At 69.2% G+C, this 230,686-nt stretch carries 170 protein-coding genes, 6 pseudogenes and 1 riboswitch (2 of these 177 running past the window's edge); of the genes and pseudogenes, 97 read left to right on the top strand and 79 right to left on the bottom strand.

What is annotated here, in order from left to right:
* Positions 1–872: the 5' portion of a GntP family permease gene (locus BLV94_RS20165; protein WP_072943131.1), read on the bottom strand. 559 nt of this gene lie to the left of the window's left edge; only the first 872 of its 1,431 coding nucleotides appear in the window; the start codon lies at positions 870–872; its stop codon lies off the left edge, out of view.
* 165 nt (positions 873–1,037) lie between these two features.
* Here BLV94_RS20165 and BLV94_RS20160 point away from each other — a divergent pair, with 165 nt between their 5' ends.
* A complete protein-coding gene (locus BLV94_RS20160; protein ID WP_072943132.1) occupies positions 1,038–2,045 on the top strand; it encodes a helix-turn-helix transcriptional regulator in 1,008 nt (335 codons plus the stop codon).
* Between the two features lie 41 nt (positions 2,046–2,086).
* Here the strand turns inward: BLV94_RS20160 and BLV94_RS20155 are convergent, their stop codons facing one another.
* The 4 genes from BLV94_RS20155 to BLV94_RS20140 are packed head-to-tail and all read right to left on the bottom strand — an operon-like array spanning position 2,087 to position 5,550.
* On the bottom strand, positions 2,087–2,695 hold the full coding sequence (locus BLV94_RS20155; protein ID WP_072943134.1) for a response regulator transcription factor: 609 nt from the start codon (positions 2,693–2,695) through the stop codon (positions 2,087–2,089).
* Positions 2,692–3,807: a sensor histidine kinase gene (locus tag BLV94_RS20150; protein ID WP_244163637.1), complete on the bottom strand. Its 1,116-nt coding sequence runs from the start codon at positions 3,805–3,807 to the stop codon at positions 2,692–2,694. Before BLV94_RS20150 ends, BLV94_RS20155 begins: the two co-directional genes overlap by 4 nt.
* A 19-nt stretch (positions 3,808–3,826) precedes the next feature.
* Positions 3,827–4,603 carry an ABC transporter permease gene (locus BLV94_RS20145; protein ID WP_072943138.1) on the bottom strand — a complete coding sequence of 259 codons (777 nt, stop codon included), beginning with the start codon at positions 4,601–4,603 and terminating at the stop codon, positions 3,827–3,829.
* Positions 4,603–5,550 carry an ABC transporter ATP-binding protein gene (locus BLV94_RS20140; RefSeq protein ID WP_072943139.1) on the bottom strand — a complete coding sequence of 316 codons (948 nt, stop codon included), beginning with the start codon at positions 5,548–5,550 and terminating at the stop codon, positions 4,603–4,605. Before BLV94_RS20140 ends, BLV94_RS20145 begins: the two co-directional genes overlap by 1 nt.
* A 280-nt stretch (positions 5,551–5,830) precedes the next feature.
* Here BLV94_RS20140 and BLV94_RS20135 point away from each other — a divergent pair, with 280 nt between their 5' ends.
* Entirely contained in the window at positions 5,831–6,919 is a 1,089-nt protein-coding gene (locus tag BLV94_RS20135) for a 3-deoxy-7-phosphoheptulonate synthase (RefSeq protein WP_072943141.1), read from the top strand.
* On the opposite strand, the gene BLV94_RS20130 is transcribed toward BLV94_RS20135, so the two are convergent.
* The 3 genes from BLV94_RS20130 to thpD form a co-directional block, all read right to left on the bottom strand.
* Positions 6,920–7,567: an alpha-ketoglutarate-dependent dioxygenase AlkB gene (locus BLV94_RS20130; protein ID WP_072943142.1), complete on the bottom strand. Its 648-nt coding sequence runs from the start codon at positions 7,565–7,567 to the stop codon at positions 6,920–6,922.
* 58 nt (positions 7,568–7,625) lie between these two features.
* Positions 7,626–9,776 carry an MMPL family transporter gene (locus BLV94_RS20125; protein ID WP_072943144.1) on the bottom strand — a complete coding sequence of 717 codons (2,151 nt, stop codon included), beginning with the start codon at positions 9,774–9,776 and terminating at the stop codon, positions 7,626–7,628.
* 172 nt (positions 9,777–9,948) lie between these two features.
* Positions 9,949–10,860, bottom strand: a complete 912-nt coding sequence (thpD, locus tag BLV94_RS20120; protein WP_072943146.1) for an ectoine hydroxylase — start codon at positions 10,858–10,860, stop codon at positions 9,949–9,951.
* Positions 10,861–11,005: 145 nt separating this feature from the next.
* On the opposite strand from thpD, the gene BLV94_RS20115 reads away from it, so the two are divergent.
* From BLV94_RS20115 to BLV94_RS20085, 6 genes and pseudogenes are all read left to right on the top strand, one after another.
* Positions 11,006–11,653, top strand: coding sequence for a LysE family translocator (locus BLV94_RS20115; protein WP_072943148.1), 648 nt, complete (start codon positions 11,006–11,008; stop codon positions 11,651–11,653).
* 88 nt (positions 11,654–11,741) lie between these two features.
* Positions 11,742–12,563, top strand: a pseudogene (locus tag BLV94_RS20110) (zinc-binding dehydrogenase); the annotation flags it as partial.
* Positions 12,564–12,706: 143 nt separating this feature from the next.
* Complete coding sequence (locus BLV94_RS20105) at positions 12,707–14,308, top strand: IS1182 family transposase (RefSeq protein WP_072943151.1); 1,602 nt, start codon at positions 12,707–12,709, stop codon at positions 14,306–14,308.
* Positions 14,309–14,965: 657 nt separating this feature from the next.
* The gene (locus BLV94_RS20095; protein WP_074933966.1) at positions 14,966–16,771 is read left to right on the top strand and encodes a zinc ribbon domain-containing protein; all 1,806 of its coding nucleotides are present in this window, start codon (positions 14,966–14,968) and stop codon (positions 16,769–16,771) included.
* Positions 16,772–16,774: 3 nt separating this feature from the next.
* Positions 16,775–16,972: pseudogene (locus BLV94_RS20090) on the top strand (zinc-binding dehydrogenase); the annotation flags it as partial.
* A gap of 47 nt (positions 16,973–17,019) precedes the next feature.
* Positions 17,020–17,445: a VOC family protein gene (locus BLV94_RS20085; protein ID WP_072944880.1), complete on the top strand. Its 426-nt coding sequence runs from the start codon at positions 17,020–17,022 to the stop codon at positions 17,443–17,445.
* Positions 17,446–17,457: 12 nt separating this feature from the next.
* On the opposite strand, the gene BLV94_RS20080 is transcribed toward BLV94_RS20085, so the two are convergent.
* Positions 17,458–18,489, bottom strand: coding sequence for an AraC family transcriptional regulator (locus BLV94_RS20080; RefSeq protein ID WP_072944878.1), 1,032 nt, complete (start codon positions 18,487–18,489; stop codon positions 17,458–17,460).
* Positions 18,486–19,673 (bottom strand): pyridoxal phosphate-dependent aminotransferase, encoded by a 1,188-nt coding sequence (locus BLV94_RS20075; RefSeq protein WP_072944876.1) that lies wholly within the window; start codon positions 19,671–19,673, stop codon positions 18,486–18,488. Before BLV94_RS20075 ends, BLV94_RS20080 begins: the two co-directional genes overlap by 4 nt.
* Before the next feature lie 120 nt (positions 19,674–19,793).
* On the opposite strand from BLV94_RS20075, the gene BLV94_RS20070 reads away from it, so the two are divergent.
* Positions 19,794–20,393 carry a carboxymuconolactone decarboxylase family protein gene (locus BLV94_RS20070; protein WP_072944874.1) on the top strand — a complete coding sequence of 200 codons (600 nt, stop codon included), beginning with the start codon at positions 19,794–19,796 and terminating at the stop codon, positions 20,391–20,393.
* Here BLV94_RS20070 and BLV94_RS20065 read toward each other — a convergent pair.
* Positions 20,368–21,288, bottom strand: coding sequence for a sigma-70 family RNA polymerase sigma factor (locus BLV94_RS20065; RefSeq protein WP_072944872.1), 921 nt, complete (start codon positions 21,286–21,288; stop codon positions 20,368–20,370). The genes BLV94_RS20070 and BLV94_RS20065 overlap by 26 nt on opposite strands.
* Positions 21,289–21,566: 278 nt before the next feature.
* On the opposite strand from BLV94_RS20065, the gene BLV94_RS20060 reads away from it, so the two are divergent.
* From BLV94_RS20060 to BLV94_RS20025, 8 genes are all read left to right on the top strand, one after another.
* Positions 21,567–22,637, top strand: a complete 1,071-nt coding sequence (locus BLV94_RS20060) for an ABC transporter substrate-binding protein (RefSeq protein ID WP_072944870.1) — start codon at positions 21,567–21,569, stop codon at positions 22,635–22,637.
* Positions 22,638–22,675: 38 nt separating this feature from the next.
* On the top strand, positions 22,676–23,764 hold the full coding sequence (locus BLV94_RS20055; protein ID WP_083395922.1) for an ABC transporter substrate-binding protein: 1,089 nt from the start codon (positions 22,676–22,678) through the stop codon (positions 23,762–23,764).
* Positions 23,761–24,597 carry an ABC transporter ATP-binding protein gene (locus tag BLV94_RS20050; protein ID WP_072944868.1) on the top strand — a complete coding sequence of 279 codons (837 nt, stop codon included), beginning with the start codon at positions 23,761–23,763 and terminating at the stop codon, positions 24,595–24,597. Before BLV94_RS20055 ends, BLV94_RS20050 begins: the two co-directional genes overlap by 4 nt.
* Positions 24,590–25,465, top strand: coding sequence for an ABC transporter permease (locus BLV94_RS20045; protein WP_072944866.1), 876 nt, complete (start codon positions 24,590–24,592; stop codon positions 25,463–25,465). Before BLV94_RS20050 ends, BLV94_RS20045 begins: the two co-directional genes overlap by 8 nt.
* A 24-nt stretch (positions 25,466–25,489) precedes the next feature.
* A complete protein-coding gene (locus BLV94_RS20040) occupies positions 25,490–26,833 on the top strand; it encodes an LLM class flavin-dependent oxidoreductase (RefSeq protein WP_072944864.1) in 1,344 nt (447 codons plus the stop codon).
* Positions 26,830–28,056 (top strand): MFS transporter, encoded by a 1,227-nt coding sequence (locus BLV94_RS20035; protein WP_072944862.1) that lies wholly within the window; start codon positions 26,830–26,832, stop codon positions 28,054–28,056. The genes BLV94_RS20040 and BLV94_RS20035 overlap by 4 nt, the downstream gene beginning before the upstream one ends.
* A gap of 13 nt (positions 28,057–28,069) precedes the next feature.
* Positions 28,070–29,059: an LLM class F420-dependent oxidoreductase gene (locus tag BLV94_RS20030; RefSeq protein ID WP_072944860.1), complete on the top strand. Its 990-nt coding sequence runs from the start codon at positions 28,070–28,072 to the stop codon at positions 29,057–29,059.
* Positions 29,060–29,151: 92 nt separating this feature from the next.
* A complete protein-coding gene (locus tag BLV94_RS20025; RefSeq protein WP_072944909.1) occupies positions 29,152–29,715 on the top strand; it encodes a GNAT family N-acetyltransferase in 564 nt (187 codons plus the stop codon).
* Positions 29,716–29,722: 7 nt separating this feature from the next.
* On the opposite strand, the gene BLV94_RS20020 is transcribed toward BLV94_RS20025, so the two are convergent.
* Together BLV94_RS20020 and BLV94_RS20015 are read right to left on the bottom strand one after the other, a co-directional pair.
* A complete protein-coding gene (locus tag BLV94_RS20020) occupies positions 29,723–30,391 on the bottom strand; it encodes a DUF3239 domain-containing protein (protein WP_072944858.1) in 669 nt (222 codons plus the stop codon).
* Positions 30,392–30,428: 37 nt separating this feature from the next.
* Positions 30,429–32,108, bottom strand: coding sequence for a DNA repair helicase XPB (locus BLV94_RS20015; protein ID WP_005244182.1), 1,680 nt, complete (start codon positions 32,106–32,108; stop codon positions 30,429–30,431).
* A 173-nt stretch (positions 32,109–32,281) separates the two neighbouring features.
* Between BLV94_RS20015 and BLV94_RS20010 the strand changes: the two genes are divergently transcribed.
* The 7 genes from BLV94_RS20010 to BLV94_RS19980 all read left to right on the top strand — a co-directional run bounded on the left by BLV94_RS20010 (position 32,282) and on the right by BLV94_RS19980 (position 42,462).
* Positions 32,282–33,043, top strand: coding sequence for an LppU/SCO3897 family protein (locus BLV94_RS20010; protein WP_072944856.1), 762 nt, complete (start codon positions 32,282–32,284; stop codon positions 33,041–33,043).
* Between the two features lie 147 nt (positions 33,044–33,190).
* Positions 33,191–34,402, top strand: a complete 1,212-nt coding sequence (locus BLV94_RS20005; RefSeq protein ID WP_072944854.1) for an ROK family transcriptional regulator — start codon at positions 33,191–33,193, stop codon at positions 34,400–34,402.
* A gap of 291 nt (positions 34,403–34,693) precedes the next feature.
* Positions 34,694–35,761: a PhnD/SsuA/transferrin family substrate-binding protein gene (locus BLV94_RS20000; protein WP_072944852.1), complete on the top strand. Its 1,068-nt coding sequence runs from the start codon at positions 34,694–34,696 to the stop codon at positions 35,759–35,761.
* Positions 35,758–36,627: an ABC transporter permease gene (locus tag BLV94_RS19995; RefSeq protein ID WP_072944850.1), complete on the top strand. Its 870-nt coding sequence runs from the start codon at positions 35,758–35,760 to the stop codon at positions 36,625–36,627. The genes BLV94_RS20000 and BLV94_RS19995 overlap by 4 nt, the downstream gene beginning before the upstream one ends.
* On the top strand, positions 36,603–37,337 hold the full coding sequence (locus BLV94_RS19990) for an ABC transporter ATP-binding protein (RefSeq protein WP_072944848.1): 735 nt from the start codon (positions 36,603–36,605) through the stop codon (positions 37,335–37,337). Before BLV94_RS19995 ends, BLV94_RS19990 begins: the two co-directional genes overlap by 25 nt.
* Positions 37,338–37,348: 11 nt before the next feature.
* Complete coding sequence (locus tag BLV94_RS19985) at positions 37,349–38,710, top strand: LLM class flavin-dependent oxidoreductase (protein ID WP_072944846.1); 1,362 nt, start codon at positions 37,349–37,351, stop codon at positions 38,708–38,710.
* On the top strand, positions 38,707–42,462 hold the full coding sequence (locus BLV94_RS19980) for an ABC transporter ATP-binding protein (RefSeq protein WP_072944844.1): 3,756 nt from the start codon (positions 38,707–38,709) through the stop codon (positions 42,460–42,462). The genes BLV94_RS19985 and BLV94_RS19980 overlap by 4 nt, the downstream gene beginning before the upstream one ends.
* A 21-nt stretch (positions 42,463–42,483) precedes the next feature.
* Here the strand turns inward: BLV94_RS19980 and BLV94_RS19975 are convergent, their stop codons facing one another.
* The 3 genes from BLV94_RS19975 to BLV94_RS19965 form a co-directional block, all read right to left on the bottom strand.
* Positions 42,484–42,873, bottom strand: a complete 390-nt coding sequence (locus tag BLV94_RS19975; RefSeq protein WP_072944843.1) for a VOC family protein — start codon at positions 42,871–42,873, stop codon at positions 42,484–42,486.
* 34 nt (positions 42,874–42,907) lie between these two features.
* A complete protein-coding gene (locus BLV94_RS19970; protein ID WP_174705523.1) occupies positions 42,908–43,891 on the bottom strand; it encodes an alpha/beta hydrolase in 984 nt (327 codons plus the stop codon).
* A 147-nt stretch (positions 43,892–44,038) separates the two neighbouring features.
* A complete protein-coding gene (locus BLV94_RS19965) occupies positions 44,039–46,357 on the bottom strand; it encodes a helicase-associated domain-containing protein (RefSeq protein WP_072944840.1) in 2,319 nt (772 codons plus the stop codon).
* Positions 46,358–46,417: 60 nt separating this feature from the next.
* Between BLV94_RS19965 and BLV94_RS19960 the strand changes: the two genes are divergently transcribed.
* Complete coding sequence (locus BLV94_RS19960; RefSeq protein WP_015888783.1) at positions 46,418–46,606, top strand: hypothetical protein; 189 nt, start codon at positions 46,418–46,420, stop codon at positions 46,604–46,606.
* Between the two features lie 66 nt (positions 46,607–46,672).
* Here the strand turns inward: BLV94_RS19960 and BLV94_RS19955 are convergent, their stop codons facing one another.
* The 3 genes from BLV94_RS19955 to BLV94_RS19945 form a co-directional block, all read right to left on the bottom strand.
* Positions 46,673–47,254 (bottom strand): transglycosylase family protein, encoded by a 582-nt coding sequence (locus tag BLV94_RS19955; protein ID WP_072944838.1) that lies wholly within the window; start codon positions 47,252–47,254, stop codon positions 46,673–46,675.
* Between the two features lie 8 nt (positions 47,255–47,262).
* A riboswitch (cyclic di-AMP (ydaO/yuaA leader) is annotated at positions 47,263–47,476 on the bottom strand.
* A 234-nt stretch (positions 47,477–47,710) separates the two neighbouring features.
* Positions 47,711–48,088 (bottom strand): YccF domain-containing protein, encoded by a 378-nt coding sequence (locus BLV94_RS19950; protein WP_072944836.1) that lies wholly within the window; start codon positions 48,086–48,088, stop codon positions 47,711–47,713.
* 44 nt (positions 48,089–48,132) lie between these two features.
* Positions 48,133–48,372: a hypothetical protein gene (locus tag BLV94_RS19945; protein ID WP_072944834.1), complete on the bottom strand. Its 240-nt coding sequence runs from the start codon at positions 48,370–48,372 to the stop codon at positions 48,133–48,135.
* Between the two features lie 169 nt (positions 48,373–48,541).
* Between BLV94_RS19945 and BLV94_RS19940 the strand changes: the two genes are divergently transcribed.
* Positions 48,542–48,952: a cold-shock protein gene (locus BLV94_RS19940; protein WP_005255275.1), complete on the top strand. Its 411-nt coding sequence runs from the start codon at positions 48,542–48,544 to the stop codon at positions 48,950–48,952.
* Between the two features lie 64 nt (positions 48,953–49,016).
* On the opposite strand, the gene BLV94_RS19935 is transcribed toward BLV94_RS19940, so the two are convergent.
* From BLV94_RS19935 to BLV94_RS19925, 3 genes are all read right to left on the bottom strand, one after another.
* A complete protein-coding gene (locus tag BLV94_RS19935; RefSeq protein WP_072944833.1) occupies positions 49,017–49,502 on the bottom strand; it encodes a DUF2771 domain-containing protein in 486 nt (161 codons plus the stop codon).
* Positions 49,503–49,508: 6 nt separating this feature from the next.
* Positions 49,509–51,182: an MFS transporter gene (locus tag BLV94_RS19930; RefSeq protein WP_072944831.1), complete on the bottom strand. Its 1,674-nt coding sequence runs from the start codon at positions 51,180–51,182 to the stop codon at positions 49,509–49,511.
* Between the two features lie 71 nt (positions 51,183–51,253).
* Positions 51,254–52,048, bottom strand: a complete 795-nt coding sequence (locus BLV94_RS19925) for a glutaminyl-peptide cyclotransferase (protein WP_072944829.1) — start codon at positions 52,046–52,048, stop codon at positions 51,254–51,256.
* A gap of 38 nt (positions 52,049–52,086) precedes the next feature.
* On the opposite strand from BLV94_RS19925, the gene BLV94_RS19920 reads away from it, so the two are divergent.
* The 3 genes from BLV94_RS19920 to BLV94_RS19905 all read left to right on the top strand — a co-directional run bounded on the left by BLV94_RS19920 (position 52,087) and on the right by BLV94_RS19905 (position 56,211).
* The gene (locus tag BLV94_RS19920; protein WP_083395619.1) at positions 52,087–52,935 is read left to right on the top strand and encodes a DUF3027 domain-containing protein; all 849 of its coding nucleotides are present in this window, start codon (positions 52,087–52,089) and stop codon (positions 52,933–52,935) included.
* Between the two features lie 176 nt (positions 52,936–53,111).
* Positions 53,112–55,679, top strand: a complete 2,568-nt coding sequence (locus tag BLV94_RS19910) for an ATP-binding protein (protein WP_072944824.1) — start codon at positions 53,112–53,114, stop codon at positions 55,677–55,679.
* Positions 55,669–56,211, top strand: a complete 543-nt coding sequence (locus tag BLV94_RS19905; protein WP_072944822.1) for a phosphatase PAP2 family protein — start codon at positions 55,669–55,671, stop codon at positions 56,209–56,211. Before BLV94_RS19910 ends, BLV94_RS19905 begins: the two co-directional genes overlap by 11 nt.
* A 30-nt stretch (positions 56,212–56,241) precedes the next feature.
* Here BLV94_RS19905 and BLV94_RS19900 read toward each other — a convergent pair whose 3' ends face one another.
* Positions 56,242–56,493 carry a DUF2530 domain-containing protein gene (locus BLV94_RS19900; protein ID WP_072944820.1) on the bottom strand — a complete coding sequence of 84 codons (252 nt, stop codon included), beginning with the start codon at positions 56,491–56,493 and terminating at the stop codon, positions 56,242–56,244.
* A gap of 76 nt (positions 56,494–56,569) precedes the next feature.
* Here BLV94_RS19900 and BLV94_RS19895 point away from each other — a divergent pair, with 76 nt between their 5' ends.
* From BLV94_RS19895 to BLV94_RS19885, 3 genes are all read left to right on the top strand, one after another.
* Positions 56,570–58,024, top strand: a complete 1,455-nt coding sequence (locus BLV94_RS19895) for an NCS2 family permease (RefSeq protein ID WP_072944818.1) — start codon at positions 56,570–56,572, stop codon at positions 58,022–58,024.
* A gap of 33 nt (positions 58,025–58,057) precedes the next feature.
* Complete coding sequence (locus BLV94_RS19890) at positions 58,058–58,489, top strand: Rv0880 family HTH-type transcriptional regulator (RefSeq protein ID WP_072944816.1); 432 nt, start codon at positions 58,058–58,060, stop codon at positions 58,487–58,489.
* Between the two features lie 245 nt (positions 58,490–58,734).
* On the top strand, positions 58,735–60,066 hold the full coding sequence (locus BLV94_RS19885; protein WP_072944907.1) for an MFS transporter: 1,332 nt from the start codon (positions 58,735–58,737) through the stop codon (positions 60,064–60,066).
* A gap of 13 nt (positions 60,067–60,079) precedes the next feature.
* Here the strand turns inward: BLV94_RS19885 and BLV94_RS19880 are convergent, their stop codons facing one another.
* The 6 genes from BLV94_RS19880 to BLV94_RS19855 all read right to left on the bottom strand — a co-directional run bounded on the left by BLV94_RS19880 (position 60,080) and on the right by BLV94_RS19855 (position 66,839).
* Positions 60,080–60,934 carry an FAD binding domain-containing protein gene (locus BLV94_RS19880; protein ID WP_072944814.1) on the bottom strand — a complete coding sequence of 285 codons (855 nt, stop codon included), beginning with the start codon at positions 60,932–60,934 and terminating at the stop codon, positions 60,080–60,082.
* Positions 60,931–63,306, bottom strand: coding sequence for a xanthine dehydrogenase family protein molybdopterin-binding subunit (locus BLV94_RS19875; protein WP_072944812.1), 2,376 nt, complete (start codon positions 63,304–63,306; stop codon positions 60,931–60,933). The genes BLV94_RS19880 and BLV94_RS19875 overlap by 4 nt, the downstream gene beginning before the upstream one ends.
* Positions 63,303–63,827, bottom strand: coding sequence for a (2Fe-2S)-binding protein (locus BLV94_RS19870; protein WP_072944810.1), 525 nt, complete (start codon positions 63,825–63,827; stop codon positions 63,303–63,305). The genes BLV94_RS19875 and BLV94_RS19870 overlap by 4 nt, the downstream gene beginning before the upstream one ends.
* Before the next feature lie 96 nt (positions 63,828–63,923).
* Positions 63,924–65,039: a vWA domain-containing protein gene (locus BLV94_RS19865; protein ID WP_072944905.1), complete on the bottom strand. Its 1,116-nt coding sequence runs from the start codon at positions 65,037–65,039 to the stop codon at positions 63,924–63,926.
* Positions 65,040–65,044: 5 nt separating this feature from the next.
* Positions 65,045–65,938: an AAA family ATPase gene (locus BLV94_RS19860; RefSeq protein ID WP_072944809.1), complete on the bottom strand. Its 894-nt coding sequence runs from the start codon at positions 65,936–65,938 to the stop codon at positions 65,045–65,047.
* A 61-nt stretch (positions 65,939–65,999) separates the two neighbouring features.
* Entirely contained in the window at positions 66,000–66,839 is an 840-nt protein-coding gene (locus BLV94_RS19855; protein ID WP_072944807.1) for an SDR family NAD(P)-dependent oxidoreductase, read from the bottom strand.
* A gap of 70 nt (positions 66,840–66,909) precedes the next feature.
* On the opposite strand from BLV94_RS19855, the gene BLV94_RS19850 reads away from it, so the two are divergent.
* Both BLV94_RS19850 and BLV94_RS19845 read left to right on the top strand, forming a co-directional pair.
* Complete coding sequence (locus BLV94_RS19850; RefSeq protein ID WP_072944806.1) at positions 66,910–67,716, top strand: TrmH family RNA methyltransferase; 807 nt, start codon at positions 66,910–66,912, stop codon at positions 67,714–67,716.
* 2 nt (positions 67,717–67,718) lie between these two features.
* Entirely contained in the window at positions 67,719–68,009 is a 291-nt protein-coding gene (locus BLV94_RS19845; protein WP_072944902.1) for a DUF2537 domain-containing protein, read from the top strand.
* 12 nt (positions 68,010–68,021) lie between these two features.
* Here BLV94_RS19845 and BLV94_RS19840 read toward each other — a convergent pair whose 3' ends face one another.
* A complete protein-coding gene (locus BLV94_RS19840; RefSeq protein WP_083395617.1) occupies positions 68,022–68,807 on the bottom strand; it encodes a DUF6928 family protein in 786 nt (261 codons plus the stop codon).
* A gap of 72 nt (positions 68,808–68,879) precedes the next feature.
* Positions 68,880–69,737, bottom strand: a complete 858-nt coding sequence (gene sepH, locus BLV94_RS19835) for a septation protein SepH (protein ID WP_072944804.1) — start codon at positions 69,735–69,737, stop codon at positions 68,880–68,882.
* A 303-nt stretch (positions 69,738–70,040) separates the two neighbouring features.
* Here sepH and BLV94_RS19830 point away from each other — a divergent pair, with 303 nt between their 5' ends.
* Positions 70,041–70,526 (top strand): nucleoside deaminase, encoded by a 486-nt coding sequence (locus BLV94_RS19830; protein WP_015888807.1) that lies wholly within the window; start codon positions 70,041–70,043, stop codon positions 70,524–70,526.
* Between the two features lie 64 nt (positions 70,527–70,590).
* On the opposite strand, the gene serC is transcribed toward BLV94_RS19830, so the two are convergent.
* Complete coding sequence (serC, locus tag BLV94_RS19825) at positions 70,591–71,712, bottom strand: phosphoserine transaminase (RefSeq protein ID WP_072944802.1); 1,122 nt, start codon at positions 71,710–71,712, stop codon at positions 70,591–70,593.
* A 41-nt stretch (positions 71,713–71,753) separates the two neighbouring features.
* On the bottom strand, positions 71,754–72,884 hold the full coding sequence (locus tag BLV94_RS19820) for a citrate synthase 2 (protein ID WP_005244097.1): 1,131 nt from the start codon (positions 72,882–72,884) through the stop codon (positions 71,754–71,756).
* 270 nt (positions 72,885–73,154) lie between these two features.
* Between BLV94_RS19820 and pdxH the strand changes: the two genes are divergently transcribed.
* The 5 genes from pdxH (at position 73,155) to BLV94_RS19795 (ending at position 78,304) form a co-directional block, all read left to right on the top strand.
* Positions 73,155–73,826 (top strand): pyridoxamine 5'-phosphate oxidase, encoded by a 672-nt coding sequence (gene pdxH / locus BLV94_RS19815; RefSeq protein ID WP_083395616.1) that lies wholly within the window; start codon positions 73,155–73,157, stop codon positions 73,824–73,826.
* 42 nt (positions 73,827–73,868) lie between these two features.
* Positions 73,869–75,155, top strand: coding sequence for an MFS transporter (locus BLV94_RS19810; protein ID WP_072944798.1), 1,287 nt, complete (start codon positions 73,869–73,871; stop codon positions 75,153–75,155).
* Positions 75,156–75,207: 52 nt separating this feature from the next.
* Positions 75,208–76,170, top strand: a complete 963-nt coding sequence (locus tag BLV94_RS19805) for an aldose 1-epimerase family protein (RefSeq protein WP_072944797.1) — start codon at positions 75,208–75,210, stop codon at positions 76,168–76,170.
* A 428-nt stretch (positions 76,171–76,598) separates the two neighbouring features.
* The gene (locus tag BLV94_RS19800) at positions 76,599–77,894 is read left to right on the top strand and encodes a citrate synthase (RefSeq protein WP_072944795.1); all 1,296 of its coding nucleotides are present in this window, start codon (positions 76,599–76,601) and stop codon (positions 77,892–77,894) included.
* A 47-nt stretch (positions 77,895–77,941) separates the two neighbouring features.
* Entirely contained in the window at positions 77,942–78,304 is a 363-nt protein-coding gene (locus tag BLV94_RS19795; protein WP_072944793.1) for an FKBP-type peptidyl-prolyl cis-trans isomerase, read from the top strand.
* A gap of 29 nt (positions 78,305–78,333) precedes the next feature.
* Here BLV94_RS19795 and BLV94_RS19790 read toward each other — a convergent pair whose 3' ends face one another.
* Both BLV94_RS19790 and BLV94_RS19785 read right to left on the bottom strand, forming a co-directional pair.
* Positions 78,334–79,674 carry a sensor histidine kinase gene (locus tag BLV94_RS19790; protein WP_072944791.1) on the bottom strand — a complete coding sequence of 447 codons (1,341 nt, stop codon included), beginning with the start codon at positions 79,672–79,674 and terminating at the stop codon, positions 78,334–78,336.
* The gene (locus BLV94_RS19785) at positions 79,671–80,387 is read right to left on the bottom strand and encodes a response regulator transcription factor (RefSeq protein WP_072944790.1); all 717 of its coding nucleotides are present in this window, start codon (positions 80,385–80,387) and stop codon (positions 79,671–79,673) included. The genes BLV94_RS19790 and BLV94_RS19785 overlap by 4 nt, the downstream gene beginning before the upstream one ends.
* A gap of 82 nt (positions 80,388–80,469) precedes the next feature.
* On the opposite strand from BLV94_RS19785, the gene BLV94_RS19780 reads away from it, so the two are divergent.
* Together BLV94_RS19780 and BLV94_RS19775 are read left to right on the top strand one after the other, a co-directional pair.
* The gene (locus BLV94_RS19780) at positions 80,470–81,387 is read left to right on the top strand and encodes a mechanosensitive ion channel family protein (protein WP_072944788.1); all 918 of its coding nucleotides are present in this window, start codon (positions 80,470–80,472) and stop codon (positions 81,385–81,387) included.
* Between the two features lie 29 nt (positions 81,388–81,416).
* Positions 81,417–82,757, top strand: coding sequence for a cryptochrome/photolyase family protein (locus BLV94_RS19775; protein ID WP_072944786.1), 1,341 nt, complete (start codon positions 81,417–81,419; stop codon positions 82,755–82,757).
* Positions 82,758–82,778: 21 nt separating this feature from the next.
* Here the strand turns inward: BLV94_RS19775 and BLV94_RS19770 are convergent, their stop codons facing one another.
* Entirely contained in the window at positions 82,779–83,987 is a 1,209-nt protein-coding gene (locus BLV94_RS19770; protein WP_072944784.1) for an MFS transporter, read from the bottom strand.
* A 97-nt stretch (positions 83,988–84,084) separates the two neighbouring features.
* Between BLV94_RS19770 and BLV94_RS19765 the strand changes: the two genes are divergently transcribed.
* Positions 84,085–84,651, top strand: a complete 567-nt coding sequence (locus BLV94_RS19765; protein WP_072944782.1) for a TetR/AcrR family transcriptional regulator — start codon at positions 84,085–84,087, stop codon at positions 84,649–84,651.
* Positions 84,652–84,655: 4 nt separating this feature from the next.
* On the opposite strand, the gene BLV94_RS19760 is transcribed toward BLV94_RS19765, so the two are convergent.
* Together BLV94_RS19760 and BLV94_RS19755 are read right to left on the bottom strand one after the other, a co-directional pair.
* The gene (locus BLV94_RS19760; RefSeq protein WP_072944780.1) at positions 84,656–86,590 is read right to left on the bottom strand and encodes a propionyl-CoA synthetase; all 1,935 of its coding nucleotides are present in this window, start codon (positions 86,588–86,590) and stop codon (positions 84,656–84,658) included.
* A 63-nt stretch (positions 86,591–86,653) separates the two neighbouring features.
* Positions 86,654–87,691: an alpha/beta hydrolase gene (locus tag BLV94_RS19755; RefSeq protein ID WP_072944778.1), complete on the bottom strand. Its 1,038-nt coding sequence runs from the start codon at positions 87,689–87,691 to the stop codon at positions 86,654–86,656.
* A 145-nt stretch (positions 87,692–87,836) separates the two neighbouring features.
* Here BLV94_RS19755 and BLV94_RS19750 point away from each other — a divergent pair, with 145 nt between their 5' ends.
* The 3 genes and pseudogenes from BLV94_RS19750 to asnB all read left to right on the top strand — a co-directional run bounded on the left by BLV94_RS19750 (position 87,837) and on the right by asnB (position 91,952).
* The gene (locus tag BLV94_RS19750; RefSeq protein ID WP_072944776.1) at positions 87,837–88,511 is read left to right on the top strand and encodes a GOLPH3/VPS74 family protein; all 675 of its coding nucleotides are present in this window, start codon (positions 87,837–87,839) and stop codon (positions 88,509–88,511) included.
* Between the two features lie 218 nt (positions 88,512–88,729).
* A pseudogene (locus tag BLV94_RS50980) lies at positions 88,730–89,935 on the top strand (transposase).
* Positions 89,936–90,110: 175 nt separating this feature from the next.
* Positions 90,111–91,952, top strand: coding sequence for an asparagine synthase (glutamine-hydrolyzing) (gene asnB, locus BLV94_RS19735; protein ID WP_072944774.1), 1,842 nt, complete (start codon positions 90,111–90,113; stop codon positions 91,950–91,952).
* Here the strand turns inward: asnB and BLV94_RS19730 are convergent.
* Entirely contained in the window at positions 91,949–93,442 is a 1,494-nt protein-coding gene (locus BLV94_RS19730) for an acetyl-coenzyme A carboxylase carboxyl transferase subunits beta/alpha (protein ID WP_072944772.1), read from the bottom strand. The genes asnB and BLV94_RS19730 overlap by 4 nt on opposite strands.
* Before the next feature lie 179 nt (positions 93,443–93,621).
* On the opposite strand from BLV94_RS19730, the gene BLV94_RS19725 reads away from it, so the two are divergent.
* The 4 genes from BLV94_RS19725 to BLV94_RS19710 are packed head-to-tail and all read left to right on the top strand — an operon-like array spanning position 93,622 to position 98,657.
* A complete protein-coding gene (locus BLV94_RS19725; RefSeq protein WP_072944770.1) occupies positions 93,622–94,449 on the top strand; it encodes an FAD binding domain-containing protein in 828 nt (275 codons plus the stop codon).
* Entirely contained in the window at positions 94,446–97,163 is a 2,718-nt protein-coding gene (locus BLV94_RS19720; protein ID WP_072944769.1) for a molybdopterin-dependent oxidoreductase, read from the top strand. Before BLV94_RS19725 ends, BLV94_RS19720 begins: the two co-directional genes overlap by 4 nt.
* A gap of 17 nt (positions 97,164–97,180) precedes the next feature.
* Positions 97,181–98,167, top strand: coding sequence for an antibiotic biosynthesis monooxygenase (locus tag BLV94_RS19715; protein ID WP_072944767.1), 987 nt, complete (start codon positions 97,181–97,183; stop codon positions 98,165–98,167).
* A 22-nt stretch (positions 98,168–98,189) separates the two neighbouring features.
* Positions 98,190–98,657, top strand: a complete 468-nt coding sequence (locus BLV94_RS19710) for an SRPBCC family protein (protein ID WP_072944765.1) — start codon at positions 98,190–98,192, stop codon at positions 98,655–98,657.
* A gap of 9 nt (positions 98,658–98,666) precedes the next feature.
* Here the strand turns inward: BLV94_RS19710 and BLV94_RS19705 are convergent, their stop codons facing one another.
* From BLV94_RS19705 to BLV94_RS19685, 5 genes are all read right to left on the bottom strand, one after another.
* Complete coding sequence (locus tag BLV94_RS19705) at positions 98,667–101,846, bottom strand: multicopper oxidase family protein (protein ID WP_072944898.1); 3,180 nt, start codon at positions 101,844–101,846, stop codon at positions 98,667–98,669.
* Positions 101,847–101,932: 86 nt separating this feature from the next.
* Positions 101,933–103,129 carry an ABC transporter permease gene (locus BLV94_RS19700; RefSeq protein ID WP_072944763.1) on the bottom strand — a complete coding sequence of 399 codons (1,197 nt, stop codon included), beginning with the start codon at positions 103,127–103,129 and terminating at the stop codon, positions 101,933–101,935.
* On the bottom strand, positions 103,126–104,022 hold the full coding sequence (locus BLV94_RS19695; RefSeq protein ID WP_072944761.1) for an ABC transporter ATP-binding protein: 897 nt from the start codon (positions 104,020–104,022) through the stop codon (positions 103,126–103,128). The genes BLV94_RS19700 and BLV94_RS19695 overlap by 4 nt, the downstream gene beginning before the upstream one ends.
* A 29-nt stretch (positions 104,023–104,051) precedes the next feature.
* Entirely contained in the window at positions 104,052–104,591 is a 540-nt protein-coding gene (locus BLV94_RS19690; RefSeq protein ID WP_072944759.1) for a hypothetical protein, read from the bottom strand.
* The gene (locus tag BLV94_RS19685; protein WP_072944757.1) at positions 104,584–104,889 is read right to left on the bottom strand and encodes a helix-turn-helix transcriptional regulator; all 306 of its coding nucleotides are present in this window, start codon (positions 104,887–104,889) and stop codon (positions 104,584–104,586) included. The genes BLV94_RS19690 and BLV94_RS19685 overlap by 8 nt, the downstream gene beginning before the upstream one ends.
* Positions 104,890–105,033: 144 nt before the next feature.
* Here BLV94_RS19685 and fdxA point away from each other — a divergent pair, with 144 nt between their 5' ends.
* The gene (gene fdxA, locus BLV94_RS19680) at positions 105,034–105,360 is read left to right on the top strand and encodes a ferredoxin (protein WP_005244047.1); all 327 of its coding nucleotides are present in this window, start codon (positions 105,034–105,036) and stop codon (positions 105,358–105,360) included.
* On the opposite strand, the gene BLV94_RS19675 is transcribed toward fdxA, so the two are convergent.
* Positions 105,361–107,001 carry an ABC-F family ATP-binding cassette domain-containing protein gene (locus BLV94_RS19675; protein ID WP_072944755.1) on the bottom strand — a complete coding sequence of 547 codons (1,641 nt, stop codon included), beginning with the start codon at positions 106,999–107,001 and terminating at the stop codon, positions 105,361–105,363.
* A gap of 68 nt (positions 107,002–107,069) precedes the next feature.
* Positions 107,070–107,663: a class I SAM-dependent methyltransferase gene (locus BLV94_RS19670; protein WP_072944753.1), complete on the bottom strand. Its 594-nt coding sequence runs from the start codon at positions 107,661–107,663 to the stop codon at positions 107,070–107,072.
* 138 nt (positions 107,664–107,801) lie between these two features.
* Here BLV94_RS19670 and BLV94_RS19665 point away from each other — a divergent pair, with 138 nt between their 5' ends.
* A complete protein-coding gene (locus tag BLV94_RS19665; RefSeq protein WP_072944751.1) occupies positions 107,802–108,650 on the top strand; it encodes an aldo/keto reductase in 849 nt (282 codons plus the stop codon).
* Between the two features lie 58 nt (positions 108,651–108,708).
* Here BLV94_RS19665 and BLV94_RS19660 read toward each other — a convergent pair whose 3' ends face one another.
* Positions 108,709–109,149 (bottom strand): cupin domain-containing protein, encoded by a 441-nt coding sequence (locus tag BLV94_RS19660; protein ID WP_072944896.1) that lies wholly within the window; start codon positions 109,147–109,149, stop codon positions 108,709–108,711.
* A 151-nt stretch (positions 109,150–109,300) separates the two neighbouring features.
* On the opposite strand from BLV94_RS19660, the gene BLV94_RS51585 reads away from it, so the two are divergent.
* Positions 109,301–109,429: a hypothetical protein gene (locus BLV94_RS51585; RefSeq protein ID WP_009478066.1), complete on the top strand. Its 129-nt coding sequence runs from the start codon at positions 109,301–109,303 to the stop codon at positions 109,427–109,429.
* Positions 109,430–109,433: 4 nt separating this feature from the next.
* Positions 109,434–109,805, top strand: a complete 372-nt coding sequence (locus tag BLV94_RS19655) for a hypothetical protein (RefSeq protein WP_072944749.1) — start codon at positions 109,434–109,436, stop codon at positions 109,803–109,805.
* Here the strand turns inward: BLV94_RS19655 and BLV94_RS19650 are convergent.
* Together BLV94_RS19650 and BLV94_RS19645 are read right to left on the bottom strand one after the other, a co-directional pair.
* Entirely contained in the window at positions 109,765–111,882 is a 2,118-nt protein-coding gene (locus BLV94_RS19650; protein WP_072944747.1) for an MMPL family transporter, read from the bottom strand. The two genes, BLV94_RS19655 and BLV94_RS19650, sit on opposite strands and share 41 nt — an antisense overlap.
* A gap of 57 nt (positions 111,883–111,939) precedes the next feature.
* Positions 111,940–115,218: an ATP-binding protein gene (locus tag BLV94_RS19645; RefSeq protein ID WP_072944745.1), complete on the bottom strand. Its 3,279-nt coding sequence runs from the start codon at positions 115,216–115,218 to the stop codon at positions 111,940–111,942.
* Positions 115,219–115,284: 66 nt separating this feature from the next.
* Here BLV94_RS19645 and BLV94_RS19640 point away from each other — a divergent pair, with 66 nt between their 5' ends.
* On the top strand, positions 115,285–115,959 hold the full coding sequence (locus tag BLV94_RS19640) for a hemerythrin domain-containing protein (protein WP_072944743.1): 675 nt from the start codon (positions 115,285–115,287) through the stop codon (positions 115,957–115,959).
* Here BLV94_RS19640 and BLV94_RS19635 read toward each other — a convergent pair.
* Entirely contained in the window at positions 115,932–117,425 is a 1,494-nt protein-coding gene (locus BLV94_RS19635; protein WP_072944741.1) for a phospholipase D-like domain-containing protein, read from the bottom strand. The two genes, BLV94_RS19640 and BLV94_RS19635, sit on opposite strands and share 28 nt — an antisense overlap.
* A gap of 114 nt (positions 117,426–117,539) precedes the next feature.
* Here BLV94_RS19635 and BLV94_RS19630 point away from each other — a divergent pair, with 114 nt between their 5' ends.
* Complete coding sequence (locus tag BLV94_RS19630) at positions 117,540–118,640, top strand: lipase family protein (RefSeq protein ID WP_072944739.1); 1,101 nt, start codon at positions 117,540–117,542, stop codon at positions 118,638–118,640.
* Here BLV94_RS19630 and BLV94_RS19625 read toward each other — a convergent pair.
* Positions 118,633–119,730, bottom strand: a complete 1,098-nt coding sequence (locus tag BLV94_RS19625) for an NAD(P)-binding domain-containing protein (protein ID WP_072944894.1) — start codon at positions 119,728–119,730, stop codon at positions 118,633–118,635. The two genes, BLV94_RS19630 and BLV94_RS19625, sit on opposite strands and share 8 nt — an antisense overlap.
* A 144-nt stretch (positions 119,731–119,874) precedes the next feature.
* On the opposite strand from BLV94_RS19625, the gene BLV94_RS19620 reads away from it, so the two are divergent.
* The 13 genes from BLV94_RS19620 (at position 119,875) to BLV94_RS19560 (ending at position 134,430) form a co-directional block, all read left to right on the top strand.
* Entirely contained in the window at positions 119,875–120,606 is a 732-nt protein-coding gene (locus tag BLV94_RS19620) for an enoyl-CoA hydratase (RefSeq protein WP_005244016.1), read from the top strand.
* A gap of 44 nt (positions 120,607–120,650) precedes the next feature.
* Positions 120,651–121,766 carry an MBL fold metallo-hydrolase gene (locus BLV94_RS19615; RefSeq protein ID WP_244163635.1) on the top strand — a complete coding sequence of 372 codons (1,116 nt, stop codon included), beginning with the start codon at positions 120,651–120,653 and terminating at the stop codon, positions 121,764–121,766.
* 50 nt (positions 121,767–121,816) lie between these two features.
* Entirely contained in the window at positions 121,817–124,267 is a 2,451-nt protein-coding gene (locus BLV94_RS19610; RefSeq protein ID WP_072944737.1) for an HAD-IC family P-type ATPase, read from the top strand.
* A 124-nt stretch (positions 124,268–124,391) separates the two neighbouring features.
* Complete coding sequence (locus BLV94_RS19605) at positions 124,392–124,583, top strand: antitoxin (protein WP_015888853.1); 192 nt, start codon at positions 124,392–124,394, stop codon at positions 124,581–124,583.
* 106 nt (positions 124,584–124,689) lie between these two features.
* Entirely contained in the window at positions 124,690–126,306 is a 1,617-nt protein-coding gene (locus BLV94_RS19600) for a Na+/H+ antiporter (protein ID WP_072944891.1), read from the top strand.
* Positions 126,303–127,568: a lipase family protein gene (locus BLV94_RS19595; protein WP_072944735.1), complete on the top strand. Its 1,266-nt coding sequence runs from the start codon at positions 126,303–126,305 to the stop codon at positions 127,566–127,568. Before BLV94_RS19600 ends, BLV94_RS19595 begins: the two co-directional genes overlap by 4 nt.
* Before the next feature lie 22 nt (positions 127,569–127,590).
* On the top strand, positions 127,591–128,799 hold the full coding sequence (locus BLV94_RS19590) for a sensor histidine kinase (RefSeq protein WP_072944733.1): 1,209 nt from the start codon (positions 127,591–127,593) through the stop codon (positions 128,797–128,799).
* 33 nt (positions 128,800–128,832) lie between these two features.
* Positions 128,833–129,627, top strand: a complete 795-nt coding sequence (locus BLV94_RS19585) for a LytR/AlgR family response regulator transcription factor (RefSeq protein WP_072944731.1) — start codon at positions 128,833–128,835, stop codon at positions 129,625–129,627.
* Positions 129,624–129,983, top strand: coding sequence for a cofactor assembly of complex C subunit B (locus BLV94_RS19580; RefSeq protein ID WP_072944889.1), 360 nt, complete (start codon positions 129,624–129,626; stop codon positions 129,981–129,983). Before BLV94_RS19585 ends, BLV94_RS19580 begins: the two co-directional genes overlap by 4 nt.
* A gap of 7 nt (positions 129,984–129,990) precedes the next feature.
* Positions 129,991–131,748 (top strand): sodium/solute symporter, encoded by a 1,758-nt coding sequence (locus BLV94_RS19575; RefSeq protein WP_072944729.1) that lies wholly within the window; start codon positions 129,991–129,993, stop codon positions 131,746–131,748.
* 184 nt (positions 131,749–131,932) lie between these two features.
* The gene (locus BLV94_RS19570) at positions 131,933–132,295 is read left to right on the top strand and encodes a DUF485 domain-containing protein (RefSeq protein WP_072944727.1); all 363 of its coding nucleotides are present in this window, start codon (positions 131,933–131,935) and stop codon (positions 132,293–132,295) included.
* On the top strand, positions 132,292–133,926 hold the full coding sequence (locus BLV94_RS19565; RefSeq protein ID WP_072944725.1) for a solute symporter family protein: 1,635 nt from the start codon (positions 132,292–132,294) through the stop codon (positions 133,924–133,926). The genes BLV94_RS19570 and BLV94_RS19565 overlap by 4 nt, the downstream gene beginning before the upstream one ends.
* Before the next feature lie 72 nt (positions 133,927–133,998).
* Complete coding sequence (locus BLV94_RS19560) at positions 133,999–134,430, top strand: type II toxin-antitoxin system Rv0910 family toxin (RefSeq protein WP_072944723.1); 432 nt, start codon at positions 133,999–134,001, stop codon at positions 134,428–134,430.
* On the opposite strand, the gene BLV94_RS19555 is transcribed toward BLV94_RS19560, so the two are convergent.
* Positions 134,431–135,345 carry an ABC transporter substrate-binding protein gene (locus BLV94_RS19555; protein WP_072944721.1) on the bottom strand — a complete coding sequence of 305 codons (915 nt, stop codon included), beginning with the start codon at positions 135,343–135,345 and terminating at the stop codon, positions 134,431–134,433.
* A gap of 88 nt (positions 135,346–135,433) precedes the next feature.
* Here BLV94_RS19555 and BLV94_RS19550 point away from each other — a divergent pair, with 88 nt between their 5' ends.
* Positions 135,434–137,707: an ATP-dependent DNA ligase gene (locus tag BLV94_RS19550; protein WP_443096526.1), complete on the top strand. Its 2,274-nt coding sequence runs from the start codon at positions 135,434–135,436 to the stop codon at positions 137,705–137,707.
* Here the strand turns inward: BLV94_RS19550 and BLV94_RS19545 are convergent.
* Complete coding sequence (locus BLV94_RS19545) at positions 137,704–137,973, bottom strand: hypothetical protein (RefSeq protein WP_072944717.1); 270 nt, start codon at positions 137,971–137,973, stop codon at positions 137,704–137,706. The two genes, BLV94_RS19550 and BLV94_RS19545, sit on opposite strands and share 4 nt — an antisense overlap.
* Positions 137,974–137,995: 22 nt before the next feature.
* A complete protein-coding gene (locus tag BLV94_RS19540; RefSeq protein ID WP_072944715.1) occupies positions 137,996–138,523 on the bottom strand; it encodes a hypothetical protein in 528 nt (175 codons plus the stop codon).
* A 258-nt stretch (positions 138,524–138,781) separates the two neighbouring features.
* Here BLV94_RS19540 and BLV94_RS19535 point away from each other — a divergent pair, with 258 nt between their 5' ends.
* From BLV94_RS19535 to BLV94_RS19525, 3 genes are all read left to right on the top strand, one after another.
* Positions 138,782–139,468, top strand: coding sequence for a response regulator transcription factor (locus BLV94_RS19535; RefSeq protein WP_072944713.1), 687 nt, complete (start codon positions 138,782–138,784; stop codon positions 139,466–139,468).
* A 23-nt stretch (positions 139,469–139,491) separates the two neighbouring features.
* Positions 139,492–140,460: a HAMP domain-containing sensor histidine kinase gene (locus BLV94_RS19530; RefSeq protein WP_072944887.1), complete on the top strand. Its 969-nt coding sequence runs from the start codon at positions 139,492–139,494 to the stop codon at positions 140,458–140,460.
* Between the two features lie 78 nt (positions 140,461–140,538).
* Positions 140,539–142,026 carry a DUF4153 domain-containing protein gene (locus tag BLV94_RS19525; protein WP_072944711.1) on the top strand — a complete coding sequence of 496 codons (1,488 nt, stop codon included), beginning with the start codon at positions 140,539–140,541 and terminating at the stop codon, positions 142,024–142,026.
* A gap of 107 nt (positions 142,027–142,133) precedes the next feature.
* On the opposite strand, the gene BLV94_RS19520 is transcribed toward BLV94_RS19525, so the two are convergent.
* Both BLV94_RS19520 and BLV94_RS19515 read right to left on the bottom strand, forming a co-directional pair.
* On the bottom strand, positions 142,134–142,940 hold the full coding sequence (locus BLV94_RS19520) for an ABC transporter ATP-binding protein (RefSeq protein ID WP_072944709.1): 807 nt from the start codon (positions 142,938–142,940) through the stop codon (positions 142,134–142,136).
* Positions 142,937–143,629 (bottom strand): FadR/GntR family transcriptional regulator, encoded by a 693-nt coding sequence (locus BLV94_RS19515; RefSeq protein WP_072944707.1) that lies wholly within the window; start codon positions 143,627–143,629, stop codon positions 142,937–142,939. The genes BLV94_RS19520 and BLV94_RS19515 overlap by 4 nt, the downstream gene beginning before the upstream one ends.
* Positions 143,630–143,723: 94 nt before the next feature.
* Between BLV94_RS19515 and BLV94_RS19510 the strand changes: the two genes are divergently transcribed.
* Positions 143,724–144,185, top strand: coding sequence for a PPOX class F420-dependent oxidoreductase (locus tag BLV94_RS19510; RefSeq protein ID WP_072944705.1), 462 nt, complete (start codon positions 143,724–143,726; stop codon positions 144,183–144,185).
* 76 nt (positions 144,186–144,261) lie between these two features.
* Positions 144,262–144,531 (top strand): hypothetical protein, encoded by a 270-nt coding sequence (locus BLV94_RS19505; protein WP_072944703.1) that lies wholly within the window; start codon positions 144,262–144,264, stop codon positions 144,529–144,531.
* A gap of 145 nt (positions 144,532–144,676) precedes the next feature.
* Here BLV94_RS19505 and BLV94_RS19500 read toward each other — a convergent pair whose 3' ends face one another.
* Positions 144,677–145,072: a helix-turn-helix domain-containing protein gene (locus tag BLV94_RS19500; protein ID WP_072944701.1), complete on the bottom strand. Its 396-nt coding sequence runs from the start codon at positions 145,070–145,072 to the stop codon at positions 144,677–144,679.
* Positions 145,073–145,081: 9 nt separating this feature from the next.
* Positions 145,082–145,579, bottom strand: coding sequence for a MaoC family dehydratase (locus BLV94_RS19495; RefSeq protein ID WP_072944699.1), 498 nt, complete (start codon positions 145,577–145,579; stop codon positions 145,082–145,084).
* 346 nt (positions 145,580–145,925) lie between these two features.
* On the opposite strand from BLV94_RS19495, the gene BLV94_RS19490 reads away from it, so the two are divergent.
* Complete coding sequence (locus BLV94_RS19490) at positions 145,926–147,641, top strand: PHA/PHB synthase family protein (RefSeq protein WP_072944698.1); 1,716 nt, start codon at positions 145,926–145,928, stop codon at positions 147,639–147,641.
* Between the two features lie 155 nt (positions 147,642–147,796).
* Here BLV94_RS19490 and BLV94_RS52315 read toward each other — a convergent pair.
* From BLV94_RS52315 to BLV94_RS52120, 3 genes and pseudogenes are all read right to left on the bottom strand, one after another.
* Positions 147,797–148,131, bottom strand: a pseudogene (locus BLV94_RS52315) (hypothetical protein); the annotation flags it as partial.
* Between the two features lie 61 nt (positions 148,132–148,192).
* Positions 148,193–148,243 (bottom strand): annotated as a pseudogene (locus BLV94_RS52125) (hypothetical protein); the annotation flags it as partial.
* Positions 148,244–148,294: 51 nt separating this feature from the next.
* On the bottom strand, positions 148,295–148,507 hold the full coding sequence (locus tag BLV94_RS52120) for a hypothetical protein (RefSeq protein WP_072944694.1): 213 nt from the start codon (positions 148,505–148,507) through the stop codon (positions 148,295–148,297).
* 65 nt (positions 148,508–148,572) lie between these two features.
* Here BLV94_RS52120 and BLV94_RS19475 point away from each other — a divergent pair, with 65 nt between their 5' ends.
* Together BLV94_RS19475 and BLV94_RS19470 are read left to right on the top strand one after the other, a co-directional pair.
* The gene (locus BLV94_RS19475) at positions 148,573–149,268 is read left to right on the top strand and encodes a TetR/AcrR family transcriptional regulator (RefSeq protein WP_072944693.1); all 696 of its coding nucleotides are present in this window, start codon (positions 148,573–148,575) and stop codon (positions 149,266–149,268) included.
* A 23-nt stretch (positions 149,269–149,291) separates the two neighbouring features.
* Positions 149,292–151,573: pseudogene (locus BLV94_RS19470) on the top strand (serine/threonine-protein kinase).
* Here BLV94_RS19470 and BLV94_RS19465 read toward each other — a convergent pair.
* Positions 151,574–152,839, bottom strand: coding sequence for an Nramp family divalent metal transporter (locus BLV94_RS19465; protein ID WP_072944691.1), 1,266 nt, complete (start codon positions 152,837–152,839; stop codon positions 151,574–151,576).
* 183 nt (positions 152,840–153,022) lie between these two features.
* On the opposite strand from BLV94_RS19465, the gene BLV94_RS19460 reads away from it, so the two are divergent.
* Positions 153,023–154,201 carry an acyl-CoA dehydrogenase family protein gene (locus BLV94_RS19460; protein WP_072944689.1) on the top strand — a complete coding sequence of 393 codons (1,179 nt, stop codon included), beginning with the start codon at positions 153,023–153,025 and terminating at the stop codon, positions 154,199–154,201.
* A 35-nt stretch (positions 154,202–154,236) separates the two neighbouring features.
* On the opposite strand, the gene BLV94_RS19455 is transcribed toward BLV94_RS19460, so the two are convergent.
* The 3 genes from BLV94_RS19455 to pdxR form a co-directional block, all read right to left on the bottom strand.
* Positions 154,237–155,538, bottom strand: a complete 1,302-nt coding sequence (locus BLV94_RS19455) for a bifunctional o-acetylhomoserine/o-acetylserine sulfhydrylase (RefSeq protein ID WP_072944687.1) — start codon at positions 155,536–155,538, stop codon at positions 154,237–154,239.
* Positions 155,539–155,578: 40 nt separating this feature from the next.
* Complete coding sequence (locus BLV94_RS19450) at positions 155,579–156,106, bottom strand: OsmC family protein (RefSeq protein WP_072944685.1); 528 nt, start codon at positions 156,104–156,106, stop codon at positions 155,579–155,581.
* A 232-nt stretch (positions 156,107–156,338) separates the two neighbouring features.
* Complete coding sequence (gene pdxR, locus BLV94_RS19445) at positions 156,339–157,748, bottom strand: MocR-like pyridoxine biosynthesis transcription factor PdxR (protein WP_072944683.1); 1,410 nt, start codon at positions 157,746–157,748, stop codon at positions 156,339–156,341.
* A 49-nt stretch (positions 157,749–157,797) separates the two neighbouring features.
* Here pdxR and BLV94_RS19440 point away from each other — a divergent pair, with 49 nt between their 5' ends.
* Positions 157,798–158,256 (top strand): carboxymuconolactone decarboxylase family protein, encoded by a 459-nt coding sequence (locus BLV94_RS19440; RefSeq protein WP_072944681.1) that lies wholly within the window; start codon positions 157,798–157,800, stop codon positions 158,254–158,256.
* Between the two features lie 4 nt (positions 158,257–158,260).
* Here BLV94_RS19440 and hppD read toward each other — a convergent pair whose 3' ends face one another.
* A complete protein-coding gene (gene hppD, locus BLV94_RS19435; RefSeq protein ID WP_072944679.1) occupies positions 158,261–159,466 on the bottom strand; it encodes a 4-hydroxyphenylpyruvate dioxygenase in 1,206 nt (401 codons plus the stop codon).
* Between the two features lie 217 nt (positions 159,467–159,683).
* Between hppD and BLV94_RS19430 the strand changes: the two genes are divergently transcribed.
* Positions 159,684–160,331 carry an IclR family transcriptional regulator gene (locus tag BLV94_RS19430; RefSeq protein WP_072944677.1) on the top strand — a complete coding sequence of 216 codons (648 nt, stop codon included), beginning with the start codon at positions 159,684–159,686 and terminating at the stop codon, positions 160,329–160,331.
* Positions 160,332–160,336: 5 nt separating this feature from the next.
* On the opposite strand, the gene BLV94_RS19425 is transcribed toward BLV94_RS19430, so the two are convergent.
* Positions 160,337–160,879 carry a gamma carbonic anhydrase family protein gene (locus BLV94_RS19425; protein ID WP_179377646.1) on the bottom strand — a complete coding sequence of 181 codons (543 nt, stop codon included), beginning with the start codon at positions 160,877–160,879 and terminating at the stop codon, positions 160,337–160,339.
* 213 nt (positions 160,880–161,092) lie between these two features.
* Between BLV94_RS19425 and BLV94_RS19420 the strand changes: the two genes are divergently transcribed.
* The 4 genes from BLV94_RS19420 to BLV94_RS19405 all read left to right on the top strand — a co-directional run bounded on the left by BLV94_RS19420 (position 161,093) and on the right by BLV94_RS19405 (position 167,089).
* On the top strand, positions 161,093–162,310 hold the full coding sequence (locus BLV94_RS19420; RefSeq protein WP_072944673.1) for a CaiB/BaiF CoA transferase family protein: 1,218 nt from the start codon (positions 161,093–161,095) through the stop codon (positions 162,308–162,310).
* A gap of 14 nt (positions 162,311–162,324) precedes the next feature.
* On the top strand, positions 162,325–163,194 hold the full coding sequence (locus tag BLV94_RS19415; RefSeq protein WP_072944671.1) for a hydroxymethylglutaryl-CoA lyase: 870 nt from the start codon (positions 162,325–162,327) through the stop codon (positions 163,192–163,194).
* Between the two features lie 28 nt (positions 163,195–163,222).
* Entirely contained in the window at positions 163,223–164,590 is a 1,368-nt protein-coding gene (locus BLV94_RS19410; protein WP_072944669.1) for an SLC13 family permease, read from the top strand.
* Between the two features lie 222 nt (positions 164,591–164,812).
* Entirely contained in the window at positions 164,813–167,089 is a 2,277-nt protein-coding gene (locus tag BLV94_RS19405) for a SulP family inorganic anion transporter (protein WP_072944667.1), read from the top strand.
* Position 167,090: 1 nt separating this feature from the next.
* Here the strand turns inward: BLV94_RS19405 and BLV94_RS19400 are convergent, their stop codons facing one another.
* Together BLV94_RS19400 and BLV94_RS19395 are read right to left on the bottom strand one after the other, a co-directional pair.
* Positions 167,091–167,987, bottom strand: a complete 897-nt coding sequence (locus tag BLV94_RS19400) for an AurF N-oxygenase family protein (protein WP_072944665.1) — start codon at positions 167,985–167,987, stop codon at positions 167,091–167,093.
* A gap of 115 nt (positions 167,988–168,102) precedes the next feature.
* Positions 168,103–169,608 (bottom strand): MFS transporter, encoded by a 1,506-nt coding sequence (locus BLV94_RS19395; RefSeq protein WP_244163848.1) that lies wholly within the window; start codon positions 169,606–169,608, stop codon positions 168,103–168,105.
* Positions 169,609–169,772: 164 nt separating this feature from the next.
* Here BLV94_RS19395 and BLV94_RS19390 point away from each other — a divergent pair, with 164 nt between their 5' ends.
* Positions 169,773–170,444: a TetR/AcrR family transcriptional regulator gene (locus BLV94_RS19390; RefSeq protein ID WP_083395614.1), complete on the top strand. Its 672-nt coding sequence runs from the start codon at positions 169,773–169,775 to the stop codon at positions 170,442–170,444.
* A gap of 203 nt (positions 170,445–170,647) precedes the next feature.
* Here the strand turns inward: BLV94_RS19390 and BLV94_RS19385 are convergent, their stop codons facing one another.
* Positions 170,648–171,703, bottom strand: a complete 1,056-nt coding sequence (locus BLV94_RS19385) for an adenylate/guanylate cyclase domain-containing protein (protein ID WP_072944883.1) — start codon at positions 171,701–171,703, stop codon at positions 170,648–170,650.
* Between the two features lie 164 nt (positions 171,704–171,867).
* On the opposite strand from BLV94_RS19385, the gene BLV94_RS19380 reads away from it, so the two are divergent.
* Together BLV94_RS19380 and BLV94_RS19375 are read left to right on the top strand one after the other, a co-directional pair.
* Entirely contained in the window at positions 171,868–172,584 is a 717-nt protein-coding gene (locus BLV94_RS19380; protein WP_072944661.1) for a DUF6319 family protein, read from the top strand.
* Positions 172,585–172,705: 121 nt separating this feature from the next.
* Positions 172,706–173,359: a S1 family peptidase gene (locus tag BLV94_RS19375; protein ID WP_072944659.1), complete on the top strand. Its 654-nt coding sequence runs from the start codon at positions 172,706–172,708 to the stop codon at positions 173,357–173,359.
* Between the two features lie 66 nt (positions 173,360–173,425).
* Here BLV94_RS19375 and ilvD read toward each other — a convergent pair whose 3' ends face one another.
* Positions 173,426–175,120 carry a dihydroxy-acid dehydratase gene (gene ilvD, locus BLV94_RS19370; protein WP_072944657.1) on the bottom strand — a complete coding sequence of 565 codons (1,695 nt, stop codon included), beginning with the start codon at positions 175,118–175,120 and terminating at the stop codon, positions 173,426–173,428.
* A 37-nt stretch (positions 175,121–175,157) separates the two neighbouring features.
* Positions 175,158–175,724, bottom strand: coding sequence for a TIGR03086 family metal-binding protein (locus BLV94_RS19365; RefSeq protein ID WP_072944655.1), 567 nt, complete (start codon positions 175,722–175,724; stop codon positions 175,158–175,160).
* An 83-nt stretch (positions 175,725–175,807) separates the two neighbouring features.
* On the opposite strand from BLV94_RS19365, the gene BLV94_RS19360 reads away from it, so the two are divergent.
* The 4 genes from BLV94_RS19360 (at position 175,808) to BLV94_RS19345 (ending at position 180,703) form a co-directional block, all read left to right on the top strand.
* Positions 175,808–176,806 (top strand): aldo/keto reductase, encoded by a 999-nt coding sequence (locus BLV94_RS19360; protein WP_072944653.1) that lies wholly within the window; start codon positions 175,808–175,810, stop codon positions 176,804–176,806.
* A gap of 45 nt (positions 176,807–176,851) precedes the next feature.
* The gene (locus BLV94_RS19355) at positions 176,852–178,129 is read left to right on the top strand and encodes an MFS transporter (RefSeq protein WP_072944652.1); all 1,278 of its coding nucleotides are present in this window, start codon (positions 176,852–176,854) and stop codon (positions 178,127–178,129) included.
* 82 nt (positions 178,130–178,211) lie between these two features.
* Positions 178,212–179,792 (top strand): FAD-binding oxidoreductase, encoded by a 1,581-nt coding sequence (locus BLV94_RS19350; protein WP_072944881.1) that lies wholly within the window; start codon positions 178,212–178,214, stop codon positions 179,790–179,792.
* Positions 179,789–180,703, top strand: a complete 915-nt coding sequence (locus tag BLV94_RS19345) for a diacylglycerol kinase (RefSeq protein ID WP_072944650.1) — start codon at positions 179,789–179,791, stop codon at positions 180,701–180,703. Before BLV94_RS19350 ends, BLV94_RS19345 begins: the two co-directional genes overlap by 4 nt.
* 4 nt (positions 180,704–180,707) lie before the next feature.
* Here BLV94_RS19345 and BLV94_RS19340 read toward each other — a convergent pair whose 3' ends face one another.
* Together BLV94_RS19340 and BLV94_RS19335 are read right to left on the bottom strand one after the other, a co-directional pair.
* Positions 180,708–181,091, bottom strand: a complete 384-nt coding sequence (locus BLV94_RS19340) for an RNA-binding S4 domain-containing protein (protein WP_072944648.1) — start codon at positions 181,089–181,091, stop codon at positions 180,708–180,710.
* A 35-nt stretch (positions 181,092–181,126) separates the two neighbouring features.
* Positions 181,127–182,617: an MFS transporter gene (locus tag BLV94_RS19335; RefSeq protein ID WP_072944646.1), complete on the bottom strand. Its 1,491-nt coding sequence runs from the start codon at positions 182,615–182,617 to the stop codon at positions 181,127–181,129.
* A 115-nt stretch (positions 182,618–182,732) separates the two neighbouring features.
* Between BLV94_RS19335 and BLV94_RS19330 the strand changes: the two genes are divergently transcribed.
* Positions 182,733–183,188: a GNAT family N-acetyltransferase gene (locus BLV94_RS19330; protein WP_072944644.1), complete on the top strand. Its 456-nt coding sequence runs from the start codon at positions 182,733–182,735 to the stop codon at positions 183,186–183,188.
* Positions 183,189–183,241: 53 nt separating this feature from the next.
* The gene (locus BLV94_RS19325) at positions 183,242–183,661 is read left to right on the top strand and encodes a hypothetical protein (RefSeq protein ID WP_072944643.1); all 420 of its coding nucleotides are present in this window, start codon (positions 183,242–183,244) and stop codon (positions 183,659–183,661) included.
* Between the two features lie 12 nt (positions 183,662–183,673).
* Here BLV94_RS19325 and BLV94_RS19320 read toward each other — a convergent pair whose 3' ends face one another.
* On the bottom strand, positions 183,674–185,119 hold the full coding sequence (locus tag BLV94_RS19320) for an MFS transporter (RefSeq protein WP_072944641.1): 1,446 nt from the start codon (positions 185,117–185,119) through the stop codon (positions 183,674–183,676).
* Between the two features lie 86 nt (positions 185,120–185,205).
* Entirely contained in the window at positions 185,206–186,450 is a 1,245-nt protein-coding gene (locus BLV94_RS19315; protein WP_072944639.1) for a hypothetical protein, read from the bottom strand.
* A gap of 90 nt (positions 186,451–186,540) precedes the next feature.
* Here BLV94_RS19315 and ubiG point away from each other — a divergent pair, with 90 nt between their 5' ends.
* A complete protein-coding gene (ubiG, locus tag BLV94_RS19310; RefSeq protein ID WP_072944637.1) occupies positions 186,541–187,380 on the top strand; it encodes a bifunctional 2-polyprenyl-6-hydroxyphenol methylase/3-demethylubiquinol 3-O-methyltransferase UbiG in 840 nt (279 codons plus the stop codon).
* On the opposite strand, the gene BLV94_RS19305 is transcribed toward ubiG, so the two are convergent.
* From BLV94_RS19305 to BLV94_RS19295, 3 genes are all read right to left on the bottom strand, one after another.
* On the bottom strand, positions 187,371–188,219 hold the full coding sequence (locus tag BLV94_RS19305) for a 3-hydroxybutyryl-CoA dehydrogenase (protein WP_072944635.1): 849 nt from the start codon (positions 188,217–188,219) through the stop codon (positions 187,371–187,373). The two genes, ubiG and BLV94_RS19305, sit on opposite strands and share 10 nt — an antisense overlap.
* Before the next feature lie 76 nt (positions 188,220–188,295).
* Positions 188,296–189,456 carry an acyl-CoA dehydrogenase gene (locus BLV94_RS19300; RefSeq protein WP_072944633.1) on the bottom strand — a complete coding sequence of 387 codons (1,161 nt, stop codon included), beginning with the start codon at positions 189,454–189,456 and terminating at the stop codon, positions 188,296–188,298.
* A gap of 174 nt (positions 189,457–189,630) precedes the next feature.
* On the bottom strand, positions 189,631–190,329 hold the full coding sequence (locus BLV94_RS19295) for a TetR family transcriptional regulator (protein ID WP_072944631.1): 699 nt from the start codon (positions 190,327–190,329) through the stop codon (positions 189,631–189,633).
* A gap of 118 nt (positions 190,330–190,447) precedes the next feature.
* Here BLV94_RS19295 and BLV94_RS19290 point away from each other — a divergent pair, with 118 nt between their 5' ends.
* A complete protein-coding gene (locus BLV94_RS19290; protein ID WP_072944629.1) occupies positions 190,448–217,225 on the top strand; it encodes a non-ribosomal peptide synthase/polyketide synthase in 26,778 nt (8,925 codons plus the stop codon).
* A 164-nt stretch (positions 217,226–217,389) separates the two neighbouring features.
* Positions 217,390–230,686, top strand: the 5' portion of a protein-coding gene (locus BLV94_RS19285; RefSeq protein WP_074933778.1) for a non-ribosomal peptide synthetase. Its footprint extends 13,292 nt past the window's final position; 13,297 of the gene's 26,589 nt are visible here — the first part of the coding sequence; the start codon lies at positions 217,390–217,392; the stop codon falls past the right edge of the window.

Raw genomic sequence — 230,686 nt, 5'->3', positions numbered from 1 at the left:
ATTTCGGCGATGTCCAGGATCGCGCCGGTCGCGATGAGCAGCAGGGAGAGGAGCAGCGGAGCGAGGAGCAGGATCAGCGGACGGTCGTGCTTGGCGCGCTCGGTGGTGACGGTCGCGGCGCGTTGCGCCTGGGCGACACCTCCGCCTGCGTCCGGCCGAGGGGCGCTGCCACCGCTGCCGCCGTCGGTCCAGTCCTCTTCTTCGTCGTCGACGACCGTCTGATGGAAGTGCTCCTCGTCCTTCTCCGGATTCCACCAACCGCGGGTGAACAGGAACGACATGATCGCGACCGAGATCGCGACGGTCGGGATCACCAGGATCAGCCCGAAGATCAGCATCTTGCCGAGCGGCACACCGAGCAGTCCGGCCAGGGCGAGAGCGCCCACACCCGGGACCATGAGCACGATGCCGCACTCGAGGCCGATGGCGAGGGCGGTGGCCATGCGGGCTGTCCCGACCCGGCCGACCTTCGGTGCGAGGTTGCGGGCGAGCGGAGCGGAGATGACGAGCAGGACGTCGAGGAAGATGGACTGCAGCAACGTCGCGATCGTCAGCGACAGCGCATAGGGCATTCGTTTCGGCCCGAACACCCGGAGAAGCGTTCCGACCAGGCGCTGAATGGCGCCCATTTCTTTCAGCATGGCGCCCATTAGGACGCCGAAGGCGATCAGTAGTCCCACTTCGGCCATGATGTCGCCGAAACCGGTGCTGATGACCTTCACCGTCTCGGCCGTGCCGAGTCCCGTCGTGAGTCCGAGGTATGCGGATCCGACGACCAGCGACACCACGGGGTTGAACTTGAAACGCACGATCATCAGCACGACCGCCGCGACGGCGACCGTGGTGTTGATCAGGATTCCTACGTCTGACATGTGCGCGTCCTTCGAGGAGGCGGGCAGTGACTGGTGTCACAGGTACACCCATATTATGAGCACAAACTCACGATATAAGCAATGCCGCCCATGCGCCGTTTTGGTTGTTACCGCTACCAAAAAGGCGCACAGGGGCCGGAGGCCCCTGGGTGGGATACTCGACGCATGGTCGCGCTGGATCCGTTTGCGGTGGGACGACCACCGGCTGCCGAGCGCAGGGCGTCGGACGACTGGGACGAGATCCGGCACTGGTCCGACCGCGTCTACATGCCCTATGTCGTGCGTCCGCTCGGGGTCGGGCTGGCGCCGAGGTCGAGCATGTATTCCACGAAGATCGGCGACATCACGGTCACGCGGTTCTCCTACGGCATCCCCGTCTCGGTCGGCGACTTCTCGCCCGACGCCGGAAACGCGCTCGTCCTCACGACCATCCGCGGGAACGCCCGGCACCACGTCGACCACGACGCCACCGCGGACACACCGGCCGGGGACACGTTCGTCGCCGACTGCAGCCGAGTCGACTACCTCGTCGAGTTCTCCCCGGACCACGTGCAACTCAATCTCACGATTCCGCACCGCGTGCTCGCCGACACGGCGGTGCGCTGGTGGGGATTCGATCCGGGAGACGTTCTCTGGCAACGCAAATGCGCCATCGGGGGCGGTGGGTCCGGCTGGCAGGCGCTGCTCGGGTACGCGATGCGGACGACGGGGGAGTTACCGGCGCACGCCACGGACGGGCGCATCGGGCTCAACCTGCAGGAGTTGCTCGTCGGCCACCTGCTCACCGAGTGGGCGGCTCGCGCGGGAGTCGACCTCGACAGGACCACCGGCCCGGCGGCGCCGGGCTACGTGCGGCACGCCGTCCAGTACATCCGGGAGTGCGCCCGCGACCTGCCGACGGCCTCCGACATCGCCGAAACGGTGGGGGTCAGCGTCCGGACCCTGTCCGGATCGTTCCGGAAATACCTGGACACCACGCCGGCCGAGTACGTGCGTGAACAGCGGCTTCGGGGCATCCGGGCGGAACTGCTCACCGCACCTACCGGGGAGACCGTCGCCTCGATCGCAGGCGCATGGGGATACGTCAACCTCGGCCTGTTCGCGGCGTCCTACCGGCGGCGGTTCGGTGAGAATCCGTCGCAGACCAGGGCCTCCGGCCCCGTGAGTGGCTGACGAGTCCAGGGACTCCGTAACCACGCACGGGCGCGGAGCGCCTACAGCCAGCCGTTCGACTCCGCCGCGCGGACGGCCTCGGCGCGGGTGCTGGCGCCGGTCTTGCCGATCGCCGAGGACAGATGGTTGCGCACCGTCCCCGCGGAGAGGAACAGCGCGGCCGCGATCGAGGCGACCGGCGCTCCGTCCCGCGCCGCCCGCAGCACGTCGGTCTCCCGGTCGGTGAGCGGCGATTCCCCGCTGACGAGACTGTCGGCGGCGAGGGTGGGATCGACGACGCGCAGTCCCGCATGGACCCGGCGCACGGCGTCGGCGAGTTGGCGGGCCGGGGTGTCCTTCACGACGAATCCCGACGCGCCCGCCTGCAGGGCCTTGCGCAGGTAGCCGGGACGACCGAACGTCGTCACGATCAGGACGCGGGTCCGCGGCATCGCGGCGCGCAGTGCCGCCGCGGCGGCGATCCCGTCCAGGCCGGGCATCTCGACGTCGAGGAGCGCGACGTCGGGGGAGTGCTCGCGGGCCGCCGCGACCACCTCGTCGCCGCGCCCGACCTCCGCGACCACCGTCAGGTCCGCCTCCAGGTCGAGCAGGGCGGCGAGGGCGCCGCGGACGAGTGCCTGGTCGTCGGCGAGCAGCAGTCGGATCGTCACGGGACCTCTTCCTTCAGCACGTGCAACGAGAATCCGCCGGGTTGCGGATGGGTGATCACGACCCGTGCTCCGGCCGCAGCGGCGCGCTCCCGGAGACCGACGAGACCGTTGCCGTGCGCACATTCGCCGCAGCCGGAACCGTTGTCGACGACGGTGACGTCGCATTCACCCACCGTGACGGCGCAGTGCGTCGCGCCGCTGTGCCGGACCACGTTCGTGACACCCTCGCGGACCGTCCACGCGAACAACTCGCGCAACCCGGTGGGCACCGACTCGGTGCTGCCCGGCAGCTCGGCCTCGATTCCGGCCGCCCGCAACGCCTCCCTGGCTCGGGCGATCTCCATCGGCAGCGACAGCCCCCGGATTCCCTGCACGGCCTGCCGGACGTCCGCGAGCGCGTCGCGGGAAAGACGTTCCAGGTCTGCCACTTCCGTGCGGGCCCGGTCGACGTCGATGTCGAGGAGCCGGCCCACGAGTTCGGCCTTGACGGTGATGACGGTGAGGGAGTGCCCGAGGATGTCGTGGAGGTCGCGGGCCATCCGGGTGCGTTCCTCCTGCACCGCGAGCCGTTCGCTCTCCTCCCGTTCCCGGACGAGTTCGATGTTGCGGTTGATCAGCTTGGTCACCCCGAACATCGCGAACGCCGCCGCGCACACGCCCAGCGAGAGCCCGGTGCCCGACCCCCAGTCCATTACCGCGGAGATCACCTCCACGAGAGCTGCGACGGTCAGAGCAGTGATCCCGCCCAGCCAGGCGGGGAACAGCATGACCGCGGAGACCGCGAGGTAGACGGCGGCGGACAGCCCCGACGACCCGACGGCGACCACCATGACGGCCGCGAGCCCGAACAACGCCACCACGAGCGGCACCGCCTGGTTCAGCGGCGGCCGAAACTCGTTGTGCGCGCGCCGGGTATGCGACCACCGGAACATCGCGAGGTACGTCACCGCGAACGCGAGCGTGGCGATCATCCCGATCCAGCCGCGGACGTGACCGCGGTCGGCCCAGCCGTCGAGGAACGGCTGGAACAGGAACACCGTCCACGCGGCGGCGAAGATGAATCCGAAACGGCCCCATCGTCTGGTCACGACGGGGCCGTCGGGGGTGGTCACGGAAGTCACGATACCGCCGTCACACTCGCTCGGTGTCGCGCTGGAACCGCCACACAGCGCCGCCGACGAAGATCGCCAGCCACACCGCGACGTTCAGGACCCACGTCCACTGCATCGCGTCGCCGGTGAGCGGTGCGTGCACGAGTTGGCTGAGCCCGTACGTGGGCATGAACTGTGCGATCGACGCCCAGACGGAGCCGTCCTGTAGCGGCATGAACAGGCCGCCCGCGAAGCCGAGCACGGCGAGCCCGGGGCCGAGGATCTGCATGACGTTCTCGCTGGGCAGCAGGTATCCCATGAACAGGCCGAAGGCCGCGAACACCGCGGAGCCCAGCCACGTGATCAGGGCCGTCGTGAACCACAGGGACGTGTCCATCCGGACGGACGTGAACGCGCCCACGAGATAGACGACGCCGACGGCCGCGAGCCCGAGCATCATCGCGACCAGCACCTTGACGAAGATGTAGACCCCAGGGGACAACGGGGTGAGCCGCAGTTGCCTGCTCCACCCGGACGCGCGTTCCACCGACACCATCGCGCCGCCGCTCGTCGTCGCGATCATCGCGCCGTACAGCGCCATGCTGATCATCACGTACGCCGAGACGTTCCCGTTGCCCGCACTCTCCCCCGAATAGCTCGGATTCAGCCCGAAGATGAGGAAGAACACGACGGGCATCACCAGCGTGATGATCATCGTGCGCCGATTGCGCAGCAGGCGACGCAGTTCGAGTCCGAGGAGGGTGGCGTTGAGTCCGCCGAGGGCAGGGACGCGGCGACTCGGGGCGAGAGTGGTCATCAGTTCGATCCTTCCGTGGCAGCGTCGTCGGAGGTGAGCGCGATGAACGCGTCTTCGAGGCCTCGGGAGACGATTTCGAGGTCGCTGGCGGGTGTCCGGGTGAGCAGATGGCGGGCCACAGCGTCGGTGTCCGCCGAGTGGATCAGGACGCTGTCGCCGCGCACCTCGATGCTGTCGGCGCCGGGAATCACGAACAGCTGTTCCCGGTCCGCGCCCGGGAAGTGGGCGCAGACCGTGCGTCCCGCGGCCAGCGCCTTCACCTCGGCCGCGGTGCCGTCCGCGACGACTTTCCCCTTGCGCACCAGCACGATCCGGTCGGCGTACGCGTCGGCCTCCTCGAGGTAGTGCGTCGCGAAGACGACCGTCCGGCCGCTGTCCGCGTCGGCGCGGATCGCCGACCAGAAGTCCCGCCTGCCCTCGACGTCCATACCGGTGGTCGGCTCGTCGAGGATCAGCAGCTCCGGATCGGACAGCAGTGCCATCGCGAACCGCAGTCGCTGCTGCTGCCCGCCGGAACACTTGCCCACCAACCGGTTTCCGAGATCGGCGATGCCGGCCCGGGTGAGGACCTCGTCGACGGGCCGGGTGTCGGCGAACAGGCTCGCGGTGAGCCGGACGGTCTCCTCGACCGTCAGCTCCTTCAGCAGCCCGCCCGTCTGCATGACCGCGGAGACGAGGCCCTTCGCGATCGCGGTGCGCGGATCCGTGCCGAAGACGGACACCTCGCCGGCTGTGGGGCGGGACAGGCCGAGGACCATGTCGACGGTGGTGGTCTTGCCTGCGCCGTTCGGGCCGAGGAACGCGACGATCTCACCGGGCCGGATCTCGAGGTCCAGCCCGCGCACGGCGTGAACGTCACCGAAGTGCTTGTGGACGCCGCGCAGGCTGACTGCCGGAGCCTGCGATGCGGACGCCTTCGCGGAGGTGCGGGGTTCTGTCGATGTCATGCATTCAGCGTGCGATCCGCACGGCCGGCGACCCTCACACCTCCGTCACGACCTCACCGTGACAAATGTCAGGCCCGGGGTCGGTGTGGCGCCGATCCGGGTCAGCCGTTACTGTGGCCGTCATGCAGCGCGCATATTTCTGGTTTAGCAGGCCGGCCCCGGGTGGGCCGGTCGGCGTAACCACGCGCTGACCTCCTCCACCCCAGAGCCGGATTACAGACCGGCTCGCGGGAATCTCCACAGTCTTCGAGGGCCGGCCTGAGAACAGGAACCCGAACCCATGACTGTCACTCTCGACACCACTACCAGCAGTGATCGCCTGGACGCCCAGCGCACCGTGAGCATCAGCCCGCTGGTGGCGCCATCCGTCGTGCGCCGCGAACACGCCCCCGACGACGTCGCGTCCGCGACCGTCCGCTCGGGCCGTGCCGACACGGTGAACGTGCTGAACGGCGACGACGACCGCCTGCTCGTCGTGGTCGGCCCGTGCTCCGTGCACGATCCCGTCGCCGCCATGGACTACGCCCGCAGGCTCGCCGCCAAGGCCGAGGAACTGCGCGACGACCTGCACATCGTGATGCGGGTCTACTTCGAGAAGCCGCGCACCACGCTGGGCTGGAAGGGTCTGCTCAACGACCCCCACCTGGACGGCACGTTCGACATCGACACCGGGATCCGCATGGGCCGCAAGCTGCTGCTCGACGTGTCCTCGCTCGGCCTGCCGGTCGGCTGCGAGTTCCTCGACCCGATCATGCCGCAGTACATCGCGGACCTCGTCACCTACGGCGCGATCGGTGCCCGCACCGCCGCCAGCCAGGTGCACCGGCAGCTGTGCAGCGCACTGTCGATGCCCGTCGGAATCAAGAACTCGACGGAAGGCGACGTGCAGGTGGCCGTGGACGGCACCCGCGCCGCCGCGGCGAGCCACGTGTTCCCCGGCACCGACCTCGACGGGCAGGCCGCGCTGATCCGCACGGTCGGCAACCCCGACTGCCACGTCATCCTCCGCGGCGGCAGCGACGGACCGAACTACGACACCGAGACGGTCGCGGACACCCTCGCCCGGCTGAACAAGTCCGGTCTGCCGGAGCGGGTCGTCATCGACGCCAGCCACGGCAACAGCAGCAAGAACCACGAGAAGCAGGTCGACGTGCTGGACGACATCGCCGCCCGTCTCGAGGCAGGCGAGAAGGGGATCGTCGGTGTGATGGTGGAGAGCTTCATCGAGGCCGGACGCCAGGACCTCACCCTCGGAAGGTCCGAGGAACTCACGTACGGTCAGTCGATCACCGACGCCTGCATCGACTGGAACACCACGGCCGCGCAACTCGACCGGCTGGCGCAGGCAGTCGCGGCCCGGCGCGGATAGTCACCGCACGCCCCGCGTCCGGAATTGCACGCTGATCCGCGGTCCGAGCGGGCGGGTGCTCTTCGGTACACAATGCTCCCAGGTGCGCTGGCAGGAACCACCCATCACCAGCAGGTCACCGTGGCCGAGGGAGTACCGGATCGAGTGCCCGCCGCCGCGCGGACGCAGCAGCAGCGGACGCGCGGCGCCGAGCGAGAGGATCGCGACCATCGTGTCTTCGGTCCGGCTGCGACCGGTGTCGTCGCCGTGCCAGGCGACGCTGTCGGACCCGTCGCGGTAGAAGCACAGCCCGGAAGTGGCGAACTTCTCGCCGAGTTCGGGCAGGTAATGCCTGCTCAGGGCGTCGCGTGCCGTAACTAGCAGCGGGTCGGGGAGCGGCTCGTCCTCGCGGTAGAACCGGACGAGCCGAGGCACGTCCACCACCCGGTCGTACATCTGGCGCCGCTCCGCCTTCCACGGCACCGTCTCCGCGAGCGTCGTGAAGAGCTCGTCGGAGCCGGTCATCCACCCCGGTCGCACGTCGACCCACGCCCCGGCCGTCAGCGTGCGGCGCTGCACCGCCGGCCCGAGCTCGCCCAGCTCTACACCGAACGACGCGTCGTCGAACAGCGAAGCCTGCAGCGCATACCGCGCATCCGCGGAGGTCATGCGGTCATGCTACACCGGTAGTCGAACGTATGTTCCCATGTTTCCCTGACGGCGGCGGCTAGCGCGGCACCGCGGGCTCGCGGTCGTCGCCGGTGTCGATGGTCGCCTTCTGCCTGCTCGGCCACCAGAAGGCGCGACCTTCGAGTGCCGACAGGCTGGGCACGAGCATCGGGGCCATGGCGAAGGCGGCGATCGCGACACCGATCGCGACGCCGAAGCCGAGCTCGGCGAGGTTGGCCAGTCCGGTGAGGGTCAGGGACGCGAACGTCAGCGCCAGGATCAGTCCGGCGGCGGCGACGGTGGGGGCGTCGTTGGCGACGGCGATCCGTGCTGCGTCGCGAGGCGCGTAGCCGTTGCGGAATTCCTCGCGCAGACGCGAGGCGAGCAGGATGTTGTAGTCGGTGCCGATCGCGACGACGAACAGGTAGAGCACGATCGGAATGGAGAAGTCGATCCCGTCGTAGCCGAGGCCGTGCAGGAACAGGAGCACCACGGCGCCGAGGGTGGCGACGAACGTGAGTGCCACGCACACCAGCAGGTTGAGCGGGGCGAGGACGGCGAGCAGGAGCACGGCGAGAATCAGTGCGATCGCGACGGCGGCGACGGGGAACACCCGGCGGGTGTCCGCCGCGAGTTGCGCGCGAACATCGACGAACGTGGACGTCTGCCCTCCCACAACGACTTCCGAGCCGGGGACGGCACCGTGGGCGGCATCGCGGATCGGGCCCTCGACGAGATCGAGGGACGCGTTCGAGTAGGGGTCGTCGGCGAGCACGACGTTGACGAGCGCGGCGCGACCGTCCTGGCTCGGTCGCGGCGGCGCGACGGAGGACACGCCCTGCACTTGCGTGAGGGCCGTGACGAGCGGGGTCAGCGACGCGGGATCGAGTGGTCCGGGAGCCACGACGTACACCTGGGTCGGGCTGAGCGCACCGGCGGGAAAGGATTGGTCGAGGGTGTCGAATGCCTGCTGTGACGGCGTGTCGGAGGGCAGTTCGCCCAGCGTGTTGTACGTCGACTTGTAGCCGGTCGCGAAGGAGGCGAGCGCTATCAGCACGACGCCGATCACGACGGCGAACACGGCCGGGCGACGCCCGATCGCGGTGCCGATCGAGGCGAACGGCGTGTGCGGGCTGTCGTGCCCCGGCCCGAGCGGCCAGAACAGGTGGCGGCCCAAAACGGTGAACACGGCGGGGATGAGCGTCAACGCCGTCACCAGCATGATGGCCACGGCGACGATCAGACCGGGTGCGAGCGTGGTGAGCGACCCGAGTTTCGCCAGCAGCAGTGCGGCGAACGCGACGATGACGGTGAGCGCGGACGACGCGACGACGCGCCCGACGACGTCGGTGGAGAAGACGAGCGCTTCGCGATGCGTGTCGGTGGTGGACCCCGCGGCGGCCTGTTGCCGCAGCCGTTCGCGATAGCGGAACAGCAGGAAGACGATGTAGTCGGTGCCGACGCCGAACAGGACGACCACGAGTATCGATTGCAGCGACGTGCTGACCTGGAAGTCGAACAGGTCGGCGAGGACGGCGGTCAGGCCGGTGACCACGGCGAGCACCACGCCGATCACGGCGACCGGCAGGACGGCGATGACGGGACTGCGGAAGATCAGGCCGAGCAGGGCGAGGATGACGATGACGGTGGCGATCGTGATGATTTTGTCGGCGTTGTCGTATGCGGCGGTCGTGTCGACCTGAATGGCCGCGTTACCGGTCAGCCCGCTCACCAGTCCGGTGCCGTTCAGTTGCTGCTCGGCGTCGCCCCGGATGACCGGTACGGCGTTGTTGACCTGGTCGTCGCCGGGTTGTCCGTTGAATACCACCTGCAGTGCGGCGGCCTTCCCGTCGGAGGACAGCGACGCAGGCGACCCCTGTACGCTCACGACTCCCGGGATCGCCGAATTCTGCAGCGAGGTCGCGAGATTCAGTGCCGTCTGCTGGTCGGCGGGTGACAGTGGCGCGTCGTCGGCGCGGACGACCACCAGGCTGCCGGTTGCGCCCGACAGGCTGGGGAAATACTGGTTGCCGGCGGCCTGCGCCTCGGACGACTCGAATGAACTGGGCAGGAACGTCTGCTGATTGCCGGTGGTGTAGTCATCGAGGCTGGGTGCGAACAGAATGACGGCAACGGCCGCGACCACCCAGGCCGCGATGACCTGCCACGGGTGTGCGACGACGGTGCGCGCGATGTAGGCAAACATCATTCCCCGTTCCGGGAGATGAAGGTTCGGCCGGCGCCCGGGGCCGGGCGGTCGAACCGTTGCCAAGCCATCGTCGCATGCACGGCGTCGCGAAGGCTACGGGTTTCGCGGTATCGACAGACCGCGGCCCCGCTCCGACGTCAGGGAGCGGGGCCGCGGTACGTCATGGTGCTCGTTACCGCAAGGGGGTGAAATCCCGGCTGCCGAGGTAGTCGGGGCGCGGGGCGGGCGCCGAGAACGGGTCCGTCAGCGTGTTCTCGACGCTGTTGAACACGATGAAGAGGTTGGACCGCGCGAACGGCGTGATGTTGCCGTTCGAGCCGTGTATGCAGTTGGAATCGAACACGGTGGCGGAGCCCGCCGGTCCGGTCATCATGTCGATGCCGTACTCGTTCGCCATCCGGGTGAGCGTCGGCTGATCGGGCGAGCCGGTGGGCGGAACGCAGCTGACCAGCGATTCCTTGTAGTAGTCCTCGGGGGTCTCGCCGGCGCACGAGACGAACGCGCGGTGCGATCCGGGCATGATCATCAGCCCGCCGTTGTGTCCGTAGTTCTCGGTCAGCGCGATCGAGATGCTCGCGGCGCGGGGAGCAGGCATCCCGTCCTCGGCGTGCCAGGTCTCGAAGTCGGAGTGCCAGTAGAACGGGCCACCGGTGAAACCCGGTTTGAAATTGAGCCGCGACTGGTGGACGTAGACGTCCGAACCGAGGATCTGGCGGGCGATACCCACCACCTCGGGGCGCCGGATGATCTCGTCGACGACGTCGCTGAGACGGTGCACGTCGAACACGGAACGGACGGCGCCGTCGCTGTTCTCCCGCACGATGCGGTTGTCGCCGCGGAGAGTGTCGGTGTCGGCGAGGCGGGTCATCTCGTCGACCAGGTCGAACACGTCGCGCGGTGGGATGATCGCGTCGGCGGAGTGATATCCGCGCTTGTCGTAGTCGGCAATCTGACTCGCTGTGAGCGGACCGGACCGGGTATCACCCCGTTTCGGATCGAACCAGGTGACCGGGTCCTGACGGACGGTCATCGTGCACTCGTTGCGGTCCCTCGTGGGGTAGTTGTCGGCTACGGCCGTACGCATAACTCGTGTTTCACCCTTTCGGATTGGACAACGCTTTACTCTTCCGACGTTCTCACTGGTCGTCGACGAATGCAACCCGGACACAGGTCCACCGAGGCTGGACTGGACCGCGACGGCGCGTCGCCGCGGTGGGATCGTCACAAACATGATCGATTCGGTGGCGGTACTCGGGGTGGCGGCGATCGCGCTCGGCATGGTTCTCACGCCGGGACCCAACATGCTGTATCTGGTCTCGCGCAGCGTCACTCAGGGCAGGGCGGCGGGCCTGGTCTCGCTGGCCGGTGTCGCTCTCGGGTTCCTGTGCTATCTCGCCGCTGCGGCACTGGGCATTTCGGCGGTATTCTCCGCCGTCCCGCAGGCGTACACCGCACTGAAGCTGGCGGGCGCGTGCTACCTGGGATGGCTGGCGTGGCAGGCGTTGCGGCCCGGCGGTAGTGCGCCGTTCGCTCCGTCACGCGTCCTGCCGCGGGATTCGTCCGCCCGGCTGTTCCTGATGGGTCTCACGACGAATCTGCTCAATCCGAAGATCGCGGTGATGTACCTGGCGCTGATCCCGCAGTTCGTGCACCCCGGCGCCGGGCCGGTCTGGTTGCAGAGTCTGCTGCTGGGCAGTGTGCAGATCGTGGTCGCGCTCACCGTGAACGCGCTGATCGTCTGCGTCGCAGGAACTGTCGCGACATTCCTGTCCGGGCGCCCGGTGTGGCTGCGGGCGCAGAAGTTCGTGATGGGAAGCGTCCTCGGCGGTCTCGCCATCCACCTCGCGCTGGACCGGGCCCGGCCTGCGGTCGTCTGAGCCGGCCGCGGCCCGAGTCGCCTGAATCATGCACACCCGGGCATTCTTCGCGGGTACCGTCGAGGCAACGACGACGAAGGGACGAGCGATGGCCGGGACCATGCGGGCGGAACGATTCCACGCCGATACGAAAACAATTGCTGTGGAGGATATTCCGATCCCGGGGCCCGGCCCCGGTGAAGTGCTCGTCAAGGTGGAGTTCTGCGGCATCTGCCATTCCGACCTGAGCCTGATCGACGGGACGTTCCCCGCGCTGCTGCCCGAGGTGACCCAGGGCCACGAGGCGTCGGGCACCATCGCGAAAGTCGGTGCCGGAGTGACCGGCTGGGCCGAGGGCGACCGTGTCGTGCCGTCCGCGGGCAGGCCCTGCTTCGCGTGCCGCAACTGCCGGCGCGGGGACCTCACGAACTGCCTGAACATCCAGCTCATGGCGTTCGCCTACGACGGCGCGTGGGCCGAGTACACCGTCGCGCATGCCGGGGGACTGACCCGCATCCCGGACAACGTTCCGTTCGAGCAGGCGGCCATCCTCGCCGATGCGGTGTCGACGCCGTTCGGCGCGGTCGTGCGCACCGGCAAGGTCGTGGTCGGGGAGACCGTCGGAGTGTGGGGTGTGGGCGGCGTCGGCACCCACATCGTGCAGCTGGCGCGTCTGGTCGGCGCCGTCCCCGTGATCGCGTTCGACATCAATCCCGCTGTGCGGGAACGTGCTCTGGAACTCGGGGCCGACTACGCGTTCGACTCCCGGGACGAGGATCTGAAGGAGAAGGTCGCGGAGGCCACGGGCGGCCGGATGCTGGACGTGGCGTTCGACGCGGCCGGACTGAAGGTGACGTTCGAGCAGGCACTCGACTGCCTGACGGTCGGCGGCCGCCTCGTCGCGGTCGGGCTCTCAACTGTTGACCTAGTGTCTAGATACTTCCTATCGCTGTCGGTTCATGCGCATCGGCGAGGCGGCGGAAACCTGAGCATGTCCGTGGTGGGGGTCTAGGAGGCTGCTGAATTATCGGCGCGCCTACCGGGTTTATCGTCCTGAACTGGGAAAATAGGTTAATGCAGGGTGTGGAGCGGGAGGATCGGGAACTTCTGGACGCGCAGGCGCTGGTCGGTCACCTGGTACCGGAGGGCGGCATGTTCGCGTTCCTCGCCGCCCACCGCCATGACGTGTTCTCCGACGAGGAGTTCGAGGACCTGTTCCCCTCGGGGCGGGGGCGCCCCTCGATCCCGGCGTCGGTGATGGCCTCGATCCTGGTGCTGCAGACCCTGCACGACCTGTCCGACCGGGAGACCGCCGAAGCCGCCCGATGCGACCTACGGTGGAAGGTCGCGACGGGGATGGCATTGGACCACAAAGGTTTCGACCCTTCCACACTGGTGTACTGGCGTAAGCGGCTGGCCAAGTCCACCCGGCCGCACCGGATCAACGACGCGGTGCGGCGGGTCGTCGAAGAGACCGGCATCCTGCGGGGCCGCCGCAAACGCGCGGTGGATTCGACGATCCTCGCGGACGCGGTCGCCACCCAGGACACCATCACCCAGCTGATCTCGGCGATCCGCCGGGTCGGCCGGGTGGTGCCCGGCGCCGCCGAGCAGATCGCGGCGGTGTGCACCGGACACGACTACGACGTTCCGGGTAAACCGGTGATCGACTGGGACGAGCCCGGTGCGAAGGAGACCCTGGTCTCGGCGCTGGTCAACGACGCGAATGCGCTGCTCGAGGCATACTCCGGCGTCGATGACGACGAGTGGGACGAGCCGGCGCGGGCGGCGTTGGCGCTGCTGGCGTTGGTTGCCGGGCAGGATGTCGAGCCCGCCGAGGGGTCCGACGGCACCGATGGGCGGTGGCGCATCGCCCGCAGGGTCGCCCCCGATCGGGTGATCTCCACGGTGGACCCCGAAGCGCGGCACACCCGCAAGTCACCCGAGGCCCGCCGAGACGGGTATCGGGCGCATGTGGCGGCCGAACCGGAGACCGGGATCATCACCGACGAGGCACTCACCAAGGCCACCGGGACGGAGAACTCCGATCCGGGTGTCGCCGAGAAATTCCTGGCCGCGGACGCCGAGGCCGGTGCGGATGGGGCCGGCGCACGAGAGTGGTACGGCGATTCCGCCTACGGCACAGGGTATCTGCGCGGTGCGATGCACGACGCCGGGCACGACGCGGTGATCAAGCCCAAGCCGCTGCACGCCGCGGTGGAGGGCGGATTCACTGTCGACGACTTCACCGTCGACGAGCCGGCGGGGACGGTGACCTGCCCGGCCGGCAACACCCGCCCGATCACCAAGGCCCGCCACGTGATCTTCGGCGCGCTCTGCCGCGACTGCCCGCTCTCCGCGCGCTGCACCACCTCCAAATCCGGTCGCACCCTCGATCTGCACGAACGCGATGCTCTGCTCCGCCGGGCCCGCGCCGACTGGGCCGCGAAACCCGAACTGCGGGAGAAGTACCGGCAGAACCGACCCAACGTGGAACGCGTGGTCTCCCACATCGCCAGCCGCGGCGGCCGCCGCCTCAAACTCCGCTACCGGGGCACCGAGAAGAACCACGCCTGGCTCACCCGCCGCACCGCCGGGCTCAACCTGCGCACCCTCGTCGGCCGCGGCCTCGTCCGAACCGCAGGAATCTGGGCCCTGACACCGCAGACCACCTGAAACGGCGGTCCCACCGGTGCCTACCGACGACATCACCGGCCCCACCGACCACCGCTACCCGCCTGTCACGGTCCGGCGAGCCCTACACAACCACGATCCGGCGTTCACATGCGCACGCCCTCGAGAATTCCGCCTGTCGCCGGGTCCCCCGAGAACCGTCTTGTTCAGCGGCCTCCTAGAGGGCCGCGTCGGAGGACCGGTTACCGTCTCGGCGACAGGTTCCGGTCGGCGAGTTTTCGATCGGGAGGATCGCGACGTCAATCTGGGTCGACCTGCACTGGAGAGTGTTCGGGCCGACAGGGCGGAAGCAGTTGTACTGCCGGGTGTCCGGCTCGACCGGCCAGGAACCCCCGCTCGCCGATCAGGAAATGGCGTTGCGTGAGCGTGCCACCGGCACCGTGTACCGGGCCTACCAGCATCGTGGTTCCGGTCTACGGGAGAGACTCGAGCGGGCGCAGCGTGACGACGCAGCCATCCGCCAGTTCGCGGTGGTGCCAGTGGTGGCGGGATCGGTTGGCGCGGGTTTCGGGGTGGCGTGGATCGAGCGTGACGTGTCGGTGGTCGGCGTTAGGGTCGAGACCGTCGGTGGGGATGGGGACACAGTCTCGGGTGGGGGAGCTGATGGAAGCCGGTCATGGCGTTGAGGTGGGCTCGCTGATGGCCGATACCGGATTGCCTGCGCTGCGGCAGTTCTCGTTCACTACCCGCCCCTACCTGGCGGTCGATGACGGCATCGGTGAGCCGATCGGGCTCGACGATGTCGACACCCGGGTGGGGTGGTTGCTCGACCTGATCTCGGGCGCCGAAGCGCAGATGCTGTCGCGGCTGTGGCAACCGGCCACCTTCGATGTCCTGGCCGCCGGCGTGGACCGCCAGGGCCGCAAGCTCCCGATACAGGGTCATGTCGCTGCTGCGCGTCTGGGCTGGACCCCGCATTACCCGGACGGGGTCTACGTCCCGTCGCGTGTCACGCGGGTGGTGACCGCACAAGCGGTGGCGACGCTGCGGACCCTGGCATACCGAGACACCGCCATCGCGTCGCTGTCGGCCCGGTTCGGCCCGGCCACCAGCCGCCTCGCCGCACCCACCACTGCGGCGGAGTACCTCCCGGCCGGATTCGTCCGAGGCGTGGTGCGGCAGCTCACCGCGCGCGCCCGCCGCGAGGGCGGGGCACTCGCCGGCCGGTTGCGGATCACCGACATGCAGGCACCACCGAAGACCTCGGCGATGGCTCGGCTGTCCGCAGCGGATCGACAACTCGCACACCTCACCGTCACAGACGCCGTCATGACGTTGACGGTGAAACTCCCCACCACCGTCGCCCCGACGGGACGCGCGCAGTGGCGACGAGTCCGGTTGACCGCCGCGATCCCACCGCACCTGCACGGGCGGCCGATCAGCGAGTGGCATCTCCCGACCCTTCATCTCGACCACCGAGGTCTGCTGTTGCGGTGCGCGGCCACCGAGACGGTCCCCGCCGCTGATGTGACCTCGGGAACTTGCGCGGTGGGCGTGGACTGGTCCCCGGCCACTCTCGGCGCCGCCGCCATCACCACCGAAACCCCGGACGGGCTGGTGTCTGATTACCAGGGCTGGACCTACGACGACCGCGGCCTCGGGATCAAACTGGCCCGCCTACAGACCGAAGGCCAGATGCTGCACCGCAAGGCCGCCCGGCTGACGCGATTGGCCGCCACCGCCCCACCCGAGGTCCGCACCCGGCTGGAGGAGAAGATCGCCGTCCTCGACGAGCACCGGGAGGCGGTGGGCGTCAAGCGGGGAAAGATTAACCGAGAACTGGCCTTCCACTTCGCCCGCCAGGTCACCGACTACGCCACCGCCGCGGGCGCGCAGGTAATCGCGGTCGAGGACCTGACCACCCTCGAGGCCCGCGGGCACGGCCGGGTCAACAACAATCGGGCCGCGCAGTCCGCCCGCCGAAAGGCGGTCGCCGCCCTCGCCCACACCGCCGCCGGTGTCGGTGTCACGGTGGTGTCGGTGTCGGCACGCGGATCGTCCGCGTTGTGTCCGGGCTGCGACGCACCACTGGCACGCCCCGGCGGCTATCACACTGCGTGGTGTTCGGGTTGCGGGGTCGGCGGCAACCGGGACCATATCGCGGGGGTGAACCTGGCCAAACGCGCCCTGCTCGGCAAACACAAGGTGACCCGGCGGCGGGGGCAGATGCCCGCGATCGGGGTCGCCGAGCACGCGCCGGTGCGCCGGTCCCGGGACAAGACCAGTCCGACCCCGCGTCGGTCGCGGCATCGCCGGGTCCGCCGCAGCCTGCCCACCGTGACACCGCGGGCGGGGGTGACTCCGAACAGATATGTTCCTGCACTACGAGCGTCGGTGTGGGACACGGTCGAACCCGCACCACCTCACGGTGATGCGGGTAGCCGTGACACACGTCCATCTCCAACGCCCGCCACGCAAGTGGCAGACAGTATGAGATCTACGTAGACGCTGTCGCAGATGCAGGTACTCGGCCATCTGGGGTACAAGAACGTCGACATCGAAACCCTTGCCGAACTGGTGTCGCGCGGCCGCCTCGACCTGTCGCGGTCGATCAGCGAGATCGTCCCGCTCGAGGACGTCGCGAAGGGCATCGAGAAGCTCGCGAACCACGAGGGAGATCCCATCCGGATCCTGGTCCAGCCCTGACGGCCGACATACCGGAACCTGTCGGTGCCCCGCTGTACCGTCGGGCCATGGGATATGAATTTCAAGTCACAGTGGACTCGGAGAACCCGCATACCCTGGCCAAATGGTGGGCTCAGGCGCTCGGCTGGGAGGTGGAGCCGAGCGATGAGGAGTTCATCCGCGGGCTCGTGCAGGCCGGCCACGCGCAGGAGTCCGACACCATCGAATTCGAGGGTGTCCTGGTCTGGCGTGAGGGCCAGGCCATCCGCGATCCGGAGCACCCCGAGCGCCCCCGCGTGCTGTTCCAGCTGGTTCCCGAACGGAAGACGGTGAAGAACCGGCTCCACCTGGACATCAGGGTCGGGGACGCCCGCTACGAGGTCGCCGAGAAGCTGGAGCAGGCCGGCGCCACCGTGCTCCACCGGGGCCGCCAGGGGCCGAGCGAGTGGGTCACGATGACCGACCCGGAGGGCAACGAATTCTGCGTCAGCTGACGCGCCGGCCACTCAGCGGTAGGAACTCGGGGTGCTGCCGGTCCAGCGCTTGAAGGCGCGACGGAACGCGCTGGGCTCGGAGAAGCCGAGCCGCGCCGACAGGTCGTCCACGGACTCGCCGCGCCGGAGCCCGGCGACGGCGGCGTCGCGGAGCACTTCCTCACGCAGCTGGTTCAGCGACGTCCCCTCCTGCCGGAGCAGCCGGCGCAGGTGGGGGACGCTGATCGACAGCATCTCCGCGATGTCCTCGGCCGTCGAGGTGCGGCCCTTCATACCGTGCTCGAGAACCCGGCGTACCTGCGCGGACGCCGTGCTGTCGTAGTCACGCTCCGACATCAGCAGCGTCGGCGACTCCCGGAGATAGTCAGCGAGCGTCTCCTCGGTCTGGATGATGGGCGCCCGCATCACGGAGTTGTCGAATTCGATTGCGGGAATATCGGAATCGAATGTCACGGGGACACCGAAGATGTGATCGTAGTTCTCGGCGAGCTGCGGCAGCGGCGCCGGATACGGAAGTTCCACCGCCAGCAACCGGACTCTCTTGCCCACGAGCCACGCTGCGAAACGATGAAGCAGGATCAGCAGGAAGTCCGTGACGACTCGCGTCACCTCGACGGATATCTGCACTTCCTCGGTGGACCGTTCAGCCGCGGCTGAGCGGATGTCGATGGTCATCCGGGTTCCGCCGTGGGCACCGGGGCCGATGTGCAGGGCGGGCAGTGACGGCAGGGCGCGCAGGATGTCGGCCATCCGTTCGAGCGCGGCGGACAGATCCGCGGTGTGGATCAGGGCGAGGCACACGAGCCGGAACGTGCCGCGGGGAACCGGTGCCGGGCCGAGGCCGAACAATTCGTCGCCCGTGATCTGCCAGACGGCCTGGGTGAACGCGGTGACCTGGGTCGGCGTCAACCGGGCCAGCGGGTCCTCCAGCGACGCCGTCGTGAGTCCCGCCGCCGACAGCGCGGGGGAGAGGTCGACGCCGCTGCGCGCCGACAGGTCGAGCGCCCGCCGCACGAAGTCGGCGGGGATGGTGCGGGCAGTCACGATCCGGGCTCCCCGAGGGTCCGTAGCCGCCGCGCGGCCTCCTCGAGCACGTGATCCTGTTTGCAGAAAGCGAACCGCACCAGCGGGTTCCACGGCTGCGGATGGTCGGTGAACACGCTGACCGGCACCGCGGCCACGCCGATGCGCTCCGGCAGTGTGCGGCAGAAGTCGATGCCGTCGCGTTCGCCGATCGCGGTGATATCGGCGCACAGGTAGTACGTGCCGCCGCCGGAATGGACCTCGAGACCGGACGCGACGAGCGCGTCGTACAGCACGTCCCGCTTGGCCTGGAGACTGTCCCGCAGTTCCTTCACCCACTGCTGCTCGTGGCTCAGCGCGTGCGCCACCGCGGGCTGGAACGGTCCGCCGCCGACGAACGACATGTACTGCTTCGCGGTGCGGACCGCGTCGATCAGTTCCGCCGGACCGCACGCCCAGCCGATCTTCCACCCGGTGACGTTGAACGTCTTGGCGGCGCTCGACACCGAGACGGTCCGTTCGTACATTCCCGGGAGGGTGGCCAGGGCGGTGTGCGTGCGGCCGTCGAAGACCAGGTGCTCGTACACCTCGTCGCTCAGCACCAGCAGGTCGTGCTCGCAGGCCAGCTCCGCGACCGCGGCGACCTCGTCCGGGGTGAACACGGTGCCCGTCGGATTGTGCGGGGTGTTGATCACCAGCATCCGGGTCTTCGGTGTGATCGCGGCCCGCAGCGCGTCGAGGTCGACGACGAAGTCCTGGCCGGAGCGGGCGAGCGGCACGCTGCGCCGCACCGCACCCGCCAGGGCGACCGAGGCGGCGTAGGAGTCGTAGTACGGCTCGATCAGCACCACCTCCTCACCCGGTTCGACCAGACCCAGGATGGCGGCGCTGATGGCCTCGGTGGCGCCGACGGTGATCAGCACCTCCGAGTCGGGGTCGTGGTCGAGCCCGTACCGGGCCAGACGGTCGGCGGCGACCGCCTGCCGGAGCACGGGCATGCCGGGGCCGGGTGGGTACTGGTTGAGCCCGTCCGCGATCGCTTGCCGCGCGGTGTCGAGCATGGACGCGGGACCGTCGGTGTCGGGGAAACCCTGACCGAGGTTGATCGCGTCGTGACGCACGGCGAGCGCGGTCATCTCGGCAAAGATGGTGGACGCGAACGGCTGCAAGCGCTGGACGGTGCGGTTGCGCGGCGTTGCGGGCATTACTGCAGCGTAGTCGGTGTGACGGCGCCGGTTGCACAGGGCCGCGTCACGTTCTGCGGGGCTGTCTCGTCTTCTCTGTAGACGGCGCGCGAAGGGCGCCCGGTGACGATGGAGGACGCAATGCCCCGCATTCCCGCAGTGGCCCCCGCGGACGCGAGCCCGCTGGTGAAGGTCGCCTACAAATATGCTGCCCACAAGTTCGACGAGGTGCCCGAGCCGTTTGCCGTGCTCGCCCATCACCGCAAACTGTTCGTCGCCTCGGCCCGGCACGAGATGGCGGTGCAGAAGGCGTCGACCGTCCTCCCGGCGAACGTGCGGGAGATCGCCGTCTTCCGCGTGGCCTGGACGATCGGCTGCTCGTGGTGCGTGGACTTCGGCACGATGCTGCAACGCCTCGACGGCCTGGACGTGGAGCGGCTGAAGCACATCGCCGACTACGCCGACTCGCCCGCGTACAGCGAGGACGAGCGCGCGGCCATCGCGTACGCCGACGCGATGACGGCGACGCCCACCACCGTCACCGACGAGCAGGTCGCGGACCTCGAGCGCCGGTTCGGCCGGGCAGGCGTCGTCGAACTGTCCTATCAGATCGGTATCGAGAACATGCGCGCCCGGATGTACTCGGCGCTGGGTATCACCGAACAGGGGTTCGGCACCGATTCGTGCCGGGTGCCGTGGGCCGACGACGCCGCCGTCACGACGGACGGTCCGGGAGCATGATCCCGGCGAACTTCTCCGGGTTGGCGATGTCGTACGCCGCGTAGACGAGACCGTCGCGGACGGTGAACCCACCCACTCGCGCAGGCGAGCTGCGGTGGGCATCGTCTCCGGTGAATCCGGCGGTGAAGTAGCCGAGCTGGCCGTTGACCAGAACCGGCTGCATGGCGGTGAACACCTCCGGCCCGTACCGCTGGACGAGGCCGAGGAAGAAGCGGGCGAACTTGTCGGCGCCGCGGATGACGTTGACGGCGGTGCTCGTGGTGCCGTTGGCGTCGCCGATGACGAGGGCGTCCGGGTGCAGGGCCGCGACCACCGCGTCGAGGTCGCCGCCGGCGAGTGCCTCGAGCAGTCGCTGCACGGCGAGAGCATGCTCCTCGTCGGGAACCGCGGGTGTCGTTGTGGCAGCCGCCTTGCGGGCTCTCGACGCGAGCTGGCGCGCCGCGGGTGTCTCGATACCGAGAATCGCCGCCACCTCGTCGAACGGCACCCCGAAACCGTCGTGCAGCACGAGCGCGACCCGTTGCGCCGGGGTCAGGGTGTCGAGCACGATCAGCGCCGCGAGACGGTTGTCTTCGTCCCGGACGACCGCCTCCAAGGGGTCCGGCTCGGCGGACGGTGACAGCCCGGTGACGACCGGTTCCGGAAGCCATTGGCCGACATACTGTTCCCGCCGCACCGCGGCCGAACGCAACCGGTCGAGGCAGATCCGCCCGACTACCGTGGTCAGCCAGGCCCCGAGGTCGCGGATGGTCGCGGCGTTCGCGTCGTCGAGTCGCAGCCACGACTCCTGCACCGCGTCCTCGGCGTCGCTGACACTTCCGGTCAGCCGGTACGCTACCGAGAGCAGATGCCGCCGGTGGGACTCGAATTCGTCTACCAGCGTCGCAGTGGGCATGCCGATATCCTACGTGCGGTCCAGACATAAAATCCGTCGTGTGCGTAACCGTTGACCCTGGTGGTGGGTCCGGACGTATGGTGTGGCGACCACACCACGTCCAGGGAGTCTGCCATGTTCCAGTGTTTCGGCTGTCGTAGCTGACCTGGCTTTTCCGCACCCCTTTTCTTCTGCACGTCCTGCCAACCCCCCTCCGGCGACCGCCGGGCCGGCCGGAGTGCGTTCGCACGGCCCGCTGCTTCGTCGTTTGCGGGCATCACACACTAGGAAGACCTTCGATGATTCGTCCCCGTTTCGCGCGGACTCTGGCGGCCGCTGCCGCCCTGCTCTCCCTCACCAGTCTCGCTGTTGCCTGCTCCAAATCCGAAACCACCACGACCGCCGACGGCAAGACCGTGCTGCGCTACGAGGGCACCACGGGCCAGGTCTCGTTCCCGGAACTCGCGGCCGACCTGGGCTACTACCAGAAGGTCGAACTGAACTGGATCGGCGACACCACCAGTGGGCCGCAGAGCATTCAGAACGCCGCCACGGGCCAGACCGACTTCGGTGGGGCGTTCAACGGAGCGGTCCTGAAGCTCGCCGCGGCCGATTCTCCCATCACGTCCGTCATCGGCTACTACGGCTCCGACAAGGAGACGTTCAACGGGTACTACGTACTCGACGGAAGCCCGATCACGTCGGCACGTGACCTGATCGGCAAGAAGGTCGGCATGAACACGCTCGGCGCGCACCACGAGTTCCTGGTCCGGGAGTGGCTGGCTCGGGAGGGGCTGACCCCGGACGAGATCAAGCAGGTCGAGCTGACCGTCGTGCCGCCGGTGAACACCGAGCAGGCGCTGCGGCAGGGGCAGATCGACGTCGGCACGCTCGGAAGCGTGTTCCGCGACAAGGCAGTCGAGCGCGGTGGCATCCGTCCGCTGTTCACCGACGAGTCCATCTTCGGTTCCTTCACCTACGGTTCGCTGATCTTCCGCGACGACTTCATCGCGAAGAACAAGGACGCCGTCGCCGACTTCGTGCAGGGCACGGCCCGCGCCATCCGCTGGACGCAGGTGACGCCCCGCGACGAGGTGATCGCGAAGTACAAGGAGATCATCACCGGGCGCGGTCGCAACGAGACCACCGATCTCGTCGGCTACTGGAAGTCGCCGGGTGTCGCAGGCCCCGGTGGCGTGCTCACCGACCAGGAAATTCAGACCTGGATCGACTGGCTCGTGCGTAATGGGGAACTCGAGGACGGCAAGCTCACGCCCGCCGACGTCTACACCAACGAGTACAACCCGTATGCCAACGGCACCTACCCCGCCGACAGCGGCCCCGACGGACAAGCGCTGGCCGCCAAGTGAATTCCACCCCAGGTCCTCACGAGAAGAAAGTGAAGTCGATGTCCCACTCCCGGTTCCGGCGAGGCGCCGTGCGCGCACTCGCGGCGACCGCAGCACTGTTCACGTTGGCCTCGGGAGTGGCGGGATGTGCCGGCTCGTCGGACACCGCCACCACCGAGGACGGGAAGACGGTCCTGCGATACCAGGGGTGGGCCGGAGACGTGGGTTTCCACGAACTCGCCGAGGACCTGGGGTACTACGACAAGGTCACACTCGAATGGGTCGGCGACACGACCAGCGGCCCGCAGGACATCCAGTCGGCGGCCACCGGTGACGTCGAATTCGGTTCGGCCTTCAACGGAGCCGTCGTCAAACTCAACGCCGCGGGGGCGCCGATCACGTCGGTGCTGAGTTCCTACGGCGCGGATGCCGGCGAGTTCACCGGATACTTCGTGCTGGACGGCAGCCCCATTCGCTCGGCGCGTGACCTGATCGGCAAGAAGGTCGGGATGAACACGCTCGGCGCGCACCACGAGTTCCTCGTCCGGGAGTGGCTGGCCCAGCAGGGCCTGTCCCCGGACGAGATCAATCAGGTGGAACTGATCGTCGTTCCGCCGGTGAACAACGAACAGGCGCTACGCGAAGGCCAGATCGACGTGGCCGCCATCAACGGCATCTACCGTGAAACAGCCCAGGAGCGTGGCGGAATCCGGCCGCTGTTCACGGACCGGGATCTCTTCGGCGCGTTCAGCTACGGCACATACGTGGTGCGGGACGACTTCCTGGCCAAGAACGAGGACGCCGTCGCGGACTTCGTGCAGGGCACGGCCCGGGCCATCCGCTGGACCCAGGTGACCCCGCGCGAGGAGGTGGTCGCACGGCTGAAGAACATCATCGACAGGCGTGGCCGCAACGAGAGCGACGAGGCCATCGACTACTGGCGCAGCTCCGGAATTCCCATCGCCGGGGCCGTGATCCAGGAGAAGGAGCTGCAGACCTGGATCGACTGGCTCGTCCGGAACGGTGAGCTCGACGAGGGCAAGCTGACCGCGACCGACCTGTACACCAACGAATTCAACCCGTACGCCAACGGCACGTTCCCCGCCGAGAGCGGGCCCGACGGAGAAGTACTGGAAGGACAGAAATGAGCACCACCGCCTCGAATCCCGACCGGGTTCAGACGCCCAAGCTCCGCCTCGAGCACGTCACCAAGCAGTTCGACGTGCGCGGGTCGAAGGACAAGTTCACCGCGATCGAAGACATCGACATCGATCTCGCGGACGGCGAATTCCTCGTCCTCGTGGGGCCGAGCGGTTGCGGGAAGTCCACGCTGCTCGACCTGCTCGGCGGGCTCAGCACCCCCACGTCCGGCCGGATCCTGCTCGACGGGCAGCCGGTGACCGGGCCGGGTCTCGACCGCGGCATCGTCTTCCAGCAGTACGCGCTCCTGCCGTGGCGGACGGCACGGCACAACATCGAGTTCGGGCTCGAGGCCAAGGGACTGCCCAGGAAGGAACGGCGCGAACTCGCCGAGCACTACCTCGAACTCGTCGGCCTGAAGGGATTCGGCGACCGCTACCCGCACGAACTGTCGGGTGGTATGAAGCAGCGCGTCGCGATCGCCCGGAGCCTGGCGTTCGACCCCGAGGTGCTGCTGATGGACGAGCCGTTCGCCGCGCTCGACGCGCAGACCCGCGAGTCGCTGCAGGACGAACTGCTGCGCATCTGGAAGGCCACCGGCAAGACCATTCTGTTCATCACCCACGGCATCGACGAGGCCATCTACCTCGGGCAGCGGGTCGCCGTCCTGACGTCACGCCCCGGCCGGGTGAAGACGTTCGTGGACATCGACATCGACCGCAGCGGCGAGGACGTCCGGTCCAACGAGCAGTTCCGGCACTACCGACACCGCATCTGGACGCTGCTGCACGGCGAAGTGGAGCGTGCACAGGTAATCGAGAAGGAGGAAGCACATGTCTAGCGCACTCGCGACACCGGAAGTTCCCGTCGCCGCCGATCCGACCCGGACCGCGGCTCCGACGCCCGCTTCCACCCCGCCCGAGCCGGGTGCCGTCCAGCGTGCCGGCGCGGCGCTGCGTCCGCTCGCGTGGCGGATCCTGAAGCCGTCCGTCGCGATCGTCGCGTTCTTGGCGCTGTGGGAGATCGCACCCCGCGTCGGTCTCGTCGACGAAGTGTTCCTGCCCCCGTTCAGCACGGTGATCGAGGCGTTCTTCGACCTGCTCCAGAGCGGTGAGCTGTGGCAGCACGTGTCCGCCAGCCTCTCTCGCGCGTTGATCGGTTTCTTCGTGGCCGTCGTGATCGCGATCCCGCTGGGCATCGCCATCGCCTGGTACCGGCCCGTGTCGGACTTCCTGAACCCGATCCTGGAGCTGTTCCGCAACACGGCGGCGCTGGCACTGCTCCCCGTGTTCATCCTGATCCTCGGCATCGGTGAGGAGTCCAAGATCGCCCTGGTGATCTACGCGTGCACCTTCCCGATCCTGCTGAACACGATCTCCGGTGTCCGCACCGTCGACCCGCTGCTGATCAAGTCGGCGTCCTCGCTGGGACTGTCGCCGGTGCGCCTGTTCCAGAAGGTGGTGCTGCCCGCCGCTGTTCCCACCATCTTCACCGGAATCCGCATGGCCGCCGCGTCGTCGATCCTCGTGCTGATCGCCGCCGAGATGGTCGGGGCCAAGGCCGGGCTCGGCTACCTGATCACGGCCTCCCAGTTCAACTTCCAGATCCCCAACATGTACGCGGGCATCGTCGCCATCTCGGTTCTCGGCCTGACGATCAACGCCGTTCTCGTACTGATCGAACGCAGGCTGTCCCGCTGGCGGGTCTAGTCCTTACCGGAAAAGAAAACCTACATGTCACAGGATTCACAGTTCCACCTCAACGCGTTTCTCATGGGCGTGGGACATCACGAGGCGGCGTGGCGCCACCCCCGCACCGAGGCGCACCGCGTTCTGGACGTCGCGCACTTCCAGGAACTCGGCCGGATCGCGGAGCGCGGCAAGCTCGATTCGGTGTTCTTCGCCGACGGTCTCGCCGTCGGACCGCGGATCAAGCACAACACGCAGGCGATCTTCGAACCCGTCACGCTGCTCTCGGCGATCGCCGTCGCCACCGAACACGTCGGGCTGATCGCCACGGCGTCCACGAGCTACTCCGACCCGTACACTCTGGCCCGCAGGTTCACGTCGCTCGACCACATCAGCAGCGGCCGGGCCGGGTGGAACATCGTGACCTCGGCAGGCGCGGACGAGGCGGCCAACTTCGGCGTCGACGGCATCCCCGCGCACAGCGGACGGTACGAGCGCGCAGAGGAATTCGTCGACGTCACGCTGGCCCTGTGGGACAGCTGGGAGGACGGCGCGGTGGTGCTGAACCCGGAGACGGGCGTGTTCGCCGACCCCGACAAGGTCCACACCATCGACCACGACGGACCGCGGTTCCGGATCAAGGGCCCGCTCAACTCGCCGAGATCCGCTCAGGGGCGGCCGCTGCTGGTGCAGGCCGGATCGTCGGAGAGCGGCAAGGAGTTCGCGGCGCGGTACGCCGAGGCGGTGTTCACCGCGCAGCGCACCCTCGAGCAGGGGCAGGAGTTCTACCGCGATCTCAAGGCGCGGGTCGTGAAGCACGGCCGCACTGCCGGCGACCTGAAAGTGCTGCCCGGCATCGTGCCGTTCATCGCCGACACCGAGGAGGAGGCGAAGGCGCTCGAGCAGTCGTTCACCGATCTGATCTCGCCCGAGTACTCGCTGCGGCAGCTGTCGACGATGCTCGGTGTCGATCTCACGAAGCATTCCCTCGACGCGCCGCTGCCGCCGCTTCCCCCGCTCGACGAGATCCAGGGCAACAAGAGCCGGTACCAGCTGGTGAAGGATCTCGCGGCGGACGGATCGCTCACCGTCCGGCAGCTGATCGGGCTGCTCGGCGGCGGACGCGGGCACCGCACGTTCGCCGGCACTCCGGAACAGGTGGCGGACGAACTGCAGACGTGGTTCGAGCAGGGCGCGGCCGACGGTTTCAACATCATGCCGCCGTACCTGCCCGGCGGACTCGACGACTTCGTCGACCGGGTCGTCCCGATCCTGCAGCAGCGGGGACTGTTCCGCACGGAGTACACGGCGACCACCCTGCGTGGTCACTACGGTCTCGCGGACGTCGACAACCGGTTCGCGGGTGCGGTCGACGAAGCGAGCGCATGAGCGGCGAGACCGGTCTGAAGCCTCTCGTCACCACCGTCTTCGTCCCAGCAGCGATCTTCGGCATCGGCCAGGGGGCCGCCGCCCCGGTCATGGCGCTGACGGCCCGCGAACTGGGTGCGTCGGTTGCCGTGTCCGGGCTGATCGTCGCGGTCGTCGGGCTCGGCGCCGTCCTCGGCGACCTGCCCGCGGGCCGGATCGTGGCGAGGTTCGGGGAGCGGCGGTCCATCATCGGCGGCAGTGCCGTCGGCGCCACCGGAGTGCTGGTCTGTCTCCTCGCGCAGTCACCCTGGATGCTCGGTGTGGGCGCACTGCTGACCGGGCTCGCGAACGCCGTGTGGGGGCTGGCCCGCCAGAGCTATCTGGCCGATGCCGTGCCGATCGGGTTGCGGGCCCGGGCGATGTCGTCGTTCGCGGCGATGTGGCGGCTCGGCTTCTTCGTGGGCCCGCTGCTTGGTGCCGCCGTGATCCTGGTGGTCGGCGCGCGGGGCGGGTTCATGGTGCAGTTCGTCGGCGTCGTGCTGTCCGGGTGGCTGATGTCGCGGGTCCCCGACCCGCCGCGCCGCAGTGCAGCCGCCGTGGGCGGGCACGCGACGCTGCCGTCGATCCTGCGTCGCCACCGGAAACTGCTGGCCACACTCGGAGCCGGGTCGCTCATGATGGGCGCGGCCCGCGCCTCCCGGGAGGCGGTGCTCCCGCTGTGGGCCGCCCACCTCGGACTCGACGCCGCCCAGGTCAGCCTCGTCTTCGGTGTCGGTGCCGCCGTGGACCTGCTGTGCTCGTATCCGGCCGGACATTTCATGGACCGCTACGGCCGGAGGTTCATCGCGGTGCCGTCGCTGCTGGTGATCGGCGCGTCCTACCTGGCGTTGCCGTTCTCGCACGACCTGTGGTCGATCGGGACCGTCGCCGTCGTGATGGGAATCGGCAACGGCCTCGGCAACGGCGTCATCATGACGCTCGGCGCCGACATCGCGCCACCGGCCACCCGCGCCGAATTCCTCGCAGCGTGGCGGCTCACCCACGACACCGGGATGTTCGCAGGACCGTTCGGGGTCGGCGCGCTCGCCGCGGTGGTCCCGCTCGGCGCCGCCGTCGCCGCGATCGGGGGAGCGGCGCTGGTCGGCGCCGGACTCCTGTTCCGGTTCATCCCGATCTATTCCCCCTGGCCACCGCCGCCCGCGGCGGAGCCGGATTCCTCACCGCTCGAAAAACAGGAAGCATAGGTACATTCGTTTCATGCGCTTCGGATTGTTCGTTCCTCAAGGTTGGCGTCTGGATCTCGTCGGAATCGATCCCGCGGATCAATGGTCGGTGATGCGCGACTTCGCGTTGCGCGCCGACCAGGGTTCCTCCTGGGATTCACTGTGGGTCTACGACCACTTCCACACCGTCCCGGCACCGACCGAGGAGGCCACGCACGAGGCGTGGACCCTCATGTCCGCGTTCGCGGCCGTCACGTCGCGGGTGCGTCTCGGCCAGATGTGTACGGCGATGAGCTACCGCAACCCCGCCTACCTCGCCAAGGTCGCCGCCACCACCGACCTCATCTCCGGCGGACGCATCGAGATGGGCATCGGCGGCGGCTGGTACGAGCACGAATGGCAGGCATACGGGTACGGATTCCCCTCCGCTGGTACGCGTCTCGGCCGCCTCGACGAGGGCGTGCAGATCATGCGCCAGGCCTGGACCAGCGGCACCGCGACCCTCGAAGGCAAGCACTACCAGGTCGACGGCGCCATCGTCCGCCCACTTCCGCTGCAGGACGGCGGTATTCCGCTGTGGATCGCGGGCGGCGGCGAGAAGGTGACGTTGAAGATCGCGGCAAAGTACGCGCAATACACCAACTTCGACGGCACACCCGACGGATTCGCGCAGAAGTCCGAGATCCTGCGCAAGCACTGCGACACCGTCGGCACCGACTTCGACGCCATCACCCGCTCGGCCAACTACAACGTCGCGATCGGCACCACCGAGGCGGAGGTCGAGCAGCGGTTGCTCACCCTGAAGGACCGGCTCACCCCCCACGTCGGCGCCGACGCCGCCGAGGGTGCGCTCGGAGCATTCCGCGGCATGCCCGGCGTGGGAACGCCGGAACAGATCGTCGAGAAACTGTCGGCGCTGAAGGAACTCGGCATGTCCTACGGCATCTTCTACTTCCCCGAAGCCGCCTACGACACCTCGGGCATCGAACTGTTCGAGAAGGAGGTCCTGCCGGCGCTGCGCTGAGGGCCGGCCCGTCGGCCGGACGTGCTGATGGCCGGCCCGTCGGCCGGACGTGTTGATCAGCAGACCGCCGCACCGGGCATAGAGTGGCGGGCATGCTCGTCGTCACCCTCGCCGCCGACAACGTGTGGCTGAGCCCGCCGGTCGTCACCGACATCGATGCGATCTGCTCGGCGTGCGGCGACGCGTCGATCGCCGAGTGGACGACGATGCCCGCCCCGTACGCACGCTCGGACGCCGAGCAGTTCGTCCGGCAGACGGTGCCGACCGGCTGGGCCGACCGCAGCCCCACCTGGGCGCTGCGCGAACGCGAGAACGGCCCGGTGCTGGGGATGATCGGCCTGATGGCGCGGGACATGACGGCAGCGGAGATCGGGTACTGGCTGTCACCGTCCGCCCGCTCGCGGGGACTGATGACGACGGCGGTGAACCTGGTGTGCGATTTCGCGTTTCGGACGGACGGGATGGGCCTCGAACGCATCGAATGGCGCGCGTTCGTCGGCAACCTGGATTCGGCGGCCGTCGCCCGCCGGGTGGGCTTCCGGTTCGAGGGACTCCAGCGCGCAGGACTGGTGCAGCGCGGCGTCCGGCGCGATTCGTGGGCGGCCGCCCTGCTGGCCGGCGACCCGCGGCAGCCGGCCGAGGGCTGGCCCGGCTAGCGGCCGGTCAGCGCAAACTCTCCGGAAGGTCGTGCTCGGACACCGTGACCCGCTGGTCGGGGCTGGTCCGGATCTGCTCCGACTCGGCGATCCGGCTCTGCAGGAAATCCCACTCGACCTGATCGATCGCGTCCTCCGCGCGGGACCGCACGGCCGCGTCGCGGGTGCCCCACGCGATCGGCATCGGGCTGACCATCTCCCAGGTGTCGGACATGCTGTGCGTGCTGCGGTCGTTCAGCAGTGCGACGGACGGCACTCGGTCACCCACCCGCTGCTTCTGGCCGGTGCGGATCGGAACGTTGCGGGTGACGAGCGCGTACGACGGGTGGACCGCGGACGGCTTCGCGACGTCGATCAGCGACAGCAGGGTCAGCGCGCGGGGGTGGACCTCCGAGACGACAGCGGGCACCAGCGGGCTCTTCGCGTACAGGTCCTCGATGCTGCCGACCTTCTTCGGCACCCAGAACGCCACCCACACGGACGTCAGCGCGGCGATCGCCACGACGGCCCCCAGGATGATCGACCAGGGGTGGGCGAGCAGGATCAGACCGACAGCGGCGGCCGCGAACAGCAGCGCCACCACGATCGCCGACACCTGCAGGCGTCGCATGTCGGCGAACGTCTGATTGACGGACTTCGCGTAGGGCCGGTCGACGGTGAACTCGAAATGTCGCACGGCCCCAGCTTAGAGGCCCGGCTCCGGCGGCAGGCGGTTACCCGATGGCCGGGCCCAGCAGGTCGTCGGCGTCGGTGATCCGGTACGCGTAACCCTGCTCGGCGAGGAACCGCTGCCGGTGGGCGGCGTACTCGGCGTCGAGCGTGTCCCGCGCCACCACCGAGTAGAAGTGGGCCTGGCCGCCGTCGTGCTTCGGTCGCAGCAGGCGGCCCAGCCGCTGAGCCTCCTCTTGACGGGACCCGAACGTACCCGAAACCTGCACGGCGACAGACGCTTCCGGAAGGTCGATCGAGAAGTTCGCGACCTTGCTGACGACCAGCGTCTGGATTTCGCCCGCCCGGAAACGGTCGAACAGTTCCTCCCGCTCCTTGTTCTTGGTCGACCCCTTGATGACCGGGGCGTTCAACGCCTCACCCAGTTCGTCGAGCTGGTCGAGGTACGCGCCGATGATCAACGTCGGTGCGTCGGTGTGCCGCTCCAGGATCGACTTCACCACCGCGATCTTGGTGTGCGCCGTGGAACACAGCTTGTACCGCTCGTCCGGTTCGGCGACGGCGTAGGACATCCGTTCGGCGTCCGTCAGTGTCACCCGCACCTCGACGCAGTCGGCGGGAGCGATCCACCCCTGCGCCTCGATGTCCTTCCACGGCGCGTCGTACCGCTTCGGCCCGATCAGCGAGAACACGTCGCCCTCACGGCCGTCCTCACGCACCAGGGTGGCGGTGAGGCCGAGGCGCCGGCGGGACTGCAGGTCGGCGGTCATGCGGAACACCGGGGCGGGCAGCAGGTGCACCTCGTCGTAGATCACGAGACCCCAGTCGCGGGAATCGAAGAGTTCCAGATGCTTGTATTCGCCCTTCGTGCGCCGGGTGATCACCTGGTACGTGGCGATCGTGACGGGGCGGATCTCCTTGCGCTCGCCGGAGTACTCGCCGATCTCCTCCTCGGTGAGTGACGTGCGCGCGATCAGCTCACGCTTCCACTGCCGTCCCGCGACCGTGTTCGTCACCAGGATCAGCGTGGTGGCCTTCGCCTTGGCCATCGCCGCCGCACCGACCATCGTCTTGCCCGCACCACAGGGCAGGACGACGACGCCGGACCCGCCGGCCCAGAACGAGTCGGCGGCCATCTCCTGATAGTCGCGCAGGTGCCACTGGCCGTCCGCGGACCCGGGGGAGGTGCCGTCGAAGTCCAGATCGATGGCGTGCGCCTCGCCGTCGACGTATCCGGCGAGGTCCTCCGCCGGCCAGCCGACCTTGAGCAGCAACTGCTTGAGGCGGCCGCGCTCGCTCGGGTGCACCACCACCGTGTCGTCGTCGACGCGGGCGCCGAGCATCGGGGCGATCTTCTTGTGCCGGGTCACCTCGGTGAGGACCGCGCGGTCCAGGCTGACCAGCGTCAGACCGTGGGCCGGGTTCTTCACCAGCTGCAGGCGCCCGTACCGGGCCATCGTGTCGACGATGTCGACCAGCAGCGGCTGCGGCACCGCGTACCGGGAGAAGTTGACGAGGGCATCGACCACCTGCTCGGCATCGTGCCCGGCGGCGCGCGCGTTCCACAGCGCCAGCGGGGTGATGCGGTACGTGTGGACGTGTTCGGGCGCGCGCTCGAGTTCCGCGAACGGCGCGATCGCCTGGCGGGCGTCGTTCGCGCGTTCGTGATCGACCTCCAACAGCAGGGTCTTGTCGGATTGGACGATCAACGGTCCGTCGGTCACGGAAGCCTCCTCGAAAATGCGGTGCCGGATGTAGCCAGCCTGTCCATTGTCCTGATCCGGGCGGCGGCGCGCCACGTCGCGGCCCCCGGCAGGGCCGATACCTGCACATCCGGGGCGGTCGGGGCCTAAATTGAGGGGCAGCCGGATGGATCGACCCAGAGACGAGGCTCGCGATGACCCAGCCCCCCGACGACCCGAACCGCCCCGATCCGAGCGTCCCCGGCGAACCGCCGAACAACCCGCAGCAACCGTACCCGCAGGGTGGGCCGCAGCAGCCGTACCAGCAGGGTCAGTACCCGCAGCAGCCCTACCAACAGGGTCAGTACGCCCAGCAGCCCGGCCAGTATCCGCCGGGCCAGTACGGGCAGCAGCCCGGCCAGTACCCGCCCGGTCAGTACCCACCGCAGCCGAAGAAGTCGCGGAAAGGGTTGTTCATCACTCTCGGCGTCCTCGCCGTCGTGATCCTCGCCGCCGTCGCCGCGTTCGGTGTGTACGCGGTGAAGAGCGCCGACGAGAACGCCCTCGATGTCGGCGACTGCCTGTTCTTCGAGTCCGCGTCGACCACCGCGGCCGACACCTCGCACGAGAAGCGGGACTGCTCCGACAGCGAGGCCACGTACGAGGTGGCGCAGAAGAACGACGGCGACGTCCAGTGCGGGGAGGACTACTTCTCCTACACCCTCGTCGGCGAGGACAAGGACGTGCAGACCACGCTGTGCCTCGTCCCGAACATGATCGAGGACTCCTGCTACCTGCTCGAGGACGACGGCCGGATCGTGCCGTCCGACTGCTCCGACATGCAGACCGTCAAGGTCGTGAGACGCGCGGACGGCCAGGACGACGAAACCCTGTGCAACGAGTTCGACACCGCCTTCCCCATCGCCTTCTCCGAACCCCAGCGCACCTACTGCATCGAGGTCAATCTGGGTGGCTAGCGCCCCGTGAGTACTTGTTGACCGCGGGACGTTGAGAAGTACTCACAGGGAGTTAAATTCACGGGAATCGAGTCCGTTGAACTGCACGTTCCCCTTCGCTAGCGTTCGAGGTCAGACCACATCACTGCGCGCGGCGAAGGGGGAACGATGGCGCGAACGCAGCCCGTCACCCGGCGCGGCGCCGGACGTTCCGGCGCCAGCGCGGGCACGGTGCTGCGCACGGTCCTCGACAGCGGGCCGATCGCACGCAGCACCATCGCCCGCGTCACCGGGCTCTCACCCGCGACGGTGACCACGGCCAGCGCGCAGCTCGTCGACCACGGCCTGCTGCGGGAACTGCCGGAGATCGCGGGCCCAACCGGACTGGGACGGCCACACGTGCCGGTGGACGTCGACGACAGCCGGTACGTCGTCTACGGCATCCATCTGGCCATCACGCACGTGACCACCGCGTTGCTCGACCTGCGCGGGCGGGTGCTGGCACGGTCCCGCGATCCGCACTACGGGCTGGGACCGGCCGAGATCCTGCGGAACGCCGTGACGACCCTGGAGGGGCTGGCCGTCCAGCACGGTGAGTCTTCGGTTCCGATCGGTGTCGGTTTCGCGGCGGGCGGCTGGATCGACTCCGAATCGGGTGTGGTGCGCGAGCATCCGATCCCGGGATGGAACGGGTACCCGGTCCGCGCGGATCTCGAGCACCGCACGGGTCTGGACGTCCGGATGGATTCGCACGCGCGCGCTCTCATCGACGCGGAGGTGTTGTTCGGGGAGCCGAGGGCGCGGGAGAGTGTGGTGCAACTCTTCGTCGGGAACGTGGTGGACGCCGCGTTCGCGACCGGCGGCGTGGTCCACCACGGCCCTCGCGCGGCGGCGGGCGCGGTGGCGCACGTGCCCGTCGAGAACAGTGTCGAGGAGTGCGCCTGCGGGCGCACCGGATGTGTGCAGGCCACCCTGTCGGATCTGGTGCTCGTGCGCAGGGCGATGGAGCTGGGCATCATCGAGCGGCCGATCTTCCGCGACCTTCTCGACGCGGGCCGTAACAGGCACCCGGAGGCGCTGGCACTGTTCACGGAACGCGCGCACGGCGTCGGGGTGGTGGCGGCGCGTCTGCTGGATCTGTTCAATCCGGAGGTCCTCATCGTCTGCGACCAGAGTGTGAGCGGGATTCCCGGGTGTCTGGACACGGTCCGGCGTGCGGTCGCGGAGTCGTCGGCGACGTGTGACGATCCGTCGTGGTCCGTGCTGTCCACCAGCTTTCCGGGACGGGCGCTGCCGGTGTCCGCCGGTGCCGTGATCCTCGCGGAGCTCTACCGCGCGCCGCTCACCAGCTTCGTGCGCCCACTGGCCGGAATTTCGTGACGTGTATCACAGCATCGGAGTTAATTCGGTGGGAAGCAATGTTGACGGGGATTGCGCTGGATCGCAAGGATATTGGTGTGAACACCTCTACGGCGGACAGCGTGCGTACCACCTCGTGTCGCCCCGGGTCCTGTTGTCGCCGCACGCGATGGGGTCGCGTCTGACGTTTCCGGCCTGACGCCGCGGACGCCCCGAAACACCGTTCCGTTCTTCCTTTCTCGCTCCTGCACGGCACCCGACCTTCTGCGTCCGGGGTGCCCATCGGAGACCACATCCTTCGAAGGATCAATCATGTCCAGTTCACTCGTGTCTTCCGCCGGGTACCGGCGCCTCACGCGCGCCGCCTTCGCCGGCGTCGTGGCGCTCGGGCTCGCGTCCTGCTCCTCCGGTTCCTCCGGCGGGCTCGCGCTCGATGATGCTGTGCCCGATCAGGTTCCGGAGGGAACCTCGCTCAGTGTGTCGATCAAGACCACCCGGCTGCAGCTCGAGGCGACCGACCAGATCGCCGATCTCCCGTTCACCGTGTCGGACTGGCCGGACGTCAGTGCCGGTCCCGACGTGATCCAGGCCTTCCGCGGCAACGCGGTCGACCTGGCCACCAACGCCGCGATCCCGCCGATCCAGGCGCACGCCACGGGGCTGGACGCGAAGATCGTCGCGGTCCGGGAGAAGGAACAGCCGCAGTACGTGCTGGCCACCGCCCCCGGCTCGGACATCGCGGCACTGCCGGACCTGCGGGGCAAGAAGATCGCGTTCTCGCCCGGGCAGGCGCAGGGTGTGGTGATCCTGCGAACGCTGAAGGCGCAGGGCCTGACCACGAAAGACGTCCAGCTCGTCGAGCTGCCCAGCCCGCAGTTCCTCACCGCGCTGCAGTCGAAGCAGGTGGACGTCGCGCCGCTGTCGGAGCCGACGGTGACGAAGTACCTGAACCAGTACGGTCCGGACGGAGCGAAGGCGTTGCAGACCGACGCCGTGGACGCGCTCACCGTGCTCTGGGCGCCGGTGGAGGTCCTGCAGGATCCGGCCAAGGCTGCGGCGATCAAGGCGTTCATTCCGTTCTGGGCGCGCGGGGAGATCTGGGCGTGGGAGAACCAGGACGCGTGGATCCAGAAGTACTACGTGGAGAGCGAACAGGTGTCGGCCGAGGACGGCAAGCGCATCGTCGCCTCCGTCGGGCAGCGGCCGTCGTACCCGGTCAACTGGGACGCGGCCGTCGAGTGGACGCAGGACACCGTCCAATTGCTCTCCGACGCCGGGTACTTCAGCGAGTTCGACGCCAACGAGCTGTTCGACCGCCGATTCGAAAACATCGCCGCCGACGCCGTGCCGGCCGAGTACCGAGGCGGTGTGCAGCGATGACCAGTATTCTCTCCGCGCCCGCAGCAGCACCGGCGCGCACGACTGCCGCCGGTGCCGACAGGTCCGGGTCCGGCGCCGCCGAGCGGCCGATCCGGCGACTCGGCCTGCGCAAGGGTTTCCCGTTCTCCAGGCTGGCCGGGGTGCTGCTCCTCCTCGCGGTGTGGGCGGTGGGCAGCGTGGCGGGCCTCATCGACCCGCGGAAGCTGTCCGCGCCGTGGACGGTGGTGACCACGGCCGTCGACCTGATCTCCACCGGCATCCTGCAGGAGCACATCGCCGCGTCGTTGAGTCGCGCCGCCGTCGGGTTCGCGTTCGGCGTGGTGATCGGGACGGCGCTGGCCGTCGTCGCCGGACTGACGCGTTCCGGTGACGCCCTGATCGACGGGCCGATCCAGCTCAAACGGGCCATCCCGACGCTCGGCCTGATCCCGCTGCTGATCCTCTGGCTCGGCATCGGCGAGACGTTCAAGATCGTGATCATCGCGCTCGGTGTCGTCGTCCACATGTACATCCAGACCCACAACTCGCTGACGTCGATCGACAACCGGTACGTCGAACTCGCCGAGGTCCTCGGGCTGTCCCGGGCCACGTTCATCCGCAAGGTGGTGCTGCCGGGTGCGATGCCGGGATTCTTTCTCGGACTGCGTCTCTCGGTGACCGGTGCCTGGCTCACCCTCATCGTCGTCGAGGGAATCAACGCGGTGACCGGTCTGGGGAAGATGATGTACAACGCGCAGAACTACGGCCAGTCCGACGTGATTCTGGTGGGGCTCGCCGTCTACGGCATCTTCGGTCTGCTGTCCGACGCCGTCCTCCGCTACATCGAAAGGCGGTCGCTGTCATGGCGCAAGACGCTCGCAGGCTAGAACCCGCCGCCGTGCAGGTGCGGTCCCTCGTTCGCGGATTCGGCGACAAGACCGTCCTCGACCACCTGGACCTCGACATTCCCGAAGGCCAGTTCGTGGCCCTGCTCGGCAAGAGCGGGTCCGGCAAGAGCACACTGCTGCGCGCGCTCGCGGGCCTCGACTACGACGTCGAGGGCCGCGGCGGAACGCTCACCGTGCCCGCGGAAGTGTCGGTGGCTTTCCAGGACTCACGGCTGCTGCCGTGGCTGCGGGTGCTCGACAACGTGACGCTCGGGCTGGGCCGCACCGGCACGAGCAGGGGCGCCTCCGCCCTCGCGGAGGTGGGGCTCGCCGGCCGCGAGAAGGCATGGCCCAGTGAATTATCCGGCGGTGAACAGCAGCGGGTGGCGCTGGCGCGGGCGCTGGTCCGCGAGCCTCAGCTGTTCCTCGCGGACGAGCCGTTCGGCGCCCTCGACGCGCTGACCCGGATCAAGATGCACGCGCTGCTGCAGGAGTTGATCCGCCGCCACCGCCCGACCGTCCTGCTCGTCACCCACGACGTCGACGAGGCGATCGCGCTCGCCGACCGGGTGCTCGTCCTCGACCGCGGGCAGATCGTCGTCGACGAGATCGTCGACATTCCGAGGCCGAGAGCGCTCGGCGACAGCAAGTTCCACGAGTTTCGCAATACGCTGCTCGGCGCCCTCGGCGTCGAGGTAGCGGCACAGTGAGGAGTTACACCATGAGTTCGTCACCACAGCGCCGGCTGCATCTCAACGCATTCCTGATGGCGATCGGGCACCACGAGGCGTCCTGGCGCCTGCCCGAGAGCGACCCGAACGCCAACCTCGACATCAAGCACTACATCTCGCTGGCGCAGACTGCCGAGCGCGGAAAGTTCGACTCGGTGTTCCTCGCCGACAGCCCGGTGCTGTTCAGCAATCCGGAACGCAGGCCGAGCGGCAAGCTGGAGCCGACCATCATCCTCACTGCGATCTCCGCGGCCACCGAGAAGATCGGCCTGATCGCGACCGCGTCGACCAGTTACAACGAGCCGTACAACCTGGCGCGGCGGTTCGCGTCCCTCGACTTCGTCAGCAGCGGCCGCGCCGGCTGGAACATCGTCACCACCGCCGGCGCCGACGCCGCGCAGAACTTCGGGCTCGACGACACCCCCGCACACCGCAGCCGCTACGAGCGGGCCGCGGAATTCGTCGAGGTGTCCACCAAGTTGTGGGACAGCTGGGAGGACGACGCCATCGTCGCGGACAAGGACGTCGCGATCCACGCCGACTCCGCCAAGGTCCACGTCATCGAGCATGAGGGCCGGTTCTTCAAGGTGCGGGGACCGCTCAACGTGCCGCGGTCGCCGCAGGGATACCCGCTGCTCGTGCAGGCGGGATCGTCCGAGGACGGAAAGGATTTCGCCGCCCGCTACTCGGAGGCCATCTTCACCGCCCAGCCCACCCTGGACGAAGGGAAGGCGTTCTACGCCGACGTCAAGGACCGCGTCGCGGCAGTGGGAAGGGATCCGGAGCAGGTGCTGATCCTGCCCGGCATCGTGCCGGTCATCGCGGACACGGAGGAGGAGGCCCGTGAACTCGAGGCCGAGCTGGAGCGGCTGATCTCGCCGGAATACGCCCGGAAGCAGTTGGCGCAGCGGTTCAATCTCGAACCCGAGCAACTCCCGCTCGACGAGGAACTGCCCGACGACCTGCCGTCCGAGGACGAGATCGAGGGCGCGAAGAGCCGGTACACGCTGATCGTGGACCTCGCCCGCCGGGAGAAGCTCACCGTCAGGCAACTGATCGGGCGACTCGGTGGCGGTCGCGGTCACCGCACGTTCGCGGGCACCCCACTCCAGGTGGCCGACACTATCGAGCACTGGTTCCGCAACGGCGCCGCCGACGGGTTCAACATCATGCCCGCCGTCCTGCCGTCCGGGCTGGAGAAGTTCGTCGACTCCGTGGTCCCGATCCTGCAGGAACGCGGACTGTTCCGCACCGACTACACCGAGACCACGCTGCGGGGGCACTACGGTCTGCCGCGGCCCGCGAATCAGTTTGCGGTCGAGAAGGATTCCACGCTGGTGTCTGCGCAGTGACGACGGCAACTCCGGAGAACGCCGGCTGGCTGCGGTATCTGTTCGGTTACTGTCTGCGCCAGCGCCGCAATCTCGTTCTCGCGTACGGCGCGGCGGCGGTGGCGGCCGCGGCCACCGCCACCATCCCGCTGGCCGTCCGGCACGTGATCGACAACGCCGCGGTCGACACGAATCATTCGCTGGCGCCCTGGATCGCGGTGCTCGTCGTCCTCGCGGCCATCCGCTTCGCCGCCGCCTACACGCGGCGGTACCGCTCCGGGCAGCTGTCCCTCGGCGTGCAGTACGACCTGCGGGGCGACGCCTTCCGATCCCTGCTGCGGCTGGACGGCGTCAAACAGGACGGGCTGCAGACGGGGCAGGTGGTGAGCCGGTCGATCTCGGACATCACGCTGATCCAGATGCTCCTGCAGTTGCTGCCGCACATGGCGGGGAACCTGCTGATGTTCGTGATCTCGCTGGCCGTGATGGCCGTGCTGTCGCCGATCCTCACCCTCGTCGCCCTCGCCGTGCTGCCCGCGCTGTGGTTCATCTCCCTGCGCAGCCGCGTCGACCTGTTCCCCGCCAACTGGCATGCGCAGGAACAGGCGGCCGTCGTGGCGGGCGGGGTGGAAGCCGCCGTCACCGGGGTGCGCGTCGTCAAGGGATTCGGCCAGGAAGATCGCGAACTCGAAGACCTCGAGAAGCGGGCGGGTGAGCTGTTCCGGTCCCGGCTGCGCGTCGCGCGGCTGACCAGCCGGTACAACCCGGCACTGCAGGCGGTCCCGATGCTCGGGCAGGCCCTGGTGCTGGCCCTCGGTGGGTGGCTGGCTCTGCACGGCACACTGTCGCTGGGCACGTTCGTCGCCTTCACCACGTACCTGGCGGCGTTCGCTTCGCCCGTCCGTCAACTCGCCACCCTGCTGACCGTGAGCCAGCAGGGGCGCGCGAGCGTCGAACGCGTACGCGAGGTGATCGACAACGCGCCGGCCGTCACCACCGCGCCCGGCGCCGTGGACCTGCCGGACGGCCCCCTCGCGGTGGAATTCGACGACGTGGCTTTCGGCTACGACCCGTCGAACCGGCTGCTCGACGGACTGTCGCTGCGAATCGCACCCGGCGAAACCGTGGCGGTGGTCGGAGCCGCCGGATCGGGCAAATCGACTCTGGCCATGCTCGTTCCGCGGCTCTACGACGTCGATGCGGGTGCGGTCACCGTCGGGGGGATCGACACCCGCAGGCTGTCGCTCGAATCGCTGCGCTCCGCGCTCGGCGTCGTCTTCGAAGACAGCTACCTGATGTCCGAGACCATTCGCGCGAACGTCTCGTACGGCAGGCCGGACGTCGACGAGGCAACGGTGCGTGAGGCACTGCGCGTGGTGCAGGCGGAGGAATTCGTCGACGCGCTGCCGGACGGCCTCGACACCGTCGTGGGGGAGCAGGGGGTGACGTTGTCGGGTGGTCAGCGGCAGCGCATCGCCCTCGCCCGGGCACTGGTCACCGATCCGCGGATCCTGGTGCTCGACGACGCGACCTCGGCGGTCGACGCCCGGGTCGAGGCCGCCGTCCATCACGAACTGCGCGTCGCCACCCGGGAGCGGACCACATTGATCATCGCGCACCGCCGGTCGACGCTCGCCCTGGCCGACCGCATCGCCGTGCTGGCGGACGGCCGCATCGTCGACGTGGGGACGAGCGCCGAACTCGACGAACGCTGCCCGCTGTTCCGTGCGCTGCTGTCGAGTGCGGACGACGTCGCCGCCCCGGACCCGTCGCCGCCGCTGCCGGACGTCGACGGCGTCACCGCCGAGCTGTGGCGCCGGGAGGACGGTGACGAGGCGTCCGGGGTGTTCGACGCCAGGGCCGCAGCGGCTTTCGCGACCGCGGCGGCCGGTGCCAGCGGACCCTCGCGCGGCGGCGCGGCAGGGGGAATCCTGTCGTCGGCACCACCCGGACCCGACGTGATGGCCCGACTCGACGACCTGCCACCGCTCACCGGAGACCCGGACGTCGCCGCCGACGAGGCCCGGGCCGCCGACCCCGCGTTCGGGCTCGGCTCACTGCTGCGGCCCCTCCTGCTGCCGCTGGTCGCGGGACTGGTGCTGGTCGGATTGGACGCCGTCGCGCAGATCGCGGTGCCGGTCCTGGTCCGTACCGGCGTGGATCGGGGAGTGCTGCAGGGCGCCCGCGACCTGCTGCTGCTCGCGGCGGCCGCGACCGTGGTCGTGGTGCTGCTCGACTGGGCGGTCAACGTCGCCCAGACCCGGGTGACCGGACGTACCGGTGAACGGCTGCTGTACACGTTGCGGGTCAAGACGTTCGCACAACTGCAGCGGCTCGGTCTGCAGTACTACGAGCGGGAACTGGCCGGCCGGATCATGACCCGCATGACCACCGACGTCGACAGCCTGTCCAACTTCCTGCAGACGGGTCTGGCCACCGCGGTCGTCAGCGGGCTGACCATCTCCGGTGTGCTGGTGGCACTGCTGGTGATCGACGCGGAACTGGCCCTCGTGCTGGTACTCGTGGTGCCCGTCCTCGTCGCGGCCACCGTCGTGTTCCGCCGGAAGTCGGTGCCCGCCTACGCCGAGGCCCGCGACCGCGTCGGAATCGTCAACGCCTACCTGCAGGAGAACGTGACGAACATCCGCGTCACACAGGCATTTCGGCGCGAGGACTACAACGCGGCCCAGTTCGCCCGGCGGGCCTGGGACTTCCGGGAGTCGCGGCTCCGGGCCCAGCGATACATGGCGTTGTACTTCCCGTTCGTCGAATTCCTGTCCGTGGTCGCGACCGGGCTCGTGCTCGCGGCGGGGACCGCGCGGATCCACACCGGCACCCTCACCGTCGGCACACTGATCGCGTTCGTGCTGTACGTCGAACTGTTCTTCGCTCCCGTGCAACAGCTTTCGCAGGTGTTCGACGGCTACCAGCAGGCGGTCATCGGGCTGGGACGGCTGCGGGGGCTGATGCGGACGCCGACCACCACACCGCAGGCAGGCGAACCGATCGTCCTCGACCGCATCAGCGGTGGCATCGTGTTCGACGACGTCCACTTCGCGTACGAATCCGGCAAGGGTGAGGCGCTGCGAGGGGTGGAGCTTCACATCGAACCGGGCGAGACGATCGCCCTCGTCGGCCAGACCGGCGCGGGAAAGTCGACGGTGCTCAAGTTGCTCGCCCGCTTCTACGACCCCACCGCGGGGGCGGTGCGCGTCGACGGCATCGACACCCGCGCCCTGGACCTCGCGTCGTTCCGGCAGCGACTCGGCGTCGTCCCGCAGGAGCCGCACCTGTTCGGCGCCACCGTCCGCGACGCCGTCGCCTACGGGCGCCCCGACGCGACGGACGCGGAGGTCGAGGCCGCCAGCAGGGCCGTCGGCGCCCACGACATGGTGTCCGGGCTGGCCCTCGGATACCTGCAACCGATCGGGGAACACGGGCGCAACCTGTCCGCCGGACAACGCCAGTTGCTGGCACTGGCCCGCGCCGAACTGGTGGACCCCGACATCCTGCTGCTCGACGAGGCCACCGCCTCACTGGACCTGGCCACGGAGGACCGGGTGCGCCGCGCGACCGAGAACCTGTCCCGGCGGCGCACCACCGTCGTCGTGGCGCACCGGCTGAGCACCGCCGCGCGAGCCGACCGGGTGGTGGTCCTCGACGGCGGCCGGGTCGCGGAAGTCGGAACGCACGACGAGTTGCTGGACCGGGGCGGCGTCTACCGGGAACTCTGGGAGGCTTATGCGGCTTCGCCACCCGTGAGTACTTATTAACCGCGGGACGTTATGAAGTACTCACGGGGCGGAGGCCACGACCGGGGGATGCTCCGCCACGCAGAAGAGATTGCCCTCCGGGTCGGCCAGCGTCGTCCACTGCACGTGGGGGTGCTCGTCGAGGACGTCCCACCGGTGCGTTGCCCCGAGCGCCAGTAGCCGCTCGACCTCGCGTTGCCGTGAACCCCACGGAACGGTGAGGTCCAGGTGGATGGCTTGGCGCTCGGGACGGGCGCCGGTGAGCGGCTGGAAGAACATCGCGAACCCGTCCGGGTCGGCCGGTGGCAGATAGACGCTGTCACCGCCCGGGAGCGGCGTGGCACCGGTGACACCGGCCCAGAACGCGGCGAGCGCTGCGGGGTGCGCGGCCTCGAGATTGATTGCTCCGAGACTGATCTGATGTTTCTCCACGTCCGCGATACTAGGTGGTACCTGTGGGGCCCGCTCAGGCGCCGATCGACGCCTTCATCATCGGCAGCATCGCCCACAGCTGGTCCTGCCAGTAGCCCCAGCTGTGGGTTCCCGTCGCCGGGAAGTCGTAGTGCGCGGGGATTCCGAGGGTGTCGAGTCGCACCTGGAAGGCCCGGTTCTGGGCCAGCGCGATGGCCTCCAGACCCATGCCGGTGCCGACGTTGAAGACATCGATCGCGGACTGCGGCTGATCGTGCGGGCCGGGAAGGCCGGCGCCCGCCGAGATCCACATCGGAAGCCCGCGCATGAGGGGTGCCGCGACGAACGGGTCGTTCCGCAGCCAGGCGGGATCCCACGGCGGGCCCCACATGCAGTCGGCGTTGTAGCCGCCGGCGTCGAGCATCGCGATACGGATCGCCTCACGCATGCCCGGCGCCGACAGGTTCAGATACCCCGACATCGACCCGGCGAACGTGAACTGGTCGCGATGGTAGGCGGCGAGGATCAGCGACGCGTTGCCACCCATCGACAGTCCGGCGATGGCGTTGCTGGTGCGGCTGATGCCGTAATTGTTCGCCAGGAAGTCGGGCAGGTTCTGGGTGAGAAACGACTCCCACTTGTACGTGTACGGCTGGTTGTTGGTGTTGCTGGGTGCGTACCAGTCCGTGTAGAAACTGGACTGCCCGCCGACCGGCTCGACCACGGTGATCCCGTGATCGGACAGCCACGCGGCGTTGGTCTCGTGCTCCCAGCCGCTGACGTCGTCGGTCGCGCGGAGGCCGTCGAGGAGGTAGAGGGCCTTGTTGCTGCCGTTGTTCGCGAGCCACATGCGGATCTTGATCTGCCCGACCCCGCCGGGTGCGTCGACCCAGTGTTCGCGCAGCCGGCTGTACGGGTCCGCGGACGCCGTCCCGCCGCCGACGAGGACGAACGCGAGAGGCAGGACCACCACCGCAATCATCAGCCGGACGACGCCTCGTAACCAACCGTGTAACGGCTTCGTTGCTGTGACACTCATGGTTCTGCCTCCTGGTAAGTCGTCCCCGGCCAGGTACATACCAGCAACACGGTATTGCGCGGCCCGGAATTCCTCGGCGTTTGCGCAGAATCGTTATGCGACCTGTGAGTACTTGTTAACGTCCCGCGGTTAACAAGTACTCACGGGTCAGTCGACCCTGGCGACCGACGTGATGCGGTGGAGGGTGAACCGGCGGACCGCGCCGCTCGCCGGATCGAAGGCGTCGAGTTGGCCGCCGCCGACGCTGACGGGATCGACGATGCGGTGCGTCGCCACGCCCTGCGCGTCGACGTAACCGATCGTCACGCTGGAGCGTTCGCGCGCCGCGGCGTTGAGCAGGGCGATGGTCGCGGCGCTGCTGGCCCGCGACCCGTCGGACCGGATGCTGCCGGAACCCTTGGCCGACGCCGCCAGGTCACCGGCGCGCAGCGTCCGGACGACCGCGTCGAGCTGGGCGTCCGTCGCGACGGCCGGGAGGCGGCTCGCGGGCGCCTTGCGCCGGGTCAGGACGCGGGCGCCGCGTGGGCGCAGATCGACGAGGGCACCGGACGAGTCCTCGCCTGCCGGCGCGAACCCGGCGGCCCGCAATTCGCCCAGCACTTCCCGCAGCGGCGCCTGCGACACCGCCACCGTCGGCGCCAGCGCGCGCAGGGCCAGGGCGGCGGCCACCGGCGACGCCAGGACCTCCGCGAGCAGCGTCGGGTCCTCGCAGCGGACGAACGACGCCGCGACACCGGCCCGGAGCCGGCCGTGCCGCCGCGCGACGTCGTCGATCAGATACGACAGCGACTGCGGGACGGGCGTGCGCGACCGGGTTGCGAAGAGGCTGTGCAGTTCCGCCGCCGTCATCCCGACGTCGAGGGCGCGCCGGACGCTGTCCTCGCAGATCCGGTACATCGACGCCGCACCGGCGGACTCGATGTCCGCGACGAGGGTGATCTGCTCCAGCAGGTCGGGGGTCAGCGGTCCCGGGGCGACGACGGTGAGGTCGGCCTGGACGAGAACATGGTCGACGGGTTCGGGCAGTGACGCGTGCATCTCGGCCTCGGCGTCGCCGCCGTGGAGCAGCGCACGTCCGGGGGAGCTGAGCGCGCCGCGGGCGACGAGGCCGAGTGTCGCGGCTTCCTCGAGGGTGCGTTCCACCGCGTGGACCCGCAGCCGGGCGCCCCAGCGGGGGCGACGCCAGGCCAGAAGGCGACTGACCTCGGCGGGGTCGGCCGAGTGCCCGCTGCCCAGTTCCGCCAGCAGCCCGAGAATCGCCTGCCGGTCCCGCGGCGCGGACGGCGCGCGCACTTCCTCGGACAGCGCGGCGACCGGTTTGTCGTTGGCGTCGCGCATGCCGATGAACCACGCCATGCGCGGCAGTTCCAGCCACGCCGCGGCCAGGGCGTGCCACCGCCGGGCGACCGGGGAGGTCAGCCAGTTGTCGACCGCGGTGGTCGGGGCCCAGTAGTTCTCCCCGGTGTCGGACGTCGGCGCCGGGTCCGGGGTGCCGCTCGCGATCAGTCCCGCGGCCGACAGCAGTTCGACGAGCAGGCTCAGCCGGTTCTCGTCGATGCCGGACGTCTTGGCGATCCGTCGCAGTTCCCGGACCCCGAGACCACCCGCCCGCAGAGCCGGTGCCGGGATCTCGCCGAGCGCCTTGACGACGTCCTCGCAGTGGCGGACCAGTTCGAGAGCCTCACCCGCGGCGGCGGCGTTGATGTCGGCCGGCTTGTGTTTGCGGCCCGTCACACCGGGTGCGGCCAGCGAGGTGGGGTCGAAGACGGCCTCCCCACGCAGGACCTGCCGCACCTGGAACGGCAATTCGACGGTCTCGTCGTCGATCCACCGCAGCAGCCCGGCGGCGAGGAGCCGCTGAACGGGACGGTCGGGGGGTGTCCCGGGAGCCGCGTCCCGGGTCCGCCCGATCGAACTCGACTTCGCCAGGGTCTCGAGGATGTCCCGTTCGGCGGTCTGCAGTCCCGCCAGCGCCGCCGTGATCCCGGCCTCGTCGAGCGTCTCGACGGGTTCGGCGCTTCGTCCGACGCGCCACGGGATGGTGGCCACGACGGCGGGAACGATCCGCAGCGTCGTCTTGTCGCCCCAGACGATCCCGACGGACCGCAGGCCGTCGAGGGTGGCGTCGACGGTCTTCTTCGTCGCCCGCGACCCCACCGCCTCCTGCAGGGTGGCCCGGGGCACGGGCACCTCGTCGGCGCGCTCGAGCGCCAGGAGTTCGAGGACACCGAAGTCCAGGGACGTGAGGTTGTCGGCCGCCCGGGCGACCGAGGCCCGTTGCTCGGCGCGGCCGGCGAGGACGACGATCGTGGCCGGCGGCGGGACCGCGAGATCGGGGCGCCTGCGGAGCAGATCCGTCAGTTCTGCGTCGCTGCGCGCGGCCAGCCAGTCCGCGAGCGTCGCGGCGCCGCGGGGGGAGACTGCGGTGCCGTTGGTGCTCGCGATGGTGTCGTCGGTGTCGGTCATCGACTATCAGATTAGAGACCTGGGCTGTACGTCGCCGAATGCTCCTGTCAAAATGGCACCGTGGCTAACAATTCGAAGAAGCAGTATGTGGATCCAGGGTGGCCCGAAACCGCCGATGGAGATCACGCCGTGACCGAACTGTCGTCGACCCGTGCGGGCGGATTGTCCCCGTTCGGCGAGGACACCGAGTTCCCGTTGCCGGCGGAGTCGTTGCCGTACGCGCACCCGCACACGGTGATCAACCGCTGACCATGCGACAGAAGAGGGGCCCTGCACCGGATCGGTGCAGGGCCCCTCTTCTGTGAGTTGCGGGGATTACTGCGGGAGCAGTCCCTTGTTCGCGTCGATGAGCTGCAGGATCTGGGGATCGATCGCGATGCCCTGGGCCTTGACGGCCTCGATCGCGCTGTCGACGGCGCCGGCGTACTGCGAGGTGCCGCTGGTGCTGGGGACGCCGCCCGTGATGTCGGGGAGGGCAGGCGCCGCGGGCGCCTCGGGCACGGTGGCGGGGGCGGTGCGCTGGGTGGGTGCGCTGCTCAGGCCGAGGCTCGAGGAGCAGGACGGCCATGCGCCCCAGCCCTGGGAGTCGAGGACCTTCTCGGCGACGACGATCTGCTGTTCACGCGAGGCCTGGTTGGCGGTGGCTGCGTACTGGGTTCCACCGTGTGCGTTCCAGGTGCTCGGGGAGAACTGGAGTCCGCCCTGGAAGCCGTTTCCGGTGTTGATGCCCCAGTTTCCGCCGGACTCGCACTGCGCGAGGCGGTCCCAGTCGGAGTCGGGTGCCGCGTTCGCGGTGCCCGAGAAGGCTGCTCCGGCGACGCCCATGATGGCGCCGGTGACGGCGACCTTGGCGACGGTGCGGCCGGTGGTGGTGGGCTTGCGATGGCGTCCGCTCATAGTGGTAGAGATCCTCTCCACACGCGCCTGCGAGGTCAGCTGTCGGGTTCGGGCTGAGAGGTCGCCCGGCCTCGCCTCTCCTGGCTGGAGAGGGTCTGGCTTCACCCCAAGATCCGACTGTGCGAGGCACATTCGGACCGGTGTCCGTCTGGAAACTTGCGTTCCCTGGAGGACTTTGGGTCCCCCGTCCTCGTCCCTGGAATGCTTCGTCGGGACTCCGGTACCCGCGGGACGAGGTTTGGCGCGGCGGGCCGGACGTGGCCGATGTTTCATCGGCCGGTGACGACGGTAACGGGCCGAGGCCGCAGTGTCACCATTTGATAACGCGGAGTGTCTTCGCCTGTTGCGGGGCCTCATTGGGCGCGCCGGGACTCTTCCCAGCTAGTGGCGACGAGACGTGCGTATCGCCGTCCCGTTGCCCTTCCGTTACCGGGTCGTTATGTGAGGAAGCTCACATCACTGCGGTGCGTCGACGATGTCCTTGCCGAGGGGCATCAGCGAGATGGGAATCATCTTGATGTTCGCGACGGCGAGCGGGATCCCGATGATCGTGATCGCCATGGCGATTGCCGTCACGACGTGCCCGATCGCGAGCCACAGACCAGCGATGATGAACCAGATGACGTTGCCGATCAGCGAGGCCACACCGGCCGTCGGCTTGTCGATCACGGTCTTCCCGAACGGCCACAGCGCGTAGACGCCGACGCGGAACGACGCGATGCCGAACGGGATCGTGATGATCAGGATGAAGCACAGGATTCCGGCGACGAAGTACCCCAGCGCCAGCCACAGACCGCCGAAGACCAGCCAGATGATGTTGAGCAGAATTCTCATGATCGTCCCCTCGGTGGTTGGGAATGCCTCGGTGATCGGGTGTGTCAGCGCGAGCGTCTGCCCTGCCTCAGTGCCGCGACGATTCCGAGCAGGAATCCGATCGGGCAGGCGAGGGCGATGAGGTAGAGAACGAGACCCGGTTCGGAATCGGAGAGCACCGGGGTCAGGAAGATCGCCACGATCGCGACGAAGCCGATCGCGAAGAGAGCGAGCGCGACCCGCAGGAGTCCGTCGCCCCTCCGGGGTGTGTGAGGTGTGCTCGAAGGAGTCGATTCGTGGGCCACACCAGCAACGATAGTGCCTGGAAACCCGAATGCCGGAGGGGGTGTCTGCAAGGTAGACTGTGGGCACTGCGCGTCCCGCACCAGAGGTGGGGCGCGCTGTTTTGCATACCAAGTGCAACAAATACCAAGTGCAACCAACTGCACTCCAAGTGATGAGCGGGTGAACGCGGTGCCGACCGGCAAGGTGAAGTGGTACGACGTCGAAAAGGGCTTCGGCTTTCTGTCGCAGGAGGAGGGGGAGGACGTCTATGTGCGTTCGTCCGCTCTTCCCGAGGGCGTCGAGGGCCTCAAGGCCGGTCAGCGTGTGGAGTTCGGCATGGCCGCCGGTCGACGCGGACCCCAGGCGCTGAGCCTGAAGGTGCTCGACCCTGCGCCGTCGCTGCGTCAGAACGCCGCGCGCAAGGAGCCGTCCGCCAAGAAGCACACGCCGGACGAACTGCACGGCATGGTCGAGGACATGATCACGCTGCTCGAGGCGAAGGTCCAGCCGGACCTGCGCAAGGGCAAGTACCCCGACCGCAAGACCGCCCAGCGCATCTCCGAGGTGGTCCGCGCCGTCGCACGCGAACTCGACAGCTGATTTCTCCGACGAGAAGGGCCCCGCGCTGTGACAGCGCGGGGCCCTTCTTCGTGAGCGTGTCGTTCTAGGCGGTCTTGATCGACCAGGCGGCCCGGGCCTGCGTGAGCCCCTGCTCGTCGACGACGGCGGACGGCAGCTGGATCTCGACGCCGGCCAGTTGCAGGTCTTCCGAGGAGGGCACGGTCACGGCGCGGGTCTCACCGGCGCGGTGCGCCTGTTCCTGGACGAGGAGCTGGCCCGAAGGATCCTGGTACACGATGAGCATGCGCCACGGCGCGTCGACGATCTCCTGCGGCAACGACAGCTGCAGCGACGAGCCGGGGGGTACGTCGAGTTCGGCGATGTCGCCGGTCTGGCAGTCCTCGAGGTACAGGTTGCAGTAGCCGAGCGGGGCGACCTGCTCGGCCCGGTCGTGCGCGAAGGCCGTGATCTCGGGCAGGCGGGGCGAGGAGTTGCGGACCAGTGTGTAGACGACTCCGACGAAGGCCACCAGGACCACTATCAGGCCCACTGCAATCAGTGCCAGGATCTTCTTGGTTCGCGCCTGCATTCTCACTTACTTCACATTTCCCGTCGATCGGTCGGCCCGGTGGGTCGAGTGGTGCTCGGTGGTCACTTCTTGTTCGGCCAGGTCGGGGCGTTTTCCTCCGAGCCCTGGCAGGAGGGTGCTGCCGCGGTACGTGAGGACGGTCTGGACGAGCCCCACGGTCATGACGGCGGAGACCACCGAGAACCCGATCCAGTATTCGGTGGGCAGCAGGACACCCAGCGCCCCGCCCACGACCCAGCTCAGCTGTAGAACGGTCTCCGAACGTCCGAATCCGGACGCGATCGACTCCTCGGGCAGGTCGTGCTGCAGTGACGCGTCCAGCGACACCTTGGCCAGGGCGCTGGCCGCCGAGGCGACGAGGGTGGCGAGGGCGGCGGTCAGGAGATTGTCGGTGATCGCGGCGAGGACGGCGATGATCCACACGGCGCCCGTGCAGCGCAGCACGATGAGGGCGGGGCGGCCGAGCTTGATCCGGGCGCCCGCGGCGTTGCCGGCGAAGTTGCCGATGCCGGCGGCCGCGCCGACCAGGCCGAGCATGGCGGCCTGGACCAGAGGCTCGTGGTCGGTCTTCGACTTCGCGACGAACGCGATGTACAGGGTGAGGAACCCGGTGAGCACGCGGATGGTGCTGTTGCCCCACAACCCGGTGATGACCGCGCGGCCCAGCGGTTGCCTGCGTTTGCCGGTCTTCGCGGTGGCCGGGGCCTCGGGCTGCAGCACGCGGGTGCGTCCGATCACCTCGGTCGGGTGCTCGTCGCCGTGGTAGGTGAGGGTCGCGGGGACCTCGCCTTCGGTGACCTCGACCCACGATGGGATCCGCATGGAGAGGTACGCGCCGAGGGCGGTGATGACGGCCGCCAGCCACAGCGCGCCGACGGAACCGGTGGCCATGGCGAGACCACCCGCGAGGGCGCCCGCGCCGATGGTTCCGCCGAGGAGCCCGAACACGGTGAGCCGGGAGTTGACGCGCACGAGGTCGATCTCCGGCGGCAGCACCCGTGGGGTGACCGCACTCTTGAGCACCGAGAACGACTTGCTGAGCACCATCATTCCGAGCGCCGCCGGATACAGCACCCAGCTGTCGAAGTTGAAGACGAGAACGATCGCCAGCATCGTCCGGAGTCCGAACGACGTGGCCAGTGCGACGCGGCGGCCGTGCTGGAGTCGGTCGAGCATCGGACCGATCAGGGGAGCGATGACGGCGAACGGGGCGATCGTGATCAGCAGGTACAGCGCGACCTTCGTCTTGTCCTCGCCCGTCGCGGCCGAGAAGAACAGCGTGTTCGCCAGCGCGACGGCGATGGCCGCGTCGGTCGCGTTGTTGGCCATCACCGCGTAGGTGAGCGCGGTGAGCCCCGACTTGTCCGCACCGTCCGCCTTGGCGGCACGGTGGAACGTCGCGATGCCCTTGTTGGTGAGTTCCCGGCTGCGCATCGCCGCCACCCGGGTGACGGTGAGCTTGCGCGGCATCGGTGGCGCCTTGGGGGCGTCCGCCCGCTCCTCGTCGGATCGGGGACGCTGCCCGCCGCCGACCGGATGCAGGGGCGGCAGCGGCGTGCGCCGCCCTCCGGGGCGTGCCGCGGGCGGGTATTTGTCGTAGCCGGGATGAGCGGGGGGCCCGGGATTCTCGTCAGGAGCCCGACCGCCGTCAGGCTCGTAGGGTTCGCGCGGTCCGGTCACTCCCTAATTCTGTCCTAGTCGGGAGACCTGCGACCACAGCAACCCCGGGCAATGCTGGTCAGATCGGCCTGTCAGGGAACGAACCGCACCTCGAACATGGCCGGCCAGTACTTTCCGGTGACGAGGAACCGGTCCGTTCCCGGGATCTGGGCGATGCCGTTGAGGACGTCGACGTCCCGAGGGCCGGGCGGAAGCGCGTCGCGGACGGCGGAGGCGTCGATCTCCGCGCTGACCCGCCCGTCCGACGGATCGATGCGGACGAGGGTGTCGGTGGTCCAGACGTTCGCGTAGATCGCGCCGTCGTCGGCGCATTCGAGTTCGTTGAGCCGGGAGACGGGGTTTCCGTCCTGCACCGCCTGCACGGTGCGCCGGGGCTCGAACGTGACCGGGTCGCGGAACGTGAGGGTGGGGGAGCCGTCGCTCGTGACCAGCGCGCCGGGCATTGCGCAGATGCCCCACCCCTCGCCGTCGAACGGGACCCGCCGCTGTTCGGCGAGCGTCGCGCGATCCCGGACGACGGCGACCCCGTCCCGCCACGTCAGCTGCCAGATCGTGTCACCGCTCACCGTGATGCCCTCGCCGAACAGCGGAGACGGCAGTTCGGCGCGCACCCGGACGGTGCCGCTGTCGAGGTCGGTGGCCTGCACCCAGGATTCGCCGGGGCGGCCGGTGCCCTCGAGCAGTTCGGTGCCGTCGATCTCGAGTCCCTGGGTGAACGCATTCGGGTCGTGGTCGGCGGTGCGGACGATCTCCGCGCGAAGGTCCGCGCCGGGCGCGCCCGACGCCACGGGGCTCTGCGGGGAGCATGCGGCGACCATCCACGCCACCGCGAGCAGGGCTGGGACGAGGTGCCTCCGGCCGGTCATCGGACCAGCATGACAGCCCAGGTGGGCACGCACTTGCGGTGGTGCGGCAAACTGGTGGTGTGAGTGTTGCTTCTTCCGACGAGCGCGCAGTGGCGCGTCCCGTACTGACCGACGCCGTCGAGCTCGCCCGGACCGCAGTGGTCGAACTGCAGGAAGGGGGAGTCGGCGACTATCTGGGCGTCACGTCCGAGGACGAGTGCGCCGCGACTCACCGTTTCGTTGCGGACCTTCCTGGCTACCGGGGCTGGCAGTGGGCGGTGGTGGTGGCCGCCGATCCCGAGTCGGACCGTGCCACCGTCAGCGAACTCGCCCTCCTCCCCGGACCCGATGCGCTGGTCGCACCCGACTGGATCCCGTGGGACCAGCGGATTCGCCCCGGAGACCTGTCCGCGGGCGATCTGCTGGCACCGCCGGCCGGTGACCCCCGCCTCGTGCCCGGCTATGTCGCGACGGGTGACCCCGAGATCGACGACGCCGCCCGCGAACTGGGCCTGGGCCGCAAGCAGGTGTTGAGCCTCGAGGGTCGCCTCGACGCCGCCCAGCGCTGGCACGACGGCGACTACGGCCCCGATTCCGAGATGGCCAAGGCTGCGCCGTCGACGTGCGGGCTGTGCGGTTTCTACCTCCCGCTCGCCGGGTCCCTGCACGGGGAGTTCGGCGTGTGCGGCAACGAGATGGCCGCCGACGGGCACGTCGTCGACGTGACGTACGGGTGCGGCGCCCACTCCGACACCCTGCTGCCCACGGGCGCCGGTTCGCCGCAGTACGACGCGTACGACGACGGCGCCGTCGAGGTCGTCGAGCGGTCCGCAACCGAGACGGGGGCCGGCACCGAGCCCGAGGCTGCCGCGGTCACCGAGGCCGAGGAATCCGCATCGACCAGCTAGCCGATCCTTTCGGCACCGCCGCCCTGAGGGATTCGACGCTCCTCGCGTGGCGCACGTCGCCCACCCGCCTGCGGGAGGACGCCGCGGCCGAATCCGATCTGGCCCGCGCCGGCTACCGCGACCGGCTCCTCACCGAGCTGGCGCAGAACGCGGCCGACGCCGCGGCCCGAGCCGAAGTGCCCGGAGAGCTGTCCGTGCACCTCGACGGACGGGTCCTCAGCGTGTCCAACACGGGCACACCGCTGGACGAGCCGGGAGTGCAGGCGCTGGTCGCGCTGCGGGCGTCGAACAAGTCCGGGGCCACCGTCGGCCGTTACGGCGTCGGCTTCACGGCGGTGCTGTCGGTGAGCGACGAGGTCGAACTGCGGTCGACGTCCGGTTCGGTGCTGTTCTCCGCGGGCCGTACCAGGGCGGAACTGCGGGACCTCGACGGCGCCGACCCCGGCGCGGGTGTGCCTGCTCTCCGGCTGGCGTGGCCCACCGTGAACCGCCCGGCCGCCGGTGCGGAGTCGGAAGTCGTGCTCACGCTGCGCGAGGACGTGGACGCCGAGTCGCTGCTCGCCTACATGGCCCGCGAAGCCCCCGACCTTCTGCTCGAACTCCCGGCGCTCGTCTCGATCACCGTGGGCGACAAGCAGTTCCGCCGACGCGAACGACCACTCGATTCCGGGTTGACCGAGGTCGCGATCGGCGACGACCGCTGGTGGCAGTACGAGTCCGGGCGGGCCCGCTGGCTCGTCCCGGTCCGGGACGGCGTCGTCGCACCCGTGACCGAGGATGTCCTGCGCGCCCCCACCCGGTCGGACGAGGAACTGTCGGTACCGGCGATCCTCGTCGCCGACATCGCCATGCAACCCGACCGCAGGCGCATCCTGCCCGGCGCCGCGATCGCCGAGTTGGCCACCGGATACGCCGAGTTCGTGGCCGCGGTGCCGCCCGATCAGCGACTGTCGCTGGTCCCCGTCCCCGCGTTCGCACGCAGCGAGGTGGACTCGGCGTTGCGCGACCATCTCGTCGCCGAACTCCGCGAGCACCCCTGGCTGCCGACCGTCGACGGCAAGGACAAGGCCCCGGGCCGGGCGTCGGTGGTTCCCGGGCTGACCGAGGAACTCGCGGAACTGCTCGCCGAGATCGTCGACGGCCTGGTCGTCCCGGATCTGTCCGGCCCCCGCTGGGCGCCTGCGCTCGCCGCCGTCGACGCCCACCGCCTCGGCCTGGCCCGCCTCACCGAACTGCTCAGTGGCGTCGAACGGGCACCGTCGTGGTGGCAGCGCCTGTACGCGGCGCTCGAACCGCTGGCCGTCGACGCCCTCGCGGCGGAGGAACTGGCGTCGATCCCGGTTCCGCTGTCCGACGGCCGCACGGTGACCGGCCCGCGAACGGTGTTGCTGGGTCACGACATCGACGAAGTGCTGGGTGTCGACTGGACGAGGCTCGTCCACCCCGACGCCGCGCACCCGCTGCTGTCGAGGCTCGGCGCGAAGACGGCCACGGCCGTCGACCTGCTCTCGGATCCGGCGTTGCGCGCCGAGATCGAGGACCTCGATCCCGACGACGCGGCGGCTGCCGAGGAACTCTCGGTCGCGGTGCTCGCGCTCGCAGGCCGCGTCGACCCGGGCGTCCTGCCGTCGTGGCTCGGCCTGCTGCCCCTGCCGGACGTCGACGGGGAGTTGCGCGGTGCGGACGAATTGCTGTTGCCCGGCGCGCCACTCGCCGAGGTCCTGGTGGACGACTCGCCGTTCGCGTGCGTGGACTCCGCGTTCGCGGAGCGGGTAGGGGAGGACGCTCTCCGCGCCGTGGGTGTCGGCTGGGGCTTCACCGTGCTGCGCGCCGAACTCCCCACCGGACCCGACCACGACCTCGACGACGAGGACCGCTGGTGGGACACGCTCGACGACGACCCCGACGTGATGGGGGCGGTGCGCGACCTGGATCTGGTGGACGAGAACCGCTGGCCGCAGGCGCTGACGATGCTCGCCCGGGACCCGGCGACGCGTCCGTTGCTCGCCGACCGCGCCGGGTACACGGCCTGGTGGCTGCGTCACAACGCCGAGTCGGACGGCCAGGTGCTCGGTCTGCTCCGCGACCCCGCCGACGAGACGTTCGCCGGACTGCTCGACCCCGTCGAGCACCCGGAATCCGCCGTGTTCGCCGCCGCACTGGCCCCCGCGACGGTCGACTCTCCGGAACTCGCGCAGCTACTCCTGGACCGGCTGGCCGACCCGGATCGCGAACCGTCCCCGGCGGTGATCGCGCGGGCCCACAGCCTGCTCGCGGCGGCCGCGGCCGGGCACCTCCTCGACCTCGAGGACCTTCACCTGCCCGAACACGTGCGCGGACTGACGGGCGCCCTGGTCGACCCCGCCGACGCGCTGGTGCTGGACGAACCGTGGCTGGCCGCCGCGGTGCCGCGCGAGCGCCTGGTGGTCGGGAGCCTGGACACCGCCGAGTCCCTCGCCGATCTGCTGGACGTCCCGCTCGCCTCCACCGCGATCCGCGGCACCGTCACCGGCTCCGGACGGGAATCCACGTGGGATCGCGAACCCGCCGCAGTCCTCGCCTTCGCCGCACTCGGCCGCGACCTGCCCCGCGGGCCCGTCGTCGTCCATCCCCGGCTCACGGTGAAGCTCACGGGTGCCGTCGACGCCGAGATCGCGGTTCCGTGGTGGGTGGACGAGCAGGGCACAACCCATTGTTCCGAGTCGTGGGCCGAGGGCACGTGGGGCGCCGCCGGTGTCGTTTGACCAGAGCATCCTCGACAGCGCGGTCGAGGAGCGCACACCCTGGCTTGTCGACGTCGTCACCGTCATCACGCACAGCGGCGGAACGGTCGCCGCCTGGATCGTGTCCACCGTCCTGACAGTGGCCCTCCTGCTGCAGGACCGTCGTCGGGAAGCCGTCCTCGTCGCCGGCGCGATGCTGTCCGGTCTGGCCGTGATGACCGCGCTCAAGAATCTGTTCGAGCGGCAGCGTCCCCCACTGCCGGATCGGCTGGTGGAGATCTCGTCGTTCTCGTTCCCGTCCGGTCACGCGATGATGACCGCGATTCTCGCGAGCGTGCTCGTTGCCGTCGTGCTCCGGGACGTGCTGGTGCGGCACGTCCGGATCACGCTCGTCTTCCTGCTGGTGCTGTACCCGCTGGCGGTGGGGCTGTCGCGCGTCTACCTCGGCGCGCACTGGATGACCGACGTCCTCGCCGGGTGGGCCTTCGGCGCGCTGTGGGCGGCATTCTGGATCCTGCTGACCCGCACCCGGCCCCGCCGCAGCCAGGCCTAGGACTGCATCACTCGAGCAGTCCCTGCTGCATCACTCGAGCAGTCCCTGCTGTGCCCCGCGGCTGCCGCGCCGCGCGGCCCGCCGCTGCAACGCGAACAATCCGTACCCGAGGAATCCGACGACGACACCGGCTATACACGTCGGAAGCGCATCCGACCACCGGTCGCCCGTGACGATCACCACGACCATCGCGACCGCCCACAGAGTGGTTCCCAGTATCAGCGCAGGTCGCGGGTCGGCGAGGCGCTGAGTGAGGGGTCGGCGATCTGCGGTTTCGTTCACCGAATGAACGCTACCCTCGCCGCGGTGCCCTAATCTCCAAGGGCGACGCGCGACTTCTGGCGATGGGGACTGAACAATGGGTGCTGCTCCGAAACTGCTCGACAACTACTTCAAGATCACCGAGCGTGGTTCGACGGTAGGCGCGGAGATTCGCGGCGGCGTGGTGACGTTCGTCGCGATGGCGTACATCGTGGTGCTGAACCCTCTCATCCTCGGCAGCTTCTCACCCGACGATGCCGTCGCCAAGACCGACGTCCTCGGCAACATCCTCCCCGTGAACCAGGTGGCCGCGGTCACAGCCCTGGTGGCGGGACTGATGAGCATCGTGTTCGGGGTCGTCGCCAACTACCCCTTCGCGATCGCGGCGGGCCTCGGCATCAACAGTCTCCTCGCCGTCACCATCGCGCCGCAGGTCACCTGGCCCGAGGCGATGGGTCTCGTCGTGATCGACGGTGTCATCATCGTCGTGTTGGCGCTCACCGGTTTCCGGACGGCCGTCTTCAATGCCATTCCCGCCGAGCTGAAATCCGCCATCGCCGCCGGTATCGGCATGTTCATCGCGTTCATCGGTCTCGTCGACGCCGGGTTCGTGCGGCGCATCCCCGACGTCGCGGGCACCACCGTCCCCGTCGGCCTGGGCATCAACGGATCGATCTCCTCCTGGCCGACCGTGACGTTCGTGTTCGGTGTGCTGCTGATGGGTGTCCTGGTGGTGCGCAAGGTGCGGGGCGGTCTGCTGATCGGCATCGTCGTCACCACCGTGCTGGCCGCGATCATCGAGGCCCTCGCCGGCGTCGGACCGTCGCTCGGCGTGAACCCCTACGGCTGGAACCTCAGCGTTCCGGCCGCTCCCGATGTGCTGGCGGAACTTCCGGATCTCAGCCTCGTCGGCGACGTCAGCATCTTCGGGGCGTTCACCCGCATCGGCGTGCTCGCGGCCAGCCTGCTGGTGTTCACGCTCGTGCTCGCCAACTTCTTCGACGCCATGGGCACGATGACCGGGCTCGGCAAGGAGGCAGGCCTGACCGACGAGGACGGCAACCTTCCCAACATCGGACGGGCCCTCGTCGTCGAGGGCACCGGCGCGATCGTCGGCGGCGGGGCCTCCGCGTCGTCCAACACGGTCTTCGTGGAATCCGCTTCGGGTATCGCCGAGGGCGCCCGCACCGGACTCGCGAATGTGGTGACGGGACTGCTGTTCCTGGCCGCGATGTTCCTGACCCCGCTGTATTCGGTGGTGCCGATCGAGGCGGCCGCGCCCGCGCTGGTCGTCGTCGGCGCGATGATGATCGGCCAGGTCCGGGACATCGACTTCACGAAGTTCTCGATCGCGCTGCCCGCGTTCCTCACCATCATCGTCATGCCGTTCACGTACTCGATCGCCAACGGCATCGGCGTCGGATTCGTCTCGTGGGTCGTGCTCAATGCTGCGAGCGGTGGTATCAAGAAGATTCACCCGTTGATGTGGGTGGTGGCGCTTCTGTTCGTGGCCTACTTCGCGGTCGGTCCGATCACCGACGCAGTAACGTAAACGGCGGCCGATCGGTCCCGTATTGTCATTCCCGTGACCACGGATACGCGAGCACTCGCCAGCGACCTCTCCCTGGCTGTCGTGCGCCTCACGCGTCACCTGCGTGGGCGCCGCGTCGACGCCCAGGTATCGCTGACCCAGCTGTCGGCACTGGCCACCCTCGCCCGCGACGGCGCCATGACGCCGGGCAATCTCGCGGCGCGCGAGAAGGTGCAGCCGCCGTCGATGACCAGGGTCATCGCGTCCTTGGTCGAACTGGGACTGGTCGAGCGGGCACCGCATCCCACCGACGGACGCCAGATCATCGTCACGCTGTCGGACGCCGGTCACGCGCTGATCGCCGACGAGACGCACGCCCGCGAGGCGTGGATGAACGAGCGGCTGTCCGGGCTCGACGAGTCTCAGCTGAAGACTCTCCGCGACGCGGTCGGCATCATCACGTCCATCGTCGCCGACTCGGAGTGAACCGCCGCGGCTGATCGGCAGCTGCCCAGCAGTACAACGGCATTCGGCTCCCGGAACCTGGGTAGGTATCCGTTACCGCGATATCGCGGAGCAAATCATCTGCCGGAGAACGCAATCGGAATCCCCAGCGGTCCGGCCACCGAGGCGCGCATAGGGGCAGGTCGAAGGCGTTCCGGTGGCGGGAGCAAGATGGAAGGGTGCCGCCCGAACCCGAAACCACCGCCCCAGACCAGCCGAAGACCGGCATGTTCGCCGCACTCCGCACCCGGAACTACCGGTTGTGGGCGTCGGGGCAGATCGTCTCCCTCGTCGGCACGTGGATGCAGCGGGTGGCGCAGGACTGGCTCGTCCTGACGTTGTCGAACGGCAACGCCCTCGCGGTCGGGATCGTGATGGCACTGCAGTTCGGCCCGACCCTGTTCCTGTCCGTGTGGGGCGGCGTCCTCGCCGACCGGTACGACAAGCGGCGCATCCTCATCGCGACACAGGTATCGATGGCGTTGTGCGCGCTGGTGCTCGGCCTGCTCGACGTCGGCGGACTGGTCGCCCTGTGGCACGTCTATCTCATCGCGTTCCTGATGGGCTGCGCGTCCGCGATCGACGCGCCGGCGCGGCAGTCGTTCACGATCGAGATGGTCGGCAAGGACTCGCTGCCCAACGCCATCGCGCTGAACTCCATGACGTTCAACACGGCCCGGATCATCGGCCCGGCGATCTCCGGTGTGCTCATCACCCTCATCGGCACGGGCTGGGTGTTCCTGCTCAACGTGGGCACGTTCACCGGCGTGCTGATCGCACTGCTGATGATGAACGCCCGCGACCTGTTCACGGCACCCCAGGCGGAACGCGGGAAGGGGCAGGTCCGGGAGGGTTTCCGCTACGTGTGGAGTCGCGCCGACCTGCGGGTGCTGATGGTGGCGATCTTCATGGTGTCCACGTTCGGTCTGAACTTCCCGATCAGTCTCGCCGTTCTCGCCCGCAACACGTTCGATCGCGGTGCGGACGCCTACGGACTGCTGTCGACCACGCTCGCCGTGGGCACGCTGGCCGGCGCCACGATCGCCGCGAAACGCACGACCCCGCCCCGGCTGCGCACGTTCCTCGGGGCCGCCGCCGCATTCGGGGCGTTCGAAATCCTGGTCGGGGTGATGCCCACCTATGCACTGGTGGCGATCATGCTCGTCCCGACCGGTGCGCTGACCCTGACGTTCACGACGGCGGCGATGAACATCCTGCAGATGTCCGTGCCGTCCGAGATGCGCGGCCGGGTGATGGGCATCTACATGCTCTGTTTCCTCGGCGGCACCCCGCTGGGCAGTCCCGTTCTGGGGTGGCTGGCCGACGCCCTCGACCCCCGCGCACCGCTCGTGATCGGCGGCGCGATCTCCCTGGTCAGCGGCATCGGCGCGGCCCTGTACCTGATGCGGCACCAGCGGGTGTGGATCACGGTGCGCAGACCGGACGCCGGCCGCCACCTCCCGGTGATCGAACTGCGCAACGTGCTCGAACCGCGCCCCGTCGTGGTCTGCGACGCCACCGAACAGGCCGTGGAGGCCAGCCGCGACCCGCGGTCCTGACGGCCCGGGCCGTTCAGACGCCGACCGCCGTCGCCACGGCCCGCCGGGTCAGCACTCTCGCGAGGTGGGTGCGGTACTCGGCGTCGGCGTTGCCGTCGGTGACGGGGTCGGTGCCCTCGGCGGCGTGCTCGGCCGCCGCCCGGATCGACTCCGGGTCCGCGGCCTTGCCGACGAGCGCGTCCTCGACGCCGCGAGCGCGCACCGGAACCGACCCCATGTTGGTCAGCGCCACCCGCGCCTGCCGGATCGTGCCGCCGTCCACCTGGATCGTCGCGGCCACCCCCACGATCGACCAGGCCTCCGCCACCGTGTTGAACTTCTCGTACCGCGCCTCCCAGCCGGTGTGCTTCGGGATCCGCACGTCCACGAGGATCTCGTCCGGTCGCAACGTGGTGGTGTAGTAACCCTCGAAGAAATCGGCGACCGGAATGGTCCGTCTGCCCGCGGGGCCCACCACGGTGAGGGTGGCGTCGAGGGCCAGCGCGGGTCCGCACAGGTCACCCGCCGGATCGGCATGCGCGAGAGCGCCGCCCAGCGTGCCGCGGTGCCGGATCTGCGGATCGGCGACGGTGCGGCTCGCCTCGACGAGCAGCAACGCGTGCTCCTGGACGAGCGGGTTGCGGATCACGTCGTAGTACGTGGTCATCGCGCCGATCACGACGCTGTCCCCGTCCTCGCGCACGCCGCGCAACTCGCCGATCCGTCCCAGGTCGACGAGGGTGCTCGGCGAGGACAACCGCAGCCGCAGGACCGGCAGCAGACTCTGCCCGCCGGCGAGGATCTTGGCGTCCTCGCCGGCCTCGGCGAGCGCGGCCACCGCCTGGTCGACGGAGGTCGGGGCGACGTAATCGAAGCTCGACGGAATCATCGGGCACCTCCCTGGGCGGTGTGGACGGCACGCCAGACCCGCATCGGCGTCAAGGGCATCTCGATGTCACGCACCCCGAACTGCCGGACCGCGTCGAGGGCGGCGTTGACGACGGCCGGGGTGGACGCGATCGTCCCCGCCTCGCCGACCCCCTTGACGCCCAGCGGGTTACCGGTGGCGGGGGTCTCGGTGCGGCCCGTGGTGAACGACGGCAGATCCGCTGCCGACGGAACCGAGTACTCGGCGAACGAACCCGACAGCAGGGTGCCGGACTCGTCGTACACCGCCTCCTCGTACAGGGCTTGCGCGATGCCCTGCGCGAGCCCGCCGTGCACCTGCCCCTCCACGATCAGCGGGTTGACCACGTGCCCGATGTCGTCGACGCACACGTAGGAGCGGATGCCGACCTTCCCGGTCTCGGTGTCGACCTCCACCGCGCACAGGTGCGTGCCGTGCGGGAACGAGAAGTTCTCCGGGTCGTACGCCGCCTCGGAGTCCAGGTTCGGCTCTACACCGTCGGGTAGATCGTGCGCGGCGAACACCGCGAGCGCGACGTCGGCGATGCCGACCGCCTTCTCGGTGCCCTTCACCCGGAACCGGCCCTCGGTGAACTCGAGATCGTCCTCGGCGCATTCCATCAGGTGCGCCGCGATGGGTCTGGCCTTGGCGATCACCTTCTCGGCGGCTTTCACCACCGCGATCGCACCGACCGCCAGCGACCGGGATCCGTACGTGTCCATCCCACGCGGCGACGTCTGGGTGTCGCCGTGCAGCACCTCGACGTCCTCGAACGGAACCCCGAGCTGATCCGCGACCACCTGGCTCCACGCGGTCTCGTGGCCCTGGCCGTGGGCGGAGGAACCGGTGACCACCTCGACCTTGCCGGTGGGCAGCATCCGGATCGCCGCGTGTTCCCACCCGCCGGCCCCGTAGGCCAGCGCGCCGAGCGTGCGCGACGGCGCCAGACCGCACATCTCGGTGAACGTGGACACCCCGATGCCCAGTTGCACCGGGTCCTTCCGCTCGCGGCGCTCCGCCTGTTCGCGGCGCAGCCCGTCGTAGTCGAACAACTCCCGTGCCTGCGCGGTGGCGGCCTCGTAGTTGCCGGAGTCGTACGTCAGGCCCGCGACGGTGTCGAACGGGAACTCCTCGTGGGTGATCCAGTTCTTCGCCCGCAATTCCAGTGGGTCGAGCGACAACTCGGTCGCGAGTTCGTCCATCATCCGTTCGATCGCGAACGTCGCCTCCGGTCGCCCCGCCCCGCGGTACGCGTCGGTGGGCACCTTGTTCGTGAACACGTTGGTGCACGTGAAGTGATACGCCGGGAACTTGTAGATGCCGTTGAACATGAACGCGCCCAGGATCGGCACCCCCGACGTCACCAGTCGCAGGTACGCGCCCATGTCGGCGAGCAGTTCCACCTTCATGCCGGTGACGGTGCCGTCGCGGCGGGCGGCCAGCGTCAGCTTCTGGATCTGGTCGCGACCGTGATGGGCCGCGAGCATCGATTCGCTGCGGGACTCGGTGTACTTGACCGGCTTGCCGAGTCGCCGCGCGACGAGCAGCGCGATGACTTCCTCGGGCGTCACCTGCAGTTTGCCGCCGAAACCGCCGCCGACGTCCGGTGCGACGACGCGCAGTTTGTGCTCCGGGATGTCGAGCGTCATCGCGAGCATGAGCCGCAGGATGTGGGGGATCTGCGTGGCCGACCACATGGTGATCTGCGCGCCGGTCGGGTCGACCACCACCGAGCGGGGCTCCATGAACGCCGGGATGAGCCGCTGCTGCCGGAACGTGCGTTCGACGAGTACCTCGGCGTCGCGGATGGCCTGCTCCACGTCGCCGCCGGTGCCGGCCTCCGCGGAATCGAACGTCCAGGTGGCGCTGACGTTCGTCCCGAGATCGGGGTGCACGAGTTCGGCGCCGTCGGCGGCCGCGGACGCGAGGTCCAGCACGACCGGCAGGTCGTCGTACTCGACGTCGATCGCCTCGCGTGCGTCGTGAGCCTCGTAGGCGCTGCGCGCCACCACGACCGCGACGGCCTCGCCTGCGAAGTTCACCCGGTCGACCGCCACAGACGGGGCGGGCGGCGACTTCATGTCCGGGGTGATCGGCCAGGCGCACGGCAGGCTGCCCTGCTCGTCGGCGAGGTCGGCGCCGGTGAAGACCGCGACGATGCCGGGCATCTCGCGGGCGGCGGAGGCGTCCACACCGGTGATGCGGGCGTGCGCGAACGGGCTGCGCAGGATCGCCAGGTGCTGCATGCCGGGCAGCACCAGGTTGTCGGTCCATCGAGTGCGACCCGTGATCAGGTGTTCGTCTTCCTTGCGTGTGCGGGCCTTGCCGATTTCCGGTTCGGCGGTGGCGGTCATCGCACACCTCCCTGCGCGGTGTCGGTCTTCGCGTCCTTCGGTGTCTCGGCGGTGCTGCCGCCGCGCAACCGCTGCGCCGCGTCCTGGACCGCGCTGACGATGTTCTGGTATCCGGTGCAGCGGCACAGGTTGCCTTCCAACCCCAGCCGCACCGTCCGCTCGTCCGGGTCGGGTTCCTCGGCGAGCAGGTCGAGGGTCTGCATGATCATGCCGGGTGTGCAGTAGCCGCACTGCAGGGCGTGGTTGTCGCGGAACGCCTGCTGTACGGGGTGCAATTTCCCGTTGCGGGACAGGCCCTCGATGGTGAGGATGTCGCCGCCGTCGGCCTGCACGGCGAGCACCGAGCAGGACTTGACGCTGTGACCGTTCAGATGAACGGTGCACGCCCCGCAGTTCCCGGTGTCGCAGCCGATGACGGTGCCGACCTTGCCGAGCCGGTCCCGAAGATAATGGACGAGGAGTAGTCGTGGTTCCACGTCGTCCGTGTATGCCGTTCCGTCGACGGTGACGGTGATGCGCATCGCGCCTCCAAAGCCGAGAGCCTCAGGTGATACGTCCTACTCTGCGCCGACCGGGCCCGAACAACACCCGGAATCGGGGAACCGCTTCCGGATCGGTCACGTCCGGCGCGCCACCTCGAGCAGTTCCTGCAGCGTCGCGAGACTGTGGCCGGCGAGGAGCCGGTCGATATACGGCAGCGCGGCGACGATCCCGGACTGCACCGGTTCGTAGCCGTCCGCGCCGGCGTGCGGATTCACCCACAGCACGGCGTGGGCAAGCCGGCGCAGCTGAGCCATCTGCTCCGCGAGCAGGGTCGGGTCGCCGCGCTCCCAGCCGTCGGAGAAGATCACCACGACGGCGCCGCGGGCCACGCCGCGGCGCCCCCAGCGGTCCAGGAATGCGCGCAGCGTCTCGCCGAGGCGGGTGCCGCCCGCCCAGTCGGGCACGGCCCGGCTCGCGGCGGCCAGTGCCACTTCCGGGTCGCGGACCCGCAGTGCGCGGGACAGCCGGGTCATCCGGGTGCCCAGCGAGAACACCTCGGTGCCCGCCGGATTGCTCCGCGCGACGACGTGACCGAACCGCAGGAGCGCGTCGGCGTACGGGCTCATCGATCCGGACACGTCGATCAGCAGCACCATCCGGCGCGGCCGGGTGGCCTTGCGGTGGTGGCTCGGCCGCACCGCTTCTCCGCCCGCCGCGAGCATGCCCCGCACCGTCCGCCGCGGATCGACGGCGCCCCGGCGGGCGGGGCGCATCCGGATGGCCGGGCGGGTCGGGGGCCGCGGGCGCAGGGTGGCGATCAACTCGGCGAGGTGCGCGCGCTCGGCCGCGGTGAGCTCGGCGATGTCCCGGTGGCGCAACACCTCGGCGTCGTCGGCCGCGACCCGCAGCCGCGGCGCGTCCCCACCGGTGTCGCCGCCGTCCGTCGAAGTCAAGGCGGCGGACCTGGCGCGGCGCGGCTGCTCCCCGGACCGCGGCGTGTGCAACGGGACGGTACCGCCGAACCAGCCCTCGAACGCCGAGTCGTACCGCGGGATGTCGTCGGGACCGCGGCACAGGGTCGCGCGCCCCGCCCAGTACACCTGACTCGGATCGCTTACATCCACCTGGCGGAGGGCCCGGATGAACGCGGCGACGGCGTCCGACGCGACCGGCAGTCCCGCCGCCGCGAGGGCGTGCGAGAACCCGGCGAACCCCACCAGCGGGTCGCCGGCGTCCGGGGTCGCGGGCACGGTGCTCACCCCGCCAGGAGCCGGTCCAGTCCCGCCCGGGCCACGCGTTCGAGGTCCTCGCGGTACTTGAGGACGGCGCCGAGCGTCGCGGCTGCGGTTTCCGCGTCCAGCACGTCCCGATCGAGTTCCTGCAGTGCGCGCGCCCAGTCCAGCGACTCGGCCACCCCCGGCGGCTTGAGCAGTTCCATCTCACGCAGGGAGTGGACGGCGTGCGCGACCTGGCCTGCGAGTTCGGCCCCGATGCCGGGGATGCGGCGGCGCAGGATCTCGACCTCCCGCGCCAGATCCGGGTGTTCGAGCCAGTGGTACAGGCAGCGGCGTTTGAGGGCGTCGTGCACCTCGCGGGTGCGGTTGGACGTGAGCACAACGAGCGGCGGTGTCGCTGCCCGCACCTCGCCGAGTTCGGGGATGGTGACGGCGTTCTCGTCGAGGACCTGCAGCAGGAACGCCTCGAACTCGTCGTCGGCGCGGTCGATCTCGTCGACGAGCAACACACACGGGGCTTCGGTGAGGGCCCGCAGCAGGGGGCGCGCCAGCAGGAACCGCTCGGTGTACAGGGAGCGTTCGACGGCGTCGGCCTCGAGGGATCCGTCGCTCGCCGCCTCCAGCGTCCGCAGGTGCAGCAGCTGCCGCGGGAAGTCCCAGTCGTAGAGCGCCTGCGCGGCGTCGATTCCCTCGTGGCACTGCAGCCGGATCAGCGGCAGGCCGAACGCCTCCGACAGCGCGGCCGCGAGCGACGTCTTGCCGGTGCCGGGTTCGCCCTCGCAGAACAGAGGCCGTCCCATACGTATCGCGAGGAACGCGGCCATCGCGACGCCGTCGTCGGCGAGGTACCCGGTGGCGCCCAGCGCCCGCGCCAGTTCCGCGGGCGAACCGACCGTCGGCGTGGAATCACTCACGTCCGCGAGCCTAGATCAGTGCCCACGCCCCGGTACCCGACTCGGGCAACGGTGCACGCCGTCAACCATCCGGCTCCACTCGGCCGCGGTCCTCGCTCAACCGCCGGAACATCGCGGTGGCGCCGAATCTCGCGGCCACCCGCTCGGCGAGTCCCGGCGCGATCTGCGCCAGGGCGAGCAGGGGGCGGATCGGTGCTCCGCTCTCGACGACCTCGGGCAGGTCCCGCCGAATCGCCCGGATCACGGTGGCGGCGACCTTGTCGGTGCTGGTCTCGCCGGCCATCCGGCCGGCCCTGATTCCACGTTCGGTCATCCGCTGGTACATGCCGTCGCCCGCGATGAACCCGGGGCACACGACGGAGAAGCCGACCGGTGCGCCCGCATATTCCGCGCGCAGCGACTGGGTGAGACCGATCAGGCCGGCCTTCGTCGCGGCGTACGGCGCGCAGTACGCCGGACCGATCTTCGCTGCCAGCGACGACACGAACACCACGTGACCGCGACCGCGGTCGAGCATCCCGGGAAGCGCCCGGCGAGTGAGAAGCAGTGGTGCGGTGAGGTTTACGTCGACCATGGCGGTGAGCTCGGCGGGGTCGAGCCGGGTGAACGCCGAGACGTTCTCCACTCCGGCGTTGTTCACCAGGACGTCGAGGGGGCCGACCGCCGCCTCGGCGCGCTCGATCAGCGCATCGAGCAGGTCCAGTCGATTCAGGTCTCCGGGCACGGCCTCGGCGCGCACACCGAGCGCACGCAGTTCCACCACGAGTTCCGCGAGTCGGTCCTCACGCCGGCCGGACACGGCGACGGCGACACCCTCGCGCGCCAGGGCCCGGGCGACGACGCGACCGAGACCGCCGGAGGCGCCGGTCACCAGAGCCGTGCGTCCGTGCAGGTGCTTCATTCCTTCGAGCTTTCGCGCCCCGCGGAGGGGAGTCAACGCTGTGACGCCGCGCATACGGCAATATGGACCGGTGGTTCACGTCATCGACATAACAGATCCGGCCGATACCAGGCTGGACGACTTCCGCGATCTCAACTCCTCGGACCGGCGGCCCGATCTCCCCGAGGGTAAGGGCCTGGTGATCGCGGAGGGTGTGCTGGTGGCGCAGCGACTGCTGGCGTCCCGGTTCGACCCGATCGCGCTGCTCGGCGTCGATCGGCGGCTGGAGGAACTGGCCGACGACCTCGACGGCGTGGACGTGCCGTTCTATCGGACGACGGCGGACGTCATGGCCGAGGTCGTCGGGTTCCACCTCAACCGGGGTGTGCTCGCGGCGGCGCGTCGCCCGGCACCCCTCGAACTGGCGGATGTGCTCGAGCACTCCCAGACGGTCGCGGTGCTCGAGGGTGTGAACGATCACGAGAACCTGGGCTCGATGTTCCGCAACGCCGCGGGGCTCGGCGTCGACGCCGTGGTGTTCGGCAAGGGGTGTGCCGACCCGCTGTACCGCCGGGCGGTCCGGGTGTCGATGGGGCACGTCCTCCGGGTTCCGTTCGCGCACGTGACGAAGTGGCCGCACGATCTGGAAGCGTTGCGGGAGCGGGGGTTCCAGCTGATCTCGCTGACCCCGAACCCTGAGGCGGTGACGCTGGCGGAGGCGATGACAGGGGAGAAGGTGGCGCTGCTGCTGGGCGCGGAAGGGCCGGGCCTCACCGAACACGCCATGCGCGCCACCGACATTCGTGCCCGCATCCCGATGGCACCCGGAACGGACTCACTCAATGTCGCGACGGCGGCGGCTATGGCGTTCTACGAGCGCGTCCGCACGGGCCGGTGAGAATCCTGGACCCTCATTCCCCGTATCCGCCGCCGACGGGAACACCGTGGTTCACCGGACTTCTCGTGGCAGCGTTCGCCGCGGCGGTGGTGGCCGTCGCGATCATGGCGTTCGGCTCGCAGCTCGCCCGGATCAATCCCGCGCTCGCAGCGTTCCTCGAACTCGTCGTGGTGGCCGGGGTCGCGCCGTCGGTGTGGCGACTGCGCCGGACACCGGTGTGGCGGTGGCTGGTGTACGGCGCCGCGGCCGGAGTTCTCGCGGGCTGGTCGGCGCTGCTCGTCGGCGCCGCCTGACTCCCGCGGGCGTCAGAAGCCGAAGTAGCGGCGGAGCAGTCCGCCCTTGCGGGCGGCCGGCGGCGGAGCGGGCGTGGTAACGGGTTCGGGGGCGGGGTGTTCCACCTCGGCGGGTTGTTTTACCTCGGCGGGAGGCTCGACCGCCGGACCTTCGCCGGGCGGGTGGACGGTGAAACCGAGTACGGTGATCTTTTTCGGGTCGATCTCGGTGCCCTGGGGGGCGCCCGTGTACCGGAAGTTCAGCCATTCCCGGTTGGCACCCTCGGCGAACTGCTGCGGGTGGAACGGCAGCGACTGTGGGTCGGGCAGCACGCCCGGCGGATGTTCGAGCGGGAAGTCGCCCGCCCAGAACGGTCTCTCCCACACCAGGGGGATGCCGAGGTCCTCGTGAATGTGGACCGGCGTGGCGCTGAACGCGCGGGTGAGGTGCCCGTCCTCCCACATCGCGAACGAGCCCCACGCGATGTCGGGCTTGGATGCGATGTAGTACGTCTTCGCGGATTCGGTGGGCCGGACGCGTGTTCCGGGCAGGGTCGACGGCCGGGGAACGGCCAGATCGGGCCCGCACACGACGGTGATGCCGGGGTAGGAACCGATGTGCACGGTCCCCGCGGCGTCGAGTCGCGCGGCCTCGGCCAGCGGAACCGGGCCGGTGGGGGTGGCCGCCAGGTCGGGATAGAGGCGGGCGGCGAGTCGCCGCGCCGCAGCGAGGTCAGGCTCGGGGTGATGTCTCAGAACAGCCGCAGGGTCGGGGACGTCGACGTACCAGATCGTTGATACCTTGGCCCCCACGGTCATCCCCCTCTTCCGAAGTCTTCCTGAAAGAGTACGACCCCGACCGGGTTCCCGGCCTGCTTACCGCGCCGACGGTCAGCGTCCGCTGCTGCGGACACCGAGCAGGACGTCGTCCCAAGAGGGGAGTGCGGGTTTGCCGCGCTTGTCCTTGTTGTTCGTCTGGTGCGGGGCGATCTTGGGTGCGGCCGGCTCCTCGGGCGAAGCGGGCTCGTCCTCGGGCTCCTCGGTGACGTCGGCCTCGATGATCTCCTCGGGCTCGATCGTCGGCACCTCCACCTCGGTGGGGAACTCGGCGAGTTCGAGCTGTTCCGGTTCGTCGGACGCCACCGGCGCCAATCCGCGCAGCGGACGGCCGAAGTCGGGGTCGATCAGGTCGAAGGCGGTGTCGTCGAGGGCGACGATGGTGCCACCGTGCGCGTCCGGTTGATACCGCCAGTGCGCCGCGTTGGTGGTCCGCCCGGCCTGCCACTGCAGCTGGGCGACCCAGTGATTGTCCTCGTCGCGCCACGCGTCCCACGCGGCGTCGTCGATGTTGTGTCCCCGCGCGCGGAACGCCTGCGTGACGATCTCGGCGAGAGTGGGAACGGCGGGGCCGTTGTCGCGCACCGGGTGTCCGCCCTGCGCCATCTCGGCCGCACGGGAACGTTCGAGCAGAACGGGATACGCGAAGCGCTCCACCTTCGCCAGGGGGATACCGGCCTCGTCGGCAACCTGTTCGACGGAGGCGCCGGCACGGATGCGGGCCTGGATTTCGCGGGGCCTGAGCTGACTGTCCATTTCGATCTCAATCTGGCCGAGTCGAGCGATGTCCCCGCGGGATGCAGCGCGGAGTTTGTCATCGGCGGGAAGCCGGAATTTTTCGCCGGTACTGGCATCTGCGCACACGACGTGCGAACCATCGGGCTCGAGACCGATCACTCGAAGCTCTCGCACGTTGACCTCCTTATCGCGCCGGCTCGCGACTCTGCGCCCCGGCAACTGTAATTCATTCGTGACAGCCCGCGCGGCAGGACACGCGCGGGTAAATCCCGTTCCGGCGTCGGGTGCGCGCTACGCTTCCTCGTTTCCCGATCGATCCGTCCTGCGGGGTGCGCGCTGACTCGTGCGGGTGACCTGGACGGGGGCGATCACGCTGGAGAACTCCGTCGGGATCGGCCTCCAGGACCTCGCCGCGGCGCGCATACTGATCGACACAGCCCGGCAACGGGGCGTCGGAACAGAAGTGGATCTGAGTCGATGAGCCAGAGCGATGTCGACGACGTGGACCTTGCCCACCTGCGGCGGGCCATCGAACTCGCCGACGAGACGGGGGACGCGGGCAACAGGCCGTTCGGTGCGGTCGCGGTCGGCGCCGACGGTCACGTGATCAGTGAGGGCGCCAACTCCGTGGCGACGTCCGCCGACGTCACCGAGCACGCGGAACTCGACGCGATCACCACCGCCTGCGGTGAAGGCCGAACGGGCGACCTGGTCGGCGCCACCATGTACGCGAGTGGTGAGCCGTGCCCGATGTGCAGTGCGGCGATGGTGTGGGCCGGGATCACGCGGGTGGTCTACGCGGCCTCGTCCGCGGACTTCTCCCGGATTCTCCCCGACGGACCGCGGTTCACGCTGGGCTGCGCCGACGTGCTCGATGCGGCGAGCGTCGAGATCCAGGTGAGCGGGCCGCATCTCGGCGACGAGGCGCTCGCGCCGTTCCACCGCTTCCTCGACACGGACTGACCCCGAGACGCCGTCAGCCCCCGGCACTTCGGTGCCGGGGGCTGACGGGTACAGGTGCCGGGTCTCAGCCGAGCTGCGAGACGACCCAGTCGATGCTCTTCGTGAGCTGCGAGACGTCCTCGGGATCGATCGCCGGGAACATGCCGACACGCAGCTGGTTGCGGCCCAGCTTGCGGTACGGCTCGGTGTCGACGACGCCGTTGGCCCGCAGGATCTTCGCCACCTGGGCGGCGTCGATCTTGTCGTCGAAGTCGATGGTGCCGACGACCTGCGAGCGGTGCGCGGGATCGGTGACGAACGGTGTGGCGTAGTCGCTGGCCTCGGCCCACTGGTACAGGCGCGAGGACGAATCGGCGGTACGCGACGTGGCCCAGTCGAGGCCGCCGTTGCCGTTCAGCCAGTCGATCTGGTTGGCGAGCAGCAGCAGCGTCGCGACCGCGGGCGTGTTGTACGTCTGGTCCTTGGAGCTGTTGTCCACGGCGATGGGCAGCGACAGGAAGTCGGGGGTCCAGCGACCCGAATCCTTGATCTCCGCGACCCGCTCGAGCGCCTTCGGGCTCATCAGCGCGATCCACAGGCCGCCGTCGGCGGCGAAGCACTTCTGCGGCGCGAAGTAGTACACGTCGGCGTCGGCGACGTTCACCGGCAGACCACCGGCGCCGGAGGTGGCGTCGATGGCGATGAGCGCGTTCTCCGAGCCCGCGGGACGCGAGACGGGGATCGCGACACCCGTGGACGTCTCGTTGTGCGCCCAGCCGATGAGGTCGACGGACGGATCGGAGACCGGTTCGGGCGCGCTGCCCGGGTCGGCGGAGACGACGATCGGGTCACCGATGAACGGGTTGTTCTTCGCGACCGACGCGAACTTGGAGCTGAACTCGCCGTTCGTGAGGTGCAGCGACTTCTCCCGGATCAGGCCGAATGCGGCCGCATCCCAGAACGCGGTGGTGCCACCGTTGCCGAGCACCACCTCGTAACCCTCGGGCAGGGAGAACAGATCGGCGAGGCCGGACCGCACGCTGGCGACGACGTCCTTCACGGGCTTCTGGCGGTGGCTGGTGCCGAACACCGAGGCGCCCACCTCGACCAGCGACTGCAGCTGTTCGGGGCGAACCTTGGAGGGTCCGCAGCCGAACCGTCCGTCGGCGGGCAGGAGGTCTGCGGGGATGATCGGTGTGGAGGTCATCGCTACTTTCTGTTCCTTACTGATTCAGGCGGGGAAGACGGTCAGCTGGTGTGGGCGATCTGGTCCCAGCCCTCGACGGACTCGGGGGTGCGGGGTGCGGGCCCGGTGTAGATGGCGGCGGGGCGGACGAGCTTGCCGAGGCGTTTCTGCTCGAGGATGTGGGCGCACCAGCCGGCGGTGCGGCCGCAGGTGAACATCGCGGGCATCATGTGCGCCGGGACCTCGGCGAAGTCGAGGATGACCGCGGCCCAGAATTCGACGTTCGTCTCGATGGCCCGGTCGGGGCGGCGTTCGCGCAGTTCCGCGAGGGCGGCCTGCTCGAGGGCGGCGGCCGCCTCGTAGCGGGGTGCGTTCAGGCGCTTGGCGGTGGCGCGGAGCACCCGGGCGCGGGGGTCTTCGGCGCGGTAGACGCGGTGCCCGAAGCCCATCAGCTTTTCCTTGCGGTCGAGGATGCCCTTGACCAGGGCGCGGGCGTCGCCGGACTTCTCGGTGTCCTCGATCATCGGCAGGACGCGGGCGGGGGCGCCGCCGTGCAGCGGGCCGGACATGGCGCCGATGGCCCCGGACAGGGAGGCGGCGACGTCGGCGCCGGTGGAGGCGATGACGCGGGCGGTGAACGTGGAGGCGTTCATGCCGTGTTCGGCGGCGGAGACCCAGTAGGCGTCGATGGCGGCGACGTGGGCGGGGTCGGGGTCGCCCTTCCAGCGGACCATGAACCGTTCGGTGACGGTTTTCGCCTCGTCGATCCGTCTCTGCGGGACGGCGGGCTGGTAGATGCCGCGGGCGGACTGGGCGACGTAGGACAGGGCCATGACGGAGGCGCGGGCGAGTTGTTCGCGGGCGGTGTCGTCGTCGATGTCGAGGAGGGGCTGGTATCCCCAGATGGGGGCGAGCATCGCGAGGCCGGCCTGGACGTCGACGCGGACGTCGCCGGTGTGCACGGGCAGGGGGAAGGGTTCGGCCGGGGGCAGTCCGGGGCCGAAGCGGCCGTCGACGAGCAGGGCCCACACGTTGCCGAAGGTGACGTGCTTGGAGACGAGTTCCTCGATGTCGACGCCGCGGTAGCGCAGGGCGCCGCCGTCCTTGTCGGGTTCGGCGATGTCGCTGGTGAACGCGACCACGCCTTCCAGTCCGCTGACGAAATCGTCCGGTATTGCCGCGCTAGCTGACATAGCTCGTGGACTCTCCTCGTTCGAGTGCCCCCGGTCAGAGCGGCACTGTCTCGGCGTTCGACAATTGCGCTGGGCGTGCATGCGGGATGGGCAGGCACCCTCGTCCGCGCAATCGACTTGCCGTCCCCGGGCATCGCACGATCGCGGCTGCAATCCGAGGGGACGGGTTCGGTCCCCAAAACTTTAGCCGGTGTCACCGGAGAGTTGATCAGTGCATACCCGGGAGTAGCGTTCTCGGCTGTGTCTCCAGATGCAGAACACCCGAAACCGGTGAACAAGGACCTCGCGGCCATGCGCGTCGGTTACGCACACCAGGGCGCCGACGGAGCGTATATCGACTCCGATCTGGACGCCGACCAGCTGAGCGACGGCTGGCTTCCCCTGATGCGCGGGTGGCTCGAGGACGCTGTGGAGTCCGGGGTCCCCGAACCCAACGCGATGACCCTCGGAACCGTCGACGAGCACGGACACCCGTGCACCCGCACCGTCCTCTGCAAGGGACTGAGTGCCGACGGTGTGCTGTTCTTCACCAACTACGACTCGGACAAGGGCCGCCAGTTGGAGTCGGTGCCGTACGCGTCGGTGACGTTCACCTGGGTGCCCGTCGCCCGGCAGATCACCGTCCGCGGCCCGGTCGAGCGCGTGAGTGCCGAGGTCACGGACGAGTACTGGCACAGCAGGCCCCGCGGATCCCGGCTGGGGGCGTGGGCGTCCGAGCAGTCGCGACCGATCGGTTCACGGGCCGAACTGGACGCCGCGCTGCTGCACGCGGCGGAGCGTTTCCCCGTCGACGTCGACATCCCGGTGCGGCCGGACTGGGGCGGAATCCTGATCCGCCCCGCTGTCGTGGAGTTCTGGCAGGGCCGCGCCAACCGGATGCACAACCGCATCCGGACGTCGCTGGTCGACGGCTCGTGGACGGTGGAGCGGCTGCAGCCGTGACGACCGGGGAATAGTGAGCATGGGAAACGAGCTAAGGGAAGAATGACCGACACCGTCACCGAGAAGAGGAAGCGGCGGCTGCTCGCCGACACGGCGCCGCTGCAGAACCGGGACTACCGGCGCCTGTGGGCGGCCGGGATCGTGACGGTGATCGGCGGACAGCTCAGCGTCGTCGCCGTGCCGCAGCAGGTGTACGAGATCACCCGTAGCTCGGCGTACGTGGGACTGACCGGTGTCTTCGCGCTGGTACCGCTGGTCGTGTTCGGACTGTGGGGCGGCGCGCTCGCCGACGTCATGGACCGGCGGAAACTGCTGACGATCACCACCGTCGGACTCGGTGTCACGGCGGTGCTTTTCTGGGTGCAGGCGGCGCTCGGCCTGAACAACGTGTGGCTGGTGCTCGGACTGCTGGGTCTGCAGCAGGCATTCTTCGCGGTCAACCAGCCGACCCGCAGCGCGATCATCCCGCGGCTCATCCCGGTGGAACAGCTGCCCGCGGCCAACTCGCTCAACATGACGGTCATGCAGTTCGGCGCCATCGCCGGACCGTTGCTCGCCGGGGTCATGATTCCGGTGGTCGGGCTGTCGACGCTGTATCTCGTCGATTCGATCGCCCTCCTGGCCACCCTGTGGGCGGTACTCCGGCTGCCGGCCATCCCGCCGACGGGGGAGTCCCGGCGCGCCGGGCTGCGCGAGGTGTTCGACGGGTTCGCTTACCTCGCCACCCAGAAGGTGCTGCTCGCGTCGTTCGTCGTCGACATCATCGCGATGGTGTTCGGTATGCCGCGGGCGTTGTTCCCGCAGATCGCGCACGACACGTTCGGCGACCCGGCCTCCGGCGGTGTGGCGCTCGGCCTGCTGTTCGCGGCGATGTCCGTCGGCGCGGTGGCCGGCGGCGTGTTCTCCGGCTGGCTGCCGAGGGTCCGGCGTCAGGGCCGCGCCGTGATCGTGTGCATCGCGCTGTGGGGTCTGGCGATGGTGGGCTTCGGCGTCGTCGTGGGACTCGCCTCACCCGGCGGCAGTCCCGCCCTGTTGTGGATCGCTCTGGCGTTCCTCGCGTTCGGCGGCGCCGTCGACATGGTCTCCGCGGCGTTCCGCAGCACCATGCTCCAGCAGGTCGCCACGGACGAGATGCGCGGACGACTCCAGGGCGTCTTCATCGTCGTCGTCGCCGGGGGTCCGCGGATCGGCGACGTCCTGCACGGCGCAGCGGCCGCGGCGGTCGGAACGAGCGTCGCCGCGGCCGGTGGCGGCGTCCTCGTCGTCATCGGCGTGGTGATCGCCGCGCTCGCGTTCCCGGCGCTGATGCGGTACAAGGTCACGCGCTAGGTTCCCGTGCGCCATCACATATCTCGTGCAGATCTCGTGCACACTGAAATGCATGGGTGAATCACAGTCGTCGAAGACGGACAGGCCTGCCGCGGCTGGATTCGAGATCCGGGGCGGCGGCTACCGGGCCGGTATCGCGGCCACCGGTGCCGGACTCCGGCTACTCGAACGGGACGGTCCGGACGGGCCGACGGCGCTCACCGAGACGTGGGACCTCGGCACCCGGCCCCCGCTGTCGGCCGGGCTGATCCTCGCGCCGTGGCCCAACCGGATCCGCGACGGCCGGTTCGCCTTCGACGGCATCGACCATCAGCTCGAGATCACGGAGCCGGGGTTCGCCAACGCGAGCCACGGATTCGTCCGTCGCCGGGACTGGCGTGTCGTCAATCACGCCGACGACCGCATCGAGTTGTCGATCGACGTCGGCCTCCACAAGGGGTGGCCGTACCCGCTGCGGCTCACCGTCGACTACGTCCTGGGCGACGACGGTCTGACCGTGACGCACACCGCCACCAACACGGGGGCCATCCCGGCGCCGTTCGGGATGGGTTTCCACTCTTACGTCCGCGCCGGCGACTTTCCCCTCGACGAGTGCACGCTGCGCCTGTCGGCAGGCACCCGGCTGCCGCTCGACGAGCGGATGCTGCCCAGCGGCGGTTCGCAGGCCGTCGCGGGCACCGACTACGACTTCACCAGCCCTCGGACGCTGGCGGGTGTGGCCCTCGACACCCCGTTCAGCGCACTGGATGTGGACGTGGACGGCAGGTCGCGGCACGAATTGCGCGCACCGGACGGCACCGGAACGGTCCTGTGGGCGGCCCGGGAGTTCGGTTGGCTGCAGGCGTTCGTCGCGGATCCCGACGCGGGCAAGTCGTACCCGGGCCGCGGCCGGGCGCTGGCCCTGGAACCGATGACGTGCCCGCCGGATGCGTTCAACTCCGGAATCGATCAATTGGTGCTCGCTCCGGGACAGCAGTGGACCGGTGTGTGGGGCATGTCGGCGCGGGGGTCGTAGCGGTTCGATTTTCGACCGCCGGGTGCCCACTTGGTGAGACGGTGTAACACCGGTCGCGGTCCGGCCGATACGTCCGGCGGGGGTTCTCCCGTCGCGGCCGACGGTCTTTGTGCCAGCCTCTGTACTTCCCTCACTGCACCGGGTGCCACGGCGTGCGTTCTTCGCCGTCCTCGGCATCGGTGCAGGTAACGAGGCCAGTCCAGTCCCGGGCAACTGGCCCCCACGGATTCCGCTCCCGCGCCGTGCGGGCAAATCGGACACTCGACCAACCCGTTCGCCGACCCTTCCCCGAGGTCGCCACGCATCCCGCGGGGAGGCCGCGTCACGGCCCCTGAGCGGACCCGCCTTCGGCAGGCAGGCCAGAGTGGGGCTAGTTTCTACCTGAATGAAGTTGTTACTCATTGGTTTGAGCTTGAGAGGGATGCTTCGTGCCTGACAATGACACAAAGCCCACGCTTACCTACCCTGGTGGTGAGCACACGATGTCCATTGCCAGGGCAACCGAGGGCAATGACGGTATCGAACTGGGCAAGCTGCTCGCCAGCACCGGGTACACCACCCTGGACCCGGGTTTCGTCAATACCGCCTCCACCAGCTCCGCGATCACCTATATCGACGGTGAGAAGGGGATCCTCCGTTACCGCGGATACCCGATCGAACAGCTGGCCGAGAAGTCGACTTTCATCGAGGTCAGCTACCTGCTGATCTACGGTGAGCTGCCCACTCCGGCGCAGCTGGAGTCGTTCACCGACCGGATCCGGCGCCACACCCTGCTGCACGAGGACCTGAAGAGGTTCTTCGACGGGTTCCCCCGGAACGCGCACCCGATGCCGGTCCTGTCCAGCGCCGTCAACGCGCTGTCCGCGTACTACCAGGACTCCCTGGACCCGGCCGACCCGGAACAGGTAGAACTGTCGACCATCCGCCTTCTCGCGAAGCTGCCGACCATCGCCGCCTACGCGTACAAGAAGTCCGTCGGGCAGCCGTTCCTGTACCCGGACAACTCCCTGAACCTCGTCGAGAACTTCCTCCGGATGACGTTCGGCTTCCCCGCGGAGCCCTACGAGATCGATCCCGAGATCGCCAAGGCACTCGACATGCTGCTGATCCTGCACGCCGACCATGAGCAGAACTGCTCCACGTCGACGGTCCGCCTGGTCGGCTCCTCCGACGCCAACCTGTTCACCTCGATTTCCGGTGGCATCAACGCACTCTGGGGCCCGCTGCACGGCGGCGCCAACCAGGCGGTGCTGGAGATGCTCGACGAGATCAAGGCCAGCGGCAGCAACGCAGGCGACTTCGTCCGCAAGGTCAAGAACAAGGAAGACGGCGTGAAGCTCATGGGCTTCGGGCACCGCGTCTACCGCAACTACGACCCGCGCGCCGCGATCGTCAAGCAGACGGCACACACCATCCTCGACAAGCTCGGCGGCGACGACGAACTGCTCGAGATCGCGATGGCCCTCGAAGAGGCGGCGCTGACCGACGACTACTTCGTCGAGCGCAAGCTGTACCCGAACGTCGACTTCTACACGGGTCTGATCTACCGCGCCATGGGCTTCCCGACGCGCATGTTCACCGTTCTGTTCGCCATGGGCCGCTTGCCCGGGTGGATTGCACACTGGCGCGAGATGCACGAAGATCCCGCTACGAAGATCGGCCGTCCGCGCCAGATCTACACCGGCTACACCGAGCGTGACTACAAGGACGTCACAGGTCGCTGATCGCGAACGCCTGTGCCGAACCATAGAGCCCTCATCGAGGAGGACACATGACCAAGCCCGAGATCGAGTTCCAAGAGGGACCCGCCCCGACCGACCTGGTTGTCAAGGACGTGGTCGTCGGAGAGGGCGCCGAGGCCGTCCCCGGTGGCACCGTCGAGGTGCACTACGTCGGCGTCGAGTTCGAGTCCGGCGAGGAGTTCGACTCCTCCTGGAGCCGCGGCGAGTCCATCCAGTTCCCGCTGCGTGGCCTCATCAAGGGCTGGCAGGACGGCATCCCCGGCATGAAGGTGGGCGGACGTCGTCAGCTCACCATCCCGCCGGAGCTCGCCTACGGTCCCGCCGGCGCCGGACACCAGCTGTCCGGCAAGACGCTGGTGTTCATGATCGACCTGCTGGACGTGAAGGAATAGTCTCCACGGTCCGAAGGCCCCGCATCACCTCACGGTGAGGCGGGGCTTTCCGCTTTCCGGGTCGTGTCGGTGTGCAATTCCACGACGAGCCGTGCGCCGCCGAGCGGGCTGACCTCGAAACGTGCGCTGCCGTTGTGCAATGCGGCCTGCTGGGCGACGAGCGCGAGGCCCAGGCCCGATCCGCTCTTCGTCGCGTTGGAACCGCGGTGGAACCGTTCGAACACGGCGGTCCGCTCGGCCTCGGGCACCCCGGAACCGTTGTCGTCGACGACGACGGTGGTGATGCCGTCGGCCGCTCTCAGTGTGATCGTCACCGCGGTGGCGCCGCCGTGCCGGACCGCGTTCTTGATGGCGTTGTCCAGGGTGAGGCGCAGTCCGCCGGGCATGCCGCGGACCGTCACCGGGGCCGCGTCGACGGTCACCTGCAGGCCGGGGTTGTGACGCATCGCCTCCTCCGCGGCGAGGTCGCTGATGTCGACGAGGTCGCAGTCCACGAAGTCCTTGTCGGTGGACAGTTCGCCGCGGGCGAGGCGCTCGAGGTCGGACAGCGTCGACTCCACCCGCCCCTGCGCCCGGGCGAGGTCGTGAAGGATCTCGTCCCTCTGCGGCTGAGTCAGGTCGTGGGTGGTGAGGACCTCGAGGTCGGTGCGCATCGCGGTGAGCGGCGTGCGCAGTTCGTGCGCCGACACGGCGGCGAAATCGCGGGCGGTGGCGAGGGCGGCGGTGGTCGCGGCCTGCGCCTCGGCGACGTCGCGCAGCATCGACTCGGCGGCGGACGCCAGTTCGTCGGCCTCCCGCACCCCCGAGGACGTGGGTGTCAGTTTCGGTTCGCGGCGCACGATGCGGCCGGTCAGGTCGACCAGGGGTCGCACCGCACGACCCCCGAACAGCCACCCGAGGCCGCTGGCGGCGGCGACGGCGAGGACCCCCACCAGGGCCACCTGCCGTTGCTGCTCGGACGTCACGTCCTGCGCTTCGGCGTACGGCACGGCCAGGGAGATCCGGGTGCCGAGGAGCGGCACGGTGGCGGTGTACGCCCGGTACTGCGTGTCACCGACCTCGACGGTCTGTGTGCCCGGATCGAGTTCGGGCAGCTGGGTGGGGGTGCTGACCAGCACGGTGTTGCCGTCGGCCGAACGGATCGTGATCGCGAACGCGCCCTTGTCGCCGAGCGCCCCGAGGAACAGCCCGGCGGTGGCGGCGTTGGGCACGAGGACATCCGACGCCGTCTCTAGCCGCCGGTCGAGCTGCGAGAGGTTGTTCCGGTTGATCGCCAGCGACACCAGGATGCCGAGCGCGACGACGATGATCGTCGCCCCGAGCGCCGTCGCGGCGGCCACACGGGTCCGGAGGGAGAACGACCGTTTCACGACGGTTCCCGCAGCACGAACCCCACTCCGCGGACCGTGTGCAGGAGGCGCGGCTGACCACCGACCTCGAACTTGCGCCGCAGGTAGCCGACGAAGACGTCGACCACGTTGGTGTCGGCGACGAAGTCGTACCCCCACACCAGTTCGAGGAGCCGCTCGCGGCTCAGCACGATGCCGACGTTGCGGGCGAGAACCTCGAGCAGTTCGAATTCCCGCTTGGTCAGTGTCACCTCCTCGCCCGCCATGAAGACCCGGCGTGCGGACATGCGGATCTCGAGCGCACCGATCCGAATCGGCGGGGTCGCGGGCGAGTCGGCGGGCGCGGCGGTGGTCGTTCCGTGCCGGCGCAGCATCGCCCGGATCCGCGCGATCAGTTCGGCGAGGACGAACGGCTTGACCAGGTAGTCGTCGGCGCCCGACTCCAGACCGGAGATGCGGTCGTCGACGGTGTCGCGGGCGCTGAGCACACAGATCGGGATGTCGTTGCTCATGGCGCGCAGCGCGGTCACCACGCCGGTGCCGTCGATGACCGGCATGTTCATGTCGAGGACCATCGCGTCCGGGCGCTGCTCGCTGACCACCCGCAGTGCGTCGGCGCCGTCGACGGCGGTGAGGACGGTGAATCCGGACAGGCGCAGGCCGCGTTCGAGCGAAGTCCGCACGTCCTCGTCGTCGTCGACCACGAGGACACTGGCTGAGTCGGTGACGGTCACCCCTGCATTGTGCCGTGGGCGCGACCACAGAGCGTGCGGATGGCAGTTGTGAGAGCGTGTCTCGTCCGTACACTCGTTGAGGATGTTTCCTTCGCTGCAGGCATTCGAACTGACCGAAACCAACCGTGACTGGCTGATTCACCGGCCGGCCGAGATCGCGACCTACGTCGTCCTGGCGCTCGTACTGCGATTCGCGTTGCACCGGATGATCGACCGGATGACGCGTCCCCGGGAGCCCTCGGACAAGCCGGCCATGCTCCGGCCTCTGCGGGAACGCGCCCCGCGCGGTGTCAAGGAAGCCATGGTCAACGAGCGTCGCGCGCAACGCGCCCGGACGATCGGGTCGGTGCTCAAGTCGACGGTGTCGATCGTGGTCCTCATCTGGGTGGTGCTCCAGGTGCTCGCCGTCCTCGGCGTCAACGTCGCGCCGTTCATCGCGTCCGCCGGTGTGATCGGTGTCGCACTCGGTTTCGGTGCGCAGAATCTGGTCCGGGACTTCCTGTCGGGCATCTTCATGCTGCTCGAGGATCAGTACGGGGTCGGCGACGTCGTCGACCTCGGTGAGGCCGTGGGAACGGTCGAGACGGTGGGTCTGCGGGTCACCACGATCCGCGACGTCAACGGCACCCTCTGGTACTGCCGCAACGGTGAGATCGTCCGCGTCGGCAACATGAGCCAGGGGTACGCGGTCGCGGTGGTCGATCTGCCGATCGCGCACGCCGCCAACGTGCAACGGGCGTGCGAGGTGGCGCTGGAGGCCGTCACCGAGGCGGCCAAGGGCGACGCGATCGCGGCGGACGTGCTCGAACCCCCGGAACTGCTGGGCGTGAACTCGGTGACCGCGGAATCGGTCACGCTGCGGATCACCGCGCGAACCAAGCCCGGCAGGCAGTGGGCGGTGCAGCGGACGTTCGCCCGCGCGGCGTTGTCGGCGTTCACGCACTACGACATCGACGCCCCGTACCTGTCGGTGCTGTCTTCGGCTCGCTCCACCAACTGAGCGGCCCGCATTTCGTTACCGTGGCAGACATGGACACCGCACTCGTCTGGTTCCGCCGCGACCTCCGGCTCGGTGACCTGCCGACGCTCCACACGGTCGCCGAGTCGGGGGCGGGTGCGCTCGGCCTGTTCGTTCTCGACGACCGGTTGCTGACCACGTCGGGCGGCGCCCGCCGGGACTTCCTGTTCCGCAGCCTCGCCGCACTGGACGACCGGCTCGACGGCCGGCTGCTGGTGGTGAAAGGCGATCCCGTCGACGTGGTTCCGCGGGTGGCGAAGAAGGTCGCGGCCGGAGAAGTGCATGTCAGCGCCGACTACGGACCCTACGGTCGCGAGCGGGATGCCGCCGTCGCCGAGCACGTCGATCTGGTGGCCACCGGTTCGCCGTACGCCGTGGCGCCCGGCCGGGTGACCAAGGCGGACGGGGAACCGTACCGCGTGTTCACCCCGTACTTCCGGCAGTGGCTCGAGCACGGGTGGCGCGCGCCGATCGACACCGGGCCCGCGACGGTGGAGTGGATGGACCCGGACGACGTGAAGACGCGGCGGGTGACGATCCCCGAACCCGAATCCGACGGGTACACCGCCGGTGAGGCGGCGGCTCTGGAACGGTGGGCGGAGTTCTGCGAGGACGACCTCGCCGGGTACGAGGACGCGCGGGATCGTCCGGGGCTCGACGCGACCAGCCGGATGTCGGTGTACCTGAAGTACGGCAACATTCATCCGCGGACGATGCTCCGCGACCTCGCCCGCCGCCGCAGCAAGAGTGCCGAGCAGTACCGGCGGCAGCTCGCGTGGCGGGACTTCTACGCCGACATCCTCTTCCAGCGCCCCGACAGCGCACGGGGAAACTACGACCGCCGCTTCGACCACATCCGCTACGACAGCGGGCCCGACGCCGAGGAGGCGTACACGGCGTGGTGCGAGGGCCGGACGGGATTCCCGATCGTCGATGCCGGGATGCGTCAGCTGAAAGCCGAAGGCTGGATGCACAACCGGGTGCGGATGATCGTCGCGTCGTTCTTCGTCAAGGATCTGCACCTGCCGTGGTGGCGGGGCGCCCGCTTCTTCATGAACCAGCTCGTCGACGGCGATCTGGCGAACAACCAGCACGGCTGGCAGTGGACGGCGGGGTCGGGGACGGACGCGTCGCCGTACTTCCGGGTGTTCAACCCGACGACCCAGGGGGAGAAGTTCGACCCCGACGGCGAATACGTGCGGCGGTGGGTGCCCGAACTGCGCGGGATCTCCGGGAAGGCCGTCCACGCCCTGAAAGACGGCCGCCCCGAGGACTATCCGCCGCCGATCGTCGACCACGCCCACGAACGGCAGGAGGCCCTGGCCCGGTACGGCGAGATCAAGACCCCGTGAGTACTTGTTAACCGCGGGCGGTTAAGAAGTACTCACGGGCGCTTTGCGCAGGAGGGCCGCCGCGGCGAGGACGATGACGAGTCCGCCGTAGATGCGGGTGGTGTCGACGAGTCCGACCTGCCCGACGAGGTATCCGGCGACCAGCGCCGGAAGGCTGTTGGCGAGGTAGGCGATCACGTAGATGCTCGACAGCAGCCCTGCCCGCTCGTGCGGTTCGGCGAGCGGCATGACGGTGCGGATGGTGCCCTGGAAGCCCGCGCCGAACCCGATGCCCGCCACCGCGGTTCCCGCGAGAATCAAGGGTGCCGAGGATGTTTCGGCGCCGACCAGGGTGACGGCGACGCCGGCGACGAGGGCCGACGCTCCGACTGCGAGGATGCGCCGTGCCGCGACGTTGCGCAGCAGGAACACCGCGAGTGCGCCGGTCCCGGTGAGCGTCGCGACCATGACTGCGCCGATCAGCGACGTGTGCACGTCGAGCGCGTTGCGGGCGAGTGACGGTCCGAGCGACAGGTAGAAGCCGCCGAGTGCCCACACGGCGATCAGGCAGGGGCCCGTGGCGACGAGCATTCTCCGTGCGGTGGCCGGGACCGCGAGCGCCGGCCGCATCGACGCCAGCGCACCCTTCTGCCGGACCGCCGTCTCGGGTGCGGCCCAGATGCCGAGGATCTCGGCGACGAACAGCGCGAGGAGCACCAGGAACACGGTGCTGGTTGGCCGGGGAAGGTGCTCGCTGATGAGGCTCGATCCGATGGCGCCCAGCGCGAGACCGGCGGTGGGCGCGATGCTGTTGACGGTGGCGCCGCGTCCCGGTGTGCGTTCGAGGTCGAGGAGGGTGGAGCCGAGGGCGCTGATCGCGGCGCCGGTCGCGAATCCCTGCACCACCCGGGCGAGCAGCAGCAGTCCGATGCCTTCGGCGGTCGCGAACATGATCATCGAGACGGCCTCGAACGCGAGCGCCGTGATCAGCACGGGGCGCCGGCCGACGTAGTCCGACAGGGACCCCACGGTGAGCAGTGCGAGCAGCAGGCTCAGGGCGTAGATGCCGAAGACGAGCGTCGACTGCAGCGAGGAGAAGCCCCAGTTCGACTGGTACAGCTCGTACAGCGGTGTCGGGGCGGCGGACGCGCCGAGCAGGGTGGCGATCACGACCGCGACGAGCGTGAATGCGGCGCGGCGGCGCAGCGCGGGCCGAGAGGTCGGTGGTGCTTCGGGTGCAAGGGTCGGCATGGGCTACTCCCGGAGAACGTTAAAGCAAAAGGTTTGCGTTAACGAACGCTACGCCGCAGCCATTCTTAATGCAACATCTTTGCGTTAGCATGGGGTCATGAGTCCGGCTCCAGGTCCACGCCCCGGCGGGCGCAGCGCCCGCATCCAGCAGGCGGTGCACGCGTCCACCCGCAAGCTCCTCGACGAGCGCGACCGAGCAGACATCACGGTCCCGATGATCGCCGCCGACGCCGGGATCACTCCGTCGACCATCTACCGGCGTTGGGGTGACATCACCGAGGTGTTCGCGGACGTCGCGATCGAGCGACTGCGTCCCGATACACCTCCGCGCGAAACCGGCAGTGTGCGAGGCGACCTCGTCGCCTGGGCGCAGGAGTACCTCGAGGAGATGTCCTCGCCGGTGGGGCGGGCGGCGCTGCGCGACGTCGTGATGAGCGGCGAGACCAATCCGCTCCAGTGCGCGACGTTCTGCCGCACCCAGATCGAGACGATCGTCGGACGCGGGGAGCCGGTCGCCTCGGGTGTTCAGGGCGCGGTCGAGCACGTGATCGACCACGTGGTGGCGCCGATCATCTACCGCATCCTGTTCGACCTCGACCCACTAGAGCCGGACCGCGTCGAGGTGCTGGTGGATCAGGCACTCGACGCGGCCGTCCGGGTCTGAGCGGTCAGCCGCCCAACTGCTTCTTCAGCGCGTCGAGTACGGCGACGTCCTCGATGGTGGAGGGCACCGTGTACTCCTCGTGGTCGGCGATCTGCCGCATCGTCTTGCGCAGGATCTTGCCGGAGCGGGTCTTGGGCAGCGCCTGCACGACCGTCACGTCGCGGAACGTGGCGACGGCCCCGATCTGTTCACGCACCATTGCGACCAGTTCGGTGCGGAGTGTCTCGGGGTCGATGTCGACGCCGGCCTTGAGCACCACGTAGCCGCTGGGCCGCTGGCCCTTGAGTTCGTCGCGGATCCCGACCACCGCGCACTCGGCCACCGCGGAGTGTCCCGCGACCACGGCCTCCATGCTTCCGGTCGAAAGGCGATGTCCGGCAACGTTGATGACGTCGTCGCTGCGCCCGAGGACGAACACGTACCCGTCCTCGTCGATGTACCCGGAGTCGCCGGTGAGGTAGTAGCCCTCGAACGTGGCGAGATACGACTTCACGTACCGCTCCGGGTCCCGCCACAACCCGGCCAGGGTCCCCGGAGGCAGGGGCAGGCCGATCACGATGTTGCCCTCGGCCCCCGCCGGAACCACGTTCCCCTCGCCGTCGACGACCTGCACCCGGTACCCGGGAACCGGGACGGTGGGGGATCCGGCCTTCAGCGGCATCGGTTCGAGCCCGCGCAGGTTGGAACAGATCGCCCAGCCCGTCTCGGTCTGCCACCAGTGGTCGACGACGGGACGGCCCAGGACGCGGGTCGCCCACGCGTACGTGTCGGGGTCGAGGCGCTCGCCCGCCGCGAACAGCGTCTTCAGTGAGGAGATGTCGTACTTCTCGATCTCCTTCGCGTCCGGATCGGCCTTGCGCACCGCGCGGATCGCGGTCGGTGCCGTGAACAGGGCCGACACCCCGTGATCGGAGATCACCCGCCAGAACGCCCCCGCGTCCGGGGTCCCGACCGGCTTGCCCTCGTAGAGCACGGACGTGGCACCGGCGAGGAGCGGCCCGTAGACGATGTACGAGTGGCCGACCACCCAGCCGACGTCGGACGCGGTCCACCACACGTCACCCGGGCCGATGTCGTAGATGTTGCGCATCGACCACGTCAGCGCGACCGCGTGCCCGCCGTTGTCGCGGATCACGCCCTTCGGCTTCCCGGTGGTGCCGGACGTGTACAGGATGTACAGCGGGTCGGTCGCGGCCACCGGAACCGGCTCCGCGGGTGCGGCATCCACCACCAGTGCGTCCCATTCGAACCACGCCGCGTCGCCGCCCTGGTAGTCGGCGGCCGAACCGGGGACCTGCTCGCGGTCCTTGACGATCACCGTGTGCGGAGGGGTGGCGGACAACTCCAGCGCCTTCGCCACCATCGGGAGGTATTCGACGGTGCGCCCCGGTTCGAGGCCGCCCGACGCCGTCACCAGGACCACCGGTCCGGCGTCGTCGATGCGGGTCGCGAGTTCCTTCGCGGCGAAACCCCCGAACACCACCGAGTGCACGGCGCCGATGCGGGCGCAGGCCAGCATCGCGATCGCCGCTTCGGGGATCATCGGCATGTAGACGATCACCCGGTCCCCGGCCACCACGCCCTGGTCCTTCAGGACGCCGGCAAACCGGGACACCTCGTCGAGAAGTTCTGCGTAGGTATAGGTGCGGGACGCGTCGGGGACCATCGCCGAGTCGTAGATCAACGCAGCCCGGTCCCCGTTGCCGTCGCGCACATGCCGGTCCAGGGCGTTGAAGCAGGTGTTCAGCGACGCGTCCGGGAACCACCGGTACATCGGGGCGGCGGAGTCGTCGAGCGCCCGCGTCGGCGGCTGCTCCCACTCCACGGCACCGGCGGCGGCCAGCCAGAACTCCTCGGGACTGTCGGCGCTCCGGCGGTAGACCTCGGCGTAGCTCTGGCCATGGTTGTCGCTCGAAGGCGCAGTTCCCGGCGAACTCATCGATGCACGTCCTCTCGTCGTCCTGTGACCCGAAACACCCTATGCGACGTCGGGTGCGCCCGGTCAGACGCCGAGGGAACCGGCGATCATCGGCCAGGAGTTGTGCAGGTCGTCCTGCCAGTAGCCCCACGAGTGGGTGCCGGTGGGCCGGAAGTCGTACGTGGCCGGGATTCCCAGCGCGTTCAGCCTGTCGGCCAGCTGATGGGTGCACTCGTTGGTACCCGCCTCGATGATGCCGCCGATGATCACCTGATTGGCCAGCACACCCACATCTCCGTTGATGTCCGGGCCGTTGAGGTTCTCGTGGATGCCGGGCAGCCCGGTGGCATTGCTGATGTACAGGTCGATGCCGCGCAGCTTCTCGGCGTTGACGACGGGGTCGTTGGCCACCCAGGCGGGGTCGTCGGGCGGTCCCCACATGTTCTCGACATCTCCGCCGCGGAAGCTGACGACGAAGGTGACGTAGTCCCGGCCCGGTTTGGTGCTCGTCTGGGCGCACCCGCTGAACGCGCCGACGGCGCGATACAGCGAGGGGGCGGCCTCGGCCAGGCTCAGGACGGATGTGCCCGACATCGACAGACCCGCGATCGCATTCTCGCCGTTCGCTCCGAGTGCGGCGTCGACGATCGGGGGAAGTTCCTCGGTGAGAAAAGTGGTCCACTTGTTCACGCCGAGGACGGGATCGGGCTTCTCCCAGTCGGTGTAGTAGCTGTACGCCCCGCCGACGGGAGTGACGACGTTGACGTTCTTGTCGGCGAAGAAGCTGACCACGTCCGTCCGCGCCTGCCACGTCGCCGAATCCTCGCCGCCACCGGCACCGTTGAGCAGGTACAGGGTCGGCCGGGGAACGCTCGTGTCGGCGGGGCGGATGACCTCGAGGAGGATCACCTTCTCCATCGCCGCCGAGTAGACGAACATGTTCAGCTGGCGGTCGTTGATCTCCTCGATGTGGTCGAGGGCCGAACCGTCCGCCGAAGCCGGCTTGTCGGCAGGAAGGGCCCGCCACACGTCCGCAGACGCCGTCGCCATCTGACCGAACATGGCAGACGAGGCAATGACGGCGACCGCCAGGAGTGCCCGACAGTGTCCGATCGCGCTCATAGCCGCTCCTCGTGCTTGACTGCGGTGCCCGACAACCGTCCGCTGATACCCGGAAACATTCCCCCTTCACGGTAACCGGCAAACATTCCCCGGGGCGGCTGAACGGACACCGGACTTCACGTCGCCGTCCCCCTATCGTGGAAGCATGACGCTGCTCGCCGAAGACCTGCTGTTGCTGCTGCTCGACGACGCTTCGGGCAAGCCCGTCGTCGACGCGACGAGGTTGCCGCGCGTCCTCGCAGGCGCCGTTCTCCTGGAACTGGCCCTCGGCGACGTCGTCACGCCCGCCGAACCCGGTGAGGACGTGAAGAAGGGCCGCCTCGTCGTCCGGGACGGCGCGTGGCCGCAGGATCCGCTGCTCGCGCGGGCAGTCGATCTCATCGGTAGGTCGAAGCCGCTGAAACCGGAAGCAGCGATCGAGAAGCTCACCAAGAATCTGCGCGAAGAACTCGCCGGGCGCATCGTCGCCGCGGGATGGGTCCGCGAGGAGAAGAGCAAGGTGCTCGGCATCTTTTCCGCCACGCGGTGGCCCGAGGTCGACGGCAGCCACGAACGTGCGGTGCGGAACGAACTGAGCGCCGCGCTCCTCGACGGGGTCACGCCCACTCCGCGCACCGCCGCACTGGTCTCGCTCCTCTCCGCCGTCGACGCCGCCCCGAAGCTGTTCCCGGACGCCGACCGTCGCGCTGTGAAGAAGCGGGCGAAGGACATCGCCGAAGGCGACTGGGCAGGCAGGGCCGTGCGCGCATCCGTCGACGCCCTCAATGCCGCCATCATCGTCGCCGCCACCGTCCCCGTCATCGTGGCAGGGAGTGGCTAGGGGCGGGTTCCGTCGGGGTATTCTGGAGCGCAAGGGTTTTCGCTAGTGTAGAACACATGTGGCGCTCCTGAGGTTTGTGTGGGCGTCATTTCTGCTGTTCAGGGTGGGTTGTTGGACGCAGTGGTCGGCGAGTTGCCGGTGAAATGAGGGACGCGCACGTGTTGGGTCTCTAGATTTCGGGGTTCCTACACCAACCTCAACCCGGAGGACCGCTGCACGTGCGCGTCAGTACTGCATTTAACTGTCTGCTTCAAATCCCCGGTGCATCGGTGTCGGATGTGTCGATCACCGACGACTCCGTCGAGGTCACCGTCAGGCTCGCAGCACGCCGTGTGAAGTGCCCATGCGGCTACACGAGCGCCGCTGCCTACGACCACGCGCCGCGCGCTGGCGCCATCTCGACTTCGGCCGCCACAAGGTGTGGTTGAAGTATCCGATCCGACGGATCGAGTGCCCGACCTGCGGCGTCCGGACCGAGGACATTTCCGTGGGCGCGCCCGACAGCACGGCATACACGCGACTTCGAGGACATGGTGCTGTGGTTGGTCACCCGCACCGATCGGACCTCGGTGTCGACCTTGATGCGCTGTGCATGGCGGACGGTCACCTCCATCGTCACGCGGGCAGTCGATGCGTTGATCGACTCGCGCAGGCTCGAGAATTTGTATCGAATCGGAGTCGACGAAATCTGCTACCGGCATCCGCACAAGTACCTCACCATCGTCGGCGATCACGACACCGGCAAGGTCGTCTACATCACCGAGGGCCGAGGCCGAGACTCGTTTTCGGAGTTCTTCGAGCAACAGTCGGCGAAGGAGCGCGACAAGGTGCAGGTGGTGTCGATGGACGGCTCTCCCGCCTTCCGTGCCGCCGCAGAGGATCATGTCCCGCGGGCTCGTCAGTGTATGGACCCCTTTCATGTCGTCGACGCGGCGCACGCACGCGACATCGCCGCCGACGCGGACGTCGAACCGGTGCGGGTTCCGAACTCTGAAACCCCGACCACGTACCGTCCCGGCACCGTGCTCGACACCTGGATGCGGGTGCTGGCCGGCGGATGCGAATGGCTGCACTGCGATGTGGCCGCCTGGAACACGGACCTCGATCATCATCGGCCGTTCGACCATTCCGATCCCGCCGCCGGAGGTCCGACGGCGGCGGGGAACCTCACCGCCTACTGTCGAAATCATCACCGGCTCAAACATTCCGGTCACTGGCAGGTGAACGCCGACGGCGGGATCGAGTTGGTCGCGCCCACCGGTCACCGATACCGTCCGAGGTCCGCCGGAATCCTGGGCGCACGCGGGCGTGATCGCATCGTTGACCCCGCCACCCGCCGTCGCACCCGTGCGCAGAACGATGCCGCACGGATCCGGGCCGAGCGCCGCCGACGGCACGCGACCGACGAGCCCGCACCGTTCTGACCGGCGGTGATTGCGGGCTCACCGCCTGTGCGCCGAAAAGGGTTACCGTGGACTATAGGTGGTTAGCAAGAGTAAAGAACTGTCAATGCGATTGCTACGGTTCGGACTCGGTTCGCCACCTCGCAACTGACCATGCGCGCCGAAGGAAGAGCGCCAGCGACAGCCGGAGGAACAAATGTGCGGAATCACCGGATGGATCTCGTTCGACCGTGATCTACGCGTCGAACAGTCCACCGTGGATGCCATGGCCGAGACGATGAACTGCCGGGGGCCGGACGATCGCGGTACGTGGGTCGCCGAACATGCGGCGCTCGGGCATCGACGGCTCGCGATCATCGACCTGCCGGGCGGTCATCAGCCGATGAGTGTGGACACCCCCGGCGGGACCGTGGCGATGGTCTATTCCGGGGAGGTGTACAACTTCGGTGAACTGCGCGAGGAACTGTACGGGCGCGGTCACCGGTTCGCCACGAACTCCGACACCGAGGTGGTGCTCCACGGATATCTGGAGTGGGGAGAGGCCGTCGCGGAGCGGCTCAACGGCATGTACGCGTTCGCCGTGTGGGATTCGCGGACCGATACCCTGGTGATGATCCGCGACCGCATGGGTATCAAGCCGTTCTACTACTACGAGACCCCCGACGGTGTGCTGTTCGGTTCGGAACCCAAAGCGATCCTTGCCAATCCGATCGCCGAGCCGACCGTCACGATGGACGGGATCCGGGAGCTGTTCGCGTTCGTGAAGACGCCGGGCCACGCCGTGTGGGAGGGCATGCGTGAGGTGGAGCCCGGCACGGTGGTCACCGTCTCGCATGCGGGACTGCGGACGCACCGGTACTGGACCCTGCAGACCCGCCCACACACCGACGACCGGGACACGTCCGTCGCGCACGTCCGCGAACTGCTCGACGACATCGTGCGCAGGCAACTGGTCGCGGACGTGCCGCGCTGCACGCTGCTGTCCGGTGGGCTCGACTCCTCGGCGATGACGGGCATCGCCGCCGGGCAACTCGCCGAGGTGGGGGAGACGGTCCGCACGTTCGCCGTCGACTTCGTCGGGCAGACCGAACATTTCGTCGCAGACGAACTGCGGGGCACCCCGGACACTCCGTACGTGCACGACGTGGCCAGCAGGTCCGGGACCACGCACCAGGACATCGTCCTCGACTCCGACGACCTCGCGGATCCCGCGGTGCGCGCGAAGGTCATCCGGGCACGCGACATTCCCATGGGCCTCGGCGACATGGACGCGTCGCTGTATCTGCTGTTCAAGGCGATCCGTCAGCACTCCACCGTGGCGTTGTCCGGTGAGTCGGCCGACGAGGTGTTCGGCGGCTACAAGCAGTTCTTCGCCCCGAAGGCGCAACAGGCGAACACCTTCCCGTGGCTCGTGCAGTTCGCCGAGCACTTCGGCGACGAGAGCAACATCTTCACCCCGGACGTGACGGCGGGGCTGCGCATCGACGACTACGTGCAGGACTCGTACGACGCGGCGATATCCGGGATCGACCGGCTGGACGGCGAATCCGACTTCGAATGGCGGATGCGCAAGATCTGCTACCTGCATCTGACACGGTTCGTCCGGGTCCTCCTCGACCGCAAGGACCGCGCGAGCATGGCCGTCGGACTCGAGGTGCGGGTGCCGTTCTGCGATCACCGGCTCGTCGAGTACGTGTACAACACGCCGTGGTCGATGAAGACGTTCGACGGCAAGGAGAAGTCGTTGCTGCGGGCCGCGACCAGGGATGTGCTGCCGCAGTCGGTGATCGACCGGGTGAAGTCGCCGTACCCGTCCACCCAGGACCCGAAGTACGCGGTGGCGTTGCAGCAGCACGGCAAAGATCTGCTCGGCGACCCCTCGCACTCGGTGTTCGGTCTGGTCAGTGCGGACTGGCTGTCGCGGGCGGTGTCCGTCGACACCCCGCAGATCACTCAGGTGTCGCGTCGCGGACTCGAGCGCACCCTCGACCTCGCACTGTGGATGGACATGTACAACCCGACGATCAAACTGTCTTAGCCGAGGCCGAGGTTCCGGTAGCGGGCGAGCCGGGCCGCGAAGCGCTCGCTCTCCGGAACCCCGGTCAGGGCGCGGAGCTCCCGGGAGATGGCCTCGCCGACCCGCTTGGAGAAGTCGACGGCCTCGTCGGCGGCGTCCGGATGCTCGGGAATGATGGCGTCGATGACGCCGTCCCGCAGCAGGTCGAGGGAACGGATGCCCTGGGCGGCGGCCATCTCGGGTGCGTGGGTGGTGTCGCGGTGCACGATGGCGCTGGCACCTTCGGGAGGCAGCGGGGCCAGCCACCCGTTCTGCGCCGCGAGCACACGGTCGGCCGGGAGGAAGGCCAGCGCCCCGCCGCCCGTGCCCTGACCGAGCAGAACGGACACGGTCGGAGTCTTCAACGTCACGAGGTCGGAGATGCAGCGCGCGATCTCGGGAGCCAATCCACGCTCCTCCGCCTCCTGCGACAACGCCGCACCGAGGGTGTCGATCACCAGGACGAGGGGGATCTGCAACTCCTCGGCCAACCGCATGCCGCGGCGTGCCTCGCGGAGGGCGGCGGGCCCCATCGTGTTCAGCGCCGACTGGCCGGCGCGGTCCTGGCCCAGCAACACGCACGGCGCGCCGCGGAAACGGGCCAGCGACAACAGCACCGTCCCCTCGGTCTCGCCCTGACCGGTGCCGCTGAGGGGAACCTGCTCGGTGGCCGCGTGCCGCAGCAGGTGGCGGATGCCGGGCCGGTCGGAGCGCCGCGACAACATCACCGACTGCCACGCGGGCACGTCGGGGATGTCGACGGCCGGCACCGGTTCGGTGGCGGCGGCCGGCGTCGGCGCATCGATCAGCACCCGCAACGCCCGGTGCACGAGCCGGCGCAGGCGGGTCGCGGGGACGACGCCGTCGATGACGCCGTTGCGGTACAGGTTCTCGGACGTCTGCACGCCTTCGGGGAACTTCTCGCCGTACAGCGCCTCGTAGACGCGGGGTCCGAGGAACCCGACGAGCGCACCGGGTTCGGCCACCGTGATGTGCCCGAGCGAACCCCAGGACGCGAACACGCCGCCGGTGGTCGGGTTCCGCAGATACACCAGATAGGGGAGGTGGGCGGCCTTGTGGGTGGCGACGGCCGCCGCGATCTTCACCATCTGCACGAAGGCGACGGTGCCCTCCTGCATGCGGGTGCCGCCCGACGTCGGGGAGGCGAGCAGGGGGAGGCCCTCGCGGGTGGCGCGTTCGATGGCGGAGACGATCCGCTCGGCGGCGGCCACGCCGATCGAACCGGCCAGGAACGCGAACTCGCAGGCGATGACGGCGACCGGGCGACCGCGGACGGTGCCGACGCCGGTGATCACCGATTCGTCGACGCCCGACTTCTCGGCGGCCTTCTGCAGGTCTGCCTGGTACTTCTCGTTCGGCCGCGCGTCGACGGGCGTGGTGTCCCAGGAGACGAAGCTGCCTGCGTCCAGTACCAACTCGAGCACGTCGTGGGCGGAGATCTTGGCGGCCATGGACCTGAGAGTAACGGTCGGGCCGGGGCGGTAGATGTCTGCTACGACGGGTGACGGTCGCAAGCGCGGGTGGAACAAGGCAAAAAACGCCGGTACGGCTGTCGCGGTGTCTAGAGTCAGGTGAGTTGACGCAGGCCGGGTACAAGAACGACGACACATTCCCCGAGTGGAGCAGTCATATGGACCTCAACACCATCACCGATGTCGTGCGGCGCCCACCCGACCGGCCGGGTGCGCAGTGGCGGGACGGCGACGCGTGGCTGGCCGGGGGAACGTGGTTGTTCTCGGAGCCACAACCCGGCCTGAGCAGGCTCGTCGATCTGACGGCGCTCGGCTGGGATTCGCTGGTGCCGGGCGATGCGGGTCTGGAGATCGGGGCGACGTGCACGGTGCGTGAACTGTATGCCTTTGCGCCGCCGGGCGACTGGCTCGCCGACTCGCTGTTCGCAACGAGTTGTGAGGCGTTCCTGGCGTCGTTCAAGGTCTGGAATTCGGCGACGGTGGGCGGCAACATCTGCATGTCGCTGCCCGCGGGCCCGATGATCACGATGGCCGTCGCACTCGAGGCGACGTACACCCTGTGGGCGGCCGACGGGTCCGAGCGCACCGTGGACGCCGCCGACTTCGTCACGGGCAACCACGAGAACATTCTCTCGCCGGGTGAGATCCTGCGGCGCATCGACATCCCGGCCGGCGCCCTGCGCAAGCGTCACGCGCACCGCCGCTTCACGCTGACACACCTGGGCCGGTCGACACTGTTCATGATCGGCACCCGGTCGCCCGATGCCGACGACCTGCTGCTCACGATCACGGCGGGCACCACGCGTCCGATCCGGTTCGCGTTCGACGCCGTGCCCGGCGCCGAGACGCTGCAGCAGAGCATCGACGCTTTGCCCGAGGACGTGTGGTTCGACGACCCCAACGGCACCCCCGACCATCGTCGTCACCTCGCGAAGCATTACGCCGAGGAGATCCGGACCGAACTCGCGGCAGGAGGTCGGCGATGACGTACACCGTCAACGGCAGGACGTTCGACGAGGAGCCGAATCCCGGACAGTGCCTGCGGACGTTCGTGCGTTCGCTCGGTCATCACGGCGTCAAGAAGGGTTGCGACGCAGGCGATTGCGGAGCGTGCACGGTGTGGCTCGACGGCGATCCGGTGCACAGTTGCATCACACCCGCGTTCCGGGCCGAGGGACGCGAGGTGACCACCATCGAGGGCCTCGGTTCACCGGACGACCTGCATCCGTTGCAGCGGCAGTTCCGGGACGCCCCCGGGTTCCAGTGCGGATTCTGCACCGCGGGGATGATCATGACCTCGGCGACGTTCACCGACGCGCAGAAAGCCGACCTGCCCCGCGCATTGAAGGGCAATCTGTGCCGCTGCACCGGCTACCGCGCGATCGAGGACGCGGTGAACGGTGTCGCCGCGATCGAGGTCGCCGAACCGGGCCGGGCCGTCGGCACCAGCGTCGGGGCGCCCGCGGCCACCGACGTCGTCACGGGCCGCGCCCGATTCACGATGGACACCGACATCGAGGGCCTGCTGCACATGAAGGTGCTGCATTCGCCGCACGCCCATGCCCGCATCGTCTCGATCGACACGGCGGCGGCGCTCGCCGTCCCCGGAGTGCACCGCGTGTACACGTGGGAGGACGTGCCCCGGAAGCTGTACACGACCGCGATCCACACCGATCACCTCGTCGACCCCGACGACACGTACATCCTCGACGACACGGTCCGCTTCGTCGGACAGCGTGTGGTCGCGGTGGTGGCGGACACGGTCGGCGCCGCGGAGGAGGGCTGCCGCAGAGTGGTCGTCGAGTACGACGTGCTGCCCGCGGTGTTCGACCCGGAGGAGGCGATGGCCGACGGCGCACCGCAACTGCACGGTTCGGATGATCCGTTCGTCCAGGACCCCGTGCGCAACATTCTGCTCGAGCTGCACGGTGAGGTGGGGGACATCGAGGCCGGGTTTGCCGAGGCCGACGTGATCCACGAGGGCACGTACTTCACGCCGCGTGTGCAGCATGCGCATCTCGAGACGCACGGGTCGATCGCCTGGATGGAGGACGGCCGCCTGCACGTGCGCACGAGTTCGCAGTCGCCGTCGATCGCGAAGGTCAAGCTGGCTCACCTGTTCGACCTGCGTCCCGACCAGCTGCGGGTGTTCTGCGAGCGGGTCGGTGGCGCGTTCGGCGGCAAGCAGGAGGTGATCACGGAGGATCTGGTTGCGCTCGCCACCCTCGACACGGGCCGGCCGGTCTCCCTCGAGTTCACCCGGGAAGAAGAGTTCACGACGGCGTCGCCGCGGCACCCGATGAAGCTGACGGTCAAGCTCGGCGCCCGATCCGACGGCACGCTCACGGCGTTCCAGGTGCGCAACGTGTCGAACACGGGCGCGTACGGCAACCACGGGGGCGAGACGTTGTTCGCCGCCGGGGCAGCGATCTCGACGTACCGGTGCCTCAACAAGAAGTTCGACGCGTACTCCGTCTACACGAACACCGTGCCCAGCGGGGCGCTGCGCGGGTACGGCATGACGCAGCCCGCGTTCGCGGTCGAGTCCGCCATCACCGAGTTGGCGGTCGCGCTCGGCATCGACGCCGTCGAGTTGCGGCGCCGCAACATCGTCCGCCCCGGCGACTCACTGGTGGCGATCGAGGACGGGCCCGACGACGTCGTGTTCGGGGAGGACGGGCTCGGGCAGTGCATCGACCTCGTGGACGCCGCATTGGGACGGACCGGGAACGGGCAGGTGCTGGGCGAGGATTGGCTCGTCGGCGTGGGCACCGCGTGTGGCCTTCACGAGACCGCGCCCCCGACCGAGCACATCTCCGAGGCGTGGGCGACGCTCGGCGAGGACGGCGTGTACGAACTCGCCGTCGGCACCGTCGAATTCGGTGAGGGGACGTCGACGGCGCACGTGCAGATCGCGGCCACCCAGCTCGGCACGACGCCGTCGCGGGTGCGTCTCGTGCAGTCCGACACCGACCGCACGGGTTTCGACACGGGGGCATTCGCCAGTGCGGGGCTCTTCGTCGCGGGCAACGCCGTGTCGCAGGCGTCGGAAGCGCTGCGCACCCGCATCCTGGCGTTCGCCGCCGCGCACACCGGGGTCGATGTCGCGTCCTGCTCGATGGACGACGACGGGGTACTCTGCGACGGCACACGTGTGCCGTTGACCGAACTCCTCGACGCCGCCCGCCCCCGCGGCATCCGGTTCACGGAGGCGCGCAAGGCGTACGGGTCGCCGCGCAGCGTCGTCTCCAACGCCCACGGTTTCCGCATCGCCGTCCATCGGGTGACGGGCGAGATCCGCATCCTCGACAGCGTCCAGGCCACGGACGCCGGGGTCATCATCAACCCGGTGCAAGTGCGCGGCCAGATCGAGGGCGGCGTCGCCCAGGGCATCGGATTCGTGTTGACCGAGAACTTCCACGTCGACGACAACGGTGTGATGACCAACCCCAACCTGCGCAACTACCGCATCCCCACCTTCGCCGACGTTCCCCGGACCGAAGTGCTGCTGGTCGATTCTTCGGACTCCGTCGGGCCGATGCGTGCGAAGGGAATGGCGGAGTGCTGCATCAACCCGGTGGCGCCTGCACTGGCCAACGCGCTGGAAGACGCGACGGGCGTGCGCTTCCGCGAGTTGCCGCTCACCCCCGAGCGCATCTACAGCCGTATCGGCGAGAACCGATCGGTTCCGACGACCTGAGCCGTGAGGAGAGGGCGATGGACACCGAGAAGCCCACCGAGAAAGTCGCCGGCAACGCCGCGACGGTCATCATCGGCCAGAAGGTGCGTGCCGGTTCCGAGGAGGCCTTCGAGGCCTGGCAGCGGGACATGAACGCGGCCGCGTCCCGCTACCCCGGTTTTCTGGGCGCCGAGATCTCCGCACCCACCGCCGTGCAACCCGACTGGGTGGTGGTCTACCGCTTCGATTCCGTCGCCCACGTGCAGGCGTGGATCAACAGCGCCACCCGGCAGGACCGGCTGGACGCGGGGCAGCCGTACTTCGACGGCCCCGCCACCCAGCAGGTCATCACCGGTGGCGGCGTGCGGGAAGCGGATCCGCTCGTGACGGTCGTCGTGACGCACCGTGTCCGCCCCGAACACGTCGACGACTTCCTCGCCTGGCAGGACCGACTGCGCCTGGAGGAGAGCAGGTTCGACGGCTTCCGCGGGAGCGAACTGTTCCGCCCCGTCGAAGGTGTCCAGGACGAGTGGACCGCGCTGTACCGCTACGACAACGCCGCCGACCTCGACACGTGGCTCACCTCGGCGACACGTCAGGAGCTGCTCGCGGAGGGCGAGAAGTTCCACGACTTCGAACTGCGCACCATCGACAACTCGTTCGGCAGCTGGTTCGCGTTCGACGAGAACGGCCACGAGGCGCCGCCGCCGTCCGAGACCAAGACCTCGATCGCGGTGTGGGTCGGCCTCTATCCCACGGTCGTGATCCTCACCCTCGCGCTGTCGCCGCTGAAGATGCCGCTGTGGCTCGGCCTGCTCGTCGGAAACCTGCTGTCCAGCTTCATCATGAGCTTCGTGACGATGCCGTACTACGTGAACCGGATCCTGGGGCACTGGCTGCGGCCGGCCCAAGGCGTTCCCGAAGCGAGGACGAACCGTCGAGGGCTCGCCGTCGTCGCCGGGGCTATGGTGTTCTGGGTCGTCGTCTTCTATCTGGTGACCACCCAGTTCTGGACCCTGCCCTGACACCGAGAGAAACGGGTGCCACATGTCAGCCTCGGAAATCCGAGTGAGCCGAACGATCGACGCGCCCGCGAGCGCGGTCTGGAATGTCCTCACCGACCTGGACAACGCGGAGTCGGTTCTGAGCGGCGTGGAGAAGCTCGAGCGGCTGGACTCGACGAAATACGAGGTCGGCACGCGGTGGCGTGAGACCCGGGTGCTGTTCGGCAAGTCCTCGTCCGAGGAGATGTGGGTCGCGGAGATCGACCCGGAGAAGCGCACCGTGGTGAAGGCGTCGTCCCGCGGCGCCGACTACACGACGGTGTTCACCCTGACGCCTGCCGGCGACGGCACCACCCTGACGTTTCACTTCTCGGCGGAAGCAACCGGTATGGGTGCCTTTTCGCGATTCCTGATGAAGGTGTTCGGCTCCTTCGCGCTGAAGGCCACCACCAAGATGATCCGTCAGGATCTCGACGACATCGCGGCCGCCGCCGAGAAGCGGACCGCCTGACACCGGCACCTACCGGCCGCCGAGCGGCACGGAACCAGGCGCTGCGGGCAGCGCGGGCAGGGCGCCCAACGGGAGTGGTACCAGCGTCGTGGCCTGGGGGTCGGGGCGGCCCAGCCCGAACTTGCGCACCTCGGCCCCGCCCGGCCCGGCGCCGCTGACGAGCAGGTCGGCGCCCGTGGTGGTGCTGGTCGTGGCGACCTGCACGCCCGTGCCCGGAGTGCCGCCGGCGAACGGTGCGAACGACGCGATCTGGGTGAACACGACGTCGCCGGAGTGGTGGTCCGGGCTCTCGAGATACATGCCCGGCTCACCGTCGAGGCGTGACCCACTCGACCACACCCGGACGGTGCCGTCGCCGCCCAGCATGCCGGTGACGATGCTCTTGGCTCCGCCCTCGGCGCCGGCCACCCACCCCGTCGAGAGGGAGACACCGCCGAGGTAGTTCTCGTCGAAGGCCAGGAACTCCGACGTCGCCCTCGGTCCGCCGGTGTGGCCGGCGTGCTCGTCCGCGGTGCCGTCGGCCTGCGCCGCGGCGGTGGGCTCGAACAGGTCGTACCGGAACGTCTTCACGCGAGGCGCTTCACCCGGCCCCGGGGCGGTGACGATGCTCGCCCGGCCCGAGGCGGTGTCGACCAGGCCCGTCGCGACGGTCACCCCGGACTGCGAACCGGGGTAGGGGGTGAACGTCGAGAAGGTCTCGGGTGCCGCGCCCTCGTCCGTGGGCAGGGTGGACGAGAACACCTTCACCTGCGTCTCGGTGCCGGGCCCGGTGCCGGCGATGATGTTGTCGGCCAGCGCGTTTCCGTCGATGTCCGCACCCGCGACGTTCACGCCCCCGCGGAAGCCGTCGTCGAACGGGGCGAACCGGGTCAGCTCGGCGGTGAACGGGCCGGAGCCCACATCGTTGCCGTCGTACGCGACGACCTCCGGTGCCACGCCCGCACCGGTCCCGGCGACGAGGTCGAGGATCATGTCGCCGTTGACGTCGGCCATCGCCACCGTCGGGGTGCCCTCGAACGCCGGGAACGGGGTGACCGCGGCGATCACCTTGTCGCCGTTGCCGTCGTGGACCTGCACGGTGGCGGGGGTGCCCGCCGAACCCGGCACCGCCACCGCGTACGTCGACACCTCGGGGATCACGTTGACGGTGGCCATCAGTCCGTTGTCCTCGTGGTTGAGGCGGTGGCAGTGGATCACGAAAGTGCCGGTGTACTCGGTGAATTTGGTGCGCAGCGTCACCGATGCGGGCACCAGCGGATTCTCGTTCGCGTCCGTGACGGGCGCGGGCACGTTGACGTTGTCCTCACCCCACGGCTGCACCCCGGTCCTGGTGCCCGCGATCGGATCGACGATTTCCATCACCTGGAAGTCGTTGACGTGGATGTGCATCGGATGCTCGTCGTTGTTGAGGTTCGTGATCGACCATTCCTCGACCGAATTGAGGCGCGGCTGGATCAACGGGATGTTCGGGAACGTGTTGTCGTCGAACTCGTACGTGAACGCCTTCGGGTCGCTGTTGCTGGCCTTCTCGTTGCCGAACCCGCCCGACACCGTGAGCGTGCGCTTCACGTCGGGTGTCATCACCGACGTGTCCACGAACGACGTGTAGGCGTCGAGGTTCTGGCCGGGCTCGAACGGTGTGGTCCGGCCTTCGCCGCTGTCGGGGGTGACGTGCACGAGAGTCTGGGTGGGGAAGGTGAAGAAGCCGTCGGCGTAGCTGATGACCGACGGGTCGACGGTCACCGTGCCCAGTTCGGCCGGCGGGTTGCCGGTGCCGTTGTTCGTGTAGAGCACGCCGGGATTGGTGACGGGTTTCGCGCCGTCCAGCGGCGGCATGTCGAGCACCAGATCGCCGGTGTCCGGCATCGTCACGGCGATCGCGTACCGCGACCCCGGCGGAATGACGAGCCGGGTTCCGTCACCGCCGACCGGCCGCTGCACCTGGGTGAAGGGGTTGCCGTCCTGGCCGACGATCGAGAACTGGGGATGCTCGCCCGTCGCGGTCTCGGTGAGCCGCAGCGGCATGTACGCGAAGTCGCTGATGTTGGCCAGCACCCAGATCTCCGTCTGGCCCGGCTTCAGCTTCAACTCCGGCTGGAACTGCCCGTTGATCGTGTACTGCACGTCGCGCTCGTTGTCGGGTAGCGAGGGATCGGCGGGCACGTTCGTGGAATCACTGCGGAAACTCTGCAGATTGCCCGGCACGAACTGGTTCTGACCGCGGTGATTCGCCGGGGACAGCGGACCGGCATACCAGTTGGTGACGTACTGGGCCCCCTCCGTCGTGTCGGCGAAGTTCACCGGGGCGAGGCTCGGCGAGTACGTGCCGTCGGCCAGCTGGGATCCCTCCGGGGGCTTCAGCGTGCTCACGAACTGAGGCCAGTTCGGGTCGTTCAGCTGGTGGCCGTTGCCTTTACGGTCGAAGACGAAGTTGTACTGCAGCGCCATGTCGCGGATGGGAACGTCGTTCTGCGTCACCAGGGGAAGGTTGCCGTCGGGCCTGCCGATCTCCAGCAGTCCCGCGAGCCCCGCGTACGTCTGCTGCGCGGTCATCGTGTGACGGTGGCTGTGGTACCAGTACATGCCGTTCGGCATGTCCTTCGGCACCGCGTAGTCGTAGACGTTGCCCATCCCGGCGGGGATGTCGAGCAGCACGTTGTCGGCGTTGCCGTCCGGGCTCACGTGCAACCCGTGGGTGTGCAGGTTCAGCGGCGCGGACTCGAGGGCCGGCGGATAGATCGGGACCTCCCCGCCCGCCGGCGTGAACGCGGGGTCGTAGAAGTCCTCGATCGTCAGGTTCCGGAGATCGTTGTCGTAGTGGATGATCAGGCGCTCACCCGGATCGACGCGCAACGTCGGTGCCGGGTAGACGTCGTCGCCCGTGGTCGAGCCGTTCGAACTGGTGCCCTGCAGAACCTCGTACCCGAAGACCAGGAAGTTGGACACCGGTTCCGAGACGGTGTCGAGGTCGACCGTGCCCTGATGGGCCGACAGCCGGACCTCGAGCACCCCGTTCTCGCTCGACAGCTTGACCGGCTCCGTGTAGGCGACCGGGGTGCCGTCGGGGCCGGCGTTGCCACCGCCCGCAGTGGTCGGCTCGTCGGACGTGCATGCCGTCAGCAGCAACGTCATGCACGCGACCACGGCGACGGCGAGGGCGACGATCGGCTTCCGGCGACGGACGACCATGGTGTTCCCCGTTCCGAAACGGCAGCTGAGCAGCATCGATCGACGATTCGAAGACTACCCGGGGAACTTGGCTGGGCACCGGGAATTCACGACCTCCCCAGCGCCTCCCTCCACGACACGACCTTGCCGATCCGCAGGATCGAGCGCTGGTAGATCTTCGCGGCCAGCACGCTGAGTGCGGCGGTCACCGCGAGCATCAGGGCGATGGTGACGACGACCTGGACCGGGGACGCCACGCCGGCGGCGATGCGCAGCGGCATCAGGATCGCCGAGAACGGCGGAATCCAACTGAGGACGTTGCTCAGGGTGCCGTCCGGGTTGCTCACCGACGAGAAGGCGCTGAAGAACATGATGACGATCAGCACCATCAGCGGTGACGCGGTGGCGTTGACATCCTCCTGCCGCGACACCATCGACCCGGCCGCGGCGTAGAGGACGGCGAAGAACGCGAATCCGAGCACGAACCAGCCGAGCGTTCCGGCCAGCACCCCGAGCGCCGTCCCGGTCACGGTGAGCACGCCCGTCGCGAGTCCGGCCGCGACCCCGGCCACACCGTAGGCGGTCAGCTGGACGAGTCCGACCGCGCCGATGCCGATCACCTTGCCCCACAGCAGTTGCAGCGGTCGGAGCGTCGACAGGAGCAGTTCCACGACGCGGCTCGACTTCTCCTCGACCACACCCATCGCCACGTACATGCCGAACATCATGATCTGCATGTACAGCAGGACGACCACGGCGACGGAGAGGGCCACGCGCTGGCCCTTCTCCGGGTCGGGCGGGTCGAGAGCGTCGACGGTGACGACCGCCCCGCCGGTCGCGGCGGCGAGTTCCGCGGGGTCCACACCCCGCGCGGCGAGGGCGCCGGCCTGAGCCTGCTGCATCACGGCCGCGTCGATCACGGTGCGAAGCCCGGAGCTCAGCTCGGATTCGGTGACGGCCGTGACCGATCCGCCGGTGCCCGGAATCAGCGCGACGTCGAGGTCACCGCCGCCCACCTGGTCCCGTGCGGCCTGTTCGTCGGCCGCCGGGACGACGTCGACCGGGGTGCCGGTCGCGTCACCGGTGGCGACGAGAACCGGCGCGAGCGACTGGTCGCCGACGAGTCCGACGGTGGCCCGGTCTTCGTCGCCGCCCGAGAACAGCGAATACGCGACGATGCCGCCCACGATGGCCAGCAGGATGATCACGTTGCTGATGACGAAGCTCTTCTTCGCCACCTGGGTCAGGAATTCGCGGCGGGCGACGAGGCCGATCGCGCGGGCGGGACTCACGGGGGCGCTCATGCGGTGACCACCTCTCGGAACAGATCGGTCAGAGTGGGCCTGTGCAGCGAGAACTCGTGCACCGGACCGGTCTTCAGGGCGGTGTGCAGGACCAGCTGATCGTCCACGTGGTCGTCGAGCGACAGCAGGGTCCGGCCGTCGAGGTGACTGATCGTGGTGACCCCGTCGAGGTGATGGGCCCACCCGACCGGCGCCTCCGGCGCGTGGACTTCGAGTCGGGCGTTGCCGCCGCCGCGCAGTTCGTCGACGGTGCCGACGGCACGCATCCGGCCGTGGCTGATGATGCCCACGCGGTGGCACAGGCGCTGGACGAGTTCGAGCTGATGGCTCGAGAAAATCACCGGCACTCCGGTGTTCGCCTTCTCCACCAGTACGTCGCTCATGACGTCCACCGCGACGGGGTCGAGCCCGGAGAAGGGTTCGTCGAGAACCAGCACCGCGGGGTCGTGGACCAGCGCGGCGGCCAGTTGTACGCGTTGCTGATTGCCGAGCGAGAGTGCGTCGACGGTGTCGCCGACACGGTCCGCGATGCCGAGGCGCTCGGTCCAGCGGGCGACGGCGTTCCGCGCCGCGGAGCGGGAGATGCCGTGCAGTTCGGCGAGGTAGGCGAGTTGCTTGCCCACCTTCATCTTCGGGTACAGCCCGCGTTCCTCCGGCATGTAGCCGATGGTGCGCCGCACGTCCAGGTCGACCGGCTTGCCGCTCAGCCGGACCTCGCCGGAATCGGCGGACAGGACGCCCAGCGCGATGCGCATGGTGGTGGTCTTGCCCGCGCCGTTGCTGCCGACGAAACCGAAGATCTCACCGGGGCGGACCTCGAAGGACAGGTCGTCGAGTGCGACGACGTCACCGTACCGTTTGGAGATGCCGTCGATCGTGAGGGTGTGAGACATGGGTCCTTCCCATCTGGAGGCGGATGTTCCTACGAGGCCAGGTCGTCGGGCTCGGGGTCGGGTCGGGTCCAGCCGAGGATCATGGCCGGCGTGCAACCCCCGACCATCAGCGCGGTGACGACGAGCAGTCCCGCGGCGTACGGCACGTTGCTGTGATCGACGTCCAGCGCACCGACGAAGATCAGGTACATCGCCGGAAGCAACGTCAGCAGCTGGGTGACCGTGAGTCCGATCGAGCGGGCACTGTTGCGCTGCTGGATCTCCCACTCGTCGAGAGCGTCGCGCGGCGCGTCCCCCTGCCGTCCGGACACGATCTGGAGCATCGTCCACAGCGGGAAGAACAACAGGCACGCGGGCAGCCAGAGCAGCGGACCGACCGTCATGTCGACATGACACACGATCCCGACGGCGGTCATGAACACAAACGTCACCGCGAGGGCGACCACCAGGATTCGCCTGCGGCTGCGCGTCCGCCACTGCGGCAGCCAGGTGCGGTAACGGCTTTCGTTCTGGAGGAATCTGCGCGTCCGGAACCCCTGGTACCTCTCGATCAGATTGGTCTCAGGCATGGGAACTCTCCCCGCTTCCTGTCGTGGACGGCGGTCGGTCGGTGCGGTACAGCTCGGTGGACAGGGGCCCGAACTCGGTGCGGGAGAAGATGGCCTCCACCGGCAGTTCGAACACCCATGAGATACGGAACGCCAGGTCGAGGCTGGGGTAGTGGTCGCCCCGTTCGAGTGCGCCGACGGTCTGGGGGTTGACGTCGATGAGTCCCGCCAGCTGAGCCCGGCTCATCCCGCGTTCGGCGCGCAGGACGCCGATGCGGTTGTAGATGGGCAGGGAGTCCCCGCGCCGTACTGGGCTCATGCAACAAAGTGTTGTGAAAACCCAACAGTTTGTCAACCGTGGGCAACAGGCCCGGGCGCCGAAATGACAGGTTGACCCTGGGGAATTGAGTGGCAGAGTAGAGGCGATTCGCGCAGGACGGCAGGAAAGGACAGGATTACAGACGTGACGTACACCATCGCGGAGCCCTGTGTCGACGTTCTGGACAAGGCATGCATCGAAGAATGTCCCGTCGACTGCATCTACGAAGGCGGTCGGATGCTCTACATCCACCCCGACGAATGCGTCGACTGCGGTGCCTGTGAGCCCGTCTGCCCCGTCGAGGCGATCTTCTACGAGGACGACGTCCCGGACCAGTGGGTCGAGTACACCAAGGCGAACGCCGACTTCTTCGACGACCTGGGATCGCCCGGTGGCGCCGCGAAGCTCGGGAAGGTCGACTACGACCCGCCGTTCGTCAAGGCGCTGCCGCCCATGGCCGAGGGCGACTGACTACTCCTCGGACAGCCGGCCGCCGTCCATCCGCCAGCGGCGGGTGCTGCGCGTCGAATCCAGCATCCGCCGGTCGTGGGTGACGAGCAGCAGCGTGCCGTCGAAGTTCTCCATCGCCTGCTCGAGCTGTTCGATCGCCGGGAGGTCCAGGTGGTTGGTGGGCTCGTCGAGCACCAGCAGGTTCACGCCCCGCGCCTGCAGCAGGGCGAGGGCGGCGCGGGTGCGTTCGCCGGGCGACAGCGACGCCGCGGGCCGCAGCACGTGGTGTCCCTTGAGGCCGAACTTCGCGAGCAGCGTCCGCACGTCGGCATCCGGCCAGTCCGGGACCTGCGCCGCGAACGCGTCGGACACCTTCTCGGCGCCCTCGAACAGGCCGCGGGCCTGATCGATCTCGCCGATCGCCACACCCGAACCGAGTGAGGCGGTGCCCGCGTCCAGGGCGACCTTGCCGAGCAGCACCTTCAGCAGGGTCGTCTTCCCGGAGCCGTTGGCGCCGGTGACGATGATCCGGTCACCCCAGTCCACCTGAGTGGTGACTGGGCCGAACGTGAACTCGCGGTCCCCGCCCCACGCGACGGTGGCGCCGTTCGCCGTCGCCACGACCGAACCGCTGCGCGGGGCGGCGGCGATCTCCATCCGCAGTTCCCACTCCTTGCGCGGCTCCTCGACCACCTCGAGCCGCTCGATCCGGCGTTGCGTCTGCCGGGCCTTCGCGGCCTGCTTCTCGGTGGACTCGGTGCGCAGCCCCTTGCCGATCTTGTCGTTGTCCTTCGCCTTGCGGCGCGCGTTCCGGACTCCGTGCTCCATCCAGTTCCGCTGCATCTGCGCGCGGTCCTCGAGATCCGAACGGGTTCCGGCGTACTCCTCGTACGCCTCCCGGGCATGCCTGCGTGCGATCTCCCGTTCGGCGAGATACGAGTCGTAGCTGCCGTCGTAGACCGCGATCTGCTGCTGCGCGAGGTCGAGTTCCACGATGCCGGTCACGGTGCGCGCCAGGAATTCTCGATCATGACTCACCACCACCATGGCTGCCCGGCTCTCGGCGACGAAACGCTCGAGCTGTTCGAGCCCCACGAGGTCGAGGTCGTTGGTCGGCTCGTCGAGCAGCAGCACGTCGTACCGGGACAGCAGCAGCGACGCCAACCCGGCGCGCGCGGCCTGCCCACCGGACAGCGACGTCATGTGCGCGTCGAGCGGCACCCCCAGCCCGAGTTCGCTCACGACCTTCTCCGCGCGCTCGGCGAGGTCGGCGCCGCCCAGTGCCAGCCAGCGTTCGAGGGCGGGGGAGTAGAGATCCTCGTCCGACTCGCCGAGTGTTTCGGCGGCCGCGTTCATGGTGTGCTCGGCCTCGGTGACCCCGGTCCTGCGGCCGAGGAAGTCGAGGACCGTCTCGCCGACGATTCGATCGGGCTCCTGGGCGAGGTAGCCGACGGCGGCGTCGGGCGGGCTCAGCACGATGCTGCCCTCCACGTCCGCCGAGCCGACCCCGGCGAGGGCGGTCAGCAGCGTCGACTTGCCGGCACCGTTCGCCCCTACCAGTCCGGTCACGTCGCCCGGGGCGACGGTCAGGTCGAGGCCGGCGAAGAGGGTGCGCTCACCGCGCGAAGCCGACAGTCCGCTGATGCGCAGTGTTGCAGTCACCTGGAGATTATCCCCCCGCCCGTGAGTACTTATTAACCGCGGGCGGTTAACAAGTACTCACGGGCGCGTCAGCGCTTGACTAGGCGGAACCAGCGCGGGTCGGCCTTCTTGAGTGGTCCCGGCATGCCGGTCGTGTCGGCGTCGACGTCCGACACGAGTTTCCACTTCTCGAACGTGCGCTCCACGTCGGAGCGGGACACACCCCGCGGCAGCGGGCCGCGATGTCCCGGCCCGAACGCGAACATCAACAGCGTGGCGTGCGGTTCGGTCACCGTCGTGACGTTCTCGGCGTACGCGACCCGGGCGTGGTCGCTGAGCCCGTGGTAGCACCCCACGTCCAGGATCAGGTGGTACCCGCGACCGACGGCGTGCTCGAGGTCGGTGGCGTCCGCGTGCATGAACCGCACGTCGACGCCCGCCTTCCGTGCCTTGGACCGCGCCTTGTCGAGGGCCAGCTGGACGGTGTCGATCCCCGTCACCTGCCACCCCCGCCGGGCCATTTCGATGGCGTGGTCACCGGTGCCGCATCCGATGTCGAGGACCTCGCCCGGTGGTGCGTCGAAGGGATCGATCAACGTCTCGATCTGGTTCCCGAAGACCCGGCCCGCCTTCACCCAGGGCGTGATCTTGAACCGATAGGCCAATGTGTATCCGAGGCCCATGTCCGCCCCTTTCACCGGGCGCGTCACCACCTGAACGCCGATGCCGTCGGATTACCCGGTGATACCGAAACGACACGCGAAAGTCCACATTCTGAGACGCCGGGAACATCCGGTCCGGGTGCCCGGTTGGACAGTCCCATGGGTTTCAACAATGCACAGAGTCCTGTACCTACGGTCACGCTCAACGACGGGAACAGCATTCCTGCGCTCGGCTTCGGCGTGTGGCAGGTGCCCGACGACGAGAGTTACGCCGCGGTCACCGAGGCACTGAAGGCCGGGTACCGCAGCATCGACACCGCCAAGATCTACGAGAACGAGACCGGAGTGGGCCGCGCGCTCGCGGACTCCGGCATCGCCCGTGACGAGTTGTTCGTCACCACCAAGCTGTGGAACGACGACCAGGGTTACGACTCCACGCTCCGCGCGTTCGACGACAGCCTGAACCGGCTCGGCCTCGACTACGTCGACCTGTACCTCATCCACTGGCCGGTGCCGTCCGCGGACCGCTACGTCGACACATTCAGGGCCTTCCAGAAGATCAAGGCCGACGGGCGTGCGCGGTCGATCGGTGTCTCCAACTTCACCCCGCAGACCCTCGACCGTCTGATCGCCGAGACCGGCGAGGTGCCCGCGGTCAACCAGGTGGAGCTGCATCCGCGGTTCAACCAGGCCGACCTGCGTGCCTTCCACACCGGTAAGGGCATCGCGACCGAGGCGTGGAGCCCGCTGGGGCAGGGCACCGTCCTCGAGGACGAGTCCATCGCGAAGATCGCTGCCGCGCACGGTAAGACGACCGCGCAGGTGATCATCCGCTGGCACCTGCAGATCGGCAACGTCGTCATCCCCAAGTCGGTGACGCCGGAGCGCATCGCCGCCAACTTCGACGTCTTCGACTTCGAGTTGACCCCCGACGAGATCAACACGATCGGTTCGCTGACCCGGACCGACGGCCGCATCGGGCCCGACCCGGACGCGTTCGGCGCGTAGCACCCGTGCGCCTTTCTGGTAGCTGGAGCAACCAGAAAGGCGCACGAGCGCGAAGCGCCTAGAGCTGGAAGTCCGCGAAGTCGAAGCCCGGGGTGACGACGCAACTGACGAGGGTCGGTTGGTCGCCCTCGGGTTTCGCGCGCTGCCAGTGCCGCGGCGGGACGAGCAGTTGCGGTTGCTGACCCGCCGCGACGTCCGCGCCGAGGATCAGCGCGTCGGGGGCGGCGGGTTCGCTTCCGTCGCCGCCGAGTTCGAGCCGCAGGGGGCTGCCCCGGTGGTACATCCAGATCTCGGCGCTGCGCACGCTGTGCCATGCCGACTGCTGTCCGGGCATGAGCAGGAACAGGATCGCGGTGCCCGCCGACCGCGGCCCCGGATAGTCGTCCGGCAGGCTCGCCTCCGGGATGGTGACGTCGCTGCGCCACGTCTCGCGGTACCAGCCGCCTTCGGGGTGCGGGGCGAGGCCGAGGGTTCGGGCCCACTCCGGTAATTCCGTCATGGCCGCCATTGTGCCGCCCGGCGCAGCGTCCGGGGGTGGGGTTGTACCACCCCTGAGGTGTCTTATCTCGAGGGCCGGGAGCAGCGAGAGTCGTAGGTGTTCAGAAAGCGGGGGCACGACATCCCGTACACCATCGACGACAGGAGACAACATGCTCGGAATCATGCTCGGATTGGGCGGAGCCGCAATCGGACTCGGAATCGGCGTCATGGCCCTCGGGGTCGGCCTGCTCCTCAGTGACGCGACGATCAAGCACGATGTCGGCGAACTCCCGGACTGACTCCGTGTGGGTCGACACCAGTCGGGGGCGGGTGCGGGCGCGAACAGCGGCCCGTACCCGCCACCCGTTGGCGTGGTTTCACTCCGTTCTGACCCGCAAGCGCGGGGTTGCCGTCCAGGCGCCGCCTGCCAGTGCGAGCGAGGTGCTCGACCGCCTCGCCGAGATGCCGGTCAGCGTCTGGACCTACGGTTTCGATCACGAGTCGGTGCGGCACCTGGGCCCGATGGCGCAGGATTTCGCCACCGCGTTCGGGCTCGGTTCCAACGACCGTCGCATCGCCATGGTCGACGCGAACGGGGTGTGCATGGCGAGCATCCAGGCCCTGTACCGGCGGGTCATCGCGCTCGAAGCGGAAGTGGAGCGCCTGCGGGCGTAGCCGCCCCGCTCCCGTCCCCGCCGGCTGCCGCCGCGCGGCGTCCGCCCGGCCGCCACCAGTTGGCGTCACCCAGCAGGTACATGGTCGCGGGCACCAGCACCATCCGCACGATCGTCGCGTCGATGAGGACCGCGGTCGCGAGACCGACGCCCATCATCTTCACGGTGACGTCGCCGTCGAGCGCGAACCCGGCGAACACCGCGACCATGATCGCCGCCGCGCTCGTGATGACCCGGCCCGTCGACGCCAGTCCCTCGACGACGCTGCGGTGCGAGTCGCCCGTGGCGAGCCAGCGTTCACGGACCCGGGAGAGCAGGAACACCTCGTAGTCCATCGACAGTCCGAACAGGATGGTGAACATGAGGATCGGCACCCAACTCGACACCGGAAGCGCATGGGGGAGCCCGAGCAGCTGTGCACCCCAACCCCATTGGAACACCATCACCATGACGCCATAGGCCGCGGCCACCGACAGCAGGTTCATGGCGGCCGCCTTCACCGCGACCACCGGCGCGCGGAACACGAACGTGAGCAGCACCACCGACAGGGCGACGACGAACGCGATCACCAGCCACAGCCGTTCGGCGAGGCGGGCCGAGATGTCGGCGAACACGGCGGTGAGTCCGGTGACCTGGACGCCGTCGGCGGCGTCGGACCGGATCCTATCGAGCAGTTCGGTGCTGCGGGGATCGCTGGGACCGGTGGTCGGCTGCACCGAGACGAGTGCGGCCGTCGAATCGGCGTTCATCAGGACGGGCGTCACGGACGCCACCCCGGGTTCGGCCGCGAGGTCACGCACGATCGACGGAAGCTCGGCTGCCGGAACCTTGTTCAGGTCGACCGCCACCATCAGCGGCCCGTTGGCGCCGGGCCCGAACTCGGAGTCGATCAGGTCGTAGGCCTGACGGATCGTGTTGGCGGCCGGTGCGCTGCCCGCGTCCTGCGGCCACGTACGCATGCCCAGCACCGGCGCGGCCAGGAGCAGCAGCACGCCGAGCGCCGTCAGCGCCCACAGCCACGGGCGGCGGCTCACCCGGATCGCCCACCGTTCGGTCAGCGGCGACGTCGTGCGACGTTCGGCCCGGGCACGGGACCGTGTGCCGAGCACCCGCGTGCCCGCCAGCCCGCACAGTGCGGGCACCAGCGTGACGGAGGTGAGCATGACGATGCCGACCATCGCGAACGTGGCGTAGCCGAACGACGCGTACATCGGCAGCCCGGACAGCCGCAACCCGAACAGGGAGACGAGGACCGTGGTCCCGGCGAAGATCACCGACGTCCCGGCCGTGGAGTTGGCGGCCGCGACGGCGTCTCGGACCGGCATCCCGGACCGCAGGCCCTCGGTGTACCGGGTGACGAGCAGCAGCGCGTAGTCGATTCCGACGCCGATGCCGACCATCGTCGCGATGGTCGGTGCGATGGTGCTGATGCCGGTGAATCCGGCCATGATCGTGATGAGGCCGGACCCGATGCCCACCCCGACGAGCGCGACGGCCAGGGGCAGTCCCGCGGCCACCACGGAACCGAACGCGAACACCAGGATGATCAGCGCCAGGATCATGCCCACCGCCTCGGCGGTGCCCGACGGCTTGGAGATGTTCTCGGGCACCTGCCCGCCCAGTTCCACCTCCAGTCCCTGCGTCCGGGTGCCGGCGACCGCGGCCTCGAGTGCGTCGACGCCCTCGCTGCCCTGGAAGTCCGTGACCGGGATGCGGTAGTTGAGGCTGATCACCGCCGTGTCGGAATCCTGGGACAGGCGGGGCGGCGACACGGCACTCACCCCGTTCACGTCCGCCAGCCTGCTGCCGAGATCGGTGAGGACCTCGGGGGCGAGCGGGCCCGTGTCGGAGTGCACGACCACCCGGGCGTCCGCCCCCGACATCTCCGGGAACCGTTCGCTCAGCAGATTCGTCCCCTCCTGCGACGGCAGACCGGGCACGTTGTAGTCGTCGTGGTTGGTACCGCCGAACGCGGACGCGGCGGCGAACACCAGGACGAGCAGCGTCAGCCACGCGGCGATCACCCGCCAGGGACGGGTCGCGGCGGCCGCGCCGACGCGGGCGAGCAGGGAACTCATGGGGAAGCCTCCAGGAAAGCCGGATGGTTCGGTCACCTCCGACTGTGCGCCCGGCCGCTAGTGACCCACTTGGAACTCGCTTGGCTGGGTGGTCACCCGGGTGCGGGCGGCGTCGATCCAGGCCGGGCAGCCGCAGCGTTCGGCCAGTGCGAGCGCCGCGGCGTAGTGCGTGCGTGCCGCCCCGGTCCTGCCGAGGAGCATCTCGAGGTCGCCGAGGATGGTATCGACGGGCCCGACCGCGAACGCCGCAGTGTCGCCGCCCCCGATCTGGCCGCTGTAGGGGCTCAGTTCCGCGTGCACCGCCGCCGCCTCGTCCCGCTCGCCAAGCCCGGCGACGACGACGCCGCGCAGCGACATCATGAGGGAATGGAAGAAGTCGCGGCGGACGGGGCGGAGGTGGCGCCTGACCTGACGCGCCTGCTCCGGTTTGCCGTTGCCGAGAAGGGCGAGGGCGTGCAGATCGGCGAGCACGTCCGTCGCTGCACTGTCGACCGTCGCGATCACGGCCTCGAATTCGCCGGCCCGGCCCTCGGTGAGCCGCAGCGTGAACACCGCGAGGGCGAAGACGCTGTCCGCGTCGAGTCCGGCCCGGACCATCAACTCGTGGCCCCGCTCGTAGTGGCGTTCCGCCGCGGCCAGGTCGCCGGTGAGGTGCGCGACCATCCCGCGGTTCATCTGGCGGGTCGCCTGCGCCTGCTGGAACCGGTACCGGTCCGCCAGTGCCGACTGCAGGCCCATGTGATGTTCGATCGCCGGGATGTCACCGTTGCCGGACGCGATCTCGGCCAGCAGGTGATGGCCGAGCATGGTGAACACCGGTAGCTGCGTCCGGTCGCCGATCCGGAGCAGTTCGTCGCCGATGACCTGGTCGCCGAGTGTGCTGGTCGGCGAGCCGGTGCCGGCGTGGACGGCGCAGAGCACCAGCCCGAGCAGCACCGGATCGTCCAGGTCGCGGGCGAGGACCTCGGCCTCCCGGACCGCGGACCCGGTGCGCTCGTGATCCTCCGCCCCGATCTCGTGGACCAGCGTGACCAGCAGCCGGCACCGCACCGCCGGCTCCGGTTCCTCGTCCCGCAGCAGGGCCTCGATCAGGTCCACGACGGCCGTGTCCACTTCGCCGTAGCGCCGGTTGATCCACGGCGTCGGGGTGTCGACGAACGCGAGCACCCGGATCGCCAGATCGGTGCGGCCCGCGTCCCGGGCGAGCTCGAGGGCCCGCTTCCGCGAACGGGCCCCGTCCAGTCCGATGCCGGCGGCGAGTTGGGTGCGGCTGAGCTCGGTGAGGATGTCGACGCGCTCGTCCACGGACGCGGCGGCGTCGGGCGGCAACCGGTCGGCCGCGCGGAGGGCGTCGTTCAGGAAGCCGATCTCGGCGTCGTGGGCGTAGCGGTCGGCCGCCTGCGCCGCGGCCGCGACATTGTGGTCGAGGGCCTGCCGTGCGGTCGCGGCGGACAGCGCCTCGGTGAAATGGTGCGCGAGCGCCGCGACGTCGTGCGGTCGCAACTCCTCGAGTGCGGACCCGACCCGGGCGTGCCAGCGGCTCCTGCGCAGGCGGGTGAGGTCGGAGTAGAGCGTGTCGCGGACGAGGGCGTGTGTGAAGCGGACGGTCCCGGCGCGCGGCTCGCCGAGCAGTCCGGCGATCACGCCCGATTCGAGTGCGTCGAACACGGCGTCCTCGCCGACTTCGGCGGCCCGGGTGAGGACGTCGACGTCGGATTCGCGGCCCACCACCGCGGCCAGTCGCAGGACGGACACGGTCAGTTCGGGGAGGCGGGCGATCCGCCTGCGGAGAACGTCCCGGACCCCCTCGGGCACCTCCGACGTGGCCACCAGTTCGCCTTCACTGTCCAGGAGCCGGGCGCTTTCCTGCAGGTAGAACGGGTTTCCGCCGGTCCGGTCGGCGAGCGCGCGGAGGATATCGGGGTCGGGGTCGCGGCCCGACACGTGCCGGATCAGCTCCGCCGACTCCTCGGGTCCGAGTCCGCCGAGGCGGATGCGCGTGGGTTGCAGCGACGCGAGGTCGGCGAAGCAGTTCTCCAGGTTCGCGTCGACCTCGTCCGGGCGGAACGCGAGGATCAGCAGGATCGGCGACCGCTGCTGGGCGAGCCGCACGAGGATCGACAGGGTGTCCTCGTCGGCGCGGTGGACGTCGTCGAGGACGACGGCGAGCGGGCCGTGATCGCGGACGGTCCCGAGGTAGTCGGCGACGGCACGGTGCAGCAGGAACCGTCCGCTCGGGTCGTCCGGCCGCGCCGCGTGCGAACGGTCGTCGGCGAGCAGGGGCGCCAGCGCGTCCGCCTCGGCACCGGGGTCGACCGTCTCGTGCAGTGCCCGCAGGATTTCCACCCACGCCCAGGCGGGCGGGGCGCCGTCCACCTCGGGGCAGCGGCCCACCGCCACCTGCCACCCGGCGGCGTGCAGGGTGCGACGGAACCGGCGCAGCAGGGACGACTTCCCCGATCCGGCGTCGCCGCCGAGGAGGACCACGGGGGTACCGGGATCGCTCATCAGGTCGGTCAGGGTCGCCAATTCCGCGGCGCGGCCGAGGAACCACGGGGCCGGGGCGGTGTCGAGGGGCACCGCGGCGGGTGCCGGTGCAGACGGGACGGTGCCCGTGAGGATCCGGCGTTCGAGTTCCGTCAGACCGGGACCGGGGTCGAGGCCCAGTTCGCTCACCAGCCTGCCGCGGGCCTCCCGCAACGCGGCCAGGGCGTCGGCCTGACGCCCGCTGCGGTGCAACGCCAGGGCGAGCAACCGCCACCCCTCTTCCCGGAGCGGATGGTCCCGGGTGAGGGACTGCGCGTCGAGTACCGCGCCCGCGGCGTCGCCGGACGCGACGGCGGCGGCCACCACCCGTTCGCGCGCCACCACCCGCAGTTCCTCGAGCCGGGCGATCTCGGCGAGCGCCCAGTGCTCACCGGCTACCTCGGCGAACGCCGGCCCCCGCCACAGGCCCAGCGCCCACTCCAGGTCGGCCCGCCCGGTGCCCGCGGCGGAGCGGACCAGGCTCTCGAACTCCCACGCGTCGACCGCGGACGAGGGCAGGGTGAGCGCATAACCGGGGGCTCGGCTCACCAGGACGGTCGAGTCCGCCCGCGGCGCGCGGCGCGGCTCCAGCGCCCGCCGCAGATTGGAAATGTATGCCTGAAGTGCACCGACGGCCCGCGCCGGGGGAGCGCCGTGCCAGAGGTCGTCGACGAGCCGATCCACCGGAACCACCTCGCCGCGCGCGACGAGCAGCAGGGCGAGCACGGCCCGCTGGCGGGGGCCGCCGAGGTCGACTGCCCCCGATTCGTCCTCCGCCTCGAGCGTCCCGAGTACTCGAATCCGCACCATCGTGCCAAGCGTAAGCACTAGTGGCTTCCAAGTGCTCTCCAAGACGCCGAACCGACCCTTGATCGCATGACAACTCCGACTGCTCACACGACCCGCCCCGACACCCGCGAGATGGTGGTGGTCCACAACTGCTTCCGCCGCCAGTTCGCCGCGCTGCCCGCGCTCGTCCGCCGGGTTCCCGCCGGCGACGCCGCCCGGGCCGGGGAGGTGGTGGCGTTCTTCGAGGAACTCGCCACCGCCCTCCACCACCATCATTCGAGTGAGGACGACCTGCTGTGGCCGAGACTGCTCGACCGCGCGCCCACCGACGCGGCGCTGGTACTGCGGATGGAGGAGCAGCACGAACGCATCTCCGAACTGCTGTCGCTGGCGCAGTCGCAGGGCGCCGCGTTCACGGTGGATGCGGTGGACGGCGAACCGCTGGCGAAGACGCTGACCGCGCTGTCCGCGGCGCTGGGCGAGCACCTGGACGAGGAGGAGCGGCACATCCTCCCGTTGGCGGAGCAGTTCATGACGCTCGCCGAGTGGCAGGAGATGGGTGACCGCGGCCGCGCGTCGATCCCCAAGGACCGGCTGCTGGTGTTCCTCGGTTTCATCCTTCAGGGGGCGACACCCGAGGAGCGTCGAATGTTCCTGTCGGAGATGCCTTTCGCGGCCAGGATGGCATGGTCGATCCTGGGGCGGCGGGCGTTCCGCAAGGACTACCGGCGCATCTACCGCACCGAACCGGCGGCCTTCTGACGCCGGATCACCCTGCGCCGCAACCGGCCCCGGCTGGTCCGTTCCCAGAAGCTCGGCGGTTTGCGTTCGGGATCCATCAGTTCGTTCTCGGCCAGCGGGCTGTCCTCGTCCTCGACCGTGTCCGGCTCGAACTTCTCCAGGGTCCGGCCGCCGCCGCGCAGCGCCTCGACCGTGCCCAGGAGCGACGACGTCTCGGTCAGCGTGTCCTCGAACAGCCCGGCCGGGACACCGAGGTGCTCGCAGACGAGCTGACGGCGAATGCCGAGGATGGTCGCCCGCAGTTCGTCACCGTTCGCCGTGTCCGCGGTGACCTCGACCGCGAGATCGCATTCGGAGTCGAATCCCATCGACCGGTTGTTGAGGTTCGACGAACCCACCCGCAGGAGACGGTCGTCCATCACCAGCACCTTGGCGTGGACGTAGATCGGTTCACCGCCCGCCGTGACGGGGTAGTAGACGCCGAGCCGGTTCCCGGTGTCGGCCCGCCAGAGCAGGTGCAGCAAGCGGCGGCGGGCGCCGTCCATCGCCTTCTGTTCGAGCCAGCCGTCGGCGTTGCGCGGCAGCACCAGCACGATCTCCGGCCCGTCCGGTTCGCGGAGTCGCGCGGCGATCGCCTCGGCGAGGGTGCGCGACGCCAGGTACTGACTCTCGATGTACAGCGACCGCTCGGCGCCGGCGATCGCCGCCAGATACAGGGCTTCGATCTCCCGGACCTCGTCCCGGTCGTCCAGCTCCGGCAGCGTGCGTGCGACGCCCACGTCGACGCCGCGCATCGTCGGCTCCAGCCCCTCCGGCCACGGCGTCCGTCCCACGATCTCGTCGACCGCCGCCAGATCCTGCCCCGTGGCCGCCTTCCACCGGGTGCGGGCCAGTTCGCCGATGGCCTTCGCCGCGTCCCCGTCGACGGCGGTCGTCGCGTCGTGCCACGGCCCGTACCGCTTGCCGTTCGGCTGCGTCCGGTAATGGTTGCGGTCCCGATGTTCGGGGGTGTCCCACCGGTCGACGGTCATGTCGATGCCGCCGCAGAACGCGAGCGCGTCGTCGATGACGACGATCTTCTGGTGGTGCGCCGAACCGATCGGGTGGGCGGCGTCGAGTTCGAAGTGCAGGCGGCGGTCCGTCACCCAGTTGACCACGAAGATCGGGGTCATCCCGCGTCCGATCGCGGTGAAGGCCCCGATATTCCATTTGAGCAGGTAGATGTCGAGATCCGGACGTTCGCGCGTCAGCCAGGCCAGGAACCGGCCGAGTTGATTGGGCCCGTCGAGCGTCTTCTCGTCCGGTTCGAACTCGATCCTCGTGTCGAAGTCCCAGCCGATGAGGATGATCCGCCTGCGCGCCTGCAGCATCGCGGACTTGGCGTGGCGGAAGTAGTCCGCCGCGTCGACGATGCACGCGAGACGATCGGCGCGGGCAACCTGCCAGCAAGTGTCGCCGGGAGTCAGGATCGGGCTGTCGTCACTCATGTCTCTTCTGCTCTCCCGGTCTCGTGCGTCCCGCTTCCCCGCGAGTGGACGATTCACAGTACTGTGCCGCCCCCGCGCAGCTACCGTTGAGAGGTGCGGAGATGGTGGCGCATCGTGGCGTTGCTCGCACTGGTCAGCGTGCTGTGGGCACCAACTGTCGGTGCGGATCCCCTGCGGGCCGGATCGAGCCCCGGCACCGTCGTCGCCTCGTCCGAGTTGCCTGCCGAACTCTGGCTCCGCGGAACCGGAAGTGCGTACCGGATGACGTACCTGACCACCGATCGTCACGGCATCACCCCCTGCACCGGGATGGTGTTCGTGCCGCCCGGGACGCCGCCCGCCGGGGGATGGCCCGTCATCGCGTGGGCACACGGAACCGTGGGGGACTCCGACGCCGACGCACCCTCGGGCACGGGCGTCGACCCGCAATCCTGGGACTACGTGAGCAGCTGGCTGCAACTCGGCTACGCCGTTGCCGCCACCGACTACGTGGGCCTGGGCACTCCCGGGGTGCCGCCCTACCTCGACGGGAAGGTCGCAGGCCGCAGCGTGATCGACTCCGTGCGCGCCGCACGGGAGGTCGACGCCGACCTCTCCTCCACGTGGATGGCCGTCGGACTGTCCCAGGGCGGTCAGGCCGCGGTGTTCGCCGCACACGCAGCCACGTCGTACGCGCCGGAACTCGACTACCGCGGGGCCGTCGCGAACGGGGTGCCGTCGAACATCGAGACGGTGTCGAACTGGAGCGGCCCGTCGTTTCCGCCGCAGGGCCTCGCCGGTCTCACCGTGTACATGTCGTACCTGATCGCCGGGGTCCGGGACGCGTACCCGGAACTGGACGTCGACAGCTATCTGACCCCGGTCGGGAAGCAGTTCGTGGACGCGGCCCCCGAGGTGCCGTTCCGGCAGTTCACGGCCATGACCGGGAACGTGTCGGTGGCGCAGATGCTGTCGCGGGCGCTCGACGTGCCCGCGCTACAGGACGCGTTGCGCGAATACCTCGAGGTCCCGGTCACGGGGTACGACCGTCCGCTGCTGCTCGTGCAGGGGGTCACCGACGCGTCGGTGCCGCTGCCGCTGACGGAGAAACTCGTCTCCGAGATGCGCACGGCCGGGACGACTCTCGACTACCGGGTGTACTCGGGTGGTCACTTCGGCAGCATGTACCAGGCGGGACCCGACCAGGCCTCGTTCGTCGCCTCGCTGATCAAGTAGGGGCGGGCAACCCGAGGTGCCGGGTGAGTTCGCGGGCCGCGGCCTGCCCGGCCCGGTTCGCGCCGATCGTGGACGACGACGGTCCGTAGCCCACCAGATGGATCCGCGGATCCGACGCCACCTGGGTGGCCAGGCGTCCGGTCATCGTGATGCCGCCGCCCGGACCGCGCAGCCGCAGCGGTGCGAGGTGATCGAGTGAACTGCGGAAACCGGTGCACCACAGGATCACATCGACCTTTTCCTCGTGGCCGTCGGCCCAGCGGACACCGTCCTCGGTGATCTCGCTGAACATCGGCTGCCGCGCCAGCACCCCGCGTTCGCGGGCGGCACGGATCGCGGGCGTCACGGGCAGCCCCGTCACCGACACCACCGAGCCCGGCGGCAGCCCGCGGCGAACCCGGTCCTCGACCAGAGCGACTGCGGCGCGGCCGATCTCGGGCGTGAACGGCTCGTCCCGGAACTCCGGCGGGCGGCGCGTCACCCACGTCGTGGTGGTGACCCGGGAGATCTCGTCCAGCAACTGCACCGCCGAGATGCCGCCGCCGACGACGAGGACATGCTGCCCCGCGAAGTCCTGCGCCGAGGAGTAGTCCCTGGTGTGCACCTGGCGGCCGGTGAACGACTCCGCGCCGGGGTAGCGGGGAATGAAGGGGCGCTCCCACGTTCCCGTCGCGTTGATCAGACCGCGGGCCGACACCACGCCGCTGTCGGTCTCGATCCGCAGACGCTCGCCGCGGGCGCACACCACCCGGGTGTGCACAGGACGGTGCACCGGTAACTCGAACTGCTTCTCGTACGTCGCGAAGTAGTGGGGAACCGCGCTCGACGCGTGCACCAGCGCGGCCTCGGGGTCGTGCGGGTCCACGCCGACCGTCTCGGCGAAGCCGAGCCCGGGCAGGTCGTGAACACCGTTGACGGTGCTCAGCGTCAGGGACGGCCACCGGAACTGCCACGCGCCGCCGGGCCCCGGGGCGTGATCGAGCACGACGAAACCGGACTCCGGTTCCACTCCGAACCTGCGCAGATAGTAGGCGGCGGACAGCCCCGCCTGCCCCGCGCCGATCACGGCGACGTCCACTTCACTGTTCATGTCGGTCCTCACCTCCATCCTCACAACTACCGGAGAGGCTCGTGTGTTCCGGTCGATTCGACTGTGGTTGGGTGACGGATGTCCAGTCGGGTGGGCGGGGAGAAAATTGTCAGTGGACAGCAATCACGAAGAAAGCGAGTGGACATGATCGGGACGAGTCGTGACGGCGACGTCTTCACCCTCGAACTGCAACGACCCGACCGTCGCAATGCGTTGAACACCGAGATCTGCGAACTGCTGCGCGAGGAGACGGAGAAGTCCGTCACCGACGGCGCGCGGGTGATCGTCCTCACAGGGCAGGGCAGCGCGTTCTGCGCGGGCGCCGATCTGTCGGGCGACGTGTACGCCGACGGGTTCACCGACACCCTGCTCGAGATGCTGCACACCATCGACTCGGTGCCCGTCCCCGTCATCGCCGCGATCAACGGTCCCGCGATCGGCGCGGGCAGCCAGCTGGCGCTCGCCGCGGACCTGCGGGTGGTCGCACCCGAGGCGCGCTTCGCCATCCCCGCCGCCAAGCTCGGGATCTCCGTGGACCGGTGGACCGTGCACCGGCTGGCCGCCCTGATCGGCGGCGGACCGGCACGAACGATCCTGCTCGGCGCGGAAGAGGTCGGGGCCGACGAGGCGCTGGCGCACGGCCTCGCCAACAAGCGCGGCGACCTCGCCGTCGCGCAGCAGTGGGCGCACTCGATCGCACGCCTGGCGCCGCTGTCGCTGCAACACCTCAAGATGGTGCTCAACGACGACGGCACCCAGAGTCCGCCGCCGCCCGAGCAGCTCGCGGCGTTGCATGCGGCGTGGAAGAGCTACGACGCGCAGGAGGCGCGGGCCGCCCGCGCCGAGAAGCGTCCCCCGGTGTTCCGCGGTCAGTAGCCGTCGGCCGCACCTTTCCCGCACGCGTGGTTACAGTTGTCGGGGTGAAAGCGAAGAACGCCGTGACGACTGTTCTGGCCACCGCCGCCCTCGGGTGGCTGACACGCGCCGCGTGGGGCCTTCCGTCTCAGATGGGCGCGTCGCGTGCCAAGGTGCGCCCGTACGCCGCGACGTCGCCGCGGTACCGCGACTGTCAGTTCCACAACACCGATCCGAGCAGCATGATGCTGCCCGGTTCGGAGACCGGGATTCTCAAGGCGCTGATCACGCGGGGCAAGGCGGGACGCCCGCGCAGGCCGATCCCGCTCGCGACGCCCCTCGCGCCCGTCGAGGCGGCCGACGTCGCCGTCACCTGGTACGGCCATTCGAGTGTGCTCGTCGAGGTCGACGGCTACCGGGTGCTGGCCGACCCGGTGTGGAGCAATCGGGTGTCGCCGTCCGCGCTTCTCGGTCCGTCCCGCATGCACCCGACCCCGGTGCCGCTGGCCGACCTGCCCGTCCTCGATGCCATCGTCATCTCGCACGACCACTACGACCACCTCGACATGGCCACCGTGCAGCAACTCGCCGCCACCCAGAAGGCGCCGTTCGTCGTTCCGGTCGGGCTCGGTGCGCACCTGCGTCAGTGGCGGGTGCCGGAGGAGAGGATCGTGGAACTCGACTGGGACGAGTCGACGACACTCGGTGAACTCACGCTCACGTGCACCGAGGCCCGGCACTTCTCCGGCCGGGGCCTGGTGCGCAACACCACCCAGTGGGCGTCGTGGGTGCTCGCAGGCCCGAGCCGGAAAGTGTTCTTCGGCGGCGACAGCGGATACACGACGCGGTTCGCCGACCTGGGCCGCCGGTACGGACCGTTCGATCTCACGCTGCTGCCCGTCGGCGCCTACGACACCAGGTGGGCGGACATCCACATGAACCCCGAGGAGGCGGTGCAGACGCACGCCGACCTCAACGCCGGCGACGCGACCCGTGGACTGCTGGTGCCGGTGCACTGGGCCACGTTCAACCTCGCGTTCCACACCTGGTCCGAGCCGATCGTCCGGCTGCTCGCGGCCGCGCAGGAGGCGGGCACCCCGGTGGCCGTGCCGATGCCCGGGCAGCGCGTCGACGCACTGAAGCCGGCCGCCCAGACTCCGTGGTGGACCGCACTCGGCTGAGTCCGGCGCGCATCCCCTCGGAGCCGAGCGTCGTTGCGTAGCCTTTGACCATGGCATACGACGAAACCGGCACCGACAGCGTTGCAGTCGTCGCGGTGGAGGGGCTGACGGCCGCCCAGGTTGCGGAGCGGGTGGCGGCCGGCAAGACCAACGACGTCCCGGATCGGGCCAGCCGGTCGGTGCGCGACATCGTGCGCGCCAACGTGTTCACCCGGATCAACGCGATCCTCGGGGTACTGCTGATCATCGTGCTGGCCACCGGTTCGATCATCGACGGCATGTTCGGCCTGCTGATCATCGCCAACAGCGGGATCGGCATCATCCAGGAGGTGCGGGCCAAACGGACCCTCGACAAGCTGGCGATCGTCAGCCAGACCAAACCGGTGGTGCGCCGCGACGGCGTCGCCGTCGCGATGGCACCGCGGGAGGTCGTGCTCGACGACATCATCGAACTCGGCGCCGGCGACCAGATCGTCGTCGACGGGGTCGTGGTGGAGGCGGCGTCCCTCGACATCGACGAGTCCCTCCTCACCGGTGAGGCCGACCCCGTGCACAAGGACATCGGTCAGCAGGTGCTGTCGGGGAGTTTCGTCGCGTCGGGCAGCGGCTGTTACCGGGCCACGAAGGTCGGAAGCGACGCGTACGCCGCCAAACTCGCGGACGAGGCCAGCAAGTTCACGCTCGTGCACTCGGAGTTGCGCAGCGGCATCGACAAGATCCTGAAGTTCATCACGTACCTGATGATTCCGGCGGGTCTGCTGATCATCTACAACCAGTTGTTCTCGAGCGGCGAGTCGATCCGGCCGGCGCTGAGCGGGATGGTGGCCGCGCTGGTCCCGATGGTGCCCGAGGGGCTGGTGCTGATGACGTCGATCGCGTTCGCGGTCGGGGTGGTCCGGCTCGGTCAGCGGCAGTGCCTCGTGCAGGAGTTGCCCGCCATCGAAGGCCTCGCCCGCGTCGACGTGGTGTGCGCCGACAAGACCGGCACTCTCACCGAGAACGGCATGCGGCTGTCCGAACTGCGCTGCGCCGACCCGTCCGACGCCGAACCGTCCCGCGCGGCGCTCGCCGCGATGGCGGCGTCCGACCCGCGGCCGAACGCCAGTGTCCTCGCCATCGCGGAAGCCTTCCCCGACGCCCCCGGCTGGGGCGACGCCACCGCGGAGGCCCCGTTCTCCTCGGCCAAGAAGTGGAGCGGCCAGTCGTACGGTGCCCACGGCAACTGGGTCCTGGGCGCACCGGATGTGCTGCTCGACCCCGGCAGCGACATGGCCCGGCAGGCCGAGGAAGTCGGCTCCTCGGGACTGCGGGTGCTCCTGCTCGGCAGTTGCGACGTCCCGGTGGACCACCCCGCGGCGCCGGGTGCGATCACGCCGCGCGCGCTGGTGATCCTGGAACAGCGCGTGCGTCCCGACGCTCGCGGCACCCTCGAGTACTTCGCGAGCCAGAACGTCACCGTGAAGGTCATCTCCGGTGACAACGCCGTGTCGGTCGGCGCCGTGGCCGGGTCGCTCGGACTGCCCGGCGGCGACCGTCCCGTCGACGCCCGCGAACTGCCCGCCGACCGCGACGCCCTCGCCGAGACCCTGGAAACGGCGACGACGTTCGGCCGGGTGCGCCCAGACCAGAAGCGGGAGATGGTGGGGGCGCTGCAGTCTCGCGGTCACACCGTCGCGATGACGGGCGACGGCGTCAACGACGTGCTGGCCCTCAAAGATGCCGACATCGGGGTGTCGATGGGCTCGGGCAGCCCTGCCACCCGCGCGGTCGCGCAGATCGTGTTGCTGGACAACAAGTTCGCCACCCTGCCGTACGTGGTGGGCGAGGGTCGCCGGGTGATCGGCAACATCGAACGCGTCTCGAACCTGTTCCTCACCAAGACCGTGTACTCGGTGTTGCTGGCGTTCCTCATCGGACTCACCGGTGTGCTGTCGCAGATCTTCCATTTCGAGCCGGTGCCGTATCCGTTCCTGCCGCGGCACGTCACGATCGCCGCCTGGTTCACCATCGGCATTCCCGCGTTCATCCTGTCGCTGGCCCCGAACAACGAACGGGCGCGCTCCGGGTTCGTGCCGCGTGTGATGCGTCTCGCCGTGCCGTCCGGTGTGATCATCGGTGTCACGACGTTCATTTCGTACCTTCTCGTGTACGCGGGCCCGGATCAGACGGAGACGCAGAAGATTCAGGCAGGCACGTCGGCGCTCATCACCCTCATCATGATCGCCCTGTGGGTGCTGGCCGTCGTCGCCCGGCCGTACGTGTGGTGGAAGCTGGTGCTGATCTTCGGATCCGTAGCGGGATACCTCATCCTGTTCGCGTTGCCGTTCACGCGGGAGTTCTTCAAACTCGATCCGACCAACGTCGCCGCCACCACCTCCGCTCTCGTGTGCGGGCTCGTGGGAGTGGTTCTCGTCGAAATCGGATGGTGGGTCACGGGCCGGCTGCACGGTGAGCACCGCCGCCTCTTCGCGGCCCCGGAAGATCTTCCGGGCGTGCACTGACCGGAGTACCGCTCGCGACGATCCGAACGGTTGGCGTCGCCGAGTCAATGCTGTGAGACTGGGTGCACGGCGGGTGATCGAACTCGCGCGGACACTGCGTGCGCATGCACAAGGAGGAAGAACGATGAGTTTCGTCGACACACTGAAGGGCCTGCTGGGCAAGGGGAAGGAAGCCGCTTCGCAGAACGCGGACAAGGTTCACGGCGCCATCGACAAGGCCGCCGACGTCGCGGACAGCAAGACCGGGGGCAAGTACAGCGACAAGATCGACAAGGCCGCCGACGCGGCGAAGAAGGCTGTTCCCCCGAAGGAGTGAACCCTTCCCAGACACACCCGTGCGGGCCCCGGTTCTCGGACCGGGGCCCGCACGTGTCTTCGGAGATGACCCGCGCATCGTGGGCGGGCGCGGCAGAATCGGTGTCGTGAACGGCGTCCTCGTGCTCCTCGTCATCATCGCGGCCATCGCCGTGACGAGTTTCGCGAAGCGCCGCGATCTGCAGGCGCCGCTGGTGCTCGTGACCATCGGGTCGGTGGCGTCGTTCATCCCCGGGATGCCGCGGCTCGAACTGGACCCGGACGCCATCCTCGGTGTGGTGCTGCCGCCGCTGCTGTATTCCGCGGCGCTGAAGTTCTCGGTGGCCACGTTCCGGCGCCACCTTGCACCGATTCTCCGGCTGGGGATCTTCACCGTTCTCGTGACCGCCGTCGGGGTGGCCTTCTTCGCCAACTGGCTGGTCCCCGAATTCACGCTCGGCGCGGCGCTGGTCCTCGGCGCCGTCGTCGCGCCGACGGACGCGGTCAGTGCCGTCGCGGTCGGCCGCAGGCTCGGCCTGCCGAACCGGGTGATCGCGATCCTCACCGGCGAGGGGCTCGTCAACGACGCGACCGCGCTGACCCTGTTCACCGTCGCCGTCTCCGCCGTCGTCGGGGCGACGATCCCGGTCCCTCCCGTGGTGTTCTTCGGCTACGAGGTGGTCGGCGGGGTGCTCATCGGACTGGTACTCGCGAAGATCGTCGAGTGGGTGCGTCACCGCATGTACGACTCACCGCTGGAAACGGTGCTGGGGCTGATGCTCCCGTTCGTCGCGTATCTCGTCGCCGAGGAGGTACACGCGTCCGGTGTGCTGTCGGTGGTCGCCGCGGGGTTCCTGATGGGGCACAAGGCCACCGACGCCTCCGTGGCCACCCGAATCCAGGAGCGGTCGCTGTGGGAGAGCGTCGACCTCCTGCTCGAGATGTTCGTGTTCGCCTACATGGGACTGCAACTGAAGTTCGTCATCGACGACGTCCGCGACCAGGGCCTACCGGTGCACCACGTCTTCTTCTACGGCTTCGCGGTCCTCGCCGTGGTCATGGCGATCCGGCCGGCGTGGATCCTGCTGCACTGGCTCCGCCGCCGGCTCGGGCTGGCGATCACAGCGCCGGGCGGCTCGGTGGAACTCGGGTGGCGGGAGAGCGTCGTCGTGTCCTGGGCGGGAATGCGCGGGGTGGTCACGCTCGCCGCCGCGTCCGGTGTGCCCGTGGTGATCGCGAGCGGGCAGCCGTTCCCGGGACGCGAGGTGATCCAGGCGATCGCGTTCGTCGTGGCCGTCGGCACACTGCTGATCCAGGGCGCCACCATGCCGCTGCTGATCCGGACCCTCGATCTTGCGGATCCCGACGAACGCAGGCGTGAGGAGGAACAGGTGACGCTGGCCCGCGCGATCTCACGTGACGCGGGCGAACGGGCGCTCGTCGAATTCGCCGCGAACCCGCCCGCGGGAGTCGACCGCGCGTCGGTCACCGACATCCTCGACCGGGTGCGGCGGTCGATGCGGGCCCGCCTGCAGGCCGAGGAGGCGGAGGACGCCGCCGAGAAGCAGCGGGCAGGCGCACTGTTCGACCACTACCGCCGCGCCGCCCTGCGCGCGCAGCGGGAGGCGCTCATCGCCGCCCGCGATGCGGGCACACTCGACGACGAAGTGATGCGTAGCGTGTTGGAAGGCCTCGATGTGGAGGAGGCCGCAGCCGAGGAGCGGGTGCGGAGACGTCGCGAATGAGGTGCGAGGTGGGTGTGCGTCCGGTGCGAACCGCCGTGGTCGCGCTGGCCGGTGCCCTGGCGCTGACTGTTCCCCTGACGCTGACCGCCTGCGCCACGGACGCGGCCTCCCCGGCCCCGCCCCCCACGACGTCGGTGGCCGCACCCGCTTCTCCGTCCGTTTCCCCGGCGCCGACGGGCGACCAGCGGGGCGCGCTGATCAGCCGGCAGCCGGTGCCCGACATCGATCCGGCGATCACCGCACTCGGTGCCACGGCCACCCGCGTCGTCTACCGGTCGACGTCCGGCGTCGACGGCGGCGGCGCGGAGGTGGTGGGCACGGTCTTCACTCCCGGCGGCCCCGCACCGGACGGTGGCAGGCCCGTCGTGACGGTGGGGCACGGCACCACGGGCGTCACCGACGAATGCGCCCCCTCGTCCTCGCCGACGCTGCTGGGCACCACGAACCTCGTCCGCCCGCTGCTGCAGCGCGGCTACGTCGTGACCGTCACCGACTATCAAGGTCTCGGCACCGACGGCCCGCACCCCTACCTCGAACCGGACACCGCCGCCTACGACCTGATCGACGCGGTCCGGGCTGCGCGCAACGTGGTGCCGGACGCGTCGGCGCGCTGGGCGGCGCTCGGAGTGTCGCAGGGCGGGCAGGCGTCGTGGTCCGCGGCCGAGCACGCCGGAGACTACGGCGACGGCCTCGAATTCGTCGGCGCGGCGAACCTGTCACCCGCTGCCGACCTGTCGGGGATCGTCGCCGACGGGACCGTCGAACCACTGTCGTTGCCGCAGAAGATGTTCCTGCCGTACCTCCTCGAGGGACTGAAAGTGATCCACCCGGAGCTGAACCCGGGCGACTACATGCGCGGCGCCCTCGCCGCCAGCCCCGACGTCACGCTGTCGTGCGTCGCCGCGAAACTCCAGGAGAAGTGGACGGTGGCAACCCAGCTCACCCCGGCCGACACGGGCCCGCGGACGGCGGCCGACGCCGAGCGCATGCGCGGGTGGCTGCAGGACATCGCGCTGCCGAAGACCGGTGCGGGCGGCCCGATGCTCGTCGTGGTGGGGGATCGGGACAACCTCATTCTGCCGCAATGGACTTCGCAGGCCGTCGACAACGCGTGCACGCTCGGCGACGTCGTCGAGTTCGACACCCGGCCCGGGGAGGGCCACGCGGACGGGCGATCCGTCCCCGGGGCGGTGCAGTGGATCGCCGACCGCTTCGCCGGCGTGCCCGCACCGGACACGTGCGCCGAGGGAGGAACACCGTGACCGCCCGACTGGACGCCGGCGAATGACGGGATCCGTCGTCGCCGTGGTGGCGTTGCTCGTCCTCGTTCCTCTCGTCACGTTCACCGCCGTGTGGCTGCGCGCCCGGCGCGAGTTGACGACACCCACCGAGCGGGCCGTCCACACGACCCTGCATACCGCGTCGCTGGCGGCGCGCCCGTTGCGGCGGGGGCTCGACGAGACGTCGGCGGACGAGGCCGCCCCGCATCTGCGTCAGCTGACCGGGGCGCAGGCGCTGGGTGTCTTCGACGCCGCCGGTGACCTGCTCGCGTGGAGCGGACCGCACGAGGCCATGACCGAACAACTACGCGACGCGGCGGCCCGCGCCGTCGACGGGGAACGCCGGGTGCTCGTCGCCTACGGCGGCCTCGTCCGGGGCACCGGCGACAATGCGGTGCGGGCGCTGATCGCCCAGCCGCTGCTCATCGAGGCCACCGGGGTGGTCGGCGTGCTCGGCATCGTCACCACCGAAGACCCCGGACCGGGCATGCTCGGCGCCGTCACCGAGGTCGCCCGGTACGCGTGCAGCCAGATCGAACTCGCCGACCTCGACGCGTCCCGCGCCCGCCTCGACCGCGCCGAGGTGCGGGCGCTCCGCGCGCAGATCAGCCCCCATTTCATCTACAACGCGTTGAACACGGTGGCGTCGTTCGTCCGCACCGACCCCGACCGCGCCCGGGAACTGATCCTCGAATTCGCCGACTTCACCCGGTACTCGTTCCGGTCGGCGGGCGAGTTCACGCTGCTGGCCGACGAACTGCGCAACATCGACCGGTACCTCACCCTCGAGCGCGCCCGGTTCGGCGACGCCCTCGCCGTGAAACTGCAGGTGGCACCCGAGGTGCTGAACGTGGTGCTGCCGTTCCTCGCCCTGCAACCGCTGGTCGAGAACGCGGTGCGGCACGGCATCGCCGCCAAACCGGCCGGCGGCACCGTCAGCATCGTCGCCGCCGACGAGGGCACCGACTGCGTGATCAGTGTCGAGGACGACGGCGTCGGCATGGACCCGGAACTGCTGCGGTCGGGGTCGCTGGACGCGGTGGCCGAGTCCTCCGGGGTCAAGGAGGCGGCGCACGTCGGGCTCGCCAACGTCGACGACCGCCTGCGCGCCGCGTTCGGCAACGACTACGGACTGGTGGTGGAGACCGCGCCCGGCGCGGGCACCAAGGTGAGCATGCGCGTCCCGAAGTTCCGGCGGGGGATCTCGACGTGAACGGGAAGCGTCCGTGCGACGATTGCTGTCGTTGTGAACCACACTGACGACAGGTCTCCGGACGCACCCCTCACCGTGCTGGCCGTCGACGACGAGAAACCCGCCCTCGACGAGCTGGCGTTCCTGCTGCGCGCCCAGGACGCCGTCGGCGACATCCGGACCGCGGGCGACGCCACCACGGCGTTGCGCATCCTCCGGGACGGCGACATCGACGCCGTCTTCCTCGACATCAACATGCCCGGACTCGACGGTCTCGAGCTGGCCGGGATCCTCGCGAACTTCGCGTCCCCGCCGCAGGTGGTGTTCGTGACCGCCCACGACGACCGGGCCGTCGCCGCCTTCGACCTCGGCGCCGTGGACTACCTCCTCAAACCGTTGCGCGAGGAGCGGCTGGCGGAGTCCGTGCGCCGCATCGTCGAGGGGCGTCGCAGGCGCATCGACGCCGGGCCTCCCGCTCCCACCGACGAGGTGATCCCCGTCGAACTCGGCGGCATCACCACCCTCGTGCACCGGTCCTCCGTCGAATGGGTCGAAGCGGACGGCGACTACGCGCGCCTGCACACCGCGGACGGCTCCCACCTCGTCCGCATCCCCATCTCGGCGCTGGAGACACGGTGGGCGGACGCCGGGTTCCTGCGGGTGCACCGCTCGTACCTCGTCGCGCTGCCGCGGGTCACGGGGATCCGGACCGTCGGCACGGGTCTGGTCGTGTGCCTCCGCGCCCACGGCGACCACCCGCCCGTCGAACTGCCGGTCAGCCGCAGGCACACCCGGATGCTCAAGGACCGGCTGGTCCGGGCGCCGAAACAGACGTGGACCGCGCGATGAGCTCGCCCGAGCGGGTGCGGGTCGTCCTCGCCCAGCGTCGCGGCGCGCGCATCGTCCGCACCCGCGTCGAAGTACAGGAACAGACGGCGGTCGGGGACGCGATGATCCGCGGGCTCGTCCGCACCCAGCTCGTGCTCGCGATCCGGCTGGCGCTCCTCGCGGCGTGCCTGCTGTGCGCGGTGCCGCTCGTGATGTTCCTGTTCCCGGCGTTGTCGAACGTGTCGGTGCTGGGAATCCGGCTGCCGTGGGTGGTGCTCGGCGCGCTCGTGTACCCGGTGCTGCTCACCACCGGCTGGATCTACGTGCGGCAGGCCGAGCGCAACGAGCAGGAATTCACCGACCTGGTGGACGACTGAGCGTCCCGTGCCCACCGACCAACCCATTCCCTGGCTGACCCTGGCAGGTCTCGCGGCCGCCGCGGTCGCGACGGTGGCCATCGGCATCTACGGAGTGCGGTTGGCGCGCACCACCTCCGACTTCCTCGTCGCGTCCCGCAGCGTCGGACCGCGGTGGAACGCCGCCGCCATATCCGGCGAGTACCTGTCCGCCGCATCCTTTCTCGGCGTCGCAGGCCTGATCGCGAAATACGGCGCGGACGCCCTCTGGTACCCGATCGGATTCACCGCCGGCTACCTCGGGCTGCTGCTGTTCGTCGCCGCACCGCTGCGACGGTCCGGCGCCTACACGGTGCCCGACTTCGCCGAGTTCCGGCTCGGGTCGCGCCGGCTCCGCACCCTGTCGATGCTCGTCGTCGCCGCCGTCTGCGCCCTGTACCTCGTCCCGCAACTCCAGGGCGCAGGACTGACGCTGAACATCCTGCTCGGCGTGCCCAGCTGGGTCGGGGCCGTCGTCGTCGGGGTCATCGTCATCGCCAACGTCGTCGGCGGCGGCATGCGGTCCATAACGTTTGTCCAGGCCTTCCAGTACTGGCTGAAACTCACCGCGGTCGCGATCCCGGCGCTGGTGCTGTCGGTGTACTTCTTCGCCGACCACCACGAACTGGGCGCCGCCGCACCGCCCACCGTCAGCGAACAGACCACCGTCGACATCACCACCGACGTCGTCGTGCAGGTGTCCGAACCGGTGACCGTCGGCGGGTCGGGGACGATCGACGGCGTCGCGGCGACCGGCGACATCCGGCTCGAACCGGGCGAACACCACCTCGGCGAGGGCACCACGATGACCCTCGAAGCCGGGGCACCCGTTCCCGTGGTCGCGGGCGCACCCGCCGACAACTCCGACTGGATCGCCCCCGGCTGGGGATTCGGCGGCGACCACCCCATGTACCAGGTGTACTCGCTGATCCTCGCCACCTTCCTCGGCACCCTCGGGCTGCCGCACGTGCTGGTCCGGTTCTACACCAACCCCGACGGGCGGGCCGCCCGGCTGACGTCGCTGGCCGTGGTCGGGTTGCTCGGCGTCTTCTACCTGTTCCCGACACTGCTCGGGGTGTTCGCGCGGCTGTACGTGCCGCAACTGCTCATCACCGGCACGTCCGACGCCGCGGTCCTGCTGCTGCCCGGCTCCGTCTTCTCCGGGTGGGCCGGGCAACTCCTCGCCGCGCTGGTCGCGTCCGGTGCGATCGCCGCGTTCCTGTCCACGTCGTCCGGCCTGCTCGTCAGCATCGCCGGGGTACTGAGCACCGACGTCCTGCGCGGCCGGATCCGGGACTTCCGGATCGCCGCCGTCCTGGCCGGGGCGGTGCCGCTGGCGCTGTCGCTGGCGGTGACGTCGCTGGACCTGTCGCGCACCGTGGGGCTGGTGTTCGCGGTCGCGGCGTCGACCCTCTGCCCGCTGCTCGTCCTCGGCATCTGGTGGCGTGGACTCACCGCCGTCGGGGCCGGTGCCGGGATGGTGACGGGCGGGCTCGTCGCCGGGTGCGCGGCCGGAGTGTCGGTGTTCGGCGGTCTCACCGTCGACGCCTGGAACGGCTGGCCCGCCGCGATGGTCGCCTACCCGGCGGCGGTCAGCGTCCCGCTGGCCTTCGTCACGATGGTGCTGGTCAGCAAGGTGACGAAGCGTCAGATCCCCGTCGACCTCAGTCGGATCTTCACCCGCATGCACGCCCCCGAGCGGCTCGATGTGGGCTCCGACCGCGAGAGGGAGCTCCGCTCCCCGTGAGCCTTTTTGGTAGCTCCCGCAACCAGAAAGGCGCACGGGCGGCGGAGCCGCTTGTCGCGGTCGGGTGACCGCTCGCCGCACAGTCCGGCAGCTCGCCGTGTGACAGCCGCCACAGCCTGTTTCTGTGACTCACCTCTCACTAACGTCGGCACCCAGTTCACTTCACACGACCAAGGAGTCTGCAGTGACCACAGCCGACCTCAGTGAGGGCGCACCGCAGAAGCGGCGCACCCCTGATGCGCAAGCCTTCGTAGACATGCAGGCGAGCCCGGAATTCCAGGAGTTGCGACACCGCCTGCGCAGTTTCGTCTTCCCGATGACGGCATTCTTCCTCGCCTGGTACGCGGCCTACGTCCTGCTGGCCACGTACGCCCCCGAGTTCATGGCCACCAAGGTGATCGGCAACGTCAACCTCGGCATCATCCTCGGTCTCGGCCAGTTCGTGACCACGTTCGTGATCACCGCGCTGTACGTCAAGTTCGCCAACCGGGAACTCGATCCCCGCTCCGCCGCGATCCGCGAAGAGCTGGAAGGACCGCTCAAGTGATCACCACACTCGCCGCAGCCACCGACGTCGGCAACCCGCTCCTCAACATCGCCATCTTCGTGGCGTTCGTCGTGATCACGATGACCATCGTGATCCGCGCGAGCCGCACCACCAAGAAGGCCTCGGACTTCTACACCGGCGGCGGCCAGTTCTCCGGACCGCAGAACGGCTTCGCCATCGCCGGCGACTACCTGTCGGCGGCGTCGTTCCTCGGCATCGCCGGCGCCATCGCGGTATACGGCTACGACGGCTTCCTGTACTCCGTCGGCTTCCTCGTCGCCTGGCTGGTGGCCCTGCTGCTGGTCGCGGAACTGCTGCGCAACACCGGCCGATTCACGATGGCCGACGTGCTGAGCTTCCGGCTCAAGCAGCGTCCCGTACGGATGGCGGCGGCGCTGTCCACTCTGGTGGTCTCGCTGTTCTACCTGCTTGCGCAGATGGCGGGCGCGGGCGGGCTCGTCGCGCTGCTGCTGAACATCGACGGCAAGGTCGGTCAGGCAATCGTCGTCGCGGTCGTCGGTGTGCTGATGATCGTCTACGTACTGGTCGGTGGCATGAAGGGCACCACCTACGTGCAGATGGTCAAGGCGGTGCTGCTGGTCGCGGGCGCAGGCGTCATGTTCTTCCTCGTGCTGTTCGCGGTGCGCGGCAACTTCTCCCAGCTGCTCGCCGACGCCCAGGCGACGGTCGCCGGCTCTACGAACGAGGCGATCGCAGGTCGCGACATCCTCGCGCCCGGCGCCAAATACGGCATCAGTTCGATGAGCAAGCTCGACTTCATCTCGCTCGGCATCGCGCTGGTCCTCGGCACCGCCGGCCTGCCGCACGTCCTGATGCGGTTCTACACCGTCCCCACCGCCAAGGAAGCCCGCCGCTCGGTCACCTGGGCGATCGGACTGATCGGCGCGTTCTACCTGTTCACGCTCGTCCTCGGCTACGGCGCCGCCAAGATGGTCGGCCCCGATGTCATCCTCGCCGCACCCGGCAAGGAGAACGCGGCGGCACCGCTGCTCGCGTTCGAACTGGGCGGCACCATCTTCCTCGCGATCATCTCCGCGGTGGCGTTCGCGACCATCCTCGCGGTGGTGGCGGGGCTGGCGATCACGGCGTCCGCATCGTTCGCCCACGACATCTACGCCAGCGTCATCAAGCGCGGACATGCGTCGGAGGAGTCCCAGGTGCGGGTCTCCCGGATCACGGTCGTCGTGATCGGCCTCGTGTCGATCGTCCTCGGCATCCTCGCCATGGGCCAGAACATCGCGTTCCTGGTGGCGCTCGCCTTCGCAGTGGCCGCGTCGGCCAACCTGCCGACGCTGCTGTACTCGCTGTTCTGGAAGAAGTTCAACACCACCGGCGCCCTGTTCAGCATCTACGGCGGCCTGATCAGCTGCCTCCTGCTGATCGTGTTCTCCCCGGCCGTGTCCGGTAAGCCGTCGTCGATGTTCCCGACCGCCGACTTCGACTTCTTCCCGCTCGCCAACCCGGGCATCGTCTCCATCCCGCTGGCGTTCGTGCTCGGCATCGCCGGTACCTACATCGGTCGCGGCAAGGCGGAGGATCCCGCCAAGCAGGCCGAGATGGAGGTCCGCTCGCTCACCGGTGTCGGTGTGGAGAAGGCCGTCTCGCACTAGGGCCTTCGGCCCCGTGAGTACTTGTTAACCGCCCGCGGTTAACAAGTACTCACGGGCCGTTAGGCTGCCCCAATGGCGAAACTCACGGTCAAGACCGACGTTCCCCTCAGCCCCCAGGACACCTGGGACAAGGCCTCGAATCTGCGGGACTTCGACAAGTGGTTCGTGGTCCACGACGGCTGGCGCGGCGAACTGCCCGAGACACTCACGGCCGGAACCGAGATCAGTTCCGTCGTCACGGTGAAGGGGCTCCGCAATCGGGTGAAGTGGACGATCAAGGAGTACGACGCCCCTCACCGCATCGTTCTGAAGGGTGACGGCAAGGGTGGCGTGAAGCTCGGACTGGTGCTCGACGTCCAGGCGAAGGGCGGCGCGTCCGAGGTGGCGTTCACCATCGAACTCGGTGGTGCACCGCTGTTCGGACCGATCGGCTCGGGTGTCGCGAAGGCGTTGAAGGGCGACATCGAGAAGTCCCTGCAGACATTCGTCGAGCTGTACGCCTGATCAATCGAGGACGTGCGCGCCGCCGGTGTCGGTGATCCACTCGGCGGCAAGGGCGTCCAGCGTCCCGTCGGCGTAGAGCGAATCGACGGCCGCCGAGACGCACGCGGTGAGCGGACTGTTCTTCTCCAGTACGAGGCCGAAGAATTCGGTGACGGCGTTCGGGCGCGGGAACTGCCCGACGAGGACACTGTCCTTCACTTCGTTGGCGGTGATCTGAAATCCGGTCGGGATGTCCACCACGAGCGCGTCGATGGTGCCCGCGGCCAGGGCGGCCTTGGCGTCGTCGGTGGTGGTGAAACTGACCGGCGCCTGGCGGGGCTGCACGGTCTGGGTGATGGCGTCGAAACTCGTGGATCCCACCTGCGCCCCGAGGCGGAACGGCGCGAGGTCGGCCAGCGACTTGGCTCGCGCCGCGGGAGAGTTCTTCAGCGCCAGCACCGACTGCGTGACGGCGTAATAGGGCGAACTGAAATCGACCGTCTCACGCCGGGTGTCGACGATCGTGAACTGGTCGATCGCGAAATCGAAGTTCTTCTCGCCGGGCGCCAGCGCGTCGTTGAACCCGACGGTCTCGAACTGCACCTGGTCCGGACTGTATCCGAGCTTTTCGACCACTTCCCGCGCCACGGCGCCCTCGTAGCCCTTGCCGTTGGACGGGTCGCCGTCGACGAACCACGGCCGGTACGACGGGCTGTCGGTGGCGATGGTGACGACGCCGTCGTGCGTGGTGACCCCGCTCCCCGGGGCGCAGTCGCCGACCGCCCGCGTGGACGGAAGTTTGGTGAACGCTTCGGGAATCGACGAGGCTTCGGCCCGGGCGTCGACCTCCGACGGGGTGTCGGTGGAGCAGGATCCGGCGAGCAATGTCAGTGCAGCGGATATGGCGGCGACGGCTGTCTTAGGTCCTCGGTGCACCCCGTCATCTTGCCTGCCGGGTAGCGATCCGGCCAGCGAAGCGGCCGCGCGGCGCACAATATGTATGTATTGGCGGAGGGAGGTGCGCGTGGTCACGGCGGGAACTCGGCAACTGACGGTCGACGGACATCGCCTGTCCCTGACCAACCTCGGCAAGGTCCTCTACCCGGAGTCGGGCACGACGAAGGGCGAGGTCATCGACTATTACACGCGGATCGCGCCCGCCATGCTCCCGCACGTCGTGGACCGTCCCGCCACCCGCAAACGCTGGCCCAACGGGGTGGACAGCGAGCCGTTCTTCGAGAAGAACCTCGCGGCCTCCGCACCGGGGTGGCTGGAGCGCCGTGCACTCGCGCACTCGGACCGTTCCGTGCACTACCCGCTGCTGAACTCGGTCGCCGCCCTCGTGTGGGCGGGACAGCAGGCCGCACTCGAACTGCACGTGCCGCAGTGGCGGTTCGACGGCTCACATCGAGGTCCGGCGACCCGCATCGTCTTCGATCTCGACCCCGGCCCCGGGGTGGGACTCGCTGAATGTGCGGAGGTGGCACGGGCCGTGCGCGACCTGGTCGCGAACCTCGGATGGACGGCGTACCCGGTCACCAGTGGCAGCAAGGGCATTCACCTGTACGTGCCGCTGGACCGGAAGCTGGACGGTTCGGGCGCGTCGACCGTCGCGAAGCAGGTGGCGACGGGACTGGAGAAACTGCGCCCCGAACTCGTCACCGCCACCATGGCCAAGGCGGTGCGCGCGGGCAAGGTATTCGTCGACTGGAGCCAGAACAATCCGTCCAAGACCACCATCGCCCCGTACTCGCTGCGCGGGCGGTCCCAGCCGTACGTCGCGGCGCCGCGCAGCTGGGACGAACTCGACGACCCCGACCTACGACAGCTGCGGTTCGAGGAGGTGCTCGAACGGTGGGAGTCGGACGGCGACCTGCTCGCCGGACTCGATCCGCCGCTCGAGGACGACGCCGCCCTCGCCGAGTACCGTCGCAAGCGTGATCCCGGGCGGACACCGGAGCCGATGCCGGACACGGTGCGGCCGGGGGAGGGCAACAGTTTCGTCATCCAGGAACATCACGCGCGGCGTCTCCACTACGACCTGCGGCTCGAACGGGACGGGGTTCTCGTGTCGTGGGCGGTGCCGAAGAACGTGCCGACGACGACGGGGGAGAATCGCCTGGCCGTGCACACCGAGGACCATCCGCTCGAATACCTCACGTTCTCCGGGAGCATCCCGAAGGGCGAGTACGGGGGCGGTCAGATGACGATCTGGGACACGGGGACGTACGACACCGAGAAGTGGCGGGACGACGAGGTGATCGTCCAGTTGCACGGTGAGCAGGTGGAGGGCCGGTTCGCGCTGATCCGCACGAAGGGCGACCAGTGGCTGATGCACCTGATGAAGGACCAGACCCCGGGCGGGTCGCGGTCGTCGGAGCTGCCGCGCGGGTTGTCGCCGATGCTCGCGAGCCCCGGCACCCTCGACGGCCTCGACGCCGACGAGTGGGCGTTCGAGGGGAAGTGGGACGGCATCAGGGTGATCGCCGAGATCAGTGGCGGCGAGCTGAAGATGACGAGCCGCGCGGGCAACGACAAGACCCAGGACTATGCGCAATTGGGTTGGCTGGCAGACTCTCTCGAAGACCACGAGGTGGTACTCGACGGCGAAGTGGTCGCGTTCGACGAGCGGGGTGTCGCGAACTTCGGTCTGCTGCAGCAGGGCAACGAGCCGCACTTCCTCGCGTTCGACGTGCTGTACCTCGACGGAGTGTCGTTGCTGCGCAAGAAGTACACCGATCGGCGCCGCGTCCTCGAAGCGCTGGCGGCCAAGGTGGACGACCTGGTGGTTCCGCCACAACTGCACGGGTCCGCGCAGGAAGCCCTGGACGAGAGCCGCGGCAAGGGGTGGGAAGGTGTGGTGGCCAAACGCCGCGAATCCGTGTACCTGCCGGGCAAGCGGGGGTCGAGCTGGATCAAGGTGAAGAACTGGCGCACACAGGAAGCCGTGATCGGCGGGTGGCGCCGCGGTCAGGGCGGGCGGTCCAGCGGGATCGGCTCGGTGCTGCTCGGCGTCCCCGAAGACGACGGGCTGCGCTACATCGGGCGCGTCGGGACCGGGTTCAGCGAACAGGATCTGCAGGAACTCGCCTCCACCCTGGGACCGCTCGAAACCGACACCAGCCCGTTTGTCGAAGACCTGCCCACCGCCGACCGCAAGGGTGCCGTGTGGGTGACCCCCACCCTCGTCGCGGAGGTGCGGTTCATGGATTGGACCGGCTCGCGAAGACTGCGGCACCCCAGCTGGCGTGGGCTCAGGGACGACAAGTCACCCGGAGACGTCGAGGTGGAGTCCTAATACCGCCAGGGGGCCGGCTCGAACGGGTCCACCGCCGCGGTGTCGAACGATCCGGGCGATTCCTGCGTCGGGGTGTTCAGCGCCGGGGGAGTGAAGACCGGGAGGGGTGTGGACTCCGTGTCCACGTCACGGTGCTGTTCGGTGACACTCACGTCGGCGGCCGGAGGCGCAGTTCCGCCTGCCACCGCGATCCCGGCCGCGCCGACGACGGAGAGGACGAACGCCGCGCCTGCGCCGATCGCGATGCGGGTCTGGATGTGGGACATGGTGTGAAATTCCTCCGGTGATCTAGGGACCAACGACGGTTCCGCCGTCGACGGGGCCGACTCCGCCGGGCGACTGCGGGGCAGCGGGCGGGGCAGGCTTCGGGCCGCCGCCGACGGGGAACGGATTGGTTTCGGGTTCGAGCACGCCCGGCTCGACCTGGCCCGGACCTTCGAACGGACCCTTCGGCGGGCGAACGGGGTCGACCACGACGGGCGGGTCTGCGACGACGGGCGGGTCTGCGACGACGGGCGGCTGGGCGATGGGCTGCTGGGCAACCGGCGGCTGGGCGATCGGTGCTCGGAGGATGGGCGGTGCCGCCACGATGGGCGGAACGACACCCGGTCCCGGTGCGAGCGTTTCGGTGTCGGCCGAATCGCCGGGCTCCGCCGAGTACCCGGGGTCCATTGGTTCTACGGAGTAGCCGGGGTCTGCGACGACGATCCGACTCGGGGCCGGTGCGATCGCCGGAGCCGGTTGCTGCTGCGAGACGGCGCCCTCCGAGCTCGGGGTCGGAGCCCCCTCGGTATGTCCACCGGCAAGAACGATCACTGCGGCTCCTGCGACGGAGAACGTGAGGGCGGCGGTTGCGCCGATCGCGATGCGGGCTGCGGTGTGGACGATGGGGTACCTCCGATGGATTGGGGTGTCTAGCTGGGCTGATAGACCAACCTTGCGCCGGACGGGAGACTTTCGACAGGCACCCCAGGGTGCGCATCTCTCACCCCGCCGCGGAACCGCGGGCAAACCTGCACAGAATCTTCACAGGCTCTGACCGGGATCCACACGTGCGCGCAATACAGTCGGGGAATGAGCCAGCGAAGAGTGCTCGTCGTCGACGACGAGGCGACGATCTGCGAGGCGGTCGCGGCGCGGTTGCGTGCGGAAGGCTTCGATGTCGTGACGGCGTCCGACGGTCCTGTCGCTGTCGCGGTGTGTGAGGCCTCGTCGCCGGACGTGCTGGTGCTGGACGTGATGCTGCCGGGTTTCGACGGTCTCGAGGTCTGCCGGCGCGTCCAGACGTCGCGGCCCGTGCCGGTGCTGATGCTCACCGCGCGCGCCGACGAGACCGACATGCTGATCGGGCTCGGCGTGGGCGCCGACGACTACCTGAGCAAACCGTTCAGCATGCGGGTGCTGGTGGCGCGGGTGCACGCACTGCTGCGACGGGCCGATCGCGCCCACGAGACCGTGCCCGCCGAACCGGCTGGACTGGCGGTCGGCGACCTCGAGGTGGACCTCGTCGAGCGTCGCGTCCGGCGCGGAGCCGACGAAATTCATCTGACACGAACAGAATTCGACCTGCTCGCCTATTTCGCTTCCCGGCCGCGGGCGGCGATTGCCCGGGAATCGCTTCTCGCCGAGGTATGGGGGTGGGGCGACGGCGCGGGTAGCCGGACCGTCGACAGTCACGTGAAGGCACTGCGCCGGAAACTCGGCGGCGACCTGATCCGCACCGTGCACGGCGTCGGTTACGCCCTGGACGTGCAGCGGTGACCGCGGGCCGGATCCTGGACAGGATGCCCCGACCTCTCGACCCGCTGCGATCGTTCAAGGTGAAGACCGGTCTTCTCGTGGTGGCCGCGCTGTTCTTCGCGTCGCTGATGTTCTGGGTGACCGCTCGCTGGCCGTTCCGGTACGCGCTCGTCCTGGCGCTGCTGGTGTCGCTGGCCGTGACGCAGATCCTCGCGCACGGCATGACGTCTCCGCTGCGGTCGATGACGGCCGCCGCCCGTGCGATGGCGACCGGCGACTATTCGCGCCGCGTGCGGTCGACGTCGCGGGACGAGATCGGGGAACTGGCCCGCGCGTTCAACCAGATGGCCGAGGATCTCGAGGCCGCCGACCGCTATCGCCGCGAACTGATCGGCAACGTCTCGCACGAACTGCGCACCCCGATCTCCGCTCTGCAGGCACTGCTCGAGAACGTCGTCGACGGGGTGGAGGAGCCCGACCCGGCCCGGATGCGGGTGGCGCTCGATCAGACCGAGCGGCTCGGCCGCCTCGTCGCCGAATTGCTGGACCTGTCGAGGGTGGAAGGCGGTGCGGTGCAACTCGAGCGGGAGATATTTCCGGTCCGCGAGTTCCTCGACGACGTGGTGCGGCAGTCGGAGGACCCCCGGCGGGTGACCGTCGACGTGCAGCCGCCCCACCTGCGCGCCGACGCCGATACCGCGCGACTGCACCAGGTGGTGGCGAACCTGGTGGACAACGCGTTCCGGCACGGCCCCGCCAGGACCGAGGTGGTGGTCCGTGCCCGGCCGGACGCCGGCGGCGTGGTTCTCGAAGTGGAGGACGACGGCCCCGGTATCGCACCCGGCGAGCGGTCCCGGGTGTTCGAGCGGTTCACCCGCGGTGGCTCCACCGACGGCGGGACCGGACTCGGCCTCGCCATCGCCCGCTGGGCGGTGGATCTCCACGACGGCCACATCGAGGTTCTCGACACGGCCGGGGGCTGCTGCATCCGGGTGAGTCTGCCCGCCGCCTGACCACAGCTTCACAACCGGGACGCGACGTCCCGCGATGACGCCTGCCTTCATCCGGCAGCGACAACCAGGGAGGGAATTATGACCATCGCACCCCCGCAACCCGTAGCGCCCACCCGACGCGACTTCTGGCCGAGACGGGCCTGGCGCCGCGATCGGACGTCGATGGCGCCGCGCCCGACCGTTCTCGCGGCAGTGGCGGCGGGCGTCGTCGCGGCCCTGACCCTGCAGGTCACGGTGGTCGGTCTCGGGTACGTCCTGACCGGTGGCGCGGTGGCCGCCGCCGTGTTCGCGACGCGCAGAACGATGCCGACGGCCGTGCAGGCCGCCGCGATCCTCGGCGCCCTCGCATTGCTGGCGGTGCTCAGTGTGCGCGGTGCCGGGTGGCTCGCCGCGGTCTGTGTGGCGCTGAGTTGGGGGGTCGGGTCGTTCGCCCTCGTCGGCGGACGCACGTGGACGGGGCTGGCCGCAGGGTCGTTCGCGTTGTGGTTCACCCCGCTGCGGGTGGTGCGGTGGACGCGCCGGGGCGCGCGACGGTGGCACGCGACCGGGACGGTGCCGGTGGGCCGGGTGTTCGGGGTCGCCGCCGTGACCGTCGTACTGCTGCTGGTGTTCGGTTCGCTGTTCGCCGGCGCGGACGCGGGTTTCGCCGCACTGCTCGGCCGGGCCGCACCGACCGTCCACGTGTCGAATCCGTTCGGGCGGTTCGTGCTCGGCGTTCTGGTGTGCGGCGGGACCCTGGGCGCCGCGTACCTGCTGCGGCGTACACCCCGCGTCGATGCGCTGGCCCCGCGGCCGGGGCACCCGGTTGCCCGGTGGGAGTGGGCGATTCCGTTGGCCGTGCTGGATCTGCTGTTCCTCGGATTCGTCGCGGTGCAGTTGACGGTGCTGTTCGGGGGGAACACGCACGTGCTGACCACGGCGGACCTGACGTACGCCGAATATGCGCGACAGGGTTTCTGGCAGTTGCTGGCGGTGACCGCGCTGACACTGGTGGTGATCGCGGTCGCGGTGCGGAAGGCGTCGCGGGTGGAGGTCGCGGACCGGGTGCTCGTGCGGGTGCTGCTCGGACTGCTGTGCGGTTTGTCGCTCGTCGTCGTCGCGTCGGCGATCCACCGGATGTCGTTGTACGAGAGCCAGTACGGGTACACGCGGCTGCGGGTGACGGTCCTGGTGACGGAACTGTGGCTGGGCTTGGTTTTCGTGCTGCTGATCGCGGCGGGCGTGCGGTTGTCGGGGCGGTGGCTGCCGCGCGCCGTCCTGGCCTCCGCGGTGGGCGGCATGCTGCTGGTCGCCGCGATCGACCCGGACGCATACGTTGCCAGGAAGAACGTGGAGCGGTTCGGCGACACCGGGCGAATCGACGTGAGCTACCTCGGTTCGCTGTCCGTCGACGCCGTCCCCGCCCTCGATCGGCTGCCCGAACCGGAACGGTCCTGCGCCCTGTACCGACTCGACCGGGAAGTCAGGGGCGACTCGGAGTGGTACGAGTACAACGCGGCCCGCAGTCGCGCGAAGGAACTGCTGGCCGCGCATCCCGTCGGCTCGTGTGAGCGGTCGGGCTCGTAGCCGAGACGCCGCGCGCTGTTTGCCCACCGATTCGCTGGAATCATGCGCAATTGCGCGGGAATCCGACCAATCCGTGTGCGGCTGTGGCGAGTACGGCCCGGGAGCGGCTAACCGACCGGCTCGGGCACCCGCGTCTGCGCGATCCACCGTCCGCGTTGCCGGTGGATCTCGATGGGGTGGTCGAAGCATTCGCTGATGGTGGCGGTGGTGAGGACGTCCGCCACGTCACCCTGTGCGATCACGCGGCCGTCGCGGATGAGGACGGCGTGGGTCGTGGTGGTGGGGATTTCCTCGAGGTGGTGGGTGACGAGGATGCTGGCGAGGCTCGGGTAGCGTTCGCGCAGTTCGTCGAGTGCGGTGAGGAGTTGTTCGCGCGCCGCGAGATCGAGTCCGGTGGCGGGCTCGTCGAGCAGGAGGAGTTGCGGTTCCGCCATCAGGGCCCGTGCGATGAGGGCGCGGCCGCGCTCACCCTGGGAAAGGTTGGGCCACAGGGCGTCCGAGTGCTTCTGCATGCCGAGGGAGGCGATCAGTTCGTCGGCGCGGGCGATCTGCTCCGCGGACGGCGACCATCGCGGCACGAAATCGGGTGTGTTGGTGAGGCCGGTGAGCACGACGTCGCGCACCGCCAGGGGCGCGTCGATCCGGTATCGCGGGTTCACGTGCCCGATGTGGGCGCGCAACTCGCGCATGTCGACCCGGCCCAGCTGGTGGCCGAGGACGCGGACGGTGCCGCGCGTCGGGTGCGCGACCGCGCCGAGCATGCTCAGCATCGTGCTCTTACCTGCGCCGTTCGCGCCGAGCAGCACCCAGTGCTGCCCGCGTTCGATGCGGAGGCTGATGTCGCTGAGCAGATACCGTCCGCTCCGCACGAGGTCGACGTGCTCGATGCTGACGACCGAATCCGGGGTGGTCACTGATTTCCGCCTTTCCGCAGAATCGACATGGTCGGGTCGAGGTTGGCGGCGGTGGCGGCGACGGCCGCCGCGGCGTCGCCGGCTTCCAGTGCGCGCACCAGATCGTCGTGGGCGCAGCTGGTGTCGGGCCGCCCCGGTTCGTGGTCGACGAGTTCGGCCAGCGCGTCGACGAGGAGCGGCCGGATCGAATCGAACAGGGCGGACAGGATCGAGTTGCCTGCGATCTCCAGGATCGCGGCGTGGAAGTCGAGGTCGGCCGCGACGAACACGGCGGTCGACGCGGTGGTGCTGTCATGCCGGGTGGACAGCTGCTCTCGCAGCCGCCGGAGGTCCTCGGGGCGCACGCGTTCCGCGGCGAGCCGGGCGGCCTCGATCTCGAGGGCGCGCCGCACCTCGTACACCTCGAGCAGGCGGGCACGGCGCAGCAGCTTCCCGAGTCCCGCACCGCTCGTGGGGGGCTGTGCGACGAACGTGCCGACGCCGTGCCGCACGTCGAGCAGGCCGTCGCGGGCGAGCAGCCGAACGGCCTCGCGGACGGAGGACCGGCCGACGCCCAGTTCGGTGGCCAGTTCGGCCTCACTGGGGATGCGGCTGCCGAGTGTCCACTCGCCGTCCCGGATCCGGGCGGTGAGGAGTTCCTCGAGTTGGGGGACCAGCGGTCCGCTGCGGAGGGTGGGACGTCCGGCCATGCGCCGACGCTAGCACAGTCCTCAGACGTCTGAGGACTCCCCCGGGCCTAAGGTGAGTCCGGGAAGAACCACCGCAGCAGAGGAGAGGTGCACAATGGCCGTCGCCACCGCAGACCGTGTCACGAGGGAAGAGTTGCTCGACTTCGTCCGCCCGCGCCATCGCAGCGTGCTGATCACCCGGAAACGCTCGGGCGGCCTGCAGATCTCCCCGGTCACGTCGGGACTCGACTCGGAGGGCCGGATCGTCGTCTCCACCTACCCGCAGCGCGCCAAGGCCGCGAACGTGCGGCACGACCCCGCCGTGAGCGTGTGCGTGCTGTCCGACGAGTTCAACGGCGCCTACGTGCAGATCGACGGCACCGCCGAGGTCCTCGACCTGCCCGACGCGCTCGAACCGCTGGTGGAGTACTTCCGCGGCATCTCCGGCGAGCATCCCGACTGGGACGAGTACCGGGATGCCATGCGGAAGCAGAACAAGAGCCTCATCCGGATCACCATCGACGAGTGGGGACCCATCGCGACCGGTGGTTTCCCTCCGGGCACCGATCGCGGATAGGTCCCGTCGCCGCACTCCGGTTCGTTAGCAATCACTGTGCTATTTTGCTAACGACCCAGTCGCGAAGGAGACCGCCATGACCACCCCCACCCCGAATCCCAAGTCCACCAACGCGAAGACGGAGGCCAAGTCCGTCGGCTCGCAGTTCGTCGACGCCGCCAAGAAGGCAGGCAACCTGTCGCTGGACACATACGAGAAGGCTCTCGACAGCAGCCTCGACTTCCACACCAACCTCGCCGACGCGAGCAGCTTCGAGTGGATCGGTACCGTCACCCGCGCCCAGGCCACGCTCGTGCGGGAGGTCAGCGCCGCGGCGACGTCCGCGGCCCGTGAACTGCTGAAGTAAGCCGCGATCCCGAGCGCCCACGGCCGTTCCCCGACGGACGCCGTGGGCGATCGCCGTCCGGTCCATCCCCACGCTCATGACATGTCGTATCGTCGAAGGCGTCGCCACGGTTGAAAGCGAGAATCCGTCGACGGCGGGGGACCTGTCAGTCGGCGACGCCTGAGTCGTCGCCCGCCGCCGGCCGTCCCCGCTTGCGCTTGCCGCGGGTGACCTCACGGAACGTCTCGTACATCTCCACGAGGGCCTTGCGCTGTGCGTTGGTCAGGTCGGGGTCCTGATCGATCGCGGTGACGACCCCGGACACGGCTCGAGGTTCGTTCCGGAGCTGCCCGAGCAGCATGTCGGTCGACATCTGCAGATGCTCGGCGATCGCGTCGAGCACCCGCTCGCTCGGCTCGCGGAGGTTGCGCTCGATCTGGGAGAGATATGGATTGGAGATGCCGACCATCGCGGCGAACTGCCGCATCGGGAGCTCGGCCAGCTCCCGCTGTCGCCTGATCAGTTCCCCCAGAGTGCGATAGCGTGCTTCCTCGTCGACCACTCCATCAGGTTAACCGGCGAGGAATCGAAGCAGCATCTCCGCGATGCACACCGGACGGCTTCCGCCCTCCACGTCGAAGGTGAGGGCGATGGTGGCCTGATATCCGCCGGTGCACGGCTCGACAGCCACGAGGTCTGCGACCGCGCTCAGCATCGAATCCACCGGAACGGGTGCCGGAAACCGCACCTTGTTCAGCCCGTAGTTGACGACCTGGTCGCAGTCGGACACCTCGAAGATCTCCCACAGCAGGGGGACCGCGAGCGAGAGCGTGAGGTACCCGTGCGCGATCGTGGTGCCGAACGGGCCGGTCCGCGCACGATCGTGGTCGACGTGAATCCACTGACGGTCGTCCGTGGCCTCGGCGAAGGTGTCGATGCGATCCTGCGTGACCACCATCGTCCCGGACGAACCCAGCCGGGTACCGACCAACGCCGGCAGCTCCGCCATCGTGACACTGCGTGCCGGTGTGTGGGTGGTGGCACCCGCTGCCGAAGTGGATGTGTTCATGGATCCCCGTCGATGAATGGGTGAATTTCTTCCGGCTCACCCGCGGAGATCGGACAGTAACGCACACGCCGGCTTCGCGCGAATTGATCCCACACTCTTTCCCGTGCCCGCACGGTGTCGCATGCCTGTGGACCGCGACGCCAAAACAGTTACCGCTGACGGAATTTCGATCAAGAATTTGGCTCGTGTTTCCATTTTCGACATATGTCCCAAGAATGTCGAAGATGATCTTGCTCGAAATTTTTCATTACGCGCGGGTAACTATTTTTGGTGTTTATGATCCGGTCTACGCCGGACGAATCCCCGCGACGGGGTGACAGGTCCAGGTGCAGACAGAGGAGAACCGTTGACCAAGACAGCGGAGACGAAGGTGGCACTCGTGACACCCGATGCCACCCCCGATGGACAGGACCGCGCCGGCGGGTTCGGCGTGCGGAGCGCGGTGAGCGCGGTGGCGGGTGCCTTCGGGCAGGGCCGGGTGGTCCTCGACGAGTCCCTTCGCCTCGGGCGCGAATTGACGAAGATCGCGGTGGGCCGCTCGGAGGTGGCTCCGCACGGCGGCGATCGGCGGTTCACCGACCAGGCGTGGACGAGCAATCCCCTCTACCACCGCGTGCAACAGACCTACCTTGCTTCCGTCGACGCGATCGACGGCGTCGTCGAGGAGTGGGGCCGACGGGTCGACCACCGTCGCGCGCAGGAAGCGGCGTTCGTGTCGGCCGTCCTCACCAGCGCGCTCGCGCCGACGAACTACTTGCCCACCAACCCGGCGGCCGTGAAGGAGGCATTCGACACCGGCGGCATGAGCCTGGTGCGCGGCGCCCGCAACTACGTGTCCGACCTGCGCCGTAACGGTGGGATGCCGCAGATGGTCGATCCTGATGCCTTCACCGTCGGCGTCGATCTGGCCGTGACGCCGGGAGCCGTCGTCGCCCGCGACGAGGTCGCCGAGGTGTTGCAGTACACGCCGACCACGGAGACCGTGTACGAGCGGCCGGTGCTCGTGGTGCCGCCGCCGATCGGCCGCTTCTACTTCCTCGACCTGCGTCCCGGACGCAGCTTCGTCGAGCACGCGGTGTCCCGGGGTCTGCGGACGTTCATGCTGGCGTGGCGTAATCCGCAAGCAGAACAGGGCGATTGGGATCTCGATACATACGCGCAACGCGTGTCGGACGCGATCGACGAGGTCCGGGAGATCACCGGCAGCGACGACGTCAACGTGATCGGGTTCTGCGCCGGCGGCCTCATCACCACCGCCCTGCTCAACCATCTCGCAGCCACCGGGGACACCCGCGTGCACAGCATGTCGTACGCCGTGACGATGCTCGATTTCGCGGACCCGGCGGGGCTCGCGGCGTTCTCGGGACCGAGTCTGCTGAAGTTGGTGAAGGGTCGGTCCCGGCGGAACGGCATCATCTCCGCCCGCGACATGGGTAGTGCCTTCACCTGGATGCGCCCGAACGATCTCGTCTTCAACTACGTGGTCAACAACTACCTCATGGGGCGCACGCCACCGGCCTTCGACATCCTCGCCTGGAACGCCGACGGCACCAACCTGCCCGGGGCGCTGCACGTCCAGTTCCTCGACATCTTCGAGGACAACTCCCTCGCAACGCCGGGAGCGATGACGTCGCTCGGCACACCCGTCGACCTCGGCAGGATCACCGTGCCCACCTTCGTCTCCGGCGCGATCGCCGACCACCTCACGTCGTGGAAGAACTGCTACCGCACAACCCAGCTGCTGTCGGGCGACAGCAAGTTCGTGCTCAGCTTCTCCGGGCACATCGCCAGCCTCGTCAACCCGCCCGGCAACCCGAAGTCTCACTACTGGGAAGGCGGCGAGCCGGGATCCGATCCCGAGGCGTGGCTCGATGCGGCGACGAGGAAGACCGGCAGCTGGTGGGAACCGTGGGCCGACTGGGTCTCCGAGCGGGCCGGCGAGCGAATCGCCGCCAGCACACGTCTGGGCAGCGACGAGCACACCGTCCTGGGCGACGCACCCGGTCTCTACGTGCGCGATCTGCTTCCCTCGCAGGTCGGGGAACACGTGGGACGTAACTAACCGTCCGATTAGGCCGCTGTTCGAGCACCCGCTCAGTGGTCGAACGGCGGTTCGGACGATCATGGCGCGAGAGGACACCTGACGTGAATACCAACGTGGTCCAGTTGCTGCTGTTGCTCGCCGGTGCACTCGGCGGCACCGGCGCTCTGCAGGCACTACTCGCGCGGCGGTCCGAGCATGCGTTCGGCGATCACGTTGAGCTGCACCTTGGTGGTGCCGCCGTAGATGGTGGTGGCGCGGCCGGCGATCAACAGCTCCATCGCCTTGTCGCTCGGCCCCCCCGGGGTGGCACATAGGCCTCCATCTTCTGGCTCAGCGCCACCCGCTCGCCGGCCAGCGTCGTGCGCGCCACGTTCCAGCCGTCGTTCATGTTCCTGACCACGTTCGCGTAGGGGATGAACACGTCGTCGAGGAAGACCTCGTTGAACAGGACCGACCCGGTCATCTCGCGCAGCGGCCCGACGGTCACGCCCGGCGTCGACATGTCCAGCGATGCCCATGTGCGCGCACTTGTGCTCGACACCCTGGAACTGGCCGATCGGACGCCCGAACTGCACGCGGGTTTTCGCGTACTCGGACGCGGTGGACACGCACCAGGACATCACGCCGAGCGCCTCCGCGCCGAGAATGACGGTGGCCACGGACCGGACGCGCTACTCGGTGAGCCCGTCGAGGATCCGATCGGCGCCCACCCGGACGCCGGCGACCGTGATCCGTGCCGAACCGCGGAGCACGTCGGTGCTGTCCTGTAGCGTGACGGTGACGTTGGCGGAATCGACTACGGCCCAGCGGACGTCGGCGTCGGGATGACGAAATTCGAGTGCCCATTGCGGATCCCCGAGTCCGGAAAAATATGTGTACGACACCCTGTCTCACCAAAGTATGTGAGACATCCTGTCCAGTCAACAGTCGGATGGGTAACGTATGGGCGATGCCGGACAAAGTGGAAACCGCCGCGTCGCCCCAGGGTGACGGCCGCGCCACGCGCTGGGAGGACCACAAGGCGGAACGCCGCAGCCGGATTCTCGACGCCGCGATGGAGGCCATCAACGAGGACGGCCCCGACGTGGGCGTCCAGCAGATCGCGAACTGCGCCGACGTGCCGCGGTCGGTGGTCTACCGGATCTTCACCGATCGCGGCGACCTCGACGAGCAGTTGCGCGGCCGTATCATCGAACGGCTGATGGCGGACCTCGCGCCCACGTTGACGCCCGAGGGGACCGTCGGCGAGGCGATCGCGCGCGCGGTCGAGACGTATCTGCGGTGGATCGTGGAATTCCCGCGACTCCACCAGTTCCTCGGCACCGGGTCGCCGAGCAGGCGCACCACCGGCTCGCGCGTGGTGACGGGCACGAAGACCGCGATCGCGCTCCAGCTGTCGGGCCTGCTCGCGACGGTCCTCGACGCGGTCGCCGGCAACTCCGACCTGGCCGAGTCGCTGGCCTTCGGGTTGGTGGGACTCGTCGACGCCAGCGTCAACCGGTGGCTGAGCAACCCGCAGTCGGCGCTCGGCAGCGACGACCTCGCCGAGTTCCTGGAGGTGTCGATCTGGCAAGTGCTGCACGGCAATCTGACGCGGATCGGCGTGACCATCGACCCGTCGACCCCGGTGTCGGAACTGCAGTAGGCGGACGGGTGTGGCCAGCTACCATGGCTTTCATGCCCTTCCGGCGAGGTTCACCGGCCGCTTCCGAGCAGGCCCGGGTGTCGGACACGGCGGTCGGCGACGCCGTCGCGCGCTTCGCCAGCGCCTGGGAGTCCTCGTTGTCCGCGCCCGATCTGGTCGCCTATCTGCCCGCGTCGCCGGCACTTCGCCGGGTCACGCTCATCGAACTGATCAAGGTCGACCTGGAGAACCGCTGGCTGCGCGGCGACCACCCGAAACGGCTGGCGCAATACTGCGAGGAGCTGCCCGAACTGCGGCGGTGGCCGCTGCCGCCGGACCTGCTGTACGAGGAGTTCCACATCCGGCGGCGCAGCGGCGAGTCGGTCGAGGCGAACGAGTACACGCTGAGCTTTCCGGGGCAGGCGGGCGAACTCGGCGAACTGCTCGGCACCGGCGAATATCAGAGCACCTCGCTCCATCACGGGGAGATGACCCAGTCGGCGAGCCCCGGCTCGCTCGACGACCTCGAGGTAGGCAGGCGCATCGACGACTTCGACCTGATGACCGTTCTCGGCCGGGGCGCGTTCGCGCGGGTGTTCCTCGCCCGGCAGCGGTCGCTGCAGCGACTGGTCGCGGTGAAGATCTCTCAGGACCGCGGCACCGAGCCGCAGACCCTGGCCCAGTTCGACCACGACTACATCGTCCGGGTCTTCGATCAGCGACTTCTCGCGGGCCGCGACCTGCGCCTGCTGTACATGCAGTACGTGCCGGGGGGAACGCTGCTCGACGTGGTCGGGCGGGTGCGGGAGACGCCGCCGGAATCGCGCAGCGGCGCCGTGCTGCTGGACGCGATCGACCGCGCCCTGGTCGGCAGGGGCGAGATCCGGCCCAGCGAATCTCGTGTGCGCCAGGAGATCGCGACGCTGACATGGCCCGAGACGGTGGCCTGGCTCGGCCGGAGGCTCGCGCAGGCGCTCGACTACGCGGGCGCGCACGGCGTTCTGCACCGCGACGTCAAACCGGCAAACGTGCTGCTGACGGTCGAGGGCGTCCCGAAGCTCGCCGACTTCAACATCAGTTCAGCGGCAACCTCGCGGGCGCGAGTCCGGTCGCGTACTTCGGCGGCTCGCTGGCCTACATGTCACCGGAACAGCTCGAGGCGATCCACCCGGACCGGCCGGGCACGCCCGCCGATCTCGACACCCGCAGCGACCTGTACTCGCTCGCCGTCGTCCTGTGGGAGTTGCTGACCGGCGCAAGACCTTTCGACGACAGTGACGCCGATCTCCACTCCCACCCGCCCGGCGACCGCACCACCCTCGACGCGATGCTCGCGCGGCGGCGGGGGCACGACGAACCGGCCGTCGCCGAGCTGCCCGCCGACTGCCCGAATGCGCTGCGGCGAGTGTTGCTGAAATCGCTGGCGCCGGAACCGAAGGACCGGTTCTCGTCCGGGGCCGAACTCGCCCAGCAACTCGATGTCTGCCTCGACGCGCACGCCAGGGATCTGGTCGATCCGCCGCCGGGGAGCCGGCGCCTGCGGATGCGCCGGTGGACGCACCCGATCATGTTCCTGGCCATCGCAGTTCCCAATCTGCTGGCCATCCTGTACAGCTACCACCACAACACCACGCTGATCATCAGCAAGCTTCCGCCCGGCGCGCAGGACAGCTTCGAGCGGATCACCCGGATCGACTATACGATCGCGTTCCTGATCGGGACCGTGGGCACGCTGTCGATGGTGCTCTACTTGACGGCGGTGGCCGGCGGTCTGCGCCGCGGGAGGGTGTACACCGGCGCCCAACTCGCCCGCGCCCGCAAGGACACCCTGCTGCTCGGCCAGCGGTGTGCACTGCTGTGTCTCGGGCTGTGGGTGGTCACCGGCATCATCGTGCCGATCACGCTGGAGGTGAGCGGCAGTGAGGTTCCGTGGAACACCGTCGTCCACTTCACCGCGTCCCAGCTCGTCTGCGGAGCGATCGCCGTGGTCTACCCGTTCTTCTTCGTGAACTTCTTTGCCGTGCGCTGCCTGTACCCGGTCTTCCTGCGGCACGGCGAGATCAGTGCCTCGGACGCCCGGATGCTGAAGCGGTTGGGACGGCGCAGCACGTTCTTCCTCGCCGCGGCCGCCGCCGTGCCGCTGCTCGGCGTCGCGGGGGCCACGTTCATTCCCCCGGAGGACCTGCCCCGCGTCATCGTCGCGCTCCGCGTCCTGTGCGTCGGCAGCGTCGTCGCGTTCGTCGGGGCCTACTGGATGTTCCGGATGCTGTCCGAGGACCTGCAGGCGCTGCAGCGTGTCGTGTCCGGTGCGCCGCGGCACGAGTGATCAGTTCGAACCGGTGAACGTCAGCCACAGCAGCGACACGTTGAGCACGACGATCAGCGACGCCGCCACCCAGGCGGCGACCGTGGTGGCCGTCGCGTTGCGGTGGACACCCATCAGGTCGCGGCTCGACGTCATCCGCACGAGGGGGACTACCGCGAACGGGATGCACAGGCTCAGAACGACCTGGCTGAGGACGAGCGCGAAGGTGGGATCGACGCCGACCGCCAGCACGACCAGTGCGGGAATCAGGGTGACGACCCGGCGCAGCAGCAGCGGGATGCGCATCGACAGCAGGCCGTACATGATCTCGGATCCGGCGGCGCAGCCGATCGACGTGGAGGCCAGACCGGAGGCCAGCAGCCCGACGGCGAAGATGACGGCGACGGTGGGGCCGAGTGAACTCTGGATGGCGGCGTGCGCACCGTCGATCGAATCGGTGCCGGGAATGCCGCGCAGGGCCGAGGCGGCGAGGAGCAGCATGCCGATGTTCACCGCACCCGCCACGATCAGCGCACCGACCACGTCCCACTTCGTCACCCGCAGCAGTCGCGCGAGGCGCGGGCCTTCGAGGTCGTTCCCGTGCCGGTCGCGGGCGAGAGCGGAATGGAGGTAGATCGCATGCGGCATCACGGTGGCGCCGAGCATGCTCGCGGCGAGCAGCACCGTCTCGGTGCCTTCGAACCGCGGCACGAGACCGGCGAGTGCGTCCGGGCCCGACACGTCGGTGAACGCGAGTCCGGTGAGGAACCCGACGGTGATGATCGTGAGGAGTCCCATCACGACGAACTCGAACGTCCGCTGACCGCGGCGGCTCTGGATCGACAGGATGCCCATCGACACGACACCCGTGATCAGGCCGCCGACGAACAGGGGAACGCCGAACAGGAGGTTGAGCGCGATCGCCCCGCCGATTACCTCGGCGAGATCGGTGGCGATCGCCATCGCCTCCGCCTGCAACCAGAACGCACGACGGTTGCCGGTCCGGAGTCGGGTCCCCAGCATCTCCGGCAGCGATTTGCCGGTGACCAGCCCGAGCTTGGCGGACAGGTACTGCACCAGCACAGCCATGGCATTGGCGAGCACGAGGACCCAGACGAGCAGGTATCCGTACTTCGCGCCCGCGGTGAGGTTGGCGGCCACGTTTCCGGGGTCGACGTACGCGATGGCCGCCACGAACGCTGGCCCGAGGAGCGCGACCGTTCGGAGGCTGCCCTTGCGGCGGGGTGCGCGGCGCGGGAGGAGAGGGCGGGGGGCCTCGATGCTCACGGAGCTCCTGATTTTCGTCGCGTAGATCTACCTGCTGATTCGTATCTCCGCACTATAGATTTAGGTGATACGAACTTTCAAGTGTGGAGTGCGGATCGGCTCGAAAACCGGCACGCCGGGCTATATTTACTAGAACGTGTTCTACTCACGACTCGTTCTACTGACTGCGGAAGGGGAGTCCCGATGGGTCAGGTTCTCGACAGAATCGAAGGCGTCGCCGAGGAGATTCGCGGGCAGGCCGTCCGGTCGGAGGCGGACTGCCGGCTCACCGACACCGCAGCCGGCCTCATCCGCGACTCCGGGGCGATCCGGTTGCTGCAGCCCAAGCTGTACGGCGGCTACGAGGTCCACCCCCGCGAATTTGCCGAGACCGTCATGGCTATTGCCTCACTCGACGGTGCGAGCGGATGGGTCGCCGGGGTCGTCGGCGTGCACCCGTGGGAACTGGCGTTCGCCGCCCCGCAGGTGCAGGAGGAAATCTGGGGCGAGGACAACGACACGTGGATGGCGTCGCCGTACGCGCCCATGGGCATCGCGACACCGGTCGACGGCGGTTACGTCCTGAACGGTCGGTGGTCGTTCTCGTCCGGAACCGACCACTGTCGGTGGGCCTTCCTCGGGGCGATGGTCGGCGACGGCGACGGCGGTATCGCGCTGCCGCCGTCGTCGCTGCACGTGATTCTGCCGCGCACCGACTATCAGATCGTCGAGGACACGTGGGACGTCATCGGACTGCGCGGAACGGGAAGCAAGGACCTGATCGTCGACGGTGCCTTCGTCCCCGGATACCGGACGTTGAACGCGTCGAAGGTGATGGACGGGCGGGCGCAGAAGGAGGCGGGCAGACCCGAACCACTGTTCAACATGCCCTACTCCTGCATGTTCCCGCTCGGCATCACCGCCGCCGTCATCGGCATCACCGAGGGCGCGCTGGCCTGTCACATCGCGGTGCAGAAGGACCGCGTCGCCATCACGGGCCAGAAGATCAAGGAGGACCCCTACGTCCTCAGCGCGATCGGGGAATCCGCCGCCGAGATCAACGCGTCCCGGGTCTCCCTCATCGAGACCGCGGACCGGTTCTACGACAAGGTCGACGCGGGCAAGGAGGTCACGTTCGAGGAGCGTGCGATCGGACGCCGCACCCAGATCGCCGCGGCCTGGCGTGCGGTGCGTGCCGTCGACGAGATCTTCGCGCGCGCCGGCGGCGGCGCGCTGCACTACAAGACGCCGATGCAACGGTTCTGGCGGGACGCGCACGCCGGTCTCGCTCACGCCGTCCACGTGCCCGGACCCACCAACCACGCGAGCGCGCTCACCCAGCTCGGCGGCGAACCGCAGGGAATGATGCGCGCGATGATCTGAACGCCGGGGGCCGAGTCTCGGCCCCCGGCATCGGATCAGACTGCGGCCGCGGCAAATCCGGTCTCGAGGTCGGCGAGGATGTCGTCGATTCCCTCGATGCCGACGGCGAGACGGACCAGTCCGGGCGTCACGCCGGCAGCGAGCTGCTCCTCCGGGGTGAGCTGCGAGTGCGTCGTCGACGCCGGGTGGATCACCAGCGAGCGCACGTCGCCGATGTTCGCGACGTGGCTGTGGAGGGTGAGCGCGTTGACGAACTTCTTGCCGGCATCGACACCGCCTGCCAGTTCGAACGTCACGATCGCACCCGGACCCTTCGGGGTGAGCTGCCGTGCGCGCTCGTGCCACGGCGAGGACGGCAGACCCGCGTACGCCACGGATGTGACGTCCGTGTGTGCCTCGAGGAACTCGGCGACCTTCTGCGCGTTGGCGACGTGCCGCTCCACCCGCAGGCTGAGGGTCTCGATGCCCTGGGCGATGAGGAACGCGTTGAACGGGGCGACCGCGGAACCGAGGTCGCGCAGCAACTGCACGCGCGCCTTCAACGCGTACGCCGGGGCGCCGAGGTTCGCGAACACGACGCCGTGGTAGCTCGGGTCAGGGGTGGTGAAGTTGCCGTGCCTGCCCTGGGTCCAGTCGAACGTGCCGCCGTCGACGATGACGCCCGCGATGGCCGTGCCGTGGCCGCCGAGGTACTTGGTGGCCGAGTGCACCACGATGTCCGCGCCGTGCTTCAGCGGCTGCAGCAGATACGGTGTGGCCACCGTGTTGTCGACGATCAGCGGGATCCCGTTGTCGTGACCGACCTTCGAGATTCCCGGGATGTCCAGGATGTGGTTCTTCGGGTTGGCGATCGTCTCACCGTAGAACGCCTTCGTGTTCGGGCGGACGGCGCTGCGCCACTGCTCGAGGTCGTCCGGGTCTTCGACGAACGAGACCTCGATGCCGAGCTTGGGCAGCGTGTAGTGGAAGAGGTTGTACGTGCCCCCGTACAGGTACGGGCTGGAGACGATGTGATCGCCTGCCTCCGCGAGATTCAGCACCGCAAAGGTTTCCGCGGCCTGCCCGGACGACAGCAGGAGGGCGGCGACGCCGCCTTCGAGGGCGGCGATGCGCTGCTCGACCGCGTCCTGGGTGGGATTCATGATGCGGGTGTAGATGTTGCCGGGCTCGGCCAGACCGAACAGCGCGGCAGCGTGATCGGTGCTGTCGAACGTGTACGAGGTGGTCTGGTAGATCGGCAGCGCCCGCGCCTTCGTGGTCGCGTCGGACGTCTGCCCGGCGTGGATCTGCTTGGTCTCGAACGACCAGTTGGCGGTGGGATCGATGCTCTCGGTCACGAGTGGAGTCCTCCGGATTCGGTGCAGTGGATGTGATGAATCAGTTGTCGCCGGTAGCTGTTTCGACCACGGTGTGGACCGGGGTCGGATTGCGGGTCAGGTCGAGGACGGGGCAGTGCGCGTCGACCGCTTCCTGCAGTTCGAGGTAGCGCTCCCGCGATTCCGGACCGGTGAGTGTCACGACGACGCGCACCTCTCCGAACCCGGGGCGGACGGCGTCGTCGAAGCCGAAGAACCCGCGCACGTCGAGGTCTCCCTCCGCGCGTGCCGAGATGTCGTCGACACGGACACCGAGCTTCTCGGCCCAGAAGCGGTACGTCACCACCTGGCAGGAAAGCAGCGAAGCGAGGTAGTACTCCACGGGATTGGCGGCGGAGTGCTCACCGCCGAGCGCGGGCGGCTCGTCCACCTCGACGCTGTACTTGCCGAGCGAGACGGTGCTCGCGACGGCGTCGTGGGCCTGCGCGGAGGCGGTGAAGACGACGTGCGCGTTCGCGGAATCCTGCGACACGGCGTCGCGGGTGGCGCTGATGACGGACGTGAGATGTGAAACGGATGCAGTGGTCACGAGTGACGAATCCTTCGAAAACGTGGGTGTGCAGAGAGAACCCGGCGTGGGAGAACATCACGCCGGGACGGGTCCGATCAGGAGATCGGACACCTCGAGGTACACACCAGTGCGAAATCGACATGGCGGCGCCGCGTCAGCAGCTCGCCTGAGTCGATCACACCGGATTCGGTCACGGATCAGACTGTAACCGCACGACACGCATTCCGACCAGTCCCATAGGAAATTCTGCTCACGGAGTGGGCAGCGCGCGGCACAGGGCGTCGAGCGTGGCGGCGAAGCGGGCGGACGACGGCGTGCTGTAGCCGACGACGAGCCCGTCCGGCCGGTCCGCGGGACCGTCCGGATGACGGAACGTGCGCAGACCCTCCACCGCGAGACCGAGGCCCGCGGCCCGGCCGACGGTGGCCGCCTCGGTCCCGGCCGGAAGTTCGAGGACGGCGTGCAGGCCGGCCGCGATGCCGGTGACGTGCACGTGCGGTGACCGCGCGGCGAGCGTCTCGACGAGGGTGTCGCGCCGGCGGCGGTACAGGGTGCGCATCCTGCGGACGTGCCGGTCGAACGCGCCCCGTTCGATGAAGTCCGCCAGGGTCAGCTGGTCCGTCGCGCTGACCCACCTCTCGTACACGCCCTTGACCGCCAGGACGTCGTCGATCACGTGTTCCGGCAACACCATCCACCCCACACGGATCGCGGGAGACAGGGTCTTGCTCACGGTGCCCAGGTACGCCACCTGTTCCGGGGCCAGACCCTGCAGGGCGCCGACGGGTTGGCGGTCGTACCGGAACTCTCCGTCGTAATCGTCCTCGATCACGATCCCACCGGTCGTGCGCGCCCATTCCACGAAAGCCGTTCTCCTGCTGGGGTGGAGCGGACCTCCGGTGGGGAATTGGTGGGCCGGGGTGAGCAGTGCCGCGGACAGCCGCGTACCCGTCGCGTCCGGGGGCTGGGCGCCGTGGGCGTCGAGGTGCAGGGGCACGGTGACGGCCCCGGCGTCGCCGAGCAGTTCGCGATGGAAATGCAGCCCGTACCCTTCGACGGCGACCGGTCCCTGCACGGCGCGGGCGAGGAGCCACAGTCCATGCCCCGAACTCGCGCTGACCACAATCCGATCGGGATCGGTGCGGACCCCTCGTGCCCGGGCCAGGTATTCGGCGACGGCGCGGCGCAGTTCGGGGCGGCCCCGCGGATCGCCCGGACCGAACGCGTCGTGGGGTGCCGCGGTGAGCGCCCGGCGCGCCGACGCCATCCAGGCGGCACGGGGAAACTCCGCGACGTCGGGCGAACCGGGCAGCAGGCTCCACGCGGGCCGGGGTGCGGAGGCGGAGCGGGTCTGCGCGCGGTGGGCGGTCTCGCGTGCCCGATCGGCGACCCGGGTCCCCGATCCCTGCCGTGCCGTGAGCCACCCCTCCGCGACGAGTTCGGAGTACGCCTCGGCGACGGTGTTGCGGGCGACGCCGAGGTCGAGGGCCAGCGCGCGGGAGGGCGGGAGGGTGGTGCCTGCGACGAGCCGTCCCGAGCGGATCGACTCGCGCAGCGCGGACACCAGAGCGGCGCGCACCCCGGAAGTCCGTCCACCGGCGGGTGCGGCGAGGTCGAGATGGAGGTCGCGGCCCAGACCAGAATTGGCCCAAGATTTCATGCTCGAATTGAACCATGGAGATGGGCTATTTCGCGCTTACTGTTCTCCTATGACCACAACAGAGCGCAAGACCCGAGTCGACCTCGCACGCAAGGCCCCCGCCGTCTACAAGGCGATGATCGCCCTCGACGCCGCCGCCCGGCAGGGCCTCGACCCGGAACTCGTCGAGTTGGTGCTCACCCGTTGCTCCCAGATCAATCACTGCGCGTGGTGCATCGACATGCACACCGCCGATGCCCGCAAGATCGGCATCAGCGAACAGAAACTGTTCCTGCTCGGCGCGTGGGAGGAAATGCACGGCCTGTACACCGACAAGGAGCGCGCCGCGCTCGCCCTCGCCGAGTCGATCACCGTGCTGACCGACGGCTTCGTCCCGGACTCGGTGTACGAGGAGGCGGCGGAACATTTCGACGAGACCGAACTGGCCCAGCTCATCTCGCTGGTGCTCACGATCAACGCGTGGAATCGCATCGCCGTCAGCACCCGCAAGATCCCGCGAGTGCGCTAACCCCTCAGAAGTTTCCGCGGGCGGCTTGTTCGCGTTCGATGGCTTCGAAGAGGGCTTTGAAGTTGCCGATGCCGAAGCCGAGGGAGCCGTGGCGTTCGATGAGTTCGAAGAACACGGTGGGCCGGTCGACGAGGGGTTTGGTGAAGATCTGCAGCAGGTAGCCGTCCTCGTCGCGGTCGACGAGGATGCCGCGTTTCTGCAACTCCTCGATCGGGGCGCGGACGTTGCCGATCCGGGCCCGCAGTTCGGGATCCTGGTAGTAGGAGTCCGGGGTGGCCAGGAACTCCACACCCTCGGCGGTGAGCCGGTCCACGGCGGTGAGAATGTCATTGGTGGCCAGCGCCAGGTGCTGGGCGCCGGGGCCGCCGTAGAAGTCGAGGTACTCGTCGATCTGCGACCGTTTCTTGGCGATGGCGGGCTCGTTGAGCGGGAACTTCACGCGGTGGTTGCCGTTGGAGACGACCTTCGACATCAGCGCGGAGTAGTCGGTGGCGATGTCCTCGCCGACGAATTCGGCCATGTTCGTGAAGCCCATGACCCGGTTGTAGAAGTCGACCCAGTGGTCCATCCTGCCGAGTTCGACGTTGCCGACGACGTGGTCGAGGGCCTGGAACAGGCGCTTGGGGGCGCCGTCCCGTCGGGTGTGCGACGACGTCCGGGCGAGGTAGCCGGGCAGGTAGGGGCCGGTGTAGTGGCTGCGGTCGACGAGGGTGTGGCGGGTGTCGCCGTAGGTGGCGATCGCGGCGATCCGGACGGTGCCGTGTTCGTCGGTCACGTCGTGGGGTTCGTCGAGGACGGTGGCGCCCTGGGCGCGGGCGTGGGCGATGCATTTGTCGACGTCGGGGACGGCGAGGGCGATGTCGACGACGCCGTCGCCGTGGGCGCGGTGGTGCTCGATCAGCGGGCTGCCGGGGTTCACGGCGCCCTTGATGACGAACCGGACGGCGCCGGATTCGAGGACGAAGCTGTGGTGGTCGCGGTTGCCGGTGGTCGGTCCGGAGTAGGCGACGAGGGTCATCCCGAACGCGGACTGGAAGTAGTGGGCGGTCTGGGTGGCGTTGCCGACCACCCAGACGACGGCGTCCCAGCCGCTGACCGGGAACGGGTCGCGGGTGCCGTCGTATTCGACGAGCCCGACCAGCTGCTCGAGCTGGCCGAGGTCGAGACCTGCCAGGCGTTCCTTGTCGGTGAGAGTCTGCTCGATCGTCATGATGGTGCCTTTCCTTGCAACGGTTTTCGGGTACGGAGAAGGTGAGTGCGACTGCGCACCGGGGGAGTGGCGAATGCCTGACACAGAGGTAACCGGCCGCCGGCCCGGTCGTCAACCGAGTCCCGCACATCTAGCCGCATCGACGGATGAGAGCAGCCCCGCCCCCGCTTTCCTATACAATCTGAATACTTCAATGGGGCAATAGAAATGGACTGCGATGGTTGCGCGGAGTGAGATCGGCGTCGGAGTGCTCGCACGCGCGGTGGCGATCCTCGACGTCGTGGAGGCGAGCCCGATGGGTGCGAGCGACCTCGCCCGCGAATTGGACCTGTCCCTGTCGACCACGTACCGGCTGGCCACGGACATGGTCAAGCACGGCCTCCTCCGGAAGGATCAGGAAGGCCGTTTCTACCTCGGTCAGCGTTTCGTCACGACGGCGCTGAGCGACCTCGCCATCCCAGCGCTGCGCGAATTGGCGGAGATGACAGGCGAATCCGCACAGCTATGGGTGCGGCGGGGCGAATCGCGGCTGTGCGCGGCCAGCGTCGACTCGCAGCACGAATTGCGGGTCGCGCTGCCCGTCGGAACACTGGTGCCGCTTCCTCAGGGGTCGAGTGGGCACGTGCTGTCCGGAGACTGGGAGACCGACCCCGAGGCGGTGAAATCGGGTTGGTGGGTGTCGGTTTCGGAACGGACGCCGGGATCCGCCTCCATCAGCGCACCCGTTCGCAGGCACGGCGAGATCGTGGCCGCCGTGTGCGTGTCCGGTCCGGAGGGGCGCATGGGGGAGGATCTGGGCGCCCGGATGGGCCACGCAGTCGTCGCTGCTGCGCGGCAGATCGAGAAGTCGGTGCCGGGCGACTGACTCGTTCAGGCGATGTCGAACGTGGTGACGTCGGCCGACCGATGTTGCTGCGCCAGTTGACGGTAGACCGCGGCGTTGGCGGCGTTGTGGGCCACCTCGTCGTCGGTCAGTTCCCGGCGGACCTTCGCGGGCACACCGGCGACGAGTGAGCGCGGCGGAATCTGCGAGCCTTCGAGCACCAGTGCGCCGGCCGCGATCAGCGACTTCTCGCCGATCACCGCGCCGTTGAGAACGGTGGCCCCCATACCCACGAGTGCGCCGTCCCCCACGGTGCAGCCGTGCAGCACGGCGTTGTGCCCCACACTGACGTCCCGGCCGACGACGACGGGAAACCCCGGGTCGACGTGAACGGCCACTCCGTCCTGGATGTTGCTGCCCTCGCCGAGGGTGATGGAATCGCAATCGGCCCGCAGCACCGCGCCGTACCAGACGCTGGTCTCCGCGCCGAGGGTCGCGGCGCCGATCACCGCCGCGGTCGGCGCGACCCACGCGGTCTTCTCCGCGCGCGGCGACCGTCCGTTGATCGCAACGACGTGTGGTTCTCTCACCGTGTTCTCCTCCTGTCGAGCAGCGGATTCGCGCTGCATCTCGCAGCGTTCCGTCGTCCATTGTCGTGTGGCGCGGACTCCGGGCATTGCCAATTGTGACTGCTACCACTACCGTCATTCTTATCAGACAGGAATCCAACTGCCAAATAATGAGAATCAGCAGGTAGGACCCCAGTCGCCATCCGGTACAGATCGACGAGGGAGAACTCTCACATGCAGGTCCCAGAGAACGGCCCACTGCACGGCATCCGTGTGCTGGAACTCGGCAACTTCATCGCGGCCCCCATGGCGAGCCGCATCTTCGCCGACTTCGGCGCCGAGGTCGTCAAGATCGAACGGCCGGGCGTCGGCGACGAACTGCGGGGCTGGCGCCGCCGTCGCGGCGCGACGTCGATGATGTTCCGCACCATCGCCCGCAACAAGCGGTCCGTCACGCTCGACCTCCGGACGGACGAGGGCCGCGCCATCATCCTCGACCTCGCCGCCAAGTCGGACGTCGTCATCGAGAACTTCCGGCCGGGAACGCTCGAGCGGTGGGGCATCGGTCCCGACCAGCTGACGGCCGCCAACCCCGACATCGTCCTCGTGCGGATCTCCGGCTACGGGCAGACCGGCCCGTACCGGGAGCGCACCGGATTCGGCGGTGTCGCCGAGGCCTTCGGCGGGCTGCGGCACGTCACCGGCTACCCGGACCGCCCATCCGTCCGGGCGGCCGCCCCCATCGCCGACACCCTCGCCGGGCTGCACGGCGCGATCGGCGCCCTGATGATGTTGCTGGCCAAGGCGAGACAGGGCGATCACTCGACCCCGCGGGTGGCGGACGTGGCCCTGTACGAATCGGTGTTCATGGCGATGGAGTCCCTCGTTCCCGATTACGACGCGTATGGCATGGTGCGCGAACGGACCGCGGGCAACCTGCCCGGCGTGGTGCCGAGCGGTGTCTATCCGTGCGACGGCGGCTCCGTGATGATCGCCGGTAACTCGAGCGGCGTGTTCGGCCGGCTGATGCAGGCCGTGGGACGGGGCGATCTCGCCGACGATCCCGAACTGGCCGACGGGGATCAGCGATTCCGGCGTGAAGCCGAACTCGACGACGCGATCTCCTCGTGGACGTCGCAGCGGCGTCCCCGTGACGTCGTCGCCGAACTCGGCGCCGCAGGCGTGCCGGTGGGCGAGGTGTACGACGCGGTCCAGATTGCGGACGACGAGCACTACAACGCCCGCGGCATGCTGCAGAGCCTGAAGGTGTCCGTCGACGGGGAACCCGAAGAGGTGCGCTTTCCCGGAGTCGTCCCGCAGCTCGACGGCGAACCCACCCAGATCCGCTGGGCCGGCCCCGAGCTGGGTGAGCACACCGACGAGATCCTCGGCGGATTGCTGAACCTGTCGGGCGATCAGCTCGACGACTACCGCGCCCGCGACATCGTCTGAATCGGAGAAGTGAAATGACAGTCACCATAACGGATGTCGTACTGCGGGACGGACTGCAGGACGAGAACGCGGTCGTCTCCACCGACCGCAAGATCGCCGTCGCGGACGCACTCGTCGCCGCAGGCGTGAAGCACATCGAGGCGGCATCGTTCGTTTCGCCCACACGCGTCCCGCAGATGGCGGACGCCGACGACGTCATCGCCCGGCTGCCCCGCACCGATCCGTCGGTCACCTACAGCGCACTCGCACTCAACCCGCGTGGGGTGCACCGCGCCGCCGCGACCGGCATCGACGAGATCCAGGTCGTGACGTCCGCCAGCGCCGGGCACAGCACCGCGAACACGGGCCGGAATCCGGACGAGGCGCTGACCGGACTCGCCGAGGCATTGCAGAAGTACCCGGACCGGAGTTTCCTCGGAGGTGTGTCGACCGCGTTCGTCTGCCCGTTCGAGGGCATCATCGCCCCCGCCGTGCTGGTGCGGGTGGCGCGCGCGATGGCCGCGATGGGTGTACGCAGGCTCGGGCTGGCCGACACCCTGGGAACGGCCACCACCGAGCAGGTGCTCGCATCGGTCGGGGCGGTGCGCGACGCCCTCCCCGACATCGAACTGAGCCTGCACCTCCACAACGCGCACGGGCAGGCCCTCGGCACCGTGATCGCCGCGCACCGGCACCTCGGCATCACGCACTTCGACAGCGCCATCGGAGGGTACGGCGGCTGCCCGTTCGCCCCGGGCGCCCACGGCAATCTCGCCACTGAGGAACTGGTAGCGCACCTCCACGCGCACGACATCGACACGGGGATCGATCAGCAGGCCCTCGGCCTCGCCGTCGGCACCGTGAAACTTGCTCTGGCACAAGCTCGGCCCCTCTCCGCAGTGTGAACTGCGCACTCACCCCGAAAGGCCGACCATGGTCTACGCAATCTCCATCGTCGCTCTGATCGCGATCTTCACCGTGGCGACACTCACCCCGATCAACATGGGCATCCTCGCGTTCGCCGGAGCATTCGTCATCGGCGGCTGGGTGTCCGGGATCCCGGTCGAGGACATCATCGACGCCTTCCCCGGCAGCACGTTCATCATCGTCGGCGGCATCACGCTGCTGTTCGCCATCGCGAAGACGAACGGGACCATCGACCTCGTCATCGAGGCCTCGCTGCGCCTCGTGCGCGGCAGGCGGTGGGCGATCCTGTGGATGATGTTCCTGCTGTCCGGGCTGCTGATGGCACTCGGGTCCGTGCTCGCGGTCGGGATGCTCGCCCCCATCGCGATGCCCCTCGCGGCGAAGAACAAGATCAATCCGTTCCTCATGGGCATGGTGATCAGCCACGGCGCCCTGGCCTGCGCGTTCTCGCCCATCAACCTCTACGGCGCGTTCATCAACGGACTGATGGACTCCACCGGCGTGGGGGCGAACCCGCTGGTCCTGTTCGCCCTGCCGTTCGTCCTCAACCTGGCCATCGCGATCGTGCTGTTCCTGATCTACGGCCTCGACCTGATCGGGCGCCGCACCCCGCGCCCGGTCGGGGAGACCTCCGACGGCGGCGGATTCGGCGGTTCCTCGCGCCGGTCGTCCGGTGGTGGCGCCCCCGCCGGCGGTCCGGGCGGGAACACCGCGACGCTCACCGATCGCGAGGTCATCGAGGAAGCGCTGAGTCACGAGGGCATGAAGCCGGTGAAGATGGACAGGTACCGGTTCGCGACGCTCGCGGGCATCGGGTTCCTCGTCGTCGGGTCGGTCGCGTTCGGAATCGACGTAGGCGTCAGCGCGATCTGCATCAGCGCGGTCCTGCTGTTGATGGCGCCCAAGTCGCACCCCAAGGTCGTCGACAACGTGGCATGGCCCGCCGTGGTGCTCGTGTGCGGGATGCTCACCTACATGGCGGTCATGACGCAGAACGGCACGCTCGACTTCCTCGGTGACGCGGCGTCGGCTCTCGGTTCGCCGTTGCTGACCGCGTTGATCCTCTGCTACGCGGTCGCGATCATCTCCGCGTTCGGATCGTCGATCGGCACGCTCGGCATCGCACTGCCCCTCGCCGCGCCGATGCTCGCGATGGGGGAGGTGGGCGCCGTGGGATTCGTCGCCGCCCTGGCGTTCTCCGCGACAGTGGTCGACGTCAGCCCGTTCTCGACGAACGGCGTGATGGTGCTCGCCAACGCACAGGTCGAGGACAAGGCGCGGTTCCAGCGCAAGATGCTCGCCTATTGCGGCCTGATCGTGCTGTCGGCCCCGATGTTCGTCTGGGCGCTGGTCGTCGTGCCGACGTCCGTGTAGCTCTTCCGGGCAGTGCCGGTCGCCGTCTTCGGGGCGGTGACCGGCACTTCTCACGGTACGAGGCCGCCCGGTGTGAACTTTACGTACTTTAATCTTCATGTAATGGACTGTTGTCCAATAGTTTTCGATTCAACTGGGCGAAAAGTGCTGCCACAGTGACACATGCCACAGGATCGCGTCCGTTTCGGGCGTTTCGTCGGTCTCCGCCCGTAGGGTGTCGACATGTCGTCGATCCTCGAGAACGAGAAAGCACCCCCATCCGGTGCCCCCGCCCCCGGACCGACCCGCGGCGAAAGGTGGCGAAATAACGCGCGATACGACCTACCCGCGTCGCTCGTCGTCTTCCTCGTCGCCCTGCCCCTGTCGCTCGGCATCGCCATCGCGTCCGACGCCCCGATCATGGCGGGTCTCATCGCCGCGATCGTCGGCGGTGTGGTGGCGGGTTCCGTCGGTGGCTCACCGCTCCAGGTCAGTGGTCCCGCCGCCGGATTGACCGTGGTGGTAGCAGAATTGGTCGCCACCTTCGGCTGGAAGGCGACCTGTGCGATCACCGTCGCCGCCGGATTCCTTCAAATCATCTTCGGGCTCAGTAGAATTGCCCGTGCCGCCCTGGCCATCGCGCCGGTCGTCGTCCACGCCATGCTGGCCGGCATCGGAATCACGATCGCCCTCCAGCAGATTCACGTCCTCCTCGGCGGCAGCTCGCACAGCTCGACCGTCGAGAACATCACCCAGCTGCCCGGACAGCTGACGTCCGCCCGGTACGGCGACGTCCTCGTGGGAGCGGTGGTCATCGCCGTCCTGCTGTTCTGGAAGAAGATTCCCGGCAAGCTGAAGGTGCTCCCGGGGCCGCTGGTCGCCGTCGTCGCCGCCACCGTTCTGTCCCTGGTTCTCCCGTTCGACCTCGATCGAATCACGTTGGACGGCTCCCTTTTCGACGCCGTGGCGCTGCCCTCGATGCCGGACGGTCCGTGGCTCGCCGTGGCCACCGGTGTGCTGACGGTCGCGCTGATCGCCAGCGTCGAGAGCCTGCTCTCCGCGGTGGCCGTCGACAAGATGCACGGCGGGACCCGGTCGGAGTTCAATCGGGAACTCGTCGGGCAAGGCTCGGCCAACATGATCTCGGGTCTCATCGGCGGCCTGCCGGTCACCGGTGTCATCGTGCGCAGCTCCACCAACGTCGCAGCCGGGGCGAAGACCCGGGCGTCCGCCGTCCTGCACGGCGTCTGGATCCTCGTCTTCGCCGCACTGCTCACCGCGCTGGTCGAGCAGATCCCGATGGCCGCGCTCGCCGGACTGCTCATCGTGATCGGCATCCAGCTCGTCAAGATGGCGCATCTGCGTACCGCGCGACGCACCGGCGACCTGTGGGTGTACGGCGTGACCGTGACCGGTGTGGTCTTCCTGAACCTGCTCGAGGGCGTGATCATCGGTCTCGCACTCGCGGTGGTCCTGCTGCTGTGGCGGGTCATCCACCCCAGGATGCGCGCCGAACCCATCGGATCCGAGGACTCCGGGCGGTGGCGCGTGACCGTCGAGGGGTCGTGCAGCTTCCTGTCCATGCCCGCACTGACCGGGCTACTCGCGAAGGTCCCCGCGGGCGCACACGTCACCGTGGAATTGGCGGTCGACTTCCTCGACCACGCCATGTTCGAAGCGATCGACGACTGGAAGCGGCACTACGAGAACAACGGCGGAACCGTCGTGATCGACGCGCTCGGTCCCGTCGACATGAACGCCGTGGGTGCGTCGCCGCCCCGGCGCGGCGTCGGCGTGGCGAGCCCCCGCGGGTTCGCCCCGTGGAAGAGCTGGCAGCCGCGGCACCACGACACCGCGGAGACCACCACACCGGCGGCGCTGCGACCCGTCCTCGCGGGAGTGTCGGAGTACCACCGGCGCAACGCGGCGCAACTGCAGCCGCACCTCGACGACCTGCGGGACGGGCAGCGCCCCGACTCGCTGTTCCTCACCTGCTCCGATTCACGCATCGTGCCGAACGTGATCACCAGCAGCGGTCCCGGCGACCTGTTCACGGTGCGCAACGTGGGCAACCTCGTCCCGACCGGGAAGCAGGACGTGTCCGTCGAAGCGGGCCTGGCCTTCGCGCTCGACGAACTCGAGGTCAGCTCGGTGATCGTGTGCGGCCACTCCGGCTGCGGCGCGATGAAGGCCGTCCTGGCAGAGGCGCAGGCAGACACGGACGGATCCGAGGGGGCCGTCGAGCAGTGGCTGACGTTCGCGCAGCCGAGCCGCAAGGCGTTCCTCGGCGGTCACCCGGTGGCGCGTGCAGCGGCAGAACTGGGATTCGACGAAGTCGACCAGCTGGGCATGGTGAACGTGGCGGTCCAGGTGCAAACCCTCGGGCGCCATCCCCTCGTCGGTGCGGCAGCGGCCGAGGGCCGAGTACGCGTCGCGGGAATGTTCTTCGACATTCCGTCCGCGCGCGTACTCGAGATCACCTCGACCGGTGTGTCCTACCTGGACCACGTGCCGACATGATTCAGAGGAGATGGACCCTCTTGTAGAGGCGCTTCGACGGGCCGCCGACGAGGCCGACGCCATCGAGGAACTGCATCAACTTGGAACCGGACGTCCGGACGGTGTCCTTGTAGTGCTGGTTGCTCCTGGCCTCGGCGGCGGCCCGCTTCGGGTCGAGGCCGGCGTTCTCGTAGACCTCCTTGCGGATCATGCTCTTCATCACGAAGTACACGACCGCGGCGGTGTTGAGCCGCTCGATCTGGAGGCGGGCCCAGCTGGCGCCCTGGATGCGTCGTCCGACCTCCTCGCGAGCGAAGCGGATGTGGCGGGCCTCTTCGAGGACGTGGATCTTGCTCACCGTGCGGGTGACGGGCTGCACGCGCTCGTCCTTCATGAAGTCGCGCTGCATCATGTCGAGGATCTCCTCGGCGGCCATCACGCTGGCATACGCGTTGGCGCCCCGGAAGAAGCCACCCCAGATACGCCCGAGCTTGTGGATCACCGGATGGGGGCCGTAGCTCGGCATGTTCAGGCGTTCGCCCGCGCGGGCGAACATCACCGAGTGGCGGCACTCGTCCGCGACCTCGGTGAGGGCGAACTGGACGTGCCGCGAGTGCTTGTCGCGGCCGTACACGTCGCGCAGGAGCATCTGCATGAGAAGGATCTCGAACCACAGTCCGACGCTGGAGACGCTGGCGGCCTCGTGCTTGGTGAGTTCGATCTTCTGCTCGTCGGTCATCTCGTCCCAGAGGGCCGTGCCGTAGAGCGTGCTCCACTCGGGGGTGAGACCGAACTTGTCTTCGGGGATCGGTGCTTCCCAGTCGACCTCGACCATCGGGTCGTAGGACTTGCGTGCCGACGACGCCAGCAAGCGCTGGGCGGTCTCTTCGCGGTCGGAGACGACGATCGATGCGGTCATCACTACCCCTTGATCTGTGACTAGTTGATCTGTGATTTGGGCGGTCAACTAACTGTGACATTCAGTTACTGATACTGAACGATACAGCGACGGCGGTCACAAGGGCAACGTCCGCTCAGTCGATCTCGGCCAGTTCCTGCGGCGATTCAGCCCTCGGTGCGGACCCCTTCCGCCCGGGCGCCCACACCGCGAGCAGCAATGATGCGCAGAACAGCACGCAGGCCAGAACGATGGACGCCTCGTCGAAACCCTTCAGGAACGAATCCCGGGCGAACGTCGCCAGTTGCTCACCCTGCGGGCCGGCGACGTCGGCGACCTGCAGCGCCGCCGCCAGCGAACTCGACACCGGCTCCTTCGCGGCCTCCGGAACGGCGTCGACCGCCGGCTGCACATGCCTGCCGTAACCAGCGGCCAGGACGCTGCCCGCGAGCGCGACCCCGATGGCCGAACCGATCTCACGCGCCGTGTCGTTGACGGCCGATGCGACACCCTGCTTCTCGTCGGGAGTGTTCTGCACGATGGCCGCCGTCGCGGGCGCCGTGCACAGTCCTATCCCGAAAGCGGCCACGATGAGCGGGGCGCACACCTCCGCGTAACTCGAATGCGCGTCGAGCCGCACCAGCAGGAGAATGCCCAGGCCGAGCAGCGCGGAGCCGGACGCGAGTAGCGGCCGCAGCCCGACGTGCGGGACGAGCATCGGCATGACCGCGGACATCGCCACCACCGGCACGGCGAGGGGAGCGAGCGCGAGCGCCGACTGCAGAGGCGAGTAGTCCAGCACCAGTTGCAGGTACTGGACGAGCAGGAAGAACAGGCCGAGTGAGGCGAGGAACTGCAGCAGAAGCGACATCGACCCCGAGCCGAACGCGCGGTTGGCGAACAGCCGGACGTCGAGCAGGGGATGTTTTCTGCGGAGTTCCACGAGGGCGAACGCGGCCGCGGCGGCGAGTCCGCCGACGAGCAGTCCGAGCACGACGGGATCCAGCCAGCCGCGCTGCGGCGCCTCGATGGTTCCCAGGACGAACAGGCCGACCGCGGCGGCGATCAGGCCGGTGCCGGGCAGGTCCAGCGGTGGGCGCTGCGACTCCCGGGACGACGAGATGGTGAAGCCCGTGACGAAGATCAACGCGGACACCACGGTGAGGCCGATGAAGATGGCGTGCCACGACCACTTCTCGAGCAGGAATCCGGAGACCAGCAGGCCGGCGATCGCGCCGGAACCGGCGACACCCGACCAGATGCCCACGGCCCGGCCCCGGTGTGCCGGCGGAAAACCCGACGTGAGCAGCGACAGTGTGGCGGGCATGACGAGGGCGGCGCCGACGCCCGCCATCGCCCGGGAGCCGATGATCCACTCGGGTGCGTCGTTGACGAGGGGGATCGCGGTGGACGCGCCGAAGATCAACAGTCCGACCATGAGCAGCCCACGCCTGCCGTACCGGTCGCCGAGCGCGCCCGCCGGAAGCAGCAGGGCGGCCAGGGTCAGGGTGTAGCCGTCGACGATCCACGTCAGCTGACTCTGCGTCGCACCCGTGTCGCGGGCGAGGTCGGGGAGCGCGGTGTTGAGGGCCGCCATCGCCGCGACGACGAGGGCGACGGCGCAGCACGAGACCGTGAGCATCCATATCTGCCGCAGGGTCCAGCCGGCGTTCTCCGGTTGTTCCTGCTGTTCCTGCGATGCCTCGTTCCGAGCGTGCACGACACTCCTCCCGATAGAAATAAGACTGTCAGTATCGTTGGTAGACTGACAGTTCACAAGAGGTCGGGCAGTGGCAGGAACGGGCGGTGCAGATGACCGAGCAGGATCCCCGCAGGCAGCGCTCGCGTGCGCGACTTCTCGACGCCGCGACAACTCTCCTCGCGAAGGGCGGCACGGACGCCGTCACCATCGACGCCGTCACCACGCTGGCGAAGGTGGCTCGTGCCACGCTCTACCGGCATTTCGACAACGGCACCGAACTGGTGGCCGCGGCGTTCGGGCGGCTGATTCCGCCGGCCCCGACGGTGCCCGCCGAAGGCGACCTCCGCGACCGGCTGGTCGAGTTGATGGTCAGTCAGGCGAAACTCATCGAGAGTGCCCCCATGAACGTGACGGCGATGTGCTGGCTGGGCATGGGCCCCGCGCTGGACGACTACTCGAGCGCGGACGCCGCCCAGTCGGACAAACCGGAACTGCGGACGCTCCGGCAGACGATCGTCGCGCAGTACCGGGCGGCGTTCGACCAGGTCTTCGGCACACCCGAGGCGGCGGAACGCCTCGGAAAATTCGACTACGACCTCGCCCTCGCCCAGCTCCTCGGACCGCTCGTCTTCACCCGGCTCGCCACCCTCACCCCGCTCGGACGCACCGCGTGTGAGCAGATCGTCGACGACTTCCTCGCGGCACGCGCCGCGCAGGTCGAAGCCGGTGCCCGGCCGCCGGCGCTGCACGAGATACCGCCTGCTCAGGCATTATGACGTCGACAGCTCAGGCTGTCGTCATTACCGTGGCAGTGCGCGCGGCACCCGACGCCGCGCCTGTCTGATGAATGGTGTGGGAAGGTTTTTCGATGATCACTGATGCACTCAACTGGCTCCTCGGTGCGTGGGGCGGCGTCGCCGCCGGCAGCAGCGGATACTCCATCCCGCCCGGAACTCTTCCCTTCGGAAGCTGACGCTCGTCAGGCGTCCCGGTTCCGGCGCAGCACGAACTGCTCGAGCCTGCGTATCCCTCGAACGCGTCGTGGGCGTAGCTGTTTGAGGTAGTAACCGGGAGCGCCGTCGAGTTCGTGGGCGAGTTCCTCGTCGATCAGCACCGTGCCGGGACGCGCCGAACCGGTGAGTCGCGCCGCGGTGTTGACGACGGAACCGTAGAGGTCGCCGAACCGGACGAGAACCGGACCCATCGCCAGACCGACCCGCAGTTCGGGGTCCGTCTCGTCCGGCAGGACCCGCTCCTGGAGTTGCAGGGCGATTTCCGCCGCATCGGCCGGCGATTCGACGGCGAACATCACCTCGTCGCCGACCGTTTTCACCACCCACCCCTGATGCCCGCCGATCACCGTCGTCGAGGCCGACTCGAAGCGTTCCAGCAGGTCCGCGAGATCCCGGGCACCGAGCTGACGCGTCAGGGACGTATATCCGACGATGTCCGCGAATCCGACCACCAGGGTCCGGCTCGCGACCTCCTCACCGGGATTGCCCACGTTGCGGCCCGTGGTCGAGGCGACGTGCCTGCGCCACACGTACGCCTGCAGCGACTCGACCGCCGGAAGGATCTCGGCGGTGAGTCCCCGCACCTGCTCCCGGATCGCCTGCTCGTCGCTGCCCGCCGAGCCCGCGAGCTGATCGACGATGTGCGTGCTGATCAGCGACACCTGCCATTCGGCGAGCCGCGACAACGACTGGCCCAGAGCGCGGGCCGCCGCCACTTCGCGTTCCGGTGAGATGATCCCCCGGTCGACGAGTGACGCGATGGTCCTCAGCGCGGCGGCGTCCCCCTCGGTGAACATGACGCTGTCCGGGTCGATGTCGACCGCGAACCCCATCGACACCCACAGGCGGTCCGCTCGCTCGACCGATACGCCCGCGATATCGGCGATCTCGGCCCGCGTGTACCGGCGGGGCCCACCCAGCAGCGACTCCTCGAGATCGGCCTGGACGTCGCGGAGCAGGGTCGGTGAGATCTCCGTCGGCGCTGCCGTCTCGTCGCCGTTTTCCGGTGCTTCCGAGGTCACGTCGTTCCTCTCGATATCTTCGATGCGCACGCGCTGTCGCTCGTGCGACCATCGCCCTCAATCTGCCACTGTGCGAGCCCGTCCGATGCGGAACCGTCGGTGGTGTGTGCAAGAGTTGCGGTGCTCACGAGCGTAACCAGGAGACAGACCAGAAAGGACAGCGCATGCCGCCCCGTAGACGTTCCGGCGCCGCCGCACCGGATCACCTGACCGCGGAGAATCTCGAGACCCTCGCTGCCGCGATCGCGGAAGGCAAGCGGGCCACCGTGTATCTGCGCGACGCGATGCCCAGCCTCGGGCTCGAGGCCGGAGCCTCGGCCAAAGTCATCTCCGTGCAAGGCAATACGGTCTTGATCCGCCCCAAGGGTGTCGACGACGAGCTCCCCTTCGAAGCCGAGGAGCTTCTGATGAGACGAATTCCGGCGCCCAAGCCGGCGCCCGCCGCCAAGTCCGCCCCCGCAGCGCCGGTCGTGCACCAGGAGATCGAACCGGGTCCGCCGCCCGCCCCCAAGACGCCCGCGGCGAAGACCGTCGCGGTGCCGCAACCGGCCGCCGCCGCGGTCCCGAAACCCGCCGCGGCACCGGCCAAACGCACCGCCAAGAGGGTGCCGACCGGAGTCAGCGTCACCATCCATGCCGGCGCCGACAACGACTGGAGCGTCACCGTCGCGCACGGAGCCAAGCGTCCCGGTAAGGCCGTCCCCGTGTCACCGGACGCCGTCGAGCGTGCCGTCCGGGAACTCGGCGAGGAGACGGCGATCGAGGCCGTCGAGTCGATCATCGTGGCGGCCCGCAACCTCGCCGCCGCCCGGGTCGACGAGCTGAGCCGGCAACTCGAGGACGCCCGGAAAGCGCTGGAGGCACTCGGCGCCGGCGAGTAGTACCGGAGCGGGCAACGGCCGCGGTCTCTACATCGGCATTCCCCCACGCAGGTCTTGTGCGGGGTGGGATTCTTATGGAGAGACACGCGGCCGTCGGGGCTCATCCGGGAAGGTTCGAAAAATGTTGAAACGATTCGCGGCGGTTGTTGCGGCGACAGCGGGAATTCTGGGATTCGTTGCGGCAGGGACCGCGACAGCAGCTCCGGCCGCCGTCATGGGGGGCGGTTCGGGGATCGTGGTGAACGACGAACTGGTCTGTTCACTCACCACCATCGGGCACGACAATGCGGGCAGGCTCGTCGGCCTGACGGCGGGCCACTGCGGTGAGGTCGGCTCGTACGTGGTGCCCGAGGCCAGTCAGGACAGCGGCATCATCGGGACGTTCGTCATCTCCAACCCCGCGCTCGACTACGCGGTGATCCAGTTCGATCCGGCGAAGGTCGTCCCGGTCAACCGGGTCGGCGGCGTCACCATCACCCGGATCGGCGCCCCGGCAGCCTTCCCACAGGTGGCGTGCAAGGAAGGTCGAACCACGGGCAACACGTGCGGCATCGTCTACGGCGACCTCATGCAGACGGGGGAGACGTGGACCCAGGCCTGCGTGATCGAAGGTGACTCGGGCGCACCGATGGTCGTCGGCACCACCCTCGTCGCCATGGTCAACGCCTACCTCGCCGCCCCGTGCATCGGCCCGGAGATCGGCACCAACCTCAACTCGATCGTCGCCGACATGAACGCGAACGCCGGTCCCGGCGCCGGGTTCCGGCCCATCTAGGCCCTTCGGGCCCGTGCGCCTTTTTGGTAGCCAGGACAACCAGAAAGGCGCACGGGCGCGAAGCGCCTATCCGCAGACGGCGCCGCCCGAGGCGGAACCGACGAGCTTCGTGTACTTGGCCAGGACCCCGCGGGTATAGCGCGGGGGCAGGGGTTCCCACTCGCTCTTGCGGCCGGCGAGTTCCTTCTCGTCGACGAGCAATTCCAGCGTGCCCTTTCCGACGTCCAGGCGGATCTGGTCGCCGTCGCGGACGAACGCGATCGGACCGCCGTCGACGGCCTCCGGTGCCACGTGCCCGACGCACAGGCCGGTGGTGCCGCCGGAGAATCGGCCGTCGGTGAGCAGCAGGACGTCCTTGCCCAGGCCTGCGCCCTTGATGGCGCCGGTGATCGCGAGCATCTCGCGCATGCCGGGACCGCCCTTGGGTCCCTCGTAGCGGATGACCACGACGTCGCCGTTCGTGATCGTGCCGTCCTCCAGAGCATCCATCGCGGCCCGCTCCCGTTCGAAGACTCGGGCGGTGCCGGTGAAGACGTCGGAGTCGAACCCGGCCGACTTCACCACCGCGCCGCCCGGGGCGAGGGAACCCTTGAGGATCGTGATCCCGCCGGTCGGGTGGATGGGCGAGCTCATCGCCCGCAGCACCTTGCCGTCCGGGTCGGGCGGCGCGATGTCGGTCAGGTTCTCGGCCATCGTCCGGCCAGTGACGGTCAGGCAGTCGCCGTGCAGCATCCCGGCGTCGAGCAGGGCCTTCATGATGACGGGGACACCGCCGATGTGGTCGACGTCCTTCATCACGTGCTTGCCGAACGGTTTGACGTCCGCGAGGTGCGGGACGCGCGCGCCGACGCGGGAGAAGTCGTCGAGGGTCAGTTCGACATCCGCTTCGCTCGCGATCGCCAGCAGGTGCAGGACGGCGTTCGTGGAACCGCCGAACGCCATGACCACGGCGATGGCGTTCTCGAACGCCTCCTTGGTGAGGATGTCCCTGGCGGTGATGCCGCGGCGGAGCAGTTCGACGACGGCCTCACCGCTGCGCCTCGCGAACCCGTCGCGACGACGGTCGGTGGCGGGCGGGGAGGCGCTGCCGGGCAGCGACATGCCGAGTGCCTCGGCGGCACTGGCCATCGTGTTCGCGGTGTACATTCCGCCGCACGCGCCCTCGCCGGGGCAGATGGCGCGCTCGATGGCGTCGACGTCCTCACGGCTCATCAGTCCGCGCGAACAGGCGCCGACCGCCTCGAACGCGTCGATGATGGTGACGTCGAGTTCGGTGCCGTCGGACAGCTTGGCGACCCCCGGCAGGATCGAACCCGCGTAGAGGAACACGCTCGACAGGTCGAGGCGGGCCGCGGCCATCAGCATGCCGGGCAGCGACTTGTCGCAACCGGCGAGCAGCACCGATCCGTCGAGGCGTTCGGCCTGCATCACCGTTTCCACGCTGTCGGCGATCACCTCACGGGACACGAGGGAGAAGTGCATGCCCTCGTGTCCCATCGAGATGCCGTCGGAGACGGAGATGGTGCCGAACTCGAGGGGATACCCGCCCGCGGCGTGGACGCCGTCCTTGACGGCCTTCGCGAGCCGGTCGAGCGACAGGTTGCAGGGGGTGATCTCGTTCCACGACGACGCCACACCGATCTGGGATTTTCCCCAGTCGTCGTCGCCCATGCCCACCGCACGGAGCATGCCGCGTGCTGCGGTCTTCTCCAGTCCGTCGGTGACGTCGCGGCTGCGGGGTTTCGGATCCGGAGTACTCATGCATCCCAGCGTAGGCGGGACCCTCGGGCGCGGTTGGTTAAATGCGTTGCCGGGGATCGCGACCGGTCAGGGCGATCAGGCGATCCTGCAGCGGCGCGTCGCCGGGTACGTCGACGGGGTCGGCGAACAGTCCGCTCTCGGAGAGCATCTCGCGCTGGCCGTCGAGGTCCGACCAGACCCCGGCGACGAGTTGCGGGTCGAGTGTGTCGTCGGATCCGGTGGCTTTGGCGAGGTCCCAGGCGTGGATGGTGACGTCGGCGGTCTGCTGCCTCAGGTACGGCTCGAGCGGCACCGTGCCGTAGGACAGATGCACGTGCGTCTGCGGGTCGGTCGACGACCACGCGCGGATGGCCGCGTCCGAATACCGCTGCCATTCCGCCCGCATGTCGCCGTGGAGGGGTTCGATGTCCGGGGTCGCCTCGCCGACCGTCTTCCCGGCGAGCAACGGGGGAACCCACTGCTGTTCCTCGATGACGTGCCGCACCAGGTGGGTGACGTCCCATTCGCCGTCCGGTGTCGGCGCCGACCAGTCGGTGATCGCGGCGACCCGCGCACCGAACTCGCGGTGGGCGATGCGGGCGAGTTCGAACCAGTCGAATGCCATGCCTTCAGGGTAGAGGCAGCCGGGTCACGATCAGCGCGATTCCAAACGATGCACCTGGCGGGGTGCTCGGGAAGGATGGGCGCATGACCAACATCCCCACCGTGCAGTTGTCCGAAGGCCTCACCGTCAGCGCGCAGGGCTACGGCGCCATGTCCGTCGCTCCCGTGTACGGCCCCGTCGATCCCGCGGAGGCGCTCGCGACCCTCCACCACGCCATCGACATCGGAGTGACGTTCATCGACACGGCCAACGTGTACGGCGACGGCGCGAGCGAGACCGCGGTGGGCACGGTGCTGAAGGAACGCCGCGACGAGGTGCAGCTGGCCACCAAGTTCGGTCTCGTCGGCAACATCGCGAACGGCAGGCGCAGCATCAACGGCAAGCCCGAGTACGTGGGGCAGGCCCTCGACGAATCGCTGACCCGGCTCGGTGTCGACACCGTCGACCTGTACTACCTGCACCGCGTCGACCCCGAGGTGCCCATCGAGGACACCGTCGGCGCGATCGCGGAACAGGTGAAAGCGGGGAAGGTCCGCCACATCGGACTGTCGGAGGCGACCGGCGACGAACTCCGTCGCGCGTCGCGGGTGCATCCCATCGCCGCGATCCAGAGCGAGTGGAGCATCTGGAGTCGCGACGTCGAGAAGCACGTGGTGCCAGCGGCGGCGGAACTGGGCATCGGCTTCGTGCCGTACTCCCCGGTGGGCCGGGGCTTCCTCACCGGAACGTACGACCCGGCCGCGCTGGGCGACAAGGATCTGCGTCGCCGGTTCCCGCGTTTCGGGGACGACGCGCTGCCGTCGAACCTGAAGGTGCTCGACGTCGTCCGCGAGGTGGCCGCCGAACTCGACGCGACGCCCGCCCAGGTGTCGCTGGCGTGGCTGGACGCGAAGGGCCGCGAGTTCGGGTTGCCGTCCGTGTCGATTCCCGGCACCCGGTTCGCGGCCCGTGTGACGGAGAACGCAGGCGCGGTCGCGCTCACCCTGACCGAGGGGCAGATCGCCCGTCTGGACCTGCTCGCGGACCTCACCGTCGGCGAGCGCACGGCCGATCCGACCTGGGTGTCGCTGGGCCGCGAGTGACTTCACCCAGCGGGTAATACCTGCTGGCGGGTAGTTTGATCTGCGATGAGCAGAGTGTGGTTGGTGTGGGGCGTCGGGGTTGTCGCATATATCGTCGCCGTCCTGCATCGAACCTCGTTCGGTGTGTCGGGGCTCGCGGCGTCGGAACGATTTTCGATCAGTCCGAGTGTGCTGTCGAGTTTCGTCGTACTCCAGATCGTGGTGTACGCGGGGATGCAGATCCCGGCCGGTGTGCTCCTCGATCGGTACGGGTCGCGGGTCATGATCGCCGCCGGCGCGCTCATCATGGCGTCGGCGCAGATGTTGCTCGCGCTCACCGAATCGCTGCCGCTGGCCGTCGCCGCGCGCGTGTTCGTCGGCGTCGGCGATGCGATGACGTTCATCTCCGTGCTGCGCCTGGTGCCGCAATGGTTCGCGCCGCGGCGGGTCCCGCTCGTGTCCCAGCTGACGGGCATCTTCGGTCAGATCGGTCAGATCCTGTCGGCGCTGCCGTTGATGCTGCTGCTGAACGGGCCGGGCTGGAGTTTCGCGTACGGCACGGCGGCGTCGCTCGGGTTGCTGTCCTTCGTGCTGGCAGTGTCCGTCATCCGCAACGCCCCGCCCGGTCTCGAGGTGGTGGCCGCACCCGCCGGACTGCGGGAGGTGGGAACGCAGATCCGCGCGGTGTGGCGGCGGCACGGCACCCGGCTGGGCTTCTTCACCCACATGGGCACGCAGTTCTCGATGACGACGTTCGCCCTGCTGTGGGGTGTGCCGTACCTGAGGTCGGCGCAGGGGTTGTCGGCGGCCGAGGCCGGTTCGCTGCTCACGCTGTCGGTGATCTCGGCGATCGTGGCCGGGCCGATCATCGGCATCCTCAGCGGCCGGTTCCCGATGCGCCGCTCGTATCTGGTGCTGGCGATCATGATCAGCAACGCGGCGATGTGGACCGTCGTGCTGGCACTGCCGGGCCCGGCGCCGATCTGGTTGCTGGCACTTCTGGTGATGGTGATCTCGGTGGGCGGCCCCGGTTCGATGATCGGCTTCGACTACGCCCGCATGTTCAACCCCAGTACCAGCATGGGAACCGCGCAGGGAATGGTCAACATCGGCGGCTTCCTGGCCTCGTTGCTGGTCATCCAGGCGATGGGGCTCATCCTCGACGCGATGGGCGGGTACTCGTTCGACAGTTTCCGGGTGGCCTGGCTCGTGCAGTATCCCGTCTGGATCGTGGCGATCACCGGGGTTCTGGTGACGCGGGGGAAGACGCGGAAGCAGATGGGACTGGTGCTGCGGCCGATCCGGCAGGTGTGGCGGGAGCGGGGCGATCGCCCGAAGGACTAGTTACACTCTTACATGATGTGTAACACTATAACGCATGAGCAATGAGCGTTCGGAAGATCACGCCGTCCTGACGGCACCCCCGATGCAGTGGGACGCCTGGGGCGCGCCCGAGAAGCACAAGGTCCTCTCGGACGGCATCAAGGGACTGCTGCAGCAGGCCCTCGGCGTCACCATCAGGGAACCCTCCGGCCGGGCGGCCGACGACGCCGTCCTCGCTCCGAGCGCACTCTCCGACCAGCACGTCACCGCGCTCGCGGGCATCGTCGGAGAGCAGTTCGCCAGTACCGCACACACCGACCGGTTGCTGCGTTCCGGCGGCAAGAGCACGCTCGACCTGCTGCGCCGCCGCAGCACCGAACCCCAGAACGCGCCCGACGCCGTCGTCACCCCCGGCACCGACGCCGAGGTCGCCGACGTGCTCCGGTACTGCGCCGCCAACGGCATCGCCGTGGTCCCGTTCGGCGGCGGAACCAGCGTCGTCGGCGGACTCGACCCGGTGCGCGACCGATTCGACGCCGTCGTCTCGCTGGACCTGCGCCGGTTCGACTCGCTGATCGACCTCGACACCGACTCCGGCATCGCGACGCTCGGAGCGGGTGTGACCGGTCCGCTCGCCGAGGAACTGCTCGGCGCGCACGACTTCTCGCTCGGGCACTTCCCGCAGAGTTTCATGTTCGCGACCATCGGCGGTTTCGCGGCCACCCGGTCGTCGGGGCAGGCGTCCGCGGGGTACGGCCGGTTCGAGGACATGGTGCAGGGACTGCGGGTGGTGACCCCCGCCGGAACCCTCGACACGGGGCGTGCCCCGGCGTCCGCGGCAGGCCCGGACCTCGGCGAACTGTTCGTCGGGTCGGAGGGCACGCTCGGCGTCATCACCCGGGTGCGGGTCCGCGTGCACGCGGTCCCGGCCACCACCGTGCGGGAGGGCTGGCGTTTCCCCGACTTCGCGACCGGCGCGGCCGCGCTGCGCGCGCTGCGGCAGGAGGGTGCGGTCCCGACCGTGCTGCGACTGTCCGACGAGGCCGAGACGGCGGTGAACCTGGCGACCACCGACAAGATCGGCGAGGAGACCGTCACCGGCGGCTGCCTGGCGATCACCACGTTCGAGGGCACCGCGGAGCACACCGCGGAACGGACGGCGGAGGCCCGCGCGGTGCTGCAGGCGCGCGGCGGCACGTCCCTGGGCGAGGAACCCGGAAATGGCTGGGAGCACGGCCGTTTCGACGCACCGTACCTGCGCGACTCGCTGCTCGACGCGGGAGCGCTGTGCGAGACGCTGGAAACCGCGACCACGTGGGGCAACCTCGCCGCCCTCCGCGCGGCCGTCACCACCGCGCTGACGGAATCGCTGTCGGCGCAGGGCACCCCGCCGCTCGTCCTCTGCCACATCTCGCACACGTACCCGACGGGCGCCTCGCTGTATTTCACCGTCGTGTCGGCGCAGGCGGACGACCCGATCGAGCAGTGGCGGCGGGCCAAGACCGCCGCCGGGGACGCGATCGTCGCCGCCGGCGGAACCATCACGCACCACCACGCGGTCGGCGTCGACCACCGCCCGTGGATGCGGGACGAGATCGGCGATCTGGGCGTCACGATTCTGCGGGCCGTCAAGGACGCCGTCGATCCCGCGGGAATCCTCAACCCCGGCAAGCTGATTCCGTGAGCACGCAGCAGGTGATCGAGAAGGTCACCGTCCTCGTCAACCCGCTCGCCGGGCACGGCCACGCGCCGGTCGCCGGGCGCAAGGGGGTCGCGCGCCTGCGGGAACGCGGCGTCGCCGTCACCGAAATCATCGGTACGGACGCCGATCACGCGCGCACGCTGGCCCGCCGGGCCATCGACGACGGCACCGACGCGCTCGTCGTCGTCGGGGGAGACGGCGCCATCAGCATCGGGTTGCAGGCGGCGGCGCAGTCCGGGACACTGGTCGGCCTGATCCCGGCAGGCACCGGCAACGACCATGCGCGCGAATTCGGCATCCCCGTCGGCGACCCCGTCGCGGCCGCCGACGTCATCGCCGACGGCGAGGTGCAGGAATCCGACCTCGCCAGGATCACCCTCGACAGCGGTGCGGTCGTGTGGGCGGGCACGATCGTCGCGAGCGGTTTCGACTCACTCGTCACCGACCGCGCCAACCGGATGTCCTGGCCGAAGGGCCCGATGCGGTACAACCTGGCGATGCTCGCCGAGCTGACGCAACTCCGCCCGCTGCACTACCGCATCGCACTCGACGACCAGACCTTCGAGGTCGACGCGACACTGGTCGCCGTCGGCAACGGCCGCTCCTACGGCGGCGGGATGCAGATCTGCCCGAACGCGGACAAGACCGACGGACTGCTCGACGTCACCGTCGTCGACTACGGCCGCCGGTCGAGGCTGGTCCGGCTGTTCCCCCGCGTGTACAAGGGCACCCACGTGGAACTCCCCGACGTGCAGACCTACCGCTCGCGGACGGTGCGACTGCAGTGCGACGGCATCACGGCCTACGCGGACGGCGACCGCGTCGGCCCGCTGCCGGTCACCATCGAGGCGGTGCCTGCCGCGCTGCGGATCCTCAGCCACACCCCGGCCTGAGCGGTCACAGCCCGCGCAACCGGTCCATCTCGCGGCGTTCGCGTTTGGTCGGCCTGCCCGCGCCGCGGTCGCGCTGCGGGATGGACGCGAGGACCTCGCGCGGTGGGGGTGGTGGTGTGTTGTCGGTGTAGCACTCGACGGCCACCACCGCGCCCACCCGTTTGGTGATCGGCCGGATCACCTCGACGATCCGTTCGACACCGGCCGCGCGAATGCGGACCTCGTCGCCGGCCTTGACCGGCTGCGCCGGTTTCGCGGTGCTGCCGTTGACCCGCACGTGCCCCGACCTGCACGCGGCCGCCGCCGCGGAACGCGTCTTGAACAGCCGGACCGCCCACGTCCAGCTGTCGACCCGGACGCTCGACGGGTCGGTACCGGAAATCGCCACCCGACCAGGATACGAAAAGCATGCCCGCAGTCGCGTCACCCCTCCGGCGGGGTGGGGCCGGGCCGCGCGAGGGCCGGTTGCACCGCCGGACCGGTGATGTCGCAATGCGGTTTGCACGCGATCGACTCCGGAACGGGACCGAGCGGGGCGGGAGCGGGCGCGGCGGGCGCCCGGATCAGGGCCGCGGCGATGGCCGCCCCGACGAGCAGCAGTGCGATGCAGACGAACATCGCGATGCGGAAGCCGTCCGAGAAGCTGGTGGGGTCGAGCATGCTCTCGGCGTCGATCCCGGCGATCCCGGGGAGCGCGGCCACCGCCAGCAGCTGGCTGGTGCGTGCGACCGCGTTGTTCACCCCGGACGCGATGCCCGACTGTTCCACCGGGACCGATCCGAGCACGGCCGCGGTCAGCGGCGCGACCATGGCGGACAATCCGAGACCGAACACGACGACGCCGGGGAGCACCACCGTCCAATAGCTCGCGTCCGGCCCGATCCGCGTCATCAACAGCAGCCCGACCGCTGCGAGGGCGGGCCCGACGGTCATCGGCAGTCGCGGGCCGTGGGTCTGGGCGTAGCTGCCGGCGCGGGAGGAGAACGCCAGCATCGCCAGTGTGATCGGGATGGTGGCCAGCCCGGCCTCGAGCGGCGAGTACCCGGCCACCAACTGCAGCTGCAACACCAGCAGGAAGAAGACGCCGCCGAGCGCGGCGTACACGGCGAGCGTCACCAGGTTCGCCGCCACGAACATCCGCGACGCGAACAGGCTCGGCGGCACCAGCGCGTTCGGTGAACGCACCTCCACGACGACGAACGCGATCAGCACGACGGCGCCCACCACCCCGGCGATCAGGTTCATCTCGATCAGACCGTAGGTGAGGGCGCCCAGGCCGATCACCGCGCACGCCGAACCGAGTACGTCGAGGTGATCGGGCGGGTGCGGGTCCCGGCTCTCCGGGACGTGCCGCATCGACGCCCACACGACGAGCGCGGCGAGCGGAAGATTGAGCAGGAACACCGACCGCCAGCCGGCCACCTCCACCAACCAGCCGCCCAGCAGAGGTCCGATGGCCCCCGCCACCCCGCCGAGCCCCGACCACAGTCCGATCGCGGCGCCGCGGTCGTCCTCGTGAATCGACGCCGAGATCAGTGCGAGGCTGCCGGGGGTCAGCATTGCAGCCCCGACACCCTGCAGAATTCGGGCGATCACGAGCATCGTGATGTCGGGTGCGATGCCGCACAGGAGCGACGCCACCGCGAACCAGACCGTCCCCCAGACGAAGACGCGTCGCCGGCCCCAGCGATCCCCGAGCGCCCCGCCCAGCAGGATCAGCGACGCCAGGGCGAGGGTGTAGCCGCTCAGTACCCACTGCATTCCCGCGACATCCGACCCGAGGTCCTCGCCGATGTGGGGCAGGGCGATGTTCACCACCGTGCCGTCCAGTAGCGCGAGGCTCGAGCCGAGAACGGTGGCGGTGACCACCCACCGCCCCTGGCGGGTGCTCAGGCGCAGAACTGTCTCGGTCATCTCCCCATGGTGCGCTGCGGTCCAGGCAGTGCGGTACTCGTTGCGATTTCTCGCGCCGGCTTCGGCATACTCGACAGCGTTGCCCGGTCGGAAACCGAAAGTCGAGAGCCTGCACGTGTATATCGAAGTCGACGACCTGTCCCGCGAGGACGTGCACGGACTGCTGGCCGAGCACCTGGCGGACATGCGTGCCACGTCGCCGCCCGAGAGCGTTCACGCCCTCGATCTGTCCGGTTTGCGGGACCCCTCGGTCACCGTGTGGACGTTGTGGGACGAGGAGGCCGTGCTGGGAACCGTGGCTCTGCGTGAGCTCTCGGCGGCCGAAGGTGAGATCAAGTCGATGCGGACGGCCACGGAGGCGCGCGGGCGGGGTGTGGCCACCCGGCTCCTCACGCACCTGGTCGACGAGGCGCGGGCACGCGGGTACGTCCGGCTCAGCCTCGAGACCGGCACCGAGGACTTCTTCGCCCCGGCCAGGCGGCTGTACACCGAGCACGGCTTCACCGAATGTCCCCCGTTCGGGGACTACGACAACGATCCGAACAGCATCTTCTTCACACTCGCCCTGTGACGGCTGTGTACGTGCGACACTTTCCGCCACGCACCTCGATATACGGAGAACTCATGGACATCATGCGCAAGGTCGCGGTCGGGGCCGTCGCGGTGGCCGGCCTGTCTTTCTTCGCTGCGGGGACGGCCGCTGCAGACCCGGTACCGGCGCCCATGCCGCCGCCGCTCCCCGCGCCCATGCCGGTCCCGTTGCCTGCCGGCACGTACCTCGGCACCACCAACGTTCTCGGTGGCGACCTGATCTGGAAGGGCAAGACGTTCGGACCCGGATGGGTCATGGACAACTTCGGGGTGTTCTTCCCCTACATCTTCGGCATGACCACCCCGGAACCGGGCGGCTCCCTCGTCACCGACTACAGCCCGTCCGGCCTGAATTTCCTCACCGACCGGATCACCCCGAGGCCGGACGGGACCTACGAGGGCACCGTTTACATCAACGGCAACCCCGTGGCCGGATACGCCCTGCACAAGTAGGGCGGTCGACGGCTATGCCTTCGACGACGCGAGCGGTTCGGTGGGAGCCGTGTTCGGCGGTGTGGGTGCACGTCGGGTGGGAATTGCCACGGTGATGGCCGCGGCGACGAGCGCGACACCGCAACCGATCAGCAGACCGGTCCGGAATCCGCCCTCGGTGGGCAGGGTGTGGCCCGCGACCTGCACGCTCATCTGCGCCAGGACCACGCCGACGACGGCCGCGGACACCGACGTGCCCACCGAACGCATCAGGGAGTTCACGCTGTTCGCGGACGCCGTCGCGGACTGCGGCACGGCGCTCATCACGAGGGCGGGCATCGCGCCGTAGGCGAGACCGACGCCCGCGCCGCAGATGCAGGTCACCACGACCAGACCCCACGTCGACCCCATCAGGAACATCGACGACCCGTAGCCGAGGGCGATGACGAGGCTGCCGACGAGCAGCGTGACCTTCGGTCCGCGGGTCGACGACAGCTTGGCGCCGAACGGGGACACCGCCATCATCATCAGGCCCGACGGGGCCATCCACAGACCCATCGCCAGCATCGACTGTCCCAGGCCGTATCCCGTCGACGCGGGCAACTGCAGGAGTTGCGGAACGATCAGCGACTGGGCGTACATCGCGAAGCCGACGACGACGGACGCGGCGTTGGTCAGCAGCACCTGACGTCCGGCGATGACCCGCAGGTCGACGAGGGGCTGCGGAGTGCGGAGTTCCCACCGGCCCCACGCCGTCAACACGATGATCGTGGCCGCGAACAGGCCGAGGGTGGTGCCGCTCGTCCAGCTCCAGTCGGCGCCCTTGGACACGGCCAGCAGCAGGCACACCAGTCCGACGCCGAGCCCGACCGCCCCGACGGGATCGAAGCGGCCCCGGGTGCCGTGCACCGGGGTGGCGGGCACGAAGTACCAGAGCAGTACGGCGATCACCGCGCTGAGCCCGGCGGCGCCCCAGAACAGCACCCGCCATGAGGCGTTCTCGGCGACCGTCGCGGCGAGCGGCAGGCCGAGGGCACCGCCGATGCCCATCGACGAGCTCATCAGGGCGATGGAGGAGTGCAGGCGCTCGGGCGGCAGCAGGTCCCGCAAGGCGCTGATTCCCAGCGGGATCAGGCCCACCCCGACGCCCTGCAGTCCCCGGCCGATCACCATCGGGGCCAGGGTCGTCGCGAGTGCGCAGACCACCGAGCCCAGGACGAGCGGCACCGTGCAGATCAGCATCATTCGACGCTTGCCGTAGAGGTCGCCGAGACGTCCCGTGACCGGGGTAGCCACCGCGCCGGCGAGCAGCGTCGCGGTGATCACCCAGGATGCGTTGGAGGCGGTCGTGCCGAGGAGTCGGGGCAGGTCACCGATCAGCGGCACCACGAGGGTCTGCATGAGTGCGGCGACGATGCCGGTGAATGCCAGCACGGCGACGAGGCCGCCCGGGCGGACGACGGGCGTCGGACTGTCCACACGAATCTCCTTGACGTTGCGAAACACAATTTGTGCACCCTACACAGTCTATGCATGGTGCACAACATATGTATCCTGCATATTGGTCAGGAGGGGCGTTTTCCGAGGTAGGCCGCGGTGAGGCCGTACGCGACCACGGCGGCCACCGACACTCCCGTGGACGTCCACCCCCACGAGTCCGGCCACGGCGTGGTCCCCGATGTGGTGAGCGGCGTGTACGCCGTCCACCCGTAGTCGACGACCAGGGGGACGGTGAGCGCGGCGGGGATCGCCAGCGCCGCCGCGGTGACCGGTCCGCTCGACGGCACGCTCGACGCGAACGTGTACGTGGCCGCGAGCGGAAGGAGCAGCCACATCGCGCCGAGTTGCAGGTTGTCCCACGGCGGGTGCTCGAACACTGCCGACGCGGCGACCACCGCCAGCGCCGCGATGCCGAGAACCGGCTGGGGGAAACGCCGTCCGAGCACGGCACCCGCGAGTGACAGTGCCGCGGGCAACAGCAGCCACGGCCACGAATCCGGGAACGCGGACCTGCCGATGCCGCCCGTGGCGACGAGCGCCATCGCGGCGAGCAACACGATCCCGGTGCGGCCCTCCAGCCACAGCGCGGCGGCGATCACCACCGCGACGAGGACGATCCCGAACACCCACCGGCCCTGCATCCCGCCGTCGGAGTCCACGTCCCACGCCTGGTGAACGAACCACCAGCACAGCACCAGCCCGACCAGCGGCACCACGATCCCCGCGACGACGGCGCGCCTGCTCACCGCGAGGTCCGCCCGCTCGCCGAAGTCGCCGGACCACAACGCCACAGCCAGAACCACGGCCGTGAGCGCGAGGACGGCCAGCGCGGCCGCATCGACGGTGTGTCCGGGAAGGTAGTCCGCGTAGCGCCGGGGGAGGGATATCCGGAGATGCTCGATCGGTCCGTCGAGGAGGACCCCGGTGAGGACACCCGCCGCGAGTGCGGTCTGCAACCACTCGAGGTCGGCGGTGGCGCACAGTCCGACGAGACCGCCGAGGAGAAGTCCCGCAGCGACGCCGCCGAGGAACATCTCGAAGTCCCACGGCCCGATCGAACGGGCGACGCCCAGCAGTGCGAGGCCGGCGAACGACAGCGCCGACAGGCCCCGGCGGGCCCGAACCAGCACCGTCACCAGGACTGCGACGACCGCGGCGAGGGTGGCACCGGCGGCGGGATCGAGATACGACGCGTCCAGGACCTCACGGCCCACGACGAACACGAACCCACCGGACCCGGTGGACGTCAACGCAATTCCCGCGACGAACCCGCCCAGCAGCAGGCACACGTGCGAGATCCGGAAAGTCATCCTCCGAGCATCGCGTACGGGTGTCGGCCTTGAAGTGACCGACGCGCAGGGGAAGGCTGGAGTCGTCGAAGTGCGCTCGGCAGAGAAGGGGTGGTCCGTGTGGTCATCGACAACGACGTCTACAACCGGGTGGGGGAGTCGTGGTGGGAGGAGGACAACCCGCTCAACCTGCTGCACGGAAGCCTGACGCCGGGACGATTCGCCTACTTCCGCAAGGTGCTCGGCCAGACGATCGGTCCTGACTATCGCGGTCTGCGTGCCCTCGACGTCGGGTCGGGTGGAGGGTTCCTCGCGGAGGAGTTCACCCGGATCGGATTCCGCGTGACGGGAATCGATCCGTCCCCGGTGTCGATCGACACCGCCCGCCGTCACGCCGACCGCGCGGAACTCGACATCGAGTACCGCATCGGGTCGGGCGAGCGACTCCCCGTGCCGGACTCCACGTTCGACGTCGTCTACTGCTGCGACGTCCTCGAGCACGTGTCGGATCTGGGCGAAGTGATCGCCGAGACGTCCCGCGTGCTGAAACCCGGCGGCCTGTACCTGTTCGACACCATCAACCGCACATTCGTCAGCAAGCTCGTCGCCATCAAGATCATGCAGGAGTGGCGGATGACGCGGATGTTCGACACCCCCATCCACGACTGGTCGATGTGCATCCGTCCCGCGGAGCTGACGGCGATCCTGGAGCGCCGCGATCTGCGGCTCGGCGAGATCGTCGGGCTCGGGCCGCGGTCGAAGAATCCTCTCCGGCTCCTCGACCTCGCCCGGGCGGGCGGAACCCGGCTCAGCTACGGGGAGTTGAGCCGCCGCCTCGACTTCGGGCAGATCCGGAGCACGGCCATCTCGTACATGGGATACGCCGTCGCGAACGGCGAAAGCCCGCCGCGACAACGCGACGGGCTCCCGGACGGGCGCGATCAGCTGTAGTCGTAGAAGCCCTTGCCGCTCTTCTTGCCGAGGTGCCCGGCATCCACCTTGCGCTTGAGCAGCGTCGGGGGAGCGTAGTGCGGCTCGGCGAACTCCGCGTACAGCGACTCCGCGGCGGCGAGCGTGATGTCGAGACCGACGGTGTCGATCAGCGTCAGCGGGCCCATCGGGTACCCGCAGCCGCCCTTCATGGCCTCGTCGATGTCCTCGGCGGTGGCGTAACCCGACTCGAGCATCCGGACCGCCGACGTGAGGTACGGGATGAGCAGCGCGTTCACGATGAATCCCGCGCGGTCACCGGCTCGCACCGTCTTCTTGCGCAGCGTGTTCTTCGCGTAGTCGGTGACCGCGGTGACGGTCTCCTCCGACGTGACGAGGCTGACCACGATCTCCACCAGCGGCATCACCGGCACCGGGTTGAAGAAATGGACACCCACGACCTGCCCGGGACGCTGCGTGGCGTTGGCCATCTTGATCAGCGGAATGGACGACGTGTTGGACGCGAGGATGCCGGACGGCTTCACGACCTTGTCGAGCTTCTGGAAGATGTCGACCTTGAGGGATTCGATCTCCGGCGCCGCCTCGATGACGAGGTCGCGGTCGGCGAAGTCGTCGATGTCGAGGGTGACCCGCACCCGGGCGAGCGCGGCGTCCGCGGCCTCCTGGTCGAGCTTGCCCGCCTTGACCCCGCGGGCGAGGGACTTCTCGATCCGGGCCTGCGCGGCCTCGGCGAACTCCGGCTTCGTCTCGAGGATGAGAACCGAGCTGCCGGCCTTGATACATACCTCGGCGATGCCGGCACCCATGGTGCCGCCGCCGATCACGCCTACTAGTTCCACAAATTCTCCTTAGATATGCCCGTGCGTGGTTAGCGAGTCCAGAGACTCGTTAACCACGCACGGGCGGCGTAGCCGCCTACTTCAACAGTGCACGCGACATCACGACGCGCTGGATCTGGTTGGTGCCTTCGTAGATCTGGGTGATCTTCGCATCACGCATCATCCGCTCGACGGGGAAGTCGGTGGTGTAGCCGGCGCCACCGAACAGCTGGACGGCGTCCGTGGTGACCTCCATCGCGACGTCGGAGGCGAAGCATTTGGCGGCCGCGGAGATGAAACCGAGGTTCTTCTCGCCGCGCTCGGCGCGGGCCGCGGAGGTGTAGACCATGAGGCGCGCGGCCTCGACCTTCATCGCCATGTCGGCGAGCATGAACTGCACGGCCTGGAAGTCGCTGATCGACTTGCCGAACTGCTTGCGGTCCTTGGTGTAGGCGAGGGCGGCGTCGAGGGCGCCCTGTGCGAGGCCGACTGCCTGCGCGCCGATGGTGGGACGGGTGTGGTCGAGGGTCTGCAGCGCCGTCTTGAAACCGGTGCCGGGCTCGCCGATGATGCGGTCGCCGGGAATCTTGCAGTTCTCGAAATAGAGCTCGGTGGTGGGCGAACCCTTGATGCCGAGCTTCTTCTCCTTCGGTCCGACGACGAATCCTTCGTCGTCCTTGTGGACCATGAACGCGGAGATGCCGTTGGCTCCCTTGTCGGCGTCGGTGACGGCCATGACGGTGTACCAGCTGGACTTGCCACCGTTCGTGATCCAGCACTTGGACCCGTTGAGGATCCAGTCGTCGCCGTCGGCCTTGGCGCGGGTGCGCATGCTCGCGGCGTCCGAACCGGCCTCGCGCTCGGACAGCGCGTACGACGCCATCGCCTCGCCGGACGCGAGCTGCGGCAGGACCTGCTGCTTGAGTTCCTCGGAGCCGTTGAGGATCAGGCCCATGGTGCCGAGCTTGTTGACGGCGGGGATCAGGGAGGAGGAGCCGCAGACGCGGGCGACCTCTTCGATGACGATGCAGGTGGCGACGGAGTCGGCGCCCTGCCCGTCGTACTGCTCGGGGACGTGGATGGCGTTGAAGCCGGAGTTCACGAGGGCCTGCAGCGCCTCTTCGGGGAAGCGCGAATCCTCGTCGACTTCCTTCGCGTGGGGTGCGATCTCCTTCTCGGAGAGCGCGCGGATCGCGGACCGCAGTTCGTCGTGCTCTTCACCGAGCTTGAACAGATCGAAGTCCGGATTTCCGGCCATGGGGGCGCTCCTTGCTGAGTCTCGACGGCACCGAGTCTGAGCGGCACTCCGTGCCAGGTCTATTTCCGTTCAGGTGGGCCGCAACGTTCGTGGTCGGCAAACTACTGCCACTGGAGTGCAGTCAACCACGGCACTGAGTGCCAGTCAAGGGTGGGTGTCGTCACCTTCGGCCGCTCAGCCCCGGCGCCGGGACAACTGCGTCCGGATGCGCCCGGTGATCTCCTCCACGGGAGTCCCCGGCGGGTACGAGACCACCATTACGGCGTCCTCTTCCTGCGTGGATGCCCCCGGAGCGACGCCGAACGTCCGGCGCACGTCGAGCAGGGCTCGCTCGAGTTCCTCCGCGGTGGCGTCCTGGTCGCCCTTGATCATGTTCCGAAGCAGAAAGTTGTGGCACGCGGTGACAGCGGCCGCGAATCCGATGACCTTCAGGACCGGTTGGGTGGGCACGACGCCGCGCAGGTAGTCGACGAACAACCGCTCGTAGCGGACGCCGGTGACGATCTCCCGGTCGCGGAGCGCGGGAACCCTCTGGACCACCTGGTACCGGCGCACCGCCAGTTCCCGGTTCTCCCGGAACCTGTCGAAGACCAGGCCCGCCGTTCTGCAGACCGCCGCCCACGGGTCGTCGGTTTCCGTGGACAGATGGTCCTCTGCCTGCTGCAACAGTGATTCGTGATCGGCGAAGATCACGTCCTCCTTGGAGCGGAACTGTCGGAAGAACGTCCGCCGGGACACCCCGGCGGCCGACGCGATCTGCTCGACGGTCGTCGCCTCGTACCCGTTCTCGGAGAACAGCCGGATGGCCTGCGCCACCACGTGGACGCGGAAGTCCGCGGGATCGATGCCGGGTGTGTCGACGCGCTCGGTCATGAGGCCCAGTATCCATCGGCGGCATTGGACCCGCAGTGCCCTGGACCCGGAACGCCGCGCGGGCGGATACTCGAAAGAGTGCGTCCGCCCTGGTTGGGCGGGGCGAGGTCGAGTTCTAGTGTGCCCTGGACAAGGTGAAGGACCCGTTCCGGGGGCGGGGGATCCGCGCCGCCCCGCGGACCTGCGCGTCCCGGGACAGCGATCGGACGGTTCCGCCCCGGGCGGCGGTGAACCGATTCCGCTGTCGGCGGCGCAGCGGGCCACGTGGTTCGCTCAGCAACTGGAACCGCGGGTCCCGATCTTCATCGCCCAGTACGTCGAGTTCCGCGGTGCGCTGGACATGGACCTGTTGCGGCAGGAGACAGTGGAGGCGGCCCGCGAATTCGAATCGCCGTTCCTCAAGGTCTACGACGTCGACGGCCGCCCGCTGCAGTACGTGGACCATCGGACGGACACGTCGATCGCGTACGTCGACTTCCGCGCCGAAGAGGATCCGATGTCGGCGGCGCACGAATGGATGGAGCGTGACTACGTCACGCCGATCGACCTGAGCGCAGACCGGCTGGTGGAGACGTCGATCCTGCAGACCGGGGACGCGCACTTCCTGTGGTACAGCAGGATTCACCACGTCGCCCTCGACGGCTACGGTGCGATGACGATGCTGCGCCGCATCGCGCACCGGTACTCCGCGAAAGTTGCGGGCCGCGAACCGGATCCGAACAGGGCGGTCAGCTTGCGGCAGTTGTACGACATCGACAGCCGGTACCGCGCCTCGGACCGTTTCCTGACCGACCGCGAGTACTGGGCGGAGCGGGTCGCCGGGGTCGAGGGCACCACATTGGCGCGGACGGTGGGACACGTGTCCGCCGCCAGCACGGTGGAGAGTGCGGTCCTCTCCAACGACGTCGTGGCCGTTCTCGATTCCCGCGACAGCCCGTCGGCGGCGACCATCATCGCGGCCGCGGCGTGCTACCTGGCGCGGCGCACCGGCAGAACCGATGTGCTGGTGACCATCCCGGTGTCGGCGCGCACGACGGCGGTGCTGCGCAATTCCGGCGGCATGCTCGTCAACGTGGCCCCGATGCCCGTCCGCGTCCGGGCCGAGGACACCGTCGCGGACCTGATCGAGCAGGTCCAGCGTGAGCTGGTCGCGGCACTGCGGCACCAGTGGTGCAGCCTCGACGACATCCGACGTGACGCCGGCGACACCGCGTCGACGGAATTGTACGGGCCGATGGTGAACGTCATGTTGTTCCGCCAGGAGGTGGCGCTGGGTTCGCTGGTGGGCGATTTCCACATCGTCACCTCGGGTCCGGTGGAGGACCTGCTGATCAACGTGTACCAGAGCGGCACGCCCACCAGGATCTTCGTCGACTTCCGTGCGAACCCCAGCCGCTACGAGCGTGGCGAACTGCGGGAACACCATCGGCAGTTCGTGGAGTTGCTCGCGGAACTGGCCACCGCGAACCCGGCGTCCCGGGTGGGCGACATCCACGAGGAAAGCGCCCGCATCGGGGAACGGTTGCTGGGCGAGGCCCGGGAAGTCGAGTACTGGCGCCGGCGACTGGATGGGTTGCCCGACCTCCTGCCGTTGCCCACCGACCGGCGCCGGCCCGCCAGGCTGTCGCCGGAGAGCGACCGGGTCACCGTGGTGGTGTCTGCGGAGTTGCACCGCCGGGTGGGCGCGCTGGCCGAAGACGCGGGCACCGCCGGCCGCACGGTGTTCCTCACCGCCCTGTCGATCCTGCTCGGCCGGGTCACCGGGAGCAGCGACATCGCCGTCGGGACGGCAGTGGACGTGGGCGACCGCACGGACACCGTGGTGGTGCGTTCGCGGTACGCGGGCGAGGTGTCGTGCCGCGACTACCTGGCCCACGTCCGAGACGTCGCCGCGGAGGCGTTGTCGCACAACGGGGTTCCGTTCGACCGTCTGGTGCAGGAGCTCGGCGTGTCGGTGTCGGAGGCGTACGCACCGATCGTCCAGGTGCTGCTCGACACCAGGCCCCCCGGCTCCCCGGATGCGGAATTCCCCGGCCTCGACCTGTGCGTGTCCGTGACGGAAGCGGTCGGCGAGTCGGGGGGACTGGCCGGGGCCACCGTCGAATTCGGTTTCGCCGCAGACCTGTTCGACGCCCACACCATCCGGGTGGCGGCCGAACGGTACCTGCGCATCCTCGGTGCGATGGCGGCCGATCCGGACGTTCCGGTCGGTGACATCGAGATCCTGTCCGTGGCCGAACGTTCCGCGTTGACACCGGTCCGGGGCCTGCCTGCCCGGTCAGAGCGCACCCTGCCCGGCCTGTTCGCCGATGCCGCGGCACTGGATCCGGCAGCAACGGCCCTGACCCGGCAGGGCGAAGAATTGTCCTACCGCGAGCTGGACCGGTGGTCGACGCAGGTCGCGCGGATATTGATCGACCAGGGTGTGGGACCGGAATCGTTCGTCGCGCTGGCGTTGCCGCGGTCGTTCAGGTCGGTGGCGTCCGTCTGGGCGGTCGCGAAGACGGGGGCGGCGTTCGTGCCGGTGGACCCGAACTACCCGGCCGACCGGATCGACTACATGCTTGCCGATTCGGGTGTGGTGCTCGGTCTGACGGAGCAGTCGGTGCGTGGCCGCCTGCACGATTCGATTCCGTGGTGCGTGCTGGACGATCCGGACTTCCAAGCCGAGTGCGCCGTCCGCCCGGACAATCCGCTGACCGACTCGGACCGCATTCGGCCCCTGCACCTCGACAATGCCGCGTACCTGATCTACACGTCCGGTTCGACGGGGCAGCCGAAGGGCGTCACCGTCACCCACCGCGGGCTGGACAACTTCGCCGCCGATCAGCAGGAGCGGTTCGGCGCCACCAGATCGTCTCGAACGCTGCATTTCTCGACCCCCAGCTTCGACGCATCCGTGTTCGAGTACCTGCAGGCCTTCGGAGTGGGCGCGACCATGGTGGTGGTGCCGCCGACCGCGTACGGCGGCGCCGAACTGGCCGACCTGCTGCGGTCGGAGCGCGTCACGCACGGCTTCGTCACCACCGCGGCGCTGGGAACGATCCCACCCGATTCGCTGGGCGACTTCCTCGACGTGGTCGTGGGCGGCGAGGCCTGCCCGCCCGACCTTGTCGCCCGGTGGGCGCCGGACCGCCGGCTGCACAACGCGTACGGTCCGACCGAGACCACGATCATGGCGAACATCAGCGCACCGATGACCCCCGGTGACCCCATCACGCTGGGTGGGCCGCTCCGGGGCGTCGAGGAAATGGTGCTCGACGCCCGGCTCCATCCGGTACCCGTCGGGGTACCGGGTGAGCTGTACATCGCCGGTGCCGGGGTGGCGCGGGGCTATCACCGCCGCCCGGGTCTCACCGCGGCGCGGTTCGTCGCCGACCCGTACGGCCGGGGCCGGATGTACCGCACCGGCGACGTTGTGCGGTGGCGGCCCGATCACACGCTCGAGTACCTGCGGCGCAGCGATTTCCAGGTGAAGGTCCGAGGGTTCCGCATCGAGCTCGGTGAGATCGACGCGATGCTGCAGACGCATCCGGACGTGCGACTGGCCGTCACCATCGGCAGGCCGGGACCGTCCGGGGACACGGTCCTGGTGTCCTACGTCGTCCCGGCTCCGGGCAGGCCGATCGTGACGTCGGAACTACTGCGGCAGGTGCGGAACCGGTTGCCGGCGTACATGGTTCCCTCGGTGATCGTGGTGCTGGACGAGATCCCGCTGAACCCGGTCGGGAAGCTGGACCGCGCGGCGCTGCCGGAACCGCGGTTCCTGTCCGCGGCCGCCGAGTTCAAGGCGCCTGCCGACCCGGTCGAGGAGTCGATCGCCGAGGTCTTCACCGAAGTCCTCGGCGTCGAACGGATCAGTGTCGACGACAGCTTCTTCGACCTCGGCGGTAACTCGCTCGTCGCGACGCGGGTGATCGCCCGGGTCAACGCGGCACTCGGATCGGACGTCGGGGTGCGGGCGTTGTTCGAGGCGCCCACCGTCGAACTGCTGGCGGCGTACGTCCGCCGGGCAGGCACCGAATTCGTGGACCGGCCGCCCCTGACCGTCGGGGATCGGCCCGATCGGATCCCGTTGTCGCTGGCGCAGCAGCGGATGTGGTTCCTCAACCAGTTCGACACGTCGTCGGCGGCGTACAACATTCCGATGGCAGTGCGCCTTACCGGACCTCTGGACGCGGACACGTTGCGGGCCGCGGTCGGGGACGTGATCGAGCGGCACGAGTCGTTGCGCACCGTGTATCCGGCATCGGAGGACGGCCCCTACCAGGTGGTGGTCGACACCGCGGAGGTCGCCCCGGACCTCACCCCGCACGTCGACGGCGACGAGTCGCTGCACGACCGGATCGGGACGCTCCTCACCGGTGGGTTCGACGTGAGCACGAAGGTCCCGCTGCGCGGGGCCCTGTTGTGGACCGGTCCGGACGAGCACGTGCTCGTGATCGTGGTGCACCACATCGCTGCCGACGGGGCGTCGCTTGCGCCGCTGGCCCGAGACCTGATCGTCGCCTACTCGGCGCGCCGGTCCGGGACCCTGCCGAGCTGGGAACCGCTGCCCGTGCAGTACGCCGACTTCAGCATGTGGCAGCGTCGACTGCTCGGCAGTGCCGAGGACCCGGACAGCCTCATGTCCCGGCAACTGCAGTACTGGCGCGATGTGCTGGCCGACCTCCCGGAGGTCAGTGCCCTCCCGCTCGACCGGAACCGGCCGGTCACCCGCTCGCTCGCGGGTGCGACCGCGGCGTTCCCGATCGATGCCGGCCTGCACCGGAAACTGCTCCTCCTCGCACGCGAACACCACGCGACGCTGTTCATGGTGATGCACGCGGCGCTCGCCGTGCTGCTCTCGAGGATGACCGGATCCGGGGACGTCGCCATCGGCACCCCGATCGCGGGTCGCGGTGAGGCGGCGCTGGACGACCTCGTCGGGATGTTCGTCAACACGCTGGTGCTGCGCACCCCGGTGGAGCCGGGTGACGTGTTCACCGACGTGCTGGCCCGGGCCCGAGACACGGATCTGGGCGCGTTCGGGCATACGGACGTTCCCTTCGAGAGCGTCGTCGACGAGCTTGCTCCGGGCCGGTCGACGTCCCACTCGCCGCTGTTCCAGGTGCTGCTCGAATTCCAGAACACCGTGCGTGCCCACCTCGAACTGCCGGGCCTGACCGTCGAAGCCGTCGACGTAGACCCGGGGGTTGCCAAATTCGACCTCCAGCTGTCGCTCGCCGAATACCACGACGAGAAGGGCACCGCCGCCGGGATGTCGGCCGCCTTCCTGTACGCGACGGACGTGTTCGACCGGTCGTCGGTGGAGGGGTTCGGGGAACGCTTCGTCCGGGTGCTGCGGGCGGTGGTCGACGACCCGGCGGTGGTGGTGGGGGACATCCCGGTTCTCGGTGCAGTCGAGCGCGACCTGGTGCTGGACCGCTGGAACCGTAAGGGTGTCGCCGCCGACGCGCAGACGGTGGTCGAGTTGTTCGCGCGGGTGGCCTCGGCGACCCCGGCCGCCACCGCGATCGTGTGCGGCGACGAGACGCTGACCTACGGCGAACTGGACGAGCGGTCGAACCGGTTGGCCCGGTTGCTGATCGCCGAGGGTGTGGGCACCGAGTCGCTGGTCGCGGTGATGGTCGATCGCACGCCTGCCCTCGTGGTGACGTTGCTGGCGGTGCTCGCCGCCGGTGGCGGGTACGTGCCGGTCGACACCAGCTATCCCGCCGAGCGGGTGGCAGCGATGTTCGAGGACGCGCGACCCTTGTGCGCCGTGGTGAGCGCAGAATTCGCGCCGCTGGCGCCGGCCGGAATTCCGGTGGTGGCGATCGACGATCCGGACACGGTGGGCGCGGTGGCCGAACTGTCCGGTCTGCCGGTCACCGACTCGGACCGGCTGCGGCCGCTGTGGGCCGACGCCGTCGCGTACGTCATCTTCACGTCGGGATCGACAGGGCGGCCGAAGGGTGTCCAGGTGTCGCATCGGTGTGTCGTTACCCTGCTCACCAACACCCGGGAACTGTTCGGGTTCGACTCGTCCGACGTGTGGACGCTGTTCCACTCGTACGCTTTCGACTTCTCCGTCTGGGAACTGTGGGGTGCGCTCGTCCACGGTGGCCGGCTGGTGCTGGTCGACTACTTCACCGCGCGGTCGCCGGACACGTTCCTCGAACTGCTCCGCCGGGAACGGGTGACGGTGCTGAACCAGACCCCGACCGCGTTCTATCAGCTGACGGAGGCCGATCGCGCGGCGAGCACCGTCGAGGACGGCGACACAACGCCACTGTCGCTGCGGCACGTGATCTTCGGCGGCGAAGCCCTCGATGTCGGGCAACTGGAGAGGTGGTACACCCGGCACGACGACCGCGCCCCCGTGCTGGTGAACATGTACGGCATCACCGAGACCACCGTGCACGTCAGCTACCTCGCCCTCGACCGGGCGCTCGCCGCGTCCGTGTCCGGCTCGGTCATCGGCGGCGGACTCCCCGGACTGCGCGTCTACGTCCTCGACGACCGGCTGCATCCGGTACCGCCCGGGGTGGTGGGAGAGCTGTACGTGTCCGGCGACCAGGTGACCCGCGGCTACATCGGCAGGCAGGGTTTGACCGCGACGCGGTTCGTCGCCGACCCGTTCGACCACCGCCGGGCCGGGGCGCGCATGTACCGGTCGGGCGACGTCGTGAAGTGGGGTGCGGGCGGGCGGCTCGAGTATGTGGGGCGCAGCGATTTCCAGGTGCAGCTGCGCGGATTCCGGGTGGAACTCGGCGAGGTGGAGACCGCCCTCGCCGCGTGCGCCGGGGTGGCGCAGTCGGTGGTCGTGGTGCGCGGCGACGAGCGGGACGGCGACCGTCTGGTGGGCTACGTGGTCCCGGAGGCGGGCGCCGACGTCGACGCGGCGGAGGTTCTCGCCGCGGTCGGGGCGAGCGTGCCGTCGTACATGGTGCCCGCCGCGGTGGTGGTGATCGACGCCCTGCCCCTCACCGTCAACGGCAAGCTCGACCGGAAGGCGCTGCCGGATGCCGACTTCGGCACGGCGACGGTGGGATTCGTCGCCCCACGCAACCCGGTGGAGGAGATCGTCGCCGCCGTGTTCGCCGACCTCCTCGGCATCGTCCGGGTGGGGGCGAACGACAGCTTCTTCGCGCTCGGCGGGAACTCGCTGACCGCGACCCGGCTCGTCGCCCGCGTCAACGCGGCGGTCGGCGACCGACTGGGCGTGCGGGACGTGTTCGACGCCCCGACCGTCGCCGGACTCGCCGCCCGCGCCGAGGCCGGGGAATCCCGGGCGGAATCCCGGCCTGCGCCCGCCCCGCGGGATCCGTCGCGGGAGGTCCCCGTCTCGCTGGCGCAGCAGCGTATGTGGTTCGCCAACCAGTTCGACACGGCCAGTGCGGCATACAACGTCGCGATCGCACTCCGCCTCACCGGCACGCTCGACGTGACTGCGCTGCAGGCGGCCGTCACCGACGTCGTCGAACGTCACGAATCCCTCCGCACCGTCTTCCCGCTCACCGACGCCGGCCCACGGCAGGTGATCCTGCCGCCGGAGACCGTGGCGCCCGATCTCACACCGCACGCCGTCGCGCCGTCGGATGTCGACGCGGAACTCCACCGCCTGCTCTCCGCGGGATTCGACGTGACGACGGAGGCGCCGCTGCGGGCCCGGCTGTTCGCGGCAGGCGAGGCCGAGCACGTGCTGGCGGTGGTGGTGCATCACATCGCGGCGGACGGCTTCTCGATGGTCCCGCTCGCCCGCGACGTCCTGTCGGCGTACACGGCCCGCGCCCGCGGCGCCGCACCCGACTGGACTCCTCTGCCCGTCCAGTACGCCGATTACACACTCTGGCAACGGGACCGGCTCGGCGACGAACACGACGAGGAGTCGCCGCTCGCCCGCCAACTCCATTACTGGACGGCGGCGCTCGCCGACATCCCCGACGTGCTGGAACTGCCCACGGACCGGCCCCGCCAGGCCGCCCGCACCCTCGGCGCGGGCCGCGTCGAGTTCGGGATCGGCCCGGATCTCCACCAGGGTGTCGTGCAGGTCGCGCGCAGGCACGGGTCGACCGTGTTCATGGCGCTGCACGCCGCGCTGGCGGTCCTGCTGTCGCGGCTGAGCGCGTCGGACGACGTCGCCGTGGGCACACCCATCGCGGGCCGCGGCGAGGCCGAACTCGACGACCTGGTCGGGATGTTCGTGAACACCCTCGTGCTCCGCACCCCCGTCGACGGCGCCCGCACGTTCGCCGAACTGCTCGCGCAGGTCCGTGAGGCCGACCTCGGGGCGTTCACGCACGCGGACGTGCCGTTCGAACGCGTCGTGGAGAGTCTGCGACCCTCCCGTTCGACGGAATACTCACCGCTGTTCCAGGTCATGCTCGAATTCCAGAACACCGAGCGCCCCGAGCTGGAACTGCCCGGCCTCCACGTCGAACCCCTCGAACTTGAGTTCGACACGATCAACTTCGACCTCCAGCTGACCCTGCGGGAGAACGTCGACGCCGACGGTCGTCCCGCGGGGATCAGCGCGGCGCTGGGCTACGCCACCGACATCTTCGACGAGGACACGGTGGCCGTGTTTGCCGAGCGGCTGGTCCGGATCCTCGGCGCCGTCACCGACTCGCCGGACGTCCCGGTCGGCGACGTCGACGTCCTCGGCGCCGGCGAGCGGGCCGCACTGACGCCGGTGAGCGGGGGGCCCGGCGTGCCGGCGCGGACGCTGCCGCAGTTGCTGACGGCCGCTGCCGCCGTGGACCCGGATGTCGCGGCACTGGTCTTCGACGGACGCCGGGTGTCCTACCGGGACCTCGACGAGCGGTCGGACCGGCTCGCCCGGCTCCTGATCGGGCGGGGCATCGGCCCGGAACAGGTGGTGGCGCTGGCCTTGCCGCGGTCCATCGAATCCGTCCTCGCCGTCTGGTCGGTGACCAAGACCGGGGCCGCGTTCCTGCCGGTCGACCCGAACCATCCGGCCGAGCGCATCGAGTACATGCTCGGCGATTCGGGCGCCGTCACCGGTCTCACCACGGCCGGGCTGCGGTCCGCCCTGCCCGCGTCGATCCCGTGGCTGGATCTCGGTGACCCCGGAACCGACGCCGAGCTGTCGCTGTTTCCGGCGACGGCGGTGACCGACACCGACCGCTCGTCGGCCCTGCACGTCGACCACACCGCGTACGTGATCTACACGTCGGGATCGACCGGCAGGCCGAAAGGTGTGGTGACCACACACCGCGGGCTGGCGAATTTCGCTGCGACGGAGCGGGACACGTTCGGCACGACCACGGGGTCCCGGACCCTGCACTTCGCGTCGCCGAGCTTCGACGCCTCGGTGCTCGAACTGATGCTGGCGGTCGGACCGGGCGCGACGATGGTGATCGCGTCCCCGTCCGTCTACGGCGGCGACGACCTGGCGGACCTGCTGCGGCGTGAGCGGGTCACGCACTGCTTCGTCACGCCGGCGGCGCTCGCCTCGGTCGATCCCGCCGGCCTCGAGGGCGTGCAGTGCGTGGTGACCGGCGGCGAGGCATGCCCGCCGGAACTGGTGGCACGGTGGGCGCCGGGCCGGGCCATGTTCGACGCGTACGGTCCGACCGAGGCGACGGTCGTGTCGAGCATCAGCACGCCGCTGGCGCCGGGCGAGCCGGTCACGATCGGCGCGCCGACGCTCGGGTTCACCGAGACCGTCCTCGATCAGCGACTGCATCCGGTGCCGGCAGGCGTGGCCGGGGAGCTGTACCTCGCGGGCCCCGCGCTCGCCCGCGGCTATCACGGCCGGCACGCCCTCACCGCGGAACGCTTCGTGGCCAACTCGTTCGGGCCGCCGGGCAGCCGGATGTACCGGACCGGCGACCTCGTGCGCTGGACGGCGGACGGGCAACTCGACTACCTCGGGCGCACCGACTTCCAGGTGAAGATCCGCGGATTCCGCATCGAACTCGGCGAGGTGGAGTCGGCGCTGCTCGCCCACGAGAACGTGGCGGCGGCAGTCGCCGACGTGCGGCGGGACAAACGGTCCGGCGACCGGCTGATCGGGTACGTCGTCCCCGAACCCGGCGCGGCCGTCGATCCAGGCGAGGTCCTGCAGTTCGCGGGCACGCGGCTCGCGTCGTACATGGTGCCCGCCGCCGTTCTGGTGATCGCGGCGCTCCCGGTGACGGTGCACGGCAAGATCGACCGGAAGGCGTTGCCGGAACCAGACTTCGGTGTCACCGTCACCGACAGCCGGCCGCCGCGCACCGAGACGGAGGCGCTGCTCGCCGGCCTGTTCCGGGACGTGCTGGGACTCGCCTCGGTGGGAGTCGACGACTCGTTCTTCGCGCTGGGCGGCGACAGCATCATGTCGATCCAGCTGGTGGCCCGCGCGAAGGCCGCGGGACTGATCCTCTCCCCGCGGGACGTGTTCGAGCGCCGGACCGTCGCCGGTCTCGCCGAGGTGGCCCACCACGAACGCGCTGATGCCGTGGTGCTGGAGGAACTGCCCGGCGGCGGAGTCGGCCCGGTGCCGCTGACCCCCGTCGTCGCGTGGATGCTCGACCGCAGCGGCGGCAGGCTGGAGCGGTTCTCCCAGTCTGTGCCGGTCACCGCACCACGCGGCCTCACCCGCGAGGATCTCGCCGCCGCCGTCGACGCCGTGCTGGACCGCCACGACATGCTCCGCGCGCGCCTTTCCGCCGACGAGGCGGGGCGGTGGGCGATGACGGTGCTGCCGACCGGATCGGTGCGCGCCGACGCGCTGATCCACCGCGTGCCCGTGACGTCGTTCGACACCGGCGACTTCGCTGCGGTGGCGAGAGTGGAATTGAACGCGGCGGCCGACCGGCTGGACCCGGCCGCGGCCAGCATGGTGCAGGTGCTCTGGTTCGACGGCCCGGACGGGCAGGGGCGTCTGCTGCTGGTCGCGCATCATCTCGTCGTCGACGGCGTGTCCTGGCGGATCCTGATCGCGGATCTCGCGGCCGCCCATTCCCGCGTCGCCGAGGGTCTGCCCGCCGCACTGCCGGCGGTCGGGACGTCGATGCGGCGATGGTCGCACGGGCTCACCGATGCCGTGCGGTCCCGGCGCGCCGAAGGCGCACTGTGGCAGTCGATCCTGGACGGCCCCGATCCGCTTCTCGGCTCCCGGCCGCTGAATCCGGACGTCGACGTCGACGCCACGACGGGCCGCGTCGTCGTCGACGTGCCCACCGGCGTCACCGACGCACTCCTCACCACCCTTCCCGCCGCGTTCCACGGCGCCGTCGGCGACGGCCTGCTCACCGCCCTCGCACTGGCGATGATCCGGTGGCGGCGGCACCGCGGGGTCGACACGGCCGACGTGCTGATCAACCTCGAGGGCCACGGCCGCGAGGACCACGTCGTGCCGGGCGCCGACCTGTCCCGCACCGTCGGATGGTTCACCACACTGTTCCCCGTGCGACTCGACCTCACCGGCATCGACGTCGAAGCCGCACTCGCCGCCGACGACGCGGCCGGGGCCGCGACCGCCGACGACGCGGCCGGGGCCGCGATCAAGGCCGTCAAGGAACAACTCCTCGCCATTCCCGATCACGGCATCGGGTACGGCATGCTGCGGTACCTGGACCCCAGCGACTCCGCGGGACTGCGCCGATTCCGGCCGCCGCAGCTGAGTTTCAACTACCTCGGCCGGGTGGCGACGAGCACAGGCGACGTGCCCTGGCTGCCGGTCGCGGACAGCGGGGACCTCGGCGGAACCCAGAACCACGAGATGCCCGCCGCTTGGGTCGTGGATATCAACGCCGCGACCACGGTCCGCGACGGGGCGCCGGTGCTGACGGCGACGTGGTCGTACCCCACCGGTGTGCTCGCCGCCGAGGACGTGGAAGAGCTCTCCGCGCTGTGGGTGCGGGCGCTCACAGCACTCGCCGAGTACGCGAACCGGCCCGGCGCGGGCGGGTTGACCCCGTCCGACCTCGACCTGGTGTCCATCGGGCAGACCGACATCGACCGGCTGGGGCGCACCTACCCGGACCTCGCCGACATCTGGCCGCTGTCCCCGCTGCAGGCGGGTCTGCTGTTCCACGCCCAGCTGTCCGAGCATCGCCTCGACGCCTATCAGGTGCAGTTGGTCCTCGACCTGCGCGGCACCGTCGACCCGGCGAGGCTGCGCCGTGCCGCGCAGGGCCTGCTCGACCGGCACGCGAATCTCCGCGTGGCGTTCGCCGACACCGGCAACGGACCGGTGCAGGTGGTACTCGATTCGGCGACCGCGCCGTGGACCGACGTCGATCTCTCAGACCTCGACGACAGCGCGTTCCTCGCCGCCGACCGCGCCGTCCCGTTCGAGATGTCCGAGGCCCCGCTGCTCCGATTCACGTTGCTGCGCACCGCACCCAACCGGTACCGGCTGGTGCTCACCCATCACCACATCCTCCTCGACGGCTGGTCGACCCCGCTGGTGATCAAGGACCTGCTCGTCCTGTACGCCACGGACGGCGACGCGACCGCCCTGCCCCGCGTCACGCCCTACCGCGACTACCTGCAGTGGATCGGCAGACAGGACCACGAACGGTCCACGGCCGCCTGGGTGTCCGCCCTCGCCGGCGCGGACGAGCCGACGTTCGTGGCGCCCGCGGCGCACGGCGAACAGTCCTTCGCCGAACCCGAGGACGTGCGCCTCGAGGTGGGCGAGGAGAAGACCCGCGCGCTCGAGTCCCTCGCACGCGAGCGCGGGCTGACGATGAACACCCTCGTCCAGGTGGCGTGGGGGCTGGTGCTGACCACGCTCGGCACCCGGGAAGACGTGACGTTCGGCGCCACCGTGTCCGGCCGCCCACCGGCGGTCGCGGGGATCGAGTCGATGGTCGGGCTGTTCATCAACACGGTGCCCGTCCGGCTGCGCCTGCGCAGGGAGGAGACGCTCGCCGAACTGCTGCAGCGCTTCCAACGCGAACAATCGGCCCTGCTCGATCACCACTACCTGGGACTCACCGAGATCCAGCGCGCCGTCGGGGAGGGCGCCGCGTTCGACACACTCACCGTGTTCGAGTCGTATCCGGTGGACCGCATGGGGCTGTCGGAAGACACCGACATCGGCGGCATGCACGTCGCCGCGATCGAGGGGATCGACTCCACCCACTATCCGTTCACCCTGATGGCGCACGTCGACACGGCACTGCACCTGCGACTGCGGTACCAGCCGAACGTCTTCGGCAGCGAGTTCGCGGAGTCGGTGGCAGCCCGCGTCGCACGTGTCGTGCAGATCCTGCTGTCCGATATCGACACCCCGCTCGCGCACCTGACGCTTTTGTCGGAGGCCGAACTCGAGGAGTACACCGCGGTGTGCGGCGCCCCCGCCGGGCCGCCGAGGACGCTGCCCGAGCTTCTCACGGCCTCTGCCGGGAACCGGCCGGACGCGTCCGCGTTCGTCTTCGACGGACAGGGGACGAGCTACAGGGAACTCGACGAGCGGTCGAGCGCGCTGGCCCGCGTGCTGATCGAACAGGGTGCAGGGCCGGAGACGTTCGTGGCGCTCGGGCTGCCCCGATCACCGGAATCGGTGCCCGCGGTGTGGGCGGTCGCCAAGACCGGAGCCGCGTTCGTTCCCGTCGACCCGACCTATCCCGCCGATCGCATCGAGAACATGCTGGCCGATTCCGGTGCGGCACTGGGGGTGACGACGTCGGCGCACCGGCACCGGCTGCCCGGCTCCGTGCCGTGGCTGGTGCTGGACGATCCGGACTTCGAGCGCACCTGGTCCGCCGCCTCCCCGGCCCGCGTCACCGACCTGGACCGCCGGTCGGTGCTCGACGTCGACCACGCCGCCTACGCGATCTACACGTCCGGGTCCACCGGCAGACCGAAGGGTGTCGTCGTCACCCACCGCGGTCTGGCGAACCTGCTCACCGAGCAGACCGAGCACTACACCGTGTCGCCGGATTCCCGGTGCCTGCACATCTGTTCACCCAGTTTCGACGTGGCCATCCTCGAACTCGTCCAGTCGTGCGCGGCGGGGGCGACGCTCGTGATCGCGCCCCCAGACGTCTACGGCGGTGCGGAACTCGCGGACCTGCTGCGCCGCGAACGGGTCACCCACGCCTGCATCACCCCGGCCGTCCTGGCCACCGTGGAGCGCGACGGCATCGAGCACCTCGAGGCGCTCGTCGTGGCCGGCGACGCCGTCGGCGACGAACTGGTGGCCACGTGGGGCGCGGACCGGGCGATGTTCAACGGCTACGGCCCCACCGAGGCGACCGTCCTCACCACCTTCAGCGTACCGATGGCGCCGGGAGAACCGGTCACGATCGGGAGCCCCGTCCGCGGCATCGCACTGTCCGTCCTCGACGCCCGGCTGCAGCCCGTTCCGGCCGGGGTGCCCGGCGAGTTGTACATCGCGGGAACGGCTCTGGCCCGCGGGTACCACCGGCGCGCGGCGCTCACCGCGGAGCGGTTCGTCGCCAACCCCTACGGCCGTGGCCGGATGTACCGCACGGGCGACGTCGTGCGGTGGCGTCGCGACCACACCCTCGAGTACCTCGGGCGCAGCGACTTCCAGGTGAAGATCCGCGGTCAGCGTGTGGAACTGGGGGAGATCGATTCCGTGCTCACCACCCACCCGCACCTCGACTTCGCCGCGACCCTCGGCAGGCCGGGGCCGCTGGGCGACACGGCGCTCGTGTCGTACGTCCTGCCGCACGACGGCGAGGAGGTGGCGGCGCCGGACGTGCTCGCGTTCGCGGGCCGCATCCTGCCGAAGTACATGGTGCCCGCGGCCGTGGTGGTTCTCGACGAGATCCCGCTGACCCCGGTCGGCAAACTGGACCGGAAGGCGCTGCCCGCGCCGGAATTCGTAACGGCGACCCTCGGTTACCGGGCACCCACCACTCCGGTCGAGGAGGCCGTCGCGGACGTGTTCGCCGAGGTGCTCGGCGCCCCGCGCGTCGGTGCGGACGACAGCTTCTTCGACCTCGGCGGCGACTCGCTCAGCGCCACCCGGGCCGTCGCGCGCATCAACTCCGCCCTCGACGCCGGGATCGGGGTGGCCATCCTGTTCGATGCGCCCGTGGTGGCCGATCTGGCGGTCCGGATCGATTCGGCCGCGTCGGCGAGGACGCCGTCGGTGGCGCTCTCCGCCGGGCCGCGCCCCGACCGGATACCGCTGTCGCTGGCGCAGCAGCGGATGTGGTTCGTCAACCAGTTCGACACGTCCTCGCCCGCCTACAACATCCCGATCGCCCTGCGGCTGACCGGCGCCCTCGACCGCCCCGCCCTGCACGCGGCGGTCGGCGACGTCGTGGAGCGGCACGAGTCGCTGCGCACCGTGTTCCCCGGGTCGGTCGACGGACCGCACCAGGTGATCGTCGATCCCGGGCCGGCGACCCCCGGCCTCGACCCGGTGCCCGTGTCCGGTGACCGTGCGCTGCGGGACGCCGTCGCGGCACTGGTCGGGACGGGTTTCGACGTGAGCGACGAGATCCCCTTCCGCGCACGGCTGTTCGAATTGGATCCCGAGCAGCACGTCCTCGCCATCGTCGTGCACCACATCGCCGCCGACGGGTTCTCGATGATGCCGCTGGCCCGCGACGTCATGCTCGCGTACACCGCCCGGACCGTGGGGGAGACACCCGGCTGGACGCCGCTGGCGGTGCAGTACGCCGACTACAGCGTGTGGCAGCGGGACGTCCTCGGCGCGGTGGACGATCCCGACTCGGTGATGTCCAGGCAACTGGGCTACTGGGCGGACACGCTGTCCGGTGCACCCGAGGTGCTGCAGATCCCGGTCGACCGGCCGCGCCCCGCCCAGCGGTCGTATCGCGGGGACGTCGTCGAGTTCGACGTGCCGGCGCGGATGCACCGGGCGCTGAACACGATCGCGGCCCAGCACAATTCGACGCTGTTCATGGCCGTGCACGCGGCGTTCGCCGTGCTGCTGTCGCGGTTGTCGGGCACCGGCGACGTCACGATGGGAACGCCGGTCGCCGGCCGCGGGCAGGCGGTACTCGACGACGTGGTCGGCATGTTCGTCAACACGCTCGTCCTGCGGACGGTGGTGGACCCGCGGGCGTCGTTCGGTGAGGTCCTGACCGCGGTCCGGGCCGTGGATCTCGGGGCGTTCGAGCACGCGGACATCCCGTTCGAGCGGCTCGTCGACCACCTCGCCCCCGAGCGGTCCACGTCGCACACCCCGCTGTTCCAGGTCCTCATCGAATTCCGGAACGCGGAGGGCACCCACCTCGAGCTGCCGGGACTCACCGTCGACTCGCTCGACGTGGATCTTCGTGTCGCGAAGTTCGACGTGGAACTGAGCGTCGCCGAGCAGGTCGACGAGGACGGCGCACCCGCCGGACTCGCCGCCGGGCTGCGGTTCGCGACGGACGTGCTCGACCGCGACACGGTGACGCGGTTCGGGGAACGGTTCCTGCGGGTGCTCGAATCGATCGCCGCGGCCGGGGCGCTCCCGGTGGGGGACATCGACATCCTGGACCCGGCGGAGCGGGAGTCGGTGCTGCCCGCGCTCGCCGAACCGATCGGGGCGCACGCGACGCTGGTGGAACTCTTCGAGCGGGCCGCGGAGCGGTCCCGCGACGCGACCGCTGTCGTCTGCGAGGGCGCGTCGCTCACGTACGAAGAACTGGACACCCGGGCGAATCGCCTGGCGCGGTTGCTGATCGCGCGCGGCGCGGGCCCCGAGACCCTGGTGGCCGTCGCCGCCGCACGGTCGGTGGACCTGGTGGTAGCGCTGCTCGCGGTGGTGAAGTCGGGGGCCGGATACGTACCGGTCGACGTCACGTATCCGGCGGAGCGACTCGCGTTCGTGTTCGCCGACGCCCGGCCGGTATGCGTGCTGACCACCGAGGACGAATCCGGCGCGGTCCGCGCGAGCGGCGTCCCGGCTGTCCTCGTCGACGGCCCGGAGACGGTGGCCGAACTGGGCCGCACGTCGCCGCTGCCGGTGACCGACCAGGACCGGCGGGGACCCCTGCACCCCGACGCGGTGGCGTACGTCATCTACACCTCCGGCTCGACGGGACAGCCGAAAGGCGTTCAGGTGTCGCACCGCAACGTCGCCACCCTGTTCGCGCACACGCAGCCGCTGTTCTGTTTCGACGCCGCCGACGTGTGGACGATGTTCCACTCGGCCGCGTTCGACTTCTCCGTCTGGGAGTTGTGGGGTGCGCTGCTCCACGGCGGCAGGCTGGTGGTGGTCGACTACTTCACCACCCGCTCACCCGACGCGTTCCTGCGACTGCTGCGGGACGAGAACGTCACCGTCCTGAATCAGACCCCCACCGCCTTCTACCAACTCGCCGAGGCGGACCGGGTGTCCGGCGGCACCGAACTGGCGCTCCGCGTGGTGGTGTTCGGCGGCGAGGCACTCGACCTGGGGCAGCTCACACGCTGGTACACGCGACACGGAGACACCGTCCCGGCGCTCGTGAACATGTACGGCATCACCGAAACCACCGTGCACGTCAGCCACCTGCCGCTGAACGGGGAACTCGCCGCGTCCGCGTCGGCGTCCGTGATCGGCCGGGCCCTGCCCGGACTGCGCGTGCACGTGCTCGACTCCCGCCTGCACCCGGTGCCGCCGGGCGTGGTCGGGGAACTCTACGTGTCCGGCGCGCAGGTGTCCCGCGGATACCTGGGCCGGTGCACGCTCACGTCGACGCGGTTCGTGGCCGACCCGTACACACCCGGATCCCGGATGTACCGGTCCGGCGACCTCGGCCGGTGGAACAGAGACGGGCAGCTGGACTATTTGGGCCGCAACGACTTCCAGGTGCAGGTCAAGGGGTTCCGCATCGAACTCGGCGAGGTGGAATCGGCGCTCCTCGCCTGCGACGGTGTGGCGCAGTCGGTGGTGCTGGCGCGGAACGAGCGCCTGGTGGGCTACGTGGTACCCGAGGCGGGCCGGGTGCTGGACCCCGCCGGGATCGTCGACACGGTCGGGGGCCGGCTGGCGGCGCACATGGTGCCCGCCGCCGTGGTGGTGCTCGACGCCCTGCCCCTCACCGTGAACGGCAAACTCGACCGCCGGGCGCTGCCCGAACCGGACTACGGCCGGCAGGTGTCGCTCGGCCGCGCACCGGCGACGGAGACGGAACGGATCCTCGCCGGCCTGTTCGCCGAGGTCCTCGGTCTCGACACGGTGGGCGTCGACGATTCGTTCTTCGCGGTCGGCGGCGACTCGATCATGTCGATCCAGCTGGTCACCCGGGCGAAGGCGTCCGGGGTGGTGATCACCCCGCGGGACGTGTTCGAACGCAAGACGGTTGCCGCGCTCGCGGAGGTCGCCACATCGGGGGAGGAGACGATCACCCTCGAAGAGTTGCCCGGCGGCGGTGTCGGCGAGTTCCCGCTGACCCCGATCGTGCGCTGGATGCTGGGCCGGGACGGCGACTTCCGGCGGTACTCGCAGGCGGCGCTGTTCACGACCCCCGCCGAACTGGACCACGACACGCTGACGGCGGCGATGCAGGCCGTCCTGGACCGGCACGACATGCTGCGCGCCCGCCTGTACCGCAGCGACCGGGTCGGTTGGACGGCGGCGCAGCCCAACTGGACGATGGCGACCGCGCCGCCCGGGTGGGTGCGGGCGGCCGACGTGGTGCGCACGGTGCCGATCGGCGCCGCGGACTCGTTCACCGACGCCGCGTCCCGCGAATTGGACTCCGCCGCAGGCCGCTTGGACCCCGAGTCGGGCGTGATGGTGCAGGCGGTGTGGTTCGCGAGCACCGAGGAACCCGCCACGGCGGGACGGTTGCTGATCGTCGCCCATCACGTGGTGGTCGACGGCGTGTCGTGGCGCATCCTCGTCCCCGATCTCGCCCTCGCCTGCGCCCGGGTGCTGTCCGGTGAGGCAACCGCCCTGCCCGCCACCGGAACGTCGATGCGCACGTGGGCGCACGCACTAACCGACGTGGCGAAGGAACCATCTCGCACAGCCGAACTCGGCCTGTGGCGGCACATGCTCGACACCCCCGACCCGCCGCTGGGGTCGCGGCCGCTGACCCCGGCCGACGTCCAGACCTCCGACGTCGATGTCCAGCTTCCCGTCGCCGTCACGGAGACGCTGTTGACGTCGCTCCCGCAGGCGTTCCACGGGAACGTGGCAGACGGGTTGCTGACGGCGCTGGCGTTGGCGCTCGTCCGGTGGCGCCGACGCCGCGGGATCGAGTCTTCCGCCGCGCTCGTGAATCTCGAAGGGCACGGTCGTGAGGAACACGTGGTCCCCGGCGCCGATCTGGCCCGCACGGTCGGCTGGTTCACCACGATCTTCCCGGTGGGCCTCGACCTCGACGGTGTGGACGTCGAGGAGGCGTTCGCATCGGGCCCCGCCGGCGGCGATGCGGTCAAGGCGGTGAAGGAGCGGCTGCACTCGATCCCCGACCACGGCATCGGGTTCGGGCTTCTCCGGTACCTCGACGACGACACGGCCCGGGAACTGTCGGCGCAGGCGAGTCCGCAGGTGAGTTTCAACTACCTCGGCAGGCTCGGGGCGGGCACCGCCCCCGGCGGCGACTGGATGCCGGTCTCCGATGCGGGACTCGCCGCCGCCGCGCACTCCGGGTTGCCCGCGGCGGCCGTCGTCGACGTGAACGCCAGAACCACCGACACCGCCGCCGGCCCGGTACTCACCGCGACGTGGTCGTTCCCCGTCAGGGTGATCGCGGCGGAGGACGTCGGCGAACTCGCGCGACTGTGGGTGCGGGCGCTGGAGGCCCTGTCCGAGCACACAAGATCGGGTGGCGGCGGCTTCACCCCGTCCGACCTGAACCTCGTCCGACTCGGCCAGAGCGCGATCGACGACCTCGAACGCCGGTACCCGGCGATGACCGACGTCTGGCCGTTGTCGCCGTTGCAGGCGGGCATGCTGTTCCATGCCGAACTGGCCGACGAGTCGGTGGACGCCTACCTCGTCCAGCTGATTCTGGACCTCGCCGGCGACGTCGACGCGGCACGGTTGCGCCGGGCCGCAGGCGCGCTCCTCGACCGTCACCCGAACCTTCGCAGCGCGTTCTGCCACGACGCCGACGGCGGGGCCGTGCAGGTCGTCTCGGGCCGGGTCACCGTGCCCTGGCGGGAGATCGACGTGAGCGGACTGGACGCGGACGCGTCGGAAGCCGAGATCGAGCGACTGCTGGCCGCCGACCGGACCACCCCCTTCGACATGGCCACCGCACCGCTGATCCGGTTCCTGCTCGTGTGGACGGCGGGCGGCCACTGCCGACTGGTGTCGACGAACCACCACATCCTGCTCGACGGCTGGTCGATGCCGCTGATGATCCGGGAACTGCTCACGCTGTACGCCACGGACGCCGACCCCTCGCCACTGCCCCGCGTGCGGGATTACCGCGACTACCTGGCGTGGATGAGCGGGCGCGACAGGGGCATGTCCGCGCGGGCCTGGGCGGACACTCTGGACGGGGTCGAGGAACCGACGCTGCTGATCCCCGCGGACCGGGCGCGGCAACTGTCGACCGTGTCGCGGGAATGGGTGTTCGACCTCGACGAGGACCGGACCGACCGGCTGCGCGAATCCGCGCGCACCCGCGGGCTCACGCTCAACAGCATTCTGCAGACGGCGTGGGGCATCGTGCTGGGAATGCTCACCGGACGCGACGACGTCGTGTTCGGTGCCACCGTGTCCGGCAGGCCGCCGGAACTCGCCGGCATCGAGACGATGGTCGGGCTGTTCATCAACACCGTGCCGGTGCGGGTCACGCTTCGCCCGGACGAGATGCTCGGCGCGTTGCTGGAGCGGGTGCAGGCCGAGCAGGCGGCGATGCTCGACCACCACTACACGGGTCTCGCCGAGATCCGGGACGCCGCGGGCCCCGGCGTCGGGTTCGACACCCTCACCGTGTTCGAGTCGTACCCGGTGGACCGGGCCGGGCTGTCGGAAGACACCGACATCGCCGGGCTCCGCGTCACCGGCGTCGACGCCCGCGACGCCGCCCACTACCCGCTGAGCCTCGTCGCGTCGGCGGCGGCGAGCCTGCACCTGAAGTTCGAGTACATCCCCGACCTGTTCGCCCCCGGAGAGGTCGAGGACATCGCCGACCGGGTGGTGCGGGTGCTCGACGCCTGCGCCGGACCCGACGTGCCACTGGCCCGGTTGTCGCTGCTCACCGAGCGGGAACGCGAGGAACTGGTACCGGTCCGCGGTGGCCCGGCCGCGTCCGTCCGCACACTCGCGCAGATCTTCACCGACGCCGCCGCGGTCGACCCGGATGCGGTCGCCCTGTCGTCCGGCGACGTCGAGGTGTCGTACCGGGAGCTGGACGAGCGGTCCACCCGGCTCGCTCGCGTTCTGATCGGCCGCGGTCTCGGTCCGGAAATGTCGGTGGCCGTGGGTGTTCCGCGTTCGATCGAGTCGGTGCTGTGCGTGTGGGCGGTGGCCAAGGCCGGGGCCGTGTTCGTGCCCGTCGACCCGAACTATCCCGACGAACGCATCGCGCACATGCTCACCGACTCGGAATGCGCTCTCGGACTGACGACGTCCGAGCATCGTGCCCGGCTGGCCGGGAGCACGCGCTGGCTCGTCCTCGACGATCCCGAGTTCGGCGCCGAGTGCGCGGCCGGTTCCGCGGCGCCGGTCGACGACGGCGACCGCACGGCACCGGTCACTCTCGACTCGGCCGCGTACGTCGTCTACACGTCGGGCTCGACCGGAATGCCGAAGGGCGTCACCGTGACGCACCGCGGCCTGGACAACTTCGCCAAAGACCAACTCGCCCGTTTCGGGGCGGACTCGGAGTCCCGGACGCTGCACTTCTCGACCCCGAGCTTCGACGGATCGGTGTTCGAATACCTGCAGGCGTTCGGTGCCGCGGCGACGATGGTGATCGCGCCGCCCACCGTGTTCGGCGGCGACGAACTCGCCCAGCTGATCCGCGACCGGCGGGTCACGCACGCGTTCGTCACCACCGCGGCGCTCGCATCCCTCGACCCCGCGGGGCTGGATCTGTTCGCGGACGTCGCGGTCGGCGGCGAGGCCTGCCCACCCGAACTCGTGTCCCGGTGGGCGCCGGGACGCCGGTTGTACAACGCGTACGGGCCGACCGAGACCACCATCATGTCCAACATCAGCGATCCCCAGACCCCGGGGGAGCGCATCACCATCGGCGGACCGATCCGCGGTGTCACGGAACTGGTGCTGAATTCCCGGTTGCAGCCGGTCCCGGCCGGGGTTCCGGGCGAGTTGTACCTCGCAGGAGCGGGACTGGCGCGCGGCTACCACCGCCGCCCCGGGCTCACCGCCACCCGGTTCGTGGCCGACCCGTGCCGGCCCGGTGAGCGGATGTACCGCACCGGCGACGTCGTGCGCTGGACCCCCGGACTCACCATCGAATACCTGGGCCGCAGCGATTTCCAGGTCAAGGTCCGCGGGTTCCGCATCGAACTCGGCGAGATCGACACGACACTCGCGGCGGTCCCCGGCGTCCGGTTCGCGGTCACGGTCGCCTACCTCGGCCCGGCCGGCGACACGCTCCTCGCGTCCTACGTCGTACCCGCCCCCGGGCACACCCTCGACACCGGCGACCTCACCCGCGGTCTCGCGAGCAGACTGCCCGCCCACATGATTCCGTCGTCGATCACCGTGCTGGACGAGATCCCGCTGAACGCCGTCGGCAAGTTCGACCGCAAGGCCCTGCCCACCCCCGAATTCGACGTCGGCACCGCCGAATACCGGGCACCGGCCGACCCGGTGCAGGAGACGGTGGCCGGCGTCTTCGCGGAGGTACTCGGACTGGACCGGGTGAGCGCGGATGCGGGATTCTTCGATCTCGGCGGCAACTCGCTGAGCGCCACCCGCGCCGTCGCCCGCCTGCGCGCCGCGCTCGACACCGACATCGGCGTGCGGGCGTTGTTCGAGGCGCCCACGGTGGAGGCGTTCGCCGCGCGCATCGAGCATGCGGGAGCGGGTCCGTCCGGCCGTCCCACCCTGACCGCCGGGGACCGCCCCGCCCGCATCCCGCTGTCCTACGCGCAGCAGCGCATGTGGTTCATCAACCAGTTCGACACGAGTTCGCCCGCCTACAACATTCCGATGGTGGTGCGGCTCACCGGCGACCTCGACGTGGATGCGCTGAGGCTGGCGGTCACGGATGTCGTGACCAGGCACGAGTCGCTGCGCACCCGATTCCCGCTCCGTGACGGCGAACCGGTGCAGGAGATCCTCCCGCCGGCGGCGCCGATGGCTCCGCCGACCGCGGTCGCGGACGACGGCCGGCTCCGGGAGGAACTCACCCGGCTGGTGTCGGCCGGCTTCGACGTCGCCGCCGCCGTCCCACTGCGCATCGCCCTGTTCTCCCTCGACACCGTCTCTCTCGACACGGTCTCCCTCGACACCAGGACCCATGTGCTCGCCGTCGTGGTGCACCACATCTCGGCCGACGGCTTCTCGATGGCACCGCTGGTGCGGGATGTGATGGTCGCGTACGAATCCCGCGCCCACGGTCGCGTTCCCGCGTGGACGCCGCTACCGGTCCAGTACGCCGACTACACACTGTGGCAGCGCAGGCTGCTGGGTTCGGAGGACGACCCCGAGTCGCTGATCTCGCGGCAGCTGTCCTACTGGGAGTCCGCGCTGGCCGGGCTGCCGGAACTCCTCGAACTGCCCACCGACCGCCGGCGTCCCGCACAACAGTCGTTCCACGGCGACCGGGTGGGCTTCACGATCGACGCGGGGCTGCACGAGCGGATCCGGGCGGCGGCGCGCGAGCACCGGTCCACCGAGTTCATGATCGTGCACGCCGCACTCGCCGTCCTGCTCGGGCGGCTCGGCGGCACGGGCGACGTGGCGATCGGCACCCCGATCGCCGGCCGCGGCGAGGCGGCGCTCGACGACCTCGTCGGCATGTTCGTCGGCACGCTGGCCCTGCGCACCGCGATCGAGGCGGGGCAGCCGTTCCGCGACCTCCTCGCGCAGGTCCGCGACGCCGATCTCGGTGCCTTCGCGCACGCAGACCTGCCCTTCGAACGGGTGGTGGACGCCGTCGGCCCGGTGCGCTCGACCGCCCACTCGCCGCTCTTCCAGGTGTCGCTCGAATTCCAGAACACCGAGAATCCCGCGCTGCGGTTGCCCGGGCTGAGCGTCGAGGGACTCGATCCCGACCTCGCCGTCGTCAAGGTGGACCTCGAGGTCATCCTCGACGAGCGATTCGACACCGACGGCACCCCGGCCGGCATGACGGGGGCGATCGACTACGCGACCGATCTGTTCGACGCCGACACGGTGCTGGGTTTCGCGGAACGGTTCGTGCGCATCCTCGACTCCGTCACCGCCCAACCCGGAATTCCGGTCGGCGACATCGAGATCCTCGGCACCGACGAGGTCGCGGCGCTCACCCCGGCGCGCGGAGCACCCGACGCACCGAACGTCCTGCTGCCGGACCTGCTGACGGCCGCGGTCCGACTCGACCCGGACGCCGACGCGCTGTCGTACCGGGGCCGGGCGATCACGTACCGCGAAGTCGACGAAACCTCGAACCGGCTGGCGCGCCGCCTGATCGAGGCCGGTGCCGGTCCGGGAACCACTGTCGCGCTGAGCCTGTCGAGGTCGATCGAATCGGTGCTGTCGGTGTGGGCCGTCGCCCGCACGGGCGCCGCGTTCCTGCCGGTCGACCCCGGGTATCCGCTCGACCGGATCGAGCACATGCTCACCGACTCGGGTGCCGTGTCGGGGGTGACGGTCCGGGAACACCGAGATCGGCTGCCCGCCGCCGTGACCTGGATCGTGCTCGACGACGTCCGGGATGCCGACCGGATCAGGACGCAGTCGCCCGGCCCGGTCACCGACGCGGACCGGACCGCGCCGCTGCACGAATCGCATCCCGCGTATCTCATCTACACGTCCGGATCCACAGGCGTCCCCAAGGGTGTGGCCGTCACGCACCGCGGCCTGGCGAACCTCGCCGCGGAGGAGCGGGACCGCCTCGCCGTCACCCGAGGCTCGCGGGTGCTGCACTTCGCGTCGCCGAGTTTCGACGCATCCGTCTTCGAACTCGTCATGGCGTTCTGCGCGGGTGCGACGCTGGTGATCGCACCGCCCACGATCTACGGCGGCACTGAACTGGCCGCGCTGCTGAGCGACGAGCGGGTGTCTCACGGATTCGTCACCCCGACCGCGCTGGCGTCGATGGACCCGCTGGGCTTCGAGTCGCTGCGGACTCTGGTCGTGGCCGGTGAGGCCTGCCCACCCGAACTCGTCGCCCGGTGGGCGCCGGGCCGCCGGATGTTCAACGCCTACGGGCCGACCGAGACGACGATCATGTCGAACATCAGCGACCCGCTGGTGCCGGGCGACCCGATCACACTCGGCGCACCCACCCGCGGCGTCGCGGAGGTCGTGCTCGATTCCCGGCTGCGCCCGGTGCCGGTCGGTGTGGTCGGTGAGCTGTACGTCTCGGGCCGCGCCCTGGCCTCCGGGTATCACCGCCGGTCCGGCCTGACGGCGTCCCGTTTCGTGGCCGCCCCCTGGGGCGCCCCCGGCGACCGGATGTACCGCACGGGCGACGTGGTGCGGTGGCGCCGCGACGGCACCCTCGAATACGTCGGGCGCAGCGATTTCCAGGTGAAGATCCGCGGGTTCCGCATCGAGCCCGGCGAGATCGACGCCGCACTGACCGCCCACCCCGACGTCGGGTTCGCCGTCACGATCGGCCGGGACGGGCCGGCCGGGGAACCGCTCCTGGTCTCCTATGTGCGGCCGGTCGGCGGCGCGGACGTCGACACCGCGGAACTGTCCCGCCTCGTCGCCGAGCGGCTGCCGTCCCACATGGTGCCCGCCGCGATCGTCGTGCTCGACCGGATCCCGTTGACGCCGGTGGGCAAGCTGGATCGCGCCGCGCTGCCCGCTCCCGAGTTCCTGTCGGGCACCCGCTTCCGGCCGCCCGCCACCGACCTCGAGGCGGCGGTCGTGGACGTGTTCGCCGAGGTGCTCGGTGTGGACCGGGTCGGGGCCGACGACAACTTCTTCGAGAGGAGCGGCAACTCTCTGCTGGCCACGAAGGCGGTCGCCGCCTTGCAGGAGCGACTCGACCGGAAGATCCCGTTGCAGTGGATGTTCCTCGATCCCACACCGTCCGGCCTCGCCCGCAGGATCGCACTGCCGTCGGCGGAGGGCGCAGTGACGGAGGCGCTGGCGGTGGTGATTCCGCTGCGCACCGAAGGCACCGGACGACCGCTGTTCTGCGTCCACCCGGGAATCGGGCTGTCCTGGGGGTATGCGGGCCTCGTCCGGTATCTGCCCGCCGACCGCCGCGCGTACGGTCTGCAATTGCCCACGATCAGCGGGGACGGCGAGTACCGGTCGATCGAGCAACTCGCGCACCGGTACGTCGAGGAGATGAAGGCCATTCAGCCGGAGGGACCGTACGACCTGCTCGGCTGGTCGCTGGGCGGGGTCATCGCCCACGCGATGGCCGTCGAACTCCAGCGGGCAGGCGAAAACGTCGCGACCCTCGCCGTCATGGACAGCTATCCCGACAACGGCGAGGACCCGCTGTTCGGGAAACTCGACATGCGGGATCTGCTCCGCGGGCTGGGCCTCGTCGTCGCCACCGACGGCGAAGTCACGTACGAACGCGCAGCGCAACTGCTCAACGAATCGTGGGGTAGCGACTCCGGGCTGCGCGGAGAACACCTCGAGCGGATCAACGCCGGATACGAGAATTCGCGGGAACTCGTCCATCGGTTCGAGCCGCAGGTCTACGACGGCGACCTGCTGATCTTCCCCGCGACCGGCGAAGACGACGGCACCACCCGCGCCCGGTCGGTGGACGAGTGGCGACCGCTGGTGACCGGCCGGATCGCGGAGTATCCGGTGGACTGCGGGCACAACGACATGATCGAGCCGCAGTCCCTCGCCGTCATCGGGCCGGTGCTGTCGAGGTATCTGGGCGCCGATCGCACCCCGCGCCACGACGACCGAATCGGCTGAATGCGGCCACGCCGCTGTGCGACTATGGGGTCTGTGCGCCCTGTGGATGGCGAACGAACGACCTGGGGGACGGGGAAGAACTACCGCCTCCCGCATTCGCGAGTCAGGATCCGGACGCGCTCACGACGTCGACGGTCGGGGATACCGTACGGGGAGGACCCACCGTGAAGGCCCCAGACACGCGGAAGCCGGCTACACAGAATTCGGACGCGGACGCATTCCCGCTGTCCGCGGCGCAGCGTGCCACGTGGTTCGCGCAGCAACTCGACCCGGCGGTGCCCATCTCGGTGGCGCACTACGTGGAGTTGCACGGCAACCTCGACATCGACCTGCTGCGACGCGAGACCATCGTGGTTGCCCGCGAGTTCCAGTCGCCGTTCCTCAAGGTCGTCGAGGTCGACGGCAGGCCGATGCAGTACGTCGACCACACCACCGACACGTCCATCGAGTTCGTCGACTTTCGCGGCGACGACGACCCGGTCGCCGCCGCGCACGAATGGATGGACCGGGACTACCAGGCCCCACTCGATCTCGACGCCGATCGGCTGTTCGAGACGTCGATCCTGTGCGTGGGCGAGGCGCATTACCTGTGGTACAGCCGCATTCACCACGTCGCGCTCGACGGCTACGGTGCCATGACGCTGATCAACCGCATCGCGCACCGGTATTCGGCCACGGTCGCGGGTCGTGAACCGGATCCGAGCCGCGCCGCGACGCTGCGCGCACTGTACGACGTCGACGCCCTCTACCGGGCGTCCGATCGCTTCGTGGCCGATCGGGAGTACTGGGCCGAGCGAGTCGAGGGAATCGGCGGGTCGACGTTGGCCGACGCGCCCGCACCCGCACTCGCCAGGAGCACGGTCGAGAGCGTGCTGCTGTCCGAGGCGGCCGCGTCCGGCATCCAGAGTTCCGACAGCCAGGCGACCGCCGCGGCGGCCGTGACGATCATCGCGGCCTTCGCCTGCTACCTGTCGCGGGCCACGGCGAAAACCGAAGTCCTCGTGAACGTTCCGATGTCCGGGCGGACCACGTCGCTGCTGCGCAATTCCGGCGGGATGACGGTCAGCGTCGCACCGCTGCCGATCACCGTCGACGAGAGCGCAACGGTCGCGGAACTCGTGTCGCAGGTCAGGCGAGAGCTGATGGGCGCGTTGCGGCATCAGCGGTGCAGCGTCGAGGACATCCGCCGCGACGTCGGCGCGGGCGGTGTCGCGGAACTGCACGGACCCATGGTCAACGTCATGCTGTTCCACCAGGAGGTGGTGCTCGGCCCCCTGGTCGGCGAATACCACATCGTCACCTCGGGCCCGGTGGAAGACCTCCTGGTCAACGTGTATCCGAGCGGGACGCCGGCGGAGATCTTCGTCGATTTCCGGGCCAACCCGAACCGGTACGAGGATGCGGCGCTGCGCCGGCACCACCGGTACTTCGTCGAACTGCTGGAAGAATTCGTCTCGGCGGATCCACAGGCCCGGCTCGCGACCGTTCACGAGGCGACCGCTCGCGAAGGCGAGCGGCGGCGCCGCGAGGCGCACCACCTCGCGTACTGGACCGATCGGCTGTCGGGGATGCCCGAAGTGCTGAACCTGCCGTCCGATCGGGCCCGGCCGCCCGCGCAGTCCGGGAACACCGACCGCGTCGACGTCCCGATCGGAGCCCGGACCCACCGCGGGGTGCGGGCACTGGCAGACGAACACGGCACCACCGCGTTCACCGTTCTGCACGCGGCCGCGGCCGTGCTGCTGAGCCGGCTCTCCGGTGCGTCGGAGGTCGCGGTCGGAACGACGGCCACACTGGACCGGGGGCAGAACCTCGTCGTTCTCCGGACCCGCGCCGAACCGGACGCGACCTTCACGCAGCACCTCCGTCACGTTCGCGACGTCGACCGGGAGGCGTTCGACCACCCCGACGTCCCGTTCGAGCAGGTGGTCCGGGCGCTCACGGTCCGCGAGTCGCCCGCATACTCGCCGATCGTCCAGGTGCTGTTCGACGGCGGGGACGCGGCCGAAACGGCCGTGATCGGCAGATTCGACCTCCGGGTGACCGCGGCGGAGACGTTCGACGCCGACGGCATCCCGACCGGCATCACGGTGACCCTCGCGTTCGCCACCGATCTGTTCGACCCCGGCACTGTTCGTCGACTCGGCGAACGATTGAGCCGAATCCTGCAGGCGGCCACCGGCGACCCCGATTCCGTCGTCGGCGACATCGACATCCTGTCCGACACCGAACACGCCACCCTCGTCCCGGTGCCCGGCTCGCCCGGACGGCCGGGGTGCACGCTACCCGAATTGTTCTCGGCGGCAGCCGAAGCCAACCCCACCGGTGCCGCGCTCTCGTATCTCGGAATCGACGTGACGTACCGGGAATTGGACGAGCGCTCCAACCAACTGGCCCGCGTCCTGATCGAACACGGAATCGGGCCGGAGAACGTCGTGGCGCTGGGCATGACCCGCTCGATCGAGTCGGTGCTGTCGATGCTGGCGGTTGCCAAGTCGGGTGCGGCGTTCCTGCCCGCCGACCCGAACTATCCGGCCGAACGGATCGAGCACATGCTCCACGATTCGGGCGCCGCGCTTTGTGTGACGGTGTCGGCCGTGCGGTCCCGGCTAGCAGGATCGGTGCCGTTGCTGGTGCTCGACGAGGACGCGTTCCGGTCGCACTGTGCGAGTCGGCCGGCCTCGGCCGTCACCGACGCCGACCGGGTTCGGCCCCTCCGCCCGGAGAATCCGGCCTACGTGATCTACACGTCCGGTTCGACGGGCAAGCCCAAGGGGGTCGTGGTCACCCACAGCGGCCTGGACAACTTCGCGGCCGAGCAACGCACCCGATCCGGTGCGACGCAGGCCTCCCGGATTTTGCACTTCTCCACACCGAGTTTCGACGCGTCCGTCTCCGAGTACCTGCACGTGTTCGCCGCCGCGGCGACCATGGTGATCGTGCCGCCCGCGATCTACGGCGGCGAGGAACTGTCCCGGTTCCTGCAGTCGGAGAGGGTCACTCACGGATTCGTCACCACCGCGTCGCTCGGCACCATCGAGCCGGACGGACTCTCCGACTTCCGGGACGTGGTGTTCGGCGGCGAGGCGTGCTCCCCGGAACTGGTGCAGCGGTGGGCGCCCGGCCGCCGGCTGTCCAATGCGTACGGGCCCACCGAGGCCACCGTCATGTCGAACATCAGCGCGCCGCTGTCCGCGGACGGCGCCGTCACGCTGGGCGGCCCGCTCCGCGGTTTCCGCGAGGTCGTGCTCGACGAACGGCTGACACCGGTGCCCGTCGGCGTGGCCGGAGAGTTGTACATCGCCGGCGACGCCCTCGCCCGCGGCTACCACGGCAGGTCGGCGCTCACGGCGGAACGGTTCGTGGCCGACCCGTTCGGCGACCCCGGCGACCGGATGTACCGCACCGGCGACGTGGTGCGGTGGCGGCCCGACCGCACGCTGGAGTACTTGGGCCGCAGCGATTTCCAGGTGAAGGTGCGCGGCTTCCGCATCGAACTCGGCGAGATCGACACGATCCTCCACACCCATCCACACGTGCGGACCGCGGTGACGATGCAGCGCACGGCACCGTCCGGAGACACGGTGCTCGTGTCGTACGTGCTGTCCGCCGCCGGGCAGCGGCTCACAGCGACCGAGTTGACGGACCACGCCGCACGGCGACTGCCGACGTACATGGTGCCTGCGGCGATCGTGATACTGGACGAGTTCCCTTTGACCCCGGGCGGAAAGCTCGATCGTGCGGCATTGCCCGCGCCGGAATTCCTGTCCACGACCGCCGAATTCCGCGCTCCTGCCACCCCGGAGGAGCAGGCGGTGGCGCGGGTGTTCGCGGACGTCCTCGGCGTGGAGCGAATCGGCCTCGACGACAGCTTCTTCGACCTCGGCGGGAATTCGCTCGTCGCGACGAGGGTCGTCGCACGTGTGAATGCCGCACTCGGCGTCGAACTCGTGGTGCGGACTCTGTTCGAGGCGCCGACGGTGGAGGCATTGGCGGAACGCATCGGGAGTGCGCACGCGCGGCCCTCCGGCCGCCCGGACCTCGTCGCGCAGCAGCGCCCCGACCGGATCCCTCTCTCGCTTGCCCAGCAACGCCTGTGGTTCGTCAATCAGTACGACACCTCCTCGCCCGCCTACAACATCCCGATGGCGCTGCGCCTCAACGGAACCCTCGACGTGGACGCGCTCCGAACCGCGGTCGGGGACATCCTCGAACGACACGAATCGCTGCGCACCGTGTATCCGGCGTCGGTCGACGGACCGCATCAGGTGATTCAGCCGCTGGGCGAGATGATTCCGGATCTGGAGCCGAGAACCGTCGAGGACGAGGCGGCGTTGCGTGCGCGAATGGCCGAGTTGACCGCGCGGGGATTCGACGTGAGCACCGACGTGCCCGTGCGGGGCGCCCTGTTCCGCGCCGGCCGGAACGACCACGTTCTCGTGCTCGTGGTGCACCACATCTCGGCGGACGGAGCGTCGCTGGCTCCGCTCGCCCGCGATCTGATGGTCGCGTACTCGGCGCGGGTGCAGCAACAGCCGCCGGACTGGCGACCACTGCCGGTGCAGTACGCCGACTACAGCCTCTGGCAGAGGGCGGCCCTCGGCAGCGAAGACAATCCCGGCAGTGTGATGTCGGCGCAAGGGGCGTACTGGAAGCAGACGCTGTCCGGTCTGCCCGCCGCGATCGACCTTCCATTGGATCGACCGAGGCCCACCGACAGGGCGCTCCGCGGCGGGACCGTCCGGTTCACCGTGCCCGAGGACGACCACCGGGCGCTTCTCGCCCTGGCGCGGCAACACGATTCGACGATGTTCATGGTGACGCACGCGGCGCTCGCGGTGCTGACGGCCCGGTTGAGCGGGTCCGGAGACGTCGCGATCGGGACGCCGATCGCCGGGCGTGGCGAAGAAGCACTCGACGACGTCGTGGGGATGCTCGTCAACACCCTGGTCCTGCGCACAGCCGTCGACCCCGCAGCGGCGTTCGCCGACGTGCTGTCCCGGGTGCGGGAGGCGGATCTGGCGGCGTTCGGACACGCGGACGTGCCTTTCGAGAGTGTGGTGGACGCGGTCGCGCCGACCCGCTCGACCGCGTACTCACCGCTGTTCCAGATCTTGCTCGAGTTCCAGAACACCGCCCCGGTCCACGTGACCCTGCCGGGACTGACGGTGGAAACCGTCGACGTCGAACCCGGTGTCTCCAAGTTCGACCTGCAGTTGACGCTCACCGAGAAGTACGACGCGACGGGGACCGCAGCGGGCATCGACGCTTCGTTCACGTTCGCATCCGACGTGTTCGACCGGGCGACGGTGGTGGGGTTCGGGGAGCGGTTCGTCCGGATTCTCGAGACGATCGCTGGTGATCCGGGCACCGTGGTGGGGGATGTGGAGGTTCTGGGGGCGGGGGAGCGGGGGTTGGTGGTCGGGGCGTGGAATGCGACGTCGCATGTGGTGCCGGCTACCACTGTTGTGGAGTTGTTCGAGGCGCAGGTGGTGCGGTCTCCGGGTGCTCCGGCGGTGGTGTTCGAGGGTGGGGTGTTGTCGTATGGGGAGTTTGCTGCGCGGGTGCATCGGTTGGCGCGGTGGTTGATCGGGGAGGGGGTGGGTCCGGAGTCGTCGGTGGGTGTGGCGGTGCGGCGTTCGGTGGACATGGTGGTGGGGATTTATGCGGTGCTGGTGGCGGGTGGGGCGTATGTGCCGATCGATCCGGATCAGCCTTCGGAGCGGGTCGGGTATGTGGTGGGCACAGTTGCTCCGGTGGTGGTGTTGACGACGGCGGCGGATGTGGGGGTGTTCGCGGGGTCGGTTCGGGTGGTGGCGGTGGACACGCTGGATGTGTCGGGGTTGCCGGCGGGTCCGGTGGGGGTGGGCGAGCGGTTGTCGCGGCTGCGGCCGGGTCATCCGGGGTATGTGATGTTCACGTCGGGGTCGACGGGTCGGCCGAAGGGGGTGTCGGTTCCGCATGGGGGGATTGTGAATCGGTTGTTGTGGATGCAGGATCGGTATCCGTTGCAATCCGATGATGTGGTGTTGCAGAAGACGCCGGTGACGTTCGATGTGTCGGTGTGGGAGTTGTTCTGGCCGTTGCTGTGTGGGGCTCGGTTGGTGATCGCCGCCCCGGACGGTCACCGTGATCCGGCATATCTTTCCGGACTGATCGTCGAACACCACGTGACCACAGTGCATTTCGTTCCCTCCATGCTGGCGGTGTTCACCGCCGAGCCGGCCGCGGCGCGCTGCACGAGCCTGCGGCAGGTGTTCGCCTCGGGTGAGGCGCTGCCCGCGCCGACGGCGTCGAGGATGCGGGCACTGATCCCCGAGGCCCGCATCCACAACTTGTACGGCCCGACGGAGGCTGCGGTGGATGTGACGTTCCACGAGGTCACGGGGGCGGATCGGGTGGTGGTGCCGATCGGGGTGCCGGTGTGGAATACGCAGACGTTCGTGTTGGATGGGCGGTTGCGGCCGGTGCCGGTGGGGGTGGCGGGGGAGTTGTATCTCGGGGGTGTGCAGTTGGCGCGGGGGTATGCGGGGCGGGCGGAGTTGACGGCGGATCGGTTCGTGGCGAACCCCTTCGGGTTTGGGGATGAGCGAGGTACGCGCTTGTATCGGACGGGCGATCGGGTTCGGTGGTTGCGGTCGGGGGAGTTGGAGTATCTGGGGCGTACGGATTTTCAGGTGAAGTTGCGGGGTCAGCGGGTCGAGCTGGGTGAGGTCGAGGCGGTGTTGCTGCGCCGGGTGGAGGTGGCGCAGGCGGTGGTGGTGCTGCGCGGGGACGGTGCGGCGGGGGAGTATCTGGCGGGGTATGTGGTGCCGGTGGTCGGCATGGTGGTGGACGAGTGGGTGGTGCGGGAGTCGGCGGCGACGGTGTTGCCGGGGTTCATGGTGCCGTCGGTGGTGGTGGTGTTGCCGGAGTTGCCGGTGACGGTGAACGGCAAACTCGATCGGAAGGCGTTGCCGACACCCGACTTCGGCAGCCCGACTGCCGGTTTCGTGGCCCCCCGAACCCCGATCGAAGAGATCGTGGCCGCCGTCTGCGCCGATCTGCTCGGACTCGACAGGGTGGGCGCGCACGACAGCTTCTTCGACCTCGGCGGGAACTCGCTGATCGCCACCCGGTTGGTGGCCCGGATCAATGCGGTCGTCGGGGACCGGATCGGACTGCGCGACGTGTTCGACGCCCCCACCGTCGCGGGTCTGGCGCTGCTGGCCGAGTCGCAGGAAGGGCTCGAGGCCCGCCCCCCGCTGAAACCGAGGGAGGGCACCGCGGAAGTTCCCGTGTCGCCGGCCCAGCAGCGCATGTGGTTCATCAATCAGTTCGACACCTCCTCCTCCGCCTACAACGTCGCGTTCGCGCTGAGACTCGAGGGCCGGCTCGACGTGCCCGCGCTGCAGGCGGCGGTCGCCGACGTCATCGAACGGCACGAGGCCGTGCGCACTGTCTTCCCCCTCACCGACGACGGCCCCCGCCAGGTGATCCTGCCCGCGGCGAGTGCGGTGCCCGACCTCACACCGGTTACTGTGTCGAGTGAAGCGGACCTCCGCGAACTATCGCTGACACTGCTGTCCGCCGGATTCGACGTCACCACGCAGGTGCCGCTGCGCGCGCGACTGTTCCGGCTCGACGAGAACGTGCACGTGCTCGCGGTGGTGGTGCATCACATCGCCGCCGACGGCTTCTCGATGGCACCGCTGGCCCGGGACGTCATGGTCGCGTACGCGTCCCGAGCGAACGGTTCTGCCCCGGACTGGGCGCCCCTGGACGTGCAGTACGCCGACTACGCGCTGTGGCAGCGGGAGTGGCTGGGATCGGAATCCGATGGCAAGTCGCCCATTTCGCGGCAGCTCGCCTACTGGACCACGACGCTGTCGGACCTGCCCGAACTGCTGGAGTTGCCCACCGACCGTCCCCGGCCCGCCGTCCGGTCACTTCGCGGTGGCCACGTCGAATTCCTGATCGACCCGGACATTCATGCGGGCGTCGTGAGGTTGGCGCGGGAACAGACCACCACGGTGTTCATGACGTTGCATGCCGCGCTGGCGGTCGTGCTGGCACGCGTGAGCGGCGCGGACGACATCGCCGTCGGGACGCCGATCGCCGGTCGCGGCGAACGCGAACTCGACGACGTGGTCGGCATGTTCGTCAACACCCTCGTCCTGCGTACCCACGTCGACGGCGGCGCTACCTTCGCCGAGTTCCTCGGCCGTGTCAGGGAAACCGATCTGGGTGCCTTCACGCACGCGGAGGTTCCGTTCGAGCGGGTGGTGGAGGTCCTGAGCCCGTCCCGGGTGACGGCGTACGCGCCGCTGTTCCAGGTGATGCTCGAGTTCCAGGACATCGAGCGCCCCACGCTGGAATTGCCGGATCTGCAGGTCCGGAACATCGACTTCGAGATCGACACCGCCAACTTCGATCTGCAGTGGACCCTGGCCGAGAAGTTCGACGAGAACGGCAACCCGGCAGGCATCGCCGCGGGTCTCGGCTACGCGACCGACCTCTTCGACGAGGACACGGCGATCGGATTCGCGGAACGACTCGTGCGTATCCTCGCGGCGGTCACGGCCGACCCCGGCGCCCGGGTCGGCGACATCGACATCCTTGGATCCCTGGAGCGTGCCCTGCTCACCCCGGTGCCGGGTGGTGCGGCGGTCGCGCCGCGGACGCTGCCGGACCTGATGGCCGACGCGGTCGCGCACGATCCGGAGGCCACGGCGCTGATCTTCGCCGGGAGTTCGGTTCGGTACGCAGAACTCGACCGGCGTTCGAACCGCTTGGCTCGCATGCTGATCGAGCGCGGCATCGGACCCGAGTCGGTGGTCGCACTGTGCGTGCCGCGGTCCGTCGAATCGGTGGCGGCCGTCTGGGCGATCGCGAAGTCGGGGGCGGCCTTCCTCCCCGTGGACCCGAACCACCCGCCGGCGCGGATCGAGTACATGCTCACCGACTCCGGTGCCGTGTGCGGGCTGACGGGATCCGCGCAACGTGGCGTACTGCCCGACGTCGTGCCGTGGCTGGTGCTGGACGACCCGGATGTCGGCGACGATCTGTCGCACTATCCGGCGCCGGCGATCACCGACGACGACCGGATCGCGCCCATCCGGGCCGACAATCCGGCGTACCTCATCTACACGTCGGGGTCGACCGGCATACCCAAGGGCGTGATCACGACCCACCGCGGTCTCGCCGCCTTCGCGGCCCAGGAGAGGGAGACGTTCGGCACGACGCCCGAATCCCGGACCCTGCACTTCGCATCACCGAGTTTCGATGCGTCCGTCCTCGAACTACTGCTGGCGGTCGGCGCGGCAGCGACGATGGTGATCGCACCGCCGTCCGTCTACGGGGGCGCCGAATTGGCGCAGTTGCTGGAATCCGAGCGGGTCACGCACTGCTTCGTCACTCCGGCGGCGCTCGCGTCGGTCGACCCCGCGGGTCTGACCGCCCTCGGGTGCGTCGTGACGGGCGGGGAGGCCTGTCCGCCCGAACTGGTCGCCCGGTGGGCGCCGGGCAGGCGCATGTTCAACGCGTACGGGCCGACCGAGACGACGGTCGTGTCGAGTATCAGCGACCAACTGGTGCCGGGCGAACCGGTCACCATCGGCACACCCACCCGCGGTTTCGCCGAGACCGTGCTGGACTCACGACTGCACCCGGTGCCTGCCGGTGTCGCGGGCGAGTTGTATCTCGCAGGTCCAGCCCTCGCGCGCGGATACCGCCGGCGGTTCCCGCTGACCGCCGAACGTTTCGTCGCCGATCCGTTCGGGCCACCGGGAAGCCGGATGTATCGCACCGGGGACCGGGCGCGCTGGCTTCCCGACGGCCAGTTGGAGTACCTCGGGCGGACCGATACCCAGGTGAAGATCCGGGGCTTCCGGATCGAACTCGGCGAAGTCGAGTCGGCGCTGCTCACCCACGACTCCGTCGCCCACGCGGCGGCGAGCGTGTGGAACGCCGACGGCGGAGGCGACCGGCTGATCGGGTACGTGGTGCCCGAATCCGGTGCGACGATCGATTCGCGGGTAGTCCTCGACTTCGTCGCCGGCCGGTTGGCGTCGTACATGGTCCCGGCCGCGCTGGTGGTACTCGACTCCCTTCCTCTGACGGTCCACGGAAAACTCGACCGCACAGCGCTTCCGGCACCCGACTTCACCGGATCCGGAAGCCGGCCGCCGCAGACCGAGACCGAGGAACTTCTCGCCGGACTGTTCGAGGACGTGCTCGGACTCGATTCGGTCGGCGGGGACGATTCGTTCTTCTCCCTCGGCGGCGACAGCATCCTGTCCATCCAGTTGGTGGCCCGAGCCCGGGCGGCCGGTGTGATCCTCTCTCCCCGAGACGTATTCGACCACCGAACCGTCACCGGCCTCGCCGCTGCCGCTCGATTCGACCGCGACGGCACGGTCGCTCTCGGCGAGTTGCCGGGCGGTGGCGTCGGCCCCCTGCCGCTGACACCCGTCGCGCGGTGGATGTTCGAGCGCAGCGGCGGACGGCTCGACCGGTTCTCGCAGGCGCTGCTGCTGGCGGCCCCCGCCGGTCTCACTCACGAGGTGCTCGTCGGCGCCGTCGAGGCGGTACTGGACCGGCACGACATGCTCCGGGCGCGGGTGTCCGCGGACGGCATGGACGTGCTGCCTGCGGGTTCGGTACGGGCGGACGTCCGCCGGGTGCCAGTCGACGCGGTGCGGGGCGAAGACTTCACCGCACTCGCCGGCGCCGAACTCGATGCCGCGGCCGACCACCTGGACCCGGCCGCCGCCCGCATGGTGCGGGTGGTCTGGTTCGACGTCCCGGACGACGTCGGGCGACTGCTCGTCGTGGTGCACCACCTCGTGGTCGACGGTGTCTCCTGGCGGATTCTCGTGGCGGACCTCGCGTCGGCCGCCGGCCGACTCCAGGCCGGTCTCACACCGGCGTTGCCGGCAGTCGGAACGTCGATGCGGCGCTGGTTGCACGGACTGGCCGACGCCGTGCGGACCCGGACGGGCGAACTCGCGTCGTGGGAGAAGATCCTCGACGGCCCCGATCCGCTGATCGGTTCGCGCCCCCTGGATCCCGCGATCGACGTCGCCGCGACGGTCGGCACCGTCACGGCCGACGTGCCGTCGGCGGTGACCGACGCCCTGCTCACCACGCTGCCGGACGCATTCCACGGGACTGTGGGCGACGGGTTGCTCACCGCGGTCGCCCTGGCACTGATCGCCTGGCGACGGGAACGCGGCGCCGCCGTGCCGGACACCCTGCTCACCCTCGAGGGCCACGGCCGCGAGGAGCAGATCGTCCCGGGCGCGGACCTCTCCCGCACCGTCGGGTGGTTCACCACCGTGTATCCGGCGCGGTTGGATCTCACCGGAATCGATGTCGACGACGCCCTGGCAGGCGGCGCCGCGGCGGAGCAGGCGGTCAAGACCGTCAAGGAACAGTTGCTCGCGATCCCGGACCACGGCATCGGCTTCGGACTGCTGCGCTACCTGGACGACGAGACGTCGGAGACACTCCGCCGATTCCGTTCTCCGCAAGTCGGTTTCAACTACCTGGGCCGGGTGACCGTCACCGGCGGAGGCGAGGACTGGCTGCCGGTGGAGAGCACACTCGGCGGCACCAGGAACCCCGACATGCCCGTCGAATCCGTGATCGACATCAACGCCTTCGTCTCCGACACCCCCGAGGGGCCCCGGCTACGGGCGTCGTTCGCGTTCCCGGCCGGCGTCCTCCACGAGACCGAGGTCGCAGCGTTCGCGGATCTGTGGCGCCGTGCACTGGAGGGTCTGGCCGCGCACACGGCACGACCCGATGCGGGCGGGCTGACACCGTCCGACCTTCCGCTGGTGCCGGCGAACCAGAAGCAGATCGAACGCTGGGAGCAGCGGTTCCCGGCACTGCAGGACGTGTGGTCGCTGTCTCCGCTGCAGTCGGGGTTGCTGTTCCATGCCTCGCTGGCCGCGGAGTCGATGGACGTCTACACGGCGCAACTGCGGATCGACTTCGAAGGCGAGGTCGACGCGGCGCGCCTCCGTGCGGCCGCCGCCGCTCTGTTGGCTCGCCACGCGAATCTGCGGACCGCGTTCGTGTACGACGACGGGGTACCCGCGCAGGTCGTTCTCGACGCAGTGGAGGTGCCGTGGCGGGAGGTCGATCTCACCACTGCCGGGACTGAGACGGAACTCGCGCGACTGCTCGACGAGGACCGCAGTGCTCGATTCGATCTCGCCCGGCCGCCCCTGCTCCGGCTGACGCTGTTCCACACCGCACCAAACAGATTCGTCCTCTCGATCACGAACCACCACATCATTCTCGACGGCTGGTCGATGCCGTTGCTGGTGCGGGAACTGCTGGTCCGGTATGCCGCCGACCGCGACCCCGCCGGACTACCGGAGCCGCCCTCGTACCGCACGTACCTGGAATGGCTGGCGAACCGGGACGCGGAAGCGTCGGCCCGGGCCTGGGAACGAGCACTCGACGGTGTCGAGGAGCCGACGCTGGTCGCGCCGCACGCGTCCGCGGCGCTCTACGGTGTGCCCCACGAACTCGACGTCGACCTGCCCGCCGGGATTCTCGACGGACTCGCCGCCACAGCCGCAGGCGTCGGCGTCACCATGAATACGGTGATCCAGGCGGCGTGGGGTGTGCTGTTGTCCCGGTTGGTCTCCCGCGAAGACGTGATCTTCGGCGCCACCGTGTCCGGTCGTCCGCCGCAACTGTCCGGTGTCGAGACCATGCTGGGCCTGTTCATCAACACGGTGCCGGTGCGAGTGCGGGTGGACCCGGACGAGACCGTCGCGGGACTGCTCGCCCGCCTGCAGGACGAGCAGATGTCCCTGCTCGACCACCATCACCTCGGCCTCGGCGACATCCAGTCGCGGGTGGGCCTGGGCAACCTGTTCGACACGCTGTCGGTGTTCGAGTCGTACCCGATCGACACGTCCGGACTGGACGAGAACACCGACATCGGCGGTGTGCGGGTGACCGGTCTCGATGCCCGCGACGCCACGCACTACCCGGTCACGCTGCTGACGATCGTCGAACCGAGACTGCGACTGAGTCTGCGCTACCAACCGGCGATCCTCGACCGGGCCACCGTCGCCCCGCTCGCCGACCGCCTGGTCCGGATTCTCGAGACGATCGCTGGTGATCCGGGCACCGTGGTGGGGGATGTGGAGGTTCTGGGGGCGGGGGAGCGGGGGTTGGTGGTCGGGGCGTGGAATGCGACGTCGCATGTGGTGCCGGCTACCACTGTTGTGGAGTTGTTCGAGGCGCAGGTGGTGCGGTCTCCGGGTGCTCCGGCGGTGGTGTTCGAGGGTGGGGTGTTGTCGTATGGGGAGTTTGCTGCGCGGGTGCATCGGTTGGCGCGGTGGTTGATCGGGGAGGGGGTGGGTCCGGAGTCGTCGGTGGGTGTGGCGGTGCGGCGTTCGGTGGACATGGTGGTGGGGATTTATGCGGTGCTGGTGGCGGGTGGGGCGTATGTGC

It is taken from the genome of Rhodococcus koreensis, from assembly GCF_900105905.1.
GTDB lineage: Bacteria > Actinomycetota > Actinomycetes > Mycobacteriales > Mycobacteriaceae > Rhodococcus_F > Rhodococcus_F koreensis.
This window is presented reverse-complemented; position numbering and strand designations above follow the sequence as displayed.

Coding starts and splice junctions, on each gene's coding strand:
- BLV94_RS20160 (WP_072943132.1), top strand. CDS start 1,038: ATGGTCGCGCTGGATCCGTTTGCGGTGGGACGACCACCGGCTGCCGAG.
- BLV94_RS20145 (WP_072943138.1), bottom strand. CDS start 4,603: ATGACCACTCTCGCCCCGAGTCGCCGCGTCCCTGCCCTCGGCGGACTC.
- BLV94_RS20140 (WP_072943139.1), bottom strand. CDS start 5,550: ATGACATCGACAGAACCCCGCACCTCCGCGAAGGCGTCCGCATCGCAG.
- BLV94_RS20135 (WP_072943141.1), top strand. CDS start 5,831: ATGACTGTCACTCTCGACACCACTACCAGCAGTGATCGCCTGGACGCC.
- BLV94_RS20130 (WP_072943142.1), bottom strand. CDS start 7,567: ATGACCTCCGCGGATGCGCGGTATGCGCTGCAGGCTTCGCTGTTCGAC.
- BLV94_RS20125 (WP_072943144.1), bottom strand. CDS start 9,776: ATGATGTTTGCCTACATCGCGCGCACCGTCGTCGCACACCCGTGGCAG.
- thpD (WP_072943146.1), bottom strand. CDS start 10,860: ATGCGTACGGCCGTAGCCGACAACTACCCCACGAGGGACCGCAACGAG.
- BLV94_RS20115 (WP_072943148.1), top strand. CDS start 11,006: ATGATCGATTCGGTGGCGGTACTCGGGGTGGCGGCGATCGCGCTCGGC.
- BLV94_RS20105 (WP_072943151.1), top strand. CDS start 12,707: ATGCAGGGTGTGGAGCGGGAGGATCGGGAACTTCTGGACGCGCAGGCG.
- BLV94_RS20095 (WP_074933966.1), top strand. CDS start 14,966: ATGGCCGATACCGGATTGCCTGCGCTGCGGCAGTTCTCGTTCACTACC.
- BLV94_RS20085 (WP_072944880.1), top strand. CDS start 17,020: ATGGGATATGAATTTCAAGTCACAGTGGACTCGGAGAACCCGCATACC.
- BLV94_RS20075 (WP_072944876.1), bottom strand. CDS start 19,673: ATGCCCGCAACGCCGCGCAACCGCACCGTCCAGCGCTTGCAGCCGTTC.
- BLV94_RS20070 (WP_072944874.1), top strand. CDS start 19,794: ATGCCCCGCATTCCCGCAGTGGCCCCCGCGGACGCGAGCCCGCTGGTG.
- BLV94_RS20065 (WP_072944872.1), bottom strand. CDS start 21,288: ATGCCCACTGCGACGCTGGTAGACGAATTCGAGTCCCACCGGCGGCAT.
- BLV94_RS20060 (WP_072944870.1), top strand. CDS start 21,567: ATGATTCGTCCCCGTTTCGCGCGGACTCTGGCGGCCGCTGCCGCCCTG.
- BLV94_RS20055 (WP_083395922.1), top strand. CDS start 22,676: ATGTCCCACTCCCGGTTCCGGCGAGGCGCCGTGCGCGCACTCGCGGCG.
- BLV94_RS20050 (WP_072944868.1), top strand. CDS start 23,761: ATGAGCACCACCGCCTCGAATCCCGACCGGGTTCAGACGCCCAAGCTC.
- BLV94_RS20045 (WP_072944866.1), top strand. CDS start 24,590: ATGTCTAGCGCACTCGCGACACCGGAAGTTCCCGTCGCCGCCGATCCG.
- BLV94_RS20040 (WP_072944864.1), top strand. CDS start 25,490: ATGTCACAGGATTCACAGTTCCACCTCAACGCGTTTCTCATGGGCGTG.
- BLV94_RS20035 (WP_072944862.1), top strand. CDS start 26,830: ATGAGCGGCGAGACCGGTCTGAAGCCTCTCGTCACCACCGTCTTCGTC.
- BLV94_RS20030 (WP_072944860.1), top strand. CDS start 28,070: ATGCGCTTCGGATTGTTCGTTCCTCAAGGTTGGCGTCTGGATCTCGTC.
- BLV94_RS20025 (WP_072944909.1), top strand. CDS start 29,152: ATGCTCGTCGTCACCCTCGCCGCCGACAACGTGTGGCTGAGCCCGCCG.
- BLV94_RS20010 (WP_072944856.1), top strand. CDS start 32,282: ATGACCCAGCCCCCCGACGACCCGAACCGCCCCGATCCGAGCGTCCCC.
- BLV94_RS20005 (WP_072944854.1), top strand. CDS start 33,191: ATGGCGCGAACGCAGCCCGTCACCCGGCGCGGCGCCGGACGTTCCGGC.
- BLV94_RS20000 (WP_072944852.1), top strand. CDS start 34,694: ATGTCCAGTTCACTCGTGTCTTCCGCCGGGTACCGGCGCCTCACGCGC.
- BLV94_RS19995 (WP_072944850.1), top strand. CDS start 35,758: ATGACCAGTATTCTCTCCGCGCCCGCAGCAGCACCGGCGCGCACGACT.
- BLV94_RS19990 (WP_072944848.1), top strand. CDS start 36,603: ATGGCGCAAGACGCTCGCAGGCTAGAACCCGCCGCCGTGCAGGTGCGG.
- BLV94_RS19985 (WP_072944846.1), top strand. CDS start 37,349: ATGAGTTCGTCACCACAGCGCCGGCTGCATCTCAACGCATTCCTGATG.
- BLV94_RS19970 (WP_174705523.1), bottom strand. CDS start 43,891: ATGAGTGTCACAGCAACGAAGCCGTTACACGGTTGGTTACGAGGCGTC.
- BLV94_RS19965 (WP_072944840.1), bottom strand. CDS start 46,357: ATGACCGACACCGACGACACCATCGCGAGCACCAACGGCACCGCAGTC.
- BLV94_RS19955 (WP_072944838.1), bottom strand. CDS start 47,254: ATGAGCGGACGCCATCGCAAGCCCACCACCACCGGCCGCACCGTCGCC.
- BLV94_RS19950 (WP_072944836.1), bottom strand. CDS start 48,088: ATGAGAATTCTGCTCAACATCATCTGGCTGGTCTTCGGCGGTCTGTGG.
- BLV94_RS19935 (WP_072944833.1), bottom strand. CDS start 49,502: ATGCAGGCGCGAACCAAGAAGATCCTGGCACTGATTGCAGTGGGCCTG.
- BLV94_RS19925 (WP_072944829.1), bottom strand. CDS start 52,048: ATGACCGGCCGGAGGCACCTCGTCCCAGCCCTGCTCGCGGTGGCGTGG.
- BLV94_RS19895 (WP_072944818.1), top strand. CDS start 56,570: ATGGGTGCTGCTCCGAAACTGCTCGACAACTACTTCAAGATCACCGAG.
- BLV94_RS19885 (WP_072944907.1), top strand. CDS start 58,735: ATGTTCGCCGCACTCCGCACCCGGAACTACCGGTTGTGGGCGTCGGGG.
- BLV94_RS19880 (WP_072944814.1), bottom strand. CDS start 60,934: ATGATTCCGTCGAGCTTCGATTACGTCGCCCCGACCTCCGTCGACCAG.
- BLV94_RS19875 (WP_072944812.1), bottom strand. CDS start 63,306: ATGACCGCCACCGCCGAACCGGAAATCGGCAAGGCCCGCACACGCAAG.
- BLV94_RS19870 (WP_072944810.1), bottom strand. CDS start 63,827: ATGCGCATCACCGTCACCGTCGACGGAACGGCATACACGGACGACGTG.
- BLV94_RS19855 (WP_072944807.1), bottom strand. CDS start 66,839: ATGAAGCACCTGCACGGACGCACGGCTCTGGTGACCGGCGCCTCCGGC.
- BLV94_RS19840 (WP_083395617.1), bottom strand. CDS start 68,807: ATGACCGTGGGGGCCAAGGTATCAACGATCTGGTACGTCGACGTCCCC.
- BLV94_RS19830 (WP_015888807.1), top strand. CDS start 70,041: ATGAGCCAGAGCGATGTCGACGACGTGGACCTTGCCCACCTGCGGCGG.
- serC (WP_072944802.1), bottom strand. CDS start 71,712: ATGACCTCCACACCGATCATCCCCGCAGACCTCCTGCCCGCCGACGGA.
- BLV94_RS19820 (WP_005244097.1), bottom strand. CDS start 72,884: ATGTCAGCTAGCGCGGCAATACCGGACGATTTCGTCAGCGGACTGGAA.
- BLV94_RS19810 (WP_072944798.1), top strand. CDS start 73,869: ATGACCGACACCGTCACCGAGAAGAGGAAGCGGCGGCTGCTCGCCGAC.
- BLV94_RS19805 (WP_072944797.1), top strand. CDS start 75,208: ATGGGTGAATCACAGTCGTCGAAGACGGACAGGCCTGCCGCGGCTGGA.
- BLV94_RS19795 (WP_072944793.1), top strand. CDS start 77,942: ATGACCAAGCCCGAGATCGAGTTCCAAGAGGGACCCGCCCCGACCGAC.
- BLV94_RS19780 (WP_072944788.1), top strand. CDS start 80,470: ATGTTTCCTTCGCTGCAGGCATTCGAACTGACCGAAACCAACCGTGAC.
- BLV94_RS19775 (WP_072944786.1), top strand. CDS start 81,417: ATGGACACCGCACTCGTCTGGTTCCGCCGCGACCTCCGGCTCGGTGAC.
- BLV94_RS19770 (WP_072944784.1), bottom strand. CDS start 83,987: ATGCCGACCCTTGCACCCGAAGCACCACCGACCTCTCGGCCCGCGCTG.
- BLV94_RS19765 (WP_072944782.1), top strand. CDS start 84,085: ATGAGTCCGGCTCCAGGTCCACGCCCCGGCGGGCGCAGCGCCCGCATC.
- BLV94_RS19760 (WP_072944780.1), bottom strand. CDS start 86,590: ATGAGTTCGCCGGGAACTGCGCCTTCGAGCGACAACCATGGCCAGAGC.
- BLV94_RS19755 (WP_072944778.1), bottom strand. CDS start 87,691: ATGAGCGCGATCGGACACTGTCGGGCACTCCTGGCGGTCGCCGTCATT.
- BLV94_RS19750 (WP_072944776.1), top strand. CDS start 87,837: ATGACGCTGCTCGCCGAAGACCTGCTGTTGCTGCTGCTCGACGACGCT.
- asnB (WP_072944774.1), top strand. CDS start 90,111: ATGTGCGGAATCACCGGATGGATCTCGTTCGACCGTGATCTACGCGTC.
- BLV94_RS19730 (WP_072944772.1), bottom strand. CDS start 93,442: ATGGCCGCCAAGATCTCCGCCCACGACGTGCTCGAGTTGGTACTGGAC.
- BLV94_RS19725 (WP_072944770.1), top strand. CDS start 93,622: ATGGACCTCAACACCATCACCGATGTCGTGCGGCGCCCACCCGACCGG.
- BLV94_RS19720 (WP_072944769.1), top strand. CDS start 94,446: ATGACGTACACCGTCAACGGCAGGACGTTCGACGAGGAGCCGAATCCC.
- BLV94_RS19715 (WP_072944767.1), top strand. CDS start 97,181: ATGGACACCGAGAAGCCCACCGAGAAAGTCGCCGGCAACGCCGCGACG.
- BLV94_RS19710 (WP_072944765.1), top strand. CDS start 98,190: ATGTCAGCCTCGGAAATCCGAGTGAGCCGAACGATCGACGCGCCCGCG.
- BLV94_RS19705 (WP_072944898.1), bottom strand. CDS start 101,846: ATGGTCGTCCGTCGCCGGAAGCCGATCGTCGCCCTCGCCGTCGCCGTG.
- BLV94_RS19700 (WP_072944763.1), bottom strand. CDS start 103,129: ATGAGCGCCCCCGTGAGTCCCGCCCGCGCGATCGGCCTCGTCGCCCGC.
- BLV94_RS19695 (WP_072944761.1), bottom strand. CDS start 104,022: ATGTCTCACACCCTCACGATCGACGGCATCTCCAAACGGTACGGTGAC.
- BLV94_RS19690 (WP_072944759.1), bottom strand. CDS start 104,591: ATGCCTGAGACCAATCTGATCGAGAGGTACCAGGGGTTCCGGACGCGC.
- BLV94_RS19685 (WP_072944757.1), bottom strand. CDS start 104,889: ATGAGCCCAGTACGGCGCGGGGACTCCCTGCCCATCTACAACCGCATC.
- BLV94_RS19670 (WP_072944753.1), bottom strand. CDS start 107,663: ATGGGCCTCGGATACACATTGGCCTATCGGTTCAAGATCACGCCCTGG.
- BLV94_RS19665 (WP_072944751.1), top strand. CDS start 107,802: ATGGGTTTCAACAATGCACAGAGTCCTGTACCTACGGTCACGCTCAAC.
- BLV94_RS19660 (WP_072944896.1), bottom strand. CDS start 109,149: ATGACGGAATTACCGGAGTGGGCCCGAACCCTCGGCCTCGCCCCGCAC.
- BLV94_RS51585 (WP_009478066.1), top strand. CDS start 109,301: ATGCTCGGAATCATGCTCGGATTGGGCGGAGCCGCAATCGGACTCGGA.
- BLV94_RS19650 (WP_072944747.1), bottom strand. CDS start 111,882: ATGAGTTCCCTGCTCGCCCGCGTCGGCGCGGCCGCCGCGACCCGTCCC.
- BLV94_RS19645 (WP_072944745.1), bottom strand. CDS start 115,218: ATGGTGCGGATTCGAGTACTCGGGACGCTCGAGGCGGAGGACGAATCG.
- BLV94_RS19640 (WP_072944743.1), top strand. CDS start 115,285: ATGACAACTCCGACTGCTCACACGACCCGCCCCGACACCCGCGAGATG.
- BLV94_RS19635 (WP_072944741.1), bottom strand. CDS start 117,425: ATGAGTGACGACAGCCCGATCCTGACTCCCGGCGACACTTGCTGGCAG.
- BLV94_RS19625 (WP_072944894.1), bottom strand. CDS start 119,730: ATGAACAGTGAAGTGGACGTCGCCGTGATCGGCGCGGGGCAGGCGGGG.
- BLV94_RS19620 (WP_005244016.1), top strand. CDS start 119,875: ATGATCGGGACGAGTCGTGACGGCGACGTCTTCACCCTCGAACTGCAA.
- BLV94_RS19610 (WP_072944737.1), top strand. CDS start 121,817: ATGGCATACGACGAAACCGGCACCGACAGCGTTGCAGTCGTCGCGGTG.
- BLV94_RS19605 (WP_015888853.1), top strand. CDS start 124,392: ATGAGTTTCGTCGACACACTGAAGGGCCTGCTGGGCAAGGGGAAGGAA.
- BLV94_RS19595 (WP_072944735.1), top strand. CDS start 126,303: ATGAGGTGCGAGGTGGGTGTGCGTCCGGTGCGAACCGCCGTGGTCGCG.
- BLV94_RS19590 (WP_072944733.1), top strand. CDS start 127,591: ATGACGGGATCCGTCGTCGCCGTGGTGGCGTTGCTCGTCCTCGTTCCT.
- BLV94_RS19580 (WP_072944889.1), top strand. CDS start 129,624: ATGAGCTCGCCCGAGCGGGTGCGGGTCGTCCTCGCCCAGCGTCGCGGC.
- BLV94_RS19560 (WP_072944723.1), top strand. CDS start 133,999: ATGGCGAAACTCACGGTCAAGACCGACGTTCCCCTCAGCCCCCAGGAC.
- BLV94_RS19545 (WP_072944717.1), bottom strand. CDS start 137,973: ATGTCCCACATCCAGACCCGCATCGCGATCGGCGCAGGCGCGGCGTTC.
- BLV94_RS19535 (WP_072944713.1), top strand. CDS start 138,782: ATGAGCCAGCGAAGAGTGCTCGTCGTCGACGACGAGGCGACGATCTGC.
- BLV94_RS19530 (WP_072944887.1), top strand. CDS start 139,492: ATGCCCCGACCTCTCGACCCGCTGCGATCGTTCAAGGTGAAGACCGGT.
- BLV94_RS19525 (WP_072944711.1), top strand. CDS start 140,539: ATGACCATCGCACCCCCGCAACCCGTAGCGCCCACCCGACGCGACTTC.
- BLV94_RS19515 (WP_072944707.1), bottom strand. CDS start 143,629: ATGGCCGGACGTCCCACCCTCCGCAGCGGACCGCTGGTCCCCCAACTC.
- BLV94_RS19510 (WP_072944705.1), top strand. CDS start 143,724: ATGGCCGTCGCCACCGCAGACCGTGTCACGAGGGAAGAGTTGCTCGAC.
- BLV94_RS19505 (WP_072944703.1), top strand. CDS start 144,262: ATGACCACCCCCACCCCGAATCCCAAGTCCACCAACGCGAAGACGGAG.
- BLV94_RS19495 (WP_072944699.1), bottom strand. CDS start 145,579: ATGAACACATCCACTTCGGCAGCGGGTGCCACCACCCACACACCGGCA.
- BLV94_RS19475 (WP_072944693.1), top strand. CDS start 148,573: ATGCCGGACAAAGTGGAAACCGCCGCGTCGCCCCAGGGTGACGGCCGC.
- BLV94_RS19460 (WP_072944689.1), top strand. CDS start 153,023: ATGGGTCAGGTTCTCGACAGAATCGAAGGCGTCGCCGAGGAGATTCGC.
- pdxR (WP_072944683.1), bottom strand. CDS start 157,748: ATGAAATCTTGGGCCAATTCTGGTCTGGGCCGCGACCTCCATCTCGAC.
- BLV94_RS19440 (WP_072944681.1), top strand. CDS start 157,798: ATGACCACAACAGAGCGCAAGACCCGAGTCGACCTCGCACGCAAGGCC.
- hppD (WP_072944679.1), bottom strand. CDS start 159,466: ATGACGATCGAGCAGACTCTCACCGACAAGGAACGCCTGGCAGGTCTC.
- BLV94_RS19430 (WP_072944677.1), top strand. CDS start 159,684: ATGGTTGCGCGGAGTGAGATCGGCGTCGGAGTGCTCGCACGCGCGGTG.
- BLV94_RS19420 (WP_072944673.1), top strand. CDS start 161,093: ATGCAGGTCCCAGAGAACGGCCCACTGCACGGCATCCGTGTGCTGGAA.
- BLV94_RS19415 (WP_072944671.1), top strand. CDS start 162,325: ATGACAGTCACCATAACGGATGTCGTACTGCGGGACGGACTGCAGGAC.
- BLV94_RS19410 (WP_072944669.1), top strand. CDS start 163,223: ATGGTCTACGCAATCTCCATCGTCGCTCTGATCGCGATCTTCACCGTG.
- BLV94_RS19405 (WP_072944667.1), top strand. CDS start 164,813: ATGTCGTCGATCCTCGAGAACGAGAAAGCACCCCCATCCGGTGCCCCC.
- BLV94_RS19400 (WP_072944665.1), bottom strand. CDS start 167,987: ATGACCGCATCGATCGTCGTCTCCGACCGCGAAGAGACCGCCCAGCGC.
- BLV94_RS19395 (WP_244163848.1), bottom strand. CDS start 169,608: ATGCTCACGGTCTCGTGCTGCGCCGTCGCCCTCGTCGTCGCGGCGATG.
- BLV94_RS19380 (WP_072944661.1), top strand. CDS start 171,868: ATGCCGCCCCGTAGACGTTCCGGCGCCGCCGCACCGGATCACCTGACC.
- BLV94_RS19375 (WP_072944659.1), top strand. CDS start 172,706: ATGTTGAAACGATTCGCGGCGGTTGTTGCGGCGACAGCGGGAATTCTG.
- ilvD (WP_072944657.1), bottom strand. CDS start 175,120: ATGAGTACTCCGGATCCGAAACCCCGCAGCCGCGACGTCACCGACGGA.
- BLV94_RS19365 (WP_072944655.1), bottom strand. CDS start 175,724: ATGGCATTCGACTGGTTCGAACTCGCCCGCATCGCCCACCGCGAGTTC.
- BLV94_RS19360 (WP_072944653.1), top strand. CDS start 175,808: ATGACCAACATCCCCACCGTGCAGTTGTCCGAAGGCCTCACCGTCAGC.
- BLV94_RS19355 (WP_072944652.1), top strand. CDS start 176,852: ATGAGCAGAGTGTGGTTGGTGTGGGGCGTCGGGGTTGTCGCATATATC.
- BLV94_RS19350 (WP_072944881.1), top strand. CDS start 178,212: ATGCAGTGGGACGCCTGGGGCGCGCCCGAGAAGCACAAGGTCCTCTCG.
- BLV94_RS19335 (WP_072944646.1), bottom strand. CDS start 182,617: ATGACCGAGACAGTTCTGCGCCTGAGCACCCGCCAGGGGCGGTGGGTG.
- BLV94_RS19325 (WP_072944643.1), top strand. CDS start 183,242: ATGGACATCATGCGCAAGGTCGCGGTCGGGGCCGTCGCGGTGGCCGGC.
- BLV94_RS19315 (WP_072944639.1), bottom strand. CDS start 186,450: ATGACTTTCCGGATCTCGCACGTGTGCCTGCTGCTGGGCGGGTTCGTC.
- BLV94_RS19300 (WP_072944633.1), bottom strand. CDS start 189,456: ATGGCCGGAAATCCGGACTTCGATCTGTTCAAGCTCGGTGAAGAGCAC.
- BLV94_RS19295 (WP_072944631.1), bottom strand. CDS start 190,329: ATGACCGAGCGCGTCGACACACCCGGCATCGATCCCGCGGACTTCCGC.